Here is a 224,850-nt window from a genome sequence, read left to right as displayed (position 1 = left end):
GCATCTCACACCCGAACTCGGTCTCATTGCCGGCACGCTGGCCGGTGCGCTGCTTGGGCTGGTGTTCGGCTGGCTGGCCATTCGCCGCCAGGGCATCTACTTCTCGATGATCACGCTGGCGCTGGCGCAGATGATGTATTTCGTCGCGCTGCAGGCACCCTTCACCGGCGGCGAAGACGGCCTGCAGAGCGTGCCACGCGGCAAGCTGTTCGGCCTCATCGATCTGCGCGACGACCTGACGATGTACTACGTGGCGCTGGTCATCGTCGTCGCGGCCTTCCTGCTCATTGCGCGCACGGTGCATTCGCCCTTCGGGCAGGTGCTCAAGGGCATCAAGGAAAACGAGCCTCGCGCCATTTCGCTCGGCTACGACGTCAACCGCTTCAAGCTGCTGGCTTTCGTGATCTCGGCCGCGCTGTCGGGCCTGGCCGGCTCGTTGAAAACGCTGGTGCTCGGCTTCGCTTCGCTCAGCGACGTGCACTGGACCGCCTCGGGCCACGTGATCCTGATGACCCTGGTGGGCGGCCTCGGCACGCTCTCGGGCCCGCTGGTGGGTTCGGCCGTGGTGGTGCTGCTGGAGAACAAGGTCGGCGACTTCGGCACCTTCATGGCGCGCCTCACGGGCGTCGACTGGTTCAACACGCTCGGCGAATCGGTGACCATGGTCACCGGCCTGATCTTCGTGATCTGCGTGCTGGCGTTCCGCAAGGGCATCATGGGCGAAGTCATCGCCTTCATCGACCGCCGAAAAGGCAAGGCTCGATGAAACGAAAAAAGGCGGACCCTGTCCGCCTTTTTCGTTTCTGGGGCGGGAAGCCCTCTCAGGGCAGCGCCGTGATGCGGTTGGCCGTGGGTGGTGCCAGCGGGCTGTTCTCCTTGATGTAGGCCTCCAGGGCATCCACGTCCTGGTCGCCGCCCAGCGTGTCCGTGCCCTGGTTGAAGACCGTGAAGTTGTCTCCGCCGGTCGCCAGAAAGCTGTTCATCGTCACGCGGTAGCTCGCGCCGTCGGTCATCGCGGTGCCGTTGAGTGCCATGTTGCTGATGCGCGAGCCTGCGGGTGCCGACAGGCTGTAGCTGTAGCTCAGGCTGCGCGAAGGCAGCAGCACCCTCGGCGCGGCGACCGTGTTGGTGCCGCTGTTGAACTGCTGCTCGAGCAGCGCCTTGATCTGCGCGCCCGTCATCGTCTTCACCACCAGGCTGTTGCCGAAGGGCTGCACGCTGAAGAGCTGCCCATAGGTCACGCTGCTGTCGTTGGCCGGCACGAGGTCGGCTCGCACGCCGCCCGGGTTCATGAAGGCGATTTGCGCGCCGCCCTTGTTGCTGGGGCTGGTCGCATCGAGCTGCGCATCCGCAATCAGGTTGCCGAGCACGCTTTCGCGCGATGCCGTCTGCGTGCGCGTGGCCGGGCCCGAGAGGGTGCCCACCACCCGCTGCACCAGCGGCGCCGCAACGGAAAGGTACTGGCTGATGAGCGCGGCCACTTCCTGGTTCTTGCCGAACACCGGGTAGTGGTCGGTCACCGGCACCGTGTTGGCACCGCTGGTATAGGCCTCGCCCTGGACGATCACGTTGTCGGCCGACTTGGCCCTGACCTTGCGCGTGCGCGTGTCGATCGTCAGGTTGATGTCGGTCAGCAAAGTGCCGTACTGGCCGGCGCTCGTCAGCAGGAAGGGCTTGGCCGGGTTGGTCTTGCTGTAGTCGCAGATGTACGAGCGGTGCGTATGGCCCGAGATCACCACGTCCACGGCCGCATCGAGCTTGTTGAGAATCGGCAAGATGTCGCCGCTCAGCCCCGCGCAGCTCTTGTCGTTGTAGCCGACGGTGGTCGTGGCCCCTTCGTGCACCACGACGACGATGGCGTCCGCGCCCTCGGCCTTCAGCTGCGGAATCAGCGCGTTGGCCGTGTCTGCCTCGTCCTTGAAACTCAGGCCCGCAACGCCGGCCGGCGTCACGATGCTCGGCGTGCCCTTGAGCGTCATGCCGATGAACGCCACCTTCACCGTGGCGCCGTCCTTGGTGAAGGTCTTCATGCCCGTGGCGGGGAAGAGCGTATTGCCGTCGGTCTTCACGGTGTTGGCCGCCAGGAACCCGAAGTTGGCGCCTGGAAAGGCCTTGTTGACCCGGCACGGCTCCAGCGGCGTGTTCTTGGCGCAGCCACCGTTCTTCATGCGCAGGAGTTCGGTCTGGCCCTTGTCGAACTCATGATTGCCGACCGCGTTGAAGTCGATCTTCATCGCGTTGACGGCTTCGATGGTCGGCTCGTCGAGGAACAGGGCCGACACCAGCGGCGAGGCGCCGATCATGTCGCCGGCAGAAACCACGGCGTTGTTCTCGTTCTTGGCCTTGAGCGATGCAATGGCCGACGCCATGTACGCGGCGCCGCCCGCCGGCACCGGCACCGTGCCGCCGCCGCTGGCCGCGGCGGTGATGGAAAGCCTGGGCGGCTCGAGGTTGCCGTGCAGGTCGTTGAAGGCGATCAGCTTCACGTCCACGCTGCCGGGCCTTGCCGCAGCAGGCGGCGGCGCCGGAGGAGCGGGCGCCGGTGCCGGCGGCGGGAGAAACGGAATGAAGCCGTTCGAATCGTTGCTGCCGCCGCAGGCGGACAACGTGGCCAGGACAACTCCCGCCATGGCGAGATGTTTCAGCGATGCAGGCATGCGCCTCTCCTCTTTTAGATGAAATGCAGCGCATGCTGGACAAGGCAGATGACGTCGCCATGACCGCTGGCGCAGCGCAGCGCACATCGCACGCTCAAGAGAGCGGAATGAGGCGGATGGTTACGCCGGGGCCGAAGGCGCGTTGCAGCAATTGCCTGGCTTGCATGCTGCGATCGTCATTCGGCGATTGCACGGCGAGCCATGCGTCGGTGGCGTGCCGCTGCAGGTGCCAGCCCTCTTGCCCAAGGCGGATGAGGCTGGCGAGCGACGCGGCATCCGGGACGGGCAGCGCCGCGGGCGCGATGTCCAGCCAGTCCACTACCTGGTTGGCTTCTCCGCCGAGCCGTGCGGTCGCGCCCTCCACCAGCACCTGTTGCGTCGCCGCATCCGTCACAGCGCCCTGGAGGATGATGCCGTTGCCGTGCCAGCGGATTTCAAGCAGCGCGCTCGTTGCCGGTGATGCGGATCGCGTGGCCGCGAACACCCACGCGGCGCCCGCGGCAGCCATTACAACCATCAGCAGCGCGATGAGCCGGAGTCTTCTGTTCATTCAAGCCTTGGTGCACGTTCAAGCGTGCGGTGTCGGAGGCCGAGTTCAGGGCCTCGGCATGACGGCTTGATGACAGACGCGCGCTGAGCGGCCTCAGAGCCGCAGCGGTGCGGCGTAGCCGGTCATCTCCAGGTAGCCCCGGCCGACCCGGCGGCCTTGTGCATCGAGCAGGTCGCTCACGCCTTCCCAGTACACCCCGCCTGTGGAGCCGCGGCTGTCGAGCTCCTGGTCGTCGAGCAGGGCGCGCACCTCGAAGCTTCCCGACGGGGTCTGCACGCGCCACCGGGTCGGGTACTTGGCCTGCGTGCGCGGGCTGGTCCACGCATCAGCACCGTCGAAGCGCACCTCGTCGTTGCTGAAAACGCGCAGCGCACCGTCGCGTGCGCGAAACGAACCGCCAGCCCACAGCGCACTGCCGTCGCGGCGCCGCAGGCGAAAGGCGGTGAGGGCGCTGCCGTCGTCCAGGTTCATGCCGATCCAGTCCCAGCCCACGGCCTCGGGATGCATCAGCGCCTCGCTCCATTCGTGGTCGAGCCAGGCCGTTCCATCGACATCGAAGGCCTGGCCCTTGAGCGTGAGCCGCCCTTGCGTCTTGAGCTGCGGTTCGCTGTAGTAATAGCTTGCCTGTGCTTCTTCGGGGCCCTTGCGCGAGAGCCCCGCCTTGCCTTGCAGCAGCACCGGCTGGGTGGGCGCAAAGCGGAGGTCTAGCGTGAATTCGCCCGCAGGCACGCGGGCGGAATAGCTGCCGTCCTTGCGCACGAGCGACCAGTCGCGCAGGCGCACCTCGGTGTCGGCTTCGCTGGCCGACGCAACGCCGAACCCCGCCCGCGCAATGCGCTGGTCATGCAGCAGCACGCGGCCTTCGAGGTCTGTGACCGCGGCGTGCGCAAACACGAGGTTCTTGGCCGCGAACGCCGAGCGCATGCCCTGCGCGGCATCGACGCGCGAGCGAAAGAACGTCACCTGAAAACCGAACTCGCGCCCCGCCGAAGTTCTTGCGTGGCCAGTGATGTACCACCACTCGGTGCGCAGGTCGGGGTGGCTGCCGAAGTCGCGCGGAAACTGCAGGGTGCGCTCGGGCAGCGCCCAGCTTGCGGGCGCTGCGGCCAGCGCCGCAAGCAGCAGGCTGCGGCGCGAGAGCTTGCAGAAGGCCGGCGCAGGCATCACTGCGCAACCAGCGCGTCGATGCGCCGCTGTGCCGGGCCCACGTCGCCGAAGGCGCTCTGCACCCACGCAGCGTCGTGATAGCTCGGCAGATAGCGCTCGCCCGCATCGCAGAGCAGCGAAAGAATGGAGCCCTGTTGGCCCGCCGCACGCATCTCGCGGGCTATGGCCAGCATGCCGACAAAGTTGGTGCCGGTCGACGGTCCGACCTTGCGCCCCAGCAGCGCAGAGAGCGCAAGCATGGCGGCCACCGAATCGAGGTTGGGCACTTCGATCATTCGGTCGACCAGCGTGCGGACGAAGCTCGGCTCCACCCGTGGCCGGCCGATGCCTTCGATGCGCGAACCCGCCGCCGTCAGCGTTGCATCGCCCGTGCGGTGATAGGCCGAGAACACCGAGCCTTCGGGGTCGGGCACGCACACCTGCGTGTCGTGGCAGCGAAAGCGTACATAGCGCCCGATGGTGGCGCTGGTGCCGCCGGTGCCCGCGCCCACCACGATCCATGCCGGCACCGGATGCCGCTCGCGTGCCATCTGCTGGAACATGCTCTCGGCGATGTTGTTGTTGCCGCGCCAGTCGGTCGCGCGCTCGGCATAGGTGAACTGGTCCATGTAGTGGCCGCCGGTCTGCTCGGCGACCGCGCGCGCCTCTTCATAGACCTGCGCTGCATGATCGACGAAGTGGCAACGCGCACCGTAGAAGGCGATTTGCGCCACCTTCTCGGGCGAGGTGCTGCGCGGCATCACCGCAATGAAGGGCAGGCCCAGCAGCCGCGCGAAGTAGGCTTCGCTCACCGCGGTGGAGCCGCTCGAGGCCTCGACGATGGTCGTGCCTTCGCGCACCCATCCGTTGCACAGCGCATAGAGAAAGAGCGAACGTGCGAGCCTGTGCTTGAGGCTGCCGGTCGGGTGGGTCGACTCATCCTTCAGGTACAGGTCAATGCCGGCCGCGGCAAGCGAGGGCAGCGGCAGCGGAATCAGGTGCGTGTCGGCGCTGCGCTGGTAGTCGGCTTCGATGCGGCGTATGGCAGAGCCGAGCCAGCCGCCGCATGAGATGGAGGAGGGTGTTTGCTGCATGTAGGAGGAAGTCTACAAGTCATCTCTCGCAGTACCCAGCGGATATGCAAATCGGGATACTGTGCGCTGCCAAGTTCCACCCGGCAGGAGACAAGACGCATGAGAACAAGACACCTGCGCCCCACGTCGCGGCGCTCGTTAGGCCAAAGGCATTCCATCGGCGCCGCAGCGCTCGCAGCCCTCGTGCTTGCGGGCTGCGCGTCGGGGCCTCCGGGTGTGCAGACACCGCCTCGCGCGCCATCGTCCTTTGCCGTGCCCGGCCTCGAGAAGCCGGCCGAGGTGCTGGTCGACCGCTGGGGCGTGCCGCATCTTTATGCCGGCACGCTGTACGACGCGTTCGTTGCGCAGGGCTTCATTGCCGCACGCGACCGGCTCTGGCAGATGGACCTCTGGCGCAAGCGCGGCCTCGGCGAAATGGCCAAGGACTTCGGCCCCGCATGGGTCGACAGCGACCGTGCCGCGCGCGCCGTGCTCTATCGCGGCGACATGTACCGCGAGTGGCTGGCCTATGGCTCCGATGCCAAGCGCGTGGCCGAGGCCTTTACCGCGGGCGTCAACGCCTACGTTGCGCAGGTGCGCGCGCAGCCGGCGCTGCTGCCGACCGAATTCGCATTGCTGGGCTACCAGCCGGCCGTGTGGTCACCTGAAGACGTGGTGCGCATCCGGCACCACGGCCTCACGCTCAATTTCACTTCCGAGATCGACCGTGCCCGCGCCTTCTGCGCCGGCAGCGAAGGCATCAAAGCCGACTGGCTCCGCCGCGAGCTGGATCCGCCGGTCACGCCGCAGGTGCCGCCTGGCTTCGATCCCTGCACCATTCCGGCAGCCGAGTTGCGTGCCGCCTACCTGCGCGCCACCGAGTCGCCGCGCTTCACCAAGGAGAACACGCGGCTGGCGGGCGCTTCGGCTGCTGCGGTGGCCGCAAAGGCCGACGATGAAGAAGACAAGCAACAGGCCATGCAAGGCGACCCCACGGCCGCCTATGGCAGCAACAACTGGGTGATCGCGCCACAGCTCACCTCCACAGGAAGGCCCATCCTCGCCAACGATCCGCACCGCGCCCATGGCGCGCCAAGCCTGCGCTACATGACGCATCTGAGCGCGCCGGGCATGGACGCCATCGGCGCGGGCGAGCCCTTTCTACCGGGCCTTTCCATCGGCCACAACGGGACCATCGCATTCGGCCTCACGCGCTTCTACATGGACCAGGAAGACCTGTACGTGTACCAGCTGAACCCGCAGAACCCGAACGAGTACCGCTACCAGGGCCGATGGGAGCCGATGACGAGCGTGACCGAGCGCATTGCGGTGCGTGGCGAGAGCGCGCCGCGCGAGGTGGTCAACACCTTCACCCGCCACGGCCCGGTGCTGCTGTCCGAGCCCGGCAAGCAGCGTGCCTTCGCATTGCGTGCGGCGTGGCTCGAGCCCGGCATGGCGCCGTACTTCGGTTCGATGGACTACATGCGCGCGCAGAACTGGGACCAGTTCCGCGCCGCGATGAACCGCTGGGGCGCACCCGGCGAGAACCAGGTCTATGCCGACCGCAATGGCAACGTCGGCTGGATGCCGGGCGGGCTCACACCCATTAGGCCCAACTGGGACGGCCTCATGCCCGTGCCGGGCGACGGCCGCTACGAGTGGTCGGGCTTTCGCAATGGCGATGAGCTGCCTTCGGAGTTCAACCCCGCGCGCGGCTATGTGGTGACCGCAAACGAAAACAACATTCCGCCCGATCATCCGGCTGCGAAGAAAGGCATCGGCTACGAGTGGAGCGACGCGGCCCGTTCGCGCCGCCTCAAGGAGCTGTTCGCCGCAAAGGCGGCCGCGGGCTCGCGCTTCACCATCGAGGACTCGGAACGCATGCAGAACGACATCGTCGCGACGCCCGCGCAGCGGCTGCTGAAGCTCCTGGCCGGCTTGCGCAGCGACGATGCGCAAACCGCGGCCGCCCTGCGCCTGCTGCAGGGTTGGGACGGCACCATGCACCGCGACAGCGCCGCCGCTGCGCTCTACGAAGTGTGGAGCAGCAAGACCCTTCGCGCCGCCGTACTCAAGGCCGGGGCCGGCGACGCCGCTGCATCGCTGGCCGCGCCCGGCGACAACACGCGCATGGTGCTGCTGCTCGAGAACCCGTCAGGCTGGGTCAGCGATGCGCAGCGCAACGCCTTGCTGCTGCAGACCTTGCCGCCGGCAATGCAGGAGCTCACCGCCAAGCTCGGGCCTGACATGACTGGCTGGAAGTGGGGTGCGCTGCATCGTGCGGAGTTCCGCCATCCGCTCGGCGGCGTGGTCGATGCGGCTACCCGCAAGAAGCTGGAGGTTGGCGACTGGCCGATGTCTGGTTCCGCCTTCACGCCGATGGCTGCGAGCTACCGTGCCAGCGACTACAGGCTGACATCGGGGGCTTCGTTCCGGATGGTGCTGGACGTGGGCAACTGGGATGCCTCGCGGGTGATCAATACGCCGGGGCAGTCGGGGAATCCAGACAGCCCGAACTACCGGGATCTTGCGCCGTTGTGGCTTGAGGGGAAGTACGTGCCGCTTGTGTATAGCCGGGGGGCTGTGGAGAGGGAGACTGTGGAGCGGGTTCTTTTGGTACCTGTTGGGCGGTAGTTTGGTTTCGGGGCCGGGATTCCGCCCGGCGGCGGACTCACTTTCTTTTGCTTCGCCAAAAGAAAGTAAGCAAAGAAAAGGCGACCCCACTGTCTGCGACCCTCCGCTTCGCTGCGGGCAACCTGCGGTGCTCGGTTTTCGCGGGGTCTCGCAGAACTCGCTTCGCTCAAACAGCTGCGAGCCCTGATCCGCGAAACCCTCCGCTCCTCGGCGCATACAGAGGGGCTTGGAAACCGAACGGGCCTTTGCTTCGCTCGGCCACCAGGCCACCGCAGGCGCTGCGCGCCTGCGGTGGCTGGCATTGGCTATCGGTATTGAGTTGGGCTGTTGGTATTGGGGCCGAGCGAAGCGAAGGCCGCCCGCTCCCACCCCCCTTCTGTATGCGCCGAGGAGCGCAGATGGAGGCGGGATCAGGGCCGCAGCTGTCTGAGCGAAGCGAGTTCTGCGGACCCCCGCCGGAGTCGAGCACCGCAGGTTTCCCCGCAGCGCAGCGCAGGGGACGCAGACAGTAGGGGTCGCCTTTCTTTGCTTACTTTCTTTGGCGAAGCAAAGAAAGTGAGTCGCCCGCCGGGGCGAGACCCGGCCTCGGGAAAAAAACCAGGCCCGCCATCGGCAAGCAAACCAACGCCCTTTACCAGTCCTCTTTCACCGCGAGCACCACGTCCTTGCCCGCCGCGGCCCGTCCCGCCAGCCAGGCGGTGACAGTGCCGGCCACCACCACCGCGCCGCACAGCACCACCAGCCTCCCCCAAGGCACCAGCAAATCCATGGTCCAGTGAAAGCTCTGCGGATTCACCACCTTCACCAGCACCACCGAAACCGCCAACCCCAGCAAGAGCCCCGCCACGGCACCAATGGCCGTCCACGCCGCGCCTTCACCCGCCACCACCGCCAGCACCTGCCGCCGCGTGAATCCCAGGTGCGCGAGCAGCCCGAACTCCTTGCGCCTTGCCAGCACCTGCGCGCTGAAGCTCGCCGCAATGCCGAAGAGCCCGATGGCAATCGCCACCGCCTGCAGCCAGTAGGTCACCGCAAAGCTGCGGTCGAAGATGCGCAGCGAGGTCGCGCGGATCTGCCCGACCGATGAAATCTCGATGCTCGAACCGGAGCCGTCAATTCCGCTCGGCTGGCGCGCCGCCAATTCGCGAACGGCGGCCTGAACCGCGCCCTCCGATGCGCCCGGCGCAAGCCACAGCGACACGTCGCTCACTTCGCGCTCGCCCGTCAGGCGTTCGAAATCACGCGCATCCATGGTGATGGCGCCGAACTGACGCGCGTAGTCGCGCCACACGCCTGCCACGAAGACCGCAGCCGGCGCAGACCCGCTGGTGCCCAGCGCATTCGAGAGCGGCGCAAACAGCGCGCCCGGCTTGGCGCCATACAGCTCCACCATCGGTTCGCTCACGTAGATGCCGATCTGCCCGGCAGGTACCGGCAGCGAAAGGCCCACCAGCGGCAGTGCCTGCGCGGCGCCACCCTCGAGGCTTCGCGCGATCAGCGTGACGGCGGGTTGCGCAGGGTCCAGCTGCAACGAGCGGGTGCGCAGCGTGCCGGTGCGTTCCACGCCGGGCAGTTGTGCCAGCGCCTGCACGAAGGCCGCAGAAAACGTGGCGGTATCGCTGCTGCTCTGGGTGCCCGAATTCGCGGAGCGGCCGCTCGACGTGGCGCGAAGATAAAGGTCGGCCGGCAGCACCACGTCGAGCCAACGCGTCACTGAATCGCGAAAGCTTGCGACCATGACCGTGAGTGCAACTGCGAGGCTCAGGCTCGCGACCACGCCACTGACCGCCACGGCTGCGGTGCCGCGCATGCGCCTTGCGCGCTCGATGGCCAGCATCGGCAGCACGCGCTGCGCAAACGCGGGTGCAACGCGGTCGTACAGCAGCGCAATCAGCCAGGGCAATGCGGTGATGCCGCCCACCAGCAGGCAACCCACCGAAAGATATGCCGCCACCGGAATGCCTCCGACGGCCGGCATGTTGGCCAATGCCGCGCTTGCGGCAATAAGGCCGAGCGCGAGCCAATGGCTTTTGCTTTGGACCGGCGCGGCGCCCAGGCCCTTGAGCGTTTGCGCCTCGGGCAGCGCCTGTGCCGCGCGCGCGGGCCACCAGCCGCCCACCAGCGCCGCAAGCACGCCGAGCCCGCCGTACAGGAGGGCCGAGCCGCCGCTCCAGTGCAGCGTGGGCGCCACGCCCTGGAAATAGCCGCCGCCCAGGTCACCGCCCAGCACGCGCAGCGCGAAAGCCGCGAGCGCCGTGCCCAGCGCCAGCCCGGCGGCGCTTCCTATCAGGCCAAGCACGAACGACTCCGCCAGCACCAGCCGGAGCCGCTCGCGCGGCGTCAGGCCCAGCACGCCGAGCAGAGCGAACTGCTGTGCGCGCTTGGCAACGCTGAGCGCCAGCACCGAGAACACCAGGAACGCGCCGGTAAAAAGCGCCACCAGCGCCAGCACCGTCAGGTTGACGCGGTAGGCGCGCGAGAGATTGCTCACGCGTTCGGCAGCATCGCCGGGCTCTGCAAACTGCAAGCCCGCGGGCCAGCCTGGGGCGCGCTGCAGCGATGCGATGAAGGCCGCCCGGTCTGTGCCAGGAGCAAGCCTCAAGTCGACGCGGCTGAGCTGGCCCGCTTTGTCGAACAGGTCTTGCGCAGCCCCGATATCCATCACGGCGAGCGCGGTGCCGGTGGCGGCGACATGGCCCGCCACTTCGAGCCGTTGCCAGGCGCCGCCGCTGCGCAATTCCACCGTCTCGGCACGGTCTTCGGCCGCCTGTGCGGGCAGGCCCAGCACATTGCGCGCCGCGGCGTTCAGAAACACATGGCCCGGCACCAGTATCGCGAAGCGATCGGCATTCTTGCGGGGCTGCGGCATCAGCGCCGGTGCAATGGCCGGCAAGGCCAGCGCGTCGACGCCGATCACGCGAATCGGCACTTGTCGTTCGCCGGCCAATGCGAGGCCCTGGAACTCGAGCACCGGGCTCGCCAGCGTCACCTGCGGATGCTGCGCGAGGCGCCCGAACACCGCTTCATCGAAGCTGCCCTGCACGGCGCGCACTTCGAGGTCCGGCTGGCCGTTGACCGACCTTACGGCGCTCGAGAACTCGTCGAGGGCCGACGCGTTGATCAGCTGCACCGAGAACGCGAGCGCCACGCCCAGCATCACGGCCAATACGGCCGCGGCGTTGCGCCAGGGGTGGTGGCGCAGTTCCTGCCATGAGAAGGTGGTGAGCAAGGCGCGCATGCCGCCATTGTGGCCGCGCGCAGAAAAATCAGAGCCGCTCGGACGTCCCGTTGAGATACGCGCGCACCGCCGCGCTCGTGCTCAGGCCGATCGCGCGATCGAAGGCCTGGCGCGCGGCAGCACGGGCGCCGCCTGCCGAGAGCAGGTGGCCGCGCGCCGCCCAGAAGGGCTGGTAGCTCGCTACCTCGCCGGCCGCAATGGCGTCGAGCGCCTGCAGGCCGACGTCGTGGCCGCGCGCTTTGGCGAGGGCGCAGGCGCGGCTCACCTGGGCGCCCAGGCTGGGGCGCAGCGCCAGCAGGTTGTCGTACAGCGCAACCATTGCTTCGGGCGCCACCGGCGCGCCGACGCGGCGCTCGCAATGGGCCGACTGGATGGCGGCCTCCAGTTGGCAGGCGCCGGAAATATTCCTGCTCGACGCTTGCCGCAGGTGCTGCTCGGCCTGTGCAAGCAGGTCCGGATCCCAGCGCGCCGTGTCCTGCTGGTCGAGCGGTACATAGGCGCCGGCATCGTTGAGCCGCGCCCCCGCCCGGCTCTGGCAGAACAGCATCAGAGCGAGAAGGCCCAGCGGCTCGGGCTCGTTCGGCATCAGTGCGCACAGCGTGCGGCCGAGCTCGATGGCTTCGGCGGCAAGGCCGCGGGGCAGGGTGTCCGCGCCATCGACGTCGTCCCAGCCGTTGCCGTAGGCGGCATGGATGCCTTGGAGCACGTCCTGCAAGCGCAGCGGCAGTTCGCGTGCTTCGGGATACTCGAAAGAAATGCCCGCGCTGCGGATGCGCGCCTTGGCTCGCACCAGCCGCTGGCCGAGCGTGGAAGGCGAAGTGAGGAACGCCCCCGCCATGCGGGCTGCATCGAGCCCGAGCACAACCTGCAGCATGAGCGGCGCGCGGGCGGTGGCGTCGATGGCCGGATGCGCGCAGACGAAGAGCAGCCGCAGGCGCTCGTCCGGCACGGCGGTGCCGTCGACCGTGCCCACATCGACCTCGCCGGCCAGCAGCAGCAGGGCCTGCGCGGCGGCGTCCTGGATGCGGCTGTGGCGCCAGGCGTCGAGCTTGCGGTGCCGCGCCACGCTCAGCAGCCAGGCGTCCGGCTGCTCGGGAATGCCGTCGGCGGGCCAGCGTTCGAGAGCCCGTGCAAAGGCTTGCGCGAGTGCGTTTTCCGATGCGGCGATGTCATGCGTGCGCGCTGAAAGAATCGCGAGCAACCGCCCATACGATTCACGCGCCGCCCGCTCGGCGGCTCGGGGAGCCGCCAGTTCGTTCACGGTGCGCCCGGAGTTCCAGTTGCACAGAAGCTGAATTGCATGGTGTTTCTCCGTCGAGGACAAGCTCGCCGAGCAAGATTGCTCACCACAATGACGGCTCGCAGCCAGTCATTTCGACATGCGTACTGCATGCCGAACAATTAATTCTTTCCCTAAAAATGCGCCGGCGCAATGGCAAAAGCCAAGGGCCGCGCGCGGATGAAATCCGCGGATCCGCTAGGCCGCCTGAGCATGCGTGGAGGGCGCAAACATGGCCTCCAGCTCGGCGCGAAGCTGGTAGGCATGGGTCGATGTGTCCATGGCCACGTCGGCCCAGCAAAGGCTCTGGCCTTTCTTCACCGCGCGCACCAGCTTGACGTTGTGCGCGAGCCCGAGCGGCAGGCCGCCCAGCCGCATGGAGCGCTCGGCCGGCAGCAGCTTGCCCCAGACGGTGTAGCCGCCTTCGCCGTCGAGCGTTTCGCCGGGCGCGAGGTCGCGCTTGGCGGTGGCGACCACGTCGGCGTTCCAGCAGGTGGCAACGCCCGTAGGCTCGCCGCGCAAGGCCACGCTTGCCACCGACATGCCGACCTCCAGGCCGATGAGGTGCCAGCGCTTGTAGAGCGTGAAGTAGCGGCCGCTCGGGTCGGTGTGTGCGTTGTATTCCTCGAAGCAGTTCTTGATGTAGTCGGTCTCGGCCTCGACCGTGACCCACACGCCCATGCGGATGTCGTAGGGAATCTTTCGCCCATTGGCTTCGAGCGATGAAATCACCTCGACCATGCCCTTGCGCTCCAGCACGCCGCCTTCGCTCTGCGGGCGTGTGACGAACGGGATGTCTTCCACGCTCGCGGGCGGGTAGAGCAGGCCGTCCGAAGGCACCGTGAGGCCGGTGGCATTGGCCACGGCCGAGCTTTCTATCGAAGGCTTGGAGCCGTCGAGAAAGCTGTTGAACATTTTCGGGTTGAGCCCGCCGCGCCGCGCCTGTTCGGGCGTGAGGCCGTAGTTGCCCCACACGGTTTCCGGCGTCGATTCGGTGAAGTGCGGCAGCCACTTGTGGCCGCGTCCGGCAGCCACCACGGGAAAGCCGCAGGTGCGCGCCCAGTCCACCAGGTCGCAGATGAGCGCGGGCTGGTCGCCGAAGGCCAGCGAATAGATCACACTCGCCTGCTGCGCCTTGCGCGCGAGCAGCGGCCCGCAGAAGGCGTCGGCTTCAACGGTCACGTTCACCACGTGCTTGCCGTGCGCAAAGGCATCCAGGCAATGGTCGACCGCCGCCACCGGATTGCCGGTGCACTCGACCACGATGTCGATGGAAGGCTCGCGCGTCACCGCTTGCCAGTCGTCGGTAATCCATGTGCTGCCGGTCTTCAGCGCTTGCTGCACCGAGTCCGCTGCGGTGCGCTCGGCCTGCCAGCCGACCCGTTCGAGGTTGGCGCGTGCGGCGGCGGGCGAGAGGTCGGCAATGGCAACCAGCTGCACGCCGGGCGTGCGCGGAATCTGCGCGAGATACATCGAGCCGAACTTGCCGGCGCCGATCAGGCCGATACGGATGGGGCGGCCTTCGGCGGCGCGCTGCTGCAGGCGGGTGTAGAGGCTCATGAGATCAGGCCTCCACGGCGTCGAGAGTTTCGAGCGAAGTCTGCAGCGCGCTTTCGGGCAGGCCGTTCTTCCACGGCACCTCGACCGGGTAGGGCTTCAGCAGGCAATCGTCGGGCAGCATTTCGATGGGCGTGAAGTCCCGGTGCGCGATGTACTCGGGCCGCTTGTGGCGCCGGATATGGTTGCTGACGGCGCACAGGCTCAGGTACACGGCCACGCGGTTGAAAGGCGAAAGGTTGCTGCCCGATGCATGCACGAGGCAGCTGTGGAAGAGGATCATCGAACCGGCGGGGCCCTTGGGCGAGACGATGCCACCCTGCTTGCCGCCGGCACGGTCTACCAGTTGGCGGATCAGGTCGTTGTCGACCGTCCAGAGCGGGTAGCTCGTGGTCGTGAGGTCATGCTTCGCATCGACCACGCCCTTGCGGTGGCTGCCCGGAATGAACATCAGCGGGCCGTTGTGCTCGTTCACGTCGTCCAGAAAAATGGCGACGTTCATCGCACGCTCGGTGGGCATCAGGTCGTCGTTGAGCCAGGTGCCGTAGTCCTGGTGCCACTGCCACACGTCGCCTTCGAAGGCCATCTTGCCGTTGATCTTGAACTGGTGCATGTAGACCTGTTCTTCGAACAGATCCATCACCGGCTCCACCATGCGCGGATGCCGCGCCAGCCGGGCGAAGGGCTCGCTGATCAGGTGCGCGGCAAAGTTCGTGCGCACGGCATCCGAGCCCTTTTCGCGCACGTTGAAGGCTTCGCGCCGGCTGTAGAGCTCGGGCACCGCATCGGTCAACACCTTTGTCTCTTCGGGTGAAAAATGGCCGGGGAAGAACAGGTAGCCGTCGCGCTCGAATTGCGCGCGCTGGTCGGGGCTCAACTTCATGCCTTGTCTCCTTTGCGGTGGTTGGTGTGATGGGTGGGCGATGCGCTGCGCGCCAGCTGCTGCGCGAGCCGCTGGCTCAACGCTTCGCTGGCTTGCGCAACATGCTCCTCGCTCAACTGCGCGGCACGTTGTGCGTTGCCAGCGGCAATGGCGTCGGCAATGGCCTGGTGCTCGTCCCATAGCGATTCGCGCTGCGGCTCGGCCTGCAGCACCGCACCCATGGCGCGGCGCAGGTGGCGCCAATGCTGGCCGGCGCTCTGGCCGATGAGCGGATTGCCGGACGCCTTGTAGATGGCCTCATGAAAAGCCATGTCGGCGTCGATCATGGCTTCGACATTGCGCCCGCGTGCTGCGCGCCGGCCGCGCTCCATCAATTTGGGGTCGATGCGAAAGCGCTGGCCCGCCGCCAGCCGTGCGGCCAGCACGTCGAGTGCGCCGCGCACCTGGTAGACCTTGCGCATCCACTCGGCATCGAGCGGCGCCACCAGTACGCCCCGGCCCGGGGCATCGAGCACGAAGCCGTCTTTCTTGAGCAAACGCAGCGCCTGCAGCACCGGCTGGCGCGACACCGAGAGGCGCTGCGCAATGTCTTCCTGCGTGATGCGTTCGCCCGGCGCGAGCGAACCGCTGCTGATGGCGCCGAGAAGGGCGCGGTAGACCTGGTCGACGAGGTCGGGCGAGGCTTCGATGCTGACGAGGTGGGCTGGCATGGATCGTCTTTCTCTGAACTCTGTATACAGAGTACAAAGCTGCGGGCCCGGCGTATCCCGGGTTTTTACCCATCGGCCCTGCAAAAAAACGTAAGCCGCCGCTAAGCTCGGCGCATGCAACTACCCACCTACGACGACGTCATTGCCGCGGCCGCGCGGCTCGAAGGCCACGCCCATCGCACGCCTCTGCTGCGTTCGACCACTGCCGACGAGCAATGGGGCGCCCGGTTCTTCTTCAAGTGCGAGAACTTCCAGCGCATGGGCGCCTTCAAGTTTCGCGGCGCCTTCAATGCGCTCTCGAAATTCGACGCTACGCAGCGCAAGGGTGGCGTGATCGCGTTTTCTTCGGGCAACCACGCGCAGGCGATTGCGCTCTCGGCGCGGTTGTTGTCAATGCCCGCGGTGATCGTCATGCCCAAGGACGCACCCGCCGCGAAGGTGGCGGCCACAAAGGGCTACGGCGCCGAAGTGGTGATGTACGACCGTTTCACGGAAGACCGCGAGGCGCTGACCAGGCGGCTCGCGCAGGAGCGCGGCATGACGATGATTCCGCCCTACGACCACCCCGACGTGCTCACGGGGCAGGGCACGGCGGTGAAGGAGCTGATCGAGGAAACCGGTCCGCTCGACCACCTGTTCGTGTGTTTGGGGGGCGGCGGGCTGCTGTCGGGCTCGGCGTTGTCGGCACGTGCGCTGGCGCCCGGTTGCAAGGTCTACGGTGTGGAGCCCGAAGCCGGCAACGACGGCCAGCAATCGTTCCAAGCGGGAAAGATCGTGCACATCGAAACGCCCAAGACCATTGCCGACGGCGCGCAGACGCAGCATCTGGGCGAATACACCTTCGGCATCATCAAGCGCGACGTGAACGACATCTTCACCGTGACGGACGACCAGCTCGTCGAAGCGATGCGCTTCTTTGCGGAGCGCATGAAGATGGTGGTGGAGCCGACGGGTTGCCTTGCGTTTGCGGGCGCCATCGCGGCACGCGAGGCCATCGCGGGGCAGCGGGTCGGCATCGTGATCAGCGGCGGCAATGTCGACCTGTCGCGCTACGCGGCCTTGCTCGCCTAGCTCACTCGCTCAGGCGCGGATTCCTTCGGCGGTCAGGTGCAGCAGCCGGTCCGCGCGGGCCGCGGCGCTTTCGGAGTGCGTGACCAGTACCAGCGAGGCGCCGTGTTCACGCGTCTGGCCGATGAGCAGCTCCATCACCTTGGCCGCGGTGGTCGGATCGAGATTGCCCGTGGGCTCGTCGGCCAGCAGCAGGGCGGGGCGGTGCACCAGTGCGCGCGCAATGGCCACGCGCTGCAGCTGCCCGCCTGAAAGCGTTTGCGGCAGCCGCGCGCCCATGCCGGGCAGGCCGACCGCATCGAGCATGTGCACTACACGGTTTGCATCGCGCTGCTGGCCGAGCAGCATCAGCGGCAGCGACACGTTCTGCGCCACGTCCAGGTGCGGCAGCACGTGAAAGGCCTGGAACACGAAGCCGACATGACGGCGGCGCCAGAGCGCGCAGGCCTCGCCGTCGAGTGCGCCGATGTCGGTTCCCTCGTGCGTGACGGTGCCAGCGTCCCAGTTGTCGAGCCCGGCCATGCAGTTGAGCAGCGTCGACTTGCCCACGCCCGATTCGCCCACGATGGCGACGAACTCGCCGGGCTCGACGGTGAGCGTCACGTTCTCGAAGACGGGCACGTCGCCGTAGTGCTTGGCAAGATTGGAGATGCGCAATGTCATGCGGCGGTTGCAATGCGTTGAACGGCGGTGCGCACCGCGTCGGGCGCGTCGCAGGCAATGACGGTGCGCTCAGGCATGCTGCGCAGCCAGGTGATCTGCCGCTTGGCCAACTGGCGCGTGGCCGCAATGCCGCGCTCGCGCAGCTCGGCCATGGCCTTGGCGTCGGGCCTCTCGTCGCCGCAGGCATCGAGCATTTCCCACGCTTGCCGATAGCCCACGCAGCGCATCGACGGAAGCTCTGTCGACAAATCGCCGCGCGCGCGCAGTGCCTTGACCTCGTCGAGAAAGCCGGCGGCAAACATGGCGTCGAAGCGATCGGCAATGCGCGCGTGCAGCCAGGCGCGGTCGGCGGGCTCGAGCGAAAAGAGCGCGCCGCCGGCCAGGCCTTTTGCGGCCTTGTTTTCACCCGCATGAAAGCTGGACAACGGCTGTCCGCTGCTTTCCCACACTTCGAGTGCACGCTGGATGCGCTGGCTGTCTTGCGGCGCAAGGCGTGCGGCCGTGGCGGGGTCGACCTCGGCCAGCCGCGCATGCATGGCGGGCCAGCCGAGCGCCGCGGCTTCGGCGTCGATGCGTGACCGCACTGCCGCATCGGCTGCGGGCATGGCGTCGATGCCGTCGAACAATGCCTTGAAGTACAGCATGGTGCCGCCCACCAGAAGCGGCAGGGCGCCGCGTCCGCGGATCTCTTCGACGAGCCGCGTCGCGTCGGCCACGAAAGCCGCCGCACTGTAGCTTTCGGCCGGGTCGCGAATATCGATGAGGTGGTGCGGCACGCTGGCTTGTTCGGCCTGGCTCGGCTTGGCCGTGCCGATGTCCATGCCGCGATAGATCAGGGCGGAATCGACGCTGATGATTTCGACAGGCCGCAGTTGCGCCACCGCGAGCGCCACGGCGGTCTTGCCGGAGGCCGTGGGCCCCGCGAGGGCGATGTATTTCAGTTTTTCAGGAAGGCCGGAATCGGCAACGGAGGGCGGCATAAGCGCCCGAGGGTAACAACAAAACCGAAGCCGGGACTTTCGCTCAGATGGCCTGTGCGCTTGCCGTGGCCTTGCCGCGCGCCTCTTGCGGCAGCACGGCCGAATCAAGACGAGGCGCCGCCGGCAGCACTGGCACCGGCTGCGCGCCGCGCACGACGGGCGCGCCCTCCGCCTGTCGGGAGGCAAGGGTGGTCTCGGGCTTCATGCGAAACAGCTGCAAGAGCGCCGAACGGTACTGCGCTTCGCCGACCGAATTGGTGTTGTGGTGCGAACCGCCCTCGACCAGCACGAAGAGCTTGGGCACCGTGGCCGCGTCGTAGAGCTTGCGGCCCAGCGTGGGGTTGATCAGGCTGTCGGCCGTGCCATGCACCACCAGGAGCGGCGCGCCGATGTCCTTGACCCGGTTGATGGCCTCGAAACGCTGCGTGATGAGCGGACCGAACGGCAGCCAGCCCCATTTGAAGCCGCTCACCACGTCGGCAATGGAGGTAAAGGTGCTTTCGACGATGGTGCCGCTCTCGTCCTTGACGTTGGCCGCCAGGTCGATGCCGATGGCGCCGCCCAGCGAGTGGCCGAAGATGTAGCGGTGCTGGCGCGGGTGGCGCGCAGCGAGCCACATCCAGGCGGCCCGGGCGTCTTCACGTGCGGATTCTTCCGAGGGCAGGCCCTTGGAGCTTTTGCCGAAACCCCGGTAGTCGATGGCCAGCACCGAAAAACCCAGTTCATGCATGCGTTGGATGCGCGGTGCCGAACCAGCCACGTTGTAGCGGGCGCCGTGCAGGTACAGCATCACGGGCCGGTCGGTGGTCTCGGGCTCGCCGCCGAGCCAGAGGCCGTGCAGGCGCGCGGATTCGCCGGTAATGGACGACTGGAAGTCGATCCAGACGTCCTGCATGCCCTCGGTCATGGTGGCAGTGTTGCCCCAGCTGCGGTCGCTGGGTTGAAATATCCATTCGCGCTGCTGTTCGTCGAATGTGGAGCAGCCGGCGGCCAGAAGGGCGCACAGCGAAATAACGGAGGCAAGCAGAGACCAGCGTTTCATGAGCTAGAGGGACAGCGAAGCCGGCAGAAAGTTCATACGCTTTCGACTGAAACGCGCCGACACTGCGTTTCAGAGCCTCCCCGGAGTGCCTAGAGTGGCACTTTGTTCTACACATGCAACGCCCGTGCCCGCTTCACGGATGACCGCCAAAAACTCGGTAAAAACCCTCAAAACACCCGGATTTGTTACCTGCCGCGCATAAAAAGCGCGTCCAGCTCGCGAATCGACAGTTGCCGCCACGTCGGGCGGCCATGGTTGCACTGATCCGAACGCTCGGTTGCCTCCATTTGGCGTAATAAAGCATTCATTTCGTCGATGGTGAGCTTGCGGTTGGCCCGCACCGCACCATGGCAGGCCATGGTCGAGAGCAGTTCGTTCTGTGCCCTCTGCACCACAGTGCTGGCGTCGTGCTGGGCCAGTTCGGCCAGAACGCTGCGAGCGAGTTCTACCGGGTCGCCGTCTGCCAGCGTGCCCGGCACGGCGCGCACCGCAAGAGTGCGCGGCGAAAAGGGCGTGATTTCGAGGCCCAGCGTGGGCAGCACCGCGGAACAGGCCTCGGCCGTGGCCACTTCTTGCGGCGTGGCCGCGAACGTGGCGGGGATCAGCAGCGGCTGGCTGGTGATGGCGGCACCGTCCAGCTGCGTCTTGAGCCGCTCGTACACGATGCGCTCGTGCGCCGCATGCATGTCGACCACGATCAGGCCCTGGCTGTTCTCGGCCAGGATGTAGATGCCATGCAACTGGGCCACCGCGCGGCCGAGCGGCCACGCCTGTTCGTTGGTGGCCAACGACTCGGACGACGCAGCAGGTTCCGCCGGGAGCCCGACCGGCGCCCGGAACAAGATGGGTGGCGTGCCGATCACGGGCCAGCGGGAGGCTTCGGCGCCGGAATGCTCCATGGCCGATTCATCGGTTCGCCGCGGCCACATGGCGTCGAAGTCACCGACGCCGCGTTCTGCTGCCGTGAAATTGATGGCCGGCTGCGCCCAGTTGGCTCCCGAGGCAGGCACATTGGGCTTGAAGAAGGGCTGCTGCGCCGCTGCCGGCACCACCGCATCGCCCGCGCGAGGCGCTGCAAGCGCGTTCTCGATGGCGTGGCGCACCGCCTGATGCACCTCGCGACCATCGCGAAAACGCACTTCGATCTTGGTCGGGTGCACGTTCACATCGACCCGTGACGGATCGATTTCGAGGTAGAGCGCGTACACAGGCTGGCGCTGGCCGTGCAGCACGTCTTCGTAGGCGCTGCGCACCGCGTGCGAAAGCACCTTGTCGCGCACGAAACGGCCGTTGACGTAGAAGAACTGCTGGTCGCCGCGCGAGCGCGCCGCATCGGGAATGCCCGCACGGCCCACCACGCGCACCGCGCCGCCGATGTGATCGACCGCCACGCTCTGCGTCACGAAGTCGTCGCTGAGTGCATCGGCCAGCCGCTGCTCGCGCTTGTCGGCGGCGCGCCATTGCTCCATCAGCTTGCCGTCGTGCCATACCGAAAAACCGACTTCGGGCCGCGCCAGCGCATGCCGGCGCACCGCCTCGATGCAGTGGGCCAGTTCGGTGGCGTCGGTCTTCAGGAACTTGCGGCGCGCGGGCGTTGCGAAGAACAGCTCGCGCACTTCGACGGTGGTGCCGACGGAGCGAGCCACCGGGCGCAGTTCGCCGGTGCGTCCGTCGAGCGCAAAGGCGCTGTCGGCGCCGCCAAAGCGCGAAAGAATGCTGAGCTCGGCAATCGCGTTGATTGCCGCGAGCGCCTCGCCGCGAAAGCCCATGGTGCCGACCGTTTCGAGGTCGTTGAGGCTCGCGATCTTGCTGGTCGCGTGGCGGCGCAAGGCCACCGTGAGTTCCTCGCGCGGAATACCCAGGCCGTCGTCTTCGACGGAGATCAGCCGCACGCCGCCCGATGCCAACCGCACTGTGACCTGGCTCGCGCCTGCATCGAGTGCGTTGTCGAGCAACTCGCGCACCACCGAAGCCGGCCGCTCGACCACTTCGCCAGCGGCGATCTGGCTGATCAGCTCGTCGGGGAGCTCGCGGATCGGCCGGCGTTCGAGGGTGGGAATGGAGGAGGGAAGGGCGCTCACGCGAGCATTCTAGAAGCCCTGCCGGGGTGTATCGAGCTGTCATCGAGCGTGTCCGAATCCGTCACGGGACATCGGTTGGCGTGCAGCACGGATAATCCGCCACCATGGAAATCATCAGCTTTCTCGTCGACTTCATCCTGCATGTCGACAAACACCTCGAGGCCTTCGTCGTCGCCTATGGCCCCTGGGTCTATGCGTTGCTTTTCCTGATCGTGTTCGTGGAGACCGGCGCGGTGGTGATGCCGTTCTTGCCCGGCGACTCGCTGCTCTTCATCGTGGGGGCGCTGTGCGGCGTGGGGCTCATGAGCTATCCGATCGCCTGCGCGGTGCTCATCGTCGCGGCCATTCTGGGCGACCAGTGCAACTACAGCATCGGCCGTTACTTCGGGCCCAAGGTGTTCAAGTGGGAGAACTCGCGATTCTTCAACCGCAAGGCCTTCGACCAGGCGCATGCGTTCTACGAGCGCTACGGCGGCGTCACGATCGTGCTGGCGCGCTTCATGCCTTTCATTCGTACCTTCGCACCCTTCGTGGCCGGCGTTGCCGAAATGAACCGGGCCAAGTTCACCATGTTCAACGTGGGGGGGGCGCTGATCTGGGTGCTTGGCATTGCAACGGCGGGTTACTTCTTCGGCAACCTGCCCTTCGTTCGCGAGCACCTCGACAAGATCATCTGGGCGCTGATCTTCGTGCCCGGCCTGCTTGCGATTTTCGGCGCATGGCGTGCTTCGCGAGCGGAAAAGGCGCGCGCGCAACTGCCTTCGAAGGCCTGAACATCGGGCCCATGAAAAAAGCGCGCCAGTGATGGCGCGCTTCAGCATGGGTTGGTAGAGGGTCAGTAGGTCGGGCCATTGCGCGGGTAATAGGTACCCGGCGGATAGGCGCGCTGGCTCTCGTAGTAGTTGCGCTGGTTGCGTTCGTCGACACTGCGGCCCACTTGATTGCCGATCACGCCGCCCACGGCTGCACCGCCCAGGGTACTGGCCGTATTGCCGCCGATAGCGTGGCCGACCGCTGCGCCGCCGAGTGCGCCAACGCCCGTGCCCAGGTTCTGGTTGGGACCGGAAGCGCAACCTGCGAGCGCCATGACCGAGGTCGCTGCTGCAGCGGTAATCCAGATGCGTGCTTTCATGATGTCCACCTTTCTAAAGTGATGGGTTCATGATGGGCAAAAGCGGCCCGGCCCCTGTGTAGGAGCCTGCCGCGCCTGACTGTGCGGTGCCACGGGCCGCCCCGCGTGGGACAGCAGGGCGGCGCGCAAGGGTTTAAAGCTGACGGCTGCGCGCGAGCGGCGGGTTCTGCGCAAAGTAGCGCTGGATGCCGCGCATCAGCGCATCGGCAAGGCTTTCCTGGTAGCTCGCGCTACGCAGGTTCGATTCTTCCTCGGGGTTGCTGATGAACGCCGTCTCCACCAGCACGCTCGGAATATCGGGGGCCTTGAGCACGGCAAAACCCGCCTGCTCGACATGCGGCTTGTGCAGCCGCGCCCCAATGCCGCGAATTTCGCCGAGCATGGCGCCGCCGAGCTTGAGGCTGTCGTTGATTTGCGCCGTGGTGCTCATGTCGAGCAGCGCACGCTGCACTTGCGCCTCGTGGCTGCCGACGTTCACGCCGCCGACCTTGTCGGCTTCGTTTTCCTTGTTGGCGAGCCAGCGCGCGGCGCTGCTCGAGGCGCCGCTCTGGCTGAGCGCAAAAACACTCGCGCCGCGCGCGGCCGGCGTGGTGAACGCGTCCGCGTGGATGCTCACGAAAAGATCGGCCTGCACGCGCCGCGCTTTTTGCACGCGAACGCCAAGCGGCACGAAGAAGTCGGCATCCCGCGTGAGAAATGCGCGCATCGGATTGCCGCCGACGCTGCTGGCGTTGATGCGGTCGCGCAAGCGATGCGCAATTTGCAGCACGATGTCTTTCTCGCGCGTGCCGTTCGGGCCGATGGCGCCGGGGTCTTCGCCGCCGTGGCCGGGGTCGAGCGCCACGATGATGATGCGGTCGGTGCGGCTTGCGGTGGCGCCGCCGCGCGAGGCCGGGGCGGGCGCGGGAGGCGGCGCGACGGCCACGGGCGGCGCTGCGGGAGGTGCGACGGGCGTCGGTGGCGCGGCGGGGCCGGGCCGCGTGGCCTGTTGCGCCATCAGCTCGCCCAGCGGATCGGGTGCGGGCGCGGATGGCGGCATGGCCACGGCTGGCGGCCGGGCGGGAGTCGCGGGAGGCGCGATGCTGCCGGACGCGGGGCGCGGCGCGGGCACGTTGGGCGAGGGCCGCACGAGGATCGGCGGGCCGCCGTCCGGCGCCAGGCGCGAAGAAGGCGCTGCGGGTGGCGGCACCGAAGGGGCGCTGGCTACCGAGGTGTCGTTGCTGCTGCTCCCGCTGCTGCGCGGGGCCTCGCGCAGGCGCTCGGTGATCAGCGCTTCCATCGGGTCGATGGCTTTTTCCGGGTACAGGTCGAGCACCAGCCGGTGCTTGTACGCAGCAATGGGCGCAAGCGAAAAGACCTGCGGCACCACGGCCTGCTTCAGGTCGAACACGATGCGCACCACCTTTGGCGCGTTCTGCCCCACGCGCAGGCCGTTGATGTACGGATCGCCGGGCTTGATCTTGCCGACCAGTTCGCGCAGCTCGGGGTTGAGGTCGATGCCTTCGATGTCCACCGCCAGCCGTGGCGGGCTGCCGACCACCAGCTGCTGCGAATGCAGCCGTGCATCGGACTCGATGGTGACGCGCGTGTAGTCGGCCGCGGGCCACACGCGCACGGCGAGGATGGTGGCGCCGCGCGCAATCTGGTGCACGCCGAGCATCAGCGCAATGCTGCCGCCCTGCAGGAGCACGCGCCGCTTGAGGCCGCCCGCCTTCATGCGGCGATGTGCGTCAGCAGGTCGCTGCCGCGAGGAGTGTTCGCAAGAAGGGTCACGCTGCGTGTGTCGTCTGTCATTGCTTCTATTTTAATAGCGAGGTCCGCAATTGGTGTGCGGCCCGCAGCGTTTTCTGGCCATTCGGCCAGCTTGAGCCCCGGTCCGGCAAAAATGTCACGGAAGCCGGCGTCGTCCCACTCGCGCGGATCGTTGAATCGATAGAAATCGAAATGGAAGATGCCAAGGCCGTCGGGCGCCTCGTGCGGCTCCACCACGGCATAGGTCGGGCTCTTGATGCGGCCCTGGATGCCGAGCGCGCGCAGCAGGTGCCGCACGAAGGTGGTCTTGCCGGCGCCGAGGTCGCCGTGCAGCGCAATGAAGGCATCGCGCAGCGCGGGCGAGGCCGCGAGGGCGCGTGCGAAGGCGTCGGTGTCCTCCTCGCTGCGCCAGCGCAGTGTGCGGCCGGCGTTCTTCGGCGTTTCTACAATCGGCAAGTGATCGTCAGCCATCCACTCGTTGCTCGTATTCAGGCATTGGCCCGGGAACTCGGATTCTCCCAAATCGGAATCGCGGGCGTCGATTTATCGAGCGCCGAGGAAGGTCTGATGCAATGGCTGGCCCATGGGTTCCATGGCGAGATGAAATACATGGCAACGCACGGCACGCGCCGCGCGCGGCCCGCCGAACTGGTGCCTGGCACGGTGAGCGTCATCACCGCGCGCATGGACTACCTGCCGCGCGACACGCCCCTGGACGATTGGCAGGCCGTGGAATTCGATCGCCTCGAGCGGCCCGGCGAGGCCATCGTCTCGATTTATGCGCGCGGCCGCGACTATCACAAGGTTCTGCGCGCGCGGCTCGCAAAACTCGCCGAACGCATCGCGGAAGAGGTGGGGCCCTTCGGACATCGCGCCTTCACCGATTCGGCGCCCGTGCTCGAGGCCGAGCTCGCATCGCGCAGCGGCCAGGGTTGGCGCGGCAAACACACGCTGGTGCTGGACCGCAGCGCGGGCTCGATGTTCTTTCTTGGCGAGATCTATGTCGACATGGCACTGCCCGAGAGCGAGCCGGTCACCGCGCATTGCGGCAGCTGCAGCGCCTGCATCGACGTGTGTCCGACCAAGGCCATCATCGCGCCGCACCGGCTGGATGCGCGGCGCTGCATTTCGTACCTCACCATCGAGCACGGTGGGCCGATTCCGCTGGAGCTTCGGCCGCTGATGGCCAACCGCATCTACGGCTGCGACGATTGCCAGTTGATCTGCCCCTGGAACAAGTTTGCAAAGAAGAGCGCGCTGCCCGATTTCGACGCACGCGAAGGGCTCACGGGCCAGGCGCTGGCTTCGCTCTTTGCCTGGACGGAGGAAGATTTCTTGCGCTTCACCGAAGGCAGCCCCATCCGGCGCATCGGGCATGAGCGCTGGCTGCGCAACATCGCCGTGGCGCTGGGCAACGCACTGCGCGCGGGCGAGAGGGGCGCCGCTGAAGCCCTGGCCACGCGGGCATCGGATGCGAGCGAACTGGTGCGGGAGCACGTGGCCTGGGCGCTGGCGCAGCGCCCCGACGCGGCGAAAAAACTCTAGCGCGGCAGCGCCAACGCGAACGGCAGGCTCGCCACGCCGAGCAGTGTGGACAGGGTCACGAGTCCGGCCACATACGGGCCGTTGTAGCCCATGCGCGCCGCGAGCACATAGGCGCTCGAGGCCGTGGGCACCGCGGAAAACGCCATCAGCACGGAAGCCTGCGTTGCATCCAGCCTTAGCGCACGAGACAGGCCCCAGGCAACCAGCGGCAGCAACAAATGACGGATCGCCAGCACCGAAACCGCCAGCACCTTGCCGCGCCCCAGCGTGGCGAACTGCATGCCCGCGCCTGCGGCCAGCAGGCCCAGCGCGAGTGATGCGGCGCCGATGCGCGTGAGCGTCGGCGTGGCCCAGTTCGGAACGGTGAAGCCCAGCAGGTTGGCCAGCAGGCCCGTCAGCGTGGCGACGATCAGCGGATTGCGCACCAGTTGCCGCGCAAAGCCGCTCTGCGCATGCCGTGCCATGGGCCACACGGCCGCAATGTTGAACATCGGCACGCACACGCCGATCAGCACCGCAATCAGCAACAGGCCCTGCGGGCCGGCCAGCCGTTCGGCGAGCGCAAGGCAGATGAAGGAGTTGAAGCGAAACCCGATCTGCGCGCTGGCCGCATGGTCGCGGCGGTCGATGTGCGAGCGCAGGCCCGGCACGTAGGGCAGGGCATAGGCCAGCGCAATGCCGCTGAGCCCCACGCCGACACCCGCCGTGAGCAGGCTCGAGGTGGCGCCAAAATCGAGCGGGCTTCGCACGATCGAATGGAACAGCAGCACCGGGAAAAGAAAGTAGTACACCAGGCTCTCGACCTGGTCCCACACGCGGCGGTCGAGCGCGGTGTAGCGGCAGAGCAGCCAACCGATGGCAATGAGCGAAAAATCCGGGAAGAGCAGCTGGGCGAAGTTCACCGCTTCGAGCATAAACCGTCGCGGACCATGGGTAATCCACAGCACCGCCAGAGTGCGAAGCGGCTAGCATCCGGGGCTTTGCTTTTTCGACATCAGTCAATCAAGGAGTTATAGATGCAACGTCGTCAATGGGGCGCCATGGTGGGTGCCGCAGCGCTGGTCGCGGCCGCGGGCCAGAGCTTCGCGCAGGGCTATCCGAACAAGCCGGTCGAACTGAGCGTGCCCTTTGCACCGGGCGGCACGACCGACATCGTGGCGCGCGTGATTTCCGACCCGCTCGGCAAGGTGCTGGGCCAGCCGGTGGTGGTGATCAACCGCGCCGGTGGCGGCGGCATCGTGGGCGCGGCCGAAACGGCACGCGCCACGCCAGACGGCTACAAGCTGGGTGTTGCCACGGTCTCGAGCACGGCGGCCAACCCGGCCATCAACCCCAAGGTTCCGTACGACCCGGTCAACGATTTCACGCCGATCATCAACATTGCGGCCACGCCGAACATCATTGCGGTGAACCCGAGCTTCCCGGCCAAGAACTACGCCGAGTTCGTGGCCGAGCTCAAGAAGAACCCCGGCAAGTATTCGTACGCCTCGTCGGGCACGGGCGGCATCGGCCACCTGCTGATGGAGCTCTACAAGAGCCTCACCAACACCTTCGTCACGCACATTCCCTACCGCGGCGCGGGCCCGGCGCTGAACGACGTGGTGGCCGGCCAAGTGCCGATCATGTTCGACAACATTCCGTCGGCCATGCCCTTCATCCAGAGCGGCCGCCTGATCCCCATCGTGGTGTCGGCGCCGCAGCGCTTGGCCGCGCTGCCCAACGTGCCGACCTTCAAGGAAGTGGGGCTCGAGCCGGTCAATCGCATGGCCTACTACGGCATTCTCGGGCCCAAGGGCCTGCCGAAGGAAGTGGTCGACAAGATCAACGCAGGCGTGAAGAAGTCGGTGGAAGATCCGGCCGTGAAGAAGCGCATCGAAGACACGGGCTCGCTGATCGTGGCCAACACGCCCGACCAGTTTGCCGCGCAGATCAAGGCCGAATACGACGTCTACAAGCAGGTGGTTGCCAAGCAGAAGCTGAAGCTGGACTGATCCTGCTCCTTGCGAACAGGCCGCCCGCACCACGGGCGGCCTTTTTCTTTGGTGAGTCTTCTTTTTGATATCTTGCGAGCATGACCGAGGCGGCCGCCGTACAAACCCCTGAAATCGACGACTTCATCGATGCCCTCTGGCTGGAGGACGGGCTGTCGAAGAACACGCTCGCCGCCTACCGCCGCGACCTGGCATTGTTCGCGCAGTGGCTTCGCAAGGAGCGCAGCGGGGCGGCGCTCGACACCGCGAAGGAAAACGATCTGCAGGCCTACATGGGCGTGCGCCTTTCCAGCAAGGGCAAGGCTACGTCGGCCAACCGGCGGCTCACCGTGTTCAAGCGCTACTACCGCTGGGCATTGCGCGAGCGGCGCATCGTGGCCGACCCCAGCCTGCGGCTCGCGCCGGCCCGGCAGATGCCGCGCGCCATCAAGACCCTGTCGGAAAAGCAGGTGGACGACCTGCTGGCCGCGCCCGATGTGGAAACACCGCTCGGGTTGCGCGACCGCGCCATGCTCGAGCTGATGTATGCGAGCGGGCTGCGCGTGAGTGAACTCGTCGCGCTCAAGGCCATCGACATGAGCCTGAACGACGGCGTGCTGCGCGTGCTGGGCAAGGGCAACAAGGAACGCCTGGTGCCGTTCGGCGGCGAGGCGCGGCGCTGGATAGAACGCTACCTGGAGGAGTCGCGGCCCGTCATCCTCGATGGGCAGCAGACGCCCGACCTGTTCGTGACCTCGCGCGGCGCGGGCATGACGCGCGTGATGTTCTGGGTCATCGTGAAGAAGCAGGCCGCGGCCGCCGGCATTCACGTGCCGCTGTCGCCGCACACCTTGCGCCATGCGTTTGCCACCCACCTGCTGAACCATGGCGCCGACCTGCGCGCGGTGCAACTGCTGCTGGGCCATGCCGATATTTCGACGACCACCATCTACACCCACGTGGCGCGCGAGCGGCTCAAGCAGCTGCACTCCCAGCATCATCCGCGGGGCTGAGGGCCGGGCGAATGGACCGCGCCATGCCGCTGCCGCCACTGCACATTGGTTGCGCGGGCTGGAGCCTGCCGCGCACGCTATGGCCGGAGTTTCCGGCCGAAGGCTCGCACCTGGAGCGCTATGCCCAGCGCTTTGGCGCGGCGGAACTCGACACCTCGTTCTACAGGCCGCACCGGCGCGAAACCTACGAGCGCTGGGCCGCGAGTACGCCCGAAGGCTTTCGCTTTGCGGTCAAGCTGCCGCAATCCATCACGCATGAGAAACGGCTGCTCGACGCCATGCCGGAGTTCGACGCCTTTCTCGAACAGGCCGGCGGACTGGGCGACAAGCTCGGCTGCCTCGTCGTGCAGCTTCCGCCCAGCCTCGCGTTCGATGCCGATGCGGCAAGGCGTTTTCTTTTTGCGCTGCGGCGGCGGCACCAGGGCGCGGTTGCGCTCGAGCCGCGGCATCGCAGCTGGTTCGCGCCGCAGGTGGACGCGTTGCTGTCGCGGTTCCAGATCGCCCGCGTGCTGGCCGATCCGGTTCTGTTCGCCGAGGCGGCTGCGCCCGGCGGATGGCCCCGGTTCGTCTACCTGCGCCTGCACGGCTCGCCGCGGCGCTACTGGTCTGCCTACGAAGATGCGCTGCTCGAACGGCTTGCGTCACGTCTTCGGCTGGCGCAGGGCGAGGGTGCCGAGTGCTGGTGCATTTTCGACAACACGGCGGGCGGCGAGGCCGTTGGCAACGCAATGACCTTGGCGCGACTGCTTCAGAATTGCTGATTCATTCGAGGAGACAGAACCATGAACTTCAAAAACAAGCTCTGCGCCGGCCTGGCGCTCGCTGCAGTGGCTGGCCTTGCCGCGGCGCAAGCTTTTCCCACCGCCAAGCCCATCCGGCTGATCGTGGGCTACCCGCCCGGTGGCGGCATCGACTTTGCGGCGCGCACAGTGCAGGTGCCGCTGCAGGAGGCGCTCAAGCAGCAACTGGTGGTCGACTACAAACCCGGCGCGAGCGGCATGATCGCAGCCACCGAGCTCACGCGCCAGCCGGCCGATGGCTACACGCTGCTGCTGGCCAACACCGGCCCATTCGCGATTGCGCCGTACCTGCAAAGCAAGCCGCCGTACGACCCTATCAAGCAGTTCACCTACATAGGCCAGATCAGCCAAGGCAGCTACATCGCGGTGGCGCGGCCCGACCATCCGGCAAAGAACCTCAAGGACTTTGTCGCCTGGGCCAAGGGGCAGCCGGGCAAGGTCAACTTTGCATCGGGCGGCAACGGCACTTCGACGCACCTGAACGGCGAGTTGATGAACCAGGTAACCGGCCTGGACATGACCCACGTGCCCTACAAAGGCAGCGCGCCCGCGGTGCAAGACCTGCTCGGCGGGCAGACGCAGATCCTCATCGACGCGGGCAGCGTGCTGCTGCCGCAGGTAAAGGGCGGCAAGCTCAAGGCGCTGGCGGTGACCGGGCCGGTGCGCGATCCGCAATTGCCCGATGTGCCGACAGTGAAGGAGCTGGGTCTTGCCGGCATGGAGTCTGTCGGCTTCCAGGGCCTGGTAGGGCCGGCCAACATGCCCAGGGACGTGGTCGAGCGTCTTTCTAGCGAACTGGCCCGCGTGCTGGCGCAGCCAGAAATCAAAGCCAAGTTCGCGACCGCGGGCGCTGAGGTGCATCCGCTCGGGCCGGTAGAGTTCGCGGCTTTCGTCAAGGCCGACAATGAGAAGTGGTCCAGGCTCATCCGTGAGCGCAAGCTGCAACTCGACTGAATTTTTTTCCATGACCGACATGCATTTTTCGTCATTCAAGCCTTCATGGCTGCTTGCTGCTGCCGCGCTCTGCACGGCAGCCGGCGCGCAGGCACAAACCGTCCCCAAGACCATCCGCCTCATCGTGGCGTACCCCGCCGGCGGCGTCAGCGACGTGGTGGCGCGAGCGCTCGGCGACAAGCTCGCTGCCCAGCTCGGCACCACGGTGGTGGTGGAAAACCGGGCTGGCGCGAGCGGCGCCATCGGCATGGACGCCGTGGCCAAGGCCGCGCCCGACGGCGCCACACTGGGCTTCTCGGCCATCAGCCCGCTGGTGCTGAGCCCGCACTTGGGCAAGCTGCCCTTCGATCCACTGAAAGACATCGCGCCCGTTTCGAGCGTGATGTATTCGCCGGTGCTGCTGATTGCCACGCCGGCCAGCAAGTCAAAGGATTTCCGTGCGCTCATTGCCGATGCCAAGGCCCAGCCGGGTGCGGTGCGCTGGGCCACTTCGGGACCGGCGTCGCTCGGGCACATCGTGCTGGAGCAGGTGAGGGCGGCCGCGGGCGTGGACATCACGCACGTTCCCTACAAGGGCGGCGGCCAGCAGCTCAACGATGCGCTGGGCGGGCAGTTCGAAATTCTCTCGACCAACGCGAGCCCCACGCTTTCGTCGCACATCCAGTCGGGCAAGCTGCGTCCGCTGGCGGTGGGCGCACCCGCGCGGCTCGAGAGCCAGCCGCAGGTGCCCACGCTGGGCGAGCTTGGCTACAACGCCGCAAACATCAACTCGCTGTTCGGCGTGTTCGCGCCCGCGGCAACGCCGCCCGCGCTGATTGCAAAATACAACGCCGAGATCAACAAGGCACTGGCCAGCCCCGAACTGCGCGCCAAGCTCACGGCCACCGACAACGTGCCCACCGGCGGCACACCGGCCGCGTTTGCGAAGGAGATCGCCTCGGAGTTCGAGAGCAACGGGCGGATCATCAAGGCCGCGAACATCAAGGCCGATTGACCCTGTCGCTTGCAGGTCCGTCACTCCCTACCTTATAGTAGGTAGATGTCCAGCGCCACAGCCCTTGCCACCGGCAGCACCCGCGAGCAGATCCTCGCGGTAGCGCGATCATTGATTGAAACGCGCTCCTACCTGGGCTTCAGCTTCCAGGACGTGGCCGATGCGGTCGGCATACGCAAGGCGAGCCTGTATCACCACTTTCCCACCAAGGAGGCGCTGGGCATTGCGGTGATCCGCGAGGCCACGCAGCTTTTCAAGAACTGGGAGGCCGCAAAGGTGCGTACGCCGAAGGACGCACTCGAATCGTATTTCCGCATGTACCGCAACACGCTCAAGGCGGGATCGGGCGTGTGCCCGGCGGGGGCGTTGGCGCCCGGATGGGACTGCATCAACGACGAATTGCGCCAGGCCGTGCAGGAGCTGCGCAACACGCAGGTGCTGTGGCTCACGGGCGTGCTCGGTGCGCTGGCGCCGGCCGGGCACAAGAAGGGCGCATCGGCGGCATCGCTGGCGGCTTATGTGTTCTCGGTGTGCCAGGGCGCGCTGCTCGCGTCGCGCATGACGGGTCGCGTCGAAGACTTCGACGAAGCCATCGCGCAGCTCAGGAGTTCATTGCCCGGTTGATGCCGGGCGGATCGCAGGCACGCATCGACGTGCTTATTTTTTGACCCTGTTGCCTACCGATTGGATGGTAGGTACGCCATAAGGAGCATCTTCATGAAAGCCGTGATTTCCGCCTACGCCCGCTCGCCGTTCCATTTCGCGAAGAAAGGCGCACTTGCAGAAGTTCGCCCCGACACGTTGGCCGCCGGCGTGGTGCGCGGCCTGCTGCAGCGCACCGACCTCGACCCGGCGCTGCTCGAAGACATCGTCCTCGGCTGCGCCTACCCTGAAGCCTCGCAGGGCAACAACCTTGCGCGCATCGTCGGGCTCCTCGCGGGGCTGCCGCACGAGGTGGGCGGCATGACGGTGAACCGCTTCTGCGGCTCGTCGATGCAGGCGGTGCACATTGCCGCGGCGCAGATCGAGGCAGGCATGGGCGAGGCTTTTATGTGCGTGGGCGTGGAGTCGATGACGATGGTGCCGCAGGGCGGCTTCAACTTCTCGCCCAACCCCGAGCTGAAGGAAAGCACCGACGCCTACATTTCGATGGGCGAGACGGCCGAAAACGTTGCGCAGCGCTGGAACGTGAGCCGCGCCGACCAGGAGGCCTTTGCCGTCGAATCGCACCGCAAGGCCGCCGCCGCACGCGCGGAAGGCCGCCTGGCAGGCGAAATCGTACCGGTGCGGTTGGCGTCCGGCGGCGTGGTCGATGCGGACGGCTGCATTCGCCCGAGCACCTCAGCCGAGGCCCTGGCAGGCCTGAAGCCGGCGTTCCGTCCCGATGGCGTGGTAACCGCCGGCACCTCGTCGCCGCTCACCGATGGCGCTGCGGTGGTGCTCGTTACCAGCGACGCCTTTGCAGCAAAGCACAACCTGCAGCCGCTGGCCCGCATCAGGTCCTTCGCAACCGTGGGCGTAGACCCCGCAATCATGGGCATCGGCCCGATTCCGGCGACGCGCAAGGCGCTGGCACGTGCGGGCCTGAATGCTGCCGACCTCGACGTGATCGAACTCAACGAAGCGTTCTCGTCGCAGGCGCTGGCCTGCATTCGAGACCTGGGGCTCGATCCGGCAAAGGTCAATCTCGACGGCGGCGGCCTTGCCATCGGCCATCCGCTGGGCGCGACGGGTGCGCGCATCACGGGCAAGGCCGCGGCCCTGCTGGCGCGCGAGAAGGGCCGCTATGCGCTGGCCACGCAATGCATTGGCGGCGGGCAGGGTATTGCCACCATCCTCGAACGCGTCTGAAGGTTGGAGAATGCGCGCAGGCACTACAAGGAACCCTCATGGCGGCAACCCCTGACGACACCGGCGCCAAGCGCGCGCTGTACCTCGAAGACCTGTCGGTCGGCGACCGTTTTCGCAGCGGTGAGCACACGCTGGACGCGGCGCAGATCAAGGCCTTTGCGCTCCAGTTCGATCCGCAGCCTTTCCACACCGACGAAGAGGCCGCGAAGAACACCTTCTTCGGCGGGCTTGCGGCGAGCGGCTGGCACACGGCGGCGCTTACGATGAAGCTGCTGGTCGAGAGCGGCCTTCCGCTGGCCGACGGCATCATCGGTTCGGGCGGCGAACTGCAATGGCCCAAGCCCACACGGCCGGGCGATGTGCTGCATGTGGAGGGGGAGGTGGTCGAAATCGTTCCGTCGCGTTCCAAGCCCGGCCGTGCGATGGTGACGATGCGCTGCCGCACGCTCAACCAGAACGGCGATGTGCTGCAGAACTTCGCGCCCAAGCTGGTGGTGCACGCCAGGCCTGCGTAGGCCTTCTTCTACTCAGTCTTGCCGCCGGCCGAAAGCGCACGCATCTCCTCGGCGCTGAAGCCGGCGCGCTCGCGTGCCTCGAAGTTGAAAGGCGGCTTCAGGCGCGGCGCTTCGTAGTGCGCCACGAGTTCGGGGTAGGTCCGTTCCGGGTCGCGGCCGGCGCGCTCGCAAAGCCAGCGGTACCAGCGGTTGCCGATTGCAACGTGGCCCACCTCATCGCGCAGGATGATGTCGAGGATCTCGACCGCGCGCAGCGCATCGGGCGTGTTGACGCGCTTGAGCTTGGCCTGGATGAGCGGTGTGGCGTCGAGCCCGCGGGCTTCGAGCGTGCGCGGCACCAGCGCCATGCGCGCGAGCACGTCGTCCTTGGTCTTCTCGCACATGCTCCAGAGCCCGTCATGGCCCGGAAAGTCGCCGTAGCGGTATCCCATGCCCTGCAGGTGCGCATGCAGCAGCGTGAAGTGCTGGGCCTCCTCGTCGGCCACGCGCAGCCAGTCGCGGTAGTAGGTCTCGGGCATGCCGTCGTAGCGCCACACCGCATCGAGCGCAAGGTTGATGGCGTTGAACTCGATGTGGCAGATCGAATGGATCAGCGCAGCGCGGCCCTCGGGTGTGAAGGGCGAGCGCTTTTGCACGGCGGTTGCGGCCACGCGCGCCGGCTTCTCGGGGCGGCCCGGCACACCAAGATCGTCCCCTTCGGTGCGCAGGGGTTCAAGTGCTATGGAATCGGTAGCTGCCTGTGCAGCCGTGGCGCGTGTCGCAGCCACCTTGGCTTCAGGGTCGGTCAGTCGCAGCGCGGCCAACGCGCTCAATCGGGGGTGCATCCCTACAATTCTAGTTTTTGCCCCGCTCGGAGACCTTCACGATGGCCCTTTATGAACTCGACGGCGTTGCGCCGCAACTTGGCACCGGCGCATGGGTGGCCGACAGCGCGGAAGTGATCGGCAACGTGAAGTTGGGTGAAAACGCGAGCATCTGGTTTGGCGCGGTGCTGCGTGGGGACAACGAGACGATGACCATCGGCCGCAACAGCAATGTGCAGGACATGTCGATGCTGCACTCGGACCCCGGCAGTCCACTGACCATTGGCGAGAACGTCACCATTGGCCACCAGGTCATGCTGCACGGCTGCACCATCGGCGACAACTCGCTGATCGGCATCCAGGCCGTGGTCTTGAATAACGCGAAGATCGGCCGCAATTCGATTGTTGGTGCCGGCAGCGTCGTGACCGAGGGCAAGGAGTTTCCAGACAACTCGCTGATCTTCGGTTCGCCGGCCAAGGTGATGCGCACGATCAGCGACGAAGACGCCGCCCGCTTGCGCCACGGGTCCGACCATTACGTACAGAACGCCGTTCGCTATGCGAAGGGCCTCAAGAAAATCGCCTGACCCGCGCAGGCCCAACAGAAAGAAGAATCCGTTTTGAGCGAGCTGCACAAATTCCTGTTCGATGGCCTGCCGGTGCGCGGCGTGATCGTGCGCCTGACAGATGCGTGGCAGGAAATCCTGGCGCGGCGCGCCTCCAACACTACCACCGGCGCCTATCCGCCGCCCGTGGCCGAGCTGCTCGGCGAAATGACGGCCGCGGCCACGCTGATGCAGGCCAACATCAAGTTCAATGGCTCGCTGATCCTGCAGATCTTCGGCGACGGTCCGGTCAAGGTGGCCGTGGCCGAGGCCAAGCCCGACCTGAGCCTGCGTGCCACTGCCAAGGTCATCGGCGAACTGCCGGCCGACGCGCGCCTGCCTGACATGGTCAACGAGAACAACAAGGGCCGCTGCGCGATCACGCTCGACCCGAAGGACAAGCTGCCTGGCACCACGCCCTACCAGGGCGTTGTGCCGCTCTTCGACGATGACGGCGAGAAGCTCGGCAAGCTGAGCGATGTGCTGCAGCACTACATGCTGCAGAGCGAGCAGCTCGACACCACACTGGTGCTCGCAGCCGACGACAAGGTGGCGGCGGGCCTGTTGATCCAGCGCCTGCCGGTCAAGGGCGAGGGCAACCTCGAAGGTGCGTCGGGCGGTACGTCCGTCAAGGACCACGACCAGGCCAACGAAGACCAGATCGGCCGCAACGAGGACTACAACCGCATCTCGATTCTTGCGTCGACCCTGACGCGAGACGAGCTGCTGACGCTCGACGTCGAGACCATTCTTCGCCGCCTGTTCTGGGAAGAAAAACTGTTGCGCTTCGAGCCGCAGATGGGCTTGCTCGGCCCGCACTTCGCGTGCACCTGCGGGCGCGACCGCGTGGCGCAGATGATCCGCGGGCTCGGCGTGCAAGAAGCCGAAGAAATCCTGGCCGAGCGCGGCGACATCGAGGTGGGCTGCGACTTCTGCGGCAAGCAGTACCGCTTCGATGCGGTCGACACGGCGCAGATATTCACGCCGCCGGGCGACCAGGTTCCCGCGAGCCCCGTGGTGCAATAGGCCGCGGGGCCTTCTTCGCTCCCATTCAGGCGGGCTGCCGCAGCACCTTGATCATTGCGGCCAGGCGCTCGTTCGCAAGGCCCGCGCCCAGCGCCCGGTCGAACAAGCCCATCAGGAAATCCGGAAAGCTCGCATCGAGCTTTGCTTCGCGCGCCTGCTTCACAAAGAGCCGGCCGGAGCCCGCACAGGTGGCCATCGAGCTTTCGGGTTCGCCGTAGCGGCCGGCGTGAATGGCCTCGCCCTCGGCGCTGATCATTTCGCCGAGCACCGGTGAGATCGCGCCGATCATCTGCGAGAACTCATTCACCTTCAGCCCTTCGGATTCGCAGATGCGCACGCCGTGGAAGAACCCGCTCATTGCGCCGAACATGCACGAGAGCGTGGCCAGGTCCCAGGCCGCCGCGTTGCCGATGGGCTCGCCCATGTACAGGATGTTTCCGGCAATGGCTTCGAGCACCGGCCGGCAGCTGGCCAGCGCGCGTTCTTCGCCGGAGATGAAAAGCGGCGTGTCGGGCCGACCGATCTGGCCGGGCGTGGCGAGCAGGGCGCCGTCGAGGTAGGCGACGCCGCTCAGGGCGGCCCAGTCGTCGCGCGCATCCTGCGGCGTGCCGGTGCTCAACTGCACCAGCACCTTGCCGCGCAGCGCATCGGCCACGCCGGGCGAGGCGAGGATCGACCGGGAGGCCGCATAGTCGGCCACGCAGATCAGCACCAGCGGGCTGGCCTGAATAGCGGCGAGGGCGCTGGGCGCGAGCACGGTGCCTTGGCCGAGGATGGGCGTGGCGCGCTCGGCGGTGCGGTTCCACACCGTGACCGTGTGCCGGGATTGAAGCGCTCGCGCGAGTGCGATGCCCATGGGGCCGAGGCCGATGAGGGAAACGTCGGTCATGTGTTCGTTCTTTCCTTTTGATTGCAATTCAAATTCAGGCGGCGGCCGGCGTGAGGTTCTGGCCCAGACCGCCATCGACCGTGAGCCGCGCTCCGGTCGTGAAGGTCGCCTCGAAGGCGAAGAAGAGCACCGTGCGAGCCACCTCTTCGGCCGTGCCGTGGCGCCGCATCGGCGTGATCTGGTCGCCCAGGCGGATGAACTCGGCGCGCTCCTCTGCCGTCGCATCGGCGATGCCGAGCGTGGGCGTGTCGATGAAGCCGGGGCTCACCACGTTGACGCGGATGCCGCGCCCCACCAGCTCCGCCGCAAAGCCTGAGGCGAAGGAACGCAACGCGGCCTTGGTCGCGCTGTAGACGCTCAGGCCATGCATGCCGCCTTTGTCCGCGATCGACGAGGTGACGACGATCGCGCTGCCCGCGCGCATCAGCGGCACGAGGCGCTGCACGGTGAAGAACGGGCCCTTGGTGTTGATCGCGAAGGCGCGGTCGTAGCCGGCTTCGGTCACCTGCTCGAAGGGCTCCAGGGTCGAGATGCCCGCGTTGATGTGCAGCAGGTCGATGTGGCCGAGCTTTTCGCGGGCGAGCGCCGCGAGCGCGTCGATGTCGGCCAGCGAGCCGGCGTCCGATGCGACGACATGAGCGCGGGGGCCCAGGGTGCGGCGCGCGGCTTCCAGGTTCTTCGGGTTCAGGCCGGTCACGAGCGCTTCGGCGCCGCCTTCGAGCAGCGCCTGAGCGGTGGCCAGGCCCATGCCGATGGTGCCGCCGGTAATGACGGCCTTCTTGCCGGCGTATTTGCCGTTTGCAGCGGTGTCCATGGATCGCGATTCTTGAGTGGTTGGGTTCATGGCTGCGGATGATCCGGAAAGCGGCCGAAAGGGTCGCGCACATTCGGCCGCGGTGCAGCACGAATGGACGAAGGCGCGCGAGCATGCTTTGCCGGTGCGCCGGATAATTGCCCGATGAGCGATCACGCCCACTCCGACACCCATCTGAACGTGCACGTGCGCCACACGCCCGGGGGCGTGGTCGGCTTCGAGGCCGTGCCCGACCACCGCATCAAGGTGCATGCGGGTGCGCCCGTCAACGGCGCCTGCAAGCTGCACAAGTTCCGCTACACGCGCGGCGACATCGACATCCTGCCCGCCGGCACCTCCGACGTCTGGCACGAGGAAGCCGCGAGCACTTCGCTGGTCGTGCACATGCCGCCCTCGCTGCTGCAGCGCACCGCCGAGGAAATGGGCCTGCCGGCCGACCGCGCGAGCCTGGCGGAGCGCCATCAGCTGCGCGATGCGCACATCGAGCACATTGCATGGGCGCTCGACGCCGAACGGCGTGCCGGCTTTCCCAACGGCACCCTCTACGCCGACAGCCTGGGCACCGCGCTGGCGGCACACCTGCTCGGCGGGCACCGGCTGCACGAAACCGCGCCGGTACAGGGGCTTACCCGTCCGCAGCTGCGCCGGGTGACCGACTACATCGAAACCCACCTGGAGGGCGATCTTTCGCTGGCCAGGCTGGCCGAAGTGGCGGGCCTGAGCGCATCGCACCTGAAAACGCAGTTCAAGCGCTCCACGGGCTTGCCAGTGCACGAGTACGTGGTTCACCGGCGTGTCGACCGTGCGCGCGGCCTGCTGGTGCGAAGCGGCATGGCTGCAAGCCAGGTCGCGCTGGAAAGCGGCTTTGCGCACCAGAGCCACATGGCGCGCTGCATGCGCCGCGTGCTCGGCGCCACACCGAGCGAGGTTCGGCGGGCCGGCTAGGCTGCACTGCCAGTCAAAGGCGCCCATCGGGCGCGTCGATCAGCGCGGAACCGTGTCGTCGAAATCGCTGAATGCGATGTCGGGCGCGCTCGTGTTGTGGCGCGAAGGCAGGCTGCGGCCAAAGCGCATCTGCGTGCCGCTGAGCGTCTTCACTTCAGGCAAAGGCAGCGCCTGCTCCGCGGCCTCGGGAGACTCCCGCCACCGCACTTCGCTCACATCGGCGTTGTCCGCTGCAACGTACATCGAGCGCAGCACCGCAAAGGGCCGCGCATCGGCGGTCGGCGACGAGAGCCTGACGTCGAGCGCGGTGCGCTTGCGGCTGATTTCGGACACCCTGGCCACGGCGCTGCCGCCCTTGGCAAAGCGCAGGTGAATGGCCAGCGGCTTGGGCACGATGCGGATCGACGCAATGTCGACCACCGGCCGGCTGCCTTGCTCGACCGGGCCGAGCAGGAACGACGAGCCATACACGCCGTCGCCGAAGCGTTCTTCCGGCAGCGGCTTGATGCGCCAGTAGCCGTCGGCCGGGTAGAGCACCAGCGCCTCGAGCACCTTGCCTTCTTCCTTGCGGAAGACCTGCAACAGGTGAAAGCCGCGGTCCGTGCGCGCACCCACGCGCACCGGCACCTGCTGCGGCCGCCAGAAGCTGGGCAGCGTCATGCCGACGATGCGCCACTGCGCGTCGTCGAGCAGCACCACGCGACGCGGCTTGAACTTGTGCGCGGGATCGGTGGGATGGGCGCCGCCGTCGAAGTTGCAGCCCGAGAAGTCCGGCGCAGTGATGTCCTTGCTGATGCTGTCCAGATACGCTGGCTGCAGCGCCTCGATGCGCATGCGCCGGATGCCTTCGCCGCGCAGCACCAGCGAGACGTTGTCTTCCTCGGCGCAGGCGGTGGTGGTGGTGGCGTTTTCCACCGTGGCCGCAACCGGTGCGGCCGTGGCGGCGCCGGCTGCCAGCAGCGCGGGGCCGAAGAGACAAAGAAGACGGGCAAGACGAGAGAAACGAAGCGGGAACATCAGATCTCCGAGCGGGGGTTTGTCGGGTTGTCGCGGCGGCCGAGCAGGTCGCTGAACAGACGATGTTCGCATTCCGGGTCGGAGCATTTCTCGCAAGGCCATGACCAGGAGGTGGGTTTCGCATCGCCGCGGGCCCGTACCCGGGCTTGGCCTTCGTTGCCGGCGATGCAGTTGATGGCGTTCCAGGCATTGGAAAGCCTTTCGCCGCCGCTGCCGTGCACCACGGCGAATGAAAGCCCTGCGCCCGAAAGCGCCGCGCGCACCAGCGTGTCCGTCGGCTCGCGCGCGTGGTCGCCGTCGCGCAAGGCATCGGCAACCCAGGGTATGTCGAGCGCGGTAAGCAGCGTGATGGCGTAGCGCCGCTGGGCGGCAAGCGCATCGGCGTACAGGGAGGTGTCGCCGAACAGCTGCTCGCTGTAGACCGCGGTCATGAGCGCCGTGGTGTCGGCCACCACCACGCCCGAGGCGGCTGCGGCATCGATGCGGCGCGTCTGCTCTTCGGCGATGGCGCGTTGCTCGTCGGGGCGCGGCGTGCGGCCTTCGCGCTCGCACCACTCGCGCAGGTACTCGGCCACCAGTGTGGCCGCAATGCCGCGCTCCCGAAGGCGCTGCACGAGCGCGCGGGCAAGTTCGGTCTTGCCCGTGCTCTCGGCGCCGAGCAGCGCAATGACGCAGCCTGGGGGCAGCGTGGGCGTCATGCGCGCGCGGCCTCGTCGTGCATGCGCGAGCGCCAGGCAAGAAAGCCCGCCACGCTGAGCACCGCGAACACCGCATAGAGCCCGACCGTGAGCCACAGGCCCTTGTGGATGAACAGGCCCACGCTCACGACGTTCACCGCCAGCCATACCAGCCAGTTCTCGATGAACTTGCGCCCGAGCAGGAATTGGCCGACCAGGCTGAGCCCGGTGGAAAAGCCGTCCCACCAAGGCACGTCACTGTCGGTGAAGCGGCGCAGAAAGAGGGCGACCGCGGGCCACGCCACCGCGCAGGCCACCAGTGCAAACGCGATGCCGCGCGGCGAAAGCCGGCTGACACGCAATACGCTGCCGTCGGCGCGATGGCCTCGCAGCCATTGAAACCAGCCCCAGAACGCGACGACCGCGAAGAACACCTGGAGCGAGGCGTCGCCATAAATGCGTGCCTGTGCGAACACGGCCACGTAAAGCAGCGAGCTGATGATGGCGAGCGGCCAGCCCCAATGGATTTCGCGCATGTTGCAGCCGACCATCGCCAGCGCCAGCACGGCAGCGACGAGTTCGAGCCAGCTGACCGGTGAGCCCCAGAGCGCGAAGGCGGGGGCCGAGAAGAACTCGGGCATCAGCGCAGTCAGGCGTCGAGCGCCGCCGGGCCGCCCCAAGGCGCGAGCGGCCCCCTCGGGGGGCAGCGAGGACACGCAGTGCCGAGCGTGGGGGCCATATTCAGTGAGTCACTTGAACGAACACTTCGTTGGGCTTGACCATGCCCAACTCCTGACGAGCGCGCTCTTCAACCATTTCAAGGCCGACCTTGAGGTCGTTGACCTCCGAAGCCAGCCGCTCATTGGTGACTGCAGCCTTGGCGTTGGCCTCTTTTTGCGCGGCCAGCTTGGTCTGCAGTTGCGACACATCGCGCACGCTGCCGCGCCCGTTCCACAGCTGCCACTGCAGGATGACCAGCAGCAGCAACAGCACGATGGGTGGAGCGAGGCGCGAACGCATGCCGCGGTGCCGAGCGCTACTTCAGGTTGTAGAACGCGCCGCGGCCCGGGTAGCTGGCGATGTCGCCCAGGTCTTCTTCGATGCGCAGCAGCTGGTTGTACTTGGCGATGCGGTCGGAGCGCGAGAGCGAACCGGTCTTGATCTGTCCGGCGTTGGTGCCCACCGCAATGTCGGCGATGGTGCTGTCTTCGGTTTCGCCCGAGCGGTGCGAAATGACGGCGGTGTAGCCCGCGCGCTTGGCCATTTCGATGGCGGCGAAGGTTTCGGTCAGCGTGCCGATCTGGTTGATCTTGATCAGGATCGAGTTGGCAATGCCCTTGTCGATGCCTTCCTGCAGGATCTTGGTGTTGGTGACGAACAGGTCGTCGCCCACCAGCTGCACGCGCTTGCCCAGGCGCTCGGTGAGCAGCTTCCAGCCGTCCCAGTCGCCTTCGTGCATGCCGTCTTCGATGCTGATGATCGGGTACTTGTCGACCCACGTGGCCAGCATGTCGGCCCAGTTGCCGGCCGAGAGCGTAAGGTTCTCGCCGGAGAGCACGTAGTTGCCGTCCTTGTAGAACTCGCTGGCGGCGCAGTCGAGGCCGAGCGCAATCTGCTCGCCCGCCACGAAGCCGGCCTTGTCGATGGCTTCGAGAATCAGCTGGATGGCCGCTTCATGGCTTTCGACGCTGGGCGCGAAACCGCCTTCGTCGCCCACCGCCGTGCTGATGCCGCGGTCGCCCAGGATTTTCTTGAGCGCATGGAACACCTCGGCGCCGTAGCGCACGGCTTCGCGGAAGCTCGGCGCGCCCACGGGGATGATCATGAACTCTTGCAGGTCGAGGCTGTTGTTGGCGTGCGCGCCGCCGTTGATGACGTTCATCATCGGCACCGGCAGCTGCATGCCGCCCATGCCGCCGAAGTAGCGGTACAGCGGCAGGCCCGACTCTTCGGCCGCGGCGCGTGCCACGGCCATCGAAACGGCGAGGGTCGCGTTGGCACCCAGGCGGCCCTTGTTGTCGGTGCCGTCCAGGTCGATCATCGTGCGATCGAGGAAAGCCTGCTCGCTGGCGTCGAGGCCGAGCACGGATTCCGAGATCTCGGTGTTGATGTTCTCCACCGCCTTGAGCACGCCCTTGCCGAGATAGCGCTTCTTGTCGCCGTCGCGCAGCTCGATGGCTTCGCGCGAACCGGTCGATGCGCCCGAGGGCACGGCCGCGCGGCCCATGGTGCCCGATTCGAGCAGCACGTCGCACTCGACTGTGGGATTGCCTCGGCTGTCGAGGATTTCGCGGCCGACGATGTCTACGATTGCACTCACTTATTGCCTTTCGTTTTGAACTGAATCTCAGACCGGGGCGGAAACGCCCTCGACCAGAACCATATTGAAGAATTCGGTCGCGCCGGCGCGCTTGGCGCGCGCGGCACGGTACAACTCGTCGTCGTAGAAGGCCTTGGCCTTCTCGTAGCTGGGAAAGCGCAGCATGGCCACGCGCGCCGGCTGCCAGTTGCCTTCCATGGTCTCGAACCGGCCGCCGCGCACCAGGTACTCGCCGCCCGCTGCCTTCACCGCGTCGGGGGCGGCAGCCATGTACTGCTTGTACTGCTCGGGGTCGGTGATCTTCATGTCGACGATGATGTAGGCGGGGGCCACGGTGTTCTCCAATAGTCTTGTTGCGGGGCTCAGTTGAAGGAGCTTTCCAGGAAGCCGTTCTTCTTGGTGATGCGGTCCAGCTCGAGCAGCGTTTCCAGCAGCGCCTTCATATGCTTGAGCGGCACGGCGTTGGGGCCGTCGCTCAGGGCCTTGGCAGGGTCGGGATGCGTTTCCATGAAAACGCCGGCCACGCCGACCGCGATGGCAGCCCGTGCCAGCACCGGCACCATTTCGCGCTGGCCGCCCGAGCTCGTGCCCTGGCCGCCCGGCAGCTGCACCGAGTGCGTGGCGTCGAACACCACGGGTGCGCCAGTCTCGCGCATGATGGCGAGCGAACGCATGTCCGACACCAGGTTGTTGTAACCAAAGCTCGCGCCGCGCTCGCAGGCCATGAAGCTGTCTTCCGGCAGGCCGGCTTCCTTGGCGGCCGCGCGCGCCTTGTCGATCACGTTCTTCATGTCGTGGGGCGCAAGGAACTGGCCCTTCTTGATGTTCACCGGCTTGCCCGACTGCGCCACCGCGCGAATGAAGTCGGTCTGGCGGCACAGGAAGGCGGGGGTCTGCAGCACGTCGACCACCTTGGCGGCCTCTGTGATGTCGTCTTCGGTGTGCACGTCGGTCAGCACGGGCAGGGCGAGTTCGCGCTTCACCTTGGCCAAAATCTCCAGGCCTTTTTCGCGACCCGGGCCGCGAAAGCTGGTGCCCGAGGAGCGATTGGCCTTGTCGAAGCTGCTCTTGAAGATGAACGGAATGCCGAGCGAGGAAGTGATTTCCTTCAGCGTGCCGGCGGTGTCCATCTGCAGTTGCTCGGATTCGACCACGCAGGGGCCGGCGATCAGGAAGAAGGGCTGGTCCAGCCCGATGTCGAATCCGCAGAGTTTCATGCGACTGCCTTCAGGTTTTTCGTGCCGCCCGCGCTACGGGCCTTGTGGTCGAGCGCCGCCTTGATGAAGGCGTTGAAGAGCGGGTGGCCGCTCCACGGGGTCGACTTGAATTCGGGGTGGAACTGCACGCCCATGTACCAGGGGTGCACGTCTTGCGGCAGCTCGACGATTTCGGTCAGGTGCTCGCGCTGCGTGAGCGCGGAAATCACCAGGCCCGCGGCGCGCAGTTCGTCCAGGTAGTTGACGTTGGCTTCGTAGCGGTGGCGGTGGCGCTCGGTCACCACGTCGCCGTAGATGCTGTGGGCCAGCGTGCCGGCCGAGACGTCGGAGCTTTGCGCGCCCAGGCGCATGGTGCCGCCGAGGTCGGACTTCTCGTTGCGCGTCTTCACGGTGCCGTCGGCGTCCTTCCACTCGGTGATCAGCGCGATCACGGGGCAGGGCGTCTCGGGGTCGAACTCGGTGCTGTTCGCGTTCTTCAGGCCCGCCACGTGGCGCGCGTATTCGATGGTGGCCACCTGCATGCCCAGGCAGATGCCGAGGTAGGGCACCTTGCCTTCGCGTGCAAAGCGGGCGGCAGAGATCTTGCCCTCGACACCGCGCTGGCCGAAACCGCCGGGCACCAGGATGGCGTCGTACTTGGCAAGGCGCGAAACGTCTTGCGGCGAGATGGTTTCGGAGTCGATGTAGTCGATCTTCACGCGCGCATGGTTCTTCATGCCGGCGTGGCGCAGTGCTTCGTTCAGCGACTTGTAGCTGTCCGACAGGTCGACGTACTTGCCGACCATGGCAATGCTCACTTCCTGCTGCGGATGCTCGACTTCGTAGACCAGCTCGTCCCAGCGGTTGAGCTTGGCCGGCGGCGTGTTGATGCGCAGCTTGTCGCAGATGAGGCCATCGAGGCCCTGCTCGTGCAGCATGCGCGGCACCTTGTAGATGGTGTCCACGTCCCACATCGAGATCACGCCCCATTCGGGCACGTTCGAGAACAGCGAGATCTTGGCGCGCTCGTCGTCGGGAATCGGGCGGTCGGCGCGGCACAGCAGCGCGTCGGCCTGGATGCCGATGGCGCGCAGTTCCTTGGCGGTGTGCTGCGTGGGCTTGGTCTTGAGTTCGCCGGCGGCGGCAATCCAGGGCACGTAGCTCAGGTGCACGAAGGCCGAGTTGTTCGGGCCCATGCGCAGGCTCATCTGTCGCACGGCTTCCAGGAAGGGCAGCGATTCGATGTCGCCCACGGTGCCGCCGATTTCGACGATGGCCACGTCGACCTCGTGCGGGGTGCCGAGGCCGGCGCCGCGCTTGATGTATTCCTGGATTTCGTTGGTGATGTGCGGGATCACCTGCACCGTCTTGCCGAGGTAGTCGCCCCGGCGCTCTTTTTCGAGCACGGTCTTGTAGATCTGGCCGGTCGTGAAGTTGTTGGCCTTGCGCATCCGCGTGGTGATGAAGCGCTCGTAGTGGCCGAGGTCGAGGTCGGTTTCGGCGCCGTCGTCGGTAACGAACACTTCGCCATGCTGGAACGGTGACATCGTGCCGGGGTCGACATTGATGTACGGATCGAGCTTGATGAGGGTGACTTTGAGGCCGCGCGATTCGAGGATCGCGGCGAGGGAGGCGGAGGCGATTCCCTTGCCAAGGGAAGATACGACACCACCGGTGACGAAGACAAATTTGGTCATGCCAGTTCCGGACCACAGATCCGGGCAGTGGGAAATTCCGATTATAGGTGTCCCCTTTGCGTCCCTTCGGGCGAGGGCCATCCCATTCCTGATCTTGTCGGTATGTGAGCAACAATATGGCTCATGCAAGATCTCGCCGGCAAACACATCGTCCTGGGCCTTACCGGCGGTATCGCCTGCTACAAGTCGGCGGAGCTGTGCCGCCTGTTCGTGAAGGCGGGCGCCACGGTCCAGGTCGTGATGACCGAGGCGGCCGAGCAGTTCATCACGCCGGTCACGATGCAGGCGCTTTCGGGGCGCACGGTCTACACCTCGCAGTGGGACGCGCGCGAGCCCAACAACATGCCGCACATCAACCTGAGCCGCGAGGCCGACGCCATCGTGCTCGCGCCCTGCAGCGCCGACTTCATTGCGCGGCTCGTGCAGGGCAGGGCCGACGACCTGCTGAGCCTGATGTGCCTGGCCCGCCCGATGGACCGCGTGCCGCTCCTGATTGCCCCGGCCATGAACCGCGAGATGTGGGCGCACCCTGCCACCCAGCGCAACCTCATGCAGGTGTCGGCCGACGGGGCCACGGTGCTGGGCGTGGGCAGCGGCTGGCAGGCCTGCGGCGAGACGGGCGACGGCCGCATGCTGGAGCCGGCGCAGCTGCTCGAAGACATCACCGCTTTCTTCGCGCCCAAGCTTCTTGCGGGCCACAAGCTGCTCGTGACCGCCGGCCCCACTTTCGAGCCGCTGGATCCGATACGAGGCATTACCAACCATTCGTCCGGCAAGATGGGTTTTGCCATTGCGCGCGCCGCGCACGAGGCCGGCGCCCAGGTCACGCTGGTGGCCGGGCCGGTGCATCTACCGACACCGCGCGGCGTGAGCCGCATCGACGTGCTTTCGGCGCAGGACATGCTCGACGCAACCATGCACGCGGCGCAGTCCGCTAGCATTTTTGTAGCGACTGCCGCTGTGGCGGACTGGCGCCCGGCCACGCACAGCGAACACAAGATCAAGAAGGACGGCAGCGGCAAGACCCCGGTGCTGAATTTCGTCGAGAACGCCGACATCCTGCTCGCGGTTGCCAAGAGCGAGCGGGCCCAGTCGCGCAAGTTGTTCTGCGTGGGATTCGCGGCCGAGAGCGAGAACCTGGCCGAACACGCCAAGGCCAAGCGCCAGCGCAAGGGGATCCCCCTCCTGGTCGGAAACATCGGCCCGCTGACCTTCGGCCAGGACGACAATGCGTTGCTGCTGGTAGATGCCAACGGCACCCGCGAGTTGCCGCGCGCGCCCAAGCTCACCCTGGCGCGCGAGCTCATGACCGAGATTGCCGCACGCCTGCCCGACTGGAGAGTCTGATGAATCCCCAATGGAACACGCCGCCGAACGGCGATTTCGCCAGCTATGTGGAACGGCTGTCGGCCCAGGCTGCATTGCCCAAGCGGGCCGCGCACGACGGCGACCATGGGCTGGACGCGGGCATCACGCCCGCACCGGGCGCGCAGGGCACCGCGGCGGCGCAGCGGCGGTCGGCTTCGAACGAGGACACCGCCGCGCCGGCCGGGGCGTTCACGCCCGGGGCGCTCAAGGTGATGGCCGCGGTAGGCGGACTGGTGCTCCTGGTGCTGTGGTCGGCCGGCGTGCCATTTTTTGCGCTGGTCTTGCTGGCAGGGGCTGCGTTCTGGCTCTTCAGCAAGTTCAAGGGCCTGAAGCTCACGCCCGGCGTCGCCAAGTGGCAGCAGGTGCTCGAGGAAGCCGCCCGCAAGCAAAGAGAACAGCAACAAAAGCAAGGCAAGTAGAAGTGAAAGTAGACGTCCGTATCCTCGATCCACGCATGGTGGATCAATTGCCCGCCTATGCCACGCCCGGTAGCGCAGGGCTCGATCTCAGGGCTTGCCTCGATGCGCCCATCACGCTGGAGCCCAATGCCTGGCAGCTCGTGGGCACGGGCATCGCAATCCACCTGGCCGACCCAGCCTATGCGGCGCTGATCCTTCCGCGCTCGGGCCTTGGCCACAAGCACGGTATCGTGCTGGGCAATCTCGTGGGCCTGATCGACAGCGACTACCAGGGCGAGCTGAAGATCAGCGCCTGGAACCGCAGCGACACGCCTTTTGTGCTCCAGCCGATGGAGCGGCTCGCGCAGCTCGTGATCGTGCCGGTGGTGCAGGCGCAGTTTCGCGTGGTCACAGAATTTGCAGCCTCGCAACGCGGCGAAGGCGGCTATGGGTCGACCGGCAAGCACTGACGACGTTGCCGGCCACTCCCTTGTTGCCGGAATCGTTTCGGGCCAGTAAAGATCGGAACCCGTCAGCTCGCGGCGCGCTCCTACATGCCGGTGTGTGTTGGGCGTCATCCCCCTTGCGGGAATGGCGTTAAACACAAGCTTAGGCATGGTGCATTCGGATGCACCGGTTATTTCCGAGGAGCCATCAACATGAAAATCTCAACGCGCTTCGTTTCCATTGGCGCTTCCGTGCTGGCACTTGCCACGCTCACGGCCTGCGTCGCTCCCGCGCCGGTCTATCACACGACGCGCTACCCCTACCAGGCACCGCCGCAGGCCGTTCCATACCAGGAAGCGGCGTACGTCGAATACGGCCATGTGGCCAACATCGAAGTGCTGCGCAGCGAAACCAGGGGCACCGGCACTACCGGCGGTGGCGCGGTGGCCGGCGGTGTCGTCGGCGGCGTGGTGGGCAACCAGTTCGGGCACGGCAGCGGCCGCGCCGCGGCAACCGCCCTGGGCATTGTGGGCGGCGCACTCCTGGGCAACACTATCGAAGCCCAGAACAACGGGCCGCGCGCCTACGAGAGCTATCGCATCTCGGTGCAAACCGATCGCGGCGGCTACCGTGCGTTCGATGTGCAGCATCCGGGCGACCTGCGCATCGGCGACCGCGTGCGCATCGACAACGGCCAGCTCTCGCGCATGTAGGCCGTTTATAGAGCGGCTTTCACAAGCAACAAAAAGCCGGGCAGTGCCCGGCTTTTTGCTGGATGCTGCGGCTTGCCCGCCTTTCGGCCAATCAGTGCAGCAGATCGTTGCCGGGCGCAGTCGGCGGCACCTTGAAGAAGGCCGTACCCGCCGTTCCGCGGCCGACTTCTTCTTCGGTCGCCTCGCGCACCGAACGCACCGTGATGTCTAGCCGGATCGCGATGCCCGCGAGTGGGTGATTGCCGTCGAGCACCAGGTGGTCGGGGTAGATCTCGGCCACGGTGTAGATCACGTCCTTGGGCATGTCTTCGCTCACGCCCTTGGGCAGCGCGGCGCCGTCGAAAGTCATGCCTTCTTCCGTGCCTTCAGGGAACAGCGAGCGCGGCTCGAGAAAGAGCAGCTGGTCATTGAAGTCGCCAAAGCCTTGCTCAGGCTCCAGCTGCAATTGCACCCGGGCGCCGGGCTCGTGGCCCTGCAGGGCGGCTTCGATCACGTCGAAGAGGTCGTCGCCCCCCACCATGAATTCCACGGGCTGATCGAGCACGTCGAGCACTTCGCCCAAAGTGTCTTTCATCGTCCAGGTCAGGCCGACCACGCATTGTTCAGAGATTTCCATTGCAGAATTCTCCCATGGAGATTACACAACCGCTGCCGTTGCTCGGTGGCCTGAGCGCCGCGCAGTTCATGCGGCGGTACTGGCAGAAAAAGCCCTTGCTCGTGCGCCAGGCCATACCCGCCATGGTGCCACCGATCGAGCGCAATGCGCTCTTTGCCCTGGCCGAGCGCGAGGATGTGGAATCGCGCCTCATCCGCCACGGCAAGACCGGCTGGACACTCAAGCACGGTCCGCTCGCACGCCGCGCGCTGCCGCCGCTCAAGCAGCCGGAATGGACGCTGCTGGTGCAGGGGGTCGATCTGCATCACGACGGCGTGCATGCGCTGCTGCAGCAGTTTCGCTTTCTGCCCGATGCGCGGCTGGACGACCTGATGATCAGCTACGCCAGCGACAAGGGCGGCGTGGGCGCGCATTTCGACAGCTACGACGTGTTTCTGCTTCAGGCGCAGGGCACGCGGCGCTGGTCGATCGGCAAGCAGAGCGACTTGCGCCTGCAGCAAGGGGTGCCGCTCAAGATCCTCGAGCAATTCGAGCCCGAGCAGAGCTTTGTGCTCGAGCCGGGTGACATGCTCTATTTGCCGCCGCGCTATGCGCATGACGGCGTTGCCGTCGGCGACGACTGCATGACCTGCTCCATTGGCCTGCGCTCGTCCGCCGCGGGCGAGCTCGGCGCCGACCTGCTGGCTCGCATGGCGCAGGCCTATTCAGAAGCCCTGGAAGATGCCGGCCCCGCCGAACTGGCGCGCTACCGCGATCCGTCGCAGCCCGCCGTCGATGCGCCGGCCGCCATGCCCGCCGCGCTGCAGGCCTTTGCGCGCAAGGCGGTCGATGCCGCGCTGCGCGACCCCGACGCCATCGACCGTGCGCTGGGCGAATCGCTCACCGAACCCAAGGCCAATGTCTGGTTCGATGAAGGCCCTCAAGCGCCGGACGTGCTGCGCAGCGTGGCGCTCGACCGCCGCACGCGCATGCTTTACGACGCGCGGCATCTCTACATCAACGGCGAAAGCTTTCGCGCCGGCGGAGCCGATGCAACGCTGATGCGCAGGTTGGCGGACCAGCGCGCGCTCGGCCCGCGCGAGTTGGCGCGTGCAAGCAGTGGTGCGCTCGCGCTGCTGGCCGAGTGGTGCGAGGCAGGGTGGCTGCATGCAGATTGAACCTACGACCGCGGCAGAACCGCTTTTGCCCGAAGGCCGGTTCAATGGCCGCGAAGCCTTCGAAGGCCTTGTGCGGGCCGCGCTTTCCGCTGCGGCCCGGCAGGGCTGGAGGGAACTGGTCTTGAGCGACCCCGACTTCGCCGACTGGCCCTTGGGCGAGCGTGCGAGCATCGAGGCGCTTCAGGCCTGGTCGGCCTCCGGCCGCCGCTTCGTCCTGCTGGCACAGCGCTTCGATGTAGTCGAACGTATTCATGCGCGCTTCGTTCCCTGGCGCCGCATGTGGGATCACATCATCGAATGCCGCGCAGTGCGTGCGGAAGGCAGCAATGCGGTGCCCAGTGCCATCTGGACGCCCGAGTGGTGCGCCCACCGCACCGACCCCGAGCGAAGCCGCGGTGTGAGCGGTTTCGACCCCCGTGTACGGCGCGAGTTGCGGGAAGCCATCGATGAGTCATGGCGAGCGGGGCGGCCCGCATTTCCGGCATCGACACTGGGCTTGTAAGCCAATGCCGCGAATGAGGCCGCGAGACACAAACGGGCAGTGATGCGGGTCTAGAATTTTTTCGTCCAGACATTCATTGCAAAGGAGTTTCCATGAAGAAGCCGTCATCCGTCCTGCTGGCCTCGTTGATCGCCGCCGCCGCACTCGTGGCTTGCGGAAAGAAAGAGGATGCTGCGCCGGCGGTTGTGACCCCGCCGCCCGCACCGGTGACCGAACCGGCTCCCGCACCGCCCGCGGCTGCTCCGGCACCCTCGACAACCACCGATCCGTCCGCCGCAACAACGCCTTCGCCGGGTGCTTCCTCGGCCCTCGATGCGGCAAATGCCGCCACAGAGGCTGCCAAGAAGAACGAAGCGCCGAAGCAGTAACGACGCACGAACGCCCCAGCGGGCTTTCATTCACCCAGCAAAAAGCCGCCTCACGGCGGCTTTTTGCATGCTGCCTCGCAGCGGGCAAGAGGCGAACGATCAAACGTCCAGCCAGGGCGAGCCTTCCGATGCACTGGCTGTGAGCATCTCGGCCTCGTGACCCCCGAGGGCCTCGGCCATGAGACGCCGCACGATGTCGGGCCGGTTGTTCTGCTCGCTCAGGTGCGCCGCAACCACGTGGCGCAGGCCCTCGTGCCGAACGGCCCGCGCAATGTCCGCGGCGGCTGCGTTCGACAGGTGGCCGTGCTTGCCGCCGACGCGCAGCTTCAAAAAGGCCGGATAGGCCGAATTGGCGAGCAGTTCGCTGTCGTGGTTGAACTCGAGCAGCAGCGCATGAACGCCGCTCAGTCTTGAGAGCACATGGGCCGTGGCATGGCCGAGGTCGGTGAGCACGCCGAGCGTTCGCGCGCCGTCGGAGCAGCGCAGCTGCAGCGGCTCGCGCGCGTCGTGCGGCACGGTAAAGGGCTGCACTGCAATATCGCCGACTGCAAACTCGGCGTCGTCGCGTGCCAGGTTGAGCCGGCCTTCGAAGTCGCGCCCTCCGGTGGCAAGCCAGGTGCCTTCGCTCATCCACACGGGAATGCGGTTGCGGCGCGACAGCGAGTGGGCGCAGCCGATGTGGTCGCCGTGCTCGTGCGTGACGAAGATCGCGTCGATATCGGTGGCTGCGAGGCCTGCCTTGGCAAGCCGCAGATCGAGTTGCCGCAGGCCGAAGCCGCAGTCGATCAGGAGCCGAGAGGTGCGGCCGCCGCTGGTCGCTTCGACCAGCGCGGCGTTGCCCGTGCTGCCGCTGCCGAGGCTTCGGAAGCGGAGCATGCGGGTTACTTCAGGTCGTCTGCAATGACCTGGACGATGCGCTGTGCATTGGCCGAGGTTTCGGGTGCGCCGGATTCGTTCAGCACCGAGACCGTGGTCGATTCGCCTTGGCCCTTCACGAGGATGCGGAACTTGATCGGTGCTTCGTTCTTGCTGGAGCTGCCGCCGAACAGCTTGCCGAAGAAGCCGGGTTCCTTCTTGTCCGCGTTGGGGGTCACGTAGCGCACGTAGTAGATGCCGGCGCTGCGGTCGCGGTCTTCCACGGTGAAGCCGGTGCGGTCGAGCGCCAGGCCCACTCGGCGCCATGCGCGGTCGAAGCCTTCGCTGATCTGCACCACCGGCTGGCCGCCGGCGTTGGAAACGGTGGCGGTCTTGGTCGGCGCGCTGGTGGCGGCCAGGATCTTCGACTGTTCTTGCGAAACGCCGAGCTTGACCATCAGGCGGCGCAGGAACTCGGTTTCGAGTTCAGGGTCGCTCGGGCGCGGCTGCCACACGGTCTGGTCCTGGCGGCTGTTGTTGTAGACCTCTTGCATGCCGCGGTGGCTCACGAAGATCTCGGTGCCGTTGGGCGTGCGCTCCAGGCGGGTGCGGAAGCGGTCGAGTTCGCCGGTCGAGTAGACCGACTCGACCAGCTTGCCCAGCGTGCCGCGGATGATGTCCTGCGGCAGCTTGGCGCGGTTTTCGGCCCAGTCGGTTTCCATGATGCCGAGGTTGCGTTGCTCGGTGGTCAGCAGGAACCCGCTCTCTTGCCAGAAGTCCTTCACCGGATCCCAGAGCTGGTCGGGCGTACGGTTGATGACGATCCAGCGCTGCGTGCCCGAACGTTCCATGCGCACGTCGCCGATGTTGGCAACCGCGGTGGGAATGCCAGGTGCATTGGTTGCGCCGGCCTGGTAGGCGTTGGCGGTCACCGCGCCGCCCGGAACCGCATAGCGGTTCTCGCGCGAAAGCTGCGACAGGTCGGGCGGGACTTCGAGCGTGGGGGCCTTGCCGGCGCTCTTGTAGTCGATCTTGTCGCCCTCGAGAACGGAGCAGGCGGCGAGGCTGACAACGAGGGCCAGCAGTGCGAATCGCGAGATGTGCGAAAGGTTCTTCAACGTCGTCTTCCTTGTTGGAATGGGTTCGATCAATCTATGGGGCCGCATTGCCCGCACTCTCTGAGCACGGTTCAGGCAAAAGGTTGCGTAACCTCGATGCGGCAGGGAGAAAAGAGATGGGGGTATTGGGGAGGAGGAAGCGGGCTCAGCCCTTGAGCAGGCCGCAGGCGCGCAGGGCAGCCTCGACCACGGGTTGGTTCGTTTCGGCCAGTTCGGTGAGCGGCAGGCGCAGGGTGCCGCCGCAAAGGCCGAGCCTGGACATGGCCCACTTGAGAGGAATCGGGTTGGGTTCGACGAACAGGTTGCGGTGCAGCGGCATCAGCTCGAACTGGATCTGCATGGCCTTGCGCACGTCGCCCGCGATGGCCGCAACGCACAGCTCGTGCATCTTGCGCGGCGCGATGTTGGCCGTGACGCTGATGTTGCCTTGCCCGCCGCAGAGCATGAGCGCCACCGCCGTTGGGTCGTCGCCCGAATACACGGCGAAGTGCTTGGGCAGGTCGCGAATGAGCCACTGGGCACGCTCGATGTTGCCAGTGGCTTCCTTGATGCCGATGATTCCCGGCACCTGCGCCAGGCGCAGCACGGTGTCGTGCGCCATATCGGCCACGGTGCGGCCGGGCACGTTGTACAGCACGGTGGGCAGGTCGCCCACGGCTTCGGCAATGGCCTTGAAGTGCTGGTACTGGCCTTCTTGCGTCGGCTTGTTGTAGTAGGGCACCACCTGCAACTGGCAATCGGCGCCCACGCCCTTGGCGAACTTGGCGAGCTCGATGGCTTCCTTGGTCGAATTGGCGCCGCAGCCGGCCATCACGGGCACGCGGCCCTTGGCCTGCTCGACCGACACGCGGATGATTTCGCAGTGCTCTTCCACGTCGACCGTGGGCGATTCGCCGGTGGTGCCGACCACGCCGAGGCAGTCGGTGCCTTCGTCGATGTGCCAGTCGATCAGCCGGCGCAGGGCGGGGTAGTCGACACTGCCGTCGTCGTGCATCGGCGTGACGAGAGCGACGATGCTGCCTGTCAGTTGCTCCAAGGGGGAATCTCTCTGTCGGTGGACGAAAGCGCCGATTCTACTTACTCCGGCGCCCCCGGAAACAGCCGCGCCGGCGGGGTCAGTTTGCCCGGAGGAGGCGACGCTCCGGCGAGCCCGACGCAGCGTCGCCGGCACGAACCGCGGCAATGCGCTGCACGAAGCGATCCGGCTCGGCAAGAAAGCCGTCTTCGTAGGCCACCACGCGCAGCCCCCGGCAGGCGGCCAGCAACTCCCCCGGCTGCAGCAGGAAGTCCGGGCGCGAGGGTTTGCCCACCGTCTCGTTTCCTGCGGCAAAGGTTTCGTAGAGCAGCACGCCGCCCGCCGCGACCGCAGCCACGATGTCGGCCATGCGCGGCCGCCACAGGTAGTTGGTGACGACCACCGCACCGAAAGACTGGCCCGCGAAAGGCCAGGGACCCGATTCGATGTCGGCGGTGAGGGTGTGGCCGAAGGCGCTCGCGGCTTCAATCGCTTCGCTCGAGCGGTCGACGCCCGTGGCCGCATGCCCGAGCCCGGCAAACCACTGCATGTGGCGCCCCTGGCCGCAGGCGACGTCCAGCACGGTGCTGCCGGGCGCGAGCAGGTGAGACCACCGCACGATCCACTCCGACGGCGCGAGTCCGCCGTGCAAGGATGCTATGTCTTTCATAGCATTCAGAAGCACGACCAGACCTGGTCGACCAGCGTCACCAGAAAGTCCGGATGAACGTAGAGCGCGAAAACCCCGCCCAGCACCGCCACCGCGGCGGCGAGCCAGCCGGCGTGCGAAAGGTGATGGCGCATCTGCGGAGTCATGGCGCGATTGTCCGCCGCTGGATCAGCCCGGCACAACTGCCGGGCGCGCAGCCCGCGCAATGGCGCCTTCCTTGACCGGCAGGTTGATCAGCGCCGCGAACACGCCCAACGCAATGGCGATGTACCAGACGATGTCGTAGCTGCCGGTGGTGTCGTACAGGTAGCCGCCAAGCCACACGCCGATGAACGAGCCGACCTGGTGGCTCAGGAACACGAAGCCGCTGAGCATCGACAGATGTGCCACGCCGAAGATGCCCGCGATGATCGCGTTGGTTGCGGGCACCGTCGAAAGCCACAGAAAGCCCATGGCCGCTGAAAAGACATACACGCTGAGCGGCGAGATCGGCGCCAGCAGAAACAGCACGATCGACACCGCCCGCGCAAAGTAGATGGCCGCCAGGATCTTGCGCTTGGCCAGCTTCTGGCCCAGGAGCCCTACGGTATAGGTGCCGAAAACGTTGAAGAGCCCGATCAGCGCCAGCGCGTAGCCCGCCACTTCAACCGGCAGCTTCTGGTCGCGCAGGTAGGTCGGCATATGGATGCCGATGAATGCCAACTGGAAGCCGCACACGAAATACCCAGCCATCAGCAGCCCGAAGCTCGGGTAGCGGAACGCTTCGCCCACCGCCTGCAGCACCGATTGTTCGCGGTGTCCGGCCAAGGCCCCTTGCCGCGGCTCGCGCAGGCCGAAGGCCAGCGGCACGATCACCAGCACCAGCACCGCCACCACCGCCAGAGCGGTTTGCCAGCCCAGGTGCCCGATCAAGCGGCCCTCGATGGGGGCCATCAGGAACTGGCCGAACGAGCCGGCCGCCGCCGCCACGCCCATGGCCCACGAGCGCCGCTCGGCGGGAATCTGGCGTCCGATCACGCCGTACACGACGGCATAGGTCGTCCCGGCCTGCGCCGCGCCGATGAGCACGCCGGCGCTCAGGGTGAACAGCAGCGGCGTGGGCGAATACGCCATGCCCAGCAGGCCCAGCGCATAGAACATCGTGCCCGCCACGAGGACCCGGAATGCCCCGAAGCGGTCGGCCACCATGCCCGCGAACACCCCGAAGATGCCCCACGAGAGGTTCTGCACCGCAAGCGCGAACGAGAAGGTCTGGCGGCTCCAGTCCTGCGCTTGCGTGATCGGCTGCAGCCAGAGGCCGAAGCCGTGGCGGATGCCCATCGAGAGCGTGACGATCATGGCGCCGCAGATCAGCACCTGCTTGACCGAGAGAGTGGGGGAAGAGGCTTGCATGCCGTTGAATGTACCGATTTGCTACTTGGCCCGGCGGCGCGGGGGTAAAGGCCATTGATGATTTGTTGAGCCCAGATCGATGCGCTAACCGCATCAAAGCGGCGACTCCCCCTGCGCGTTTTATTTGTAATTGGTTACATTTGCGTCTTCTCCACGCTGCTGCCTCAAGGATCCTGACCCATGAGAAGAACCGTCCTGAAGTTCGCCGCCCTCGCGGTGCTCGCGCTTGCAGCTGCCGGCTGCGCCACCGGACCGACCGGCCCCAAGTTTCAGGAGATGGGCAACGTCATTCCCAAGCTCAAGCCGGGCAACGGCCGCATCTATTTCTTCCGTGCCGCAGGTCCTTTCGGCGCAGCGCTGCAGCCCGGCGTCCGCATCGACAAATTAGGCGTCGGCTCCTCGAAGCCCGGCAGCTTCTTTTTCGTGGACCGTCCGGCCGGCACCTACCAGGCCGCCACGACCAGCGACCTGCGCAAGACGCTTCAGGTGCCGCTGGCCGAAGGCGAGACGAAGTACGTGCGCATGTCGCCCTCGTTCGGGCTGGCGGTCGGGAGCATCGTGCTCGATATCGAAGCGCCCGAGAAGGCCCGATCCGAAATGGGCTGGCTCACCTACGCGGGCCAGGTCATCGTCGACAAGTAAGTCCGAGGCCGGGCGGATTATTAGCCGGTCGGGCTGGTGTTCCTGTATGGGTATCCAGTCATTTCGCATCGACTGACTACAATCCGCCCCCATGGCGACTCCCCCCAAGACTCCCCCCAGTTCATCATCCGCGTCCTCCGGGTACTCGGAAGGTTCCATTCGCGTGCTCAAGGGCCTTGAGCCCGTGAAGCAGCGCCCGGGCATGTACACCCGGACCGACAACCCGCTGCACATCATCCAGGAGGTGCTGGACAACGCCGCCGACGAGGCATTGGCCGGCCACGGCAAGAAGATCAAGGTCACGCTGCACGCCGACAATTCGGTGAGCGTCGAAGACGACGGCCGCGGCATTCCCTTTGGCCTGCACCCCGAAGAAAAGGCCCCCGTGATCGAGCTGGTCTACACCCGGCTGCATGCGGGCGGCAAGTTCGACAAGGGCTCGGGCGGCGCCTACAGCTTCTCGGGCGGCCTGCACGGCGTGGGCGTGTCGGTCACCAATGCGCTGTCCAAGCGGCTCGAAGTCACTTCGCATCGCGAAGGTTCCGTGGCCAGGCTGGCCTTCAGTGCCGGCGACGTGATCGAGGCGCTCGAGATCCGCAAGCTCGAAGCCGGCGAACGCAAGCAGGGCACCACCGTGCGCGCCTGGCCCGACGCCAAGTACTTCGAAACTGCCGCGCTGCCGATGGGCGAGCTCACCCACCTGCTGCGCAGCAAGGCCGTGCTCATGCCCGGCGTGAGCGTCACGCTCACGATCGAGAAGACCAAGGAAACCCAGCAGTGGCTCTACAAGGGCGGCCTGAGCGACTACCTGATGCAGACGCTCAACGGCGACCCGGTGATTCCGCTGTTCGAAGGCAGCGGCCATGCCGACAAGAACGCCGACAACTTCGCCGAAGGCGAGGGCGCCGACTGGTGCGTGGCCTTCACCGAAGACGGCCAGCCGGTGCGCGAGAGCTACGTCAACCTGATTCCCACCAGCGCCGGCGGCACGCACGAAAGCGGCCTGCGCGACGGCCTCTTCACTGCGGTGAAGAGCTTCATCGAACTGCATTCGCTGCTGCCCAAGGGCGTGAAGCTCTTGCCCGAAGACGTGTTCGCACGCGCTTCGTATGTGTTGAGCGCCAAGGTGCTCGACCCGCAGTTCCAGGGCCAGATCAAGGAACGCCTCAACTCGCGCGACGCGGTGCGGCTGGTGTCGAGCTTCGTGCGCCCCGCGCTCGAGCTGTGGCTCAACCAGCACGTCGACTACGGCAAGAAGCTCGCCGAACTGGCCATCAAGGCCGCGCAGACGCGCCAGCGCGCCGGCCAAAAGGTCGAGAAGCGCAAGGGTTCCGGCGTGGCCGTGCTCCCCGGCAAGCTGACCGACTGCGAGAGCAAGGACACCAGCCACAACGAGGTCTTCCTGGTCGAGGGCGACTCCGCCGGCGGCAGCGCCAAGATGGGCCGCGACAAGGAAAGCCAGGCCATCCTGCCGCTGCGCGGAAAGGTGCTCAACACCTGGGAAGTGGAGCGCGACCGCCTGTTTGCGAACACCGAAATCCACGACATCTCGGTGGCGGTTGGCGTCGACCCGCACGGCCCCAACGACACGCCCGACATGAGCGGCCTGCGCTACGGAAAGATCTGCATCCTCTCCGATGCCGACGTGGACGGCTCGCACATCCAGGTGCTGCTGCTCACGTTGTTCTTCCGGCACTTTCCGAAACTCATCGAAGCCGGTCACGTGTATGTCGCAAAGCCGCCACTTTTCCGCGTCGATGCCCCGGCGCGCGGCAAGAAACCGGCTTCGAAGGTCTATGCACTTGACGAAGGCGAACTGACCGCCACACTCGACAAATTGCGCAAGGACGGCGTGCGCGAAGGCGCCTGGAGCATCAGCCGCTTCAAGGGCCTGGGCGAAATGAGCGCGGAACAATTGTGGGAAACCACGCTCAATCCGGATACCCGGCGCCTCATGAAAGTGCAGCTGGGGCGCTTCGACTTCACGTCCACCCAAGGGGAGATCACCAAGCTCATGGGCAAGGGCGAGGCAGCCGCGCGGCGCGAACTCATGGAACTGCGCGCCGACGATGTCGACATCGATGTTTGACCACCCTCGTGAAAATTTCAGATTTCATGCGTCCGTTGCTCCTGGCCTTGCTGCTGTGCACGCAGCAGGGGCTTGCGCACGCCGCTGACATCTACGGCTACATCGACAGCAAGGGTGTTGCGCACTTCGCCTCCGAGAAGATCGACGAGCGCTACCAGCTCTTCTTTCGCGGCGGGCAGAGCTTCGACACGGCCAAGGGAATTTCGCCGCTCGGCCGCGGCGGGCGCAGGCTCGACGGCAAGGTGCCTCCGGCATCGCAGACCTTGCTTGCGCTCTTCGAAGCCTCGCCAAGCTACAAGACCGCGAAGGCAGCGCTGCGCGATGCGTCGAACAAGCATTCGATCGACTACGAACTGCTGCAAGCGCTGATCGCCACCGAATCGGGCTTCGACGCGCAGGCCGTTTCGCCCAAGGGCGCAATGGGCCTCATGCAGCTCATGCCGGCCACCGCGCAGCGCTACGGCGTTGCGGCGGACAAGCGCGGCACCATCGAGAACAAGCTGTTCGATCCGCGCATCAACATAGCCGCCGGCTCGCGCTACCTGCGCGACCTGATCGCGATGTTCCCGGGCCAGATCGAACTGGCGCTTGCCGCCTACAACGCCGGCGAGGGCGCGGTGCAGCGCGCGGGCAACAAGATTCCGAACTACAAGGAAACGCAGAACTACGTGCAGACGGTGCTGCGGCTCTATGCGTACCTCAAGCCATCGGCGGCAATGGCGGCGGACGGCGGCGGCAGCACCAGCGGCGTGCGCGGCGGCAAGGCGCCGGGCCGCATCCGCATGGAGCTGGTGGTTCCGAAGGGCGGGGCGATGGGCCGTGGCAACATGCCGTCCGACTCGCCAAGCAGCATGCCGGCCATGCCCGAGGCTTCCGAGCAGCCGGCGGTGCCGGACGGGGCGGCGGAAGCGCCGGTGTCCTGATGCCGCACCCCCGCCTTTATTCGTCGAAGGAGGAGCCCTTCATGCAGCGCCGACGCTTCGTTCTTGCGACCGCCGCTTGTGCGGTGGGCGGCGCTGCGCGCGCGCAGCATGCGGCCACGCACGACACGCTGCCGGCGGCGCCTTCGTCGAAGGAGCCGTATGCGCGGCTGCAAGGCGGCGTGCCGCATCACATGACGCCCGAGCAAGAGGCGCAACGCGTGACGGACAGCCCCGCACCGGCCGGACCTGCCGGACGCTGGGTGACGCGCGCGGCCTTGCCGATTCCGCGCAGCGAGATGGCCTGGGCCACCGCCGCGCAGGGCCGCATGCACGTGGTCGGCGGCTACGGCGAAGGGGCGGTGAACCGCGACTACCACCACATCTACGACCCCAAGGCCGACCGCTGGCTCGACGGTGCGCCGCTGCCGCGCGGCGCCAACCATGTGGCGGTGGCGGCCGACGAGGGCCGCGTCTATGCACTCGGCGGCTTCGTCGAGCAAAACCGCCGCTCCGACACCAACGCCTACGTCTACGACATCGCGGCCAACCGCTGGACGGCCATTGCGCCGTTGCCGCGCCCGCGCGGCGCAGCCGCCGCCGTGGTGCTGGACGGGCAACTGCACCTGATTGGCGGCGCCTCAGAGCCTGCGGCCGAGCGCGCGAGCGTCGGCTGGCACGAGGTGTACGACCCCAAGGCCGACCGCTGGAGCACCCGCAAGCCGCTGCCCGGCGCGCGCGACCATGTCGGCTGCGTGGCGCATGGCGGCCAGATCCACGTGATAGGCGGGCGCTTCAACACCTTCGAATACAACACCGACCTGCACCATGTCTACCTGCCCGCGCGCGACACGTGGGAGCCGCGCGCGCCGCTGCCTACCGCCCGTTCGGGCCACGGCCTCGTGCTTTACCGGGGCCGCCTTTTCGCCATGGGCGGCGAGGGCGGATTTTTGGTGGGCGGCGCGCCGCGCCAGGCCAAGGTGTTCGGCCAGATGGAAAGCTACGATCCTGCGGCCGACACCTGGCAGCGCCATGCGCCGATGACCACGCCTCGCCACGCGGTCGGCGCCGCGGTGATCGGCGACTGGATCTACGTGGCCGGCGGCGGCGCGGTGCTCGGCGGCTCCGTGCAATCGGCGGTGCACGAGGCTTTCACATTAGGCTGAGCGCGCAAGCGCACGGCCTGCAACTGTTTCTCTTTCTCTCTTCTCCATGGACGACTCCCAACCTCCGCTCGATCTCCAGGGTCCCACCGACGGCGACACCACCCTCACACTTGCAGACTACGCGCAAACCGCCTATCTCGAATACGCGCTCAGCGTGGTCAAGGGCCGCGCGCTGCCCGACGTGTCCGACGGCCAGAAACCGGTGCAGCGGCGCATTCTTTATTCGATGTCGCGCATGGGCCTGGGCTTCGGCGGCGCCAACGGCACGGTGGGTGCCAAGCCCGTCAAGAGTGCGCGCGTGGTCGGCGACGTGCTCGGCCGCTTCCACCCGCACAGCGACCAGGCGGCCTACGACGCGCTGGTGCGCATGGCGCAAGACTTCTCGCAGCGTTATCCATTGGTCGACGGCCAGGGCAACTTCGGCAGCCGCGACGGCGACGGCGCCGCGGCCATGCGCTACACCGAGGCGCGCCTGGCCCGCATCACCAGCCTGCTGCTCGACGAGATCGACGAAGGCACGGTCGACTTCATTCCCAACTACGACGGCAGCACCGAAGAGCCGCGCCTGCTGCCCGCGCGCTTGCCCTTCACGCTGCTCAACGGCGCAAGCGGCATCGCAGTGGGCCTGGCTACCGAAATCCCGAGCCACAACCTGCGCGAGATTGCAGACGCCTGCGTGGCGCTGATCAAGTCGAACGGCAAGCTCAGCGAAGAAGAGCTGCTGCAGATCGTGCCCGGCCCCGACTACCCGGGCGGCGCGCAGATCATCAGCGGCCCGGCCGACATTGCCGATGCCTACCGCACCGGCCGCGGCTCGCTCAAGGTGCGCGCGCGCTGGAAGATCGAAGACCTCGCGCGCGGCCAGTGGCAGCTGGTGGTCAATGAGCTGCCGCCGGGCGTCAGCACGCAGAAGGTGCTCGAGGAAATCGAGGAAATCACCAACCCAAAGGTCAAGGCCGGCAAGAAGGCCCTGAGCGCCGAGCAGACGCAGCTCAAGGCCGCGATGCTGTCGGTGCTCGACGTAGTGCGCGACGAATCGAGCAAGGACGCCGCCGTGCGCCTGGTGTTCGAGCCCAAGACTTCGCGCATCAGCCAGGAAGAGTTCATTACCACGCTGCTCGCGCAAACGTCCCTCGAAACCTCGTCGCCGATCAATCTCACGATGGTGGGCATCGACGGCAAGCCGACGCAGAAGTCGCTGCGCCAGATGCTCAACGAGTGGATCGCGTTCCGCGAGATCACGGTGGAGAAGCGCTCGCGGCATCGGCTGAACAAGGTGCTCGAGCGCATCCACATCCTCGAGGGACGGCAGCTGGTGCTGCTGAACATCGACGAGGTGATCGCAATCATCCGCGCGGCGGAAGACCCGAAGGCCGCGCTCATTGCGCGCTTCAACCTCAGCGAACGCCAGGCCGAAGACATTCTCGAAATTCGCCTGCGCCAACTCGCGCGGCTCGAAGCCATCAAGATCGAGCAAGAACTCAAAGGCCTGCGCGACGAGCAGAAAAAGCTCGAAGACATCCTTGGCAGCCCCGCGGCCCTGCGCCGCCTGCTGGTGAAGGAAATCGAAGCCGACGCCAAGTCTTTCGAAGACCCGCGCCGCACGCTGATCCAGGCCGAAAAGCGCGCCGTGGCCGAAGTCAAGGTGGTCGACGAACCCGTCACCGTCATCGTTTCGCAAAAGGGCTGGGTCCGCGCGCAGAAGGGCTGGGCCAGCGAGAAGGCCGCCGGCAACGGTTCGGCCGCGCCCGAATACAGCTTCAAGTCCGGCGATGCGCTCTATGGCGCCTTCGAGTGCCGCAGCGTCGACACGCTGCTGGTGTTCGGTAGCGCCAAGGACAAGACGGTGCGCGTGTACACCGTGCCCGTGGCCTCGCTGCCGGGCGCGCGCGGCGACGGCCAGCCCGTGACCACGCTCATCGAGCTGGATGCCGGCACGCACGTCACGCATTTCTTCGCAGGCCCGGTGGGCGCCAGTGTGCTGCTGGCCAACACCGGCGGCTACGGCTTCATCGCCACGGTTGAAAACATGATGTCGCGCCAGCGGGGCGGCAAGGCCTTCATCGATGTGGGCGAGGGCGAACAGCTCTGCCGTCCCTCGCTGGTGGGCGGTGCGAGTGGTGCCGAGCCGATGCCCGCCGCCACGCACGTGGCCTGCGCCTCCACCGGCGGCCGCATCCTGACCTTCGATATCGCCGAACTCAAGAGCCTGCCGAAGGGCGGCCGCGGCCTTACGCTCATCGACCTCGACGCCAAGGACACGCTCGCGGGCGCTGCGGCCTACACGCGCAGCGTGAAGATCGAAGGCATTGGCCGCGGCGGCAAGGAGCGCGACGAAACGCTGGAGATCCGCACGCTCAACAACGCGCGCGGCAGCCGTGCGCGCAAGGGCAAGGCGGCCGACCTCGGCTTCAAGCCGACGAGCATCGTGCGGGTTCTGTGATGGGCGGCATCGACATCAGCACCATCGGCCTTGCGATCGCAGTGGTCACGGGGCTAGGCAGCTTCTGGTTCGGCCGCCACATGCGCCTGAAGCGCGGGGCCAAGAAGCGCGAGAAAGAGCGCATTGCGGCGCAGGCCAACGAAACTCGGCAGCAGCGCCGGGCGCGCGAGCGCAAGGAACGCGGCTAGGCCGGCCGCAGCTCCTTACTTCAGCCCTTCCCACCAACGCACGTTGGTGCGGGCTTTGCCCACCGTGAGCACTTCGCCGATCACCGGCGTCGCGAGTTCGATCTTCCTGGCCTGCGACAGGTTGGCAATGCGGTTCAGCGGATCGTGCCAGGTGTGAAAGGCAAGGTCGAAGGTGGTGTTGTGCACCGAATAGAGCACCTTGCCGCGCAGGTCTTCGAAGGCCTGCACGCTTTGCTCGGGCGTCATGTGCACCGCGGGCCAATAGGCGTCGTAGGCGCCGTTTTCCATCAGTGCCAGGTCGAAGCCGCCGAAGCGCTCGCCGATCTGCTTGAAGCCCGGAAAGTAGCCCGAGTCGCCGCTGTAGAAGATGCGCTGGTCGCCGCTTTGCACCACCCATGAGGCCCACAGCGTGCGGTCCCGGTCGTTCAGCGTGCGGCCCGAGAAGTGCTGCGCGGGCGTGGCGGTGAGCTTCACGCCGTTGTGCTCGCCGCCTTGCCACCAGTCGAGCTCCGTCACGCGATCGGCCGGCACGCCCATGGCCAGCAGCCGGGCGCGTACGCCCAGCGGCACGAAGTAGCGCTGCACACGCTGCGCGAGGTACTCGATGGTCGCCACGTCAAGATGGTCGTAGTGGTCGTGCGAAAGAATCAGCCCTTCGATAGGCGGCAGCTGCTCGAGCGTGAGCGGCGGCTTGTGGAAGCGCTTGGGCCCGGCGAAACTGAACGGCGACGCCCGCTCGCTGAACACCGGGTCGATCAGCCAGTACTTGCCCTGCAGCTTGAGCAGGTGCGACGAATGCCCGAGCCGCACCACGTGGTTGGCCTTGGGGTCGAGCGCCTCCAGGTCGGCGGTGCTCAGCATCTGCACGGGAATGGGATCGACCGGCACGGTGTCGAGCTTGCTGCCGACGATGAAGCGCGACCAGATCCGCCAGGCGCTGGCGGAAGGCAGGACTTCCGGGTTCGGCAGGTTCTGGAAGCCGCAGCCCTTGAACTGCGGCGATGCGTCGTACCGTGCCTCGCACCCGCTGCTGCTCACGCAGCCCGCTACCAGTGCGCAGCTTGCAGCGAATAGCGAGGTGCTGTAGCTGCGAAAGCGGCGCAAGAAGTGCCTTGGGGAGAGCAGGGGGCGGGCAACGTCATTCATGGATTCGGATGTTCGGGGTGTTTGCGGCGCGAGCTTAGCCGGGGCTTCGTTGCCAATGGTTTCAACGGCAGAAACATTCGGCGAAAAGGGACATTGCCGCGCCGGTTGTCGTATGCCGTGCGTTCTATGGTCGGCAGCGGCGGCGCGCGGCACACTGAAAAGCGCCGAACCCCGCGGCCCTTGATAAGGCGACACACACCATGAGCAGCAACCGCTATCCCATCATCTACGTGCGCGGCTACGCCATGACGGAGGCCGAGCGTGACGACACGGCGGCCGACCCGTTCTGCGGCTTCAATGTGGGCTCCACCGTGTACCGCGCCACCGTCAAGAAGGACGCGCCGGCGCAGAAGTTCGTTTTCGAATCTCCGGTGGTGCGGCTCCTGGCGGACTTTCAATACCAGAGCGTCTACCAGAACGGCCTGGACATCCTCGACAACGACTGGAAGCCCTCGCCCGACGAAACCGGCAAGGACGTGGATGGCATTCCGGCCGCGTCCGTCGTGATCTATCGCTACTACGACAGCGGCTCCGAACTGCTCGGCGACGGCAAGGCGCGCGACGTGAAGATCTATGCCCAGGGCCTGAGCAAGCTGATCCTGCGCGTGCGCGACCTGGTCGCGCTGCGCGAGGGCGCCGCTTTCTCGGCGGCGGACTTTCGCTGCTACCTGGTCGCGCATTCGATGGGCGGGCTGGTCGTGCGGGCCTTTCTGCAGAACCCCACGCTCGGCGACGCGGCCGCGCGCGCCTGTGTCGACAAGGTGTTCACCTATGCCACGCCGCACAACGGCATCGACCTGGGCGGCGTCAACGTGCCGGGCTGGCTCACGGCAAACGAGATGAACACCTTCAACCGCGAGAAGATGTCGGAATTCCTGGACACGGCGCCGGTCGACGGCCGCATGGACTTCCTGCCCGCGGCGGCCTTTCCGGCCGACCGCTTCTTCTGCATGGTCGGCTCCAACCGCGGCGACTACGAAGCGGCCAAGGGCCTGTCGCGCATGTTCGCAGGCCACGGCAGCGATGGGCTTGTGCGCATCGAGAACGCCTCGCTCTGGTCCATCGACGAGGCAAAGCGCAGCAAGCCCGTGGCCACCGCCTACGCCTTCCGGTCGCACTCGGGCTACTTCGGCATCGTCAATTCCGAGGAGGCGTACCAGAACCTCGTGCGCTTTTTGTTCGGCGACGTGCGCGTCGATCTCTGGTTCGACGTCGACGGCGTGACGTTGCCGCCCGACCTGCCCAAGGACGCCGATGTCGATGCGCTCTACCAGGTCGAACTGCTCGCCGCCCCGCGCGGCAAGCGCTGGTACCTGAGCCGGCGCGTGGCCGAAGAAGATTCACCCGCCTGCCGCACGCACAAGGAACTCACCGACCCGGCCAGGCCCGAGCGCCGCTCGATCTACCTGTCGACCGTGTTCCTGGCCAACAAGGCGCGCGTGAAGCAGGACCGGCCGACGCTGGCCTACGCGATGACGCTCGGTGTGCGCGTGCCCGACTACCAGGTCAACAAGAAGTTCTGGCTCGACGGTCACTACGAGGGTAGCTCGCTGTTCCGCGACACGCTGGTTATCGAGCTTGCGCCGCCCCAGGCGGACGACCCGGCGCAGAACTGGAATATCAAATACGGCTGGCAGACCGACACCGCGGGCAAGGCCTCGCTGCCGATGAGTTCGACGCAGCTGGCCAACGGCAAGCAGCAGTGCATCGTGCCGCTTTCGAGCCTGGGCGCGGCAGCGGCGGCACCGGGCATCAGCGGCAAGGTGCGGCTCGAAGTCAGCGCCTGGAACTGAGGCGGCCGGCGGGTGGCGGGTGGCGGGGCATACTCGGCGCGGCCCCGAGTCCTTGCCTGCTTTCCACTTCCATGAAAACTGCCGTTCTCGTCATCGACATGCAACGCGGCCTCTTCGACGACCCGCCGCGCCCCCACGAAGCCGAACAGGTGATCCAGCGCATCAATGCGCTGACAGAGCGCGCACGCGCGGCCGGCGTGCCGGTGGCCTTCATCCAGCACGAGAACGAGATCGACCTGGAGTTCGACTCCGAGCGCTGGCAACTTGCCGACGCACTGCACGTGGATGCAAGCGACACGAAGATCCGCAAGAACACGGCCGACTCGTTCCTGCGCACGCCCCTCGAAGCGTGGCTGACGGGGCATGCGGTGCAGCGCGTGGTGATCTGCGGCTATTCGTCGGAGTTCTGCGTGGACACCGCCGTGCGGCGCGCCGCCGCGCTGGGCTACGAGGTCATGCTGGCGGCCGATGCGCACACCTCGCACGACAAGCCGCATGCCACGGGCGCCTTCATTCGCGCACACCACAACGCCACGCTATCGGACATCACCAGCTTCGGCGTGCGCATCGGCGCGGTGGACAGCGCCCAGATCGCGTTCGGCCATTGAACTGAAAGCTCTAGGACATGCGGCCGGTGGCAAGGGCATGCGCCCAGTCCGGCCGCCCGTTCTTCAGCGCCAGCGCCGCCATGGCCGTGTGGTCGTAGGGCACCGCAATCAGCCGGGAGGCCCATCCGCTTTCGTGGCGCTCCACGATGGCATAGCGCGCGTTCGGCGAGCCGGTTTCCACGGCGTGCGGGTACGGATGAATGTCGTCGTAGGCCGGCAGGCCCACGCTGCCTGGATTGACGATCAGCTGCCCGCCGGATGCATGCGCCACGCGCGGCACATGCGTATGCCCGCAAGCGATCAGCTGTGCATCGACCTGGCCGAGGCGCGCATCGATTTCCGCTTGGGTCGCAGCGCGGAATACTGAGGGCTCCACTGTCTCCAGGAAGTATTCGAGGTCGCTGGAAGGCGTACCGTGGCAGAGCAAAACTTCCGGACTGAAGCGCAGGGTGTGCCCGAGCGACGCGATCCACTCGAACTCCTTGGCGCCGAGCCGGGCATGCGCGAACGCATCGGACGGGCCGCGCTTTTCCGCGGGCGTTGTGAGAAGCTGGCGTTCATGGTTGCCCGCAAGATGAACCCAGCCCTGCGCCATCAGGAACTGCGCGGTCTCCAGCGGCATCAGTGGGCCGGAGAGGCTGTCGCCCAGGTTGACGATGACATCTGCGCCGCGGCGGGCAATGTCTTCGACCACGGCTTCGAGTGCGGGGAGGTTGCCGTGGATGTCGGAGAGGAGGGCTATGCGCATTGGTGGGTCTGTCTTTGTGGCGGGTGATCTTAGCCCTGCGTTTGTGGGCCATTGTTCCAAGGCGGGTGCACAGGCCAGCGGGTGCGCACCCCGAACAACGCCAATCAATCCGCCCCAGACCGCCAGACCCGCGCCAGCGCACTGAGCTTCCCGCGAAACCCCAGCCGATCGTTAGATAGCGCATCGATGAAATCAGACAGGCGCTGCGACTTCACCATCGTGTAGATCGTGAGCCAGGTCGTGAAGACGAACACCACGCCGAACCAGATCGCCTTGCGCCACAGCGGCGCGTCGGCCTCGGCTAGCAGGTTCATGCCCAGAAAGCCCGTGGTGACGGTGCCGATCAGGCCGAACAGCGTGACCACCGTAAGCCGCACCACGGTGCTGGCCTGCCGCCGCAGGCTGTCTGCATCGAGGTAGGTGTTCATGTCAGCAATGCGCGACTTGACCTCGTCGTAGAGCGGGTCGAGCCCGAGGTGCGTGGTGCACATGTGCGAGAGCGCGCGCACCTGCGCCTGTTCGGAAATCTCGTGAAACCAATAGCGGTGGGTAAAGCGCAGAAAGCGTTCGAAGCTCGAGCGGATGGCGCGCTTGAACTGCTTCACGCTCGGCGTGCTGCGAATGTCGAGCCGCTTGAGCGCCTCCACAAGCTGGTCCGAGAACATCAGCAGCGATGCCTTCTGAAAATGCGCGATGAGAAACAGCAGGAAGTGCTGGTGCCTGAACTGCGCAAGCACGCCGCGGTCGCGGCAGCAGAAGAACTCGGAGCGCGCATCGCCCACCACGATCAGCGCGTGGCCGTTGCACAGGTAGCGCGTGTTGGGCGCCGCGCCGGCATCGACCCAGAAGCGGTCGTAGCAGTACTTGTGCTCGAAGTCTGCAAGGTGCTGTTCCGCATAGGGCAGGTGGGCATCGCGGGCCGCATCGGCTTCGGCGGCGCCGGTGACCAGGCCTAGCCGGATGAAGTCGTTGCGCGAGAGGCGCTTCGGATCGTCGAGCGAAAGGTATGCCATCACCGGCATGCGGTAGTACTCGATCTGCCGGTAGCGCAGCACGCCGGGGTCGTCGGAATGGTCGCTCACCAGCGGCTGCATCAGGTAGGCCCAGTGGGCCGAAATGCGTGGCGCGCGATGCTCGGCCACGTGCGAGAGAAATGCGTCGCGCTGCTGCGCATCCGATCGCGCGAGCACGCTGCCGTCGGCGGCCAGCCACTCGACGCTGGCCATGCAATGCAGCGCGCCGCCATCGGCGCTCCAGCCGGCTGGGTAGGCGCGGCCGAAGCGGTAGAGCAGGTCTTGCGCTTGCGCAAGGCTCAGGTTGTCCGCGCCGACTTCCAGGTTGAGCAGCACCACGTCGATGTCGAAGAAGAAATACAAGTCGCAGTGCACCACGTCGAGCGTGATGGGCGCGTCGCCGGCCTGCGGCACCATGCGCACGGCCGCAACGTCGCGGCGGCGAAAGATGCGCATTGGCGAATCGCCATCGTTCCCGCCTTCTTCGCCGCCCTTGCCCTTTGAGCGGCCCTCGCCGTACAGGAAGCGCTGCACATAGGGCAGGAAGCTCACGAACTCGTTGTAGTGGCGCTCGTGAAAGCGGCTGCTGTCCCCGGTGTATTCGTCGATCTCCTCGCGCCAGGGCGATGCGTCGCCCATCTCGCGCAGCACGTGCCACGGGCCGTGGTGCGCGGGCTTGGCATCGGGTGCCGGCATCAGCCGCAAGGGCCAGAGCAGGGCTTGCCTGAAATGCTGCACTGCGGGCGCTGAGGATGTATTGGGCATCGCTCCAGTGTAGGCAGGAGGTGCCTACCTAGGGGAATCCCTAGGCTGCTCTGAAACCGGTTTCATATAAGCTGCAAGCATTGCTTTCGAGGCATGCGCACGGCAACGCCCGTGCTCGCAACCATGAACTACCAGTTTCAATTCGACGCCGTCTTCGCTGCCTGGCCGCTGCTGCTCAAGGGCACCTGGATCACGATTCAGCTTTCGCTTTCCGCCACGCTGATCGGCCTGGTGGTCGCCATCTTCTGCGCCTGGGGCAAGACCTCGGGGCCGGGCTGGCTGCGCTTTGTCATCAATGCGTACATCGAGGTCATCCGCAATACGCCGTTCCTGGTGCAGCTGTTCTTTTTCTTCTTCGCGCTGCCTGCCATCGGCCTGCGCTGGTCGCCACAAACGGCCGCGCTGGTGGCCATGGTGGTGAACCTCGGCGCGTATGCGACCGAAATCATCCGCGCGGGCATCGAGTCGATTCCCAAGGGGCAGATCGAGGCGGGCAGGGCGCTCAACCTCAAGCCCTGGGAGATCTTCCGCTTCGTGATCATCAAGCCCGCGCTCAAGGCCATTTACCCGGCGCTCACCAGCCAGTTCATCCTGCTGATGCTGAGTTCGGCCGTGGTGTCGGTCATCTCGGCCGACGACCTGACCTCGGTGGCCGCCAACCTTCAGTCGCAGACCTTCCGCAGCTTCGAGATCTACATCGTGGTGGCTGCCATCTACCTCGCGCTGGCGCTGGCTTTCTCGGCCATGTTCAAGCTGATCTACAAGCGCACGCTCAACTATCCGGACCGCCGGTAATTCGCTGCGGACGGAGCAAGACCCATCATGCGTACCTTCGGTTTTCCCGAGTTCCTGTTCATCCTCGAAGCGGCCAAGTGGACGCTCGCGCTCTCGGCCATTGCATTCGTCGGCGGCGCGATCCTCGGCTTGATCATCGCGCTCATGCGCACGTCCGAGTCGGCGTGGGCACGCGGCGTGTCGACCACCTTCATCCAGATCTTCCAGGGCACGCCGCTGCTGCTGCAGCTCTTTCTGGTGTTCTTCGGTGCGCCGGTGCTGGGGCTCGACATCAACCCGTGGGTTGCCGCAGGCGTGGCGCTCATCCTGAACAGCGCGGCCTTCCTGGGTGAAATCTGGCGCGGCTGCATCGAGGCTGTTCCGCGCGGCCAGTGGGAAGCCGCCCAGGCGCTGAGCCTCAAGTACAGCGCGCGCATGCGCGACGTGGTGCTGCCGCAGGCCTTCAAGATTGCGCTGGCGCCCACCGTGGGCTACCTGGTGCAGATCATCAAGGGCACCTCGCTCGCAGCCATCATCGGCTTCGTGGAGGTGACGCGTGCGGGGCAAATCGTCAACAACGCCACCTTCCAACCGCTCATCGTGTTCTCGGTGGTGGCCGCCATCTACTTTGCGATCTGCTGGCCGCTCTCGTTGCTGGCCGGGCGCATGGAACGCAAGCGCGCACGGGCGCTCGCACGCTGATCCTTCGTTTTTCTCTCTTCTCGTCGCTTCCTTTTCATTTTCAGGAGACACATCCAATGACCCGTACCACCACCCGCCGCGTTGCGCTGGCTGCCCTTGGCCTTGGCGCCGCGCTCACCGTGTTCGCACCCTTCGCCTCGGCCCAATCCGTGGCCGACATCAAGAAGAAGGGCGAGATCACCATTGGCATGCTGGTCGACTTTCCGCCCTATGGCACCACCAATGCGCAGAACCAGCCCGACGGCTATGACGCCGATGTGGCCAAGCTGCTCGCCAAGGAGTGGGGCGTCAAGGCCAACATCGTGCCGGTGACCGGCCCCAACCGCATTCCGTTTTTGCTGACCAACAAGGTCGACCTGCTGGTCGCCTCGCTGGCCATCACGCCCGAGCGCGCCAAGCAGGTGCAGTTCTCACAGCCCTACGCGGCCGCCACCATCGTGCTGTACGGCGCCACCAAGACCCCCATCAAGGCCGCAGCCGACCTGAAGGGCTTGCGCGTGGGCGTGGCCCGCGCTTCGACGCAAGACGTGGCCGTGACCAAGGCCGCGCCCGAAGGCACCGAAATCCGCCGCTTCGACGACGACGCATCGGCCATGCAGGCACTGATCTCGGGCCAGGTCGATGCCATCGGCTGCTCGGTGACCGTGGCGGCGCAAATCGCCAAGCGCGTGCCTGCCGGCAGCTACGAAAACAAGTTCACGCTGGTGCAGCAATCGATGGGCATCGCGATGCGCCCGGGCCAGGAAGAGCTGCACAAGGCGGTCAACGAATTCGTTGCCAAGAACACCGCCAATGGCGAGCTCAACAAGCTCTACCAGAAGTGGCTGCAGGCCGACCTGCCGAAGATGCAGTGAACCGCAAGGGCTGAAGAAGAAAAGGGAATCCTGGCATGACGACGGAATCGATCATCCGCATGGAAGCGGTCAACAAGTGGTACGGTGAATTCCAGGTGTTGACCGGCATCGACCTGTCGGTGCGCCAGGGTGAACGCATCGTGATCTGCGGGCCTTCGGGCTCGGGCAAGTCGACGCTCATCCGCTGCATCAACCGGCTCGAAACCGTGCAGAAGGGCCGCATCGTGGTCGATGGCATCGACCTCACGGCCGGCGGCAAGAACGTGGATGCGGTGCGTGCCGAAGTGGGCATGGTGTTTCAGCAGTTCAACCTGTTTCCGCACCTCACCATTCTGGAAAACTGCACGCTCGCGCCCATGCGCTCGCGCGGCATGAGCAAGGCGCAGGCGGAAGAGGTGGCCATGAAGTACCTCACGCGCGTGCGCATTCCGGAGCAGGCCAACAAGTATCCGAGCCAGCTCTCCGGCGGGCAGCAGCAGCGCGTGGCCATTGCGCGCGCGCTGTGCATGACGCCCAAGATCATGCTGTTCGACGAGCCCACCTCGGCGCTCGATCCCGAGATGGTCAAGGAAGTGCTCGACACCATGATCGGCCTGGCCGAAGACGGCATGACCATGCTGTGCGTGACGCACGAAATGGGCTTTGCCCGCAGCGTGGCCGACCGGGTGATCTTCATGGCCGAAGGCAAGATCGTCGAGCAGGCGCCGCCGCAAGAATTCTTCGGCAATCCGCAGAACGAAAAAACGCGCCAGTTCCTCGGCCAGATCCTGAGCTCGCACCAAGCCCACTGATGTCTTTTCAGGTACTCATTTCTCTGTCGTCCTTCGGTGCGGCCGAGGTGGGCCGGCATGGCCAGCTCTGGTGCTCGCAGCTGGCGCTCGAGGCGGGGGCCGATTCAGTCGAGGTGCGCGGCGAGATGCTGCGCAACCCCGATGCGGAACTGCCTTCGCTAGCAGGGCTTGCCTCTGTGTATTCCAGCCCCGAAGGCCTCTGGGCCGAAGGCGGCTGGCTCGACAGCGCCGCACTGGCACGCGGCATTGCCGCCGCAACGAAGCTGGGCGCCAGGCGGCTCAAGATGTCGATCGGCGACTTTCGTGCGTCGTCTCACGGATCGCTCTGGGGCCTGAAGGTGCAGCTTGCGGAGACGCGAGTCGAACTGCTGATCGAAAACGACCAGACGGTGCGCGCCGGCACGCTGCCCGCGCTGCAGACCTTCTTCGACGTGGCAGACCGGGCCGGCGTCGAACTCGGCATGACCTTCGACATGGGCAACTGGCACTGGCTGGGCGAATGCCCGCTGCAGGCCGCCCAGGCGCTTGCGCATCGCGTGCGCTACGTGCATTGCAAGGGCGCGCAGCGCCTGCCGCACAAGTGGGTGGCCGTGCCGCTGGGCGACTCTGCCGCGCCGTGGCGCGCCGTGCTGCGCGCGCTGCCGGCCGATGTGCCGCATGCCATCGAATACCCTCTGGTGGGTGACGACCTGCTGGCCGTCGCACGCACGCAAATCGATTTCATCCGCTCCGCGCGAGCCTAGAAATACATGACAGAACCGACCGCTTTCGACGTTGCCCTGTTCGGCGAAGCCATGCTGCTGCTGGTGGCCGACCGGCCCGGTCCGCTGGAAAACGCAGAGGCGTTCTACAAGCGCACCGCCGGTGCCGAGACGAACGTGGCCATCGGCCTTTCGCGCCTCGGCCTCAAGGTGGGCTGGGCCAGCCGGCTGGGCACCGACTCGATGGGGCGCTATCTGATTGCGACGATGAAAGCCGAGGGCATCGACTGCTCGCACGTGATCTGCGACCCCGCGCAGCGCACCGGCTTCCAGTTCAAGGGACGGGTCACCGACGGCAGCGATCCGCCGGTCGAATACCACCGCAAGGGCTCGGCCGCGAGCCACATGGGCCCTGCCGATGTCGATGAGGCCTGGCTGCGTTCGGCGCGCCACCTGCATGCCACGGGCGTGTTCCCGGCCATCTCCGACACCAGCCTGGAGGCCGCTCTCAAGACGATGGACGTGATGCGCGCGGCCGGCCGCACCATTTCGTTCGACACCAACCTGCGGCCCACGCTCTGGCCGTCGACCGACACCATGCGCCACTGGATCAACGAACTGGCTTCGCGCGCCGACTGGGTGTTGCCCGGCATCGAAGAGGGTCTGCTGCTCACCGGCCATACCCAGCCCGAAGACGTGGCGCGCTTCTACCGCGAGCGCGGTGCGAAGCTGGTGGTGGTCAAGCTCGGTTCCGAAGGCGCGTACTACGACAGCGAGGTGGCCGGCACCGGCCGCACCGAGGGCTTTCCGGTGAAGGAAGTGGTCGACACCGTGGGCGCGGGCGACGGCTTTGCGGCCGGCGTGGTGAGCGCATTGCTCGAAGGCAAGAGCGTGCCCGAGGCCGTGCGCCGCGGTGCCTGGATCGGTGCACGCGCGGTGCAGGTGCTGGGCGATACCGAAGGCTTGCCGACGCGCGCCGAACTCGAAGAAGCAGGACTCTGACCATGACCACACAAAAGAACGTGCTCGTCTTCAGGGCGCTGCCCCAAGACCAGCTGGCGCGCCTGCAGGCCGCGCACCATGTGGCCGTTGCCGACCCGCGCAAGGAACCCGAGGCCTTTGCCGAGGCCCTGCGCACCGCGAACGGCCTGATCGGCTCGAGCCACACGGTCGATGCGGCGCTGCTCGACGCGGCGCCCCAACTCGAGGTGATCTCGAGCGTGTCGGTCGGTGTCGACAACTATCCGCTGGCGGAGCTGCACAAGCGCGGCATCGTGCTGTGCCATACGCCCGACGTGCTGACCGAGACCGTGGCCGACACGGTGTTCGCGATCCTGATGGCCACGCAGCGCCGCGTAGTCGAGTTGTCGAACCTCGTGCGCGAAGGCCGCTGGACCAAGAACATCGGCGAAGAGTTCTTCGGCACCGATGTGCACGGCAAGACGCTTGGCGTTCTTGGCTTCGGCCGCATCGGCCAGGCCGTGGCACGGCGCGCAGCCCTGGGTTTCGGCATGCCGGTGCTCTATCACTCGCGCCGCCCGGTCGACCTGGCCGCGCAGGCGCCGGAGCTGCAAGGCCGGGCCACGCACACGCCGCTCGACGAACTGCTCGCGCGTTCGGACATCGTTCTGGCGATGCTTCCGCTGACGGATGCGACGCGCGGCATGATCGATGCCGACTTCTTCGCGCGCATGAAGCCGGGGGCGTCTTTCATCAACGGCGGCCGTGGAGCCACCGTGAACGAAGCTGCCTTGCTTCACGCGCTCGACCATGGCACGCTGCGCGCCGCCGGTCTCGACGTGTTTGCGAAAGAACCGCTGCCCGCCGATTCGCCGCTGCGCACGCATCCGCGCGTCACGCCGCTGCCGCACATTGGTTCGGCGACGCATGAGACGCGGCATGCGATGGCTGAGCTGGCAACCACGAACCTGCTGCAGGTGTTGGCCGGCGAGAAGCCGACGGCGCCGTACGACACGGCGGCTGCATGAAGCCGCCCTCGAGGATTTTCTCCCTGCCCTCCCGGGGGAGGGCAGGGGTGGGGGCAAGCGGCGTATCCCTTGCGCTCTCTGCCTGCCCCCATCCCAACCTTCCCCCAGCGGGGGAAGGAGAAAAACCGTGAAGCCCACAGGGCGCGCCACCATCGCCGATGTCGCCGAGGCAGCGGGCGTCTCCAAAGCCACCGTCTCGCGCTTTCTCAACCACCGCGAACGCCTCTTGAGCCGCGACATCGCCGCGCGGGTCGAGGCGGCCATCGCCAAGCTGGCCTACACCCCCAGCCCCATGGCGCAGGCACTGAGCCATGGGCGCTCGCGCCTGATCGGCCTGATCGTGGCGGACATCACCAACCCGTATTCAGTGGCGGTGCTGCGCGGCGCCGAAAAGGCCTGCCAGGACGCGGGCTACCTGGTGATGCTGTTCAACCTGGGCAACGAGAGCGAACGCGAGCGCGAGGCCATCGATGCGCTTGCGGGCTACCAGGTCGACGGTTTCATTCTTAACACGCTGGGGCGTGGCAGCAACGTGGTCGATGCCGTCACGCTGCACGGCAAGCCCGCGGTGCTGGTCGACCGGCGGCACGCCGGCATGCACACCGACTTCGTCTCGCTCGACAACCATTCGGCCATGCGGGACACCTGTGGCCACCTGGTCGAAGGCGGCTACCGCGAACTGCTCTACGTGACCGAGCCGCAGAAGGGCGTGAGTTCGCGGCGTGAACGCACCGCCGCCTTCGGTGCCTGCGTGGCCGCGCACGAGCCGCGCGTGGCAGGCGAGGTGTTCGAAAGCGTCGAGGGAGAAACCGATGCGCTGGACGAAGCCTTGCGTGCCTTGCATCGGCGCGCAAAGCGAGGGCGCCGTGCGGCGGTGGTCGCGGGCAATGCGGTGGTCACGCTTCGTGTCGCCCAGGCCATGGCGCGCCTGGGGTGGCAATTCGGGCAGGAGCTGGGCTTCGTGGGCTTCGACGACCCTGAATGGGCTTCGCTCATCGGCCCCGGCCTGAGCACCGTGGCGCAGCCCACCGACGCCATCGGCCACTGCGCCGCTACGTGCCTGATTGAACGGCTGCAGGGGCTGGACGTGGCGGCTCGCCAGCTGCTTCTGCCGGGGCAACTGGTGGTGCGGGGCTCATCTCAGCCGGCATAGCGGCCGGCACAGCGGCGGAGCGATCCGCAACGCCAAAGAGGCGGCTGAGTTCGAGGCGCTCGGCAATCCAGCGCTCGAAATTCCGTTCGGCCTGCAGCTTGAACTCGTTGCGCGTGTGGTTGCAGATGGCGTGGGCAAGGCGCCGGTGCTTCTGCTTGCGAACGCCGCCCAGCGTCGAGTCGTTCAAGTGCTCGATGGTGGCCGAATCGGGCTTGCTGCGAGGCTCCGCAAAATCCATCGGCAAGCCGCACCAGTGGCAGTTGTTGCCGAAGGAAGAGCGCAGGGCCTGCACGCTCATGGCTGTGGCTGCCCGCTGGATCCGTCAGCCGACTTCGGCAACCAGGTCGATCTCGACGCAGGCGCCCAGCGGCACCTGTGCCACGCCGAACGCGCTGCGCGCATGCGAGCCCTTCTCGGCGCCGAACACTTCGGCAAAAAGCTCGCTGGCGCCGTTGGTCACCAGGTGCTGCTCGGTGAAGGTGCCGACGGAGTTGACCAGGCTCATGACCTTGACGATGCGCGTGATCTTGTTCAGGTCGCCCACGGCCGCGTGCAGCGTGCCCAGCAGGTCGATGGCAATGGCGCGCGCGGCCTGCTTGCCTTCTTCGGTGCTGATGTCGGCGCCGAGCTGGCCGGTCCAGACCTTGCCGTCCTTCTTGGCGATATGGCCCGAGAGGAAAACCAGGTTGCCGGTGCGCACGAAGGGCACATAGGCTGCTGCGGGGGCGGCGACCGGGGGGAGGGTGATGCCGAGGCTGGAAAGCTTGTCGTAAACGCTCATTGGAGATCCTTGTCCGAGGGTTGCGATTGAATTTGCGATTGTGTCTGTGATTGTGACTGCGCCGCTTGCGCCGCCTGCGTGCGCAGCTCTTCGATGGGTTGCACCGTCACGCCCACCTTGAGCGTGTGGCGCGCGCCGCCGTGCAGCACGCCGCGCATGGGCGACACGTCGGAATAGTCGCGTCCGATGGCAAGCGCGACGTAGTCTTCGCCCGGCTGGCGGCCGTTGGTGGGATCGAACTCGGCCCAGCCGCCGGCGCTCTCGGGGCCGTCGCCTTCGCCGGGCAGGTACACAGACACCCAGGCGTGCGAGGCGTCGGCGCCCACCAGCCGCGGCTGGCCGGGCGGCGGCTGCGTGAGCAGGTAGCCGCTCACGTAGCGCGCGGGCAGGCCCATCATGCGAAAGCAGGCAATCATGATGTGGGCGAAATCCTGGCACACGCCCTTGCGCTGCGCGAGCGCCTCGACGGCGGGGGTGCTGATCTCCGTGCTGTCGGCCTCGTAGGCAAAGTCGCGGTACATGCGCTCGGTGAGGTCCATCGCCACGTCGAAGGTCGGCCGCTCGGGCGCGAAGCTTGCGCGCGCATAGGCCGCAAAGTCGTCGTGGCGGGGCACGTAGGGCGAGGGAAAAACGAACTCGGAGGCGAGGTCGAAGGTGGCGTCCTTGCGATATCGGAAACGCTCGCGAACGGCTTCCCAGGGCAGGTCGCGCGCCACAGCTGGCGAAAGCACGGGCGCCGAGGTTTCGACCACGCTTTCGGCGGTGACCACGAGGCTGTCGTGCGTGGCCTCGAGCGCAAAGAAGGCGCGGGTGTTGCCGTACACGTCGGGCAGTTCGTTGCGCTGCGCGGGCTGGGGTTCTATGGCGAGCTTGTGGCTCACCAGCCGCTGCGACGCGGTGGCCAGCGGCTTCAGGTGGGCCAGGTGCTGCGCCGTTTCGACCGGGGGCGAATACTCGTAGCGGGTTTCGTGCGTGACGTGAAGAAGCATGGGGTTCCTGCTGGGGCTACTTCGGCGCGCTGCCGAAATGCGCCGCGTAGATCTTGTCGTAGCTGCCGTCGGCCTTGATGTCGTCCAGGCCCTTGTTGATCCGGGCCAGGAGTTCCGCATTGCCTTTCTTGACCGCAATGCCGTATTGCTCGACCGGGAAGGCCGCATCGCTCACCGTCTTGAAGCCGCCTCCAGGGTTGTTGGCAAGGTAGTGCTCCACCACGCCGTTGTCGGCCACCACGGCTTGCACGCCGCCGGCTTCGAGTTCCTTGAGCGCGAGCGGCGTGGACTCGAAGCGCTTGATGTTGCCGCTCGACTTGCCCTGGAGCTTGCCCACCACCTCGTCGCCCGTGGTGCCGTTCTGCACGCCGACCTTCATGGCCTTGACGTCGTCGAACGTGGCCACCTGCGCATCGCGCCTGACTGCGATGAGTTGCTTGGCTTCGAAGTAGGGCTTCGAAAAATCCATGGTCTGGCGGCGCTCGCCGGTGATGGTAATGGCCGACACCAGCAGGTCGCGGTCGCCCTGGTCGAGCGCGTTGAAGATGCCTTCCCACGGGGTGTTGACGAACTTCACCTCGAACCCCGCCTTGCCCGCGATCGCCTTGACCACATCGATGTCGAAACCGGCGATCTCGCCTTTTTCGTTCTGCGACTCGAACGGGGTGTAGGCGGCATCGGTGCCGACCACCAGCACGCGGGCTGTCGCCGGCGGAGCTGGCGCCGTAGTGGCGGTCACAGGCTCCTGCTTGCCGCAACCGGCCAGCGCAAGAGCAGCAAGTCCGGCGGCGATCCACGTGATGCGGCGGTTGGCAAGCATGCTGCGGCCTCCTTCAAAAAAGGGCGTGTTCAGGCGCCGACCGAACGCAGCGATTCCGACGTGAGCGTGAAATAGCGCGTACCGATGGCGTCGGACACATGGTAGGCCGCCGTCTCGCAGCTGGCGAGAAGCTGGACCAGTGCGGGGTAGTCGGCATCGGCGCCGGCCGCGCAGAGATGCTCGAGCGTCCAGGTCGCGGGATCGGGCAGTTCGTAAGACAGTGCGGTGAGCTTGCCGGGTGCGCTGCCCGCAAGGCGCGCAATGCGCCCGCGCAGTGTTTGCGTGACCCACGCCAGCGAGCGCGGGTTCTCGGCATCGAGCACCAGCAGGTCGACCAGCGTGGCCACATCGCGCCGCTGCTGGTAGCGGGCGTGGAAGGTGATGGTGCTGTCGAACAGCGCCACCATGGCTTCGAAGCCGCTCACCTCGTGCACCGCTCCATTCTCGAAGCCGGCCTCCATCGCGTTCGAAAGAAAGCCCAGCCGCTCGATGTGGCGGCCGATCGACAGCAGGCGCCAGGCGTCGTCGCGTGTCATGCGGTCGGTCTGCGCGCCGGTCATGGCGGCGAGTGCGGTGCTTGCGGATTCGAGGGCGCGCAGCGCGGCGCCGGTGGCAAAGCTGCCTTCGCCGGCCTGCTCGGCAGCGCGCCGCAGAAACTCGGCTTCGGCGCGCACAATCTGGTTCCAGTTGTCCTGCGAGAGCCGCTCGCGCACGGCGGCGGCGGCCTGCCGGATGCAGAGCAGGCTGAAGCCCACGCTTCCGCCGCGCTCCACATCGCCGAGCTCGGCAATCAGCGCGCGCTCGAACACCCGGCGCGATTGCGGCGCGCTGGGCACGCCCGCCGGCACCAGCGCATTGCGCAAGGCCATGCGATGCAGCCAGTCGAGCAGCGGGCGCGAAGACTGGTCTTCGCTTCCCAGGAGGTTGAGCGTGAGGCGCGCGAGCCGCACCGCGTTTTCCGCCCGCTCGGTATAGCGGCCGAGCCAGAACATGTTCTCGGCCGCACGGCTGGTGACCGGCGCACGGTGCCGCGCGAGCGAAGCCGGCGTGGCATGCGGCTGCAGCAGCGTGGTGCGGTCGACTTCGCCGTGCGTTTGCACCCACACGTCGGCGCTGCTGCCGCCGCGCTGCATGGAGGCGATTTGCGCATCGCGGCCCGCAAGCCGTGCCAGCCCGCCGGGCAGCACCCGCCATGACTGCGCGCCGTCGCTCACCGCGAAAACGCGCAGTAGCATCGCGCGCGGCGCAATGTGGCCCGGCCCCAGGTCATTGGCCCAGGTGGGCATCTGCGACAGCGGCAGGTAGCTCTGGATGGTGTGGGCTTCGCCGTCCCGCACGATGCGGCCGGCCCATTCGTCGAGTTGGCGCCGGCTCAGTTCGCTGCCGAGCACCGCGTCGAAGCTGGTCTGCCCGTCGAACCCGGGGTAGGTCGGCTTGATGGCGCACTCGCCCAACTGCGGCAGTACCGCTTCTAGCGCGGCGCGCTCGCCGCACCACCAGGTCGGCAGCGCCGGCAGCTTGAGCTTTTCGCCGATCAGGCGGCGCGCGAGTCCCGGCAAGAAGCCCAGCAGCGCGGGCGATTCGAGAAACGCCGACCCCGGCATGTTGGCCACAAGCACGTTGCCGGCTCGAATGGCCTGCAGCAGGCCCGGCACGCCCAGCGTGGAATCAGGGCGCAGTTCGAGCGGGTCGAGGAACTGGTCGTCCAGCCGCTTGATGAGACCGTGAACCGGGCGCAGGCCCTGCAGTGTCTTGAGGTAGAGCCGCTGGTCGCGCACCGTGAGGTCGCTGCCCTCGACCAGCGTCACGCCGAGATAGCGCGCCAGGTACGCGTGCTCGAAATAGGTTTCGTTGTAGGGGCCTGGGGTGAGCAGCGCAATGTGCGGCGGCACCCCGGCCGGGCACATGCGCTGCAGGCCGTCCATCATGGCGCTGTAGGTGGCGGCCAGGCGCTGCACCTGCAGCGCCTCGAAGGCCTGCGGAAACTGGCGCGTGATGGCAAGCCGGTTTTCGAGCAGATAGCCCAGGCCCGAAGGCGCCTGCGTGCGCTGCGACACCACCCACCAGTTGCCGTCGGGCCCGCGGGCGAGGTCGAAGGCCGCGATGTGCAGCCAGGTGTCGCCCGGCGGCTTCACGCCGTGCAGCGCGCGCAGGTAGCCGGGGTGCCCGCGCACCAGCGCCGGCGGCAGGAGGCCTTCGCTCAGCAGTTGCTGCGGACCGTAGACGTCGGCCATGACGCGGTCGAGCACGCGCACCCGCTGCAGCACGCCGGTTTCGATCTGGTTCCAGCTTTCGGGCGAGACGATCAGCGGGAACAGGTCGAGCGACCACGGGCGCTGCGGACCGTTGGCGTCGGCGTAGACGTTGTAGGTAACGCCGTTGTCGCGGATCTGCCGTTCGAGGTTGACCGCCCGCCGCGGCAGGTCGCCAAACCCGCCTGGGCCGAGCTGCTCAAAGAAAGCGTTCCAGGCCGGCGTGAGGGGCGGCTTCTCGTTGGAGGGCTGCGGTTGCTGAAGAACCTGGGTCTGTGTCTGCGTCTGGAATTGGGCCTGCGACGGATTCGGTGCAAGCGCGGGCCGCTCGGCCGCCGCATCGTAGAGCGCGGGCGGCGTGGCCACCGCCGGGGCTACGCCGGCGACCTGGCGCGGCGGCGCGGCGAGCGTGGCCTGGCCGCGCAGTTCGTCGAAGTGGCCGGGCAGGGCGGCCGGCGCGAGCGCAGACGCCAGGGCGGCCGGAAATTCCAGCGCCTGGGCGTCGAACAGGGATTCGTTCAAAGGGTCCACAGGGGTTGGATTGTCACATTGCCGTCACCGGGTGAGGTGGCGGGCAATGTGCTAAATGTCCCCTTGGGTGGCTTTACGGCCCTTCACCGCCGCAAATCGAGGGTGAACGGGAATTCGCGGCTGCCCGCGAGCTCGATGGTGGCCGGCGGCGTGCGCATCAGGCCAGGCGTGTGGCCCATGCGCGCAAAACGCGACATGCGGCGGCTTTCCGCCTCGTAGGCGTTGACCGGCAGGGTGTCGTAGTTGCGCCCGCCCGGGTGGGCCACGTAGTACTGGCAGCCGCCCAACGAGCGCTTCATCCAGGTGTCGACGATGTCGAAGGTGAGCGGTGCGTGGGCGCCGATGCTCGGATGCAGCGCCGAAGGCGGGTTCCAGGCCTTGTAGCGCACGCCCGCCACAAACTCGCCCACGGTGCCGGTGGGTTGCAGCGGCAGCACCTTGCCGTTGACGGTGATCACGTGGCGGCTTTCGTTCAGGCCGGTCACGCGCACCTCGATGCGTTCGAGCGACGAGTCGACATAGCGCACCGTGCCGCCGGCCGAGCCTTCCTCGCCCATCACATGCCAAGGCTCCAGCGCGTTGCGCAGCGAGAGCTCCACGCCCATGGCCTGCACCTGGCCCACCAGCGGAAAGCGGAACTCGAAGTGCGGCGCGAACCAGTCGATGTCGAACGCGAAACCGGCCTGGCGCATTTCGCTGATCACGTCGTCGAAGTCCATCTTGACGAAGGTCGGCAGCAGGAAGCGGTCGTGCAGCTCGGTGCCCCAGCGCGTGACGGGTGCCTTGTACGGGTCGTCCCAGAAGCGCGCCACCAGTGCGCGGATCAGTAGCTGCTGCGCAATGCTCATGCGCGCATGCGGAGGCATTTCGAAGGCGCGCAGTTCGAGCAGGCCCAGGCGGCCGGTGCTCGAGTCGGGCGAGTAGAGCTTGTCGATGCAGAACTCGCTCCGGTGCGTGTTGCCCGACACGTCGATCAGGATGTTGCGCAGCGTGCGGTCGACCAGCCAGGCCGGCATGTTCTGGCCGTGGATTTCGCGGTTTCTCGCAATTTCCTTCAAGGCGATTTCAAGCTCGTAGACCTGGTCGTTGCGCGCTTCGTCCACGCGCGGCGCCTGGCTGGTCGGGCCGATGAACATGCCCGAGAACAGGTAGCTCAGCGACGGATGGTTGTGCCAGTAGAGCAGCAGGCTGGCCAGCAGCTCGGGCCGGCGCAGGAAGGGACTGTCGGCCGGCGTGGCGCCGCCCATCACGAAGTGGTTGCCGCCGCCGGTGCCGGTGTGGCGGCCGTCGGTCATGAACTTCTCGGCCGAGAGGCGGGTTTCGAACGCGGCGTTGTAGAGAAACTCGGTGTGGTCCACCAGTTCCTTCCAGTTGTGGGCCGGATGGATGTTGACTTCGATCACGCCTGGGTCGGGGGTGACGGCCAGCATTTTCAGGCGCGGGTCGCGCGGCGGCGGATAGCCTTCCATCACGATGCGCATGCCGAGCTGCTCGGCCGTGGCTTCGACGGCCGCGACCAGGTCGAGATAGTCTTCCAGCCGCGCGAGCGGCGGCATGAAGACGTACAGCACGCCCGAGGCGTTGCCCTTTTTCTCGGCCGCGGGGCCGTTGGCACGGCGCGGGTCGCGCACTTCGACGCACAGCGCGGTGCGCGTGACCCAATGGGCCGATTCGCCGCGCAGGGGCTGGCGGGTGGCCGGATTCGTGGAGGAGTCTGCGGCTTTGGCTGCATCGCCGCTAGCCGCATCGCCGCTCGAGGCTGCGCTGCCGCCGGGCGACTGCATGCGCAGGGAGGCGGGCACCACGGGCGGCGCGCCAAATTCGTAGGGCACGGCGCCAAGGTCGGCTCCGGTTGCGCCACCGCCAGGCACAGCGTAGCGCGCGCGGTAATCGGCCGAGGTCGGCAACGCGGCGCGCGGCGCGGTCGGGTCGCGCTCGACCAGGTAGGGGTAGTCGCCCTTGTTGGCCCAGGGCTGCGAATCGAGCGGCAGCCGGTAGCCCATGGGCGAATCGCCCGGGATCAGGTAGAGCCGGTCGTCGCGCAGGAACCAGGGGCCGGTTTTCCAGCCCGGGCCTGCGAGCGCGGGCGCATCGGCATCGGCGTTGCCAGGCTCGAGCGGCAGCATGTAGCCGATGACCGCGTCGAGCTTCTGCGTGAACACGCGTCGCAGGCGAACGCGCTCGAGTTCGTCGTCGAGCTTCGATTCGAAGGGGTCGACATTCACCGGCAGGCGGCGTTCGCGCCACAGGTAGTAGTAGACGTCTTCGTAGCCGGGCTGGACGTAGCGCTCGGTAATGCCGAGCTTGTGCGCCAGCACGGTAGTGAAGCGGCGCGCATCTTCGCTCGTGTAGTGCGTGGGCACGCGCTCGTCGGCAAAGAGTTCGGGGTTGTGCCAGAGCGCCTGGCCGTCGGCACGCCAGAAGATCGACAGCGCCCAGCGCGGCAGTTGCTCGCCCGGGTACCACTTGCCTTGGCCGAAATGGAGAAAACCGCCTTGGCCGTATTCGGCGCGCAGCCTGTGGACGAGCTCCGTGGCATAGCCGCGTTTCGTGGGGCCGAGCGCATCGGTGTTCCACTCGGGCGCGTCGCGGTCGCTGGTGGCCACGTACGTCGGCTCGCCACCCATGGTGAGCCGCACGTCGCCGGCCTTCAGGCGCGCATCGACCGCGCCGCCGAGCGCGAGCACTTCGGCCCATTGCTCTTCGGTGTAGGGCTTGGTGACGCGCGGCGATTCGTAGATGCGCGTGACCTTCATCTCATGGCCGAACTCGACCTCCGATTCGTCGACGCCGCCCTCGATGGGCGCCGCGCTTGAAGGCGTGGGCGTGCAGGCGAGCGGAATGTGGCCTTCGCCGGCCATGAGGCCCGACGTGGCGTCCAGGCCGATCCACCCCGCGCCCGGCAGGAACACTTCGCACCAGGCGTGCAGGTCGGTGAAATCGACCGTGGTACCGCTCGGGCCGTCGAGCGCCTTCACGTCGGGGGTCAGCTGGATCAGGTAGCCCGAGACGAAACGCGCCGCCAGGCCGCAGTGGCGCAGCAGCTGCACCAGGAGCCACCCCGAGTCGCGGCACGAGCCGCTGCCGTTGGTGAGCGTTTCTTCCGGCGTCTGCACACCGGGCTCCATGCGGATCAGGTAGTTGACGTCTTTCTGGACCTGCTGGTTGAGGCCGACCAGGAAGTCGATGGTGCGCTGTTCCTTGCGATCGATCTTGTCGAGGTAGGCCGAAACGAGCGGCGTGGCTTCTTCGGTGACCAGGTAGGGCGCGAGTTCTTCGGCCTGCGAGGCGGTGTACTTGAACGGAAAGTTCTCGGCCTGCGGCTCGAGGAAGAAGTCGAACGGGTTGTAGACCGCCATTTCGACCACCAGGTCGACCGTGACCTTGAACTCGCGCGTCTTCTCGGGAAACACGAGCCGCGCCTGGTAATTGGCGAACGGGTCCTGCATCCAGTTGACGAAGTGCTCGGCCGGCTCGACCTTGAGCGAATACGAGATGACGTTGCTGCGGCAATGCGGTGCGGGACGCAAGCGCACGACCTGCGGTCCCAACTGCACCAGGCGGTCGTATTTGTAGTGGGTGACGTGGTGGAGTGCGGCGTGAATGGACATGCGTTTGTGTGCAGTACTGCGAGATTGCATCGAAAAGATGTCTCTTGTGAGACGCATACTAGCCCAGATACCAAGCAATTAACGCGCCATTGAGCGTGGGTCCGGGGAGGGCTTGCATCGTGTGTTCTGGAGTTTGCCGTTGACGCGCGCAAAGGCGTCGGGCGGCGTCGCGTCCGGGTCGTGGGCCTTTGCTGCGCTGGGCGGAACCGTGTTCGGCGCGGCATTGCAGTTGCATCAGGCGCGGCTTTGGAGCGCGGCGTTCTATGCAGCCTTGCTCTTAGCGGGGCTTGCGGGATTGGTGGTGCTCTCCAGGCGGCGATCGTCTTACTTGCCGATGCTCGTTGCCCTGGCCTGCGGCGCGTCCGCCGGGGGCGGCCTTGCCGGATGGCGGGCGGTTGCCTACGCGAATGGCGCATTGGACCCGGCCCTCGAAGGGCGCGATCTTCAGGTGACCGGCGTGGTGGCGCAAATGCCCCAGCACAACGAAGGCGGCACGCGTTTCCGTCTCGATGTCGAGTCGGCGCGCTGGGCCGATGAGCGCGTCGAAACTTCGGTTCGTGTGCCGGCGCGCATTGCGCTCGGCTGGTACCGCGACGACACCAGCCTTTGGGGACGCGCGCCGCAAGGGCGTGCCGGCGGAGCGGCTGACCCGGCCCCGCTGCATGTGGGTGAACGCTGGCGCCTGACCGTCCGGCTGAAGGCGCCGCACGGCAACCTCAATCCGCATGGTTTCGACAACGAACTGTGGATGTGGGAGCAGGGCGTGCGCGCCAGCGGCTATGTGCGAACCGGCGGCCGCGACGCCGCGCCCGTTCGTCTTCAGGCCACATGGCTACACCCGTTCGAACGTGCGCGCGAAGCAGTGCGCGATGCGGTGTTCGAGCGCGTGGCCGATGCGCGTCAGGCGGGCGTGATTGCCGCGCTTGTCACCGGCGACCAGGGCGCCATCGACCGCAGCGACTGGGACATTTTTCGCGCCACCGGCGTAGCGCACCTGATGTCGATCTCGGGCCTGCACATCACCATGTTCGCCTGGCTTGCCGCGCACGCGGTAGGGGCGGCGTGGCGGCGCAGCGTGCGGCTCATGCTGCGCTTTCCCGCGCCGCAGGCCGCGCTCGTGGGCGGCGTGCTGCTCGCCGGGCTCTATGCGCTCTTCAGCGGCTGGGGCGTGCCTTCGCAGCGGACAGTCTGGATGCTGGCCACGGCGGCGCTGCTGAGGCTCGACGGGCGGCGCTGGCCATGGCCGCACGTCTGGCTGCTGATCGCGGCGGTGGTGGTGGCTGTCGACCCTTGGGCGCTGATGCAGGCCGGCTTCTGGCTCAGCTTCGTCGCGGTGGGTGTGCTGTTCACGACCGGCTTCATGAGGCCTGCCGGCGAGACGACCGGGCCATCGCTCCGGCTGCTGGCGTTTTTTCGCGAGCAATGGGTGATCACGCTGGCCCTCACTCCGCTGAGCCTGCTGCTTTTTCAGCAGGTGTCGGTGGTCGGTCTGCTGGCCAATGCGGTTGCAATTCCGTGGGTAACGCTCGTGATCACGCCGCTGGCCATGCTGGGTGCCGCGGTGCCGCCTCTATGGGACCTTGCCGCGTGGGCCGTTCAGGCGCTGGCTGTGCTGCTGAAGTGGCTTGCCACCTTGCCGTATGCCACGCTGTCGATGGCTGCTCCTCCCGCGTGGATGGCCGGCTTCGGTGTGGCGGGCGGCGTGCTGCTGGCCATGCGCCTGCCGTGGTCGCTGCGTTTGCTCGGCCTGCCGCTTCTGCTGCCGGTGCTGCTGTGGCAGGCACCCCGGCCGCCCGCCGGGCAGTTCGAACTGCTTGCGGCCGACATCGGGCAGGGGAACGCGGTTCTCGTGCGCACGGCAACGCACAGCCTGCTGTACGACGCGGGCCCGCGCTACAGCCTGGAGAGCGACGCCGGGCATCGCGTGCTGGTGCCCTTGCTGCGTGCCTTGGGCGAACGGCTGGACATGCTTGTGCTGAGCCACCGCGACAGCGACCACACTGGCGGCGCGGCCGCGGTGCTCGCGATGCAGCCCCAGGCCGAAGTCTTGAGTTCGATCGAAGCCACTCATCCGCTGCAGGCCGTTCGTCCGAACAGGCGCTGCGAAGCGGGCCAACGCTGGACCTGGGATGGGGTGGATTTCGAAATTCTCCATCCCGCACCGGCCGACTATCTTTTCTTCACCAAGCCGAACGCCATTTCGTGCGTGCTGCGTATCGCGAACGGCCGCGCCACGGCGCTGCTGGCCGGCGATATCGAACGCCTGCAAGAGGCTGCCTTGGTGGCGCGAAGCCCGGAGCTTCGCGCCGACCTCCTGCTCGCACCGCATCACGGCAGCAAGACCTCGTCGAGCGAGGCGCTGCTCGAAGCGGTGCACCCGCGCATCGCGCTGGTCCAGGCGGGCTACCGTAACCGCTTCGGCCATCCGGCCCGCGAGGTCGTGGAACGCTATGCCGCCCACGGTGTGCGGCTCGTCGAAACCGTGCCTTGCGGCGCCGCGCTATGGCGCAGCCAGGCGCCTCAAGAGGTTGGCTGCGAAAGGGAGCGCAACGCCCGTCATTGGCATCACCGCCTGCCCTGAAAAGCGGCCCACGGGGCGGAATCCGCGCCAACATAGGGCTTTCACTGGCCTCGAACTTGCTAAGCTATGGCTCAAGGAGATTGGTCGTTCCATGCACAAATTCGATGAGATGTATGAGCAGTTGCCCTATGCGGGGTCTGCAATCAGGCAGCACTACAAGCGCTACGACCAATGGCTTGCAAAGCAGCCCGGCGAAGTCATGCGGGCGAGGCGCGAAGAGGCGGAAATGATCTTTCGCCGGGTCGGCATCACCTTTGCGGTGTACGGCGCCAAGGATGAAGACGGTTCGGGTACCGAGCGGCTCATACCGTTCGACCTGCTGCCGCGCATCATTCCCGCCCACGAGTGGGAGAGCATGGAAAAAGGCCTGGTGCAGCGCGTGACGGCGCTCAACCGCTTCTTGCATGACGTCTACCACGACCAGGAAATCATCAAGGCCGGCATCATTCCGGCTGAGCAGATCCTGAACAACGCGCAGTTCCGCCCCGAGATGATGGGTGTGAACGTGCCGCACAACGTCTATTCCAACATCTCGGGCATCGACATCGTCCGCGCGCCCGACGCCCAAGGCAACGGCGAGTACTACGTGCTCGAAGACAACCTGCGCGTTCCCAGCGGCGTGAGCTACATGCTCGAAAACCGCAAGATGATGATGCGGCTCTTTCCCGAGCTGTTCAACCAGAACCGCATTGCGCCCGTCGCGCATTACCCCGACCTGCTGCTCGAAACGCTGCGCGCCAGCGCGCCGCCTGCGACGGCCGAGCCCACCGTGGTCGTGCTGACCCCGGGCATGTACAACAGCGCCTACTTCGAGCACGCCTTCCTCGCGCAGCAAATGGGCGTGGAACTGGTCGAGGGGCAAGACCTCTTCGTGCGTGACGACTTCGTCTACATGCGCACCACGCGCGGGCCGAAGCGGGTGGACGTGATCTACCGCCGCGTCGACGACGATTTCTTGGACCCGGAGGTTTTCCGCCCCACGTCCACGCTGGGCTGCGCAGGCCTGATGCGCGCCTACCGCGAAGGCAACGTCGTCATCTGCAATGCGGTGGGTACCGGCGTGGCGGACGACAAGTCGATCTACCCCTACGTGCCCAAGATGGTCGAGTTCTATCTCGGCGAGCAGCCGATCCTGAAGAACGTGCCCACCTACATGTGCCGCAACAAGGACGAGTTGCAATACACGCTCGACAACATGAAGGACCTGGTCGTGAAGGAGGTGCACGGCGCCGGTGGCTACGGCATGCTCATCGGCCCGGCTGCCACCGTGGCCGAGATCGAAGAGTTCAAGAAAGCCGTGATCGCCAAGCCCGACGGCTACATTGCGCAGCCCACGCTGAGCCTTTCCACATCGCCCACTTTCGTCGACGCGGGCATTGCGCCGCGCCACATCGACTTGCGGCCCTTCGTGCTCTCGGGCAAGGAAGTGCAGATGGTGCCCGGCGGCCTCACGCGCGTGGCGCTCAAGGAAGGCTCGCTGGTAGTCAACTCGTCGCAGGGCGGCGGCACCAAGGACACCTGGATCCTCGAGGCGGACCGTGGCGCCAAGCCCAAGGCCGCGCAATCGCAAAGTCAATCGCAGTCGGCCTGAGCGCAGCAGGCAAGCAAGCAAAGCAAGGAATCAGGAGAACAAGAATGCTGTCACGCACTGCCGATCACCTCTACTGGATGTCGCGCTATACGGAGCGCGCGGAAAACACCGCGCGGATGCTCGACGTCAACTACCAGACCTCGCTCTTGCCCCAGTCGGCCGAAGTGGCCAAGTACGGCTGGCAGGGCGTGCTGTCCATCAGCGAGCTGCTGCCTTCGTACAACAAGAAATACGAGCAGATCACGCCCAACGAGGTGATGGAGTTCATGGTCAAGGACGAGAGCAATCCGTCTTCGATCGTCTCTTGCCTGAAGGCAGCGCGCGAAAACGCACGCGCGGTTCGCGGCGCGCTCACCACCGAGGCGTGGGAAACCCAGAACACCACCTGGCTCGAGGTGAACCGCATGCTTCGCGCGGGAGATTTCGAGCGCGACCCGGCCCAGTTCTTCGAATGGGTCAAGTTCCGCTCGCACCTGTCGCGCGGCGTCACGCTGGGCACCATGCTGCAGGACGAGGCCTTTTACTTCTCGCGCCTGGGCACCTTTCTGGAGCGCGCCGACAACACCGCGCGGCTGGTGGACGTGAAGTTCCACGCACTCAACAGCGAGTTCTTCGGCACCGCCACCGAGGAAGACCAGGAGTACGACTTCTATCACTGGAGCGCCATTTTGCGCAGCGTCTCGGCCTTCGAGGTGTACCGCAAGGTGTACCGCGACGTGATCAAGCCCGAGCGTGTGGCCGAGCTGCTCATTCTTCGCGCCGACATGCCGCGCTCGCTGCATGCGAGCCTGGTCGAGGTGGTGAACAACCTTGCCAAGGTGCAAAACGAGCAGAGCGCCGAAACCCAGCGCCGCGCCGGCAAGCTGCTGGCCGACCTGCAGTATGCGCGGGTGGACGAAATCCTGGCGACGGGGCTGCATGCCTACCTCACGCAGTTTCTCGATCGCGTGAACGAACTGGGCGGACGGATCAGCCAGGACTTCCTGGTGCCGGCGCACTGAGCACGGCAAACGCGTGCGGCTGATCGCCCGTTCGCCGCGCTGCTTTTCATTCACGAGACCTGAACGCGCGGCCCTCGAAGAGGGCGCGAAGTACGTGCTGCGCTCAGACGTGACGTACGCCAGCGCTGCCTGAGCGCCAGGTCCCCCGCACGAAACCAGGGATATCCCTGCGGAACTTATTGCGTCTCACCGGCCCAGAAGGGCTCGCCCGGCCACCGCCGGACGTTTCTTGAGACCCGATAAAAAGGAATTTGTTGTCCATGTTCAGATTCAGCCGACTGTTCGCGCTCCTGCTTGCATTCTTCCTTGCGTGGATGACGCTGCCCTCCGCCTTTGCTGCCGGGCGGCAGATGGTCAGCTCCGCGGTCACCACACTGAACATGCGCACTGGCCCTGGCCAGCGTCACGAAGCGCACTGGACTGTAGGCAAGGGCTATCCGTTCCGTGTGATCGGCCGAAAGGGTGACTGGCTTCGGGTCAGCGACTTCGAAAACGACAAGGCGTGGGTCTACGGTCCGATGACCAGCAAGACTCGGCACCATGTGGTGAAGGCGAAGGTGGCCATCTTGCGCAGATCGGCGAGCACACGCAGTCCGGTGGTAAAGAGAGCACGCTACGGCGACGTGCTGCGCACGCTCGAGCGTCGGGGCGACTGGGTCAAAGTCCGGCACGAGGGCGGCGCCACCGGCTGGGTGGCGCGGCGCCTCGTCTGGGGGTGGTAAGCCGGGGCAGAGAGAGAAAGACGGAAAGCGGCGGCGCTCAGCTCGCCGTGGCCTGTCGAACCGCGCGTTCCCAGCGCGCCATCGATTCCTCGGCCTGCGCGCGGCCCATGGTCGGCATGAAGCGCCGCTCCACTTTCCACAGCTTCGATAACTGGCGCGCGTCGCTGTAGACGCCGGTCGACAAGCCCGCGAGATAAGCGGCGCCGAGTGCTGTGGTCTCGATCACTTCGGGGCGCACCACGGGAATGCCGAGCAGGTCGGCCTGGAACTGCATCAGCAGGTCGTTCACGCTGGCGCCACCGTCCACGCGCAGTTCGGCCACGGGCGTGCCGCCGGCGGCGACTGCATCGCGGCTCATGGCCTGCAGCAGTGCGGCGCTCTGGTAGGCAATGCTTTCGAGCGCGGCGCGCGCAATGTGCGCAACGGTGGTTCCGCGCGTCAGGCCGGTGATGGTGCCGCGCGCATCGGCGTCCCAGTAGGGCGCGCCCAGACCGGTGAAGGCCGGCACCATCATCACGCCGCCCGCATCGGGCACGCTTTCGGCAAGCGACTGCACTTCGGCGCTGCCCTTGATGGCTTTGAGCCCATCGCGCAGCCACTGCACCACAGCGCCGCCGACGAACACGCTGCCTTCCATGGCGTACTGCGGCGTGGCGTCGGTTTGCGCGGCGCTGGTGACGAGCAGGCCGTTGTGCGAGGGCTGGAATGCCGCGCCTGTGTGCATGAGCAGGAAGCAGCCGGTGCCGTAGGTGTTCTTGGCCATGCCGGCCGTAAAGCAGGCCTGGCCGAAGAGGGCGCTTTGCTGGTCGCCGGCCACGCCGCCGATGGGCAGGGCGCGGCCGAGCAGCGCGGCATCGGTGTCGGCAAAGTGGGAGCTCGAGGGTTGCACCTTGGGCATGAGCGCGGCGGGAATGTCGAGCGCCTTGAGGAGGTCGGCATCCCACCCGTTGCTGTGCACGTTGAAGAGCATGGTGCGCGAGGCGTTGCTCACGTCGGTCACGTGCACCTTGCCGCCGGTAAGCTGCCACATGAGCCAGCTGTCGACGGTGCCGAAGGCGAGCTCGCCGCGCTCGGCCTGGGCGCGTGCGCCCGGCACGTTGTCGAGCAGCCAACGAAGCTTGGTGCCGGAAAAATACGCATCGATGACCAGCCCGGTTTTCTCCTGGATGGTGCCGGTCATGCCGTCTTCGCGCAGCTTTGCACACAGCGGCTCGGCGCGCCGGTCTTGCCACACGATGGCGTGGTGCACAGGCTGGCCGGTCTTGCGGTTCCACAACACGGTGGTTTCGCGCTGGTTGGTAATGCCAATGGCATGGATGTCGGAAGGCTGGAGCTTGGCCTTGACGAGCACTTCTCGCGCGGTGGCCAGTTGGCTGTGCCAGATCTCCATCGGGTCGTGTTCTACCCAGCCGGGCTGTGGATAGATTTGCGTGAGCTCCTTCTGTGCGATGGCGACGATGTGGCCTTCGCGGTCGAACACGATGCTGCGGGAGCTCGAAGTGCCTTGGTCTAGTGCTAACAGGTAGGTCATGGCTTGGGTGTTCCTTGGAGTCTGGTCATGCTGGTCATGCGACTTGTTTTCTTGGGGCTGTCGTTTGCGCGCCGCTGTTCCAGGGCGTGTGCACAGGCCACCGGGTACTCCCCTCCGCGAATGTCCCCCGCCCTTCGGGCTCCTCCTTTATTTCGCTGCGCGGAGCACCCGATGCCCTGTGCACTGGGACATGCTGCTGGTGCGCGCCCCGAATGCCCCGCGGCAGAGCGAATGGAAATCAGCCCCATCTCAATCGCGCGCAATTTCAAGCCGCACCTGCGCCCCGTGCAGCAAGTCGGCAAAAGGCGGCGGCGGTTCCGCGTCGGTAAACAACCGGTCGATCTGCGAAAGCGTGCCCAGTTGGATCATCGCCGGCCGGTTGAACTTGCTCGCGTCCGCAGCGAGCCACACCTCGCGCGCCTGCGCGATGATGGTTTGCGCCACCTTCACTTCACGCAAGTCGAAGTCGCGCAGTGAACCATCGGCTTCGATGCTCGACACCCCGATCAGCGCGATGTCGACCTTGAACTGCCGGATGAAATCGATGGTGGCTTCGCCCACGATGGCGCGGTCGCGCGGCCGCACCGAACCACCGGCAACGATCACCTCGCACGATGTGTTGCCGCTCAATATGGTCGCCACGTTCAGGTTGTTGGTGATCACGCGCAGGCCCGTGTGCCGCAGCAGCGCCTTCGCGATGGCTTCCGTGGTGGTGCCGATGTTGAGGATCAGCGAACAGTCGTTGGGCACCAGTTCGGCCACGCGCCGCGCAATGCGCGCCTTGCCCTCGGCATGCAGCGTTTCGCGCTGCTGGTAGCCGATGTTCTCTGTGGTGGAACTTGGCACACGCACGCCGCCATGAAAACGCGTGAGCAGGCCTTCATCGGCCAGCCGCTGCACGTCGCGCCGCACCGTTTGCAGCGTAACGCCGAGCATCTCGGCCAGCTGTTCCACAGTGACGGAGCCGCGCGTGCGCACGGTATCGAGAAGGTTGATCTGGCGCGGATTGGAATTCACAAAAGCGTCGTGGAGAACGGGAAGACTCTCTGGAGAGTACAGGCCGTGCCACTTTAAAACGAAAGAAAACGAACCGTACTAAGGGAAAACTCGGGGGAAAATCGCGTCAAAAGGAATCCAAATGAAAAGACGCGAAAATACAATGGCGCCCTCCAGTGATTTAAGTCACGAACCAACGGGCCCATCTTCTGTGAGCGATTTCTCCTCCAATTCGCCTCTGCCGGCAACCGATTGCGATGTGCTGATCGTCGGCGGCGGCATCAACGGGTGCGGCATTGCGCGCGACCTGGCCGGCCGGGGCTGGCGCGTGGTGCTGTGCGAAAAGGACGATCTCGCCTCGCACACGTCTTCCTCGTCGACCAAGCTCATCCACGGTGGGTTGCGCTACCTGGAGTATTACGAGTTCTCGCTCGTGCGCAAGGCGCTGCAGGAGCGCGAAGTGCTGCTCAAGAGCGCGCCGCACATCATGTGGCCGCTGCGCTTCGTCATGCCGCACGACCCGTCGATGCGGCCGGGCTGGATGATCCGCATCGGCCTTTTCATGTACGACCACCTTGCCAAGCGCGAAGTGCTGCCGGGCTCGCGCAGCATCGACCTGCGCAGCCATGCGGCCGGCGCACCGCTCAAGCCGCAGTTCAAGCGCGGCTTCGTCTATTCGGATGGCTGGGTCGACGACGCGCGGCTGGTGGTGCTCAACGCGGTCGACGCCCGGGCGCGCGGCGCCGAGGTGCTCACGCGCACCCGCTGCGTCCATGCGCAGCGCGACGCGGAAGGCTGGACGGCCACGCTCGAAGCCGCGGATGGCGGCATCCGCGTGGTGCGTGCCCGTGCCGTGGTCAATGCGGCGGGGCCGTGGGCGGAATCTTTCCTGCGCGGCGTGGCGCAGTCGGCCAAGGGCGAGGCGCTGGCCACCCGGCACCTGCGGCTGGTCAAGGGCAGCCACATCGTGGTGCGGCGCCTGTTCGAGCACGACCATGCCTACATCTTCCAAAACCCTGACAAGCGCATCATCTTCGCGATTCCGTACCAGGACGAGTTCACGCTGATCGGCACCACCGACATCGAACTGAACGCCGACGATCCCGGCGCGGCGCGCATTGCCGACGAAGAGATTTCCTATCTCTGCACCCAGGCCAGCCGGTATTTCGAAAAGCCGATCGTGCCGGCCGATGTGGTCTGGACCTACTCAGGAGTGCGCCCGCTGCTCGACGATGCCTCGGGAGACCCGTCGGCCGTGACGCGCGACTACATGCTCGAGTCCAACACCACCGCGGCGCCGCTGCTGTCGGTGTGGGGCGGCAAGATCACCACCTTTCGCAAGCTGGCCGAAGACGCGGCCGACGAAGTCGGCAAGATGCTCGGGCAGCCGAACGCACAACGCCCGGCCTGGACCGACGGCGCCTTTCTTGCGGGCGGCGATCTCTCCGGGTGGATCGGCGCACCGAAGCGCCCGAACGACGACTTCGAACGCTTCGTGGCCGCTGTGCAGGCCCGCTACCCATGGCTCGATGCCAAGCTTGCGCGGCGCCTCGCACGCGCCTATGGTGCGCGCGTGGCCGAACTGCTTGGCGATGCGCAGTCCATGGCCGATCTGGGCGAGGCCGTGGCGCCGGGGCTTCATGAGCGCGAACTGCGGTTTCTGCAGGAAAGCGAATGGGCCATGAGCGCGGACGACGTGCTTTGGCGCAGGTCGAAGCTCGGCCTGCGCTACACGGCCGAAGAACGCGCGCAGGTGGCCGCCTGGCTGCAGGCGCATGCAAAGAACAACAGCAACACGATCAACCGGGAGCGCTGATGCAATTGACTCTGGAGCGCGTCACCAAGAAGGTCGGCGCGCAAACATGGCTCTACGAGCAGAACATCGCCCCGCGAAGCGGCGCGGTCACCGTGCTGCTGGGTGCCACGCAGGCCGGCAAGACCAGCCTGATGCGGCTCATGGCGGGGCTCGACACGCCGACCACCGGCAAGGTCCTGGTCGACGGCAAGGACGTGACCGGCATGCCGGTGCGCGAACGCAACGTGGCCATGGTGTACCAGCAGTTCATCAACTATCCGTCGCTCAAGGTGGCCGACAACATCGCCTCGCCGCTCAAGCTGCGCGGGGAGAAGAACGTCGACACCCGGGTGCGCGAGCTGGCGGACAAGCTGCACATCGGCATGTTCCTCGACCGCTATCCGGCCGAGCTTTCGGGCGGGCAGCAGCAGCGCGTGGCGCTGGCGCGCGCGCTCGCCAAGAACGCGCCGCTCATGCTGCTGGACGAGCCGCTGGTCAACCTCGACTACAAGCTGCGCGAAGGCCTGCGCGAAGAGCTGACGCAGCTGTTCGCAAGCGGGGACTCCACCGTGATCTATGCAACCACCGAGCCCGGCGAGGCGCTCCTGCTCGGCGGCTACACGGCCGTGATGGACGCCGGCGAGCTGCTGCAGTACGGCCCCACGGCCGAGGTGTTCCATGCGCCGCAGTCGCTGCGCGTGGCGCGCGCCTTCAGCGATCCGCCGATGAACCTGCTGCCCGGCACTGCATCGGCGGGCCGCGTGCAGCTCGCGGGTGGCCCCGCGCTGGCGCTCGCCGTGCCTGAAAACGTGTCGGGCGCGGTCACTGTCGGCCTGCGCGCAAGCGCGCTCAATGTGGGGGCGGGGGAGGGCGACATCGGCCTGCCCGGCAAGGTGGAGCTGGCCGAGATTTCCGGCTCCGACACCTTCGTTCACGTCCATACCGCGGTCGGCGAACTGGTGGCGCAGCTCACCGGCGTGCACCGCTTCGAATTGGGCGCCTCGATCACGCTGTACTTCAGCCCCTCGCAAGCCTATGTGTTCGATGCCGGCGAAAAGCTGGCGCTCGCGCCGGCATGGCGCAAAGGAAACTGACATGGCCCGCATCGACCTGGACCTGGCCCACGCCTACCGCCCCAATCCCACGCAGGACAGCGACTACGCGCTGCTGCCGCTGCAGATGAGCTTTCGCGACGGCGGCGCCTATGCCTTGCTCGGCCCCTCGGGCTGCGGCAAAACCACCATGCTGAACATCATCTCGGGCCTCTTGGTGCCTTCGCAGGGCACCGTGAAGTTCGACGGCCGCGACATGACGCGCGCCACGCCGCAGGAACGCAACATTGCGCAGGTGTTCCAGTTTCCGGTGATCTACGACACCATGACGGTGGCCGAGAACCTCGCATTCCCGCTGCGCAACCGCAAGGTGCCTGAAGACCAGATCAAGAAGCGCGTGGGCGAGATTGCCGAAATGCTCGACATGAGCGGCCAGCTCAACCAGCGCGCGGCGGGTCTCGCGGCCGATGCCAAGCAGAAGATCTCGCTCGGCCGCGGGCTGGTGCGCAGCGACGTTTCGGCCGTGTTGTTCGATGAACCCCTGACGGTGATCGACCCGCACCTGAAGTGGCAGCTGCGGCGCAAGCTCAAGCAGATTCACCGCGAGCTCAAGCTCACGCTCATCTACGTGACGCACGACCAGGTCGAGGCGCTCACCTTTGCCGAAGAGGTGGTGGTCATGACGCGCGGCAAGGCCGTGCAGGTGGGCAGCGCCGAGGCATTGTTCGAGCGGCCGGCCCACACCTTCGTCGGCCACTTCATCGGCTCGCCCGGCATGAATTTCCTGTCGGCGAAAAATGCCAACGGCGCGCTCGAAGTGGCAGGCACGCCGCTGGTGCCGACGCGCCAGTTGCCCGAGGGCTCGATCAAGCTGGGCATCCGGCCCGAATACCTGCGCGTGGTCGAAGCGCGCGCGCAGGGCGCCGTGCCCGCCACCGTCACGCAGGTGCAGGACGTGGGCACCCATGCCATGCTGAGCGCCGACGCCGGCGGCACCGCGCTCAAGGCTCGCCTGCATGCCGATGCGCCGCTGCCCGCCGTAGGCGAGACCGTGTGGCTGCGCGTGCTGGACACCCACACCTGCTATTACCGCGACGAGGAGCTGGTTGCATGAAGAATGCATCGCAACAAGGCCGCGCCAACCCCTTACCGAAGATGGAAGCCCCATGGACGCCGTGAACAAACCCATCAACCAGAAGGCCTGGTGGCTGGTGCTGCCGGTGCTGATCTGCGTCGCTTTCTCGGCCATCGTGCCACTGATGACGGTGGTCAACTATTCGGTGCAGGACATCATCTCGCCCGAGCGCCGCGTTTTCGTCGGCACCGAGTGGTTTGCCGCCGTCATGCGCGACGGCGAACTCCACGCTGCCCTCTGGCGCCAGCTCGGCTTCTCGCTGTCGGTGCTCGCGGTCGAGATTCCGCTGGGCATTGCGCTCGCGCTCTCGATGCCTGCTACCGGATGGAAGTCGTCGGCGGTGCTGGTGGTGGTGGCGCTCTCGCTGCTCATTCCGTGGAACGTGGTCGGAACCATCTGGCAGATCTACGGCCGCGCCGACATCGGGCTCTTGGGCCATGCGCTGCAGAAGATGGGCATCAATTACAGCTACACCGGCGACGCGACCGATGCATGGCTTACCGTGCTGATGATGGACGTGTGGCACTGGACGCCGCTGGTGGCGCTGCTGTGCTTTGCAGGCCTGCGCTCGATTCCCGATGCGTACTACCAAGCCGCGCGCATCGATGGAGCCAGCAAGTTCGCGGTGTTCCGCTACATACAGCTGCCCAAGATGCGCGGTGTGCTGATGATCGCGGTGCTGCTGCGGTTCATGGACAGCTTCATGATCTACACCGAACCGTTCGTGCTGACGGGCGGCGGGCCGGGCAACGCGACCACCTTCCTGAGCCAGTACCTCACGCAGAAGGCGGTCGGCCAGTTCGACCTGGGCCCGGCGGCGGCTTTCTCGCTGATTTATTTCCTGATCATCCTGCTGCTGTGCTTCATCCTCTACAACTGGATGCAGCGCGTCGGTACCCAGAAGGCGGAGGTGGAGCAATGAACGAGCGCAGATTCCGCAAGCGCAGCATCTTCCTGCTGCTCTATATTCTTTTTGCGCTGTTGCCCATCTACTGGATGGTCAACATGAGCTTCAAGACGAACGGCGAAATCCTTTCGAGCTTTTCGTTTTTTCCGCAGCAGTTCACCTGGGCCAACTACACGCGCATCTTCACCGACGCGTCGTGGTACTCGGGCTACATCAACAGCCTGATCTACGTGGGCATCAACACGGTGATCTCGCTCACCGTGGCGCTGCCGGCGGCCTATGCGTTCTCGCGCTACTCGTTCCTGGGCGACAAGCATGTGTTCTTCTGGCTGTTGACCAACCGCATGACGCCGCCCGCGGTGTTCCTGCTGCCGTTCTTTCAGCTCTACAGCACCGTGGGCCTGATGGACACGCACCTGGGCGTGGCGCTCGCGCACCTGCTGTTCAACGTGCCGCTCGCGGTGTGGATTCTCGAAGGCTTCATGAGCGGCATTCCGCGCGAGATCGACGAAACCGCCTACATCGACGGCTACAGCTTTCCGAAGTTCTTCGTCCGCATTTTCCTGCCGCTGATCAAGGCCGGCGTGGGCGTGGCGGCTTTCTTCTGCTTCATGTTCAGCTGGGTCGAGTTGCTGCTGGCGCGCACGCTCACCAGCGTCAACGCCAAGCCGATCGTCGCGACCATGACGCGCACGGTGAGCGCCTCGGGCATGGACTGGGCTACGCTTGCGGCCGCCGGCGTGCTCACCATCGTGCCGGGCGCGATCGTGATCTGGTTCGTGCGGCACTACATCGCCAAGGGCTTTGCGATGGGGAGAGTCTGAAATGTTTGCCTGGATGTCCTGGACCACTCCGGTGGCCGTGTTCTTCATCTGCATCGCTCTCATGCTGGTCGGCATGACGGTGTGGGAGATCAAGTCGCCCACCACGCTGCGGCGCGGCTGGCTGCCGATCGAGACCACGCGCGGCGACCGTTTGTTCATCGGGCTGCTCTCGGCGGCCTATATCAACCTGATTTACATCGGCCTTGCGGAATGGGCGAAATCCGCAATGACGCTGCAGGCCGAGCCTTCGATCTGGATCGGCTTTGTGTTTTCGATGCTGGTGCTCGCGCTGATCATGCGCAAGGGCTAGCTCGCGTACTCCGGCAATTCGGCCCGGTGCTTCCCCGGGGCCGAGGTGAATACAGCCGCACACGGGGAAGCGAAGGAACGAGGAGATAAACCATGAAGTTGCGCTACACCGCGCTCGCGGCCGCTATGGTGCTGGCACTGTCGGCCTGCGGAAAGAAGGACGAGCCTGCAGCCCAGGCTCCGGCAAGTACCCCGGCACCGGCTCCGGCAGCGGCGCCCGCCGCGGCCACTCCGGCAGCGGCACCGGCGGCGCCCGATGCGGCGGCCAAGTGGATCGACAGCGAATTCCAGCCGTCGACTCTCAGCAAGACGCAGCAGGCGGAAGAACTGAAATGGTTCGTCGACGCCGCGGCGAAGCTCAAGGCCAAGGGGGTGAACGAGATCTCCGTGGTCTCCGAAACCATCACCACGCATGAATACGAATCGAAGACGCTGGCCCGCGCCTTCGAGGAAATCACCGGCATCAAGGTGAAGCACGACCTGATCCAGGAAGGCGACGTGGTCGAGAAGCTGCAGACCTCCATGCAGTCGGGCAAGTCGATCTACGACGGTTGGATTTCGGACTCGGACCTGATCGGTACCCACTACCGCTACGGCAAGATGATGAACCTGACCGACTACATGGCAGGCCCCGGCAAGGAGTTCACCAACCCCGGCCTCGACGTTGCCGACTTCATCGGCACCAAGTTCACCACCGCTCCGGACGGCAAGCTCTACCAGCTGCCCGACCAGCAGTTTGCCAACCTGTACTGGTTCCGCGCCGACCTGTTCGACCGCCCCGACCTGAAGGAAAAATTCAAGGCCAAGTACGGCTACGACCTGGGCGTGCCGCTCAACTGGAGCGCCTACGAGGACATCGCCGAGTTCTTCAGCGTGGATGTGAAGAACATCGACGGCAAGCCGATCTACGGCCACATGGACTACGGCAAGAAGGACCCGTCGCTGGGCTGGCGCTTCACCGATGCGTGGCTCTCGATGGCTGGCACCGCCGACATCGGCATTCCCAACGGCCTGCCGATCGACGAGTGGGGCATTCGCGTGGCCGACGACAAGTGCACGCCGGTAGGCGCGGCCGTGTCGCGCGGCGGCGCCACCAACTCGCCGGCGGCCGTGTATGCGCTCACCAAGTATGTGGACTGGATGAAGAAGTACGCGCCGCGCGAAGCCACGGGCATGACCTTCGGCGAAGCCGGCCCCGTGCCCGCCCAGGGCCAGATCGCGCAGCAGATCTTCTGGTACACGGCCTTCACGGCGGATATGGTCAAGCCGGGCCTGCCGGTGGTCAACGCCGACGGCACGCCCAAGTGGCGCATGGCCCCGGGACCGAACGGCCCCTACTGGAAGCAGGGCATGCAGAACGGCTACCAGGACGTGGGTTCGTGGTCGTTCTTCAAGGGCCATGACGAGAACAAGACCGCGGCAGCCTGGCTGTACGCGCAGTTCGTCACCTCCAAGACGGTGTCGCTCAAGAAGACCGTGGTGGGACTGACGCCGATCCGCGAATCGGACATCAAGTCGCAGGCAATGACCGACATGGCGCCCAAGCTGGGCGGCCTGGTCGAGTTCTACCGCAGCCCGGCCCGCGTGGCATGGTCGCCGACCGGTACCAACGTGCCCGACTATCCGAAGCTGGCCCAGCTCTGGTGGAAGAACGTGGCCGAGGCCGTGACCGGCGAGAAGACGCCGCAGAAGGCAATGGACACGCTGGCCGACGAGATGGACGACGTGATGGCCCGCCTGGAGCGCGCAGGCATGGACAAGTGCGCGCCCAAGCTCAACCCGAAGGGCGACCCGGCCAAGTGGCTGAGCGACCAGCACGCCCCCTGGAAGAAGCTGGCCAACGAGAAGCCGAAGGGTGAAACCATCGAGTACAACAAGCTGCTCACCGCCTGGAAGGAAGGCAAGGTGCGCTGATCCTTCAGCGTTCGCAAAAAAGCCGCGCCAATTGGCGCGGCTTTTTTTTCGTCCATTCGTGGGGCCGGCGCGACGGCATGACCAATGGCAGATGCGCCAGGCGTACGGTTGGCTTACATTCGACGGCCCTCGTTTCGCCCCAGCAAGTGACCTCAAGCATTTCCAGCCCCGCCGCGCGCCACAAACGTGTCCTGGTGATTCACTATTCGCAGACCGGCCAGCTCGGCAGCGTCGCCGAGCAGATCGTCGCGCCTCTCAAGGCCGATCCAGGGATCTCCGTGCATGTCGAAACGCTGCGCCCGCTGGCGGATTTTCCGTTTCCCTGGCCGTTCCTGACCTTCTTCGACGCCTTTCCCGAGTCGGCGCACCTGAAGCCGCCGCCGCTGGCGCCGCTCTCGCTCAGGGGCGACGAGGACTTCGACCTTGTCATCCTCCCGTACCAGGTCTGGTTCCTGGCGCCGTCGCAGCCGATCGTCGCCTTCCTGAAGCATCCGCTGGCAGCGCAGCTGCTGCGGGGCAAGCCTGTTGTCACTGTGATCGCCTGCCGCAACATGTGGCTGCTGGCGCATGAAAAGCTCAAGGGCCTGCTCGACGCCGTGGGTGCGCGTCTGATCGACAACGTGGTGCTGACCGACCCCGGGCCGACGCTTGCCACCTTCTTCACCACGCCGGCCTGGCTGATCTGGGGCCGCAAGCGCGGCTTTTGGGGCATGCCCGACGCCGGTCTCAGCCAAGGGCAGATTCGCGGTGCCGGCCGTTTTGGCCGTGCGCTGCAGGGGGCGCTTCACAGCGATCTCGAACGCGGAACGCAGCCGCTGCTCTCGGGGCTGGGGGCCGTGCGGGCCGATGCAAAGCTCCTGATCAGCGAAAAAGCCGGCACCCGCAGCTTTTTTCTCTGGGGCAAGCTGATCATGGCCGCGGGGCGGCCGGGCGCGTGGCAGCGCAAGCCGCTGCTGTTGCTGTACGTGGCCTTCCTCCTCGTGCTCATTGTCACGGTCGTGCCTGTGAGCTTGACGCTCCAGGCGCTGCTGAGGCCGTTGTTCAAGGGGTGGCTGACTAAAATGACGGCTCATTTCGAGCGCCCGTCGGGCTCGGCCACGGACCGTTCTCCCCGCTATGACGACTGATGTCTTTCTGACCCGCACTGCCGCCTTTCTGCCCTTTTCCCCGGTCAGCAATGAAGACATCGAAGACGTTCTCGGTCGCATCGGCGGCAAGGCTTCGCGAGCGCGGCGGCTGATTCTTCGCAGCAACGGCATCCAGTCGCGCCATTACGCGATCGACCGGGCCACTGGCCAGCTCGCCATGAGCAACGCGCAGCTCACCGCTTCGGCCATCCGGGCGCTGGGCAGCGACATCGGCCCGGTCGACTGCCTGGTTACCGGCACGTCGCTGCCCGACCAGCTGATGCCCAACCACGCGGTCATGGTGCACGGCGAGCTCGGCTGGCCGCGGCTCGAAGTGGTGGCTTGCGCGGGCATCTGCCTGGCGGGCACCACGGCGCTCAAGCACGCCTGGCTCTCGGTGCGTTCAGGCGACGCCCGCCGTGCGGTTGCCACGGGCTCCGAATTGGCCTCTGCAGTGATGCGCGGCTCCCGCTTCGAGGCCGAGCTGGAGCACAAGCTGCAGGCGCTCGAGGAGCGGCCCGAGATCGCTTTCGAAAAAGATTTTCTGCGCTGGATGCTCTCCGACGGCGCCGGCGCCGTGCTGCTCGAGCGCGAGCCGCGCGGCCCGTTGTCGCTGCGCGTGGAGTGGATCGACCTGTCTTCCGCCGCGCACGAACTGCCGGTGTGCATGTATGCGGGCGCCGACAAGAACACCGAAGGCGGCCTGGACGGCTGGGCGCGCACCGCGCCTGAAGACTGGCAGCGCGAGTCGACCTTTGCCGTGAAGCAGGACGTGCGCCTGCTCAACGAGAACATCGTTCGCGCCACACTGGGCGAGCCGCTGGTAGCCATCATTGAGAAGCGGGGCCTGAGGGCTGCCGATGTCGACTGGTTCCTGCCGCACCTCTCGTCGGGCTATTTCATCGAACCCGTGAGCCAATGCCTGGAAGCCATGGGTTTTGCCATTCCGCGCGAACGCTGGTTCAGCAATCTTGCGACCAAGGGCAACACCGGCTCGGCATCGCCCTACATCATGCTCGACGAGCTGTTCCGTTCGGGCCGCATCAAGCCCGGCCACAAGCTGCTGATGTTCGTGCCCGAAAGCGGCCGCTTCTCCAGCGGCTTCATCTACCTGGAAGCCATCTAACCATGGACCTCGACGCCGTTCCGCAAGAAGGCAATGCCACCTTGGATGGCCACGCCAAGCTCATGTACGCGCGCGACGCGCAGGGCCGCGTCGTCACCACCCGGTCGCGCGGATGGGAGGCGGAAGAAATCGTCACCAGCCACGCGGTCGACGTGCTGGTCGAGCAGGCGCAGGCCGCCAGGGAGCGTGTGGCCCAGGGGCTCGCATCGCCGCTCGAATACTGGATGTACGAGCGCCGCATGGACGTGGCGCTGCTCTCGCAAACCAGCGGCTTCTGGCAATGGCGCGTGCGCCGCCACTTGAAGCCGAAGCATTTTGCGGCGCTGCCCGAGAAGCACCTGGCGCGCTACTCGGAGGCGCTGGGCCTGCCCATTTCCACCTTGCAAGGCCTGCCGTGAAATTCGAACACCAACAAGCGGCACACTGCGAAAGCGGCGTGATCTCGAACCTGATGCGCCACCACGGCGTGCCCATGACCGAGAGCATGGCGCTCGGCCTTTCGTCGGCGCTGTCGTTCGCCTACCTGCCGTTCATCAAGCTGTCGGGCCTGCCGCTCATCTCGTACCGCATGCCGCCCAAGGCCATCATCAAGGGCCTGCTGGCCCCGATGGCCGCGCGCTTTCGCTTCGAGACCTTTCGCAGCCCCGAAGCCGGCGCACAGCGCCTCGACGCCTTGCTGGCCGACGGGCAGCTCGTGGGTTTGCAGACCTCGGTCTACTGGCTGCCGTACTTTCCGCCCAACATGCGCTTTCACTTCAACGCGCACAACCTGCTGGTGTACGGCAAGGAGGGCGACGACTACCTGATCAGCGACCCCGTGTTCGAAGAGCCGGTGCGCTGCGCCAGTGCAGACCTGTCGCGCGCGCGCTTCGCCAAGGGCGTGCTCGCGCCCAAGGGCCTCATGTACTACCCGCAGGCCATCGAGCGCAAGGCAGTCGACGCTGCATCGGTCACAAAGGCGATCCGCAAGACCGTGCGCAACATGCTGGCGCCCATTCCGATCGTCGGCGTGCGCGGCATGCGCACGCTGGCCAGCCGCATGCAGAAGCTCCCGTCCGGCGATCCGCGCAGTGTCGACTTCATCGGCCATGTGGTGCGCATGCAGGAAGAAATCGGGACCGGCGGGGCAGGGTTCCGATTCATCTATGCCGGCTTTCTGCAGGAGGCGGCGGTACTGCTCGACAAGCCGCAGCTGCAGCAGATGTCCGAACGGCTCATCGCCATCGGCGACGGCTGGCGCGCGTTCGCGCTCAAGGCGGCGCGCATGGTGAAGGGGCGCGAGCCGGTCGATCCTGCCGCGCTGGCCGATCGTCTGCGTGAACAGGCTCAGCAGGAAGAAACCTTCTTTCGCGATCTGAAGGCTGCTGTTGCTTGAGATGACGCATTGGTTTTCTGTTCGCCGCGTTGTGTTTGAAATGCGTTGCTCGGGGCGCGCACCCGCCGACGGGGTGCCTTTCTCCGCGAATGTCCCCCGGCCTGCGGCCTCCTCCTTTATTTCGCTGCGCAAGGCACCCCGCCAGCGGGTGCGTTGCACAGAGCAGTCGTTGATCAGCGGTACACCACGAGCGTGCCCAAGTGCACAGGGCATCGGGTGCTCCGCGCAGCGAAATAAAGGAGGAGCCCGAAGGGCGGGGGACATTCGCGGAGGGGAGTACCCGGTGGCCTTTGCACCCGCCCTGAACCAGCGGCGCCCCGAACAACAGCGCGCCCAAAGAGCAACCGCTACATGCTCGAACTGAAGAACCTCAGCTACCGTTATCCGCACGCCGATGCGGCCGCGTTGGCTGACGTCTCGCTCGCCGTCCCCAGAGGCTCCGTGATGGGCTTGCTCGGTCCTAACGGCGCAGGCAAGACCACGCTGATCTCCCACCTGTCGGGTGCGCTCGCAGTGCAGTCAGGCGAGATCCATATCGACGGCCAGCCACTGCAGCAGGTGCGAGCCAAGGCGCCCACCCGCATTGCGGTCGCTCCGCAGGACCAGGCCTTCTACCCCATGCTCACCGTGGCCGAGAACCTTGCGTGCTTTGCCGCGGCCGGGGGGCTCTCTGGCGAGCGCAAGAAGACGCGCATCGAAGCCTGCACCCGCTTTTCGCAGCTTGAACAGTTTGCGGGCGTGCGGGCCGAGCGGCTCTCGGGTGGCCTGAAACGCCGATTGAACCTTGCGATTGCGCTGTTGCCCGAACCTGAGCTGATGCTCTTCGACGAGCCAACCGTGGGCGTCGATCCGCAATCGCGTGCGTTCATCCTCGACGCGATCAAGAGCCTCGCGCAGCAGGGCGCCGCCGTGATCTATGCCTCGCACTACATGGAAGAAATCGAGGCCATCGCCGACCGCGTGGCCATTCTTGACCGTGGCCACGTGCTGCGCGAAGGCTCGCTTGAAGAGCTGCTGTCGAAGAGTGCAATGCTGCTGACACTGGCAGCCGATGGCCTCGACGAGGCCATGCTCTCGCGCTTTGGCACTGTGGAGCCGGGCGGTGTGCATTGGCGCGTGCACCTGCACGAAGGCACCGGTCCCGGCCCTGTGCTGGCGGCGCTGGAAGCCGAAGGCATCGAAGTGCGCCACGCGGAATTCGGCCGCCACGACCTGGAGCAGCTCTTCATGGCGCTCACCCACCGCTCGTTGCGCGACTGAACACGCCATGCTCTTCGCACTCATCAAGAAGGAACTGCTGGCCCTCGTGCGCGACATGCACGGGCTGGCCGCATTGTTCCTCATGCCGATGGTCTTCATCGTGCTGATGTCGCTCACGCTCAAGGACATCTACCGCCCACCGCTCGCCGAGCTCAGCTATGCCGTGGACATGCGCGACACCGAAACGCCGGCGCAATGGCTGCAGCAGATCTGGCAGCGCAGCCACGGTGCGCCTGAAGCGCTCGGTGCCGACTGGGAGGCACGGCTGCGCAGCGGCGCGCTCAAGTACGTCATCGTGCTGGAGCCGGGCCTCTCGGCCGAGCTCGAATCAGCCGCGCTCTCGACCAAGGCGCACGTCCGTTTGCTGACGGAGCCGGGCATCGACGCGAACCTGTTCAATGCCCTGCGTGCCGAACTCGTCGGCGCCTCCGGCGAACTGAAGGCCCGGCTGGCGCTTGCGGTGCCCGGCACCTCCGGCCCGCCGCCCGGCGCTTCGATCCAGGCGCTGGTGAATGCCGAGCGCTATTCCACCGCCGGGCCGCGACCCACGTCGGTGCAGCAGAACGTGCCGGCATGGCTGGTATTCGGCATGTTCTTCGTGGTGGCGTCGCTCTCCAGCCTGTTCGTGCAGGAGCGCAGCTCGGGCGCGCTGGGCCGGCTGCGCAGCCTGGGTGTGTCGCGCTTCATGTTGCTGATGTCCAAAGCCTTGCCTTACCTCGGCGTCAACGCGCTGCAGGCCGTGTTGATGCTTGCTGCCGGCATCTGGCTGATGCCCCTGATCGGCGGCGATGCGCTTTCGCTTGCGGGTATCGATTGGGGTGCGTTGGTGGTTGCGCTGGCGGCCGTGAGCCTGGCCGCGGTGAGCCTGTCGCTCGCGCTGGCCTGTGCCGTGCGCAGCCATGCGCAGGCCGCGACCATCGGCCCGATGGTCAACGTACTCATGGCTGCTGCCGGCGGCATCATGGTGCCGAAGTTCGTCATGCCGGGCTTCATGCAGCGGCTGGTCGAAATCTCTCCGATGAACTGGGGGCTGGAAGCTTTGCTCACCGTGCTGCTGCGCGGTGGCGGCGTGGCCGACACCCTGCCGCAGATCGGCCGGCTCGTGCTGTTTGCGGCCGCCATGTTCCTGCTCGCCGTCTTCTTGTTTCGCAGGCCTGCATCGTGACCGACTCCGTATCCGCCGAATTCATCGCCAGCCTGAAGGCCATGGTGCTCGAAGCTGTTGAAAAAGAGGCGCCTCCGGGCGGCCTTGGCGACGACGAGCCGCTGTTCGGCCCCGAAGCCCGGCTCGACCTCGACTCGCTCGACGCGCTGCAGGTGTCGATGACGATCCAGCAGCGCTTCGGCGTACGCATGCCCGACAGCAAGGAAACGCGCCGCGCACTCACCTCCATCGCACACCTGGCGAGCCACCTGGCGCAAGCGGGCAAGGCATGAGCGCCGCGCCGGGCCGCCCCAAGCAAGCTCGCTCCCGCTTGGCGGGAAGGCGCGTAGCGCCAAGGGTGCACCTATGAGCGCCGCGCAGGGCCGCCCCAAGCAAGCTCGCGCCGCAGTGCGTAGCACGAAGGCTGTCTGATGACGACTGGGGGCGTGTACCTTGCCGGCATGGGCTTGGCCTGCGCGCTCGGCAACGATCTTTCATCTTCCGTCGCCGCACTTGCGCGCGGCGGCGTACCGCCCACGATGGTCGCCGTCTCTGAAGGCGTGCAGTGGCCCGTCTACACGCTGCCGCCGCAGGATGGCAGCTGGATCGAGCGACTGGAACGCATCGTCCGTAGCGTGTCGGCGCAGGCGGGTGAAGGCGCGGGGCGTTCATGCCCGCTCTTCGTTGCGTCCTCTTCCCTGGACATCGGCCATATGGAGCACGAAACGCAAGACCTGCGCCTGGGTGGCGATCTCCAGGACTTTGCCGGGCTCGTGGCCGGTGCGCTCGATTGGCAGGGGCCGGTGTTCACCATCTCGACGGCCTGCACCTCGGCGATCAATGCCGTGCTCGCAAGCTGCGATCTGATTCGAAGCGGCGAAGCCGAAGAGGCGCTGGTGATCGGCGCCGAACTCGGCAACCGCTTCACCGTGGCGGGCTTCGGCGCCATGCAGCTGCTGTCGCCCGCAAGCGCGCGGCCTTTCGGCGCCGGGCGCAACGGGCTGGTGCTCGGTGAGGCGGTGGCCGCATTGCGCCTCAGCTCGCACCCTGGGCGCTGGCGGATTGCGGGTGGTTCCAACGTGGTCGACGGGCGCAATCCTTCGGGTACCGAAGCCAGCGCGGTGATCGCCATGTGCCACGAAGCATTGGCGCAGAGCGGCCTTGGCGTGCATGACATCGATCTGGTCAAGGTGCAGGCCGCGGGCAGCCCGGTCAACGATGCGATCGAGGCTGAGGCGCTGAAGCAGGTCTTCTTCGACGCGCTGCCGCCGCTGGTGTCGCTCAAGTCGCTGATCGGGCACACGCTGGGTGCCTCGGGCGCGGCTGAACTCGCCTTGCTGCTTGGCTGCATCGAAGCCGGTGCCTGGCCTGCCGTCGGCTATGCCGTCGAAGATGAGCTCGGCATTGCACTGAGCACACAGGCTCCGGCCAGGCTGCGCAACATGCTGCTCAACGTGGTGGGATTCGGCGGCGGGCATACGTCGCTGGTGCTGCAGGATTGCACGGCATGAGCACCCATCTCGAACAGGCATGGCGCGTCGCGTCGCACTTCACCGCCGATCCGCTGCCGGCGGATTGGCGTGACCAGCTGGCGCACCGGCTCGGCCGCCGGCCGCGGCGTGTGGGCCTGTGGACCGAGCTGGCCATGTACGGCGCGCGCCGCTGCCTCGACGAGACGGGCGAGGCGGCTTTGCCGGCCGGTGCGCGGCTGCGCGTGTCGAGCATGCGCGGCGCCTGGGGAGCGACGCATGCGGCGCTGGCCCAGCTCGATGCGGGCATGCTGATGCCGTTCACCTTCATGCAGAGCCAGCCCGCACTGATGCTGGCGGAGGTCGGTCGTTGCCTTGAATGGCAAGGCGACGCGAGCTTTGCACTGTGCCGCGATCCGCAGCAGCTGCTGCGGCTTTCGCGAGCAGGCGCTGGAAGTGCCGGCGTGCTGGTCGGCGTGGTGGAAGAGGAGCGCAACGGCGGAAGGCCGCGTTCCGAATGGTGGCGGCTGGTGCCGGCCTGAAGCACTGCGGGCCGGCCCGCGGGCGGGTTGTCAAGCCGCTGCCGCGATCGACCGGGCGAGGTTGGCACGCGCTCGCGCCTCGAGCAGCGCATGCATTTGCGGCGTGGTGTAGATCGCCTCTCGCTCCAGGAAGCGCTGCAGAATTTCGCGGCGACGCGGCCGGCGGATTTCGTCGGGCACAAAGGCGTATTCGGCATGTACCTGCCGTTCGTATTCGTCAAACCGCGCGCGCTCGGCGCCGAGGATCGACAGGTCGATGTCGATCAGCAGTTCGGCGTCGCGGCCCTCGGGCACGGCGTTGTGCCGGGTGGCCATGACCAGTGCATGCACGCGCTCAGCCGCTTCTTTCGGCGCTCCCTGCTCGAGCATTGCGCTTCGTGCCCAATCGGCACTGCGAGCCTCGTTGTCGTGCGCATGCACGTCGTAGATGGCGTCGTGAAACCACAGCGCAAGCGCCACTTCGCCGGGGCGCTCGGCCAGATCTTTCTGTTGCTCGAACCACGCGAGGCATTCGCCCAGGTGCTGCATGGTGTGATAGCGGCGCTGCGGTTCGCAGTAGCGGCGCTGCAGTTCGATGCACAGCGCTTCGTCGGCGCTGGCCACGCCCAGCGCATGCCAGGCGGCGTTCCAGTTGGCCAGCAGCGCCTCGGGCGTCATGGGGTCATTGCTCCATGGCGGCCTTGACCTCCTGGCCGAGGTCGAGCACCGACATTGCGTAGTAGCTGCTCCAGTTGTAGCGCGTGATCACGTAGAAGTTGCGCGTGCCGGCCACGTAGGTCGGCGGTGCGTCGGCACCGTTCTGCAGTTCGATCAGCGCCAGCAGCCCCTTGTGCCGCAGGCCATCGCCTTCGGGTACCGCGCCGGCCGCCACGAAGCTGTCGATGCTGAAGGTCGGCAGGATGTCCGGCGCCAGGAGCAGCGGCTTCTTGAGGCGCTCTTCCTCGAAACGCACCGGGTAGACGGCCGGCATGCCCGGCTTCCAGCCGAAGGCCTTGAAGTAGCTGGCCACGGAGCCGATCACATCGGCGGTGTTGTCGACCAGGTCGATGCGGTTGTCGCCGTCGAAGTCGACTGCGTACTTGGCGATGCTGCTCGGCATGAACTGCGGCATGCCCATGGCACCGGCATAGCTGCCCACGGGCACCAGCGGGTTTTCGGACGTGCGGCTTTCGGTGCTCAGAAAGCTTTCGAGTTCGCCGCGGAAGAAGGCTTCGCGCTCCGCCGCGCGCGGGTGCGCCTGCGGAAAGTCGAACGACAGCGTGGCCAGCGCATCGATCACGCGAAAGTTGCCCATGTTGCGGCCATAGATGGTCTCGACGCCCACGATGCCCACGATGATTTCGGGTGGCACGCCGTACACCTGCTCGGCCCGCGCGAGCGTGTCGGCGTTGTTGCGCCAGAAGCGCACGCCCGCCGCGATGCGCATCGCATCGATGAAGCGGCTGCGATAGACCTGCCAGTTCTTTACCGAACCCACCGGGCCGGGCAGCATCAGGCGCGGCACATTCGGCAGGAAGCGCGCGCTGCCGATGGTGGCTCGCACCCATTCGCGGTCCAGCCCGCGGCGCTCGGCTACCTCGTCGGCGAAGCGCATGGCGTCCTCGCGCGTGGCATAGGGCGTGCTGCCGGTCACCGTCTTCACGCTGCGGGCGCCGGACGTTTTCTGGGCTTGCGCCCCCGTAGACCACGCGCAGCAGGCGGCCAGGAGGGCGATAGAGGCGGCGCGGAAGGGCGCAGGAAGAAAAGATCGCATAGGGCGATTGTGCCGCCCGCCCAGGTCGGCTCCCGCGCCGGTATTCAGCGCCGGGGATTCAACGCCGGCCAGTTCAGCCGGCGGAACTCGCTGCGTAGAGCCGCCAGCGAAGCAGGGGAGGCCTTGGCATAGCGCTGGGCTTCCAGCTTCAGCAGCCAGTCGCGCACCGCCCCTGCGGCGGGGCCGAAGCGCGCCTCGGCCTGGGCAGCCATCTGGCGCGGTGGCGCCGTTTCCGGCATCTTGAGCCCGGCTTTCGCGAGCCGCGTGCGTGCCTGCCCCAGCAGGCGCAGCCACGGGTCGTGCTGGCTGCGCTCCCATAGCGTCCAGGCCGCACCGGCCAAGCTTGCGCCCACCAGCAGGTACAGCAGCACATAGGCCAGGTCTTCGAGGCTGGGGGCTTCGAAGCCGATGCTCTTCAGCAGGTTGAGCTGGCGGCTCTGGGTGTAGTTGAGCACCCATTGGTTCCAGCTGTTGTTCACGGCCTCCCAGGCGGCGCGCACGTTCTGCGAGAGCGTGGGGCTCATCGCGCCGATGGCGCCGGCAAATAGGCCCGGCTGCGGCGCAAGCCGCTGGGACTGGCCAACCCGGCCCGGCGATACGGCCGCGGTGGGGTCCACGCGTACCCAGCCCATGCCTTCCTGCCAAACCTCGGTCCACGCGTGCGCATCGCTCTGGCGCAAGATCCAGTAGTCGTCGACGCTGTTGAGTTCACCGCCCTGGTAGCCGGTCACGATGCGCGCCGGAATACCCAGCCCGCGCATCAGCACCACGAACGCGGAGGCGATGTGCTCGCAGAAGCCTTCCTTGCGATCGAACCAGAACTCGTCGGCCGTGTTGGCGCCATACACGCCGGGCTCCAGCGTGTAGGTGTAGCCGCCGGTGCGCAGCCGCTGCATCGCGGCGCGCACGAAGGCCGGGGTATCGGCATTGGCAAGCTCGGGCTGGGCGCGCATTTCCGCCGCGAGCGCGGCGGTGCGCGGATTCAGACCCGGCGGCAGGGCAAGGTAAGACCGAAGTGCACCGGTCTGTCGAGTCGGGCCGCTCAGAAACTGCGTGTAGCTCTCGGCGCGGTAGCGCACGAGGTCGGAAACCGGCCGGTTGGCGATCCATTGCAAGTCTGGCGTGCCCGTCACTTCGAAGCCGGGCGCTTCGGGGGCGCTTTGCGCGGCATCGAGCGTGAGCAGCCAGGGACGATGGTTGGGCTCGAGCGTGATCTCGTAGCGCACCGGCGCGCCGCTGGTGCGCAGGTTGGCCGCCGATTGCGCGCCCCGCGCCCACGGCGGCAGCGCAGTCCATTCACGCCCGTCGAACTGCGTCAGCACCGGGCCGCGGAAGTACATCTGGCTCTGCGGCGGTGCTCGGCCGTTATCGAATTTGATGCGCGCCGCAATGCTGTCGTCGAGCGCCAGTTCGGCGATGGTGCCCACGCGCATGGTGTTCGAGAGTCCCGTGCGGCCGGCCATGGCGTCGCTGGGCGTACCCCACAGCGGCGCGAAGCGCGGGAACAGCAGGAACAGCGCGAGCATGATCGGCGCGCCCAGCAGGGCCATCCAACCGGCGGTGCGGGCGGCCTGCATGAGCGGCGGCTTGCCCACCGGCATGTGCGCGTTGATCAGCGCGGTCAACAGGCCCAGCAGCGCGAGCAGCATGGTGAACGCCGTCATCAGCGACTGCGAGTAGAAGAAGTTCGTCAGCATCGCGAAGAAGCCGAGGAAGAACAGCACGAAGGCGTCTCGTCGCGCGCGCAATTCCAGCGTCTTGAGCGCCAGCAAGACTACGACCAACGTCACGCCCGGGTCGCGGCCGAGCAGCGTGCGGTGGGTGGCGAAAGTGGCGGCTACCGCCAGCACCAGCAGGCCGGCGCGCCACCATTTGCTTGGAAGGGGGCGGGCCTCGATGGCCAGCGTGCCGCGCCACACCAGGACCATTGCGGTGATGGCGGTGCACCACCACGGCAGGTTCTCGGCCTGCGGCAAGACAATCAGCGCAATGACCGAGAGCAGGAACAGCGTGTCCCGGGCGTCCCTTGGCAGCGCTGCGATTTCGCGCCTGAACTTGTTCATGCGCGGCGCTCCCGGCGGGCAGAACGTGCAGCTTGTTTCAACATAGTGCCAAGGCCTCCAGGCAGGCCCTGCGGTGCGCTTCGCCCTGCGAGGGCTGCACCACCCGTCCGGCAATCCGGATTCCGTAGTCCACGCCCAGCCGGTCCGCCATCAACACCCATGCGCAAAGCCGCGATGCGCGGGCCTCGGGGTCGACGAGGCTGGTGGCTTGCGCGTCGAGCCACAGCTCCTCGCGCTGGGTCTGCTGCATGTCACGGCTCACGAGTTCTTCAGACCCCGTGGCTTGCGCCCGGGCCGCCTTTTTCCAGACCACCAGCTTGAGCGGGTCGCCGCGGCGGTAGGCCCGCAGGCCGTCATATTCACCGGCCGACTGTGAGCGCAGGGCGGCCGATGTGGCCGCCGGCCCGGAGAAGGGCTCGCCGGGTGGCAGCGGCGGCGGATGCGCCTCAGGCGTCGGGTAGACCAGCATCTGCGCGGCTGGCCGCCACACCGTCCAGACACGGAATGTTCCGAGCGGAAAACGGGTTTCGGCCGTGAGCGGCGGCACGGGATGAAGCCCGCGCCTTTCGGGCTTGAAGGCGATCTCGACGGTGGAGGTTCCTTCTGCCGGCACGTCCGTCCAGCCCCATTGGCCGCTGCCGCGCACCGCCATGCCGATGCCGTAGCGCACGCTGCGCCGCGTGTTGTGCAACACCACCCGAAAAACCGCGGCGGCGCCTGCGTAGTGCGCATCTGGCGGCGTCAGGTGCATGGCCAGCCCGCGCAGCGTGGCATGGCAGACGTGCATGCCCACGGCTACGCTGCCCGCGAGCAGGAAGGTCAGCAGGTAGCCCAGGTTGAGCTGGTAGTTGATCGACGCAATCAGCAGCACCAGCAGTGTGGCGGCCAGCGTCCAGCCTGCGCGCGTGGGCACGATGTAGACGTTGCGCTGCGTGAGCTCCAGCGTGTCGGAAGGCGGCCGGCGCGACAGGAACCAGCCGTCGATGCGCGAGCGTAGCGACGCGATCATCGGTGGGAAACGAGACAATTCATTTTTACGGCAGCGGCACGTCCGCGATCATTGCGCGCACCTGCTCCACGGCGCCGCGGCCGGCGTCTCCCACGGGCGTGAGGCGGTGCGCAATCGTCTGCGGCAGGATCGATTGAACGTCGTCGGGCGCGACGTAGCTGCGGTTGGCCAGCAGCGCCTGCGCCTTGGCGGCGCGCAGCACCGCAATGCCGGCGCGCGGCGAAAGGCCTTGCAAGAACCACCGGCCCGAACGCGTGGCGGCAATCAGGTCTTGCACGTAGTTCAGCAGCGGCTCGGCGGCATGCACCTGCTGCACGCGCTGCTGCAACGCAGTGAGTTCGCCCGCGGTCAGCAGCGCGGGCAGGGTGGCCAGCATCTCGCGGCGGTCGGCGCCCGCAAGCAGTTCGCGTTCGGCCGCGCGGTCGGGGTAGCCCAGCGAAATGCGCATGAGAAACCGGTCGAGCTGCGATTCGGGCAAGGCGAAGGTGCCGAGCTGGTCCTGCGGGTTCTGCGTGGCAATCACGAAGAAGGGCGTGGGCAGCGGCCGCGTCTCTCCTTCGATGGTGACCTGCTTTTCTTCCATGGCCTCGAGCAGGGCGCTCTGGGTCTTGGGGCTGGCACGGTTGATTTCGTCCGCCAGCAGCACCTGCGCGAAGATGGGGCCGGGATGGAACACGAAGGCCTGCTGCCCGCGGTCGTAGATGGCCACGCCCGACAGGTCACCCGGCATCAGGTCGGCCGTGAACTGCACGCGCGAGAACTGCAGGCCGAAGGTGTGCGAGAGCGCATGGGCGAGGGTGGTCTTGCCGACCCCCGGCACATCCTCGATGAGCAGGTGCCCGCCCGCCAGCAGGCAGGCCACGCAGTCGCGCACTTGCGCCTCTTTGCCGACGATCACCGTGTTAAGCTGATTCAGCAAAGTGGCAAGCTTCGCAGCAACGTCCATATTTGTATCCATATGCAAACGATACCGTAAGACCGCGCAGCCCCATGCTGTGTGAGGTCTAGATACGACAGAGACACGGCAAAGAGATGGGCAAGACCGGCTACTTCACACATCGCGATTGCTGGAAGCACGACATGGGACGGGGCCACCCCGAATGTCCCGAGCGGCTGGATGCCATCGAAGACAGGCTGTTGCTGACCGGCGTGGGCGACGCCCTCGAACATCGGGACGTGCCGCTGGCCACCCTTGCCCAGATCACGCGGGCGCACAGCGAAGCGCACCTCGAATACCTCGAAGAGCTCCATCAGCGCCTGGTGGCCGACGAGCCGGCCGGTGGGCCGGCCCACGCGATGCTCGACCCCGACACCATCCTGAACCGCTACACGCTGCTGGCCGCGCGCAGGGCCGCCGGAGCCGCGGTTGCCGCCACCGACGCGGTGATTGCCGGCGAGGTCGACAACGCCTTCTGCTCGGTCAGGCCGCCAGGGCATCATGCCTGCCGCGAACAGGCCATGGGTTTCTGCTTTCTGAACAACGTGGCCATTGCGGCGCGGCACGCGCTCGAGGTGCATGGCCTGGAGCGCGTGGCGGTGATCGATTTCGACGTGCACCACGGCAACGGCACCGAGAACATTCTTTCGAACGATCCGCGGGTGCTGATGGTCGGCTTTTTCCAGCATCCGTTCTATCCGTACAGCGGCACCGACCATCCGGCCTCGAACATGCTGAACTTGCCGATTCCGGCCTATACCAAGGGCATGGATGTGCGGGAGCTCATCGAGGCCGCCTGGATGCCCCGGCTCGAAGAGTTCGGGCCCGAGATGATCTTCGTGAGCGCGGGCTTCGACGCCCACCGCGAGGACGACCTGGGCCAGCTCGGGCTCACCGAGAACGACTTCGCGTGGATCACGAGCCGCATCCAGGACGTTGCCAAGCGCCATTCGCGCGGGCGCATCGTCTCGATGCTCGAGGGCGGCTACAACCTCGATGCGCTGGCGCGCAGCGTGGAAGCGCACATCCGCGTCCTGGCCGATCTGTAACGCCGCGGGCGCGAACACGGCGCCATGTTTTCCCAAGAGATGAATTTCAACGATTTCACACAACGATTGGCGCAGGTCGACGCGCGCGGCCTGGGCATTGAACTGGCGGCTCTGGTGGCTTGCGTGGCCCTGGCCTGGATGGCCAGCCGCTGGTTCGGACGCGACCAGCCCAAGGATTCGATCTGGTTCGGCGAGCGCACCTTCGACGGCGTGCTGTTTCCTCTGCTGGCGCTGGTCTTCACCGAACTCGCCCGCCGCGTGGTGACCGGCTTGCAGCCGGTGCTGGTCCTGCGCATCGCGGTATCGGTTTTTCTGTCGCTGCTGGTCATTCGCCTGTTCGCGCGGGTCATGAGGGCGGTCTTTCCCGCCTCCAACCTGGTGCGGCTGCTGGAGCGCACGATTTCCTGGCTGGCCTGGATTGCAGCCATTCTCTGGATCGTCGGGCTGCTGCCGCCCGTGCTGGCCGAGCTCGACAACATCACCCTCTCGTTCGGCAAGACGCGCGTCAGCCTGCAAACCATCATCCAGGGCGCGCTGTCCGCCGGGCTGGTGCTGGTGATTGCGCTGTGGATTGCCGCCACCATCGAAAAGCGCATCCTGCTCGAGGCTGTGACCGACCTTTCGATGCGCAAGGTGGCGTCGAACGCGATTCGCGCCATCCTGCTGCTGGTGGGCCTCCTGTTTGCGCTGTCGGCGGTGGGGGTCGACCTGACGGCGCTCTCGGTGCTGGGCGGCGCGCTGGGCGTGGGCCTGGGCTTCGGCCTCCAGAAGCTCGCGGCCAACTACGTGAGCGGCTTCGTCATCCTGCTGGAGCGCTCCATCCGCATCGGCGACAACGTCAAGGTCGACACCTTCGAAGGCCGCATCACCGACATCAAGACCCGCTACACGCTCATCCGTGCCGGCAACGGGCGCGAAGCCATCGTGCCGAACGAGTCGCTCATCACCAGCCGGGTCGAGAACCTCTCGATGGCGGACCGCAAGTTCAACATCACGACCAGTGTGGTGGTGGGCTACGACAGCGACGTGGCGCAGGTTCAATCGATCCTGTGCGGGGCCGCGAAATCGCAGGAGCGCGTCATGACGGATCCCGCGCCGGTGACCTATCTCACCAGCTTTGCGCCCGACGGCCTGGAGTTCATCCTGAACTTCTGGGTGGCAGACCCGGACAAGGGCAAGGACAACGTTCGCTCGGCCATCAATATCGCGATTCTGGAAGGCCTGCGCAGCGCGGGCATCGACATTCCGTACCCCCAGCGCGTGCTGCGTGTCGAGTCGCTGCCGGCCAGCGTTTCAGGCACTCCCGACGCTGCCGTATAATCACGAAAAAGCACGATCGTTCTTTTTTGTTGCCCGCAGTGCCAATCGCCATGAAAGCAGAGGCGGCAAAGGTCGGACTCTAGAATGACCGGTTGCCCTCGAAGCCCCCTTTTTGCAATCCAATGGAGTCAAGTCAATGAAGGTTCTAGTGCCTGTCAAACGGGTCGTCGATTACAACGTCAAGGTGCGCGTGAAGAGCGACGGCACCGGGGTGGACATTGCCAACGTCAAGATGAGCATGAACCCCTTCGACGAAATCGCCGTTGAAGAAGCCGTTCGCCTGAAAGAGAAGGGCGTTGTGACCGAAGTCATCGCCGTCTCCTGCGGCGATGCCAAGTGCCAAGAGACTCTGCGCACCGCCATGGCCATCGGCGCCGACCGCGGCATCCTGGTCGAGACCACCGAAGAGCTCCAGCCCCTGGCCGTGGCCAAGCTGCTGAAAGCGCTGGTCGAGAAGGAACAGCCCCAGCTCGTCATCCTGGGCAAGCAAGCCATCGACGACGACGCCAATCAGACGGGCCAGATGCTCGCCGCCCTGACCGACCTGCCGCAAGCCACCTTCGCCTCGAAGGTCGAAGTGGCCGACGGCAAGGCTACCGTCACGCGCGAAGTCGACGGCGGCCTGGAAACCATCCAGCTCAGCCTGCCGGCCGTCATCACGACCGACCTGCGCCTGAATGAGCCGCGCTACGTCACCTTGCCCAACATCATGAAGGCCAAGAAGAAGCAGCTCGACACCTTCAAGCCCGAAGACCTGGGCGTGGACGTGAAGCCCCGCCTGAAGACCCTCAAGGTCAGCGAGCCGCCCAAGCGCGGTGCCGGCATCAAGGTGCCCGACGTCGCCACCCTGGTGGACAAGCTGAAGAACGAAGCCAAAGTGATCTGAGGAAGACAACGACATGACCGCACTAGTTATTGCCGAACACGACCACGCGACCGTCAAGCCCGCGACCCTCAACACCGTGACCGCGGCGCTTGCCTGCGGCGGCGACGTGCACGTGCTCGTTGCCGGAGCCAATGCCGCTGAAGCCGGCAAGGCCGCCGCGCAGATCGCAGGCGTGGCCAAGGTCATTGTGGCCGACAGCCCCTCGCTCGCCGAGAACCTTGCAGAGAACGTGGCTGCCCAGGTGCTGGCCATTGCCTCCAACTACAGCCACATCCTGTTCCCCTCGACCGCCAACGGCAAGAACGTCGCTCCGCGCGTGGCCGCCAAGCTCGACGTGGCGCAGATCTCCGACATCACCAAGGTCGAGAGCCCCGACACCTTCGAGCGCCCGATCTACGCCGGCAACGCCATTGCCACCGTGCAGAGCAGCGACGCCACCAAGGTGATCACGGTTCGCACCACCGGCTTCGACGCCGCAGCCGCCACCGGTGGCAGCGCAGCGGTCGAAACCGCTGAAGGCGTGGCCGACAGCGGCAAGTCGAGCTTCGTGGGCCGCGAAGTCACCAAGAGCGACCGCCCCGAACTCACCGCCGCCAAGATCATCGTCTCGGGCGGCCGGGCCCTCGGCAGCGCCGAGAAGTTCACCGAAGTGATGACGCCCCTGGCGGACAAGCTCAACGCCGGCCTGGGCGCCAGCCGCGCCGCAGTGGACGCAGGCTACGCACCCAACGACTGGCAAGTGGGCCAGACCGGCAAGATCGTTGCGCCGCAGCTGTACATCGCAGCCGGCATCTCGGGCGCCATTCAGCACTTGGCCGGCATGAAGGACTCCAAGGTGATCGTCGCTATCAACAAGGACGAAGAAGCACCGATCTTCTCGGTGGCCGACTACGGCCTTGTGGCCGACCTGTTCACGGCCGTGCCGGAACTGGTCAAGGCGCTCTGACGCGATTGCCGCACTGAGCCGAAGGGCATCGTTCGCGATGCCCTTTTCGTATCCGCTGTATCTGGAGACAAGAGATGAGCTACACCGCCCCACTCAAGGACATGCTGTTCGACATCGAGCACCTGGCCAACATCGGCGAGATCGCCAGGCTGCCCGGCTTTGAAGACGCAGGCCTCGAAACCGCGCAAGCCGTGCTCGAAGAATGCGCGCGCTTCAACCAGGACGTGGTCGCGCCGCTGAATGTGGAGGGCGACCGCAATCCTTCGTCGTTCAAGGGCGGAGAGGTAGCCACCACCCCGGGCTTCAAGGAAGCCTTCGCACAGTATGTGTCGGGCGGCTGGCAGGGCCTGCAGCATCCGGCGGACTTTGGCGGCCAGGGCCTGCCCAAGACCATCGGCGCGGCCTGCGGCGAGATGCTCAACTCGGCCAACATGAGCTTTGCGCTGTGTCCGCTGCTGAGCGACGGCGCCATCGAGGCGCTGCTCACGGCCGGCTCCGACGAGCTCAAGGCGGTGTACCTGGAAAAGCTGGTGAGCGGCCAATGGACCGGCACCATGAACCTCACGGAGCCGCAGGCCGGCAGCGACCTTGCGCTGGTGCGCAGCCGCGCCGAACCGCAGGTGAGTCCATCCGGGCAGCCTGACGGCACCTACAAGATCTTCGGCACCAAGATCTTCATTACCTATGGCGAGCACGACATGGCCGAGAACATCGTGCACCTCGTGCTTGCGCGCGTCACCGGCGCGCCCGAGGGCGTGAAGGGCATCAGCCTGTTCGTGGTGCCCAAGTTCATCGTGGGCAAGGATGGGTCGCTGGGTGAGCGCAACGACGTGCACTGCGTGAGCATCGAGCACAAGATGGGCATCAAGGCCAGTCCTACCGCCGTGCTGCAGTACGGCGACAACGGCGGTGCCGTGGGCTACATCGTCGGCCAGGAGAACCGCGGCCTCGAGTACATGTTCATCATGATGAATTCGGCCCGCTACGCCGTGGGCATGCAGGGCATTGCGATTGCCGAGCGCGCCTACCAGCATGCCGTGGCCTATGCCAAAGACCGCGTGCAGAGCCGCCCGGTCGACGGTTCGATGAACGCCAGTGCGCCGATCATTCACCACCCCGACGTCAAGCGCATGCTGATGACGATGCGTGCCTACACCGAAGGCTGCCGCGCCATGGCCAGCGTGGCGGCAGCCGCCTACGACGCGGCGCACCACCACCCCGATGCGGAAGCCCGCAAGCAGAATCAGGCGTTCTACGAATTCATGGTGCCGTTGGTGAAGGGCTACAGCACCGAGATGAGCCTGGAAGTGACCTCGCTCGGCGTGCAGGTGCACGGCGGCATGGGCTTCATCGAGGAGACGGGCGCGGCGCAGTACTACCGCGACGCCAAGATCCTCACCATCTACGAAGGCACCACGGCCATCCAGGCCAACGATCTTGTCGGCCGCAAGACGGCGCGCGACGGCGGCCAGACGGCCAAGGCCATTGCGGCGCAGATCGAGAAGACCGAAGCCGAGTTAGCCAAGAACAGCAGCCCCGCCGCGGCTGCCGTCCTCAAGCGCCTGAAGGCCGCGCGCGAAGCTTTCATCGAGGTGGTCGACTTCGTCGCGGGCCAGACCAAGGCATCGCCCAATGCGGTGTTTGCGGGCAGCGTGCCTTACCTGATGCTGGCGGGCAACCTGGTGGCCGGCTGGCAGCTGGCACGCTCGCTGATCATTGCGCAAGACCTTGCTTCGCGCAGCGTCGACACCGATTTCATGCAAGCCAAGGTTGCCACCGCGCGCTTCTACGCCGAGCACATCCTGAACAAGGTGCCGGGCATCCGCGACAGCATCGTCGACGGCGCGGAAAGCGTCACGGCACTGGCACTCGACGCCTTCTGACCCAAGGCCATGTGTCGCCCACCTGACGGGCGGCGCGGCCTTCCTCTTATATAAAACCGAAACTCATTCCGGAGAAGACATGTCCAAGCTGCCCCCCGTGCTCGCGAACCTGCCGTTGCCGATCATCGGCTCGCCGCTGTTCATCATCAGCAACCCCAAGCTCGTGATCGCGCAGTGCAAGGCCGGCGTGGTCGGCTCGATGCCGGCACTCAACGCCCGCCCCGCTGCGCAGCTCGAAGACTGGCTCGCCGAAATCACCGAGGAACTCGCGGCCTACAACAAGGCCAACCCGGACAAGCCCGCAGCCCCTTTCGCCATCAACCAGATCGTGCACAAGAGCAACGACCGGCTCGAGCACGACATGGAGATGGTCGTGAAGTACAAGGTGCCGATCGTCATTACCTCGCTGGGCGCGCGCACCGACGTGAACGATGCAGTGCACAGCTACGGCGGCGTCACGCTCCACGACATCATCAACAACAAGTTCGCGCAGAAGGCCATCGAGAAGGGCGCCGACGGCATCATCGCCGTGGCAGCCGGTGCCGGCGGCCATGCGGGCGTGAAGAGCCCGTTTGCGCTGGTGCAGGAAATCCGCCAGTGGTTTGACGGCCCCATTGCGCTGTCGGGCTCCATTGCCACCGGCGGCGCGGTGCTCGCGGCGCAGGCCATGGGCGCCGACTTCGCGTACATCGGCACCGCATTCATCGCCACCGAAGAAGCGCGTGCCAGCGATGAATACAAGCAGGCCATTGTCGAGGGCACCTCCGACGACATCGTGTACTCGAACCTCTTTACCGGCGTGCACGGCAACTACCTGGCGCCGAGCATCGTCAAGGCCGGCATGGACCCGGCCAACCTGCCCGAAGGCGACGTGAAGACCATGAACTTCGCCGCCGGAGAAGGCAGCAAGGCCAAGGCCTGGAAAGACATCTGGGGCTCGGGCCAGGGTATCGGCGCTGTTACCGAAGTGGCCAGCGCCGCCGCATTCATCGAAAAGCTCAAGCGCGAATACCAGCAGGCGAGGCAGCGGCTCGCGCTTTGAACGGCGGGCACAAACCGGCACCTGCCGCGGAGCTCCCGCAGCGCGGGCGGATGCCGCTGCTCGACATTGCCAAGGGTATCGCTTGCGCGGTGATCGTCGGGCACCACCTGTCGCGTTACGGCGCAATGCCGGCGGGGGCTCTTCCCCTTGCGCCCACCTTCCTTGGCTGGCTGGCCGACGATGGCCGGCTTGCCGTGCAGGTGTTCCTGGTGATCGCGGGTTTTCTGGCGGCTGCCAGCCTGGCGCCCGACGGCGTGCTGCGCGTCGACAGGCCGGTTGCGCGCATCCTGCAGCGCTATGGCCGGCTGGTGATGCCCTACTTGGCTGCGCTCACCGTGTGCGTGCTGGTCGCCGCATTCGTGCGCCCGTGGATGAGCGGTGACGACGTGCCGGCTTCGCCGAGCATCGGTCAGTTGCTGGCGCACGGGTTGCTGATGCAAGACCTGCTGGGCTACGACTCGCTCTCCACCGGCGTGTGGTACGTGGCGATCGATTTTCAGCTCTTCGTGCTCGCGCTCGTGCTCGTGGGAATGCCGGCCATGCTGCGGCGGGGCAGGGCGGCCCCGGCGGCAGCAGCGTCTCGTGAACGCTGGATTCCCGTGGCGCTTGTGCTGGGGCTGGCGGCAGCCTCGCTGGTGCTCTTCAACCGCAATGCCAGGCTCGACGACACGGCTTTCTATTTTTTCGGCGCCTACGGCCTCGGCATGCTGGTGTTCTGGATCGGGCGCGCCACGCGCGACAGCACCTGGCAAAGCGCCATCGCGCTACTGGCGCTGACCGGCGTGGGCGCGCTGGCCATCGACTGGCGCAGCCGAATTGCCATTGCGCTGGTGAGCGCATTGCTGATTGCTGTTGCCCAGCGCAAGGGCTGGCTTTCGCTGGCCGGCCAGCCGGATGCCGCCATGCCGCTGCAGCGCCTCGGCCGCATTTCGTATTCGCTGTTCCTCATTCACTTTCCGGTGCTCCTGGCCACGAATGCAGCGGTTGCGCAGCTGGGGCCACATTCCGCGTGGATCGATGCGCTCGGCATGGCGGTCACCTTCGGTCTTTCGGTAGCGGCCGCGTTTGTGCTTTACCGGTGGGTGGAAGTGCGGCCAGCCTCATGGCGTGCGGTAACCGGGTTGTTTGCCGCGCTTCTGGTGAGCGGGATGCTGGTTTCGCACTGACCGCAGGCACTGCGCGCGCTTTTCAGGGCCAGGGCTTAGGCGGCGGAATCTCGCAAACCGGCTCGACGTCGACGCTCTTGAAGTCCGCCGGCGAGACGATCTCCAGGTATTCCATGTCCGGCGAGTAGTCGAACAGGAAGTGCCGGATGCCGGGCCGCTGGTGCACCACATCGCCGGCTTCGACCAGGGTTTCCTTGTCCTCGTACATGAAGCGGGCCCAGCCCTTGACCATGATCACGATCTGGAAGTCCGCCTCGTGGCGGTGCCAGCCGGTGCCCGCTTCCGGTGCCATGTTGGCCTTGACGAGGTGCGCGATGACTTTGCCGTTGGTAGCCTCCGCAATGCCGAGGTCGCGGTAAAGAAAGAAATCGCGCAGGCCGCCGGAGACAAACTCCGTATCGCCGGGCTTGACGTGGGAGAACTGGGTAGCGGTTCGGTCCAGCATGGGGCGCTCCTTTGCGGTGATGCAGATGGTGGTTGTGCCGCGGTGCAGCACGCATAAAGCGTTCCCAAAGACATCTGCGGGGAAGGGCTGATTCCAGCGATGGCTTGACGAGCCTGAAGCGCGACGGGATACTAAACCATATGGTTCACTCAGATCCCGTTTCGCTGGACGCCGTCTTTGCCGCCCTGTCCGACCCGACGCGCCGCGCCGTGCTCGAGACCCTGGGCGAGCGCAGCCTCAGCGTGACCGAGCTTGCAGAGCCGCACGGCATGTCGCTCACCGGCTTCATGAAGCACCTGCGGGTGCTCGAAGACGCTGGCCTTATCTCGCGCACGAAAGAGGGCCGGGTCGTGCAGTGCGAACTCTCGCCGCGGCCCATGCAGGAGGCTGCCGTGTGGTTGTCGCGCTATGAGAAATTCTGGACCGGGCGCCTCGATGCACTGGCCCGCTATCTCTATCACCAAGAGGAGACCGAATGGCAAAACCTGCCGCATCCGCCAAGGAGCGACCCTCGCTCACCCTCCGCAGGCACTACCCCGTCGCCGCCGAAAAAGTCTGGCGCGCGTGGACCGACCCGCAAGCGCTGAAAGCCTGGTTCGGCCCGGAAGAAATCGTTTCCGTTCCGCTGGCCGAAGTCGACCTGCGCGTGGGCGGCCGCTTCCGCGTGACCATGCTCGCCGCCGATGGCGAGACGCATGACGTGAGCGGTGTCTACCAGGAGCTCGTGCCCAACCGCAAGCTGGTTTTCAGCTGGGCCTGGCGCAGCACGCCGGAGCGCGAGTCGCGCGTCACCGTGCGGATCGAGCCCGACGGCAACGGCTGCGAGCTGGTGCTGATGCACGAGCAGTTCTTCGACGAGGTGGCCCGCGACGGACACGAGCATGGCTGGACCGGCGCCATGGTCAAGCTCGAGCAATGGTTGGCGAAAGCGGCTGAATGACGGGCGGGCGCGAAGAGTCTGCCGGCAGACCGCCGCCGGCCCGCGCAACGGCGCGCGAGTGGACGGGGCTTGCCGTCATCGCGCTGCCGTGCATGCTGTATTCGATGGATCTCACGGTGCTGAACCTGGCGATTCCCTCGATCAGCGAAGACCTCAAGCCCACCGCCTCGCAGTTGCTGTGGATCGTCGATATCTACGGCTTCTTCGTTGCGGGGCTGCTGGTCACCATGGGCACGCTGGGCGACCGCATCGGCCGGCGGCGGCTGCTGATCATTGGCGCGGCGGCCTTCGGCATCGCCTCGGTGCTGGCCGCGTTTTCCACCAGCGCGAACATGCTCATCGCCACGCGGGCGTTGCTTGGCGTGGCGGGCGCAACGCTCGCACCGTCGACGCTCTCGCTGATCCGCAACATGTTTCTCGATCCGGGGCAGCGCACGGTGGCCATCGGCGTCTGGATTTCCAGCTACTCGGCCGGTGCGGTCATCGGCCCGGTGCTGGGCGGCGTGCTGCTGCAGTTCTTTCCGTGGGGCTCGGTGTTCCTGATCGGCGTGCCGGTAATGGTGTTGCTGCTCGTGCTCGGCCCCATCCTGCTGCCCGAATACCGCGACCCGGAAGCGGGGCGGCTCGACTTGGCCAGCGTGGCGCTTTCGCTCGGCGCGGTGCTGGCGGCCATCTACGGCATCAAGCAGGTGGCGGAGCACGGGCCGGATGCCGTGTCGGCACTGGCCATCGTGGCCGGCGTGGCGCTTGGGTGGGCGTTCGCGCGCAGGCAAGGGCGCTTAGCCGACCCGATGATCGACCTGCGCCTGTTCCGGCTGCCGGCCTTCGGCATCTCGCTGGCGGCCTACATGCTGGCCTGCTTCGTGATGTTCGGCATCTTTCTCTACAACGCGCAATACCTGCAGCTGGTGCTCGGGCTTTCGCCGCTGCATGCGGGCCTTTGGAGCGTGCCCAGCGCGGCCGCCTTCATTGCCGGCTCCATGGTGGTGTCCGCGCTGGTGCGTCGCATGCGGCCTGCGTTTGTGATGGGCGGCGGGTTGGGCGTTGCGGCGTTGGGATTCGCGATGCTCATGTTGCTCCCCGCGGAGGGCGGCCTGGCGTGGATGGTGGCCAGCACCGTCGTTTCTTCCCTCGGCCTGGCACCTGTGTTCACGCTCGCCACCGACCTGGTGGTGGGCAGCGCGCCGCCCGAGCGCGCTGGCGTGGCCTCGGCCATTTCGGAAACGAGCTCGGAGTTTGGCGGTGCGCTCGGCATTGCGATCCTGGGCAGCATCGGCGCCGCCATCTACCGCAACGCGATGGCCGATGCCGTTCCGGCCGGCTTGGCGGGTGCTGCCGAAGTGGAGGCGGCGCGCAGCACGCTTGGCGGTGCGGTGGCCCTGGCCGGCCAACTCGGAGGCACCGCCAGCGCCGAGCTGCTCGACACAGGCCGGGCCGCCTTGCTGCATGGCCTGCGGTTGACGGCCGGCATTTGCGCGGCGGTGCTGCTTGCGGTGGGCGCGCTGGTGGCTGTGCGGCTGCGCAGCGCCGGAGAGGCCGCGCAGCCCAAGGCACCGCCCGATGCATTGCCGGGGCGCTGACGAAGACCCATACTGCAGCCTCTACGACGAGACGATGAACGGAGCCTCCCATGAGCAACGAACTTCGCAAGAAGCTGCATGACCTGGCGGAACTGTCCGAAAACACCTCGGACCCGCAAACCAAGGCCATCATCGAGGCCATACGGCTGCAGACCGCCGTGCTGAACGAGCGGCTCTTTTCCATCGAGCTGCAGCTGGGTACGCTTACGAAGCGCATGGAAAACACGACTGACTGAGTGGCACGACGCCCCCGACGATCCGGGTCCATTGGCCCGAGGCCTCGAACATATATGAAGCGCTTGCCCGCATCCATCCCTGCCATGGCCGTCATGGGACTGTTCAGGTCGAGCACGATCATGGATTGCGCCGCTGCCCGCAGAGCAGAGGCGGTCAGCCCATCACCGGTCCCTGCTGCTGGTTTGCTTGCGCGGCAGCCTGTGTCTGATATTGGGCGCGATCGGCTGCGCGCTGCTGGTCGAACTGCTGTACTTCCTGCATGGTCTGCTGCACGCTGGGCGCGGGCTGCGTGACGTCGACGGTGGTGCCGGGGCTGAACAATGAGCGGGATAAAAAGTGAAGCTTTCCTTCCCTGCCCACGACATGGGCCAGATCATCGGGCTGCTTGATGCCTGACTTGTAGCAGGCCGCCGTCAGATGCGAAAGCAACTGCGGCGCCGTGCGTTGTGGAAGCCCGTCTTTGAGGGTGTTGTACAGCGCATGCTGGGGATGACCCGGGTCGCTGAAATCGCGCAGCAACGGGCGGCTCGTGTCAGCTGCGGCAGTGACGGATATCTGCTTGCCGTGCGTGCCAGTCTCCAGATCTTGTCGGGTGTCGCGGCCTTGCACGAGTTGTGTCGTCCCAGGCTGATCGCGCTGATCCCTCTCATCACGCTCATCACGCCGCTCCAGGCCGTCGTGTCCGCGCTCTGCGGCCATGCGTGCCATCTGCTGGTGCATCTGGGCCAATTCGGCCTGCACCGCAACTGCCTGGGCCTGCGCCGCAGCCGCCTGGGCTTGCGCTGCGGCCACCTGGGCTTGCGCCGCCGCAATGGCCGCGGCATTGCCTTGAGGGTTCGAGTGCACCGGGGCAGCCATTGAGGCGTGGGTTGTCGGCGAGTGCATCGCCTCGGCGCCGGCGGCCGGCGCCTGCTCCTGCACGCGTTCCGGCGCACGGTCCTGCACGCGCTCCACCGAAGGCTGCGGTGTCCTTTGAGGGCTCGGCTCGTTCTTGAACCGCTCCCTGTCCTGCGCCAGCGCAATCTCCAGGTCGCGCATATGGGCCTGTTCCTGCGCCAGGTGCATCCGGTACAACGGGCTGCCCTTGTCCATCTGGGATGTATCCAGCTTGCCCACGGGCCGCAACGAGCCCGGGGAAATCTGCTCGGGTTCGTCGCGGCGCCGGTGCGCCTCGGCAAAGCTCATGCCGCCCGGCGTGGGCACGATGCGCGATTCATGCGTGGTGATGCGCTCGATCTGCTGCGGTGTCAGGTGGCCGCTCGTGGGCTTCGGCTGTGCAGGCGTCTGCTGGCGCGTGGCATTGGGCTCCTCGCGCACAGGGCCTTGAGCGGCGTTGGTGACGACGGCCGATGCCGATGCTGCCGCCTCCGTTCGCGCAGGTGCGTTCTGCGACTGCCGCTGCGGCGCTGATTGCTGCAGCGCTTGCGGCTGTTGCTGCTGGACCGCCTCATAGGTCTGCGCGATGAACCGCGCTCCCTGCTGCGCATTGGCCTCACGCGCTTGCTGCTGCGCCGGCAGCAGGCGCGCCGCTTCCTGCGCATTCGGCTGCACTGTCACGTCGCGCGCGACCGCTCCGTCGCCTTCCGGCACGTAAGTGCGCTCGGTGCGCTCAAAGCCTTTGGCTGTGGCGTCCCATATCTTGCCGGTGGCCGGGTCCTTGATGAGTGTTTCGCTCGGCATGTTCAGTGCCTTGGTGGCGAACTCGGGCAGCGTTCCGCTCTTGTCCCAACCCCGGCCGTAGTAGTCCATCACGGAGGCCTTGGCGACGATCTGCGGGTAGTGGTCGTTGGCGCTTTGGCGCTGGGCGGCGATCTGGCTGAGTTGCGCGCTGGTGGCGGCATCGGCGGTGATGGTCTTGACGGGCGGCACGGACAGCGCCATCGGCGGCATGCCCGGCTTGCCGTCCAAGCCACCGCCCGGCTGCCGCATGGCATCGGACATGCGTGTGCTCATGTCGCGCGCAAAGGCTTCGGCATCGTAGGCCGGGTTGGTCACGGAAGCCGTCCACTGGCCTTTGCCGTCGCCGTGCCACGCAATCTGCTTGCCTTGCGCATCGGCCAGTGTGATGTTCCTGGTGTCCAGCACCTGCGGGTTGGCCACCGCCAGCGAGGTGACGGCCGTCGAGCGCTTGTATTCGAGGGCCTCGAGCTGGCTGGCCGGCGCCGGAGCGCTGCCGCCCATCCAGCCTTGCGCGGTATGGGTGTAGGTGATGCCGTCGCTGCCGCTTTGGTGGTCGAGCTTGTGCTGGGTGTGGGCCTTGGCGATGTAGTCGCCACCCACGGCGCCGATGGCGCCGCCGACCAGGCCGGTGGCGAGTGCCCCGGGACCGCTCCATGAGCCTGTCGCAGCACCGTAGGCAGCACCTGCCGCGAAACCGCCGGCCAGGCCCAGGGTGGCGCTCTCCATGTACTCCCGCAGAAGGGCGTCGGCGGCGTATTGGTTGCCTTGGGATTGCAGGGCGGTGTATTGCTCGCGGGTGCTGACGGCACCGTAGGCCATCAGGACGCCGCTACCCGCACCACCGATTTTGGTGAAGGTTTTGAAACCCGACGTGGCGCCGATGGCGGCATCGGCAGCGCCCAACTTCGTGAGGCGGGTGCCCAAGGACCTGGCAGGTGCATGTCCAAGTTGCTCGGTGGCGATCGTCTCGGAGCGGGCGCGCAGTCGCTGGATTTCCTGGATCTCTTCTACGCCGGCTGCGCGGCCCGGACGGATGACGTTGCGGGTGATTTTGTCGAAATTCTTGAGATGCTCTTCCCATTGCGCAGGCGTGAGAGGCTTGCTGCGCTCGCCAGCCAAGGCGTCACGGGCTGCAGGCGCATGTTCCCATCGGCCGTTTTTGAGTTCGTTTTGATAAATGGCCTTGCCGTTGCGGTCGTAGATGCCGACGCGGTCGGATAGCTTTCGAGCTTCGATTACTTCGACACTGTCCAGAACACCCTTGTAGGCGGAGTCGTGGCCGTCTTTTGGGACCCAGCGGCCGTAGTCATCATCCCTTTTGTCGGACTCATACCGGCTGTGCACGCTTTGCCAACTGGTGCGCTCATGGGTGGCCACCACGCGCACGTCGGTGGTGTAGCCGGCAGCTTTGTACTCCTGCAACCGCGCTGCGGCATTTTCTGGGGTGCGCAGCGTGCCTTCGAGAATGACATTGAGCTTGTGCGCTCGGCCGTACTTTTCGAGCTTTTCAGCCCAAATGCCGGCGTCCTCGTGGGTGAAGCTTGATGAGGTACGGTCGTTGGCTATGTTCAATTTCTTGAACGCCGGATGGTATTTCCGAAAATCGTCCGGTGAAATCTTGAGAGCACCGCCCTGATGCGTCAATTCGCGTTCGACGCCGCCCATGGTGCGGCTCTTGCCCGCGCCGGGCTGGCCACCGATGATGACCATTTTGGGGTGCTCGACGGGATGAAGGCCTGAGCCTGCTCTTTCAAGCTGTTTAGGAAGAATTCTTGCTCGAAAAATTCGTTCATTCTCTATTTCCGAGAGCAGATAGGAATTAGAACCAGCCATGGAGAACTCCCTTCTGTCGCGAGTAAAGAAAGATTTGATTGAGCGTTAAGTATTTTAATAAAGTTGCATGAACGGCCTCATCATCATCGATGTCGATTGATTTAAATTCACGATAAGCTATGACATCAAGTTTTTGCAGTCCTTTAATGCGCTGCATATCAGGAGAAGTTGTTTTTTCTTCTTCGTATTCTTCTGATGTGGTACGCCCACCCCACGCCTTAACTGAGCTTTCTGCACGCTCATAATTATCCACAGCATCATCCGAGCGATTTTCTTCAATCAACTTCGTGATTTTCTTGACTTCTCTGCTGGTCAGATCAAATTCCTCCTGAATCTGATGCAGCGTAAAGCTGCCGCCATTGTCTTTGGCGAGTTTCAAGATCCGGTCCCAATAATCTCTCTCAGAGGCGGGGGGGTGATTCATGTGTTGTTCCCTTTTGACGTATTGTTTTAGGCCATCTTCAGCTTGGCGCAAGCATATGCATGCATCGGCGCCGCTGACCACCGATAATGACCATTTGGGGGTGTTCAACCGAATGAAGGTTGGGAGCTGCATCATTCAACCATTTGGGAAGAATTTCTTTGCAAAAAATCCGCTTGTTCTCCGCCTCCGACAGCAGATAGGGATTAGAACCAGCCATGGAGGACTCCCTTGCGCGCTAAAAAAAGGAAGATTTGATTGAGGGTAACGTATTTCAAATCAATCGCTTGAACGGCATCGTTGTCATCAATATCGATTGAATTGAATTCGCGGTAAGCCATTACTCGCAGATCCATTAATCTGTTCTTGCGATCTTTGTCTGAGAAGGTTAGTTTTTTTTCTTCATATCCTTCGGAGATAGACCGAGCCTTCCATGCCTTAACCGGGCCTTCCGCATTTTCAAAGTTGTCGACAGCATCATCCGAGCGATCTTCTTCAATCAACTTCGCGATCTTCTTTATTTCCCTGCTGCTCAGGTCAAATTCTTCTTGAATCTGTCCAGCGTGAAGCTGCCGCCGTTGTCTTTGGCGAGTTTCAAAATCCGATCCCAATAATCTCTCTCAGAGGCCGGTGGATGATTCATGTGTTGTTCCCTTTTGACGTATTGGTTTAGGCCATCTTCAGCTTGGCGCTAGCATATCCATGCATCGGCGCCGCTGACCACGGTTGATGACCATTTGATGGCGTTCGACAGGAGGAAGGTTGGCCCCGATATTTTTTAACTTTCCCAGAAGAATTTCTTCACGAAAAGTCCGCTCGTTCTCCGCCTCCGAGAGTAGATAGGGATTAGAACCAGCCATGGAGAACTCCCTTGCGCGCCAAATAAAGAAAGATTTGATTGAGGGTGACATATTTCAAATCAATCGCTTGTACGGCCTCTTTGTCGTCAATTTCAATTAGCCTGAACTCATGACGAGACATTAACCACAGCTCAGTCAATCCTTCAGTTCTCTGTAAATCAGGAGATGGCCTTTTTTCTTCTTCATATTCTTCCGATATGGTGCGCCCTCCCCATGCCTTAACCAGGCCTTCTGCATTTTCATAGTTGTCGATGGCATCATCTGGGTGATCTTTTTTCACCAACTTCGTGATCTTCTTGATTTCTCTACTGGTCAGATCAAATTCTTCTTGAATCTGATCCAGCGTGAAGCTGCCGCCGTTGTCTTTGGCGAGTTTCAAAATCCGATCCCAATAATCTCTCTCGGAGGCGGGAGGGCGGTTCATTCGATGATCCCTTTTGAAGTGTTTATTTCAGGCAATATTGAGCATCTGGCATCCACGTGCACCCCAATCCCCTCGTATTTCTTTTTGACCTGATCAAGAGCGTACTTTTCAACATCCTCGGGCGAGGTGAATTCGTTGATGAACGTCATGAGAGTTCTTGGCATTTTTCAGTGAGCGGCGATGATGTCCTGTGCGGCCACGACCTTCGCCGGCTCAATGTCGTTGCGAATGGAACTTGGCCTCACACTCGGTTTGAGTGATGTCATCCAGCCCAAAACCAGTCATCGATGGCTGTCTGCTGAGCTCTATCGTTTTGATCTCCGCCGGCGCCATGCTCGCCCGCTCCTTGAAAACCTTGTCCTTGAAGAACCAGTTCTTGTTCGCCCGGATCGGCTTGCAGCCTTCATAGAAGATCAGCTCCTCGTCGGCGGGCAGCTCCTTGATTTCCTGCGGCAGAAACAGGGCTCGGCGCTCTTCGGTGTAGTTGGTCGAGACCTGGCTGGAGCCGCCGCCTCGGCTGGTGCTGCGGTGCTCCTTGCGGATCGTCTTGTAGCCCAGCATCTCGCTGTATTCGGCCGCATCGCTTTGCTCGCGTGGCGCAAACACGATCTGGGCGCCATGGTTGGTGATGAAGTTCTGCGCGTCGTTGTCGCCATAGGCCGAGCGCAGCTGCGCGCGGCTTTGCACGATGCACAGGTCGCGCACGCCGTAGCTCGCCGAGATCGAGATGCGCTTGGCCCACACATCCACCCGCCCCATGGCGGTGAATTCGTCCATCAGCATGAGCATCTGGTATTTCAGGTCCGGCTCGTCACCCAGTTGCTTGGTGAGGTTGTTGCCGATCACGCTGCTGAAGAAGATGTTCAGCAGCTTGCCGCTTTCATCGAGCTTGTTGGTCGGGATGTCGACGTACAGCGTGGTCGGGCGTTTGCGGATGGCCGTGATGTCGAAGTCGGTCGCGTTGGTGGCGGCGGCCAGCACGGGGCTGAGGAACTGCTGCAGTGGCGCCTGCATGGTGGCGATCACCGAGGAGAAGGTTTGCTCGGCCAGGCCCGCGAGGTTGCCAAAGACAGTGCGCGTTTGCGTGCTGATGAAGCCCGACTGCTCCGGGTCGTTCAAGATCGCCTTGAGCATTGCCAAGGTGCCCTGGCCGTCGGCGCCGCTGGACAGGCGCAGGATGCGTTCGAGGCTGGGAAAGTTCTCGTCGGTGTTGGGGTCCTGGGCGCGCCCGAGAGTCCGGCTCCAGTTGTCCCACGCTTCGAACATGTAGGAGGCGAAGGCGGTGAAGGCGGCGCGGCTCTGGCTCGTCCAGAAGGGGTCTTTGCCGGGCTCGTCCGGGTAAAGAATGGCGGCGATGGTCTGGATTTCGCCGATGCGCTTGCCCGCATCCATGCCCACCAGCAGGGTGAAGGCGTTGAAGCGATGGGTCATTCCCTGGTCGTCATAGGGCGCCCACACATAGATGGTGTGACCCTGCGACTCGCGCCAGCCGCTGGTGGCTTTGCGCAGTTCGCCTTTGAGGTCGAGCACGACCATCGAGTGCAAATACGACAACAGCACCGGGATGGCAATGCTGGTGGTCTTGCCTGAACGGGTCGGACTGACCGTGATGACGTGCTGCGCGCCGCCCAGCCACAGGTACTGGCCTTTGTACTTGCCGATGAGGATGCTTTGCGGGGTTTGCTTGAGCAGGCCGGCTTGCTTGAGATCGGAAAGTTCGGCGAAGCTGGCGTCGCCGTGCAGGGATTCGGCCTTGGCTCGAAAGAGCGGGATGAGCAATGCGGCCCAGCCCAGCAGTGGTACGCCGAAGCCCAGGGCGCCGCTGAGCTTGATCTTGGTAGCGTAGGGCGCGTACTGCGGCAGGTCTGCCGCCTGAATGTATTGCCACCACGTGTTCCAGGCCAGCGGTGCGTCTCGCAGATCGAGGATGAGCAGAACAAGGTAATTGGAGAAGAACCAGCCGCCTGCCAAGACCCCCAAAAGTGTCACCAACGCGATGAGTATCTTGCTTGTGCTCATATGCTGAGTCACCTCCCTTTTAATAAGGAAATGCTTATACAAGCCGGAGCAATCTCAGCAGGTTGTGCAATGGGCCATCGAACATAAGACTGCGGCCCTGTTGCCAAATTCTTCATGGAAAACACGACTGACTGAGTGGCCGCCGCTTTGTAGGGATAATCCCGTCATGAGCGGCAACACATTCGGAACTCTCTTCGCGGTCACCAATTTCGGCGAGTCGCACGGCCCGGCCATCGGCTGCGTGATCGACGGCTGCCCGCCCGGCATGGAACTGAGCGAAGCCGACATCCAGGGCGATCTCGACCGCCGGCGCCCCGGCACCAGCCGCCACGTCACCCAGCGCAACGAGCCCGACGCGGTGCAGATTCTTTCCGGCGTGTATGAAGGCAAGACCACCGGCACCCCGATTGCGCTGCTGATCCAGAACACCGACCAGCGCAGCAAGGACTACGGCCAGATCGCCCAGCAGTTCCGCCCCGGCCATGCCGACTTCACCTACTGGAAGAAGTACGGCATCCGCGATCCGCGCGGCGGCGGACGTTCTTCGGCGCGGCTCACGGCGCCCATGGTGGCGGCCGGCGCAGTCGCGAAGAAGTGGCTGGCCGAAAAATACGGCATGGTGTTTCGCGGCTGCATGACGCAGATCGGCGAAATTGCCATTCCGTTCGAAAACTGGGACCACGTGCCCAACAACCCCTTCTTCGCGCCCATTGCCGATGTGAGCGAGCTCGAGTCGTACATGGACCGCCTGCGCAAGGCCGGCGATTCGTGCGGCGCGCGCATCCGCGTGACGGCCACCAACGTGCCCGTCGGCCTTGGCGAGCCGCTGTTCGACAAGCTCGACGCCGAAATTGCCTACGCAATGATGGGCATCAACGCGGTGAAGGCGGTCGAGATTGGTGCCGGCTTCGACAGCATCACCCAGCGCGGCACCACGCATGGCGACTCGATCACGCCCACGGGCTTCGTCACCAACAACGCGGGCGGCATTCTGGGCGGCATCAGCTCGGGGCAAGACCTGGAAGTGAGCATCGCGATCAAGCCCACCAGCTCGATCATCAGCCCGCGCCAGTCCATCGACATTCACAACAACCCGGTCGAGGTGGTCACCAAGGGGCGCCACGACCCGTGCGTGGGCATTCGTGCCACGCCCATTGCCGAAGCCATGCTCGCGCTGGTGGTCATGGAGCACGTGCTGCGCAACCGCGCGCAGTGCGGCGACATGCAGCAGCAGCAAAAGGCCGAAGCCGACAAGACCGAAGCTGCCTCGCCGCAGGCGTCTTTCCTCTAGTGTCCGCCCCGCCACCAGTGGCCGCCGGACGCGGCCACCTGTTGGCGTTTGCTGGTCTGTCGGCCAGCTATTTCGCGCACATCGGTTTCTTCAACCCCTACCTGCCGCTGTGGCTGCAGGACCTGGGGCTGCCGATCTTCACGATCAGCCTGCTGGCCTCCGTGCAGTCGATCACCCGCGTGTTTGCACCCTATGCATGGGGCGCGCTGAGCGACCACACCGGCCACCGCGTGATGCTGCTGCGCTTCAGTGCCGCGGTGGCGCTGGTCAGTTCGTTCGGGCTCTGGTGGAATGGCGGCCCCTGGTGGCTGGCGCTGGTGCTGCTGGTGATGTTCACCCACACCAGCTCGATGATGTCGCTCACCGAGGCCGCCATGGCGCAGCTCGTGGCCGGCGACTGGGGGCGCTACGGGCGCATTCGCCTGTGCGGTTCGGCCGGCTTTCTGGTGACGGTGTTCTTTGCGGGCGAGTGGTTCGAGCGCTTCGGCATGAAGCACTTTCCGGCCTGGGCGGCGGGCACGCTCGCCGTCGTGCTGATTGCGACCATGAAGCTGCCGGACATTCGCGAGCCGGTGGCTGCCCATGACGCGGTAAAGGAGCCCATCGGCCCGGTGCTGCGCATTCCTGCGGTGCGGTGGTTCTTTGCGGCGCTGTTCTTCCAGGTGATGTCGCACTTCTCGGTGTACGCATTTTTCTCGCTTTACCTCGATTCGCTGGGCTACGGAAAGAGCGTCATCGGGCTGCTGTGGGCGCTGTCGGTCGTGGCCGAGATCGTCTGGTTCTTTCTGCAGGGGCGGCTGATTGGCCTCTTGCCCATGCCGCGCTGGATGCTGGTGTGCGGCATTGCCGCCGTGGCGCGGCTGGGCCTCACGGCCGGGCTGGGCGGCTCCATCGCGGCGCTCGTCATTGCGCAGTGGCTGCATGCGCTGAGTTTTGCGGCGCACCACACTACCTGCATTGCCGTGGTGTCGCGCCGCTTCCCCGGCCGGCTGCGCGGGCGGGGGCAGGCGCTGTTCACGGTGATCGGCTACGGCTTTGGCGGCGTGCTGGGCGTGCTGCTCGGCGGCGCGGTGGCGCAGGAGCTCGGCTACCGCACCATGTTCGCGCTGGCGGCCTTGCTGGCGGTGGTGGGCAGCCTGTGCGCCTGGCGGGTTGTAAAGCTCGAAGGGCTGGAGCGCGGGGCCAAAGGGTAATTCGTCCGGCAGCTTATTTTTTAAACACTAAGTAGTCCTGGATTGGCGCCTGCCATTGGCGCAGCCCATTCGTTCGGCAATTCATGCGCCGCCTATTCCCTGGCTTTGATCCCTCGCGCGCTCAGCCCGTGAACTTTTGTTCAAAGTGGTGATTTGTCAATTTTTAGCATTGGCTCTTACGATAAATCAACATTTAAAATAATTGTGAACACGTGCAATGGGAGGTGAGCGTGAAGCTCATTCTGAAAACAATATTCTTATTGGATGAATTGCTATTAGGTAATTCGGCTTATCGCTTGAATGCGGTACAGCAATGAGCCGCCGCGTCACCATCCAGACGCCCTTGGGCGAGTCGTTGCAATTTCACCAACTGGTGGGCCGCGAGGCGCTGAGCCAGCTCTACACCTTCGACATCGACCTGCTGGGCAGCAGCAACGCGATCGACTCGAAAGCCCTGCTCGGCAAGGCGTCGACCGTGGCGGTGGAAACCGAAAGCGGCGGCGTGCGCTACCTCGGCGGCATTGCAACGCGCTTTGGCCTGCAGCAGGAAGACGCGCGCCATTCCTTTTATCGCCTGCAACTGCGGCCCTGGCTGTGGCTTGCCACGCGGCGCAGCGATTTCCGAATCTTTCAAAGCAAGAGCGTTCCCGACATATTGACGGAAGTGCTGGGGAGCTACGGCTATCCCATCGAGAAGAAGCTCGGCCGGGGCGACTACCGCCGCTGGGACTATTGCGTGCAGTACCACGAGAGCGACTTCAACTTCATTTCGCGGCTGTGCGAGCTCGAAGGCATCTATTACTACTTCCGGCATGAGGCTTCGCAGCACGTGCTGGTGTTTGCGGACGACATTGCGAGTTCGCACGCGCCGCTGCCCGGCGGAGAGTCGGTGCGCTTTCATCCGCTCGAAAAATCCGGCATGGGCCAGCGCGAGCGCATTTATGCCTGGGAAACCGCGGAAGAGGTGCGCGCGGGCCATCACTACAACGACGACTACGACTTCGAGAAGCCCAAGGCCGACCTCTCGCACCTGCGACAGATGCCGCCCGGCCACGACCACGACAGCTACGAGAACTATGAGTGGCCCGGCGGCTTTGTGCAGCATGCCGACGGCGAGACCTACGCGCGCATCCGCAACGAAGAGCAGCTGAGCCAGCGCAACCGTGCGAGCGGCCGCTCCAACCTGCGCGAGCTGGCAACCGGACACACGCTGCGGCTCACAGGCCACCCCAGGTCCGACCAGAACCGCCAATACCTGCTGCTGAGCGTGAGCTACCACCTGCAGGAAAACCTGCAGGCCAGCGAGGGCGCGGAATCGACAGAGGGTTCGGTGCAGCGCTTTGCGTTCGACGCCCAGCCCACCAGCCTTGCATGGCGGCCCCGGCGCACAACGCCCAAGCCGCGCACCCGCGGTCCGCAAACGGCCATGGTGGTCGGGCCCGCCGGCGAAGAAATCTGGACCGACCAGTACGGCCGCATCAAGGTGCAGTTTCACTGGGACCGCCTGGGCAAGGACGACGAGAACTCCAGCTGCTGGGTGCGTGTGTCCACCGCCTGGGCCGGCGCCACCTTCGGGGCGGTCTCGGTGCCACGCATCGGCATGGAGGTGATCGTCGACTTTCTCAACGGCGACCCCGACTATCCGATCGTGACGGGCTGCGTCTACAACGCCGACACCATGGCCGCCTGGCAGTTGCCGGAGCAAAAGCACCTGTCGGGCATTCGCAGCCGCGAACTCGGCGGCGGGCGCGGCAACCACCTGGTGCTGGACGACACCCACGGAAAGATCCAGGCGCAGCTGCGCAGCGACCATCAGGCCAGCCAGCTGAGCGTGGGCCACATCGGCCGCATCGAAGACACCGCGGGGCGCAAGGAGCCGCGCGGGCAGGGCTTCGAATTGCGCACCGATGGGCATGGCGTGGTGCGCTCGGCGAAGGGCCTCCTGGTCACGACCGAGACGCGCGCCAACGCACAGGCGCACATGACCGACATGGGCGAAACCGTCGGCCGGCTCACGCAAGGACGCGACCTGCATGAGAGCCTGGGCGAAGTCGCGCGCACCGCCAAGGCCCACGAAGCCGGCGACCAGGACGAAGTGGCCCGCAGCCTCAAAGAGCAGACGGATGCAATCAAGGGCCAGGGCGGCAACCGGGAGCAGGGCGAGTTCGCCGAGTTCCAGGAGCCGCACCTGACGCTCGCCAGCCCCGCGGGCATCCAGACGACCGCGCAGGGTTCCACGCACATCGTGAGCGTGGAGCACACGGCGATCACAAGCGGTGCGCACGCGAGTTTTGCCACGGGCAACAGCTTCCTGGTCAGCGCCAAGGATGCGGTGCGCATCGCGGCGTTCAACAAAGGCATCCGGATGGTCGCGGCAGCCGCCGATATCGACATCACCGCGCTCAAGGACAGCATCAACGCGCTGGCCAAGCTCGACATCAAGATGGAGGCCAACCGGATCACCATCACCGCCAAGGAAGAGATCGTCGTCAACGGCGGCTCCAGCTACACGCGGTGGAATGCGGGCGGCATCGAGAGCGGCACCAACGGCCTGTGGCGCGCGCATGCCTCGTCGCATTCGATGGTCGGCCCGAAAAGCGACGGGCCGCCGCGCCTGCCACAGCCGCCGCAGCTCCCCCGCGGGCAACTCGACCTGTACCACCGGTACGTGAAGGCCGACGGCGCCATGCGCCAGGGCGTGAAGCAGGGCGACTACACGGTGGTCGATTCCGAAGGCGCAACGCACACGGGCAAGCTCGACGCGAACGGTTTCGCTTCGGTCGCCGGGCTTCCGCTCGGGCAGGCCAAGGTCACCTTCGGCGGCGACCCGAGCGATCCGTGGGAAACGGCCAGCTACTTCGCCAAGCCCGACCGCTGGCCGGCCGAACCTGCGAGCGACAAGGCGCTGGACTCGGAGGGCGGTGGGACGAGTTTCCTTGGCGGCCTTGGAGCTGCGGGCGGCCTGGGCAAGGCGAGCGGGCTCGTGAGCCAGATTGCCCAAGCGGCGAACACGGCGCAGCAGGCCCTCGGGGCCGTGCAGAGCCTGCAGCAGGGCGGCGCAAAGGCGCTGCTCGGGCAGGTCGGCCGAACGGCCACCGGCATGGCCACGCAGGCCGTGGGCGCCAAGCTGCCTGCGTCGCTGCCTTCGCTGCCGAGCGTTCAAACGCCGGGGTTCGCGGGCTGACGGCCTGCGAACCCCGGCGACAACAAGAGATCAAGGGAGAGATTCGCGCATGGCTGAACAAGCCTCACAAAACAAGACGCAAGGCGCGCAACCCGCCGAGCGCGAGCGCCAGACCGCGGTGGCGCCGCTCAACACCATCGGCGTGGAAGACATCGGCGCCGGTGCCGCCAAGATCGACAAGTGGCTGCGCAAGCTCACCAACGACTACGTCACGCTCAACGTGCTGAAGACCTTCGCGGGCAGCCTGCCGGTCATCGGCAACATCATGGCGCTCATCGATGCGGTCTGGGACATCGTCGAGATGATCACCAAGAAGGCGTACTCCGACGTGCTGCAGTGGGTGAGCCTGGCGATCAACCTGCTGGGCGTGATTCCGTTTCCTCCCGGCACGGGCGCCGCGCGCATGAGCCTGCGGCCGATGCTGCACCTGCTCAAGCAGCAGATTGCCAAGTCGGCCAAGAACGTGGTGCCGAATATCGGCGAGGCTTTCGTGACGGTGCTCATCACCCACCTGAACGACACCATCGCCGGCACGCTCGACAAGTTCGTGGACGAGGCGCTCGGCTACCTCGACGACTTCCTGCAGTCATGCGCGAAAAAGGTCGACGCCATTGCCGATGCGCTGATCGGTGCCCTGCAAGTGGCGTTGGGCGAGAAGCCGGTGTTCGCGACGGGCGGCGCTGCCGAGAAGAACACCTACGACCCCAAGACCCAGAGCACCTGGGGCCGCATGATGGCCGCCGCTGCAGAAGCCGCGAAAAAGTCCGCCAACTACGCGGCCGCGAAGGCGAGCCACTATGGGTTGCCCGACGCCGTGAAGGCGGAAATCCGAAATACCGTCGCCAGCCTGACCGATCTCAAGGGTGCGGCGCGCCGGCAGATCATGCGGCTGGGCGACGAGAGCCTGCAGTACGGCATCAAGTGGATGATCAAGATCCTCAAGGACGCACTGATCAGGCGCAAAGGAGGGCGCGGCGGCGCAAGCATCAACGCGACCAAGGGTTCGGAGGTACGGGGCAACAAGCCCGGCGGAGAGCAGGGCGCGACATCCGCGCAGGTTCCGGCCAGCGGCGACCCGGGCTGCAAGAACTGCGCGGTGTCAGGCGCCGGCGGCGCCATCGCACTGGCCACCGGATGCGAGAGCTTCGACCACACCGACTTCGTGCTGGGCGCGACGCTGCCCATAAGCTGGACGCGCGTCTATCGCAGCAATCTCGGCGCCTTCGACCGGGCAAGTCTGGGCGCGCGCTGGATCACGCCTTACACCACCCGCGTGGACGTCGCCAAGGCCGCCAAGGGCCGGCGCCAAGGCGAGATGAGCCTGATCTATCACGGCGCCGATGGCCGCAGCCATGCCTTTCCGTTGCTGGCCGTGGGCAAGAGCCATCACAACCCGATCGAGGAGATCACTCTCACGCGACTGAGCGAACGCCTGCTGGCGGTGGACTTCGGCAAGCCGGTGCCCGCGGGCGAGGCGGCCGATTGGCGCGAGACCTACGAACTCGTGGACACCGTGCCCGCCAAGGCCGCATCGCAAGGCAAGCAGCACTTCCGCCTGGTGGCCCAGCATGCGCGCGGCGGTGCCGCGGTCGGCCTGCGCTACGACCATGTGATCGCCGCGACCGGCGAAGAGGTGCTGAGCGACATCATCAGCCGGCAGGGCGATGCAGTCATCGCGCACGTCGGCACCCGGCCCGACGCCCGCACGGGCCTCATCGCGTCGCTGTGGGAACTGAAGGACGGCCAGGTTGTGCGCCAACTGGCGGCCTACACGCACGATGCCGAAGGCGATCTTGTCACCGCGCAGGACGAGAACGGTGCCGGCTGGCAATACAGCTACAGCCATCACCTCGTGACCCGCTACACCGACCGCACGGGACGGGGCATGAACCTGCAGTACGACGGCACGGATGTCGACGCCAAGGCCGTGCGCGAATGGGCCGACGACGGCAGCTTTGCGCTCACGCTGGAGTGGGACAGGAACATTCGCCTCACCTACCTGACCGATGCCATCGGCGGCGAGACCTGGTACTACTACGACGTGCTGGGCTACACCTACCGGATCATTCACCCGGACAAGCGCGAGGAGTGGTTCCTGCGCGACGACGCCAAGAACATCACGCGCCACATCCACACCGACGGCAGCACGGACGACTACGCCTACGACGCCAACGGCAACCTGAAGACCCACACCCGCGCCGACGGCAGCCGCGTTTACTACGAATACGACGCGCGCCACCGGGTGACGGGCATCCTCGATGCCGAAGGCGGCGTCTGGAAGCGCGAGCACGACGCAAGCGGCAACCTCACCGAAGAAACCGATCCGCTCGGCAACAAGACCGAATACGCTTACGACCCGGCCGGCCAGCCGGTGCTCATCACCGATGCCAAGGGCGGCGTGAAGACCCTGGCCTACACGCCCGCCGGCCAGATGGCGAGCTACACCGACTGCTCGGGCAAAGTCAGCAGTTGGGAATACGACAGCCGCGGGCGCCTCGTGAAGGCCACCGATGCGGCCGGCCAGTCCACGCGCTACCGCTACACGCCCGTGGGCGCGGCTGTGGCGCAAGGCGAAGACGGCGGCAACCGCAACCACCCGGGCCAGCTCGAGGAAATCGTGCTCCCCGACGGCACCCGCGAGCACTTTGCGCACGACGCCGAAGGGCGCTTGCTCGCACACACCGACGCGCTCGGCCGCCGCACCCGCTACAGCTACACCCGCGCCGGCCTGGTCGCCGGCCGTGTCGACGCGGCCGGCCACACGTTGCGCTACCAGTGGGACCTGCTCGGCCGGCTGACCGAACTGCACAATGAGAACGGCAGCCGCTACGACTTCAGGTACGACCCGGTGGGCAAGCTGCTGGAGGAGATCGGCTTCGACCGCAAGGCCACCCGCTACCGGTATGAGGAATCCACCGGCGTGCTGGCCGAGGTCGTCGATGCGGGCCACAGCACCACGCTCGCCTTCGATCCGCTGGGCCGCCTTACCGAACGCCAGGCCGCCGAGCAGGCGGAGCGCTTCGCCTACGACGGCAACGGGCGCCTGGTGGAGGCTGCGAACGGCGATGCGCGGCTGCAGTGGTTCTACGACGCAGCGGGCAACCTCGCGCGCGAGCATCACCACTACATTGAGAGCGGGCAGACGGCAGTCTGGCGCCATGGCTACGACGAGCTCAACCAGCGCGTGACCACCATCCGCCCCGACGGCCACACCACGCAGTGGCTGACCTACGGCTCCGGCCATGTGCACGGGCTGCTTGTCGACGGACAGGACATCCTTGACTTCGAGCGCGACGACTTGCACCGAGAGATCGCGCGCGAGCAGGGCAACGGCCTGACGCAGAAGCTGCGCTACGACCCGGTCGGCCGTTTGCTCGAGCAACAAATTTCGCAAACCAGGCCCGGAGCCATCGAAGCCGCTGCCGCCGTTCGCCGCAGCTATGCCTACGACAAGGCAGGGCAGCTCGTCGCTATCGGCGACAGCCGCCGCGGCAGCCTGAGCTACCGCTACGACCCCGTGGGCCGCCTGTTGGAAGCCAACAGCCGCCTGGGCCGCGAGACCTTCGCATTCGATCCCGCAGGGAACATCGGCAATCCTTCGGACACCACCGCGGCCGGCACGCTGGCCGCAGGCCGCGTGACCAACCGCGTCGCGGTTCGCCTGGACGGCGACGGCCGCAGCATGGCCGGCAAGCTGATGGACAACCTGCTCAAGGACTATGCCGGCACCCACTACAAATGGGACGAACGCGGCAACCTCGTCGAGCGAACCAGCAATGGCGAGAAGACCGTGTTCACCTGGGACGGCTTCAATCGCATGCGCAGTGCGACCACCTACGGCAAGACCACCACCTTCAGCTACGACGCCATGGGCCGCCGCATCGCCAAGCGATCCGAGCACGACGTCACCCTGTTCGGCTGGGACGGCGACACTTTGGCCTTCGAGAGCACCCAGAGCACCGAGGGCGAGCACGAGCAGCAGGCCTGGCGCGGCGACAGCGTGCACTACATCCACGAGCCCGGCTCCTTCGTGCCGCTGGTGCAGATCAGGCAGGCCCAAGCCATCGCATTGAGTCAGACCACCGACGTGAAGGCGCTGATCGCAGCCAACGGCGGGCGCTACGACATCGAGCAGGATCCGCTATGGAACGGTCAGCAGCTCAACACGCCGCAGGTCTTTGCAAAGGAAGAGATCGCGTTCTACCAATGCGACCACTTGGGTACGCCGCAGGAACTGACCGACCATGAGGGGCGGATCGCCTGGTCGGCCAGCTACAAGGCCTGGGGCGAAGCCAGGCAGGCGATCAGCGAGGCGGGGAGGAAGGCGGGGTTCAGGAATCCGATCCGGTTCCAGGGGCAGTACTTTGACGACGAGACGGGGCTGCACTACAACCGCTATCGATATTACGACCCGGTGAGTGGGCGGTTTGTAAGCGAGGACCCGATCGGGCTCGCCGGCGGGCTAAATTTGCACCGGTACGCGCCGAATCCTTCTGGATGGATTGATCCTGTCGGATTAACTTCGCGTGCAGCGGATACGGCCGGCAGAAAGCAAAAATCCGACAAGCCGAATCAAAATTCCAACTGCTCGTGCAGAAAACCCTGGGAAATTAACCGCTTCGATCGTACCTGCGACGGAAATGTCCCCGGTGTGGGTCGTATCAAATACCTTCGAGATCCTAGTACCGGTCTCTGGTGGTCTGCAGATCAAACGGGCCACGGCGGGAGCGCGTGGAAAGTTCACGACAAAAATGGTGGTTGGATTGCTGATGCAGATATGTACGGAGACTATATGAAGAAGCACAAAAGCGACGTTGGAAAGAATATCGACTTTAAATCGATGAAATGCAAGGATGCGCAATGATTTCTTCTGCCAGCGAGTTTGCTCAATTGCGATCAAGTCAATTAAAAGAAGAATATGACAGGGCTGCTCACGAGGAGGCCTCTCTTGAAGTCTGGAAGGATGTTATCGAAAATTACCCAGAACTCAGGAAATGGGTGGCTCACAATAAAACTGTTCCCCTGGAAATTCTTCAGGAGCTCTGTAAATTCGAGGTGGAAGTCAGATTTTTTGTTGCATCCAAAAGAAAATTATCTCAGGAGTTGTTTGAGTTACTATCGGTGGATCCCGATTCCACGGTTCGGCAGCAAATTGCTGCCAATAAGAAGACCCCGCTCGATATCCTGGAAAAATTATCTACAGATAAAGATGAGGATGTTGTGAGGGTTGCAAAATTCAATCTATTAGGCAGGAAATAGATTTTCCTTTCCGGTGCGCAAAATGATCAACCATAGATCAGACGGACCCTGATCGATTCATGACCTTTAAGCCGGAACCCGGCACGCCGCTTGCCATCGCGCTGGCCCATGCCTATGAACGCTTTGCACAGACAGGGCAAGACCTGAAGAACTTCGACATCCAGATCAGCGAGCGCACGCGTGAAAACGGCGAAGACGAGAACGGTGAAAACACCATCGGAATCGAGTTTGTCGCAAAGCTGGAACCGGGCAAGAAGGGCCTTGGCAATGCAAGCCGCCTCGGCCGTTCGGTGCTGTACATCGCCTCAAAAACGTCGGGCGAGATCTTGCGTGAAGCGGGGAGCCGCTAAGCGCCTAACGCAACGGAGAACAGTCTCATGGAAAACGATGCTTCCGCTTCCGCCTCGTCTCTTTCTCCTATTTCAGGCGCCCAGAGCTATGCGCTCACTGACGAGCAACGCCTTGCGCTGGTGGCAAAGGCGGAAGCCGGCAATGCGGACTCTGCGTTTCGCCTCTCGCTGTACTACACCTTCACGTTCTCCGATCCCGATCAATCGATGCACTGGCTTTCCATGGCGGCCAAGGGCGGACATCGCATTGCGCAGCACAACCTTGCCTACGACCTGTACATGAACGGCATCGACCTCGAAAAGGCTGCCTACTGGGCCGCGGAGGCGCAGAAAAACGGCAATGAGAAAGCCGGCTGGCTGCTGAGCGAAATCGAGACTGAGAAGGTCGTTTCCGGATGGACCCCCCTGACATGAGCTCGCAGCTGATCATCCTGGCGCACGACATGTGGCGCAAAGGCGCGGGCGGAGCGCCGGCGGGTCTGGTGGGGCAGGCCGACAGCTTCGCATACGCGGGCCTCGACCTGGACCTGGCGCAGTTCGCCGGCTCGGCTTTCGCGGGCACCAGCTTCGCCGCCACCAGCTTCAAGCAAGCGGGCTGGAGCGCCTGCCAGTTCACGGGCTGCAACTTCACGCAGTGCGACTTCAGCGGCATATCGGTTACCGGCTGCACCTTCGTCAATTGCAGCTTCAGCGAGTCGCAGTTCAATGCCGCGCGACTGAGCGGCTCGACATTCACCGGCTGCACCTGGACCGGCCTCAGCTTCGACGGCGGCTCCTGGTCGCAGGTCGATGTGCTCGACTGCCGCGGCCACCGCGTCACTGCGAGCAACCTCCGCGGTCAGCAAGTGAACTTTACCGGCAGCCATTTCGAAGAGCTTGAATTCAGCAATGCCGTCATCAACAGCTGAGTTCAACCCCGGGTTTCCGATAACTAAATCCACTTGATTTAGTCGCTCTGCTGCTCGATAGTCTCCCTGCGCCCGGATGCTCCACGCCTTCCACGGCCCGCATCCGGATCCCAAGACCGCAGGCGCATCGCCGCCTGACCACGGAGACACACATGCTCAGCTCCCGCTCCATCCTGGCCCTGGCGGCCCTGTCCCTGGCTGCTTCGTCTGCCGCCTTTGCCGCCGACCAGCCGGTCATCGGCCTAGTTACCAAGACTGAAACCAACCCCTTTTTCGTCAAGATGAAAGAGGGCGCGCAGGAAGAGGCCAAGAAGCTCGGCGCCAAGCTGCTTTCGGGCGCGGGCAAGGCCGATGGCGACAACGCGGGCCAGATCACGGCCATGGAAAACATGATTGCCGCGGGCGCCAAGACCATCCTCATCACGCCGAGCGACGCCAAGGCCATCGTGCCGGCGATCAAGAAGGCGCGCGACAAGGGCATCATGGTGATTGCGCTCGACAGCCCGGCCGATCCGCCGGAGGCGACCGATGCGCTCTTCGCCACCAACAACTACACAGCCGGTGTGCTGATCGGCGAATACGCCAAGGCCGCGATGGCCGGCAAGCCGGCGAAGATCGTCGCGCTCGACCTGCTGCCGGGCCACCCGGTGGGTGCGCAGCGGCACAACGGCTTCATGAAGGGCTTTGGCCTGCAAGCCAACGACGCCAAGTCGAACGAGCTCTCGAAGGCGCCTGAAATCGTGTGCATGGCCGACAGCTTCGGCGACCAGGCCAAAGCGCAGACGGCGATGGAAAACTGCCTGCAAAGGGCGCCCGACGTGAACCTGGTCTACACCATCAACGAGCCCGCCGCGGCCGGTGCCTACAACGCGCTGAAGCGCGCCGGCAAGGAGAAGGGCGTGATGATCGTTTCGGTCGACGGCGGTTGCCAGGGCATCAAGGACACCAACGCCGGCGTCATTGCGGCCACTTCGCAGCAGTACCCGCTCAAGATGGCGGCCATGGGCGTGGCGGCGGGCGTGGAATATGCCAAGACGGGCAAGAAGGCCTCGGGCTATGTCGACACCGGCGTGACCCTCATCGCCGGCAAGAGCGTGCCGGGCGTCGACAGCAAGGACACCAAGACCGGCGCCGAGCTGTGCTGGGGCAAGAAGTAATCAAGGCCCGGAGCACCTGATGGCGAAATCTCCGACGCACCATATTCCGTGGGGCGCCCTGGGGCCGTGGCTGGCCCTGCTTGGCGCATGCATCTTCTTTGCGACCCAGTCCGACCGCTTTCTGACGGGCGGCAACCTCTCGCTGATCATGCAGCAGGTGATGGTGGTCGGCGTGATCGCCATCGGCCAGACGCTGATCATTCTCACGGCGGGCATCGACCTGTCGTGCGGCATGGTGATGGCGCTGGGCAGCATCATCATGACCAAGTTCGCCACCGAGCTCGGCCTGCCGGTGCCGGTGGCCATCCTGTGCGGCATTGGCGTGACCACATTGTTCGGCCTGCTCAACGGCCTGCTGGTCACGCGCATCAAGCTGCCGCCTTTCATCGTGACGCTGGGTACGCTGAACATCGCATTCGCGATCACGCAGCTGTATTCGTCGTCGCAGACCATCACCGACTTGCCCTCCGGCCTCACCGGGCTGGGCACCACCTTCACCATCGGCAATGCCGAAGTGGCGTGGGGCGCGGTGCTGATGCTGGTGCTGTATGCGCTTGCTTGGTTTGTGCTGCGCGAAACGGCCGCAGGCCGGCACATCTATGCGGTGGGCAACAACGCCGAGGCCACGCGCCTGGTGGGCATTCCCACGCAACGCGTGCTGCTGGGCGTGTATGTGGCCGCGGGCGTGCTCTATGGCGTTGCCTCGCTGCTGTCGGTTGCGCGCACCGGCGTGGGCGACCCGAATGCGGGGCAAACCGAAAACCTCGACGCCATCACGGCCGTGGTGCTCGGCGGCACCAGCCTGTTCGGCGGGCGCGGCATCGTGCTGGGCTCGCTCATCGGCGTGCTCATCGTCGGCGTGTTCCGCAACGGGCTCACGCTCATGGGCGTGTCGTCGATCTACCAGGTGCTGGTAACGGGCGTGCTGGTAATTCTTGCGGTGGCGGCCGATCAACTCTCGCGCCGGGGAGCACGCTGATGAACGCCGTAGCCAATCCCAAATCCGCCAAGATCGTGATGCAGGCCAAGGGCCTGGTGAAGCGCTACGGCCAGGTGACGGCGCTCGACGGTGTCGACTTCGAGCTGCGCGAAGGAGAAATCCTCGCGGTGATCGGCGACAACGGCGCGGGCAAGTCTTCGCTCATCAAGGCACTCTCGGGCGCGGTGGTGCCCGACGAAGGCGAGATCCTGCTCGACGGTGCGCCGGTGCATTTTCGCAACCCACTCGACGCGCGCCGCGCGGGCATCGAGACGGTCTACCAAGACCTGGCCGTGGCACCCGCCATGACCATCTACGAGAACCTCTTTCTCGGCCGCGAGCTGCGCCGCCCGGGCTTCATGGGCAACGTGCTGCGCATGCTCGACAAGAAAAAGATGCTGCAGGAAAGCGCCGCCCGCATGGCGGACCTGAAGGTCGGCATCCAGTCGATGACGCAGGCGGTCGAAACGCTTTCGGGCGGACAGCGCCAATGCGTGGCGGTGGCGCGCAGCGCGGCCTTCGCGCGGCACGTGGTCATCATGGACGAGCCCACCGCCGCACTCGGCGTGAAGGAAGGCAACATGGTGCTCGAGCTGATCCGCCGCGTGCGCGACCGCGGGCTGCCGGTGGTGCTCATCAGCCACAACATGCCGCATGTGTTCGAAGTGGCCGACCGCATCCATGTGGCGCGGCTCGGCAAGCGTGCGGCGGTGCTCAATCCGAAGAACATCAGCATGAGCGATACGGTGGCGGTGATGACCGGCGCCATGACGGCCGACCAACTGCCCGCGGAGGCGCATGCCTGATGCAGAAGTCGCTATGCGCCCGCCCGATCTGCTGCGCCCGCGCGGCTCCAATCAGGTGGGCATGCGCCAGTTCAACGAGCGCGTGGTGCTGCAGGCCCTGCGCGTTCACACCAGCCTGCCGAAGGCCGAGCTCGCGCGGCTTACCGGGCTGAGCGCGCAGACCATCGGGCTCATTACCGCCCGGCTCGAGGAAGACCAGCTCATCGTCAAGCAGGGCCGCGTGCGCGGCCGCATCGGGCAGCCTTCGGTGCCGCTGGCGCTGAACCCCGACGGTGCCTTTGCCATCGGCATCAAGGTGGGACGCCGCGGCGCCGAATGGTTGCTGATCGACTTTGCCGCGCAGGTGCGCGAGCGGCATGCCGTGAGCTACGACTTTCCGGATGCGCAGGCGCTGCTGCCCGCCATTGCCGAGCACATCCATCGCCTGCGCGACGGGCTCGGGCCGCTGGCTGTGCGCAACGTGGGCGTGGGGCTGGCCGCACCTTTCCTTCTTGGCGGCTGGCACCGCACGCTGGGCCTGTCGAAGGCGCAGTCGGACGAGTGGAACCAGATGGACCTGCTGGCCGAGGTGAGGGCGCGCACCGATGTGCCGGTGAGCTTTGCGCGGGACACGGTCGCCGCCTGCGTGGCCGAGCTGGTCGGCGGGCGAGGGCACGACCTGAAGAGCTTCCTGTACATCTTCGTCGACACCTTCGTGGGCGGCGGGCTGGTCATCGATTCGCACCTGCACACCGGCGCACACGGCAACGCGGGTGCACTGGCTTCGCTGCCGATGCAGTCGGTGCGCTCCGGTGGCGCACTGCCGCCGCAGGTGATGGCCGAGGCTTCGCTGTGGGAACTGGAGCAGCGGCTGCAAGCCGGAGGGCTGGACACCACTGCGGCCTACGACGACCGCGCGCTGCAGCCGCCGCATGCCGCGGTCACGCAGGCGTGGCTGGGCTCCGCTTCGCTGGCATTGGCGCATGCCATCGTGAGCAGCACGGCGGTGCTCGACCTCGCCGATGTGGTGATGGATGGTTCGATGTCACGCTCGCTGCTGCAGGCGCTGCTCGAACAGACGCGCGCGGCGCTGGCCCAGTGCAATTGGGAGGGGCTCTGGCCGCCGCAGCTGCATGGGGGCAGGCTGGGCGCGCAGGCCTGTGCGCTGGGCGGGGCAATGCTGCCGCTGCACGCCAATTTCGCGCCCGACCACGATGTGTTCTTGAAAGCGGCCTGAGCGCGCTTGCGGCTCAGGCTCACAGGCTCGCGGATGCGTGAAGGCCGCGCGGCAGCCGCAGCGTGGTCGCGTGGGCGCCTTCTGGGCAAGGTCCATCTGAATAGGCCGCACCGCCCTCGGGCATGACGCACTTGTGCACTTCGACAACCGTCGGCGCGGCCTTGGCGGGCGGCTCGACTGGAGCGACCGCCCGGGCCTCGAAGTTCGCCTTTGCCAGCGGTGCGTAAGCAGGGGCATAGGGGGACATGGGCATGACAGGTTCGGGGGAAGAGCCGGCCAGTTCATCCGGCAACGCGCGCTTGCCGGCGGCCGGTGTGGCGGGCTCGACATGCGCCGGCATGACCGCGGGCGCCAAGACTGGCGCGCGTGCCGCGCTCTCTTGAACCAGGTCTTTCAACGTCACATAGAAAAGCGAAATTGCCACCAGCGCCACCCCGAGGCAAGGCGCCCAGTAACGGCTGGACCATTGCGCAATATCCGATTGCCCGGTCTTGCCGATCGTCTGTTCGAGGTCCATGGCTGAAGCTCCTTGTTCGTGTTCGGCCGTTCTACCGACCGGAACCGGCCTGCGTTGTAGGCCTGCGCCATGCGCCGCGACGGATTACGCCTCGAAAACGCCGCGGAGAAAGCCGCTTGGGCGGATCGAACCGCCGATGCGAGAGTTTCGATAATGCAGTTCGTCAGCAGAGAACCGAAACCGCAAATATGAGTGCCGCAGATTTCCTCTTCGCCCCCGAAGTACAAAAGCTACTGATGGTTGCCTACGCGGCGCCCGACCAACAGTTTTCTTCCAGCGAGCTGGCCAAGCGTTCGAAACTCGACCCGGGCGATGCAGGGCGCACGCTGGAGCACCTCTTCGGCAGCGGCATCCTGAGGCGCAACAAGCCGAACGCGGAGGAGGCCGAGACCATTTCGGTCGACCGCACGTTCATCTTTCACGACGAGTTGCGAAGCATCGCGCTGAAGTCTTTTGCCGCAGCCGAGCCGGTGCGCTCCATGCTGCGTGCCAAGTTCAAGGACTCGGTCATGCGCGCCTTCATCCTGGAAGAGGACAAGGACGGCACCCTGGAGCTCCTCGTTGTGCACGGCCAGCTGATGCCCGACGAGTCGGCCATGAAGGCCGCATGCCAGAAGCTGTCGAAGAACATCCACCGCCACCTGAAGGTGCATGTCATTTCGAGCATCAGGTTCAACAGCCTCACGCCGCGCGACTCGCTCGCGTCGAAGTTGGCGGCGCCGGGCGCGCTCGAGGTCATCGCGCTTGGGGATACGAAGGCTCAGCCTCCGGTGGAGAAGGTCGGCCTTTTGCAAAGCGCAAAGAAGAAATTCGCAACGCTGGCGCGCCCATCGGCGTAGGCGCGCAGCGCGAAGCCGTTCAGGCCCGGCTCAGTCCGGCTTGATGTTGGCCCTTGCAATGACCTTTTGCCAGCGGGCCTGCTCGGCCGCAATGAATTGCGCGAACTGCTCGGGCGTGCCGCCGATGGCCTCGGCCGCATCGCCCGTCAGCCGCTGCATCGAGTCGGGCGACTTCACTGCCTTCATGGTTTCGGCAGAGAGCTTGGCCAGCTGCGCGGGCTCGATGCTGGCCGGCGCAAGCATGCCGTACCACTGCGTCATCTCGAAGCCCGGAAAGCCTTGCTCGGCCACCGTGCCCACGTCGGGTAACTGCGGCAAACGCTTGGCCGAACCCGTGGCAATGCAACGCACTTTGCCGCTCTTGATGAACGGAAGAATGGCCGCCGCACCGATGGCCGAGGCATCGAGGCGGCCCGAGAGCAGGTCGGTCACCATCGGCCCGGTGCCGCGGTAGGGCACATGCAGCATGAAGACGTTGGCCGTCATCTTCAGGTACTCGAAGGCCAGGTGGCCCGCGCTGCCGTTGCCCGCGGAGCCGTAGCTCAGCTTGCCGGGCTTCGACTTGGCGTAGGCGATGAATTCCTTCAGGTTCTGCGCCGGTACGTCCGGGTGCACCACATACAAGCTGGGCACCTTGGCCAGCAGGCTCGCGGGCTTGAAGTCCTTGTTCGCGTCGTAGGGCAGCTTGGCAAAGATGTAGGGGTTGACCGCGAGCGTGCCGATGTGCCCGAGGATCAAGGTGTGCTGGTCGGTGGCACGCGCCACCTCGCTCATGGCAATGTTGCCGGCGGCGCCGGGCTTGTTGTCGACGAACACGCTCTGCCCCAGCGTGCGCGAAAGTTCGGCGGCCGTGGAGCGCGCCACGATTTCCGAACTGCCGCCAGGTGCAAAAGGCACCACGAAGCGGATCGACTTGCTGGGCCAGGCGGCCTGGGCGGAGGCCACCGAAGGCAGCAGGCCGCCGAGCGCCAGCGCGCCGCCGCCTTGCAGCCATTGGCGGCGAGTGGACTGTTGGTCGGTCGGGAGGAAGTCGTCGGACATGAATTTGTCTCCATTGCTTTTGTGTGAGGGGAGCATCTTGCCCGACGAACGTGGTCGCAAGGTGCCTGGTCAGATCAGGTTGCGCATGGCTTGCGCCGTCTCGCGCAGCACCGGCAGCACGCGCGCCACCGCGTCCTCGGAGCTCTCGTGGCCCATGGGCATGGTGATGTTGAGCGCGCCCAGGAGCATGCCGTGCCTGTCGCGCAGCGGCACCGCAATGCCGCGCGAGTTCAGGTCGAGCTGCTGCTCCGACAGCGCCCAGCCTTGTGCGCGAATGCGCGCCAACTCGAGCTTCATGCGCTCCTTGCTTGCGATGGTGTGCGAGGTGAACACTTGCAGTTCGCGCGTGGCGAGCCACTCGGCCAATTCGGCGTCGCCGCGCAGTGCCAGCATCAGCATGCCTGCGGCCGTAACCTGCGCCGGCACGCGTGCGCCGAGCACGTAGCCGGTGCTCATGCTGCGGTTGGGGCCGTTGCGCGCGATGTAGACGACCTCGTCGCCGTCCATCACGCTGAGGTAGGCAATTTCGTTGGTGCCGGCAGCCACCCGCTGCAGAAACGGCTGGACGATGCGCGGCAGCCGCGCCGAATCGAGGTACGACTGGCCCAGCCGCAATACACGCGGCGTGAGCCAGAACAGCTTGCCGTCGCTTGCCACATAGCCCATGTGCTGCAGCGTCAGCAGATAGCGGCGCGCGGCCGTGCGCGTCATGCCGGTGCGCTCGCCGGCCTGGCTGGCGGTCAGGCGAGGGTGGGCGTCGTCGAAGGCTTCGATGATGCTCACGCCGCGCTCCAGGCCGGCGATCCAGTCGCGCTTGTCGAGCCCTGGCGGCGCGGGGGAAAGGTCGGTGAGATCGGTGCTCATGGTGCGGGAGTTTGCCGTGCCGGCGGCGGTGCCGCGTTCAGATCTCATCGGGATTAACCCTGTTTTTGTGCGATGAGCGAACGTGTTGAGACGATAAACGAGCATTTTTGATGCCGGAGAGAGTGGACTGGAGAGCCAAGGTGGATAAAGTGCGCCCTGGCAATGGCTTTGGAGCGATTGCCGCACAAAAGAGGCAAGACATGACCACCTCCATCACCGGCAGCACCCTGGCGTACCTGATTCCCGGCGACCCTGTGCGCAACGTGCGCCTGCCGCGGATGTTCAACGCCGTGTTCGAGCGCTTCGGCATCGACGCGGTGCTGGTGCCCATGCAGGTGCCGCTGCGCGACTTTGCGGTGTTCCTCAAGTCGGCCTTCCTGGCCCGCAACGTGCGCGGCATGGTCATTGCGCCGCCGCACAAGCCGCTGGCGGTCGACCTGCTCGACGGCTGCGGCCTGTTCGGCCGGGTGGCGGGCTCGGTCAACGTGGTGCGCCGCATAGAGAACAACGAACTCGAAGGCGACCTGTTCGACGGCGAAGGCCTGCTGGGCGCGCTCGACCACTTCAACATTCCGTTCCGCGGCAAGCGGGTGCTGATTCTGGGGGCCGGCGTGAGCGCGGCGGCCATTGGCGTTGCGCTGGCCGAAGGCGGCACGGTCGACGGCGCGGAGCACATCGCCCTCTACGACACCTCGTCCGGCAAGGCGGCCGGCGTGGCGGCCAAGCTCGACGCATTCTTCGATGCCAACGTGGTGGCGGTCGACAGCAACGCACCCGAGGGCTACGACCTGGTCATCAATGCCACGTCGCAGGGGCTGGAAGAGACTGATGCGCTGCCAGTCGACGTTGCGCGCATGGAGCGCCACGCCGCGCTGTTCGACATCTTGCTGCGCAACCAGCCGACGCCGCTGGTGCGCGCCGCGCGTGCCCGCGGGCTCAACGCCCAGGCCGGCTTCGAGATGCTGATCCAGCAGATGCCGCACTACTTTGCGTACTTCGGCCATGCCGAGGCGGCGCAGGGTCTGCGCAAGGACGCGGATTTTCTGCGCGAGATCATCTATCCGCCCGCCATGCAGGCCGAGATTCGCCAGCCCCTGCGCTACCAATCCCCGAGCGTGGCTTGAGATGCCCACCGACCGCTACTGAACCACAAGACGCCTTCTTCTCATGATTTCCGGCAAGACCACGCTCATCGCGCACCTCGGCTATCCGACCGAGAGCTTCAAGGCGCCAATGATCTACAACCCCTGGTTCGACAAACAGGGCATCGATGCAGTCGTGGTGCCGACGGGCGCCAGGCCCGAGGACTACCCCGCGGTGCTGAAGGCCCTGTTCCAGCTCACCAACCTGCGCGGCGCACTGGTCACCATGCCGCACAAGATCACCACGATGTCGCTGGTCGACGAGGTCACGCCGACAGCGCGCATCGCAGGCGCCTGCAACGCGGTGCTCAAGCGTCCCGACGGCACCTTGCTGGGCGACCAGTTCGACGGTGCCGGCTTCGTGCGCGGCGTGGAGCGAAAGGGCCGCCTTTTCAAGGGAACGCGCGTGCTGATCTCCGGCGCGGGCGGCGTGGGCTCGGCCATTGCGGCATCGGTGGCGGCGGCGGGCGCCGCGCAGCTGATGCTTTTCGACGCCAGCAACGCGTCGGCCGACGCATTGGCTGGGCGCCTGCGCGACCACTATCCGCAACTGCGCGTGGAAACGGGTTCGAAAGATCCGGCCGGCTTCGACGTGGTGGTCAACGCTACGCCGCTGGGCATGAAGGAGGACGACCCGCTGCCCTTCGACGTGGAGCGCATCGCGCCTTCGACCTTCGTCGGAGAAGTCGTCATGAAGACCGAATACACGCCGCTGCTGCAGGCCGCCCTCGACAAGGGTTGCGCCGTGCAGGTGGGCACCGACATGCTGTTCGAGATGATTCCCGCATACCTCGAGTTCTTCGGCTTCGGCACGGCCACGGCCGACGAGCTGCGCGCGGTTGCGCGGATCAGCTATTGAGCGCTTTTCTTTTTGCCACCGTTCGTTTCAAAACCATTGAGGAGACATGCATGACAACCTTTTTCAAGACCCTGCGGACCGTTCTGGCCGTTGGCGGCATTGCGGCGGCAGCTAGCGCCGCGCTGGCCCAGGGCTACCCGGCGCGCGAGCTGTCGGGTGTGATCCAGTGGGGCGCCGGCGGTGCCACCGACGTGGTTTCGCGTGCCATTACGCCGCACGTCGAAGAGGCGCTGGGCAAGAAGATCGTGCTGCAGAACAAGCCGGGCGGCGTGGGTGCCATTGCTACCAACTTCGTCAACCAGCAGCCTTCCGACGGCTACACCGTGCTGTATGGCGCGGAGAACCCGCAGCTGCACCCGGTGCTCGGGATCAGCGAACTCGACTACAGCAAGTTCTACCCGGTCACCATCATCGCGCGCGGCGTGGTGCTGGTGGTTGCCAACAAGGACAAGCCCTGGAAGTCGATGAAGGACCTGCTTGCCGAAGCGCAGGCCAATCCGGGCAAGATCAAGATGGGCTCCACGGGGTCGGGCGGCTTGCCGTTCTCCGTCTCGTCGATGATCGGCACGGTCGCGAAGATGCCCGTCACGGCCGTTCCGTTCGATGGCGACGGCCCCGGCGTCACGGCACTGCAGGGCGGGCACATCGACTTCATGATCGTGGGCGCCGGCGCGGCGGCCGAGCACATCAAGGCCGGCCGCCTGAAGGCGCTGGCCGTGCTGGGCACCGAAGCGCGCGACGGCGTGCCGCCCATCACCGATGCGGTTCCCGGCATTGCCAAGTACCTGCCCTGGGGCCCGTTCTACGGCGTGTTCGTGAAGCGCGACGTGCCCGAAGATGCGCGCAACAAGCTCGTGGCCGCCTACAAGAAGGCCGGAGACAACGCGCAGTTCAAGGAGCTGATGGCTGCGCGCGGCAACGTGATGATGAACATCTCGGGTGCCGAGGCCGAAGCCTTCCTCAAGAAGTGGCAATCGGTCACGGCCTGGACCTACCAGGAAGTCGGCGCCGCCAAGAAGAGCCCGGCCGACCTCGGCATTCCCAAGCCCTGAGGGCACTGAGCGCAGGGCCGGGCGCACGTGCCGCCCGGCCCTGCGGCTCCCATCGTCCAGCGTCGTCCAACGTCGAGGAAAACCGAAATGCAATCCCATCGCCGCCGGCTGCCCGGCGAGCTCATCTTCTGCCTGGCACTGATCGTGTTCGGCCTGTTCATGCTCTGGCAGGCCTACCGGATCTCCGGCTTCGGCTCCATCAGTTCGGCCGGCTCCTTTCCGATGGTCGCCGCGCTGGTGATGTTGGTCTCGGCCGTCCTCGCGCTGGCTAAAACAGCGCGCATGCCACGCAGCGAAGGCGAGCCCGGCGAATCGCTGCCGCGCCAGTTCGCGCGCAGGCTGGTGCCCGGTGTGCTGGTGGCCTTCACGCTGGCCATCGCGGCCTACATGGTGCTGCTCGATCCGCTCGGATTCCTGGTTTCGTCGTATCTGTTCCTGGTCGTATCGATGCGGCTGCTGGGAAGTGCGCGATGGGTGCGCAACCTGGTGGTGTCCGCCGTTGCACTCGCGCTGATCTACGTGGTGTTCCAGACGGTGTTTTCCGTGGTGCTGCCCAGCGGCACCTGGCTGCAGGGGGTTTTCAAATAATGGAAGCCGTCAACTACTTCTTGATGACGTGGACCAGCCCCTACCTGCTGTTCCTCACGGCGGCAGGTACCTTCGCAGGCATCTACATCGGTGCGATCCCCGGCCTCTCGGTGACGATGGCGGTGTCGATCCTGATCTCGTTCACCTTCAAGTGGCACGTCAACGATGCGCTCGCGCTCATCTCGGGCATTTTTCTCGGCGGGGTCTACGGCGGCTCGCGTTCTGCCATCCTGCTCAACATTCCGGGCGCGCCTTCCGCCATTGCAACGGTACTCGACGGCTATCCGATGGCCAAGCGGGGCGAGGCCGGCAAGGCGATCGGCCTGACCACGGTGATCTCGGTGTTCGGCGGCTTCGTCGGCATCCTGGTGCTGGCCGTTGCGGCGCCCGCGGTGGCGAACCTTGCGCTCAAGTTCGCGCCGCGCGACTACCTGCTGCTCGCCATCTGGGGCATCCTGCTCGTGGGCAGCCTCTCGGGCGGTTCGCTGGCCAAGGGCATCTTCGCGGGCGCGCTGGGCGTGCTGATCGGGTCCGTCGGGCTCGACCCGATGACGGCCGAGCCGCGCTTCACCTTCGGCAGCCTGCAACTCACGGCGGGCATTTCGTACGTGGCGGCAATGATCGGCTTCTTCGGCGTTGCCGAAGTGCTGGCGCAAATGCACGAGCTCAAGCTCAAGGCCGTCAAGCAGGACGTCTCGAAGATCGTTCCTTCGTGGTCGCTGGTGCGAAAGCACCTGCCGCTTGCAACACGCACCTCCGCAATCGGCGTGGTCGTGGGCGCATTGCCCGGCGCGGGTGGCGACATTGCCGCGCTGATGGCCTATGACCACGCCAAGCGCAGCGTGAAGAACCCCACGCGGCCTTTTGGCGAAGGCGCGGAAGAGGGGCTGATTGCCCCCGAGTCGGCGAACAACGCCGCGGTTGGCGGCGCCTACATTCCCATGCTGACCCTGGGCATTCCCGGCGATGCGGTCACTGCCGTGATCATCGGCGCGATGTACATCCACGGCCTGAAGCCGGGACCGCTGCTGATGATCGAGACGCCGCACCTGTTCTGGTTTCAGGTAGGCGCGCTGTGCCTTGCCAACTGCTTCCTGCTTGTCTTCGGGCTCACCGGCATCAAGCTGTTCGCCAAGGTGGTCGAGGCGCCCAAGGCGCTCCTGCTGCCGCTCATTCTGGTGCTGTCGGCGGTTGGCGCCTACGCCATCAACAACAATCCTGTCGACGTGTACTGGATGCTGGGCTTCGGCGTACTCGGGTATTTTCTGAAGATGTACGGGTTCCCGGTGGGACCTGTCATCCTCGGCATGATTCTCGGCCCGCTGATGGACCGCAGCTACCGCCAGGCCATGATTTCAGCGCAGGACAACGTCGGCCAGTTCATCGGCGAGTTCTTCACTTCGCCGCTGTCGCTGGTCATTCTGCTGATGCTGGTGTGCACCTTGCTCAGCCAGACTGCATGGTGGCAGCGCCTGCGAGGCCGCGGCGCGGTGCGAGAGGCAGACGCGGTGTGAGGCCCATGTCGCCCGCCGGATTTCTTGATGCAAAGAGGCGTTCACCATGAGTATTTTCGAAGGCTTTCTTTCCACTTCCGAAACGCTTTCAGCCTTCAGCGATCGCAACTTCGTCGACGCCATGCTTCGCTTCGAGGCGGCGCTCACCCGGGCGCAGGCAGCCGTCGGGCTGGTGCCTGAATCGGCCGCGCATTCGATTGTCGGCAGCTGCAAGGTCGAGCTGTTCGACGTGGCGAAGATCGTGCGCGACAGCGGCCGCGCGGGCAGCGTTGCAATTCCGCTGGTCAAGGCATTGAAAGAGGCCGTGGGCCTGTTCAATGCGGAGGCCGTGCCTTTCGTGCATTTCGGCAGCACCAGCCAGGACGTGATCGACACGGCCATGGCATTGGTCACGCGCGAGGGCATGGCGCTCATCGAGAAAGACCTCGACCGCGCGATCGAGGCGCTGCTGCAGCACGCCACGCAGCATGCCGCCACGCCGATTCTTGCGCGCACGCTGATGCAGCCGGCCTCGGTCACGAGCTTCGGCCTGAAGTGCGCGGGCTGGGCCGCGCCGCTGGTGCGCAGCCGCGTGCGTTTGCGCACGGCCGCGCGCCATGCCCTGAACGTGCAGCTCGGCGGAGCCGTCGGCACGCTCTCGCAGATGAAAGGGCAGGGTCCGGCCGTGGTGCAGCGCGTGGCGGACGAGCTCGGCCTCGGCAACGCCGGCGCCACGTGGCACACGCAGCGCGACGAATGGATTGCGCTGGGTTGCGAGCTGGGTCTGCTCACGGGCAGCCTGGGCAAGATCGCGCGCGACATCTCGCTCATGGGCCAGTATGAAGTCGGCGAGGTGGCCGAACCCACCGAGCCGGGCCGTGGCGGCTCTTCGGCGATGCCGCACAAGCGCAACCCCGTGGCCTCGATGGTGGCACTGGCCGCGGCGCAGCGTGCCCCGCAGCGCGTGGCCGCACTGCTGGCCGCCATGCCGCAGGAACACGAGCGCGCCCTCGGCGGCTGGCAGGCCGAATTGGCGGAATGGCCGCAATTGCTGATGTCTGCGCACGGCAGCGCGCGCGCCATGGCCGGTGCGCTGCCGGGCCTGCAGATCGACGCGGCGCGCATGCGCGCCAACATCGACACCCTGCGCGCGGAACTGCCGCGCGACGCGGCGGACGAATGGTTCAACCCGGCCCTGGCGGAGCCTGCCGGCGAAACCGCGCTGCGCCAGGTGGCGGCCCTGCGCGACCAACTCAATGCGAAAGACACCTCCCGATGACCGACCCCAAAAGCACACCTTCCGCCGGCGACTACGAAGCGGGCCTTCTCAACCGCCGGCGCGTGCTCGGCGATGCCTGGGTCGACAAGTCGCTGGCCAACCGCAACGAGTTCAACGCCGAGTTTCAGGAGCTCATCACGCGCCACGCATGGAACGACATCTGGGGCCGGCCCGCGCTGGGCGACAAGACGCGCCGCTACATGGTGCTGTCGATGATGCTGGGCATCCATGCGTATGAAGAATTTGCCATGCACGTGCGCGCGGCGCTCGACGGTCCGCCCGAATCGCGCCTGACGCCGGACGACATCAAGGAAGTGATCATGATGGCCGCCATCTATTGCGGCGTGCCGGTGGCCAACCACGCCTTCGGCATTGCGACGGGCATCTTGCGGGAGAAGGGCCTGCTGGCAGCAGCCCCGCAGTGACCGAACCCACGGATATTCGCAAGGGGCGTTTCGACGTCGGCTTTACCTTGCTGCTGCCGCTGCTCCTGGCGGCCCAGCCTGTTGCCACCGACAGCTACCTGCCGGCGCTGCCCGCCATTGCCAAGGAACTGGGCTCGGCCAGCACCAGCCTCACATTGTTCGTGCTGGCCTTCGGTTTTGCGCAATTGCTGTGCGGGCCGCTGGCCGATCGCTTCGGGCGCCGGCCGGTGCTTCTGGCGGGGCTTGGCTGCTACGTGATTGCGGCGCTCGGCGGTGCCTTTGCCGGCAGCGTGGCGGTGCTTGCGGGCTGGCGCACGCTGCAGGGCTTTTCGATGGCGGCCATTCTGGTTTGTGCGCGCGCCGCGGTGCGCGACCTGTATCCCGCGCACGAGGGGCCGCACGTCATGGCGCGCGGGCTCACCGGCCTCGGCGTGGTCGGGCTGCTCGCGCCGCTGGTGGGCGCATGGTTGGTGCAGGGGGCCGGCTGGCGCTGGGTGATGGCGTCGATGTCGCTCTACGCGCTGGTGCTCTTTGCGCTCTGCTGGCGTTCGTTCGGCGAAACGCGTCGGCCGCTGGCGGGCGACGTTTCCGCGCCGCGCGGCAGTGCGCGCGCGGTGTTCGCGAGCCGCAGCTTTCGCGCCTGGGCTTCGGTGGCCGCAACCACCTACGGCGGCCTGTTCTGCTTTCTGCTGCTTTCGCCAATGGTCTACATCGGCTATCTGGGCTGGTCGCCCGCGATGTACGGATGGATTCCGGCCGGCGGCTCGCTGGTCTACATTTTCAGCACCACGATGTGCCGGCGCCTGCTGCGCAAATACGGGCCCGTGCACACCGTTCAGCTTGGCGCTACCCTGAGCATTGCCGGCGCCACGATCCAGGCGCTGGGCTGCTGGCTGGCGCCGCACAGTGCGGTGCCGCTGCTTGCGGGCCACGCCGTCTATTGCCTTGGCCACGGCATCCACCAGCCCTGCGGCCAGGCCGGCGCGGTGGGCGACTTGCCGCACCTGGCCGGTCGCGCCGTGTCGTGGTCGGGTTTCGGCATGATGATGGTCGCATTCAGCGTCGGGCAAATTGCGGCACAGTTTGTCGACACCGGTTATTCGAACGGCGCCTGGCCGATGGTCGTGCCGATGCTGCTCGCAGGCTGCGTGCTGCTGGCCATCGCGTTCCTCTGGCTGCCGCGTCTTCAACACCCGATAAAGAAGGAATCTACATGACCCGTTTGAACGTCGTCCGCGAAGGCAGCGGCCCCTTCGTCGTGCTGAGCCATGCGCTGGGTTGCGACCTGCACATGTGGGACGGCGTGGCCGAGCAGCTTGCGCGCGGCCACACCGTGATTCGCTACGACCACCGCAACCATGGCGGCTCCGAGGTAGTGCCCGGTGCGCTGCGCATCGAAACCCTGGCGCAGGACGTGGCGGAACTCATCCAGCGCGAGACCGGTGGGGAACCGGTGCATTTCGTCGGGCTTTCGATGGGCGGCATGACGGCGCAGGCACTGGCAGTGCGGCACCCCGAACTGCTGCGCAGCGTGGTCATTGCAAATTCGTCGGCCCACTACCCCGATCAGTCGCCCTGGCGCGCGCGTGTCGAAACAGTGGCCGCCAAAGGCGTGGAGGCCATTGCGCCCGGCGCCGTGTCGCGCTGGCTGACGCACGGCTATGTCACCACGCAAGAAGGCAAGGCGGCCGCGCAGGCGCTGAACGAGGTGCTGGTGCGCACCGACGCGCAGGCCTATATCGAGAGCTGCAACGCCGTGGCCGCCATCGATTTTCGCGAGAGCAACCGCCGCTTCACGGTGCCCACGCTGGTCATTGCCGGCTTGCAGGACGAGGCCACGCCCCTGGCCATGTCCGAAGCCATGGTGGCCGCCATTCCAGGGGCGCGGCTGGCCACCATCGATGCGGCGCACCTGAGCTCGGTGGAACGGCCGGTCGAATTTACGCAGCTGCTGATCGATTACTGGCGCAGCCTCTGAAAAACCGGCGACCCGGCAGAGCGGGTTGGCCTAGGTCTAACCCCTATTTCGTGCGAATACTGCACGTAAGCGTTCGATTATCGAACTGGAGCTGAGCGCGAAGCATTGTGGGCAGGGCGCCGACTTCCTAAAGTCGGTTCCCATGCACCGCTCCATTGCCACCGTTTCTCTCAGCGGCACGCTTCGCCAGAAGCTCGAAGCCGTTTCGGCCGCGGGCTTCGACGGCATCGAACTGTTCGAGAGCGACTTCGTCAACTTCAAGGGCAGCGCCAGCGAGCTCGGCCGCATTGCCGCCGACCTTGGCCTTTCGATCGACCTGTACCAGCCGTTTCGTGATTTCGAGGGCATGCCCGAGGCGCAGTTCCGGCGCAGCCTGGAGCGCGCCGAACGCAAGTTCGACCTGATGGAAGCAATGGGCTCGCCGATGATGCTGTGCTGCTCGAACACGTCGCCGCTCGCCATCGATGACCCGGCACTTGCCGCGGCCCAACTGCACGAGTTGGCGGAGCGCGCCGCACGCCGCAACCTGCGCGTGGGTTTCGAGGCGCTGGCCTGGGGCCGCTTCACGTCGCTCTATGGCCAAGCCTGGAACATCGTGCGCGAGGCCGGTCATCCGAACCTCGGTTTGATCCTGGACAGCTTTCACACGCTGTCGCTGAAGGACGATCCCGCGGGCATCGCGCACATCCCGGGCGACAAGATCTTCTTTCTGCAGATGGCCGATGCGCCGCTGCTGTCGATGGACGTGCTGCAGTGGGCCCGCCATCACCGCGCGTTCCCGGGGCAGGGCGACCTTGCCGTGGTCGGGTTCTTCGAGCAGGTGCTGCGCGCGGGCTACACGGGGCCGCTGTCGCTCGAGATCTTCAACGACATCTTCCGCGAGACGCCCAACCGCCGCACCGCCGTGGATGCGATGCGCTCGCTGCTGTACCTCGAGAGCGAGGCGCAGCGGCGCATGGCCGCGGCCGGCAATGCCACCGATGCGTCCGTGCCGCCGCAGCGCGTCGAGCTTTTCAATCCGCCGCCCGTGCCGGCGCTGTCGGGCCTTTCGTTCATCGAGTTCGCGGCCGACGAAAGCTCGGCCGGCACGCTCGCCGTATTGCTCGGGCAGCTCGGTTTTCGCCGCGTCGGCCGGCACCGCTCCAAGGCCGTGGTGCTGTACCGGCAGGGCGAGATCAACCTGATCGTCAATGCGCAGCCGGATTCGTTCGCGCGCAGCCGCTTCGAAGCGCACGGCACCTCGGTGTGCGCGCTGGGCGTGCGCTGCGCCGATCCTCTGGCGGCGGTCGATCGCGCCACTGCCATGCGATCGCAGCGGCACGACAGCCCCGTCGGTCCCGATGAACTCCGCGTGCCGGCCATCGTGGCGCCGGGCGGCAACCTCATTCATTTCGTGTCGGAAGCATTGGGCGCCAACGGCCTGTACGAGGCGGATTTCATCCTCGAGGAAGACGCAACCGAAGCCGGCGGCGCCGGCCTGACGCAGATCGACCACGTGGCCCTTGGCCTTGCCGTGGACCAGCTCGACACCTGGGTGCTGTTCACACGCGCCGTGCTGGGGCTCGAGCCGGGTGAAAGCCTGGAGCTGGCCGATCCGTTCGGGCTGATCCGAAGCCGCGGCGTGGCCGATGCCGCGCGAAGCGTGCGGCTGGTGCTCAACGTGTCGCTGAGCCAGCGCACCCGCACCGCGCGCACGCTGAGCGTGACGGGCGGCGGCGCGGTGCACCACATTGCCTTGCGCTGCAAGGACATCTTCGAAAGCGTGGAGCGGCTGCGCGCCAACGGCACGCGCTTCGTGCCCATTTCGGGCAACTACTACGACGACCTGGCGACGCGCATCGACCTCGACCCGGCGCTCTTGGCACGCATGCGTGCCGCGGGCGTGCTGTTCGATCGCTCGGCGGCTGGCGACTACCTGCACATCTACACCGAGAGCATCGAAGGCGGGCTCTTCTTCGAACTGGCACAGCGCACCGCGGGCTACGACGCCTACGGGGCTCTCAATGCACCCGCGCGCATGGCATCGCAGGCGCAGGAATAAGTTTTTCTAGTCAACCCCGGAGACAAACCATGGCAAACACCACGGCCCAAGAGCCGAAAGGCAAGCACCAGTCGAAGAAGGCCACCGCCAGCGGCTGGATCGGCTCGGCGCTGGAGTACTACGACTTCTTCATCTACGCCACCGCCGCGGCGCTGATCTTTCCGCAGATCTTCTTTCCGAAGGGCGACCCGCAGATCGCGATCATCGCGTCGCTTGCGACCTACGGCGTGGGCTACGTCGCACGGCCGATCGGCGCACTGCTGCTGGGCCACTGGGGCGACACGCACGGCCGCAAGACCGTGCTGATTCTGTGCATGTTCCTGATGGGCTTCTCGACCATTGCCGTCGGCCTGCTGCCGACGTATGACCAGGTCGGCCTGTGGGCTCCCGCCATGCTGGTGGTGCTGCGGCTGATCCAGGGCTTTGCGGTGGCCGGCGAGATTTCGGGCGCGAGCTCGATGATTCTGGAACACGCGCCGTTCGGGCGCCGCGGCTTCTTCGCGAGCTTTACGCTGCAGGGCGTGCAGGCCGGCCAGATCATGGCGGCCGCCGTGTTCCTGCCGCTCGCGCACTACATGGACAAGGACGCCTTCAACTCATGGGGCTGGCGCATTCCGTTCCTGCTGAGTTTCATCGTCATCGTGGCCGGCTACATCATCCGCAAGGAAGTGGACGAGACGCCCGCCTTCACCGAAGTGGAGAAGAGCGCAACGGTGCCCAAGGCACCAGTGATCCAGGCGGTGACCGAGAGCTGGGGCGACATGCTGCGCGTGCTGCTGTGCTCGCTGATGAACGTGATTCCGGTGGTTGCCACCATCTTCGGCGCCGCCTATGCGGTGCAGCCGGGCTACGGCATCAACTTCGAGAAAGACATCTACCTCTGGATTCCGGTGATGGGCAACATCCTGGCCGTGATCGTGATCCCGGTCGTCGGCAACCTGTCGGACAAGGTCGGCCGCCGCTTGCCGATCGTCGTCGGTGCGCTCGGCTCGGGCCTGTTGTCGTTCGGTTACCTGTACGCCATCAGCATCCACAACGTGCCGCTGGCCATCGTGATGTCGCTCTTGATGTGGGGCGTGGTCTACCAGGGCTACAACGCCGTGTTCCCGAGCTTCTATCCGGAGATGTTCCCCACGCGCACCCGCGTCTCGGGCATGGCGATTTCGCAGAACATCGGCACCGCCATCACGGCGCTGCTGCCGGCGCTGTTCGTGGCGGTGGCGCCCCCCGGTGCTGCCAACATCCCGCTCACCGTGGGCGCCATCACGCTGGCAATCTGCGCCATTGCCGCTGTCTCGGCCTGGAGCGCCCGCGAAACCTATCGCGTGCACATGAACGACCTGGGCAAGCGCGACGCAATTCCGGTCGACAAGCCTGAATACGACCGGCTGCGCGAACAGACACTGGTGGATGCACGCATGGCCAAGGCAGCCGCTTGAATCCCCAGGCCGTCTGAAGACCTTGCGCGCACCAAGGGAGTCGGCGCCATGAAGAATGGCGGCCATGACCTCTCATCTGAAGATCGATTTTGTTTCCGACGTGTCTTGCCCCTGGTGCGCCGTCGGCCTGGGGTCGCTCGAGGCGGCGCTCCGGCGCCTGGCGCCAGACGTCACGGCCGAGTTGCATTTCCAGCCCTTCGAGCTGAATCCGCAGATGCCGGCCGAAGGGCAGGACACCTTCGAGCACCTGAACCAGAAGTACGGTTCCACGCGTGAACAGCAAGCGCAGTCGCGCGAGATGATTCGCCAGCGCGGGGCCGAGGTGGGCTTCGAGTTCAGCCCCGAAGGCCGCCCCCGCGTCTACAACACCTTCAACGCCCACCGGCTGCTGCACTGGGCCGAGCTCGAAAGCCCGGCCAAGCAGGCGGCGCTGAAGAAGCTGCTGCTCAAGGCTTACTTCACCGACAGCCAAAACCCGTCGGACCCCGAGGTGCTGGTGCGCGCAGCCACGGAGGCGGGGCTCGATGCGGCGCGTGCGCGTGAAATCCTGGCAAGCGATGAGTTCGCCCGCGAGACCCGCGAGCGCGAGCGCATGTACACCGATGCTGGCATCCACTCGGTGCCCGCGATCGTCATCAACGACCACCACCTGATTTCGGGTGGGCAGCCGGTCGAGGTGTTCGAGCGGGCGCTGCGTCAGATTGCGGGTGCGCAGCCCAGCACGGTCGTCACGGCCTGAGCTGGCGCCGGGCACCGACAGGCGCGTGCTGCGCCATCAGCTCGGCCACCCAATCGATGAAGACGCGCAGCTTGGCGCTGACGTGCCGATTCGGCGGAAACGCGACGTAGAGCGGCATCGAATCGAGTTGCCAGCCATCGAAAAGCCGCACCAGCTCGCCGCCCGCCAGGTGCGGCTTGGCCATGTAGTCCGGCAGCCAGAGAATTCCCAGCCCGGCGAGGCCGGCCGCGAGGTAGGCATTGCCGTCGTCCACCGACAGCACGTAGCGGCCCTGCACCTCGATGCGCTCTTCGCCGAGCCGCATGGCGTACGGAAAGGTCTTGCCGCTGCGCGACCACAAGAAGCCGACGATGCGGTGGTGCGTGTCTTCCAGCTCGCGCGGGTGCAGCGGCGTGCCCGCAAGTTCCAGGTAGCGCGGGGCCGCATAGACGCCCAGCTGCAGGTCGCCCACGCGGCGCGCCATCAGCGACCGGTCGGTGAGCTCGCCGCCGCGCACCACGCAATCCACGTTGTCGCCGATCACGTCCACCGTGCGGTCGCTCACGCCCATGTCGAGCTGGATGTCGGGGTAGCGGGCATAGAACGCCGGCAATGCCGGCACCAGGATCATGCGGGCCAGGGGGCTTGGCACGTCCACCCGAAGATGGCCGCGCGGCAATGCCGAGGCGCTCGAGAGGCTGGTTTCGGCGTCGTCCATGTCGGCCAGAAGGCGCACCACGCGCTCGTAGTAGGCGGCACCATCGGCCGTGACGCTGAGCTTGCGCGTGGTGCGGTTGAGCAGCTTGACGCGCAGCCTTGCCTCCAACTGCTGCACCAGCTGCGTTACCGTGGTCTTGCTCATGTTCAGCGTATCGGCCGCCCTGGTGAAGCTGCCTGCTTCCACCACGCGCGCGAATGCCTGCATCGCATCGAAGCGGTCCATGTCTGTTCCTGCTGGTTCAAAGATTGTTTGAGTTTGCCAAACAATGATTGTTGGCTTTGCCTGTTTATCCGACGAGCCCGGATCCCTAAAGTCGCTTGATCGTGATGACGGGCCGGCGACGGCTCATTCGAGAAAAGAGGAAGCAATCCATGGCTCAACGTGACGTCGTTTTTCCGCCCGGGCGCCAGGCGCTCTATGAAAAGAACCGCTACTCGCCGGCGATCCGGTCCAACGGCTTCCTGTTCGTTTCAGGCCAGGTCGGCAGCCGGCCCGACGGCTCGCCCGAACCCGACTTGGAGGCGCAGGTTCGGCTTGCCTTCGAAAACCTCAACGCAATCCTGGCGGCCGCGGGCTGCACGTTCGACGACGTGGTCGATGTGACCGTCTTCGTCGTCGACCCGGAAGCGAACTTCGAAAAAATCTGGAATGTGGTGCCGGAGTACTGGGGCAATGCGCCGCACCCGACGCTCACCGGCATAGGCGTGACGTGGCTCTATGGCTTCAAGTTCGAGATCAAGGTGATTGCGAAGCTGCCGGAAACCAGCCAGCCTCGCGGGTAGGATCGCCTGTCTTCCTGAATCACGACTGGAGCAGCCATGCCGCTGAGGCCTCTCTTGCAATGTGCGGACCTTGAAGCCACCAAAGCCCACTACCGCGACGTACTCGGATTTGCGACGGTCGATTCCGAACGCGACACCCTGACCGTGGTGAAAGACGACTGCAGCCTGATCTTCACCCGGCAGGACTTGTGGAAGGTGCCGATGGCTTGCAGCGGCACCTTCTACTTCGCAATAGCCGATGTGGATGGCTACTACGAAGCTGTGAAGGAAAAGGCTTCGATCGCGTGGCCGCTGCAAGACATGTCGTATGGCTCGCGGGAGTTCGGGCTGCGCGACTGCAACGGCTACTACCTGGCTTTCAGGTCAAGCGGCAACGACTGAGAAAAGCCCGCGCCCAAGATCGCGCGCGGCTTCCAGTTGAGCGGTGCGATCCGGCAGGTCGGATTCGAGCAGGAACTCGGACGTCACCACGGGTGCGCCGCAGTAGCCGAAGATGCCATGGTCGATCTGCGTCTTCATCGCATCGAAGTAGCCATGCCGGTCGTAGGTTCCAGGGTCGGCGCCGCCAATGGCGACGAGGTGCACCGGCAAGTGGCCGAGGCGCTTGACGAGCTTGCCGTCCCGTTCGTCGTAGGCCCACCCGTTCGCGAACACGCGGTCGATCCAGCCCTTGAGCAGCCCCGGGAAGGACCACCAGTACACCGGATACACCAGCACAAGCGCATCGGCGCGGTCGATTCTTTGCTGTTCACGCGTCACGTCGGAGTCGGGCGGCGCCTGCTTCCTGTGGGACGCATGGTCGCCCGCGGTAAAGCGCGGGTCGAAACCCTCCGCTGCAAGGTCGGCAATTTCCGCCGTGTGGCCTTCGTCGGCAAGGGCTACGCCTTCGGCGAGCTTGCGCGCCACGTGGTGGGTGAGCGATTCCGGATCCGGGTGCGAGACAACGATGAGCGCATGCATGCGTGGAACTCCTTTCATGCTTCTTGAGGTTGAAGATGGCTGCTAAAGTCACAACCTACGATCAGTATATTGATTAACCTACCTTTGGTACATAACCATGCCCAAGCACGGGGTTAAAGAGGCACGCGCCACATCGGCCGATACCGGCGAGCCCAAGCGCCGCCGCCTCTCGCGGCAAGACCGCTACCGGCAACTCATCGAAGTGGCGTGGCGCATCGTGCGCGAATCGGGCACCGACGTCTTGACGCTCGGTTCGCTCGCCGAGCAGGCCGGCATCGCCAAGCCGGTGGTCTATGACCATTTCGCGACCCGCAATCGGCTGCTAGCCGCGCTCTATGGCGAGTTCGACATGCAGCAGAACGCGCTGATCGATGCCGCCATCGAGAACAGCGAACCGAGCCTGGCCGGGCGCGCATCCGTGATTGCCGGCTCGTACGTCGATTGCGTGCTCGCGCAGGGACGCGAGTTGCCCGGCGTGAGCGCGGCGCTGGCGGGCTCCCCTGAACTCGAGAGCCTCAAGCGCGAATCGGAAGCGGCCTTCCTGCAGAAGTGCCGCGCGCTGCTGGCACCGTTTGCCCCCGGCAAGGACATCGGCGTTGCCGGGCTGCGCGCCATGCTGGGCGCGGCCGAAGCCCTGTCGTATGCGGCAGCCATGGACGAGATTTCCGCATCGCAGGCCAAGGAGGAACTGCTCGAGACAATCCTGGGAATGGTGTCGCGGCAGCAGCGGCCCGCTTCGCGCCGCCCCGCGAGTCGACCGGTTTCCTAGCCGTTCAGCACGAGCGACTCCTGCGGATATTGCTCGCACATGAATTCGACGAACGCTCGCACCTTCGGCGCGGGAAGCCGCCTGGATGTATGCAGCACCCAGAGCCCTACCTCCACACCCGACACCACGCCCCACTGAACCAGTTCTCCGCGCGTCAGTTGGGTCCACGCGATGGACTGCGGTATGAGGGCGGCGCCTGCGCCCGCGACCGCAGCGTCGCGGATCATCAGGAACGAGGAAAGCCTCAGCCTTGGAATCGGCTCGATCACAAGGCGCCCGTCGTCGAGCGTCCAGTTTCCGCCTTGAAAGTTTGTTGAAACGATGCCGGGAACGGCGCCGGCCATGCCTGGCTTTGGCACCGGCACGGAAGGCGCGGCCACCACCACCAACCGGTCCTTGGCGAAGCACCGGCCCACGAGGCTGCTGTCGGGGCTCGGATTGATCCGGATCGCGGCGTCGAACTGCTCTTCGACGAGATCGACCAGGCGATCGTCCGCCACCACCTCGCACGTCACCTCAGGGTAGGCCGAGCAGAACCCGGCGGAGATGCGGCCCATCGCAAGCTGCGAGAACAGCACCGGCGAAGCGATACGCAAGCGCCCGCGCGGTACCGACAAGCCTTCACGCGCGGAAGTCATGGCGTCGGCCACCTCGTGCATCGGCCCTTCGGTGCGGTCCATCAGCAACTGGCCGGCTTCCGTGAGCTTGAGCCCGCGGGCGCTGCGCTCGATGAGCCGCACGCCGAGCTGCTCTTCCAGATCCGCGATGCGCCGGGACAGCGTGGCCTTCGATCTGCCGCTGGCGCGGCTTGCTTTTCCGAGGCCGCCGTTCGTTGCGACGAGCGCGAAGTCGCTCAGTGCGTTCAGGTCCATGGTGTTTCGAAATTGAGACGAGGTGTCTTCATTTTCGAGTCTTTGTTTTACTAATGCAACGACCTATCTTCTCCTCATCGCAACTTCGAAAAGAGGAAATTGAAATGACCACCACTCAACGTGCTGTGCTGATCCGGGCCTATGGCAGTCCTGCCGAGGTCGCCGAGATCGCCAGGCCCGTGGCAGGGCAGGGCCAGGTTCTGGTTCGCGTTCGGGCCGCCGGCGTGAACGGCATCGACTGGAAAGTTCGTGACGGCCTGGTCCAGCAGGCTTTCCCGCTGCAACTGCCCGCGGTGCTGGGTATCGAGCTTGCGGGTGTCGTCGAGGCGGTCGGCCCCGGCGCGTCGCGCTTTCGTGCGGGTGACCGCGTCATGGGGCCGCTTGGCGGGCTGGGTGCCTATGCCGAGTTCGTGGCGGTCGACGAGGTGAACCTGGTGCGTACGCCGCAAGGGCTGGACGACGTTCATGCGGCCGCCATCCCGGTGGCGTCCGTGGCAGCTTGGCAGAGCCTGCACCATGCGGGCCCGATTGGCACAGGCCAGCGAATCCTGATCCACGGTGCAGCGGGAGGGCTGGGCGGCTATGCCGTGCAATACGCCAAGCGGGCGGGCGCTGAAGTGTTCGCAACCGCGTCGGCCGCGCACCTCGACCACGTGCGCAGCCTGGGCGCGGACCACGTCATCGACTACCGGGCCCAACGCTTCGAGTCGGTCGCGCGGGACATCGACCTGGTGCTCGACTATGTCGGCGGCGAAGTGCTCGAACGCTCTTGGCAGGTGCTGAAGAAGGAGGGCGCGATCGTCGGCACCTCGTCGCCCGACATCCTTGCACGCACGCCGCCCGGCCGCCGCGGCCTGTGGTTCATGAACAAGCCGGACACCGCCCTGCTGGAACGGCTGGCGGCGGAGATCGCCCAAGGCACGCTGGTCTCGAAGCTCGGCGAAGCCGTGGGCTTCGCCGACATTCCAGCGGCCATCGAACGCAACCGCACCGACTCCCGCATCGGCAAGGTGGTCGCGGACTTCTCGCGCTGATCAATCTTTTTACCCCTCTAACCTTCTGGAGATTTTCATGAGCATTCTCGTCATCGGTGCCACCGGCACCATCGGTTCCCTCGTCGTCCAAGGCCTGGCCAGCGCCGGCGCCCAAGTCAGCGCGTTCGTTCGCGCACCCGGAAAGCAAAGCTTTCCGGCGGGCGTCAAGGAGGTCGTCGGCGACCTGACCGACGTGCCCTCATTGCGCGCGGCGCTGTCGTCGGTGCGCACGCTGTTTCTGCTGAACGCCGTCACGCCCGATGAAGTGACGCAGGCCCTGGTCGCGCTGAACCTGGCACGCGAGGCCGGCATCGAGCGCGTCGTCTACCTCTCCGTCATCCATGCGGACAAGTTCACCAACGTGCCGCACTTCACCGGCAAGCACACGGTCGAGCGAATGATCGAAAGCCTCGGCATTCCGGCGGCCATCCTTCGGCCGGCCTACTTCATGCAGAACGAGCGCATGGTCCAGCAGGTGATCCAGGGCTACGGCGTTTATCCGATGCCGATCGGTTCCACTGGCGTCGCAATGATCGACGCGCGAGACATTGCGGATGCTGCCGTCGCCGAACTGCTGCGCCGCGATGGCGCGCCCGCGCCGCTGCCGCGCACGACGCTGGAACTGGTCGGGCCCGAGCTGCTGACAGGAGAGTCGGTGGCCAAGATCTGGAGTGCCGCGCTCGGCCGTGACGTGGCTTACGGCGGCGATGACGTGGCCGCCTTCGAAGCGCAGATGGCAGGGCAGGGGCCGTCATGGCTTGCCTACGACATGCGCCTGATGATGGCCGGGATTCAGGAGTTCGGCATGCACGGTGCAGACGGCGCAGTGGAACGCCTGCAGGCGGTCATCGGGCATCCGCTGCGCAAGTACGGTGACTTCGTCAAGGAGGCGATTGCTGCATCGCAGCCTGCCCCAAGCCCGGTCAAATAAGCCCTCTGGTCGCCGCCTTCAACGTCGCCGCCGCTCGCGTCGAACATTCGAGCTTGAGGAACAGGCGTTCGACATGCGTTCGCACCGTGCGCGGGCTGATGCCCAGCGCACGAGCAACCTGCTTGGTGTTGTCGCCGCGGCTGATGCAGCGCAAAACCTCCAGTTCGCGCTCCGACAGAGGCTGCTCGCTGCGCGCCGCAGCTCCCACGGGCTTCGCCGACGCAGGCGACAGGACACTGGCGAGCAACGCATCGACGACTCCCTGGTCGAACCGGCCCGCCTCGACCTCCTCTTTCATGCGATCGAGCGCCTCTGCTTCGGTGAACGCCTCTCGCCACGGACGGCGGGTTCGAAGAGAAACCCACTGCTCTGCTGCGGCGACGAATTGCCCTTCCTGCGGCATCGCCGCGCCCGATCGGCCGCGGAAATGGCCGGAGCCATCGCGCCGTTCGAAGGCGAAGGATGCGATTTCTGCTTCGAGCGCGAGTCCATCGATTTGTCCGGCGGCGCGGGAAGTCCAGTACGGCACGAGCCGCAGGCGTTCCAGGGACGAGGCAGGCAGCGGTTCAGGCGCGTTCCAGATGGCGTTGGGCACGGATGCGCGCCCAATGCCGTGGATCAATCCGGCCTTGTACGTGCGGTGGCATGAGAGCTCGTCCAGGCCGGCACGCACGCTGCAGTCGCGCGCCAGCTGAGCCACGCGACGCGAGTAACCCGTCATCCACGGAAGCTTGAGATCGATCACGTCGCCCACGAGCTCCAGCCCGACGCGCCGAAGCATCGAAGCGGGCTGGTCGGCAACGTCGGTCCATGGTGGGGGAGTGCTATCCATCGTCTTCATCCACGTCGAGACATGTGGTGCGCTGGCCTCGACAAGGAAGCCGGGATAGACGCTGTTCGCGCGTCCGCGGGCCAGAGCGAGCGCTTCGTCGAGCCCGTAAAGGCGGCTGAAAATCTCGATGTCGCTCGCCAGAGCCACCACATACGTCGCAAGCGGCACGTCGTTGCCTTGCAGAAGGCCGGGCACGCCGCCGCCGTCGTAGGTTTCGAAAATGTTGCGCAGCGCCGCTTCGGTGCCGGCGCTCAAGCCGAGCGTGCTTGCTATGTCGCCGGCGATTTCGCAATGGATATTGGCCATGGCGAGCATGCCGTCGGGGATGGGCACGCTGCGAGGCTGCTGCTGCGCCCTTCGCGGCTTTTGCGATGCAAGAAGGGCGCTTCGACCTTGCACGTCGTCTTCCATGAAGTCAGCGAACTCCTGGGCATTGGCCGTGCACCCCGACCAGCGCAGCAGCGCGACGTGCCGGGCGGCCTCGACCTGCGATGGGTCGCAGCGGACCTGCGCCGCGATCAGTCCGGCGAGATAGGCGGTTCGCAGCGAATGGTCCGTCGGCTGGCCCATGCTCAGGTCGCCAATGAAAGCAAGCGCGCGAACCGCATCGAAAACGGCAATGGTTGTGTCGTCGGACATGAAGCGGCTGGGGCAAAAGCCCAGCATCGCACAGTTGCTTTTCTTGCGGGCTTGTCGGTCATTCGACCGATAGCACGCCTGGTGCCGTCGAAACAGAATCTCCTGCAACGGCTCCGCTGAAGGGGCTCCGACCTTCCAACCTGATCTTGCGGTCTTCACCGCCAATGCATGTCCAATACCAACCAATCCCCTGCCCAGCGAGCCGCGTGGCTGCGCAAGCTCTACTTCATTCGCGCCGCCTTCTCGTTCGCATGGGTCGCGTTGGCGTTCACCTTGGCGAAGGAGTCCCCCGTACTCGCAAGCGGCCTGCTGATCGTCTATCCCGCGTGGGATGCGCTCGCAAACCTGCTGGATGCGAGGATGACGGGAGGCGCAAAGCTCAATCCCACCCAGATCCTGAATGCCTGGATGAGCGGACTGGTCACCGTTGCAGTGATGGTTTCGCTCGCGCTCAAGCTCCAGATCATTTTGGCGATCTTCGGGGGCTGGGCCATCGTTGCAGGGCTGCTTCAGCTGGCGACGGCCATCCGTCGTCGCAAAGGCGATCAAGGGCAGTGGGTGATGATGTTGAGCGGGGCGCAGTCTGCACTGGCCGGAGGATTTTTTGTGGCACAGCAAGGCAGTGCTGCGCCTGTTGTGCAGACCTTTGGCGGCTATGCGGCGGTCGGCGCTGTGTACTTCCTGATCTCCGGGCTTGTCATCTTGTTTCGGCAGTCCAAAGGCAGGCCCGGTTCACAGCACACCGCATGACTGTGCTGCGCCGCCGCCGTCGCAAGGAGTGGGTTGCCCGCCGCCCGCAGTTGTTGGCGCGCATCGAAAAAATGTAAACAAACTGTTCGGCGCGTTCTTGGGACGTTACATTCTTGTGACCCCCGAGGATGCACATGAAAGTAGATGGCCGAGAGGCGAAGCGTTCGGCAATTTATCTGCCAGTGTCAGCTAAATTTCTGATCGCATTGATCGGGGCGATCGCGTGGATGGGGTTTTCGATCTGGGCCGCCGGCCCGTGGCTGGCCGATCTGAAAAGCTATGTAGGCACCGCTTTCGCCATTTTCCTGGTGTATGGCATTGCCATCATTCCGGGCTTCATGAATGCGTTCATGGCCATCAGCCTCGTTCTGGATAAAAGGCCGCCTCATCGCCCGTTGCCGGTTTATCCGCCAATATCCATATTGATTGCCGCGTACAACGAAGAAGCTTCCATCGACGAGACGCTGGTCAGCATTGATCAGCAGAAGTACCCGGGCGAATTGCAGGTCATCGTGATCAATGACGGCTCGGCGGATGGCACTGCGCAGGTGGTCCGGCGCGCCCTGGAGCGGTATGGCTGGCTCAGCTTTGTCGACCTGAAAAAGAACGGCGGCAAGGCACGCGCCCTGAATATCGGGTTCAAGGAGGTTCTGCACGATCTGGTCGTGACCGTCGACGCTGATTCTTTCTTGTACCGCGGCGCGCTCGCCAGCATTGTCGAGCGCTATCACGCCGACCCGTCCAATACGCGCGCCGTTGCCGGAAAAATCCTGGTTCGAAACTCGCGGCAGAACTGGATTACCCGTTGCCAGGAGTGGGACTACTTTCACGGTATTTCCGCAGTCAAGCGAGTGCAGTCGCTGTTCCAGGGCACCCTGGTTGCGCAAGGCGCATTTTCCGTCTACGACCGGGCCGCGCTGACCGAGGTTGGCGGATGGCCCGAGTGCGTGGGGGAAGACATCGTGCTCACATGGGCGCTCCTGAATGCCGGGTACAGGGTGGGGCACTGCGAGGACGCGTGCCTCTTCACCAATGTGCCCAGTACCCTCAGGCAGTTGGTCAAGCAGCGCCAGCGTTGGGCGCGGGGCATGACGGAGGCCTTTGTCAAACACCCCCGCATTCTTTTCAAGATGCGGCTGTCGACTTTTTTCATTCACTGGAACCTGTTGTTCCCGTGGCTGGACCTGGCATTCACCATTGGCTTCATTCCCGGAATAATATTTGCCTTGTTTGGCTATTACTGGATCGTGGGGCCAATGACCTTGGCATTGATTCCGGCGGCGTTTGCGCTGAGTTTCCTCATGTTTTCGATCGAGCGCCGGATGTTCAAGAAAACCGGCTTGGTCGTACGAAAAAATATTCAAGGGTTTTTTGTCTACGTGCTGCTGTACAGCTTGCTTCTGCAACCCGCCAGCGTGCTCGGCTATCTGGACGAACTGTTCCGAAAGCCCAAAGCCTGGGGCACCAAATGACCAGCACGCCGGCATATGCAGCGGCCGCCATTTCGGGCCTCATGGTGTTGAGTGCTTCCTGCCATGCGCAGGAAGAAGCGGCCGAGAGAAAAACTTCCGGCATGGCTTTCGGGACGGAAGCCATGCTGACCAGCGACAGCGACAACTTCGAATCCCGCCGGATTTCGGTCGAGTTTTTTCCCGCTTTTGAAAACGCCGACCGCTACCTCGGGTTCCGGCTCGGCGACTACAGGTACCAGCAAGACAACTGGCGAAGGGCAGGAAAAAAAGTCTCGTTCCTCGCGCGTTCAATTGAAACCAGAACGGCCAATGGCGGACAGATGGAGGCCGGCGTGTTCGAGCAGGGCGGCCATACGCTGCTGACGCTCGACGGAAGCTACCGCATCGCGCCGACAAAAAGCACGGCGGTGGAGTTTCTCGTCACGCGCGACTGGGTGGAAACGCCCAAGGCCCTCGACCGCGGAATCGATTTTTCATTCGTCGGTGTTGCGGTCGACCAAGGCTTGGGAAGCCATGTCACGCTGGTGGGGCTGCTGGCGCAGCAGTACTTCTCCGACGGCAATCGTCGGGACCACGGGCGCATCCGCGTCATCTACCAACCCTCGCTCGACTTGGGGCTGACCCTGCAAGCGCGCTACCGCACGTACCGCAGCACCCACGAGGATGTCGACAGGGCCTACTTCAATCCGAAGAGCTACAGCGAATCGATGCTGGCGGTCGGCTGGCGGCAGCGTTTTCAGGGCTGGACCGCGGCGGTAACGGCCGGGCTGGGCAACGAGAAGATCAACCACGACCTGAGCCAACCCACGAGACTGCTGGACGTGAGCTTGCAGAGCCCTGTGAGGGGATCGCAAGTGTTTCGCTTCAATGCCGGCTACAGCCGCAGCACCACCTTTTCGGGGCCCAGCTACCAGTACCGGTACATACGCGGCGAGTGGATCATCCTTTTCTAGGATGCAGGGGCCGCTTCTTCACCGCGCCTGGTCGCCTCGGCGGTCGGCCTTGCTTTCGCGGTAGTAGAGGGCCTTCTCCTCGTACATTGCACGGTCCGCGCGCTGCAGGGCCGCGTCGAGTTGGTCGCCGGCCTCGCAGGTTGCGACGCCCATTGCAAGGTTCAGCATCCGTCCGCTCTGCCCGGCGTAGAACTGGTTGTTCAATTCGACCATCGAGGCAATGCGGTCGCGCATCGCCTCCGCTCCGCGCTCGTCCGTCTTGGGGAGGACGACGGCAAATTCGTCGCCGCCGATGCGCGCCGGCCAGCCGGGCTCATCGACGGCCTTGCTCAGCACCTCGCCCACGCGCCTGAGCAGTGCATCGCCGGCGGCGTGTCCTTCTTCGTCGTTGACGGGCTTCAATCCGTTCATGTCGATCACCAGCACCGACACCGGCCATGGCCCCTTGCGCGTCAGCCGGTTCACTTCTTCCGTGAAGAAGGTGCGGTTGCGCAATTGGGTCAGCACGTCGTGCTTGCCCAGGTACTCGAGGTAGGCCTCGGCCTTTTTGCGGGCGGTGATGTCGATGAGCGATACCAGCACCAGGTCCCATGTGGCGAGCTGGTCTTCGAGCACCGCAAACTGCATGTGGATGTTCAGCAGGTCGCCCGTCAGTGCGTAGTTGATTACCTCTCGCTGCTGCAGCAGCTTGCCGTTCCAGAGGTCCAGCAACTGCTCGGCGAAGGAGTCCTGCATCTCGTCGCGGAAGATGTCCGAGAGGTTGTCCAGCAGCGTGCCCTTGTCGGCCGCTCCGAACATGCGCAGGGTTTCGCGGTTCACGTCGATCACGCGGATCTCGCGCATGCAGCGGGTGACGAACTCCGGGTGCACCTTGATGAAAGTCGTGAAGTCGCTGATGCCGCGTTTTCGTATGTCGTCGAGCAGGACCTTCACCGCGCTGAAGTCTTCCACCCACAAGGAAACGGGCGAGCGTTCGAACAGTTCGCGCGCATAGCGTTCGCTTTCCAGGCGCAGCTGTTCGGCGCGCACGCGCGCGGTAATGTCGTCGAGCGACACCAGCACACGGTCCCAGGATGCTTCGTAGCCGGGCAGTACCTGCACCCGCACGTGCACATCGAGCCTTCGGCCGTCGAGCGCATAGTTCACCGTCTGGTTGTCGAAGCAGAGATTTCCACGCCAGAGCTGGTCCAGCTCATAGATCACGGGCGCGGTCATGTCGTCGCGAAAGACGCTGTCCAGCCGCGAGAGCAGCTCGGCCTGGCTTTGCGCACCAAAGAGGCTGAGCGTGCTCTGGTTGACGCTCAACACCCGCAGTTGCGCCATGCATTCGCTCACCCGGCTCGGCTCGGCATTCAGGTGCGCCACCAGATCCACCACCCCCGCGCCGCGCCACGATTCGAACAGCCGGCGCAGCCCGCTGTAGTCTTCGATCCAGAGCGACATGGGCGCAAACTCGAACATCGACTCGTAGTCGGTGGAAGACGGCATGTGCAGCTCCTGGGCGGTGGGATCTGCCCGGATGATGCACCATTTGGTAGTAGGCGTTTTCCAGTCGTTGGACAATGGCCTGGGCACGAAACACAAGGAATTCCGCATGACCACGCTGCAGCAACTTCTAGGTACCGAACTTCCGTTGATCCAGGCTCCCATGGCCGGCATTCAGGGCAGCGCAATGGCCATTGCCGTCAGCAACGAGGGCGGGCTCGGCTCGCTCCCGTGCGCCATGCTGGGCAACGACGCCATCCGCACAGAAATAGCCGCCATTCACGCAGGCACCGGCAAGCCCTACAACGTCAACTTTTTCTGCCATGTGTCGCCGCAGCCAAGCGCCGAACGCGAGGCGACATGGCGCAACGCGCTGGCGCCTTATTACCGTGAACACGCCATCGATGCGGCCTCCATTCCCACCGGCCCGGGCCGCAACCCGTTCAGCACCGAAGTGGCCGAGGTGCTGGCCGAATTTCGTCCGCCGGTGGTGAGCTTTCATTTCGGTTTGCCGCCCGAGCCTCTGCTGGCGCAGGTGCGCGGGTGGGGTTCGAAGATCCTCGCCTCGGCCACCACGGTCGACGAGGCGCTGTGGCTGGAAGCGCAGGGCGTCGATGCCATCATTGCCCAGGGGCTGGAGGCGGGCGGCCATCGCGGGCACTTTCTTTCGCACGACCTCACGGCACAGCTCGGCACCTTCGCGTTGCTGCCGCAGGTGGTGAGCGCCGTAAGGCTGCCGGTCATCGCGGCCGGCGGCATTGCCGATGCAAACGGCGTGGCCGCCGCCATGGCGCTTGGCGCCGCAGGGGTGCAGGTCGGCACCGCCTACATGCTCGCGCCAGAAGCCTTCACCAGCGCCTTGCACCGTGCGGCGCTGAAGAGCGATGCAGCGCGCCACACCGCACTCACCAACCTTTTCACCGGCCGGCCGGCGCGCGGCATCATGAACCGGCTGATGCGCGAGTTGGGGCCCATTGCCGCGGTGGCGCCGGAGTTTCCGCTTGCCACTTCAGGCATTGCACCGCTGCGCGCCAAGGCCGAGGCGCAGGGCAGCGGCGATTTTTCGCCACTGTGGTCGGGGCAGAATGCGACGGGCTGCCGCGAGCTCCCGTCCGCCGAGATCACCCGTGCGCTGGCGCAGGGCTTTCACTTCACCGCCTGAACTCCCGCCAGACCCATGCCGCAACTGCATCTGCCCTTCAAGTTTCTCGAGCAGCCTTCCAACCCCAGCGTGCGCGAACCGTGGCTGCTGGTGCTGATGCACGGCGTCGGCAGCAACGAGCAAGACCTGTTCGGCCTCGCGCGGCTCATGCCGCCGCAGTTTCATGTGCTGAGCCTGCGCGCGCCCTATGTGCTGTCGCCCGATGCATATGCGTGGTTCGAGTTCCAGGTGCTGCCCGGCGGCGAGCGGCACATCGACGAAGAGCAGGAGCGCGAAAGCCGCTTTCTCCTCGGCGAAATGATTGCCTCGGCATCGCAGCAGCTCGGCGTGCCGACGGAACGCGTGGTGGTCGGCGGCTTCAGCCAAGGCGGCATCATGGCGCTGTCGCTGCTGCTGACGCAACCCGCGAAGGTGCGCGCCGCGATGGTGTGGCACAGCCGCCTGCTGCAGCAGGTGGTGCCGCACATTGCGCCGCCTGAGGCCTTCGAAGGCAAGGCCCTGTGGGTGAGCCATGGCAGCGCCGACAACGTGATTGCGCCAAGCGCCGCGCAAGCCACGCGCGAACTGGCGCGCGGCTTGCCGCTGGCGTTGTCGGGTGCGGACTTTCCCGGCGGGCATGAGATTCGACCGGCCGAACTGCAGGGCACGCTGGCCTGGCTTCAGGCGCTCAGCGCTGCGCCGGGAACACCCCAGCAACGGCCGTAGCACCGGTTTTCGCGCCATCGGCGCGTCACAGGGCGTTACGGGATGACGAGGGATGACACCTGGGAGGGCCGCCGAACTGGTGCACCATAGCCGTTCGCCTTTCATCGCAATCCTCGCAAAAGGAATATTGCCGACATGTCCGACAGCGACACCTCCGAATTCAGGCCGCGCCGCGAGAGCTCCGCCGGCACCCTCATCGTCATCGGCCTGCTGGCGATCGCGGCCGCTTTCTTCGGCTGGCGCTGGTACCAGCAGCAACAGCCGCAACCGCAGTCGCTAGAGCCGGCGCCCGTGGCCACCGCGCCGAACGACGGGCCCGCGCCCGCACCGCCGCCAGCCCCGTTGCCCGAATCGCTTGAGCCCAAGAACCCCATCGATGCGATCGCGCTGCCCGCCTCGGGCCTGCCCACGGTGGCCGATTCCGACACGCGCGTGATGTCGGCGCTGGTCGATCTGCTGGGCAGCAAGAACGTGGCGGAATTCGTGCAGTTCGACGGCGTGGTGCGCCGCTTCGTGGCCACCATCGACAACCTGTCGCGCGAGCAGGCGCCCGCGAGCGCATGGCCGGTGCAGCCCACCAAACAGCGCTTTGCCACCGAAGGCAAGGGCGAGGCCCAGACAATCGCGGCCAACAACGCGGCGCGCTACAAACCGATCGTGCTGCTTGCGGAGTCGGTCGATCCGGCCAAGGCAGCCAAGGTGTATGCGCAGCTTTATCCGCTCTTTCAGAAGGCGTATGAAGAGCTTGGCTATCCCGGCCGCTACTTCAACGACCGGCTCGTTGCCGTGATCGACCATCTGCTGCAGGCGCCCGAACCCGCCGGCCCGGTGCAGGTCCGGCTCGTCGAGGTCAAGGGCAACGTGTCGTCGCAGCGGCCCTGGGTGCGCTATGAATATGCCGATCCGCAGCTCGAATCGCTCTCGTCCGGCCAGAAGATCATGGTGCGCGTGGGGCTGGAAAACGAGCGCAAGCTCAAGGCCAGCCTGCGCGGGTTCCGCGAGCAGATTGCCACCGGCGACATGGCAAAGAAGACGCAGCGCTGACCCACCGCGCCGTAGGGGCGTGCCGATTGCCCGCCGTGTAGGCGCGGGCCGATTGCGCGCCTTGCGGATGCCGTGGATGATTTGTCCTCAAGATTCCGAGGACAACCGTATGAACCTGATGAGCGTCGACCTCTACCAGAGTGCTACCGATCCCGAGAAGTTTCTGGCGCTGCCCACCGGCACCGACCCAGCAGACCTCATGGGACCGATGACCTTCGACCGGGACTACGCGCACATCAAGCGCTACCAGGAAGCCTTCGAATTCGACCCGTCGGTCCCTTATGCGGGCGTTAACGCCGCGAAGATCGCGGCGGACATCCTCACCGTGAAATGGGCGATGTACCGGCGCGAAGGCTGAACGAAGAACGGCGGCACGGCAACGCCATACCGCCGCACCTGCCCCCCTGATCAGGCCTCTTCGGTTTCCTGGTATTCGCCCACCGGCACGCAGCTGCAGAACAGGTTGCGGTCACCGTACACGTTGTCGACCCGGCCGATGGGCGGCCAGTACTTGGCCTGCTTGAGTTCGGCCAGCGGAAACGCGCCGAGCTCACGCGAGTAGGGGTGCGACCATTCGGCGCCGAGCAGGCTCGCGGCGGTGTGAGGCGCGTGCTTCAGCGGGTTGTCGTCCTTGGGCCAGACGCCTTCTTCCACGCGGCGGATCTCGCCGCGAATGGCGATCATCGCGTCGACGAAGCGGTCCAGCTCGGCCAGCGGCTCGCTCTCGGTCGGCTCGACCATCAACGTGCCCGGCACCGGAAAACTCAGCGTCGGCGCATGAAAGCCGTAGTCGATCAGGCGCTTGGCCACGTCTTCGGCGGTCACGCCGCTGGTGTCCTTGAGCGGGCGCAGATCCAGGATGCACTCGTGCGCAACGTGGCCGTTGGGACTTGCGTACAGCGTGGGGTAGTGGTCCTTCAGGCGCGCGCTGATGTAGTTGGCGCTCAAGATGGCGGTTTCGGTTGCGGCCTGCAGGCCCTTGGCGCCCATCATGCGGCAGTACATCCAGCTGATCGGCAGCACGGCCGCATTGCCCAGCGGCGCCGCGGAAACGGCACCGACGCCGTTCGATGCAATGCCGGCCGTCGCATGGCCCGGGAGGTACGGCACAAGGTCTTCGACCACGCACACCGGGCCCACGCCCGGTCCGCCGCCGCCGTGCGGAATGCAGAAGGTCTTGTGCAGGTTCAGGTGGCTCACGTCGCCGCCAAATTCGCCCGGCGCGGCCACGCCGACCAGCGCGTTCATGTTGGCGCCATCGACATACACGCGGCCGCCGTGCTCGTGCACCAGTTCGCAGAGCTCCTTCACGCGGGTTTCGAACACGCCGTGCGTGCTGGGGTAGGTAATCATCACCGCCGCCAGCTTGTCGCTGTGCTTTTCGCAGGCGCGCTTCAGGTCGTCCATGTCGACGTTGCCCTGCGCATCGCACGCCGTCACCACCACCTGCAGGCCGACCATTTGCGCGCTTGCCGGGTTGGTGCCATGTGCCGACGAGGGAATCAGGCAGATGTTGCGATGGCCCTGGCCCTTGGCTTCATGGAAGGACTTGATCGCCAGCAGGCCCGCGTATTCGCCCTGCGAGCCGGCATTGGGCTGCAGGCTGATGCCCGCGTAGCCGGTGGCTTCGCAGAGCCATGCGCGCAGCTGCGCGTCGAGTTGCGCATAGCCTTGCTGCTGCTCTGCGGGCGCAAAGGGGTGGATGTTCGCGAACTCGGGCCAGGTGATGGGGATCATCTCGCTGGTCGCGTTGAGCTTCATCGTGCAGCTGCCGAGCGGAATCATGCTGCGGTCGAGCGCCAGGTCCTTGTCCGAGAGGCTGCGGATGTAGCGCAGCATCGCGGTTTCGCTCTTGTGCGTGTTGAACACCGGGTGCGTGAGAAAGGCGCTGGTGCGGCGCAGGTCTTCGGGCAGGCGCGGCGCGGTGTTGGCCAGGTCGTCGAAGCGCGGCATGGCCGTGCCGGCCGGCACGAACAGGGCCCAGAGCGTTTCGATGTCGGCGCGCGTGGTGGTTTCGTCGAGCGAAATGCCCAGGTGCTGCTGCAGCCGCTGGCGCAGGTTGACGCCTGCCGCGGTGGCGCGCTCGATGATCTTCGGCGTGTCTTCTCCGGTGCGGATGGTCAGCGAATCGAACGCCGTGGTGTTGAGCGGCTCGCGGCCCATTTGCGCCAGGCCCTGCGCAAGGATGGCGGTGAGCGCGGCGACGCGCTGCGCTATGCGCGTCAGGCCATCCGGCCCGTGGTACACGGCGTACATGCTGGCCACAACGGCCGGCAGCACCTGCGCGGTGCAGATGTTCGATGTGGCTTTCTCGCGGCGGATGTGCTGCTCGCGCGTCTGCAGCGCAAGGCGATAGGCGGGCTGGCCGTGGGTGTCGACGCTCACACCGACGAGCCGGCCCGGCAGCGAGCGCTTGAACTCGTCGCGGCAAGCCAGGTAGGCGGCGTGCGGGCCGCCGTTGCACAGCGGCATGCCGAAGCGCTGCGTGGTGCCGCAGACGATGTCCGCGTCCCATTCGCCCGGCGGCGCGAGCAGGGTGAGCGCGAGCAGATCGGCGGCCACGCAGAAGGCGGCATCGCACTGGTGCGCATGGCCTGCGAGCGGGCGCAGGTCGTGCACGTGGCCGGTGGTGGCGGGGTACTGCGCAAGCACGCCAAAGAACTCGCAGCTCGCCATCAGGTGCGGCAGCGTCTCGGAGACGGTGCTCACCTTCACCTCGATGCCCAGCGGCGCGGCGCGCGTCTTGATGACCTCGATGGTCTGCGGATGGCAGTCGCCCGACACCAGGAACACGTTGCTCTTGCTCTTTACGCTGCGCTTGGCGAGCGTCATGGCCTCGGCCGCGGCGGTGGCTTCGTCGAGCATCGAGGCGTTGGCGATGGCCATGCCCGTCAGGTCGCACACCATCGTCTGGAAGTTGAGCAGGGCTTCCATGCGGCCCTGCGAAATTTCGGCCTGGTAGGGCGTGTAGGCGGTGTACCAGGCGGGGTTTTCGAGCACGTTGCGCAAGATGACGCCCGGCGTGTGCGTGCCGTAGTAGCCCTGGCCGATGAAGCTCTTGAACACCTTGTTCTTCGCCGCGATGGCCTTCAGCTCGGCCAGCGCGTCCGCCTCGGTCACCGGCGCGGGCAGACGCATCGGCTTGGCGCGGCGAATGGCCGCGGGCACGATGCCGTCGATGAGCTCCGCCCGCGTTTCCGAGCCGATCACCGGCAGCATGCGCGCTTCGTCTTCCGCATCGATGCCGATGTGGCGGGCGAGAAATTCTTCGGCGTTCTCTAGTTGTTGCAGGGAAGGCTGGGCGGGAATCGGCATGGCGGTAAAGGCTCGGGGAATGAGGAAGGGCGGCTGAAGAACCCGGCGGCTCAGGATTCGGCGGCGAACTTGTCGTAGGTGGCGGCGTCGAGCAGCGCGTCGAGCTGCGCCGGATCGCTGAGCTTGACCTTGAAGAACCAGCCGGCGGCCAGCGGATCGGTGTTGGCGAGCGAAGGGTCGGCGCGCAGGGCTTCGTTCACTTCGGTGATCTCGCCCGACACGGGCATGAACACGTCGGCCGCGGCCTTGACCGATTCGACGACACCTGCCACTTCACCTTGCGCAAAGGTCTTGCCCACTTCGGGCAGATCGACAAAGACCACATCGCCCAGCGCGTCCTGCGCGTGAACGGTAATGCCGACAGTGGCCGCGCCGCCTTCGGCCGAAACCCATTCATGGTCCTTGGTGTACTTGATGCTCATGATGAAAAACTCCTCGTGGAAAAAATGACTGGTTCAGGAAGCGCAGAGCCTAGCCGCGGTAGTAGCGGGCGGGCACGAAGGGCAGGGTCGAGACTTCCATCGGCACCGGCTTGCCGCGCACGATGGCCTGCACGCGCGTGCCGGGTTCTGAAAACGCAGTGGCCACATAGCCCATGGCAACGGGGCGGTCGGCCGTTGGGCCGAGCAGGCCGCTGGTGACGATGCCGATGTCCTGGCCTTCGAAAGATTGCAGCAACGTGCCGTCGCGTACCGGAATGCGTTCCAGCGCCACAAGGCCGACGCGCTTGCGCTTCAGGGTGTCGTGGTCCGTGCGGCCCGCGGCGCCGGCCGTGGCGGCGGCCAATTGCGCCAGCACCTTGGCCGTACCCGGAAAACCGCCTTCGCGCGCGCCGCCCGCGCGGCGCACCTTCTGGATCGCCCAGTTGAGCGAGGCCTCGACGGGCGTGGTGGTGGTGTCGATGTCGTTGCCGTAGAGGCAGAGCCCGGCCTCGAGCCGCAGTGAATTGCGCGCGCCCAGGCCAATGGGCTTGACCTCGGGCTGCGCGAGCAGCAGGCGGGCGAGGGCGTCGGCATCCTGGCCGGCCACCGAAATCTCGAAGCCGTCTTCGCCGGTGTAGCCGCTGCGCGTTGCAAAGGCCGGAATGCCGCCGATCTGTACGGTGCCGCCGGTCATGAACACAAAGCGCTCGATGCCCGGAGACAAGCGGGCCAGCGCCGCGGCGGCCTGGGGGCCTTGCAGCGCGAGCAGCGCGTGGTCGGGCATGGGTTGCACGTCGCAGCGCTCGCCGATCTTCTGCTGGATGTGGGCCAGGTCGGCCACCTTGCAGGCGCCGTTCACGATCACGAAGATCGAGCCATGGCCCTCGTTGAAGAACATCAGGTCGTCGAGGATGCCGCCGTCGTCGTTCAGCAGCAGCCCGTAGCGCTGCTTGCCGGGCGCCAGGTCGATCACGTCGACGGGCATCAGGGTTTCGAACGCGGCGGCGGCGTCTGGCCCCACCAGGCGCAACTGGCCCATGTGGGAAATGTCGAACAGGCCGGCCGCGTCGCGCGTGTGCTTGTGCTCGGCCATCAGGCCGGCAGGGTATTGCACCGGCATGGAATAGCCGGCAAAGGGCACCATGCGGGCACCCAGTTCCACATGCAGGTCGTGCAGGGGCGTCTTGAGCAATGGGGCGTCGGATGATGAAGCGGAAGCGGCCACGGGGCACTCCAAAGGGGCAGTCGAGTTCCATGGCGCGAGCCATGGGCCACCCCTGCTGTCCGCTTTACCTGAGAGATTCGCCCCACGATCGGGGTTTGCTCCTTCGGTGGGCCGCCGCATCGTCTAGGTGCAAGGGCCTCTCTCCAGCAAGGAAACGCCGGCATGCGCCAGCGCCTTGTCAGTCCTTTTGCCTGAGCGTTCGGGAAACCCCTGCGCCTTCGGCGGCCTCGCGTGGCGAAGCTCTCTCCTGACCCCGCCGAGTGTAGTGGATCGCGCAAAGCCTCAGTGCACGGTTTCCGAAGCGGGGGGCAGCAACCTTTCGATACGCTCGCGCAGGGATTCGGCCCGTTCGGCCCCGGCGGCTTTTTCAACTTCCGTCAGCATGAGCGCGGCAATCGTCAGCATGGCGTCGCGGTCGCGGGCTTCGCGCAGCGCATCGCGCATCTGCTGCGCAAACTTGGGGTCGCGGCGCACGAACATGCGCTCGCAGATGTCGAACAGGAACATGCGCGTGGTGGCCAGGGAGCGCTTGCCGTCGAAGTTGTCGGTCGAAGTTGCCGCAACGCGAATGGGCTCCACCGCGGGCGCCGGGCCTGGTGCGACGGCTTTCTGCTGGGCGGGCTGCGCGTCGTGCAGGTAGCCGCGGTTCATCAGCGCCCGCAGTGTCTGTTCGGCTTCGTCGCGGCTTGCGAACAGCGGGCTGAAATCGGTCAGCGAACGCCGGCCGTCGGCCATCAGCAGCAATGCGCGCTCACGCTGGCTCAGCGTGCGCTGCCCGCCTTGGAGTTCGTCGCGTGCCTTGTCGGTCTTGGTGGGAAACATGGCGCCACAGCTTTCGGAATCGAAGTCTGCAGCATCGTTGCGGCTGGTGACATCTTTGTGAAACGTTTGCCTTACAGGGGCATTTGCCGCATAAAAAAAAGGCAGCCTGCAAAGGCTGCCCGTTTTTTGTCCCTGGTTTCCCGCTGCCGCTTACTTGGCGTACACCAGGTCGCGCAGCGCCAGCGATATCCACGGCACGTAGGTAATCACCATCAGGCAGGCCAGGATCACCAGCACGAAAGGAATCAGGTATTTCACGATCCGGTCGAGCGAGATGCGGGCCACCGTGCACGCCGCAAACAGGTTCACGCCGAAGGGCGGAGTGATCATGCCGAGCGCGAGGTTCACCACCATGATCAGCCCGAAGTGGACCGGGTCGACACCGAAGTGCACCGCCACCGGCGCCAGGATGGGCGCGAGCACGATGATGGCCGCGCTGGTCTCGATGAACATGCCGATGATGAACAGCGCAGCGTTCACGCCCAAGAGGAACATGGTGGGCGACTTCAGTACCTCCTGCAGCCAGTGGCCGATGGCGTCGGGCACGCCCGCACGCGTGATCAGGAAGGCGAACAGGCCCGCATTGGCAATGATGAACATGATCACCGCCGACGACAGCACCGACTTGCGCAGGATGAGGTACAGGTCCTGTAGCTTGATCTCGCGGTAGATCACCACGCCAACCACCAGCGCATAGAACACCGCCACCGCCGAGGCCTCCGTCGGCGTGAAGATGCCGCCGTAGATGCCGCCCAGGATGATCACTGGCATCAGCAGCGCCCAGCCGGCCTGCCACGTCGCCTTGCCGAAAGGCATGCGGCCGTCGCCGTCGTTCTTGCCCCAGCCCTTCCATTTGCAAAACGCCCAGACGAACAGCATCAGCGCCAGGCTGATGAGAATGCCGGGGCCGAAGCCTGCAATGAACAGCTCGCCGATGGACACCTCGGCGCTCACGCCGTAGAGAATCATCGGAATGGAGGGCGGAATGATCACGCCCAGCTCGGCGCTCGTGGCCTGCAGTGCGGCCGCGTACGCGGTGGGATAGCCGTGCTTGATGAGCGCAGGAATAAGAATGGCGCCAATGGCAAAGGTGGTGGCCACCGACGAGCCCGACACTGCCGCGAAAATCATGCAAGTGAGCACGCAGGTCATGGGGAGGCCGCCCTGCACACCGCCCACGATGCTCTTGGCAAATTCGACCAGCCGGCGCGAGATGCCGCCGGTTTCCATCAGGTTGCCGGCCAGGATGAAGAACGGAATGGCCGCGAGCGGAAACTTGTTGATCGAATTGAACATCTCCTTCACGGAGATGAGCATGTTGACGTTGGCCACCTGGATACCCAGGATCGATGCGAGCCCGATGGACACCGCCACTGAAACCGACAGTGCAAAACACAGCACCATCGTTGCAACCATCACGGGGGTCATTGCGCGGTCTCCAGTTCGAGCCGCTTGGGATCGAGAAAATTACCAACGATGCCGAACAGGCAGAAAACGGAACCGACCGGCAGCGCCAGGTAAGACCACATCATCGACACGCTTTCGAGCCCGGCCATCGATTGCACGCGGCCGCGCATGGCGTAGTCCCAGCCCCACCACAGAATGACCAGCATCAGCGCCAATGCCGCAAGGCTCACCACGGCGTCGAGCACGCGCTTGACGCGCGGCGGGCTCCAGCGGTAGAGCACATCCACGCTCACCATCGCCCCTTGGCGAAACGCCATCGGAATGCCGAGGAACACCATCCAGATCAGGCTCATGCGGATCAGGATTTCGCTCCATTCGGCGGGCTGCTCGAGCACAAAGCGCGTGATGATCTGGAACACGCCCAAGCCGGAGGCGATGACCAGCATCACGCAGGCGGCAATCATCGAGAAGCCGGTCGTCCAGCGCTCGATGCCAAGAAATCGTTCTTTCATCTGCAGTCGTGATGTTGAAAACAAAAAAGCCCGCCAGATCGAACTGAGCGGGCACCGATGCTATCGAAGAGATAGCACCACCGAATTCACTTGAACTCGCGGATCTTGTCGAGGTTGGCCTTGCCGAAGTCCTTTTCGAACTGGGCATTTACCGGCCCCAGGGCGGTGACGAACTTGGTCTTGTCGATGTTGTCGATCACCGTCATGCCCTTGGCGCGCAAGTCGGCCACGCCCTTGGCGTCGTCTTCGTCCACGCGTGCGCGATTGGCCTTGGTGCCTTCTTTCGCAGCGTCGAGGAAGGCCTGCTTGTCAGCCGCGCTGAGCTTGTCGAAGGTTGCCTTGTTCATTACGAAGATGCACGGCGAGTAGACGTGCCCGGTGAGCGAAAGGTGCTTTTGCACCTGGTCGAACTTGGCCGAGATGATCACCGACAGCGGGTTCTCCTGGCCGTCGACCGTGCCCTGCTGCAAGGCGGTGAACACTTCGGGGAAGGCCATCGGCGTGGTGACGATCCCGAAGGTCTTGTAGGCCGCAATGTGCACCGGGTTTTCCATGGTGCGCATCTTCAGGCCCTTGAGGTCTTCCGGCGCCTTCACGTCGCGCTTGCTGTTGGTCATGTGGCGGAAGCCGTTTTCGGCCCAGGCCAGCGCCTTGAAACCCTTGGCGTCGAACTTGGTCAGCAGGTCCTGGCCGATCGGGCCGTCGAGCACGGCGCGCGCATGGGCCTTGTCGCGGAACAGGAAGGGCACGTCGAGGATTTTTGTCTCGGGCACAAAATTCGGCACCGGGCCGGTCGAGGAGAAAGCCAGCTCTTGCGTACCGAGCTGCACGGCTTCGATCGACTCGCGTTCGCCGCCCAAGGAGCCGTTGTAGAAGGTCTGGACCTTGTAGCGTCCGCCGGTGCGCTTTTCGACTTCCTTCGCAAAGACGTCGATCGCAACACCCTGGTGCGAGTTCTGCGCGGTCGAAATGCTGATTTTCATGGTGGTCTGCGCGAAGGCGGCGCACGCCATGCACATGCCCAGAACCAGGCCGGCGGCCAGTCGGGTCAATTTCATTGTGTTGTCTCCAGAGAAAAGAAGGCGCGAAGAAAAAGCGAAAAAAGCAAACTCCGCGGGCAGCCGCCGACTATGCCGTAACAGGGAGCTTCACCGCGTCGGGATTTTCACGGACGTAATCACGAATAACTACTTCGAAATCGGCGTCCGCCGAGAGTCCCAGGCGTTTGGCGCGGGCGGTTTCGATGCGTCCGGGCCAGGTTTTCACGATGCGCTGGATGGCCGGATCTGGTGTGCGGTCGAGCAGGGCGGTGGCGGCCTGGCCGGCCACGCGCTCGAGCGCGGCAGCCATCTCGCCCACCGTGGTGGAAAGCGAAGGCAGGTTCAGCGCGGTGCGCGGGCCCCATTCGGCGTCGCTTGCCTCTGCGGCGCGGATGATACCTTCGACGGTGCGGGCCGGCGAGGCGATGGCCACCGGTGTTTCGTCGGGCACCGGGCAGGCGGCGCGAATGCCCGCGAGCGGCTCGCGGATCATGCCGCTGAAAAAGCCCGACGCTGCGCCGTTGGGCTTGCCGGGGCGCACGCTCACGGTCATCAGGCGCACGCTGCGCCCGCGGATGAAGCCCTTGCGCGTGTAATCGGCCACCAGCTGCTCGCCGATGAACTTCTGGATGCCGTAGCTGGTCTGCGGAGTGGGCAGCGTGTGGTCTTCGATCACCGGCGGCAGGGGCTGCTCGGGTGAATCGCCAAACACTGCGAGCGAGCTGGCAAACACCACCAGCGGCCGGGTGCCCACGGCGCGCGCCTTGTCGAGCAGGGCGTGCGTGGCTGCGAAGTTGCTGCGCATGCCCAGATCGAAATCGGCCTCGCATTCGCCGCTCACTGCAGCGGCCAGGTGAAAGATGGCGTCGGCTTCGCGCCAGAGCGCCGCATCGGGCGAAGCCAGTTGCTCGTTCAGGTCGCCGAGCGCGGCGGCAATGCGTGGGTCGGCCGCAAGGTCGGCTGGCGGCGCGACGCGGTCGACCAGCGTGATGCGGGAAATGTCGCGCGCCAGGGCGCCGGCAAGCGAAAGGCGCCCCTGCTTCAGCAGTGTGCGGGCAAGGCGGGCGCCAACGAAGCCGGCGCCGCCGGTAATGACGATCTGCATGGTTGTCTTGTCTCCTTCGCAACGAGCATAGCGCAGCGGAACGGGCCGCTCAGGCGACACTCGCGGCTCGCGCAATCAAGGAACCGGGCGACCGGAAAACGATGAACCTGCGATTCGTTGAAGCCTTTCACTGGGCCGTCGCGCTCAAGAGCGTCACCCGTGCGGCCGAGAAGCTGCACCTCACTCAATCGGCGCTCTCCAGCCGCATTGCCGCGCTCGAGCGCGAGCTGGGCGTGCTGCTGCTCGACCGGCGCGACAAGCAGTTTCGACTCACGGTGGCGGGGCAGCGCTTTCACGCCTTTGCGCAGAAGCTGCTCGAGATGCAGATGCACATCAAGGCCGAAATGGGCTCGGGCGCCGTGCGCGAGGCCGTGCTGCGCGTGGGCGCCATCGAGTCGGTGGTGCACAGCTGGCTCACCGGGTGGCTCAAGCACATGCAGGCGACGCATCCGGACTTCGAGCTGGAGCTCACCGTCGAAACCACGCCGGTGCTGGTCGACCAGTTGCAGCGCGGCAAGCAGGACCTGGTGTTTGCCGCGCTGCCCGCCGCCGGCGACGGCGTGCGAACCCGCGCCGTGCCGCCCATGCCCATGTGCTTTGTCGGCCACCGCGAGCTGCACCTGAAGCGGCGCTACCGATTGCCGGACCTGCTTTCGCTCGACCTGCTGACATTTCAGCGAGGCTCGCAGCCGCATGTGGCGCTGCTCGAGCTGTTTCGCGATGCCGGCAGCCCGCCGCCGCGTGTGCACGCGATCTCGTCGATCTCGGCGATGGCGCAGCTGGTGGAGGCGGGCTTTGGCGTGGCGACGCTGCCTCGTGCGGTGGTCGAGCCGCTGGCGCGACGCCTGCCGCTGCGGGTGCTGCCGTGCGACGACACGCTGGAGCCGCTGCCCATCTACGCGAGCTACCGCGACGACCCGTCTTCTCCGCTGCCCGAGGCCGCGCTCGGCTCCGCCGTGGTGCACGCTTCGCACCGCCAAGGGTCATCGAAAAAATCGATGAGCTGAGCGAGAAACTTTGCGTTGGCGTTCGTGAGCGCGGATTCCCACAATCCGTCGAATCACACCACAGCGATGCATCCGGCATCGAAAACGCCAAATGTCGAACCGCCAATCCTTCGTAGAACAACCCGGCGCGGCGAGCAGCGCGCTGGCTGTGCGCCAGGCCTGCCGCAGCGGCGCACTGGCCGCCCACACCAGTGGGCTGGCCAGTGCCCATGTGCAAGGCAACCTCGTGATCCTGCCGAAAGCGCACGCCGCCGACTTCCTGCGCTTTTGCCAGGCCAACCCCAAGCCGTGCCCGTTGCTCGGCGTGTCCGAAGCCGGTGACCCCGCGTTGCCGGCGCTCGGCGAGGACATCGACATTCGCACCGACCTGCCGCGCTACCGCGTGTGGCGGGACGGTGTGATGGTCGACGAGCCCACCGACGTGCGCGCCCTCTGGAACGACGACATGGTGAGCTTTGTCATCGGTTGCTCCTTCACCTTCGAGCACGCGCTGATGGCCGAGGGCATTGTGCTGCGCCATGTGGAGCAGGGCCGCAACGTGGCGATGTACCGCACGTCGGTGGCCACCGCGCCGGCGGGCCTGTTCCATGGGCCGATGGTGGTGTCGATGCGTCCGCTGCGGGCGGCCGACGCCATTCGTGCGGTGCAGATCACGTCGCGCTTTCCGGCGGTGCACGGCGCGCCGGTGCACATCGGCGATCCGGCGCTGATCGGCATCCGGTCGATTGCCGATCCCGACTACGGCGATGCAGTCGAGGTCATGCCCGACGAACTTCCCGTGTTCTGGGCCTGCGGCGTCACGCCCCAGGCCGCGCTGGCCGCCGCCAGGCTGCCGTTCGCCATCACGCATGCGCCGGGCTCGATGCTCGTGACCGACCTGCTGCATCACCGACTGGCTGCGTTCTAGGCCGCTGTTCCTTCCCCAAATTTCATACCTGGAGACAACCGATGAAGACCACCCTCGACGCCGCGCAGACGGCCGCCGACGCACAAGCCGAAGGCAGCTGGCTGCGCACGCTCAACCCGAACGAAAAACGCACGCTCACCGCGTCGTTCAGCGGCTATGCGGTCGATGCGTTCGACTACTACACGCTGCCGCTGGTCACGCCCATCCTGCTGTCGCTGTGGGGCATGAGCAAGACCGAGGTGGGGCTGATCGGCACCGCCACATTGGTGGCCTCGGCCATTGGTGGCTGGGGCGCCGGCATCCTGGCCGACAAGTACGGGCGGGTGCGCATCCTGCAGCTCACCATCCTGGTGTTCGCGATCTTCACCTTTGCCTGCGGCCTCGCGCAAACGCCTGAGCAGCTGCTGATTGCGCGCACGCTGCAGGGCCTCGGCTTCGGCGGCGAATGGGCAGTGGGCTCGGTGCTCATTGCCGAGATGATCCGGCCGGCCTACCGGGGGAAGGCGGTAGGCCTGGTGCAGAGCAGCTGGGCTGTGGGGTGGGGCGCGGCGGTGCTCGTGTCGATGGCGCTGTTCTCGTTCTTGCCGCCTGAGTATTCGTGGCGCGTCATGTTCATGCTGGGCCTGCTGCCGGCGGTGCTGATCGTGTTCATCCGCCGCTCGATCCGCGACCCGGAGATCTACGTGCAAAGCCGCGCGGCCGTCGAACGCGGCGAGCGCAGCGGCAACTTCCTCGCGATCTTCAAGCCGGGCATGCTGGGCACCACCGTGCTCGCGAGCCTGCTGTTCACGGGCATGCAGGGCGGCTACTACGCCATCGGCGTGTGGCTGCCGACCTTCCTGAAGAACGAGCGGCATCTCACGGTGCTGGGTTCAGGCGGGTACCAGTTCATGTTCATCGTCGGCGCCTTCATCGGCTACCTGTGCGGCGCCTATCTCTCAGATCGCCTGGGCCGCCGCCGCGCCTTCATCCTGTTCGCCATCGGCGCGGGGTCGCTGGTCTATGCATACACGCTGCTGCCCATTACCGACAGCCTGATGCTGCTGCTCGGCTTTCCGCTCGGCTTCTTCATGTCGGGCATTTTCAGCGGCGCGGGTGCCTTCCTGTCCGAGCTGTTCCCCAATGAGCTGCGCGGCTCGGGGCAAGGTTTTTGCTACAACTTCGGGCGCGGCATCGGCGCCACCTTTCCGGCCCTGGTGGGCGTGTTGAGCGACCGCATGCATCTTCCGCTTGGCACGGCCATTGGCGTGTGCGCCGCGGTGGCCTACGCCATGGTTGTCGTGGTGGCGCTGTGCCTGCCGGAGACCCGCGGGCGCGACCTGCGCCAGAACTGATCCGAACTACCTTTTTCCCTTGGCGAAGACTCCTTCTTTCTTCCAATGACCACGCATTCCCTTCTCCCGTCCCGCTGGCAATTCTGGATCGACCGCGGAGGCACATTCACCGACCTGGTCGGCCGCGACCCCGAAGGCGGCCTGCACACGCTCAAGCTGCTGTCCGAGAACCCCGAGCAGTACAAGGATGCCGCCGTCGAAGGCATTCGCCGCCTGCTGAAGCTGAAGCCCGGCGAACCCGTGACCCCCCAGCGCGTCGAGTGCGTGAAGATGGGCACCACCGTTGCCACCAACGCGCTGCTGGAGCGCAAGGGCGAGCCCACGGTGCTGGTCACTACTGCGGGCTTTCGCGATGCGCTGCGCATTGCCACGCAGGCGCGGCCCCGCCTGTTCGACCGCCGCATCGTGCTGCCCGAGTTGCTGTACGAGCGCGTGATCGAGGCCGGCGAGCGCATGGATGCGCAAGGCGGCGTCGTGCAGCCGCTCGATGAAGGCGCGCTGCGCTCATCGCTGCAGGAGGCCTTCGATGCCGGGCTGCGCGCCTGCGCCATCGTCTTCATGCACGGCTGGCGCTACACCGCGCACGAGCTCGCGGCCGAGCGGATCGCGAGGGCGATCGGCTTCACGCAGGTGTCGGTATCGCACAAGACCAGCCCGCTTATGAAGCTGGTGCCGCGAGGCGACACCACGGTGGTCGATGCCTATCTGAGCCCGATTCTCCGGCGCTACGTGGAGCAGGTGTCGCGGCAGATGCCGGGCGTGCCGCTGTTCTTCATGCAGAGCTCGGGCGGGCTCACGCAGGCCGACCGTTTCCAGGGCAAGGACGCGATTCTCTCGGGCCCCGCGGGCGGCATCGTCGGCATGGTGCGAACCGCGCTCGATGCCGGCCATGCGCGCGTGATCGGCTTCGACATGGGCGGCACCTCCACCGACGTGTCGCACTATGCCGGCGAGTTCGAGCGCTCGTTCGAGACCCAGGTGGCCGGCGTGCGCATGCGCGCGCCGATGATGAGCATTCACACCGTGGCAGCGGGCGGCGGCTCGGTCATTGCCTTCGACGGCGCGCGGCTGCGCGTGGGGCCGGAATCGGCCGGCGCCAACCCGGGGCCCGCGAGCTACCGGCGCGGCGGACCGCTCACCACCACCGACGCGAACGTGCTGCTCGGCAAGATCCAGCCCACCCACTTTCCGCATGTGTTCGGCCCGAATGCCGACGAGCCGCTCGACCTTGCTGCGGCCCGGCGCGGGTTCGACGCCATGGCGCATCGCATGTCGGAGGCCATCGGCCGTACCGTAAATGCCGAAGAAGTGGCGAGCGGCGCGCTGCGCATCGCCGTGGCCAGCATGGCCAATGCCATCAAGCGCATTTCGGTGGCGCGCGGCTACGACGTCACGCAGTACACGTTGCAGTGCTTCGGCGGAGCGGGCGGCCAGCATGCCTGCCTGGTGGCCGACGCGCTGGGCATGCGCAGCGTCTACCTGCATCCGCTGGCGGGCGTGCTCTCGGCTTTCGGCATGGGGCTGGCCGACCAGCTGGCCATGCGTGAATTGGCGCTGGAGCGCCGGCTCGATGCGCAGGGGCTGGCGGCGGCGCGCGATGCCGCCCGCACGCTCGCGGAACAGGCAAAGGCAGAACTGCGCGAGCAGGGCGTGGCCGATGCGGCCATTGCTGCGGTGCACCGCGTGCAGCTTCGCTACGAAGGCACCGACACGGCGCTGGCCTGCGCGTTGCCCATGGCGGGTTCTGCCGACGAGGCCATCGCCGCGATGCGCGAGGAGTTCGAAGCCGGCTATCGGCGCCGCTTCGCCTTCCTGATGGCGGAACGCGCACTCGTCATCGAGGCAGTGACGGTCGAAGCCGTAGGTGCCGGAGAGCGCCGCGCACCGACGGCCGCCCTGGCCGATGCAGCTTCGTACGCACCCGAGCCGCTGGCGGCAGTGCGCATGTACTGCGAGGCCGACGAAAAAGCCGCCGGCTGGCGCGACGCCGCGCTGTTCGACGAGGCGGCCCTCCAGCCCGGCGCGAGCATCGACGGCCCCGCCATCCTCGCGGGCCGCAATGCCACCACGGTGATCGAGCCCGGCTGGCAGGCGCGCGCCACCGCCGCCGGCATCGAGCTGCACCGCGTGCGGCCGCGCGTGGCCACGCAGGCCATGGGCACCAGCGCCGACCCGGTGATGCTCGAGGTGTTCAACAACCTCTTCATGAACATTGCCGAGCAGATGGGCCTGCGGCTGCAGAACACTGCCTACTCGGTCAACATCAAGGAGCGGCTCGACTTTTCTTGCGCGCTGTTCGATGTGCAAGGCAACCTGATCGCCAATGCGCCGCACATGCCCGTGCACCTGGGCTCGATGAGCGAATCGATCAAGACCGTGATCGACGGCAACCCCGGCATGAAGCCCGGCGACGTCTTCGTGCTGAACGACCCGTACCACGGTGGCACGCACCTGCCGGACATCACGGTGGTGACGCCCGTGTACCTGGCGGCAGCCGATGCGCGGCCCTCGTTCTACGTCGCTTCGCGCGGCCACCACGCCGACGTGGGCGGCATCACGCCGGGCTCGATGCCGCCGTTCTCCAGCAGCATCGAAGAAGAAGGCGTGCTGATCGACAACTTCAAGCTGGTGGAAGGCGGCCGCCTGCGCGAGGCCGAGCTTCGCGCGCTGCTGGGAAGGGGGCCCCATCCGTCGCGCAACATCGAGCAGAACCTGGCCGATCTGCGCGCACAGATCGCCGCCAACGAGAAGGGCGTGCAAGAGCTGCAGGCCATGGTGGCGCAGTTCGGCCGCGAAACCGTGGCCGCCTACATGGCCCACGTGCAGGACAACGCCGAAGAATCGGTGCGGCGCGTCATCACGGCGCTGAAGAACGGCCAGTTCACGCTGCCGCTGGACAACGGCGCGCAGATCTGCGTGCGCGTCACAGTCGATGCCGTGCGCCGCTCGGCCACGGTCGACTTCACCGGCACCAGCGGGCAACTGCTCAACAACTTCAACGCCCCGCGCGCCATCACCATGGCGGCCGTGCTTTACGTATTCCGCACGCTGGTCGACGACGACATTCCGCTCAACGCGGGCTGCCTCAAGCCCATCGAGGTGATCGTGCCGAGCGGTTGCATGCTCAACCCGCTGCCGCCGGCCGCGGTGGTGGCCGGCAACGTCGAAACCTCGAGCTGCGTAACCAACGCGCTCTACGGCGCGCTCGGCGTCATGGCGGCAAGCCAGTGCACCATGAACAACTTCACCTTCGGCGACGGCGAGCACCAGTACTACGAAACGATCTCGGGCGGCTCTGGCGGCGGCCCCGGCTTCGACGGCACGAGCGTGGTGCAGACCCACATGACCAACTCGCGGCTCACCGATCCCGAGGTGCTGGAGTTTCGCTATCCGGTGCGGCTCGACAGCTATCGCTTGCGTGCCGGCTCAGGCGGGGCAGGGCGCTGGCGAGGCGGCGACGGCGGCGTGCGGCGCGTTCGCTTCCTGGCGCCCATGACGGCATCGATCCTCAGCAATGGCCGGCTCTACGGCGCGTTCGGCGGAGCGGGTGGCGAAGCGGGCGCGGTGGGCATCAACCGCGTGGAACGGGCCGATGGCACTGTCGAGATGCTGGACCACATCGGGCAGGTGCAGATGGCACCTGGGGACGTGTTCGTGGTCGAGACGCCTGGTGGGGGCGGGTGGGGCTAGGGCCTCAGCTGAACTTTGGGTCTTTTCAGGGCGCGTACCCGCCGACGGGGTACCTTTCTCCGCGAATGTCCCCCGGCCTGCGGCCTCCTCCTTTATTTCGCTGCGCAAGGCACCCCGCCAGCGGGTGCGTTGCAAAGAGAGGCGGTTGATCAGCGATACACCAGCAGCATGCCCAGTGCACAGGGCATCGGGTGCTCCCCGCAGCGAAATAAAGGAGGAGCCGAAGGCGGGGGACATTCGCGGAGGGGAGTACCCGGTGGCCTTTGCACAAGCCCTGAACAAGAGCCCTCAACAAGACAGCCCAGAACCAGAGCGCCCTGAACAAGAGCGCCTAAAACAACAACCTGGAGGAGTTACATCCCCACGTAGTTAGGCCCACCGCCCCCCTCAGGCGTAACCCACACGATGTTCTGCGTCGGGTCCTTGATGTCGCAGGTCTTGCAGTGGACGCAGTTCTGCGCGTTGATCTGCAGGCGCTGCTTGCCGTCATCGGTCCCCACGAACTCGTACACACCAGCCGGGCAGTAGCGGCTTTCAGGACCGGCGAACTTCGAGAGGTTGATGTTCACTGGAACCGACGCATCCTTGAGCGTCAGGTGGGCCGGCTGCTGCTCCTCGTGATTGGTGTTGCTGATGAACACGCTCGACAGCCGGTCGAACGTGAGCTTGCCGTCCGGCTTCGGGTAGACGATGGGCTTGCACTCCGCCGCCGGCTTGAGATACATGTGGTCGGGCTTGTTGCGGTGCAGGGTCCACGGAATGTTGCCCTTCAGCAGCCACTGCTCGATGCCGTTCATGAACGTGGCAATGCCCAGCCCCTTCTTGAACCAGGCCTTGAAGTTTCGCGCCTTCTTCAGCTCCGTGTAGAGCCAGCTCTTCTCGAACGCGGCCGGGTAGGCCGTGAGCTCGTCGTGCTGGCGGCCGGCCTGCACTGCGTCGAAGGCGGCTTCGGCGGCCAGCATGCCCGTCTTGATGGCGGCGTGGCTGCCCTTGATGCGGCTCACGTTCAGGTAGCCCGCCTCGCAGCCGACCAGCGCGCCGCCCGGGAACACCGTCTTGGGCAGCGACAACAGGCCACCGGCCGTGATGGCGCGCGCGCCGTAGCCGATGCGCTTGGCCGGTTTGATGCCCTTGGCCTCGTCGCCTTCGAGGTACCAGCGGATGTTGGGGTGCAGCTTCCAGCGCTGCATTTCCTCGAATGGGCTCAGGTAGGGGTTGCTGTAGTCCAGGCCCGTGATGAAGCCCATGGAAATCTTGTTGTCCTCCATGTGATAGAGGAACGCGCCGCCGTAGGTGTCGCTCTTCATCGGCCAGCCGGCGGTGTGCAGCACAAAGCCCGGCTGATGGCGCTTGGGGTCGATTTCCCACACTTCCTTCACGCCCAGGCCGTAGGTCTGCGGATCGCGGCCTTCGTCGAGCTTGAACCTGGCGATGAGCTGGCGGCCCAGGTGGCCGCGCGCGCCTTCGGCAAACACCGTGTACTTGCCCAACAGCTCCATGCCCAGCTGGAAGTTCTCGGTCGGCTCGCCGTCCTTGCCCACACCCATGTTGCCGGTGGCCACGCCGCGTACCGAGCCGTTCTCGTTGTAGAGCACCTCGGCCGCCGGAAAGCCCGGGAAGATCTCGACACCCAGGTTTTCTGCCTGCTGCGCCAGCCACTTGGTGAAGGCTCCAAGGCTGATGATGTAGTTGCCGTGGTTCTGGAAGCAGGCCGGCAGAAAGGCGCTGGGGGTGCGCAGGCCCGATTTTTCGCCCAGGAACACCATCGCGTCGTCGGTGACGGGCTGGTTCAGCGGAGCGCCTTGCTCCTTCCAGTCGGGCAGCAGCTCGTTCAGCGCGCGCGGGTCCATGATGGCGCCCGAGAGAATGTGTGCGCCGGGCTCGGAGCCCTTTTCGAGCACCACCACCGAGATTTCCTTTTCGTGCTGCGCGGCCAGCTGCTTGAGCCGGATGGCGGTCGACAGGCCGGCCGGGCCGCCGCCGACGACCACCACGTCATATTCCATGGATTCGCGGGGGCCGAACTGGGCGAGGATTTCGTCGTGGGTCATGTGGGTCTCGTCGATAATGATTTGAGGCTCGGACGCTTCGAGGGCGCGAAACATTTTATGTGAGTGCAGGGCGTCACCTCGGCGACTCGGCAACGACTCAACAGGACCGCTTTTCATGGCTTACAGCATCGACCTTTCGGGCCGCGTGGCTTTCGTTACCGGCGCTTCCAGCGGGCTGGGCGCGCAGTTCGCAAAAACGCTGGCGCGCGCCGGCGCCGCGGTGGTGCTGGCCAGCCGCCGGGTCGAAAAGCTCAAGGAACTGCGCGCCCGCATCGAAGGCGAGGGCGGCGATGCGCATGTGGTCGAGCTCGACGTGACCGAAATCGGCAGCATCAAGGCCGCCGTGGCGCGCGCTGAAACCGAAGTGGGCCCCATCGACATCCTGGTCAACAACTCGGGCGTGAGCACCACGCAGCGCCTGCAGGACGTCACCCCCGACGACTACGACTACATCTTCGACACCAACGTGAAGGGCTCCTTCTTCGTGGCGCAGGAAGTAGGCAAGCGCATGCTGGCGCGCGCCAAGGGATCGGCGCCGGGCACCTACATCGGCGGGCGCATCATCAACATCGCCTCGGTGGCGGCGCTCAAGGTCATGCCGCAGATCGGCGCCTATTGCATGAGCAAGGCCGCCGTGGTGCAGATGACCAAGGCCATGGCGCTCGAGTGGGGCCGCTTCGGCATCAACGTGAATGCGCTGTGCCCCGGCTACATCACCACCGAACTCAACGAAGACCATTGGGCCTCCGAAGGCGGCGCCAAGCTCGTGAGCATGCTGCCGCGCAAACGCGTGGGCAAGCCTGAAGACCTGGACGGCCTCATCGTGCTGCTGGCCAGCGGCCAGAGCCATTTCGTGAACGGCGCGGTCATCGCCGCCGACGACGGGTTCGCGCTCTGACGCCGCGCGCCTGGGTCGGCATTGCCGCCGGGTTGGGCGCGGGTGCGCTCTGGGGCCTGGTGTTCGTGGCGCCGCGCATGGTGGGCCACTTCGGCATGGTCGACATCACGGCCGCGCGTTTCGCGGTGTTCGGTGCGATCTCGGGGTTGGCAGTGTTCACGCGGCCCGCTTCGCTGCGCTGGCCGAACAGGCAGCAGGCGTTGGCGGCGCTGGGCCTCAGCGTGCTGGGGTTCAGCGGCTATTACCTGCTGCTGGCCTTCGGCATCGCGGCGGCGGGAACCGAGGTGCCCAGCCTCATCATCGGCACCATCCCGGTCTGGATGATGCTGCTCGGCCGGCCCGCGGGGCTGCGCATGCGGGCGCTGCTGCCCGGCCTGGTGCTCACGGGCGCGGGCATGGCGCTGATGGTCTACGGCGCCTGGTCGGCGCGGCACGGTCTTGCCGGAGACGGCGCGCGCTTCGGCTGGGGCATTGCCCTGGCACTTTGCGCGATGGCAAGCTGGACGGTGTACGGCCTTCTCAACGCCGCGTGGTTGCAGCGCCATGCCGAGCTCAACGCCACCGACTGGGCCAATTGGCTTGGCATCGCGACCGGTGTGGGCGCACTGCTGCTGTGGGTGGCGGCGGGCAGCGATGTGGCCACGCTTCGCGCGCAACCCCAAGGCATGCTCTTCGTCTGGCTCGCACTGGCAGGCGGGTTCGGTTCTTCATGGCTCGCTACCATTCTGTGGAATATCGCGAGCCAGCGCCTGTCGGCCAGCCTGTGCGGCCAGTTGATCGTGAGCGAGACGTTGTTCGCCTTGCTCTATTCCTTTCTTTGGGACGGCCGCTGGCCGCAGGCTACCGAACTGGTGGCCGCGCTTCTGTTCGTTCTTGGCATCCTCGCATCCATCAAGGCTCACCGATGAGAATCGAAATCCCTGAAAAGAAAAAATTCGTGTTCGAAATGTCGATCCCGATCCGATGGGGCGACATGGACGCCATGGGGCACCTGAACAACGGCACCTACTTTCGCTACCTGGAAACCGCGCGCATCGACTGGATACGCTCGCTCGGCATCGAGCCCACCCCCGGCGGCGAGGGCATGGTGATCGTCAACGCCTTTTGCAATTTCTACCGGCAGATCGAATATCCCGGCAACGTGCTTATCAAGATGTACGTGAGCGACCCTGCGCGCACCACGTTCGAGAGTTGGGCCACCATGGCGCGCGCCGAGGCCCCCGACGTGATCTGCGCCGCGGGCGGGGCAACCACGATCTGGGTCGACTTTCCGAAGCAGAAAGCGTTGCCCTTGCCGGACTGGCTGCGCGCGGTGGTAAGCGAATAGGGCGGTTGACGCTCAGGCCTGCGGCAGCACGATGCGCGCCTCGAAGCCGCTGGTGGCGCCCGCCGGTGGCGAGGCGAGTTCGAGCCTCGCGCCGTGCTTTTCGACGATGGTGCCCACGATGGACAGCCCCAGCCCGTAGCCCGCGCGATCGGAGCTGTGGCGCACATGGCGCTGCTGCAAAGAGGCGAGCTGCGCAGCGCTCGCGCCGGGGCCGAAGTCGCGCACCGCGAGCGTGCAGGGAGCCATCACCTCCACCACCACCCGGGCGCCGCTGCTGTAGCGCAGTGCGTTTTCCACCAGGTTGCGCAGCGCGATCGCGAGCGCATCGACATCACCGACCGCGACGGGGGCGGCGCTATCGGGCAGCTTGAGATCCAGGCGCTCGTTGACTTGTGGATCGTTCCAGAACTCCTGCACCACCGCACCGGCAAGCTGGACCAGGTCGACCTGCGAACGCGCAAGCGACGCGCCCGATTCGGCCCGCGACAGCTGCAGCAGCTTTTCGGTGCGATGGCTCAGCATTTGCAGTGCATCGAGCGCAGCCTGCACATCGTGGCGCTGCAGGTCGTGTTCGAGCGCGGTCTGCAGGCGCAGCCGTGCCGCGGCCAGGGGCGTGCGCAGCTCGTGCGCCGCATTGGCGGCCAGGGCACGTTCGACGTCGAGCGAATGCGACAGCCGCTCCAGCAGGCTGTTGACGTGGTCGCCCACGGAGCGCAGCTCGCGCGGCAGGCCGGGCAGACCAATGGGCCGCAGGTCGGACCCGCTGCGTTTTTCGATCTCGCCTGCAAGCTGCTGCAGCACCCGCAGTTCGGTTCGGGCCACGTTGCGCAGCACCAGCGCCAGGAGCGGCAGCACGGCACCAAGCGGAATGATCAGGCCGAAGAGCGTGCGGTTCAGCGCCGAACGCCGCTCGTCGAGCGGATCGGCCACCTGAAAGTAGAGCCCGCGCGTGGGATGCCGCACGGTGTAGATGCGCCAGGTCTGGTTGTTTGCGAAGCCCGAGGCAAGCGGAACGTCGAAGGCACTGGTAGGTGCCTCGGCCGACCGCAGCAGCACGTGCTCGTGGATGTCCACGACCTGGTACTTCACCGCGTCTTCCGAAAACAGTTGCTTCGGCGCGATCATCGGCGTTTCGGCGGGAGTGCCGGCCTGCTGCAGCTTGTCGAGCTCCTGCACCGCCATGTCGAACATGCGGTGCGACACCTCGACCAGTTCGTTGTCGAAGTTGTGGTTGATCTCGCGGTCCACATACCAGACCACTGCCAGCACGCAGAGCATCCACACGCCGCCCACCCAGACTATGAGGGTGCGAGTCAGCCGGCCGGCCAGCGTATCGCGGCCGTTTTCTGGAAGTGCGGTGCTCATTCGTCGTCGCCCGCCGATGTCGACAGGCGGTAGCCGAGGCCGCGCAGCGTCTGGATGTGGCTCTTGCCCAGCTTGCGCCTCAGCCGGCTGATGAAAACCTCGAGCGTGTTGCTGTCGGCCTCGTCGCCAAAGCCGTAGAGCGCATCTGCAAGGTTTTCGCGGGTATGGATGCGTTCGGGGCGCGTGGCCATCACGCGCAGCAGGGCCCATTCCTTCTGGGTCAGCACGACCGGGTTCCCGTCCTTGCGGACGCGGTCTTGCGCCAGGTCGATTTCCAGCGTCCCCAGATGCAGCACCGGCGAGCTTCCGGCGCTGCGCCTTCGCTCGACGGCGCGCAGCCGTGCCAGCAGCTCGGCCGGGTCATAGGGCTTGATGAGGTAGTCGTCCGCGCCGGCGTCGAGCCCGCGGATGCGGTCGGTTACCTGGTCGCGCGCGGTCAGCACGATGACGATGGGCGGCTCGCGCAGCGCGCGCACCTGCGGCAGCAGCGAAAGGCCGTCGCCGTCGCCCAGGTGCAGGTCGAGCAGCACCGCGGCGTATTGCACCGACAGCAGGGCGCCGCGCGCTTCGGCAAGGCTGGGCGCCACGTCGACGACGAACGCCTTCGCGAGCAGATAGCTGCAGACGGCGTCTGCCAACGCACTGTCATCTTCGACGAGCAATATGCGCACGCGAGGTCATCTTTCAAAAAAACGAAGTCTAGCGCCGACGGTGGCGCGGCCGGGCGGTGTCAGTTCCCGCTCAGGCCGCTTCAGGATCGGTTCAGGCCACGAACGTAGGCTGGAAGGGTTTTCAGGCTTGCTGGTTTTTCTGCTCATGACGCGTGTTCCGAATCTTCCGAATCCCTCGAATGTTCGCTTGGGAGGGGTGACCCTTCTCCTGCTGGCCCTGCTGCTCGCGTGGGACGCAACCCAGGGCGATCTTGCGCTGGCACGCCTCGCGGGCACGCCCATGGGCTTTCCGTGGCGGGACAACGTGTTTCTTGTCCGCGTGATGCATGAAGGCGCCAAGAACCTGAGCTGGGTGTTCGTCGTTGCGCTGTTCGCCGGTATCCGCTGGCCGCTGGGCATTCTGCGGCAGTTGCCCCTTCGGGCGCGGGTGCAGCTGGCTGTTACGGTGCTGTTCTCGGTGGTTGCAATCAGCATGCTCAAGCATGCGAGCCACACAAGTTGCCCCTGGGACCTGAAGGAGTTCGGCGGCGTGGCAAGCCACGTGTCGCACTGGGCCTGGAAGGTGTACGACGGCGGCCCGGGCGGTTGCTTCCCGGCCGGCCATGCTTCGGCTGCCTTCGCCTACGCGGGGGGCTATTTCGTGCTGCGCCGGGTGTCGCCGCGAGCGGCAATCGCCTGGCTCGGCGCATCGCTGGTCGCCGGGCTCGTGCTGGGCGCGTCGCAGCAGATGCGTGGTGCGCACTACATGAGCCACACGCTGTGGACCGCCTGGATCTGCTGGGCTGTCGGCTTCGCTATTGAACTGATTGCCGCGCCTCGCAACTCTCGGCCGTCTGTCGCCGAACCTGCCGCCCAACCCGCCGCCGAACGCGCCCCGTTGAATGCAGGCTCTTGATATTGCGCTGTTCGAGCTGATGAACGCGGGCGCTGCGGCGCCGGCGTGGAGCATTCATTTCGCGCGCTTTGCCTCCGACGTGCTGCCCACCCTGCTGGCTCTTGCGATCATTGGAGGCGCGGCAGTCGACAGGCGCTTGCGGTATGCCTTTTTCACGGCGCTGGTCAGCGTGCTGGCGGTCTGGCTCTTCGTGAACGTGTTCCGCTCGGCCATGCCGTTCCAGCGGCCCGCGTTCTATGGGCTCGGAATCCAGTGGGCGCCGCAGGGCGCGCGGCCCGGCTTTCCAAGCCTGCATGCCGCCGGCACCTTTGCCGCGGCGTTTGCCCTGTGGTGCCTGCCGTGGCGGGCGCCCATGGTCGCGGCGCTGGTGGTGGCCGCCGTTGTCGGATGGAGCCGTGTGTTCCTGGGGCTGCACTTTCCGCTCGACGTGCTCGTTGGCGCCATGCTCGCCGCGCTGCTGTCGATCCTGGTGGAGCGCCGCGTGAGCCGGCCGCTCAACCTGGCGCTCAGGGCCTACATGCGGCCTAGGCTGAGGGCGCGACGAGCCCGGGCCTGAGAGTCCGATTCTGAACACCGGCTGAACGCGCAATTCAGGCTTCCTTCAGTTGCGCTTCCTACAGTCGGTGCATGTCTTTCACGCGAATCGAGCCCGCGCCCGCGCGGGGCATGGAGTTGCCCTCAGCCGGCGCGCCGTACCTGGCGTTCGCGCAAGCGCTGTGGTTGCGCATCGATGGCTGGTTCGCCCGGCCGCGCACTGCGCAACGCGTGGTGGTGTATCTCGCCGTCTATCTTGCCGCGGCTGCCAACTGGCCGCTGTGGGACGAGCTGGCCCGCATTGGCGGCGCGCCCAGCACCTACCTGCCCACGAGCGCAGCCATGGCCGTGCTCATGGTATGCGCGACGGTCGCGTTGCTGTCGTTCACCGCATGGTCTCGCTGGATGAAGCCGCTGTGGTTTGCGGTGGTGCTGCTGGCTGCGTTCGTGCAGCACTACATGCTCGAGTACCGGGTGGTCATGGACCCGACCATGATCGCCAACGTGCTCCAGACAGATCCGAACGAGGCGCGCGACCTCATGAGCTGGCGCATGGCCCTTCATGTGCTGCTGGTCGTGCTGCTGCCGGGTGTGGCCCTCTGGCGCGCTCGCATCATGCCGATGCGCTTTGTCGGCAAGCTCTGGCGCAACGCGGCGCTGCTGGTGCTGGCCGTGGTGGTAGCCTTGGCCGCGGCCGTGTCGATGAACCGGCAGCTCGCGCCGCTGATGCGCAACAACATCCACCTGCGCTACATGATGAACCCGGTGGCAAGCCTCTATTCGGCCGGCTCGGTGCTCATCAAGCCCCTGTTCAAGCGTAGCCGCAAGCTGATTCCCATCACGGCCGGCACGGCGCTGGGCGCGAGCTATGCCGGGCAGGCCCGGCCGCCGATGTTCGTGCTGGTGGTGGGCGAAACAGCGCGGGCCGACCACTTCGGCCTGAACGGCTACGCGCGCGACACCACGCCCGAGCTGGCCGCGCGGGGCGTGCTGAGCTACCGCGATGTGCATTCGTGCGGCACCAACACGCTCGCGTCGGTGCCGTGCATGTTCTCGCCGCTGGGCAAGCAAGGCTACGAATCGCGCAAGGACGACTACGAGAACCTGGTCGACGTGCTGCAGGCCGCCGGCCTGGCCGTGCTGTGGCTCGACAACCAGGCGGGCTGCAAGGATGTCTGCACGCGCATTCCGAATGCCTCGGCGTTCGACAGCCTTTCACCGGCGCAGAAGAGCGCGCTGTGCGACGGCGAGGAGTGCCTGGACGACGTCATGCTCAAAGGCCTGGATGCGCGCATTGCGGCGCTGCCGGCCGAGCGCCGCGCAAAGGGCGTGGTGCTGGTCATGCACCAGATGGGCAGCCACGGGCCGGCCTACTACAAGCGTTCGGCGCCGGAGGTGAAGCGTTTCCTGCCCGAATGCAAGACCAACGCACTGGCGGAGTGCGGCCATGCGGAGCTGCAGAACGTGTACGACAACTCCATCGCCCAGACCGATCACTTCCTGGGCCAGACCATCGACTGGCTCAAGGCGCAATCGGGGCAATACGACCCGGCACTGCTCTACGTGAGCGACCACGGCGAATCGCTGGGCGAATACGGCCTGTTCCTGCACGGTGTGCCGTACAGCTTTGCGCCCGAGGCGCAGAAGCACGTGCCCATGGTCACCTGGTTCAGCCAGGGCATGAGCGAGCGCCGCAAGCTCTCCCGGCCGTGCATGGAAGCGGGCCTTGATACGCCGCTCACGCACGACAACCTCTATCACACGGTGCTCGGGCTGATGGATGTGGCCAACTCCACCTACAAGCCTACCCTCGACGCCCTCGCTTCCTGCAGAAACAAGGCCTGAGGGCCTTTCCTGCCTCTACTTCTTTTCGCGGGGCAGCCGCCCCATCAGGAAGAACTCGGGGTTCGGCTGCATGCCGCTGAAGCTGGCAAGGCGGTTGCTCAGGCCGAAGAAGGCCGTGATGGAGGCGATGTCCCAGATGTCCTCATCGTCGAAGCCGTGGGCATGCAATGCGCTGAAGTCCGCCTCGTCGATTTCATGTGAGCGTTCGCAGACCTTCATTGCAAAGTCGAGCATCGCGCGCTGGCGCGGCGTGATGTCGGCCTTGCGGTAGTTCACGGCCACCTGGTCGGCCACCAGCGGCTTCTTCTCGTAGATGCGCAGCAGCGCGCCGTGCGCCACCACGCAGTAGAGGCACTGGTTGGCCGCGCTCGTGGTGGTGACGATCATCTCGCGGTCGCCCTTGGTCAGCGAGCCTTCTTCCTTCAGCATCAGCGCGTCGTGGTAGGCGAAGAAGGCGCGCCACTCGGCCGGGCGACGCGCCAGCGCGAGGAAAACGTTGGGCACGAAACCGGCCTTCTCCTGCACCGCGAGGATGGCAGTGCGGATGTCTTCGGGCAGGTCTTTCAGCTCGGCAAGGGGGTAGCGCTCGGCCATGTTTTGTCTCCTGAGGGCAGTGCCATGATCATAGGCAACTCCCTCATGAGCAGCTACCGCCCGCCGCGCCCGTACGCCTATTTCAGCGCCTTGCCTTGCGCGGCACCCAGCGGTGTGTGCAGCTGCGAAGCCACCCACTGGCCCGTGTTGTCGTCACGACCCTGCAGCAGGTAGCGCGTGTCCGGCTTGCCGTAGTTCTGCACCGCCATGACCGAGAACTTGCCGATGTCGGTCTTCGGGTCGCGCAGGCGGTTCACGATCAGCACCTTCTTCGTGTCGGCAAAGTCGGCCATCATGTTCTGGTCTCCCTCGCTGTCGCCGGCAATGAAGCATGGGCCATAGCCGTATTTGCTGACCAGAAAGCGCTGGATATTCTTGGTCTTTCCGGGGCCCTGCGTCTGGTCGTAGCCGCGGCGGAATTCCGCCTGAATGACGCCGTTGGCATCGCGGTCCAGCTCCATGGCCAGCACGCGTTCGGGCGGGTTGTTGTAGCCGAAGGCAGGGTTGGACGAGATCTCCTTGATCACGTCGACAAAGGACGCGGAGCACACCCACACATCGAAGCCCGCGTTGCGAAAGGCGGCGTACAGCTCCTGCATCTCGGGCTGCAGCCGCAGGCCGTTCTTCCAGCTGACCGAGACCACGCCCGCCTGGCCGGGCAGGGCCGCGGGCGAGGTCCACTTCACCTTGGCCACCGGCTCCTTCAACTGCCACGCCACCGTTTCCGCCGTGAGCTTGCGCACCTGCGCTTCGGTCATGCCGACGAAGAGGTAGATCACCCAGGGGTAGGCCGTGTCGTGGTCGAAGGTGTCGCCAATGGCTTCGTAGAGATAGCGAACCTTGGTGGTGAACGCGATGTAGTGCGGGCTCAGCTTCACCGCCACGAGCGGCTGGGTGCCCTTGAGGCCGCTGTAGTTCTGGTAGAGCCACGTGTAGCTCGCCACGATGTCCGGCACCAGCAGATCGATGTTGACCGGCTTGCCCGCCGCATTGTTGTGCGCCGGAAGAAAGTCTTTCTTCGGGATGTTCTTGCGCAGCGCCACTTCAAGTTGCGCGGGCGTGGCACCGAACACCAGGTTTTCGAGCTGGTAGATCAGCGAGGCTTCCTCGATGTCGAGGAACACACTGGTGTTGTCCCAGTCGAAGACCACATAAGGCGGCTTGGCGGCGTTGTAGCCCGGGCTTCCCTTGCCGAGGCTCGCGATCAGGTCTTCGATCTGCGACCGGTTGAATGCGTCCCAGCGGCCCGGCGAGAGGCCTTTGGCGGGTGAGAGACTGGCGCAGCCGGTAGCGGCGAGCGCGGCAGCAAGCGGGGTGAGGAGGACGAGGCGGCGTTGCATTGTTGTGTACCTTGTACTTGTGCAGGGATGAACCGGACCGCGAGCGTATGGGACGCTCGTGACACTTCGACAAGGGGCTGGCGCTCAGCGCGGCAGTGGTGGCGTTGTCTGGGGTGATTCGAGCACCGCCAAGTCGCTCTCGTCCTTGAGGCCGACGCCGGTCAGCCCCCGGCGCAAGGACTCTTGCATCAGCCATGCCAGCTTGAACGCGGCGGCTTCGCAGGGCAGGCCTTCGGGACGCACATTCGAGATGCAGTTGCGCTCGGCGTCGTGCCGGCCGCGCTTGGGTGAATGGGTCAGGTAGATGCCCAGGCTGTCGGGCGAGCTGAGGCCCGGGCGTTCGCCGATCAGCATGACCGAGAGGGCGGCGCCGAAGAGTTCGCCCACCTCATCGGCCAGCGCAACGCGCGCCTGCGTGGCGATCACGACGGGGGAGAAGCGGGTTTCGGCGGGCAAGTGCGAACGCAACGCAGCCAGCAGCGGCGCCGCGTGGCGCGCCACTGCGAGCGAGGAAAGGCCGTCGCCGATGACCAGGCAGACATCGCATCCAGGCTTTGTCGCGTCGCGCAGGCGCTCCGCGTCGGCGGGGTCGAGTTGCCGTCCCAGGTCTGGCCGGCGCAGATAAGTGGTGCGGTCTTCCGCACGGCTGCGAACGTGCAGCGTGTCCCAGTTCTGCTGGCGCAGCGTGGCTTCGAGCGCATCGACGTCGAGCGCCGCGTGAATGGCGTCGCGCGCCATGGCATGTGCCCAGCCGAAGCGCAGCGTCTCGTCGGTCGGCATGCCGGCGCCGGCGCGGCCCAGCGCCAGCCGCGCAGGCGTGGCCGAGCGCCATTGGCCCCAGGGGTTTGGCGTGACGGAATCGCCGCTCATGGCGCGAGTGCGTTTAGCCCGCTCATGTCGGCCAGCAGGCGGTTGGCCGAAGGCGGCGCGAGCTGCCCCGCGGCATTGGTGATCTGCATGCGCTGCAGCCAGGCCTCGAATTCTGGCGCGCGCTTCAGGCCCAGCGTCTGCCGCAGGAACAGCGCGTCGTGGAACGAGGTGCTCTGGTAATTGAGCATCACGTCGTCCGCGCCCGGAATGCCCATGATGAAGTTGATGCCCGCAGTGCCGAGCAGCACCAGCAGGTTGTCCATGTCGTCCTGGTCGGCCTCTGCATGGTTGGTGTAGCAGATGTCGCAGCCGATGGGCAGGCCCAGCAATTTGCCGCAGCAGTGGTCTTCCAGCCCGGCGCGGATGATCTGCTTGCCGTCGAAAAGGTATTCGGGCCCGATAAAGCCGACCACCGTGTTGATGAGAAGCGGCTTGTAGCGCCGCGCCAAGGCATAGGCGCGCACCTCGCAGGTCTGCTGGTCGACGCCGAAGTTGGCATTGGCCGAAAGCGCGCTGCCCTGGCCCGTCTCGAAGTACATGACGTTGTTGCCGACCGTGCCCCGGTTCAGTGCCAGCGCGGCTGCGTAGGCTTCGTCGAGCAGCTCGGGCGTGATGCCGAAAGAGAGGTTCGCCTTTTCGGTGCCAGCGATCGACTGGAACACCAGGTCCACCGGAGCCCCCGCTTCCGCCAGCTTGAGCGTGTTGGTCACATGCGTGAGCACGCAGCTTTGCGTAGGAATCTCGAAGCGCTGGATCACTTCGTCGAGCATGTGCAGCAAACGCCCCAGCACCTGCATGCTGTCGGACACCGGGTTGAGCCCGATCACCGCATCGCCCGCGCCATAAAGCAACCCGTCGAGCGTGGAGGCCGCCACGCCGCGCAGGTCGTCGGTGGGGTGGTTGGGCTGCAGGCGCACGGCCAGGTGGCCGGGCAGGCCGATGGTGTCGCGAAAGCGGGTGACCACGCTGCACTTCCTGGCGACCGAGACCAGGTCCTGGTTGCGCATGAGCTTGGACACGGCCGCCACCATCTCGGGCGTGAGGCCGGGCGCCAGCGCCGTCAGTGCCTCGGTGGTGGCCTGTTCCGACAGCAGCCAGTTGCGGAAGTCGCCCACCGTGAGATGCGACACCGGCGCAAAAGCCTGCGCGTCGTGGCTGTCGACGATGAGGCGCGTGATGTTGTCGCTCTCGTAGGGAATCAGCGCTTCGTTCAGGAACTGCTTGAGCGGCGTCTCGGCCAGCACGTGGCGCGCCGCCATGCGCTGCTGCGCCGTGGCTGCGCCAATGCCCGCAAGATAGTCGCCCGAACGCGCCGGGCTGGCAACGGCCATGACCTGCTTCAGGTCGTCGAATGCGAAGACCTGTCCGGCGATGGTGGTGCGGTAGCGCATCTTTCCTTCAGGCGGCCGGAGGCGAGGAAAGCATCTCGTCGGGCGCCGCCGCCTTGCGTTGTGCAGAGGTCAAAAGAAAGTAGCCATAAGCCGCCGCCATCAGCACCAGGAACAGCAGCGTGAGCATGGCGTTGAACCACACCATGGCACCGAGGCACACGACGCCAAGCCCGAGTGCGATGGCCGGAAAAACCGGATAGAGCGGTGCGCGGTAGGTGCGCAGCAATTCGGGCTCGCTCTTGCGCAGCTTGAAGAGCGCGGCCATCGAGATCAGGTACATCACGATGGCGCCGAGCACCGCCATGGTCACGATGTTGGCGGTGAGCGTCTGGCCGCCGAACTGCACCCACTCGTCGCTGAAGATAGCGACGCCGCCGATCACTCCGCCGGCCACCAGCGCGCGGTGCGGCGTATCGAAGCGCGGGCTCAGGCCGGCAAAGTAGCGCGGCAGATAGCCCGCACGCGCCAGCGCGAAGATCTGGCGCGAGTAGCCCATGATGATGCCGTGGAACGAGGCGACCAGCCCGAACAGGCCGATCCACACCAGCATGTGCAGCCAGCCGCTGCTGTCGCCCACCACCGCCTTCATGGCTTGCGGCAGCGGGTCGTTGATGTTGGCGAGCTTGCGCCAGTCGCCCACGCCGCCCGCGAAGATCATCACGCCGAAGGCCAGCACCACCAGCGTGACGATGCCCGTGGTGTAGGCAATGGGAATGGTGCGGTGCGGGTCGCGTGCTTCTTCGGCCGCCATGGCCGCGCCTTCGATCGCCAGGAAGAACCAGATCGCGAAAGGTATGGACGCAAAGATGCCCGAGATGGCCGCGCCGTTGAGCACGTTGCCGCCCGCCCAGCCGTTGGAAACGAAGTTGGCCATCGACCAACCCGGCGTGACCACGCCCATGAACACGAAAAGCTCGAAGATTGCCAGCACCGTCACGAAGAGTTCGAAGGCCGCCGCAATGCCGATGCCGATCCAGTTGAGCCCGATGAAAATCACATAGGCGCCCAGTGCAAACCACTTCGGGTTGATGCCCGGAAACTGCACGTTGAGGTAGGCGCCGATTGCCAGCGCAATGGCCGGCGGCGCAAAGACGAATTCGACAAGCGTGGCAAACCCGGCCACGAAACCGCCCGTGGGCCCGAAGGCGCGCCTTGCATAGGCAAAGGGCCCGCCCGCATGCGGAATGGCTGTCGAGAGCTCGGTAAAGCTGAAGATGAAGGTGGTGTACATGGTGGCCACCAGCACCGTGGCAACCAGAAAGCCGAGCGTGCCGGCGGTGTTCCAGCCGTAGCTCCAACCAAAGTATTCACCCGAAATGACGAGGCCCACCGCAATGCCCCAGAGCTGGATGGGGCCGAGCACCTTCTTCAGGTGGCCGGTGCCGGCCGGAACAGGGACAGCGACCGGGGTGGCTTCGATGGACTGCATGGAGCGTTCCTCTCTTTTTGCGGATGTTGACAGTGCACATGCAGCAAAGCAAGGGCTGTTCCACCGCTCGCCATAATCATGCTTTTCCATCCTTCCGAGGTATTCCGTGAAGTCCTTTTCTTCTTCGTCGCTCGTCTGTGCTGCTGTTCTTTCCGTATGTGCCGTGTCCGGTGCCTGGGCGCAATCGGCCCCTGTCACCACGCCGAGCGGGCTGGTCTATCAATCGCTGAAGGAAGGCACCGGCGCCTCGCCGGCCGCAACCGACGTGGTCAAGGTGCACTACCGCGGCACCTTTCCCGACAGCGGCAAGGAGTTCGACAGCTCCTACAGCCGCGGCGAGCCCACCGAGTTTCCGCTCAACGGCGTGATTCCGTGCTGGACCGAGGGCGTGCAGAAGATGAAGCCAGGTGGCAAGGCCAAGCTGACCTGCCCGCCGGCCATTGCCTACGGCACGCGCGGCGCGGGCGGCGTGATTCCGCCGAACGCCACGCTCAACTTCGAAGTCGAGCTGGTGTCGGTGAAGAAGCGCTGATCGCCTAGATCTGCGCCATGCCGCCGTCGACGAAGAGCTCGGCGCCGTGCACGAAGCTGCTGTCGTCCGAGGCCAGGAACACCACTGCCTTGGCGATCTCGTCGGGCGTGCCCACCCGGCCAAGCGGAATATTCTGCGCCTGTGAATCGATGAAACCCTTCACCTGTTCCTCCGTAAGGCCCAGAAGGTCATAGGCCGGGGTAGGCACCACGCCGGGGCTCACAGCGTTGACGCGGATGCCGGCATCCTTCAGGTCCACCGCCCAACTGCGCGCGAAGCTGCGCACTGCCGCCTTCGTGGCGCTGTAGACGCTGAAAGCGGGCGTGCCCTTGATGCTGGTGATCGAGGCGTTGAGGACGATCGACGCCCCTTTCGGCATCAGCGGCAGCGCCTTCTGCACGGTGAAGAGCAGGCCGCGCACGTTGGTGCCGAAGATCTTGTCGAATTGCTCCTCGGTGATCTGCCCCAGCGGCAGCAGGCTGCCGCCGCCTGCGTTCGCGAAGAGCACATCGAGCCGGCCCTTTTGTTCCTTGATGGCCGCATAGAGACGGTCGAGATCGGCGAGATTCGACACGTCGCCGAGCACCCCCGTCACGTTGCGGCCAATGGTTTTCACGGCCGCATCGAGTTCGGCCTGGCGGCGGCCCGTGATGAACACGTAGGCGCCTTCGGCCACAAAGCGTTGCGCGGTGGCCAGGCCGATGCCGCTGGTGCCACCGGTGACGAGGGCGATCTTGTCGTTGAGCTTGGGTTGGGACATGGGAATTCTTCCTTTGATTGCTGCGAGGCAGCGTTGAACAGAAAAAGGAGTTTGGGCGCCATACCCCCGCCAACCAAGACGCTGCGGCGGATTTGTTTATTCACGAATCACTAATAATCGGGCAATGGACCAGATCGCCGCCATGCGTGTCTTCGCCCGTGTGGTCGAGGCCGGCACCTTCACCCGGGCAGCCGATTCGCTGCAAATGCCCAAGCCGTCCGTGACGAAGCTGGTGCAGCAGCTCGAGACGCATCTGCGTGTGAAGCTGCTGCAGCGCACGACCCGGCGCGTGACCGTCACGCTAGAGGGTGCCGCCTACTACGAGCGAACGGCACGCGTGCTGGCCGAGCTGGAAGAGATCGAATCGGATCTCAGCAACGCGCAGGCGAATCCACGCGGGCGGCTGAGGGTGGATGTCGGCTCGTCGTTTGCCAACATGATCCTCATTCCGCAACTGCCGGAATTTCACGCGCGGTACCCGGAGATCGAACTCGAGATCGGCGTGGGCGACCGGCCGGTGAACCTGATCGGCGATGCGGTCGACTGCGTGATCCGTGCCGGCGAACTGAGCGACCAGACGCTGGTGGCGCGCCGGATCGCGACCTTGCCCTTCGTGACCTGCGCCACGCCGGCCTACCTGGAGCGCCATGGCATCCCCAAGACGCCGGCGGACCTCGGCGACGGTGCGCATCGCGTGGTGGGCTACTTCTCATCGCTGAGCAACCGCCCGATTCCGCTGCGCTATGCGTATGGCGAAGAGCGCATCGAGATCCATGGCCGCACCGTGGTGGGCGTGAACGAAAGCACCGCGCAGATCACGGCCGTGCTTACCGGCATGGGCGTGTCGCAGGTCTTTTATCCAATGGCCGCGCCGCACCTCGCAAGCGGCGCGCTGGTGGAGGTGCTGCCTGACTGGGCGCCGCCGCCGTACCCGCTGCACGTGGTGTACCCCGCCAACCGGCACCTCAGTGCCAAGCTGCGCGTGTTCGTCGACTGGGCCGTGGAACTCTTCGCGCCCTACAACCCACGCGCAGGGCGCTGATGGCGATCAACTCGGCTGGAACTGATACAGCCAGGTTTCCGTGAGCGTCTTGTCGCCGGTCTTCAGGTAGAGCCGCATGTCGACGGGCTCGTTGCCTTCGGGCGTGAAGTCGAACTGCGCGCGCCAGTGGCCGGGCACGCCGTTGGGCACGGCCTCGGCAAACACGTAGGAGAATTTGCCGCGCGGCGCGGTCAGCACCAGTTCGGGTTTCACGCCGAAGGGCACGGTCGTGAGCGGCTCGCCGACGAACTCGACCATGAACTTGCGCACGCCCGGCGGCCGCGGCTGGCCCGGCTGACCGCCGCGGCCGATGCGTGTTGCCACGCAGCGTGCGAGCGGGGAGGGAAAGGGTTCCTGGTCGGTCCAGTGCAGGCGGTATTGCAGGCTGTAGCTCGCGCCCGCCTTCGCGTCGGCCTTGGGCACCCAGAAGGCGACGATGTTGTCGTGGATCTCGTCATCGGTGGGAATCTCGATCAGCTGCACCGAGCCCTCGCCCCAGTCGCCCTGCGGCTCGATCCAGAGGCTCGGGCGCTTTTCGTAGTTGACGCCGTCCTGGTAGTTGTCGAATACGCGGTCGCGCTGCAGCAGGCCGAAGCCGCGCGGCCTTGTGTCGGCAAACGCCGAGGCCCGCGTTTGCGTCGGGTTGTTGAGAGGGCGCCAGATGCGCTCGCCCGCGCCGTTCCAGATGGCAAGGCCGTCGGAGTCGTGCACCTCGGGGCGCCAGTCGATGGCGGTGGGCTTGATGGTTTCCGAATACCAGTACATCGAGGTGAGCGGCACCAGCCCGAGGCGCGACACGTCGCGGCGCAGGAACAGGCGCGAATCGATGTCCATGATCACGGCCTTGCCGCGCTGCATCACGAACTTGAACACCCCCGTGACGCTCGGCCCTTCGAGCAGCGCATAGACCGTCATCGAGGTGGTGTTGTTGGCCGCGGGCGTCTCGAAGTAGTAGCGCGTGAAGGTCGGAAATTCTTCAGGCTTGTCGGGCACGGCCACATCGACCGCGAGGCCGCGTGCCGACAGGCCGTACTGGTACAGCTCGCCGATCGCGCGGAAATAGGACGCGCCTAGAAACGCGACCCAGTCGTTCTTCTGCCAGTCGAGTTTGCTCTGGTCGCCCAGACGGCTTTCCTGGAGGCGAAAGCCTGCAAAGCCGGCTCCGGCCGGCAGCGCGCGCGCCGGGCTGTCGGGCGGCATCGAAAAGTAGCTGGGGCTGTAGAGCACTTCGCGTGCAAACACGTCGCCGCCTGCGTTTTCAAGCACGTGCATGCGCACCGGCGTCTGGAAGAAGCGGCCCAGGTGAAAAAAGGTGACTGGAAAGGCGCCGGGCCCGTCGCGGAAGAGGGCGTTGGCGGGGTCGAACTTGATCTTGCCGTGTGCGTCGTAGTCGATTCTCTCCAGCACATCGGGTGCGAGCGGCGTGGCTGCTGCATAGGGCTGCGCGGCCAGGCGCCTGGCTTGCGCGACGAGGCGGTCGAACGAGAAGGGCGCGGGCTGGCTCAGTTTGAGGCCATTGGCGGCCAATGCCTCTTCGGGTAGTCCAAGGGCGGCGAGTGCGGCGGCGGCACCACCAGCGGCAAGGAAGGATCGGCGATCAAGCATGTGTTTCTTGAGGGTTGCGAGTCTTGGAGGTACGGAAGCGATTCACGGAGAAGACGCGGCCAGCGGGTATGTCGGCCGGGCTGCGGAAGAACCATCCTAATGCAGCATGCGTCAGGATTTTCCGCGACGAGAGGAACGGCGAGCATGCCTTGAAGCAGGCACGCCCCGCGTCAGCCAAGCCGCGCAGTGCAGGCCAGACAAGGCCGGCGATTGGAAAAATTGTGCGTTTATGTATCGGCGGGGTCCGTGGCGCTCAACGCATAGACGGCATAGAGCGACACGCCCAGCATCATCAGCACCAGCGGCGCGAACAGGGTGTATGGCAGGCCGAAGCCTTCCAGCACCCGATAGGCGGAATCGAGCCGCAACCGCGGATGGGCTTCGGTCAGATCGGAGGCCCGGCGCAGCCCCCACCGAAACTCCGCGCCGGTGGCGCGCACCGAAGGGTGCTGCGCGGCGCGCCCCACGGCAAGCCAGCACATGGCGTCGAACGCCAGCACCGAGCCCGCGGGCGCGCGCTCGCCGAAGGTCGCGAACACGGCCCGTACCTGTTGCGGCTCGAGGTACATCAGCACGCCTTCGGTGAAGAGAAAAACGGGGTCCCCCTTGCGATTGCGCGGCAGTGCCAGCTGCTCCCACCATCCCTTGGAGGTGAGGTCGAGCGGGCACACGTCATGCCGCAGGTCGGTCTCGGGAATCAGCTCGCGGCGCAGTGGAGCACCTCGGGCAGGTCGGCATCGGTCAGGCGGCACTGGCCGTCGTCCAGCCACTGGAAGTAATGGCTCAGGCCGCAGCCCATGTTCACCACGCGGCCGCCCGGATGCTGCTTGAGAAATTCCTGTGCAAGGCTACGGAAGCGGCGCGTGCGGTTCAGGATGCCGTAGATGGTGGCCCTGTCTTCCGGCAGGGCATGCCCGTCGTCGCGTATCTGCTCGAGCACCGATGCGGCGTAGGCGTCGCGCACCCCGAGCTGCGGAAACATCGCGTCGCCGGAGGCGCGCGCCGCAAGCGAAATCCGCAAGGTCGAAGGCACGGCCGACAGGCTCCGCGCGGCTTGGCTCGTTGTTGTCATGGGCGCTGGACCAGGGTCATGCCCAAAGTCTGGCTGCTACCGCACAGCGGGGCAAGTCAGACTTTGGTAGCCCTGGCAGGTCGCCGCCGCGCCCGCGGCTATTACTTATTGCTTCGGTTGCTTCGGATCGCGTTGCCGATCACTTTGCGGTGGGCATCACGAACTCGGCGCCCTTGCCGATGCTCTCGGGCCAGCGCTGCATGACGGACTTCTGCTTGGTGTAGAAGCGCACGCCTTCCTCGCCGTAGGCATGCATGTCGCCGAAGAGCGAACGCTTCCAGCCGCCGAAGCCGTGCCATGCCATGGGCACGGGAATTGGCACGTTGATGCCGACCATGCCCACCTGGATGCGGCGGCTGAACTCGCGCGCCACGTTGCCGTCACGCGTGAAGCAGCTCACGCCGTTGCCGAACTCGTGGTCGTTGACCAGGTCGACCGCGTCCTTGAAATTGGCCACGCGCACGCACGAGAGCACGGGGCCGAAGATTTCTTCCTTGTAGATGCGCATCTCGGGCGTGACGTGGTCGAACAGCGTGCCGCCCATCCAGAAACCGTCGCCGCAGCCGGCGCCGGCCTTGTTGCCGTCGAACTGGCGGCCGTCGACCAGCAGCTTGGCGCCTTCCTTCTCGCCCTGGGCGATGTAGCCGGTGATGCGTTCATGCGCCGCGCGCGTGACGATCGGGCCCATTTCGGCTGCCAGGTTCTCGCCGTCGAGCACCTTGAGCGTCTTCGTGCGCTCGACGAGCTTGGGAATGATCTTGTCGGCCACGTCGCCCACCAGCACCGCCACGCTGATCGCCATGCAGCGCTCGCCGGCCGAGCCGTAGCCGGCGCCGATCAGCGCATCCACCGTCTGGTCGATGTCGGCGTCGGGCATTACCACCATGTGGTTCTTTGCGCCGCCGAGCGCCTGCACGCGCTTGCCGTTGCGAGCGCCGGTTTCGTAGATGTAGTTGGCAATGGGCGTGGAGCCCACGAAGCTCACGGCCTTGACGTCCGGATGCTCGAGCAGCGCGTCCACCGCGGCCTTGTCGCCCTGAACCACATTGAACACGCCGTCCGGCAGGCCCGCTTCCTTCAGCAACTCGGCCATGCGCAGCGAGGGGGTCGGGTCGGTCGGGCTGGGCTTGAGAATGAAGGTATTGCCCGCGGCAATGGCCACCGGGAACATCCACATCGGCACCATCACCGGAAAGTTGAAAGGCGTGATGCCCGCCACCACGCCCAGAGGTTGGCGCAGCGTCCAGTTGTCGATGCCGGTGCTCACCTGGTCGGTGAAGTCGCCCTTGAGCAGCTGCGGAATGCCGCAGGCGAACTCGACGATGTCGATGCCGCGCGAGACCTCGCCCTGCGCGTCGGTGAACACCTTGCCGTGCTCGGCGGTGATCATGTGCGCGAGCTCGTCCTTGTGCAGATTGAGCAGCTCCAGAAACTTGAACATCACGCGGGCGCGGCGGATGGGCGGCGTGTCGGCCCACTTGGGAAATGCGGCCTGTGCGGCTGCCACGGCGGCGTCGACATCGGCCGCGGCGGCAAGCACCACCTTGCCCGTGACCTTGCCGGAGGCCGGATTGGTGACGTCCTGCGTGCGGTCGGAACCGCCGGCGGTGTGCTGGCCGGCGATGAAATGCGCGATCTGTGCGGTCATGAGGGTCCCAGGGTCAAGTGATTGGCGCCAGTCTAGAAAAGGGAAGGGCGCCTGCCTAGGCGCTAAAGTTGAACTGTTTGTTCGCCATGGTGAACAATGCAGCCATGGATACGCAAAAAGCCGAATCGCTCTGGACACACCTGCACTGGCTGATCGTGCTCGGCCAGCAGGGCAGCTACACCGCCGCCGCGGCACGCCTGGGCGTTAGCAAGGCCGCCATGAGCCAGCGCATCGCCGAGCTCGAGCGCGCCGCGGGCGTGCCCCTGGTGCGGCGCACCACGCGCAGCATGCGGCTCACCGAGGCCGGCCAGCAGCTTGTCGACCAGACGCGTGAACCCTTCGAGCAGATCGCCCACAGCTTTTTGAAGGCGCAGGACCATGCGGGCGAACCGCGCGGCCTGGTGCGCGTGACGGCGCCGGTGGCGCTGGGGCGGCAGCAGCTCTTGCCAAGGCTCGCCGACTTCCTGCTCGCGCATCCATCGATCCGCATCGAGATGGAGCTCTCTGACCGGCTCAGCTCACTTGCGACAGAAGGCTTCGACCTGGCGGTGCGGCATGCCGCTTCGCCGCCCGATACGCACGTGGCCTGGCGCTTGTGCGAGACCCGGTCGGTGCTGGTGGCCAGCCGGGCCTATCTGCGCCGCAAGGGGACGCCGCTGGCGCCGGCCATGCTGGCCGAGCACGATTGCCTGCACTATCCGCGCGGGCAGGAAACCAACGTGTGGTCGTTCGAGCGGCGGAACGCCCGGGCACGCCAGGCCGAGCGCATGACCGTGCCCATTGCCGGCCCGCTAGCGGCCAACAACAGCGAGGCGCTTCGCGATGCCGCGCAGGCGGGCCTGGGCATTGCACTGCTGCCCGACTTCAGCGCGCAGTCGGCCTTGCAAGCAGGCAAGCTGGTCGAGGTGCTGCCCGATTGGCAGCCCACCGGCGCATTTGCGGACCATATCTACGCCATACGGCCGTACTCGCTGCACATACCGCGCGCGGTCAACCTGTTCGTGAGCCATCTCAGGGAGACATTGAAGGCCGGGTTCCAGGTGCCGCAGGCCTGAAGCTTCAGCGGTGCAGGTTCTCCCGATCTCAAGTGGAAGAAGCAAGCAGCTGCCGAACCAGCAACTGCGCCGCAGGCGACAAGGTCTCGCCCGTCTTCGTCGCCATCAGCAACCGGCGAACGGCCCAGGGGTCCTTCAGCCGCACCACCTTGAGATCGAGCGCACTCACCTGTGCCTTGCAGGCGGCGAGCGGCACCACGCCGATGCCGAGGTTGGCGGCGATCATGTGGCACATCGCGTCGAAGCTGCGCACCTGCACGCGCAGGCGCATCGGAATGCCGGCCTGCTCGGCCGCGCGGGATGTCAGCTCGAGCAGCGAGCTGCTGCGGTTCAGGCCCACGAACTCGTGGGCCAGGCAGGTCTTGAAGTCAGTTCTGCGCGTGCGGGCAAGCGGATGCTGCCGCGCGCACAGCACCACCAGTTCATCGGTCTGGAACCGCGCCACGTCGAGCCCGTAGGCGGGCGTGTTCTCCGCGAAAACGCCCACGTCCGCCAGGCCGTCGACCAAGGCGCGAACGATGTCGCCGCTCAGTTGCTCCTCTACTTCGACGCGGATGTCCGGATGCTGGCCGAGAAACGCCGCCAGCGTGGCCGGCAGGAACTCGGTGAGCGCCGACATGTTGGCCCACAGCCGCACATGGCCGCGCACGCCGCTGGAGTAGTCGCCGAGCTCGTTGCTGAATTGCTCGAAGCCCTGGAAGAGCCGCATTGCGTGCTGCATGGCCACATGGCCGGCCGGAGTGAGGGCTATGCCTTGCGAACTGCGCTCCAGCAGCTTCGACCCGGTGGCGGCCTCGAAATCCGAAAGCCGCCGGCTGGCCGCCGAAAGGGCGAGGTGGCAGGCCTCCGCGCCCTTGGTGATGCTGCCCGACTGGGCCACGGCGCAGAACAGGCGCAGCGTCACGAAATCGACACGTGCGGGATTGATGGGGCTGGCCATCGCCGGATTCTAGGCCTTCGCATTTTGCGAAGGCGTGCTGCCGTCAGAGCAATTCCGGCGGACGCGATCTGTTCCTAGAGTTGGGGCATTCCCACAGGAGACAGACGCAGATGAACGCACTCGAAGGCCTCAAGGTGCTGGAGCTCGGCCAGCTCATTGCCGGGCCGTTTGCCGGCAAGACACTGGCCGAGTTCGGCGCCGACGTGATCAAGGTCGAGCCCGCCGGTGTCGGCGACCCGCTGCGCAAGTGGCGGCTGCTGCGCGAAGGCACTTCGGTGTGGTGGGAGGTGCAGTCGCGCAACAAGCGCTCGGTGTGCCTCGACCTGCGCAGCCCCGAAGGCCAGGAGGCGGTGCGTGCCCTGGCGCTCGAGGCTGATGTGCTGATCGAGAACTTCAAGCCTGGCACGCTCGAAGGCTGGGGCCTGGGCTGGGAGCATCTGCACGCGCTCAACCCCCGGCTCATCATGCTGCGCATTTCGGGCTATGGGCAGACTGGCCCCTACCGCGACAAGCCGGGCTTCGGCGTGCTCGGTGAATCGATGGGTGGGCTGCGCTACCTGAGCGGCGAGCCGGGCCGGGTGCCTGTGCGTGTGGGGGTATCGCTCGGCGACACGCTGGCTGCGCTGCATGGCGTGATCGGCGTGCTCACGGCGCTGCACCACCGCACGGCCCATGGCGGCGAGGGACAGTTCATCGACGTGGCGCTCTATGAGTCGGTCTTCAACGTGATGGAAAGTTTGCTGCCCGAATACGACGCGTTCGGCGCCGTGCGGGAGCGTGCCGGCAGCGCGTTGCCGGGCATTGCGCCGACCAATGCCTACAGGTGCAGCGACGGACATTACGTGCTGGTGGCGGGCAATGGCGACAGCATCTTCCGCCGGTTGATGCGGGCCATCGGCCGCGCCGAACTGGAGAACGACGCGCGGCTCGCGCACAACGACGGCCGCGTGGCGCGCGTGGAAGAAATCGATGCCGCCATCGAAGCCTGGACGCTTCAGCGCGGCCGCGACGAAGTGCTGGCGGCGCTCGATGCGGCGGGCGTGCCCGTCGGGCGCATCTACACGGTGGCCGACATCGCAGCCGATCCGCAATACCAGGCGCGGCAGATGATCGTGGATGCGACAACTTCCGGCGGCGGAACGCTCAAGGTGCCCGGCGTCGTGCCCAAGCTCAGCGCCACGCCGGGCCGCATTGCACACCCGGCGCCGCGGCTCGGTGAACACACGGGCGATCTGAAAGGTGCCGGCTGGCCGGCGCGCCGGAGCGAAGAAAGCGAGGCCGTATGAAAACAGGCAACGGCAAGCGGCTCTTCGTCAACGAAGTGGCCACCCGCGACGGCTTCCAGATGGAGAGCCGCTTCGTCCCCACAGACGACAAGATCGCACTGGTCAACCGCCTGGGCACGCTTGGCTAC

209 protein-coding genes, 1 pseudogene and 2 riboswitches (2 of these 212 only partly in view) are annotated in these 224,850 nt (G+C 65.8%); of the genes and pseudogenes, 122 read left to right on the top strand and 88 right to left on the bottom strand.

Translation table 11 applies throughout. The features are described 5' to 3' along the window. Positions 1-766: the 3' portion of a branched-chain amino acid ABC transporter permease gene (locus GOQ09_RS17800; protein ID WP_157614726.1), read on the top strand. It extends 221 nt beyond the left edge of the window; the window shows 766 of its 987 coding nt (coding positions 222-987); its start codon lies beyond the left edge, outside the window; its stop codon occupies positions 764-766. A gap of 55 nt (positions 767-821) precedes the next feature. Here GOQ09_RS17800 and GOQ09_RS17795 read toward each other — a convergent pair whose 3' ends face one another. The 4 genes from GOQ09_RS17795 to GOQ09_RS17780 all read right to left on the bottom strand — a co-directional run bounded on the left by GOQ09_RS17795 (position 822) and on the right by GOQ09_RS17780 (position 5,447). Then, positions 822-2,657 (bottom strand): bifunctional metallophosphatase/5'-nucleotidase, encoded by a 1,836-nt coding sequence (locus tag GOQ09_RS17795; RefSeq protein ID WP_157614725.1) that lies wholly within the window; start codon positions 2,655-2,657, stop codon positions 822-824. Positions 2,658-2,751: 94 nt separating this feature from the next. Further along, the gene (locus GOQ09_RS17790) at positions 2,752-3,207 is read right to left on the bottom strand and encodes a hypothetical protein (protein ID WP_157614724.1); all 456 of its coding nucleotides are present in this window, start codon (positions 3,205-3,207) and stop codon (positions 2,752-2,754) included. Between the two features lie 93 nt (positions 3,208-3,300). Further along, positions 3,301-4,371 (bottom strand): carotenoid 1,2-hydratase, encoded by a 1,071-nt coding sequence (locus GOQ09_RS17785; RefSeq protein WP_207309975.1) that lies wholly within the window; start codon positions 4,369-4,371, stop codon positions 3,301-3,303. Further along, positions 4,371-5,447 (bottom strand): PLP-dependent cysteine synthase family protein, encoded by a 1,077-nt coding sequence (locus GOQ09_RS17780; RefSeq protein WP_157614722.1) that lies wholly within the window; start codon positions 5,445-5,447, stop codon positions 4,371-4,373. The genes GOQ09_RS17785 and GOQ09_RS17780 overlap by 1 nt, the downstream gene beginning before the upstream one ends. Before the next feature lie 99 nt (positions 5,448-5,546). On the opposite strand from GOQ09_RS17780, the gene GOQ09_RS17775 reads away from it, so the two are divergent. Next, positions 5,547-8,060, top strand: a complete 2,514-nt coding sequence (locus tag GOQ09_RS17775) for a penicillin acylase family protein (protein ID WP_157614721.1) — start codon at positions 5,547-5,549, stop codon at positions 8,058-8,060. A 631-nt stretch (positions 8,061-8,691) separates the two neighbouring features. Here the strand turns inward: GOQ09_RS17775 and GOQ09_RS17770 are convergent. The 5 genes from GOQ09_RS17770 to GOQ09_RS17750 form a co-directional block, all read right to left on the bottom strand. After that, positions 8,692-11,298, bottom strand: a complete 2,607-nt coding sequence (locus tag GOQ09_RS17770) for an FtsX-like permease family protein (RefSeq protein WP_157614720.1) — start codon at positions 11,296-11,298, stop codon at positions 8,692-8,694. Between the two features lie 28 nt (positions 11,299-11,326). Further along, a complete protein-coding gene (locus GOQ09_RS17765) occupies positions 11,327-12,559 on the bottom strand; it encodes an RNA polymerase sigma factor (protein WP_157614719.1) in 1,233 nt (410 codons plus the stop codon). 216 nt (positions 12,560-12,775) lie between these two features. Further along, positions 12,776-14,137, bottom strand: coding sequence for an NAD(P)H-dependent oxidoreductase (locus GOQ09_RS17760; protein WP_157614718.1), 1,362 nt, complete (start codon positions 14,135-14,137; stop codon positions 12,776-12,778). Between the two features lie 4 nt (positions 14,138-14,141). Then, a complete protein-coding gene (locus GOQ09_RS17755; RefSeq protein WP_157614717.1) occupies positions 14,142-15,017 on the bottom strand; it encodes a phytanoyl-CoA dioxygenase family protein in 876 nt (291 codons plus the stop codon). Continuing rightward, positions 15,014-15,727 carry a GntR family transcriptional regulator gene (locus GOQ09_RS17750; protein ID WP_157614716.1) on the bottom strand — a complete coding sequence of 238 codons (714 nt, stop codon included), beginning with the start codon at positions 15,725-15,727 and terminating at the stop codon, positions 15,014-15,016. The genes GOQ09_RS17755 and GOQ09_RS17750 overlap by 4 nt, the downstream gene beginning before the upstream one ends. A 114-nt stretch (positions 15,728-15,841) precedes the next feature. Between GOQ09_RS17750 and GOQ09_RS17745 the strand changes: the two genes are divergently transcribed. Continuing rightward, complete coding sequence (locus GOQ09_RS17745) at positions 15,842-16,798, top strand: threo-3-hydroxy-L-aspartate ammonia-lyase (protein ID WP_157614715.1); 957 nt, start codon at positions 15,842-15,844, stop codon at positions 16,796-16,798. A gap of 9 nt (positions 16,799-16,807) precedes the next feature. On the opposite strand, the gene GOQ09_RS17740 is transcribed toward GOQ09_RS17745, so the two are convergent. The 4 genes from GOQ09_RS17740 to mutL all read right to left on the bottom strand — a co-directional run bounded on the left by GOQ09_RS17740 (position 16,808) and on the right by mutL (position 21,561). After that, complete coding sequence (locus GOQ09_RS17740; RefSeq protein WP_157614714.1) at positions 16,808-17,458, bottom strand: ABC transporter ATP-binding protein; 651 nt, start codon at positions 17,456-17,458, stop codon at positions 16,808-16,810. Then, positions 17,455-18,438: a tRNA (adenosine(37)-N6)-dimethylallyltransferase MiaA gene (gene miaA, locus GOQ09_RS17735; RefSeq protein ID WP_157614713.1), complete on the bottom strand. Its 984-nt coding sequence runs from the start codon at positions 18,436-18,438 to the stop codon at positions 17,455-17,457. The genes GOQ09_RS17740 and miaA overlap by 4 nt, the downstream gene beginning before the upstream one ends. Positions 18,439-18,481: 43 nt before the next feature. Next, the gene (locus tag GOQ09_RS17730; protein ID WP_157614712.1) at positions 18,482-19,480 is read right to left on the bottom strand and encodes an alpha/beta hydrolase; all 999 of its coding nucleotides are present in this window, start codon (positions 19,478-19,480) and stop codon (positions 18,482-18,484) included. Between the two features lie 185 nt (positions 19,481-19,665). Next, positions 19,666-21,561, bottom strand: coding sequence for a DNA mismatch repair endonuclease MutL (gene mutL / locus GOQ09_RS17725; RefSeq protein WP_157614711.1), 1,896 nt, complete (start codon positions 21,559-21,561; stop codon positions 19,666-19,668). A gap of 104 nt (positions 21,562-21,665) precedes the next feature. Here mutL and GOQ09_RS17720 point away from each other — a divergent pair, with 104 nt between their 5' ends. Next, positions 21,666-22,334 (top strand): DedA family protein, encoded by a 669-nt coding sequence (locus GOQ09_RS17720; RefSeq protein ID WP_157614710.1) that lies wholly within the window; start codon positions 21,666-21,668, stop codon positions 22,332-22,334. A gap of 62 nt (positions 22,335-22,396) precedes the next feature. Here GOQ09_RS17720 and GOQ09_RS17715 read toward each other — a convergent pair whose 3' ends face one another. The 3 genes from GOQ09_RS17715 to tsaE form a co-directional block, all read right to left on the bottom strand. Next, the gene (locus tag GOQ09_RS17715; protein ID WP_126748955.1) at positions 22,397-22,693 is read right to left on the bottom strand and encodes a glycine zipper domain-containing protein; all 297 of its coding nucleotides are present in this window, start codon (positions 22,691-22,693) and stop codon (positions 22,397-22,399) included. Positions 22,694-22,826: 133 nt separating this feature from the next. Beyond that, the gene (locus tag GOQ09_RS17710) at positions 22,827-24,410 is read right to left on the bottom strand and encodes an N-acetylmuramoyl-L-alanine amidase (protein WP_157614709.1); all 1,584 of its coding nucleotides are present in this window, start codon (positions 24,408-24,410) and stop codon (positions 22,827-22,829) included. Next, on the bottom strand, positions 24,407-24,916 hold the full coding sequence (gene tsaE, locus GOQ09_RS17705; protein WP_157614708.1) for a tRNA (adenosine(37)-N6)-threonylcarbamoyltransferase complex ATPase subunit type 1 TsaE: 510 nt from the start codon (positions 24,914-24,916) through the stop codon (positions 24,407-24,409). Before tsaE ends, GOQ09_RS17710 begins: the two co-directional genes overlap by 4 nt. Between tsaE and queG the strand changes: the two genes are divergently transcribed. Further along, positions 24,902-25,990 (top strand): tRNA epoxyqueuosine(34) reductase QueG, encoded by a 1,089-nt coding sequence (gene queG / locus GOQ09_RS17700; protein ID WP_157614707.1) that lies wholly within the window; start codon positions 24,902-24,904, stop codon positions 25,988-25,990. The two genes, tsaE and queG, sit on opposite strands and share 15 nt — an antisense overlap. Here the strand turns inward: queG and GOQ09_RS17695 are convergent. Continuing rightward, complete coding sequence (locus GOQ09_RS17695; RefSeq protein WP_157614706.1) at positions 25,987-26,904, bottom strand: AEC family transporter; 918 nt, start codon at positions 26,902-26,904, stop codon at positions 25,987-25,989. The two genes, queG and GOQ09_RS17695, sit on opposite strands and share 4 nt — an antisense overlap. 102 nt (positions 26,905-27,006) lie before the next feature. Here GOQ09_RS17695 and GOQ09_RS17690 point away from each other — a divergent pair, with 102 nt between their 5' ends. The 8 genes from GOQ09_RS17690 (at position 27,007) to GOQ09_RS17655 (ending at position 34,087) form a co-directional block, all read left to right on the top strand. Then, positions 27,007-27,981 (top strand): tripartite tricarboxylate transporter substrate binding protein BugE, encoded by a 975-nt coding sequence (locus tag GOQ09_RS17690; RefSeq protein ID WP_126748960.1) that lies wholly within the window; start codon positions 27,007-27,009, stop codon positions 27,979-27,981. A gap of 80 nt (positions 27,982-28,061) precedes the next feature. Continuing rightward, positions 28,062-28,973 carry a site-specific tyrosine recombinase XerD gene (gene xerD / locus GOQ09_RS17685; protein ID WP_157614705.1) on the top strand — a complete coding sequence of 304 codons (912 nt, stop codon included), beginning with the start codon at positions 28,062-28,064 and terminating at the stop codon, positions 28,971-28,973. Positions 28,974-28,996: 23 nt separating this feature from the next. Next, positions 28,997-29,734: a DUF72 domain-containing protein gene (locus GOQ09_RS17680; RefSeq protein ID WP_157614704.1), complete on the top strand. Its 738-nt coding sequence runs from the start codon at positions 28,997-28,999 to the stop codon at positions 29,732-29,734. Between the two features lie 21 nt (positions 29,735-29,755). Beyond that, positions 29,756-30,727 carry a Bug family tripartite tricarboxylate transporter substrate binding protein gene (locus GOQ09_RS17675; protein ID WP_157614703.1) on the top strand — a complete coding sequence of 324 codons (972 nt, stop codon included), beginning with the start codon at positions 29,756-29,758 and terminating at the stop codon, positions 30,725-30,727. Positions 30,728-30,746: 19 nt separating this feature from the next. After that, entirely contained in the window at positions 30,747-31,721 is a 975-nt protein-coding gene (locus GOQ09_RS17670; protein WP_157616753.1) for a Bug family tripartite tricarboxylate transporter substrate binding protein, read from the top strand. A 45-nt stretch (positions 31,722-31,766) separates the two neighbouring features. Continuing rightward, a complete protein-coding gene (locus GOQ09_RS17665; protein ID WP_157614702.1) occupies positions 31,767-32,345 on the top strand; it encodes a TetR/AcrR family transcriptional regulator in 579 nt (192 codons plus the stop codon). A 93-nt stretch (positions 32,346-32,438) separates the two neighbouring features. Continuing rightward, the gene (locus tag GOQ09_RS17660; RefSeq protein ID WP_157614701.1) at positions 32,439-33,572 is read left to right on the top strand and encodes a thiolase family protein; all 1,134 of its coding nucleotides are present in this window, start codon (positions 32,439-32,441) and stop codon (positions 33,570-33,572) included. 38 nt (positions 33,573-33,610) lie between these two features. Further along, entirely contained in the window at positions 33,611-34,087 is a 477-nt protein-coding gene (locus GOQ09_RS17655; protein WP_157614700.1) for a MaoC family dehydratase, read from the top strand. Positions 34,088-34,095: 8 nt separating this feature from the next. On the opposite strand, the gene GOQ09_RS17650 is transcribed toward GOQ09_RS17655, so the two are convergent. Then, entirely contained in the window at positions 34,096-34,911 is an 816-nt protein-coding gene (locus GOQ09_RS17650; RefSeq protein ID WP_157614699.1) for a ferritin-like domain-containing protein, read from the bottom strand. A gap of 41 nt (positions 34,912-34,952) precedes the next feature. On the opposite strand from GOQ09_RS17650, the gene GOQ09_RS17645 reads away from it, so the two are divergent. Beyond that, positions 34,953-35,477, top strand: coding sequence for a gamma carbonic anhydrase family protein (locus GOQ09_RS17645; RefSeq protein ID WP_157614698.1), 525 nt, complete (start codon positions 34,953-34,955; stop codon positions 35,475-35,477). A gap of 33 nt (positions 35,478-35,510) precedes the next feature. Next, positions 35,511-36,521, top strand: a complete 1,011-nt coding sequence (locus GOQ09_RS17640; RefSeq protein ID WP_157614697.1) for an Hsp33 family molecular chaperone HslO — start codon at positions 35,511-35,513, stop codon at positions 36,519-36,521. A 25-nt stretch (positions 36,522-36,546) separates the two neighbouring features. Here the strand turns inward: GOQ09_RS17640 and GOQ09_RS17635 are convergent, their stop codons facing one another. Both GOQ09_RS17635 and GOQ09_RS17630 read right to left on the bottom strand, forming a co-directional pair. Then, positions 36,547-37,410: an NAD(P)-dependent oxidoreductase gene (locus GOQ09_RS17635; protein WP_157614696.1), complete on the bottom strand. Its 864-nt coding sequence runs from the start codon at positions 37,408-37,410 to the stop codon at positions 36,547-36,549. Between the two features lie 34 nt (positions 37,411-37,444). Further along, entirely contained in the window at positions 37,445-38,224 is a 780-nt protein-coding gene (locus GOQ09_RS17630; protein ID WP_157614695.1) for an SDR family oxidoreductase, read from the bottom strand. Between the two features lie 144 nt (positions 38,225-38,368). On the opposite strand from GOQ09_RS17630, the gene GOQ09_RS17625 reads away from it, so the two are divergent. Further along, a complete protein-coding gene (locus tag GOQ09_RS17625) occupies positions 38,369-39,169 on the top strand; it encodes an AraC family transcriptional regulator (RefSeq protein WP_157614694.1) in 801 nt (266 codons plus the stop codon). 39 nt (positions 39,170-39,208) lie between these two features. Here GOQ09_RS17625 and GOQ09_RS17620 read toward each other — a convergent pair whose 3' ends face one another. From GOQ09_RS17620 to GOQ09_RS17585, 8 genes are all read right to left on the bottom strand, one after another. Then, entirely contained in the window at positions 39,209-40,186 is a 978-nt protein-coding gene (locus GOQ09_RS17620; protein ID WP_157614693.1) for a hypothetical protein, read from the bottom strand. Beyond that, positions 40,186-40,884, bottom strand: a complete 699-nt coding sequence (locus GOQ09_RS17615) for an AAA family ATPase (RefSeq protein ID WP_157614692.1) — start codon at positions 40,882-40,884, stop codon at positions 40,186-40,188. Before GOQ09_RS17615 ends, GOQ09_RS17620 begins: the two co-directional genes overlap by 1 nt. Then, positions 40,881-41,504 (bottom strand): nicotinamide riboside transporter PnuC, encoded by a 624-nt coding sequence (gene pnuC / locus GOQ09_RS17610; RefSeq protein ID WP_157614691.1) that lies wholly within the window; start codon positions 41,502-41,504, stop codon positions 40,881-40,883. Before pnuC ends, GOQ09_RS17615 begins: the two co-directional genes overlap by 4 nt. 100 nt (positions 41,505-41,604) lie before the next feature. Then, positions 41,605-41,883 (bottom strand): cell division protein FtsB, encoded by a 279-nt coding sequence (gene ftsB / locus GOQ09_RS17605; RefSeq protein WP_157614690.1) that lies wholly within the window; start codon positions 41,881-41,883, stop codon positions 41,605-41,607. 16 nt (positions 41,884-41,899) lie between these two features. After that, a complete protein-coding gene (gene eno / locus GOQ09_RS17600) occupies positions 41,900-43,183 on the bottom strand; it encodes a phosphopyruvate hydratase (protein ID WP_012748543.1) in 1,284 nt (427 codons plus the stop codon). A 27-nt stretch (positions 43,184-43,210) separates the two neighbouring features. After that, positions 43,211-43,516, bottom strand: coding sequence for a DUF1330 domain-containing protein (locus tag GOQ09_RS17595; RefSeq protein WP_157614689.1), 306 nt, complete (start codon positions 43,514-43,516; stop codon positions 43,211-43,213). Positions 43,517-43,545: 29 nt separating this feature from the next. After that, entirely contained in the window at positions 43,546-44,400 is an 855-nt protein-coding gene (kdsA, locus tag GOQ09_RS17590) for a 3-deoxy-8-phosphooctulonate synthase (RefSeq protein WP_157614688.1), read from the bottom strand. Further along, on the bottom strand, positions 44,397-46,076 hold the full coding sequence (locus GOQ09_RS17585) for a CTP synthase (protein WP_157614687.1): 1,680 nt from the start codon (positions 46,074-46,076) through the stop codon (positions 44,397-44,399). Before GOQ09_RS17585 ends, kdsA begins: the two co-directional genes overlap by 4 nt. A gap of 123 nt (positions 46,077-46,199) precedes the next feature. Here GOQ09_RS17585 and coaBC point away from each other — a divergent pair, with 123 nt between their 5' ends. The 4 genes from coaBC to GOQ09_RS17565 all read left to right on the top strand — a co-directional run bounded on the left by coaBC (position 46,200) and on the right by GOQ09_RS17565 (position 49,002). Further along, positions 46,200-47,423 carry a bifunctional phosphopantothenoylcysteine decarboxylase/phosphopantothenate--cysteine ligase CoaBC gene (gene coaBC, locus GOQ09_RS17580; RefSeq protein ID WP_157614686.1) on the top strand — a complete coding sequence of 408 codons (1,224 nt, stop codon included), beginning with the start codon at positions 46,200-46,202 and terminating at the stop codon, positions 47,421-47,423. Further along, positions 47,423-47,863 (top strand): hypothetical protein, encoded by a 441-nt coding sequence (locus GOQ09_RS17575; protein ID WP_157614685.1) that lies wholly within the window; start codon positions 47,423-47,425, stop codon positions 47,861-47,863. The genes coaBC and GOQ09_RS17575 overlap by 1 nt, the downstream gene beginning before the upstream one ends. 2 nt (positions 47,864-47,865) lie before the next feature. Beyond that, positions 47,866-48,312 (top strand): dUTP diphosphatase, encoded by a 447-nt coding sequence (dut, locus tag GOQ09_RS17570; protein ID WP_021008098.1) that lies wholly within the window; start codon positions 47,866-47,868, stop codon positions 48,310-48,312. A 189-nt stretch (positions 48,313-48,501) separates the two neighbouring features. Next, positions 48,502-49,002 (top strand): glycine zipper 2TM domain-containing protein, encoded by a 501-nt coding sequence (locus GOQ09_RS17565; protein WP_126748983.1) that lies wholly within the window; start codon positions 48,502-48,504, stop codon positions 49,000-49,002. Positions 49,003-49,093: 91 nt separating this feature from the next. Here the strand turns inward: GOQ09_RS17565 and GOQ09_RS17560 are convergent, their stop codons facing one another. Further along, positions 49,094-49,618, bottom strand: coding sequence for an FKBP-type peptidyl-prolyl cis-trans isomerase (locus GOQ09_RS17560; protein WP_157614684.1), 525 nt, complete (start codon positions 49,616-49,618; stop codon positions 49,094-49,096). A 14-nt stretch (positions 49,619-49,632) separates the two neighbouring features. Between GOQ09_RS17560 and GOQ09_RS17555 the strand changes: the two genes are divergently transcribed. The 3 genes from GOQ09_RS17555 (at position 49,633) to GOQ09_RS17545 (ending at position 51,645) form a co-directional block, all read left to right on the top strand. Next, a complete protein-coding gene (locus tag GOQ09_RS17555) occupies positions 49,633-50,775 on the top strand; it encodes a JmjC domain-containing protein (RefSeq protein WP_157614683.1) in 1,143 nt (380 codons plus the stop codon). After that, entirely contained in the window at positions 50,765-51,277 is a 513-nt protein-coding gene (locus GOQ09_RS17550) for a hypothetical protein (protein WP_157614682.1), read from the top strand. The genes GOQ09_RS17555 and GOQ09_RS17550 overlap by 11 nt, the downstream gene beginning before the upstream one ends. A 92-nt stretch (positions 51,278-51,369) precedes the next feature. Beyond that, a complete protein-coding gene (locus GOQ09_RS17545) occupies positions 51,370-51,645 on the top strand; it encodes a hypothetical protein (protein ID WP_157614681.1) in 276 nt (91 codons plus the stop codon). A gap of 99 nt (positions 51,646-51,744) precedes the next feature. Here GOQ09_RS17545 and GOQ09_RS17540 read toward each other — a convergent pair whose 3' ends face one another. From GOQ09_RS17540 to GOQ09_RS17520, 6 genes are all read right to left on the bottom strand, one after another. Then, on the bottom strand, positions 51,745-52,521 hold the full coding sequence (locus tag GOQ09_RS17540; protein WP_157614680.1) for an MBL fold metallo-hydrolase: 777 nt from the start codon (positions 52,519-52,521) through the stop codon (positions 51,745-51,747). A gap of 5 nt (positions 52,522-52,526) precedes the next feature. Continuing rightward, positions 52,527-53,618: an outer membrane protein assembly factor BamC gene (gene bamC / locus GOQ09_RS17535; protein ID WP_157614679.1), complete on the bottom strand. Its 1,092-nt coding sequence runs from the start codon at positions 53,616-53,618 to the stop codon at positions 52,527-52,529. A 145-nt stretch (positions 53,619-53,763) separates the two neighbouring features. Beyond that, positions 53,764-54,612 (bottom strand): 4-hydroxy-tetrahydrodipicolinate synthase, encoded by an 849-nt coding sequence (gene dapA / locus GOQ09_RS17530; RefSeq protein ID WP_242631141.1) that lies wholly within the window; start codon positions 54,610-54,612, stop codon positions 53,764-53,766. Between the two features lie 121 nt (positions 54,613-54,733). After that, the gene (locus GOQ09_RS17525; RefSeq protein ID WP_157614677.1) at positions 54,734-55,303 is read right to left on the bottom strand and encodes a class I SAM-dependent methyltransferase; all 570 of its coding nucleotides are present in this window, start codon (positions 55,301-55,303) and stop codon (positions 54,734-54,736) included. Between the two features lie 5 nt (positions 55,304-55,308). Beyond that, positions 55,309-55,449 (bottom strand): hypothetical protein, encoded by a 141-nt coding sequence (locus tag GOQ09_RS26135; protein ID WP_165442097.1) that lies wholly within the window; start codon positions 55,447-55,449, stop codon positions 55,309-55,311. 22 nt (positions 55,450-55,471) lie between these two features. Next, positions 55,472-56,695, bottom strand: a complete 1,224-nt coding sequence (locus GOQ09_RS17520; RefSeq protein ID WP_157614676.1) for an MFS transporter — start codon at positions 56,693-56,695, stop codon at positions 55,472-55,474. Positions 56,696-56,875: 180 nt separating this feature from the next. Here GOQ09_RS17520 and GOQ09_RS17515 point away from each other — a divergent pair, with 180 nt between their 5' ends. From GOQ09_RS17515 to GOQ09_RS17490, 6 genes are all read left to right on the top strand, one after another. Beyond that, on the top strand, positions 56,876-57,337 hold the full coding sequence (locus tag GOQ09_RS17515; protein ID WP_157614675.1) for a DUF2846 domain-containing protein: 462 nt from the start codon (positions 56,876-56,878) through the stop codon (positions 57,335-57,337). A gap of 91 nt (positions 57,338-57,428) precedes the next feature. Beyond that, positions 57,429-59,426: a DNA topoisomerase IV subunit B gene (locus GOQ09_RS17510; protein ID WP_157614674.1), complete on the top strand. Its 1,998-nt coding sequence runs from the start codon at positions 57,429-57,431 to the stop codon at positions 59,424-59,426. Positions 59,427-59,452: 26 nt separating this feature from the next. Further along, on the top strand, positions 59,453-60,349 hold the full coding sequence (locus tag GOQ09_RS17505) for a lytic transglycosylase domain-containing protein (RefSeq protein WP_157614673.1): 897 nt from the start codon (positions 59,453-59,455) through the stop codon (positions 60,347-60,349). A 41-nt stretch (positions 60,350-60,390) separates the two neighbouring features. Further along, complete coding sequence (locus tag GOQ09_RS17500) at positions 60,391-61,512, top strand: Kelch repeat-containing protein (protein WP_157614672.1); 1,122 nt, start codon at positions 60,391-60,393, stop codon at positions 61,510-61,512. Positions 61,513-61,558: 46 nt separating this feature from the next. Beyond that, complete coding sequence (parC, locus tag GOQ09_RS17495) at positions 61,559-63,955, top strand: DNA topoisomerase IV subunit A (protein WP_157614671.1); 2,397 nt, start codon at positions 61,559-61,561, stop codon at positions 63,953-63,955. Then, positions 63,955-64,143 carry a hypothetical protein gene (locus GOQ09_RS17490; protein ID WP_157614670.1) on the top strand — a complete coding sequence of 63 codons (189 nt, stop codon included), beginning with the start codon at positions 63,955-63,957 and terminating at the stop codon, positions 64,141-64,143. The genes parC and GOQ09_RS17490 overlap by 1 nt, the downstream gene beginning before the upstream one ends. A gap of 15 nt (positions 64,144-64,158) precedes the next feature. Here the strand turns inward: GOQ09_RS17490 and GOQ09_RS17485 are convergent, their stop codons facing one another. Next, complete coding sequence (locus tag GOQ09_RS17485; protein WP_242630874.1) at positions 64,159-65,289, bottom strand: MBL fold metallo-hydrolase; 1,131 nt, start codon at positions 65,287-65,289, stop codon at positions 64,159-64,161. A 200-nt stretch (positions 65,290-65,489) separates the two neighbouring features. Between GOQ09_RS17485 and GOQ09_RS17480 the strand changes: the two genes are divergently transcribed. Both GOQ09_RS17480 and GOQ09_RS17475 read left to right on the top strand, forming a co-directional pair. Beyond that, positions 65,490-67,082 (top strand): esterase/lipase family protein, encoded by a 1,593-nt coding sequence (locus tag GOQ09_RS17480; protein ID WP_157614669.1) that lies wholly within the window; start codon positions 65,490-65,492, stop codon positions 67,080-67,082. A 71-nt stretch (positions 67,083-67,153) separates the two neighbouring features. Next, positions 67,154-67,690: a cysteine hydrolase family protein gene (locus GOQ09_RS17475; protein ID WP_157614668.1), complete on the top strand. Its 537-nt coding sequence runs from the start codon at positions 67,154-67,156 to the stop codon at positions 67,688-67,690. Positions 67,691-67,700: 10 nt separating this feature from the next. Here GOQ09_RS17475 and GOQ09_RS17470 read toward each other — a convergent pair whose 3' ends face one another. Then, complete coding sequence (locus GOQ09_RS17470; RefSeq protein WP_157614667.1) at positions 67,701-68,438, bottom strand: metallophosphoesterase family protein; 738 nt, start codon at positions 68,436-68,438, stop codon at positions 67,701-67,703. A gap of 104 nt (positions 68,439-68,542) precedes the next feature. After that, positions 68,543-70,216 carry a hypothetical protein gene (locus GOQ09_RS17465; protein ID WP_157614666.1) on the bottom strand — a complete coding sequence of 558 codons (1,674 nt, stop codon included), beginning with the start codon at positions 70,214-70,216 and terminating at the stop codon, positions 68,543-68,545. A gap of 123 nt (positions 70,217-70,339) precedes the next feature. On the opposite strand from GOQ09_RS17465, the gene GOQ09_RS17460 reads away from it, so the two are divergent. The 8 genes from GOQ09_RS17460 to GOQ09_RS17425 all read left to right on the top strand — a co-directional run bounded on the left by GOQ09_RS17460 (position 70,340) and on the right by GOQ09_RS17425 (position 77,179). Next, complete coding sequence (locus GOQ09_RS17460; RefSeq protein WP_126749056.1) at positions 70,340-71,011, top strand: amino acid ABC transporter permease; 672 nt, start codon at positions 70,340-70,342, stop codon at positions 71,009-71,011. A 27-nt stretch (positions 71,012-71,038) separates the two neighbouring features. After that, positions 71,039-71,692 (top strand): amino acid ABC transporter permease, encoded by a 654-nt coding sequence (locus tag GOQ09_RS17455; RefSeq protein WP_157614665.1) that lies wholly within the window; start codon positions 71,039-71,041, stop codon positions 71,690-71,692. 56 nt (positions 71,693-71,748) lie between these two features. Continuing rightward, positions 71,749-72,546, top strand: coding sequence for a transporter substrate-binding domain-containing protein (locus GOQ09_RS17450; protein ID WP_157614664.1), 798 nt, complete (start codon positions 71,749-71,751; stop codon positions 72,544-72,546). A 35-nt stretch (positions 72,547-72,581) separates the two neighbouring features. Continuing rightward, entirely contained in the window at positions 72,582-73,337 is a 756-nt protein-coding gene (locus tag GOQ09_RS17445; RefSeq protein ID WP_157614663.1) for an amino acid ABC transporter ATP-binding protein, read from the top strand. Beyond that, positions 73,337-74,080, top strand: a complete 744-nt coding sequence (locus tag GOQ09_RS17440) for a sugar phosphate isomerase/epimerase family protein (RefSeq protein WP_157614662.1) — start codon at positions 73,337-73,339, stop codon at positions 74,078-74,080. Before GOQ09_RS17445 ends, GOQ09_RS17440 begins: the two co-directional genes overlap by 1 nt. Before the next feature lie 6 nt (positions 74,081-74,086). After that, the gene (locus tag GOQ09_RS17435) at positions 74,087-75,040 is read left to right on the top strand and encodes a sugar kinase (RefSeq protein WP_157614661.1); all 954 of its coding nucleotides are present in this window, start codon (positions 74,087-74,089) and stop codon (positions 75,038-75,040) included. Between the two features lie 2 nt (positions 75,041-75,042). Next, positions 75,043-76,026, top strand: a complete 984-nt coding sequence (locus tag GOQ09_RS17430; protein WP_157614660.1) for a 2-hydroxyacid dehydrogenase — start codon at positions 75,043-75,045, stop codon at positions 76,024-76,026. Between the two features lie 127 nt (positions 76,027-76,153). After that, complete coding sequence (locus GOQ09_RS17425; RefSeq protein ID WP_157614659.1) at positions 76,154-77,179, top strand: LacI family DNA-binding transcriptional regulator; 1,026 nt, start codon at positions 76,154-76,156, stop codon at positions 77,177-77,179. Here the strand turns inward: GOQ09_RS17425 and GOQ09_RS26385 are convergent. The 6 genes from GOQ09_RS26385 to GOQ09_RS17395 all read right to left on the bottom strand — a co-directional run bounded on the left by GOQ09_RS26385 (position 77,079) and on the right by GOQ09_RS17395 (position 86,163). Further along, positions 77,079-77,477 (bottom strand): hypothetical protein, encoded by a 399-nt coding sequence (locus tag GOQ09_RS26385; protein ID WP_242630873.1) that lies wholly within the window; start codon positions 77,475-77,477, stop codon positions 77,079-77,081. The genes GOQ09_RS17425 and GOQ09_RS26385 overlap by 101 nt on opposite strands. Positions 77,478-77,501: 24 nt before the next feature. Then, entirely contained in the window at positions 77,502-77,960 is a 459-nt protein-coding gene (locus GOQ09_RS17415; protein ID WP_157614658.1) for a RidA family protein, read from the bottom strand. Continuing rightward, positions 77,957-78,949 carry a transglutaminase family protein gene (locus tag GOQ09_RS17410; protein WP_157614657.1) on the bottom strand — a complete coding sequence of 331 codons (993 nt, stop codon included), beginning with the start codon at positions 78,947-78,949 and terminating at the stop codon, positions 77,957-77,959. Before GOQ09_RS17410 ends, GOQ09_RS17415 begins: the two co-directional genes overlap by 4 nt. Before the next feature lie 16 nt (positions 78,950-78,965). Further along, entirely contained in the window at positions 78,966-79,769 is an 804-nt protein-coding gene (locus tag GOQ09_RS17405; protein WP_157614656.1) for a basic amino acid ABC transporter substrate-binding protein, read from the bottom strand. Positions 79,770-79,798: 29 nt separating this feature from the next. Then, entirely contained in the window at positions 79,799-82,552 is a 2,754-nt protein-coding gene (locus tag GOQ09_RS17400; protein WP_157614655.1) for a circularly permuted type 2 ATP-grasp protein, read from the bottom strand. Positions 82,553-82,635: 83 nt separating this feature from the next. Then, the gene (locus GOQ09_RS17395) at positions 82,636-86,163 is read right to left on the bottom strand and encodes a DUF2126 domain-containing protein (protein WP_157614654.1); all 3,528 of its coding nucleotides are present in this window, start codon (positions 86,161-86,163) and stop codon (positions 82,636-82,638) included. 139 nt (positions 86,164-86,302) lie between these two features. Between GOQ09_RS17395 and GOQ09_RS17390 the strand changes: the two genes are divergently transcribed. The 4 genes from GOQ09_RS17390 to GOQ09_RS17375 all read left to right on the top strand — a co-directional run bounded on the left by GOQ09_RS17390 (position 86,303) and on the right by GOQ09_RS17375 (position 92,058). Further along, positions 86,303-88,744, top strand: a complete 2,442-nt coding sequence (locus GOQ09_RS17390) for a DNA internalization-related competence protein ComEC/Rec2 (protein WP_242630872.1) — start codon at positions 86,303-86,305, stop codon at positions 88,742-88,744. Between the two features lie 91 nt (positions 88,745-88,835). Beyond that, complete coding sequence (locus GOQ09_RS17385; protein ID WP_157614653.1) at positions 88,836-90,335, top strand: circularly permuted type 2 ATP-grasp protein; 1,500 nt, start codon at positions 88,836-88,838, stop codon at positions 90,333-90,335. A gap of 44 nt (positions 90,336-90,379) precedes the next feature. Then, positions 90,380-91,336, top strand: coding sequence for an alpha-E domain-containing protein (locus GOQ09_RS17380; RefSeq protein ID WP_157614652.1), 957 nt, complete (start codon positions 90,380-90,382; stop codon positions 91,334-91,336). 260 nt (positions 91,337-91,596) lie between these two features. Beyond that, positions 91,597-92,058: an SH3 domain-containing protein gene (locus tag GOQ09_RS17375; protein WP_157614651.1), complete on the top strand. Its 462-nt coding sequence runs from the start codon at positions 91,597-91,599 to the stop codon at positions 92,056-92,058. Positions 92,059-92,095: 37 nt separating this feature from the next. Here the strand turns inward: GOQ09_RS17375 and glpK are convergent, their stop codons facing one another. After that, complete coding sequence (gene glpK / locus GOQ09_RS17370) at positions 92,096-93,589, bottom strand: glycerol kinase GlpK (RefSeq protein WP_157614650.1); 1,494 nt, start codon at positions 93,587-93,589, stop codon at positions 92,096-92,098. A 249-nt stretch (positions 93,590-93,838) separates the two neighbouring features. Continuing rightward, positions 93,839-94,606 (bottom strand): DeoR/GlpR family DNA-binding transcription regulator, encoded by a 768-nt coding sequence (locus tag GOQ09_RS17365; RefSeq protein WP_157614649.1) that lies wholly within the window; start codon positions 94,604-94,606, stop codon positions 93,839-93,841. A gap of 121 nt (positions 94,607-94,727) precedes the next feature. Here GOQ09_RS17365 and glpD point away from each other — a divergent pair, with 121 nt between their 5' ends. The 16 genes from glpD (at position 94,728) to GOQ09_RS17285 (ending at position 110,564) form a co-directional block, all read left to right on the top strand. Next, complete coding sequence (gene glpD, locus GOQ09_RS17360) at positions 94,728-96,401, top strand: glycerol-3-phosphate dehydrogenase (protein ID WP_157614648.1); 1,674 nt, start codon at positions 94,728-94,730, stop codon at positions 96,399-96,401. After that, positions 96,401-97,474, top strand: coding sequence for an ABC transporter ATP-binding protein (locus GOQ09_RS17355; RefSeq protein WP_157614647.1), 1,074 nt, complete (start codon positions 96,401-96,403; stop codon positions 97,472-97,474). The genes glpD and GOQ09_RS17355 overlap by 1 nt, the downstream gene beginning before the upstream one ends. Before the next feature lies 1 nt (position 97,475). Next, positions 97,476-98,546 carry an ABC transporter ATP-binding protein gene (locus GOQ09_RS17350; RefSeq protein ID WP_157614646.1) on the top strand — a complete coding sequence of 357 codons (1,071 nt, stop codon included), beginning with the start codon at positions 97,476-97,478 and terminating at the stop codon, positions 98,544-98,546. A gap of 52 nt (positions 98,547-98,598) precedes the next feature. After that, on the top strand, positions 98,599-99,489 hold the full coding sequence (locus GOQ09_RS17345) for a carbohydrate ABC transporter permease (protein ID WP_157614645.1): 891 nt from the start codon (positions 98,599-98,601) through the stop codon (positions 99,487-99,489). Beyond that, on the top strand, positions 99,486-100,298 hold the full coding sequence (locus tag GOQ09_RS17340) for a carbohydrate ABC transporter permease (protein WP_157614644.1): 813 nt from the start codon (positions 99,486-99,488) through the stop codon (positions 100,296-100,298). Before GOQ09_RS17345 ends, GOQ09_RS17340 begins: the two co-directional genes overlap by 4 nt. A 1-nt stretch (position 100,299) precedes the next feature. Further along, positions 100,300-100,608: a DUF2160 domain-containing protein gene (locus tag GOQ09_RS17335; protein ID WP_126749024.1), complete on the top strand. Its 309-nt coding sequence runs from the start codon at positions 100,300-100,302 to the stop codon at positions 100,606-100,608. Between the two features lie 92 nt (positions 100,609-100,700). After that, positions 100,701-102,521 (top strand): ABC transporter substrate-binding protein, encoded by a 1,821-nt coding sequence (locus GOQ09_RS17330; protein WP_165442096.1) that lies wholly within the window; start codon positions 100,701-100,703, stop codon positions 102,519-102,521. Between the two features lie 146 nt (positions 102,522-102,667). Next, on the top strand, positions 102,668-103,648 hold the full coding sequence (locus GOQ09_RS17325) for a dialkylrecorsinol condensing enzyme (RefSeq protein ID WP_157614643.1): 981 nt from the start codon (positions 102,668-102,670) through the stop codon (positions 103,646-103,648). Continuing rightward, positions 103,638-104,774, top strand: a complete 1,137-nt coding sequence (locus GOQ09_RS17320; protein ID WP_157614642.1) for a beta-ketoacyl-ACP synthase III — start codon at positions 103,638-103,640, stop codon at positions 104,772-104,774. Before GOQ09_RS17325 ends, GOQ09_RS17320 begins: the two co-directional genes overlap by 11 nt. A 2-nt stretch (positions 104,775-104,776) precedes the next feature. Further along, positions 104,777-105,172: a hypothetical protein gene (locus GOQ09_RS17315; RefSeq protein WP_157614641.1), complete on the top strand. Its 396-nt coding sequence runs from the start codon at positions 104,777-104,779 to the stop codon at positions 105,170-105,172. After that, the gene (locus GOQ09_RS17310) at positions 105,169-106,149 is read left to right on the top strand and encodes a BtrH N-terminal domain-containing protein (protein WP_157614640.1); all 981 of its coding nucleotides are present in this window, start codon (positions 105,169-105,171) and stop codon (positions 106,147-106,149) included. The genes GOQ09_RS17315 and GOQ09_RS17310 overlap by 4 nt, the downstream gene beginning before the upstream one ends. Before the next feature lie 351 nt (positions 106,150-106,500). Further along, entirely contained in the window at positions 106,501-107,409 is a 909-nt protein-coding gene (locus GOQ09_RS17305; RefSeq protein ID WP_157614639.1) for an ABC transporter ATP-binding protein, read from the top strand. Between the two features lie 7 nt (positions 107,410-107,416). Beyond that, a complete protein-coding gene (locus GOQ09_RS17300; protein WP_157614638.1) occupies positions 107,417-108,574 on the top strand; it encodes an ABC transporter permease in 1,158 nt (385 codons plus the stop codon). Between the two features lie 41 nt (positions 108,575-108,615). Further along, positions 108,616-108,846 carry an acyl carrier protein gene (locus tag GOQ09_RS17295; protein WP_157616750.1) on the top strand — a complete coding sequence of 77 codons (231 nt, stop codon included), beginning with the start codon at positions 108,616-108,618 and terminating at the stop codon, positions 108,844-108,846. Between the two features lie 138 nt (positions 108,847-108,984). Beyond that, positions 108,985-110,064, top strand: a complete 1,080-nt coding sequence (locus GOQ09_RS17290) for a beta-ketoacyl synthase N-terminal-like domain-containing protein (protein WP_157614637.1) — start codon at positions 108,985-108,987, stop codon at positions 110,062-110,064. Beyond that, complete coding sequence (locus GOQ09_RS17285) at positions 110,061-110,564, top strand: hypothetical protein (RefSeq protein ID WP_157614636.1); 504 nt, start codon at positions 110,061-110,063, stop codon at positions 110,562-110,564. Before GOQ09_RS17290 ends, GOQ09_RS17285 begins: the two co-directional genes overlap by 4 nt. A gap of 30 nt (positions 110,565-110,594) precedes the next feature. On the opposite strand, the gene GOQ09_RS17280 is transcribed toward GOQ09_RS17285, so the two are convergent. The 5 genes from GOQ09_RS17280 to GOQ09_RS17260 are packed head-to-tail and all read right to left on the bottom strand — an operon-like array spanning position 110,595 to position 116,335. After that, on the bottom strand, positions 110,595-111,221 hold the full coding sequence (locus GOQ09_RS17280) for an HD domain-containing protein (protein ID WP_157614635.1): 627 nt from the start codon (positions 111,219-111,221) through the stop codon (positions 110,595-110,597). 4 nt (positions 111,222-111,225) lie between these two features. Then, positions 111,226-112,317 carry a lytic murein transglycosylase B gene (gene mltB / locus GOQ09_RS17275; protein ID WP_157614634.1) on the bottom strand — a complete coding sequence of 364 codons (1,092 nt, stop codon included), beginning with the start codon at positions 112,315-112,317 and terminating at the stop codon, positions 111,226-111,228. 44 nt (positions 112,318-112,361) lie between these two features. Next, positions 112,362-114,380, bottom strand: a complete 2,019-nt coding sequence (locus GOQ09_RS17270; RefSeq protein WP_157614633.1) for a transglutaminaseTgpA domain-containing protein — start codon at positions 114,378-114,380, stop codon at positions 112,362-112,364. Between the two features lie 37 nt (positions 114,381-114,417). Then, positions 114,418-115,389 carry a DUF58 domain-containing protein gene (locus GOQ09_RS17265; RefSeq protein ID WP_157614632.1) on the bottom strand — a complete coding sequence of 324 codons (972 nt, stop codon included), beginning with the start codon at positions 115,387-115,389 and terminating at the stop codon, positions 114,418-114,420. A 25-nt stretch (positions 115,390-115,414) separates the two neighbouring features. Continuing rightward, a complete protein-coding gene (locus tag GOQ09_RS17260; RefSeq protein ID WP_157614631.1) occupies positions 115,415-116,335 on the bottom strand; it encodes an AAA family ATPase in 921 nt (306 codons plus the stop codon). An 86-nt stretch (positions 116,336-116,421) separates the two neighbouring features. On the opposite strand from GOQ09_RS17260, the gene GOQ09_RS17255 reads away from it, so the two are divergent. The 7 genes from GOQ09_RS17255 to GOQ09_RS17225 all read left to right on the top strand — a co-directional run bounded on the left by GOQ09_RS17255 (position 116,422) and on the right by GOQ09_RS17225 (position 124,618). Next, complete coding sequence (locus GOQ09_RS17255) at positions 116,422-117,375, top strand: histone deacetylase family protein (RefSeq protein WP_157614630.1); 954 nt, start codon at positions 116,422-116,424, stop codon at positions 117,373-117,375. Positions 117,376-117,414: 39 nt separating this feature from the next. Beyond that, positions 117,415-118,695 (top strand): mechanosensitive ion channel family protein, encoded by a 1,281-nt coding sequence (locus GOQ09_RS17250; protein ID WP_157614629.1) that lies wholly within the window; start codon positions 117,415-117,417, stop codon positions 118,693-118,695. 136 nt (positions 118,696-118,831) lie between these two features. Then, the gene (locus GOQ09_RS17245) at positions 118,832-119,581 is read left to right on the top strand and encodes an electron transfer flavoprotein subunit beta/FixA family protein (protein WP_157614628.1); all 750 of its coding nucleotides are present in this window, start codon (positions 118,832-118,834) and stop codon (positions 119,579-119,581) included. Between the two features lie 13 nt (positions 119,582-119,594). Continuing rightward, positions 119,595-120,527, top strand: a complete 933-nt coding sequence (locus GOQ09_RS17240) for an electron transfer flavoprotein subunit alpha/FixB family protein (RefSeq protein WP_157614627.1) — start codon at positions 119,595-119,597, stop codon at positions 120,525-120,527. 74 nt (positions 120,528-120,601) lie between these two features. After that, a complete protein-coding gene (locus GOQ09_RS17235; protein ID WP_157614626.1) occupies positions 120,602-122,410 on the top strand; it encodes an acyl-CoA dehydrogenase in 1,809 nt (602 codons plus the stop codon). Between the two features lie 79 nt (positions 122,411-122,489). Then, positions 122,490-123,452 (top strand): NAD(P)H-dependent flavin oxidoreductase, encoded by a 963-nt coding sequence (locus GOQ09_RS17230; protein WP_157614625.1) that lies wholly within the window; start codon positions 122,490-122,492, stop codon positions 123,450-123,452. Between the two features lie 50 nt (positions 123,453-123,502). Next, positions 123,503-124,618, top strand: a complete 1,116-nt coding sequence (locus GOQ09_RS17225; protein WP_157614624.1) for an acyltransferase family protein — start codon at positions 123,503-123,505, stop codon at positions 124,616-124,618. A 22-nt stretch (positions 124,619-124,640) separates the two neighbouring features. Here GOQ09_RS17225 and GOQ09_RS17220 read toward each other — a convergent pair whose 3' ends face one another. Continuing rightward, entirely contained in the window at positions 124,641-125,063 is a 423-nt protein-coding gene (locus GOQ09_RS17220) for a cupin domain-containing protein (RefSeq protein WP_157614623.1), read from the bottom strand. A gap of 140 nt (positions 125,064-125,203) precedes the next feature. Between GOQ09_RS17220 and GOQ09_RS17215 the strand changes: the two genes are divergently transcribed. Genes GOQ09_RS17215 through GOQ09_RS17200 form a run of 4 tightly spaced genes read left to right on the top strand, consistent with a single transcriptional unit; the run spans position 125,204 to position 127,819 of the window. After that, on the top strand, positions 125,204-125,650 hold the full coding sequence (locus GOQ09_RS17215) for an ArsR/SmtB family transcription factor (RefSeq protein WP_157616749.1): 447 nt from the start codon (positions 125,204-125,206) through the stop codon (positions 125,648-125,650). Beyond that, entirely contained in the window at positions 125,539-126,003 is a 465-nt protein-coding gene (locus GOQ09_RS17210) for an SRPBCC family protein (protein ID WP_157614622.1), read from the top strand. The genes GOQ09_RS17215 and GOQ09_RS17210 overlap by 112 nt, the downstream gene beginning before the upstream one ends. Then, positions 126,000-127,583, top strand: coding sequence for an MFS transporter (locus GOQ09_RS17205; protein ID WP_157614621.1), 1,584 nt, complete (start codon positions 126,000-126,002; stop codon positions 127,581-127,583). The genes GOQ09_RS17210 and GOQ09_RS17205 overlap by 4 nt, the downstream gene beginning before the upstream one ends. Before the next feature lie 50 nt (positions 127,584-127,633). After that, on the top strand, positions 127,634-127,819 hold the full coding sequence (locus tag GOQ09_RS17200; RefSeq protein ID WP_126749054.1) for a hypothetical protein: 186 nt from the start codon (positions 127,634-127,636) through the stop codon (positions 127,817-127,819). A 154-nt stretch (positions 127,820-127,973) separates the two neighbouring features. On the opposite strand, the gene GOQ09_RS17195 is transcribed toward GOQ09_RS17200, so the two are convergent. From GOQ09_RS17195 to GOQ09_RS17165, 7 genes are all read right to left on the bottom strand, one after another. Beyond that, a complete protein-coding gene (locus tag GOQ09_RS17195) occupies positions 127,974-131,333 on the bottom strand; it encodes a zeta toxin family protein (protein WP_157614620.1) in 3,360 nt (1,119 codons plus the stop codon). Then, on the bottom strand, positions 131,320-131,757 hold the full coding sequence (locus GOQ09_RS17190) for a hypothetical protein (protein ID WP_157614619.1): 438 nt from the start codon (positions 131,755-131,757) through the stop codon (positions 131,320-131,322). The genes GOQ09_RS17195 and GOQ09_RS17190 overlap by 14 nt, the downstream gene beginning before the upstream one ends. 37 nt (positions 131,758-131,794) lie before the next feature. Next, positions 131,795-131,974, bottom strand: a complete 180-nt coding sequence (locus tag GOQ09_RS17185) for a hypothetical protein (protein ID WP_157614618.1) — start codon at positions 131,972-131,974, stop codon at positions 131,795-131,797. Continuing rightward, on the bottom strand, positions 131,961-132,365 hold the full coding sequence (locus GOQ09_RS17180; RefSeq protein ID WP_165442095.1) for a hypothetical protein: 405 nt from the start codon (positions 132,363-132,365) through the stop codon (positions 131,961-131,963). Before GOQ09_RS17180 ends, GOQ09_RS17185 begins: the two co-directional genes overlap by 14 nt. A gap of 235 nt (positions 132,366-132,600) precedes the next feature. Further along, the gene (locus GOQ09_RS17175; protein WP_157614616.1) at positions 132,601-133,038 is read right to left on the bottom strand and encodes a hypothetical protein; all 438 of its coding nucleotides are present in this window, start codon (positions 133,036-133,038) and stop codon (positions 132,601-132,603) included. Next, positions 133,035-133,187, bottom strand: coding sequence for a hypothetical protein (locus GOQ09_RS17170; protein WP_157614615.1), 153 nt, complete (start codon positions 133,185-133,187; stop codon positions 133,035-133,037). The genes GOQ09_RS17175 and GOQ09_RS17170 overlap by 4 nt, the downstream gene beginning before the upstream one ends. 64 nt (positions 133,188-133,251) lie before the next feature. Continuing rightward, entirely contained in the window at positions 133,252-135,057 is a 1,806-nt protein-coding gene (locus GOQ09_RS17165; RefSeq protein WP_157614614.1) for a type IV secretory system conjugative DNA transfer family protein, read from the bottom strand. A 166-nt stretch (positions 135,058-135,223) separates the two neighbouring features. On the opposite strand from GOQ09_RS17165, the gene aroC reads away from it, so the two are divergent. The 12 genes from aroC (at position 135,224) to GOQ09_RS17105 (ending at position 151,400) form a co-directional block, all read left to right on the top strand. Next, positions 135,224-136,348, top strand: coding sequence for a chorismate synthase (aroC, locus tag GOQ09_RS17160; RefSeq protein WP_157614613.1), 1,125 nt, complete (start codon positions 135,224-135,226; stop codon positions 136,346-136,348). After that, positions 136,348-137,541 carry an MFS transporter gene (locus GOQ09_RS17155; protein ID WP_157614612.1) on the top strand — a complete coding sequence of 398 codons (1,194 nt, stop codon included), beginning with the start codon at positions 136,348-136,350 and terminating at the stop codon, positions 137,539-137,541. The genes aroC and GOQ09_RS17155 overlap by 1 nt, the downstream gene beginning before the upstream one ends. A gap of 313 nt (positions 137,542-137,854) precedes the next feature. Then, entirely contained in the window at positions 137,855-140,725 is a 2,871-nt protein-coding gene (locus GOQ09_RS17150) for a type VI secretion system Vgr family protein (RefSeq protein ID WP_157614611.1), read from the top strand. A 49-nt stretch (positions 140,726-140,774) separates the two neighbouring features. Next, positions 140,775-145,589 carry an RHS repeat-associated core domain-containing protein gene (locus tag GOQ09_RS17145; protein WP_242630870.1) on the top strand — a complete coding sequence of 1,605 codons (4,815 nt, stop codon included), beginning with the start codon at positions 140,775-140,777 and terminating at the stop codon, positions 145,587-145,589. Next, complete coding sequence (locus tag GOQ09_RS17140) at positions 145,586-145,984, top strand: hypothetical protein (protein ID WP_157614610.1); 399 nt, start codon at positions 145,586-145,588, stop codon at positions 145,982-145,984. The genes GOQ09_RS17145 and GOQ09_RS17140 overlap by 4 nt, the downstream gene beginning before the upstream one ends. A 59-nt stretch (positions 145,985-146,043) precedes the next feature. Continuing rightward, positions 146,044-146,334, top strand: a complete 291-nt coding sequence (locus tag GOQ09_RS26380) for a hypothetical protein (RefSeq protein ID WP_242630869.1) — start codon at positions 146,044-146,046, stop codon at positions 146,332-146,334. A 27-nt stretch (positions 146,335-146,361) separates the two neighbouring features. After that, on the top strand, positions 146,362-146,748 hold the full coding sequence (locus tag GOQ09_RS17130) for a hypothetical protein (protein WP_157614609.1): 387 nt from the start codon (positions 146,362-146,364) through the stop codon (positions 146,746-146,748). Next, positions 146,745-147,242 carry a pentapeptide repeat-containing protein gene (locus tag GOQ09_RS17125; protein ID WP_157614608.1) on the top strand — a complete coding sequence of 166 codons (498 nt, stop codon included), beginning with the start codon at positions 146,745-146,747 and terminating at the stop codon, positions 147,240-147,242. The genes GOQ09_RS17130 and GOQ09_RS17125 overlap by 4 nt, the downstream gene beginning before the upstream one ends. Before the next feature lie 152 nt (positions 147,243-147,394). Next, positions 147,395-148,399, top strand: a complete 1,005-nt coding sequence (locus GOQ09_RS17120) for a sugar ABC transporter substrate-binding protein (protein WP_157614607.1) — start codon at positions 147,395-147,397, stop codon at positions 148,397-148,399. Between the two features lie 19 nt (positions 148,400-148,418). Further along, positions 148,419-149,378, top strand: a complete 960-nt coding sequence (locus GOQ09_RS17115; protein WP_157614606.1) for an ABC transporter permease — start codon at positions 148,419-148,421, stop codon at positions 149,376-149,378. After that, positions 149,378-150,184: an ATP-binding cassette domain-containing protein gene (locus GOQ09_RS17110; protein ID WP_157614605.1), complete on the top strand. Its 807-nt coding sequence runs from the start codon at positions 149,378-149,380 to the stop codon at positions 150,182-150,184. Before GOQ09_RS17115 ends, GOQ09_RS17110 begins: the two co-directional genes overlap by 1 nt. Beyond that, positions 150,177-151,400, top strand: coding sequence for an ROK family transcriptional regulator (locus tag GOQ09_RS17105; RefSeq protein ID WP_157614604.1), 1,224 nt, complete (start codon positions 150,177-150,179; stop codon positions 151,398-151,400). The genes GOQ09_RS17110 and GOQ09_RS17105 overlap by 8 nt, the downstream gene beginning before the upstream one ends. A 19-nt stretch (positions 151,401-151,419) precedes the next feature. Here GOQ09_RS17105 and GOQ09_RS17100 read toward each other — a convergent pair whose 3' ends face one another. Beyond that, entirely contained in the window at positions 151,420-151,917 is a 498-nt protein-coding gene (locus tag GOQ09_RS17100; RefSeq protein WP_242630868.1) for a hypothetical protein, read from the bottom strand. Positions 151,918-152,033: 116 nt separating this feature from the next. Between GOQ09_RS17100 and GOQ09_RS17095 the strand changes: the two genes are divergently transcribed. Then, positions 152,034-152,756: a hypothetical protein gene (locus tag GOQ09_RS17095; protein WP_242630867.1), complete on the top strand. Its 723-nt coding sequence runs from the start codon at positions 152,034-152,036 to the stop codon at positions 152,754-152,756. Between the two features lie 30 nt (positions 152,757-152,786). On the opposite strand, the gene GOQ09_RS17090 is transcribed toward GOQ09_RS17095, so the two are convergent. Both GOQ09_RS17090 and GOQ09_RS17085 read right to left on the bottom strand, forming a co-directional pair. Beyond that, the gene (locus GOQ09_RS17090; RefSeq protein WP_157614603.1) at positions 152,787-153,797 is read right to left on the bottom strand and encodes a Bug family tripartite tricarboxylate transporter substrate binding protein; all 1,011 of its coding nucleotides are present in this window, start codon (positions 153,795-153,797) and stop codon (positions 152,787-152,789) included. A gap of 69 nt (positions 153,798-153,866) precedes the next feature. Then, a complete protein-coding gene (locus tag GOQ09_RS17085; RefSeq protein WP_157614602.1) occupies positions 153,867-154,661 on the bottom strand; it encodes an IclR family transcriptional regulator domain-containing protein in 795 nt (264 codons plus the stop codon). Between the two features lie 200 nt (positions 154,662-154,861). On the opposite strand from GOQ09_RS17085, the gene GOQ09_RS17080 reads away from it, so the two are divergent. From GOQ09_RS17080 to GOQ09_RS17025, 12 genes are all read left to right on the top strand, one after another. Then, positions 154,862-155,785 carry a shikimate dehydrogenase family protein gene (locus tag GOQ09_RS17080; protein ID WP_157614601.1) on the top strand — a complete coding sequence of 308 codons (924 nt, stop codon included), beginning with the start codon at positions 154,862-154,864 and terminating at the stop codon, positions 155,783-155,785. 43 nt (positions 155,786-155,828) lie between these two features. Continuing rightward, positions 155,829-156,662, top strand: coding sequence for a shikimate dehydrogenase family protein (locus GOQ09_RS17075; RefSeq protein WP_157614600.1), 834 nt, complete (start codon positions 155,829-155,831; stop codon positions 156,660-156,662). A gap of 50 nt (positions 156,663-156,712) precedes the next feature. Further along, positions 156,713-157,714 (top strand): tripartite tricarboxylate transporter substrate binding protein, encoded by a 1,002-nt coding sequence (locus tag GOQ09_RS17070; protein WP_157614599.1) that lies wholly within the window; start codon positions 156,713-156,715, stop codon positions 157,712-157,714. A gap of 87 nt (positions 157,715-157,801) precedes the next feature. Further along, on the top strand, positions 157,802-158,302 hold the full coding sequence (locus GOQ09_RS17065; RefSeq protein WP_157614598.1) for a tripartite tricarboxylate transporter TctB family protein: 501 nt from the start codon (positions 157,802-157,804) through the stop codon (positions 158,300-158,302). Further along, entirely contained in the window at positions 158,302-159,816 is a 1,515-nt protein-coding gene (locus GOQ09_RS17060) for a tripartite tricarboxylate transporter permease (protein WP_207309867.1), read from the top strand. The genes GOQ09_RS17065 and GOQ09_RS17060 overlap by 1 nt, the downstream gene beginning before the upstream one ends. 46 nt (positions 159,817-159,862) lie before the next feature. Then, on the top strand, positions 159,863-161,074 hold the full coding sequence (gene pcaB / locus GOQ09_RS17055) for a 3-carboxy-cis,cis-muconate cycloisomerase (protein WP_157614597.1): 1,212 nt from the start codon (positions 159,863-159,865) through the stop codon (positions 161,072-161,074). After that, on the top strand, positions 161,071-161,499 hold the full coding sequence (locus GOQ09_RS17050; protein ID WP_157614596.1) for a carboxymuconolactone decarboxylase family protein: 429 nt from the start codon (positions 161,071-161,073) through the stop codon (positions 161,497-161,499). The genes pcaB and GOQ09_RS17050 overlap by 4 nt, the downstream gene beginning before the upstream one ends. Further along, positions 161,496-162,716, top strand: coding sequence for a multidrug effflux MFS transporter (locus GOQ09_RS17045; RefSeq protein WP_157614595.1), 1,221 nt, complete (start codon positions 161,496-161,498; stop codon positions 162,714-162,716). Before GOQ09_RS17050 ends, GOQ09_RS17045 begins: the two co-directional genes overlap by 4 nt. Then, positions 162,713-163,477, top strand: coding sequence for an alpha/beta fold hydrolase (locus GOQ09_RS17040; RefSeq protein WP_157614594.1), 765 nt, complete (start codon positions 162,713-162,715; stop codon positions 163,475-163,477). Before GOQ09_RS17045 ends, GOQ09_RS17040 begins: the two co-directional genes overlap by 4 nt. Before the next feature lie 142 nt (positions 163,478-163,619). Next, positions 163,620-165,518, top strand: a complete 1,899-nt coding sequence (locus GOQ09_RS17035) for a bifunctional sugar phosphate isomerase/epimerase/4-hydroxyphenylpyruvate dioxygenase family protein (RefSeq protein WP_157614593.1) — start codon at positions 163,620-163,622, stop codon at positions 165,516-165,518. Between the two features lie 29 nt (positions 165,519-165,547). Then, on the top strand, positions 165,548-166,957 hold the full coding sequence (locus GOQ09_RS17030) for an MFS transporter (RefSeq protein ID WP_157614592.1): 1,410 nt from the start codon (positions 165,548-165,550) through the stop codon (positions 166,955-166,957). Positions 166,958-167,012: 55 nt separating this feature from the next. Further along, complete coding sequence (locus GOQ09_RS17025; protein WP_157614591.1) at positions 167,013-167,696, top strand: DsbA family oxidoreductase; 684 nt, start codon at positions 167,013-167,015, stop codon at positions 167,694-167,696. Here the strand turns inward: GOQ09_RS17025 and GOQ09_RS17020 are convergent. After that, positions 167,686-168,618 (bottom strand): LysR family transcriptional regulator, encoded by a 933-nt coding sequence (locus GOQ09_RS17020; RefSeq protein ID WP_157614590.1) that lies wholly within the window; start codon positions 168,616-168,618, stop codon positions 167,686-167,688. The two genes, GOQ09_RS17025 and GOQ09_RS17020, sit on opposite strands and share 11 nt — an antisense overlap. A 149-nt stretch (positions 168,619-168,767) precedes the next feature. On the opposite strand from GOQ09_RS17020, the gene GOQ09_RS17015 reads away from it, so the two are divergent. Next, positions 168,768-169,178: a RidA family protein gene (locus tag GOQ09_RS17015; protein WP_157614589.1), complete on the top strand. Its 411-nt coding sequence runs from the start codon at positions 168,768-168,770 to the stop codon at positions 169,176-169,178. A 36-nt stretch (positions 169,179-169,214) separates the two neighbouring features. Beyond that, positions 169,215-169,559 carry a VOC family protein gene (locus GOQ09_RS17010; RefSeq protein ID WP_157614588.1) on the top strand — a complete coding sequence of 115 codons (345 nt, stop codon included), beginning with the start codon at positions 169,215-169,217 and terminating at the stop codon, positions 169,557-169,559. Here GOQ09_RS17010 and GOQ09_RS17005 read toward each other — a convergent pair. After that, entirely contained in the window at positions 169,542-170,138 is a 597-nt protein-coding gene (locus tag GOQ09_RS17005) for an NAD(P)H-dependent oxidoreductase (protein ID WP_157614587.1), read from the bottom strand. The two genes, GOQ09_RS17010 and GOQ09_RS17005, sit on opposite strands and share 18 nt — an antisense overlap. 97 nt (positions 170,139-170,235) lie before the next feature. Between GOQ09_RS17005 and GOQ09_RS17000 the strand changes: the two genes are divergently transcribed. Beyond that, positions 170,236-170,907, top strand: coding sequence for a TetR/AcrR family transcriptional regulator (locus GOQ09_RS17000; RefSeq protein WP_157614586.1), 672 nt, complete (start codon positions 170,236-170,238; stop codon positions 170,905-170,907). Here GOQ09_RS17000 and GOQ09_RS16995 read toward each other — a convergent pair. After that, complete coding sequence (locus GOQ09_RS16995) at positions 170,904-171,779, bottom strand: LysR family transcriptional regulator (RefSeq protein WP_157614585.1); 876 nt, start codon at positions 171,777-171,779, stop codon at positions 170,904-170,906. The two genes, GOQ09_RS17000 and GOQ09_RS16995, sit on opposite strands and share 4 nt — an antisense overlap. A 104-nt stretch (positions 171,780-171,883) precedes the next feature. Here GOQ09_RS16995 and GOQ09_RS16990 point away from each other — a divergent pair, with 104 nt between their 5' ends. Together GOQ09_RS16990 and GOQ09_RS16985 are read left to right on the top strand one after the other, a co-directional pair. Next, positions 171,884-172,813, top strand: coding sequence for an NADP-dependent oxidoreductase (locus tag GOQ09_RS16990; protein ID WP_157614584.1), 930 nt, complete (start codon positions 171,884-171,886; stop codon positions 172,811-172,813). A gap of 37 nt (positions 172,814-172,850) precedes the next feature. Further along, the gene (locus GOQ09_RS16985; protein ID WP_157614583.1) at positions 172,851-173,744 is read left to right on the top strand and encodes an NmrA/HSCARG family protein; all 894 of its coding nucleotides are present in this window, start codon (positions 172,851-172,853) and stop codon (positions 173,742-173,744) included. Here GOQ09_RS16985 and GOQ09_RS16980 read toward each other — a convergent pair. Further along, positions 173,737-175,215 carry an HD domain-containing phosphohydrolase gene (locus GOQ09_RS16980; RefSeq protein WP_157614582.1) on the bottom strand — a complete coding sequence of 493 codons (1,479 nt, stop codon included), beginning with the start codon at positions 175,213-175,215 and terminating at the stop codon, positions 173,737-173,739. The two genes, GOQ09_RS16985 and GOQ09_RS16980, sit on opposite strands and share 8 nt — an antisense overlap. Before the next feature lie 168 nt (positions 175,216-175,383). Between GOQ09_RS16980 and GOQ09_RS16975 the strand changes: the two genes are divergently transcribed. The 3 genes from GOQ09_RS16975 to GOQ09_RS16965 all read left to right on the top strand — a co-directional run bounded on the left by GOQ09_RS16975 (position 175,384) and on the right by GOQ09_RS16965 (position 178,390). Then, positions 175,384-175,965, top strand: coding sequence for a DUF308 domain-containing protein (locus GOQ09_RS16975; RefSeq protein ID WP_157614581.1), 582 nt, complete (start codon positions 175,384-175,386; stop codon positions 175,963-175,965). 134 nt (positions 175,966-176,099) lie between these two features. Continuing rightward, positions 176,100-177,437 carry a glycosyltransferase gene (locus tag GOQ09_RS16970; RefSeq protein WP_157614580.1) on the top strand — a complete coding sequence of 446 codons (1,338 nt, stop codon included), beginning with the start codon at positions 176,100-176,102 and terminating at the stop codon, positions 177,435-177,437. Continuing rightward, positions 177,434-178,390: a hypothetical protein gene (locus GOQ09_RS16965; protein ID WP_157614579.1), complete on the top strand. Its 957-nt coding sequence runs from the start codon at positions 177,434-177,436 to the stop codon at positions 178,388-178,390. The genes GOQ09_RS16970 and GOQ09_RS16965 overlap by 4 nt, the downstream gene beginning before the upstream one ends. Before the next feature lie 18 nt (positions 178,391-178,408). Here GOQ09_RS16965 and GOQ09_RS16960 read toward each other — a convergent pair whose 3' ends face one another. Then, on the bottom strand, positions 178,409-179,878 hold the full coding sequence (locus tag GOQ09_RS16960; protein WP_157614578.1) for a sensor domain-containing diguanylate cyclase: 1,470 nt from the start codon (positions 179,876-179,878) through the stop codon (positions 178,409-178,411). Positions 179,879-179,984: 106 nt separating this feature from the next. On the opposite strand from GOQ09_RS16960, the gene GOQ09_RS16955 reads away from it, so the two are divergent. The 4 genes from GOQ09_RS16955 to GOQ09_RS16940 all read left to right on the top strand — a co-directional run bounded on the left by GOQ09_RS16955 (position 179,985) and on the right by GOQ09_RS16940 (position 183,144). Continuing rightward, positions 179,985-181,037: an NAD(P)H-dependent flavin oxidoreductase gene (locus GOQ09_RS16955; protein ID WP_157614577.1), complete on the top strand. Its 1,053-nt coding sequence runs from the start codon at positions 179,985-179,987 to the stop codon at positions 181,035-181,037. A 15-nt stretch (positions 181,038-181,052) separates the two neighbouring features. Further along, a complete protein-coding gene (locus GOQ09_RS16950; RefSeq protein ID WP_157614576.1) occupies positions 181,053-181,742 on the top strand; it encodes an alpha/beta hydrolase in 690 nt (229 codons plus the stop codon). A 135-nt stretch (positions 181,743-181,877) separates the two neighbouring features. Next, on the top strand, positions 181,878-182,786 hold the full coding sequence (locus tag GOQ09_RS16945; RefSeq protein ID WP_157614575.1) for a DUF3014 domain-containing protein: 909 nt from the start codon (positions 181,878-181,880) through the stop codon (positions 182,784-182,786). A 109-nt stretch (positions 182,787-182,895) separates the two neighbouring features. Then, a complete protein-coding gene (locus GOQ09_RS16940) occupies positions 182,896-183,144 on the top strand; it encodes a hypothetical protein (RefSeq protein WP_157614574.1) in 249 nt (82 codons plus the stop codon). A gap of 50 nt (positions 183,145-183,194) precedes the next feature. On the opposite strand, the gene gcvP is transcribed toward GOQ09_RS16940, so the two are convergent. From gcvP to denD, 8 genes are all read right to left on the bottom strand, one after another. Continuing rightward, complete coding sequence (gene gcvP / locus GOQ09_RS16935; RefSeq protein ID WP_157614573.1) at positions 183,195-186,101, bottom strand: aminomethyl-transferring glycine dehydrogenase; 2,907 nt, start codon at positions 186,099-186,101, stop codon at positions 183,195-183,197. 50 nt (positions 186,102-186,151) lie between these two features. Continuing rightward, positions 186,152-186,523, bottom strand: a complete 372-nt coding sequence (gcvH, locus tag GOQ09_RS16930; protein ID WP_157614572.1) for a glycine cleavage system protein GcvH — start codon at positions 186,521-186,523, stop codon at positions 186,152-186,154. A 49-nt stretch (positions 186,524-186,572) separates the two neighbouring features. Next, the gene (gene gcvT / locus GOQ09_RS16925; protein ID WP_242631140.1) at positions 186,573-187,667 is read right to left on the bottom strand and encodes a glycine cleavage system aminomethyltransferase GcvT; all 1,095 of its coding nucleotides are present in this window, start codon (positions 187,665-187,667) and stop codon (positions 186,573-186,575) included. Positions 187,668-187,793: 126 nt separating this feature from the next. Next, a riboswitch (glycine riboswitch) is annotated at positions 187,794-187,905 on the bottom strand. 12 nt (positions 187,906-187,917) lie between these two features. Further along, positions 187,918-188,008, bottom strand: a riboswitch (glycine riboswitch). 22 nt (positions 188,009-188,030) lie between these two features. Further along, entirely contained in the window at positions 188,031-188,570 is a 540-nt protein-coding gene (locus GOQ09_RS16920; protein ID WP_157614570.1) for a hypothetical protein, read from the bottom strand. 150 nt (positions 188,571-188,720) lie between these two features. Further along, on the bottom strand, positions 188,721-189,998 hold the full coding sequence (locus GOQ09_RS16915; protein WP_157614569.1) for a TRAP transporter large permease: 1,278 nt from the start codon (positions 189,996-189,998) through the stop codon (positions 188,721-188,723). Then, positions 189,995-190,489 carry a TRAP transporter small permease gene (locus GOQ09_RS16910; RefSeq protein ID WP_157614568.1) on the bottom strand — a complete coding sequence of 165 codons (495 nt, stop codon included), beginning with the start codon at positions 190,487-190,489 and terminating at the stop codon, positions 189,995-189,997. The genes GOQ09_RS16915 and GOQ09_RS16910 overlap by 4 nt, the downstream gene beginning before the upstream one ends. A gap of 86 nt (positions 190,490-190,575) precedes the next feature. Further along, positions 190,576-191,547, bottom strand: coding sequence for a TRAP transporter substrate-binding protein (locus GOQ09_RS16905; RefSeq protein WP_157614567.1), 972 nt, complete (start codon positions 191,545-191,547; stop codon positions 190,576-190,578). Positions 191,548-191,617: 70 nt separating this feature from the next. Further along, positions 191,618-192,634, bottom strand: coding sequence for a D-erythronate dehydrogenase (gene denD, locus GOQ09_RS16900; RefSeq protein ID WP_157614566.1), 1,017 nt, complete (start codon positions 192,632-192,634; stop codon positions 191,618-191,620). A 101-nt stretch (positions 192,635-192,735) separates the two neighbouring features. On the opposite strand from denD, the gene GOQ09_RS16895 reads away from it, so the two are divergent. The 4 genes from GOQ09_RS16895 (at position 192,736) to GOQ09_RS16880 (ending at position 199,572) form a co-directional block, all read left to right on the top strand. Continuing rightward, positions 192,736-193,641 carry a LysR family transcriptional regulator gene (locus GOQ09_RS16895; protein ID WP_157614565.1) on the top strand — a complete coding sequence of 302 codons (906 nt, stop codon included), beginning with the start codon at positions 192,736-192,738 and terminating at the stop codon, positions 193,639-193,641. 91 nt (positions 193,642-193,732) lie between these two features. Further along, positions 193,733-194,548 (top strand): putative hydro-lyase, encoded by an 816-nt coding sequence (locus GOQ09_RS16890; protein WP_157614564.1) that lies wholly within the window; start codon positions 193,733-193,735, stop codon positions 194,546-194,548. A 41-nt stretch (positions 194,549-194,589) separates the two neighbouring features. Further along, positions 194,590-195,882 carry an MFS transporter gene (locus GOQ09_RS16885; RefSeq protein WP_157614563.1) on the top strand — a complete coding sequence of 431 codons (1,293 nt, stop codon included), beginning with the start codon at positions 194,590-194,592 and terminating at the stop codon, positions 195,880-195,882. A 45-nt stretch (positions 195,883-195,927) separates the two neighbouring features. Further along, entirely contained in the window at positions 195,928-199,572 is a 3,645-nt protein-coding gene (locus GOQ09_RS16880) for a hydantoinase B/oxoprolinase family protein (RefSeq protein ID WP_157614562.1), read from the top strand. A 353-nt stretch (positions 199,573-199,925) separates the two neighbouring features. On the opposite strand, the gene GOQ09_RS16875 is transcribed toward GOQ09_RS16880, so the two are convergent. Continuing rightward, the gene (locus GOQ09_RS16875; RefSeq protein ID WP_157614561.1) at positions 199,926-201,623 is read right to left on the bottom strand and encodes an electron transfer flavoprotein-ubiquinone oxidoreductase; all 1,698 of its coding nucleotides are present in this window, start codon (positions 201,621-201,623) and stop codon (positions 199,926-199,928) included. 115 nt (positions 201,624-201,738) lie between these two features. On the opposite strand from GOQ09_RS16875, the gene GOQ09_RS16870 reads away from it, so the two are divergent. From GOQ09_RS16870 to GOQ09_RS16860, 3 genes are read left to right on the top strand one after another with little or no spacing between them, the layout of a single operon-like run. Further along, entirely contained in the window at positions 201,739-202,521 is a 783-nt protein-coding gene (locus GOQ09_RS16870; protein WP_157614560.1) for an SDR family oxidoreductase, read from the top strand. 59 nt (positions 202,522-202,580) lie between these two features. Then, the gene (locus tag GOQ09_RS16865) at positions 202,581-203,429 is read left to right on the top strand and encodes a DMT family transporter (RefSeq protein ID WP_157616745.1); all 849 of its coding nucleotides are present in this window, start codon (positions 202,581-202,583) and stop codon (positions 203,427-203,429) included. After that, on the top strand, positions 203,426-203,848 hold the full coding sequence (locus GOQ09_RS16860) for an acyl-CoA thioesterase (RefSeq protein WP_157614559.1): 423 nt from the start codon (positions 203,426-203,428) through the stop codon (positions 203,846-203,848). The genes GOQ09_RS16865 and GOQ09_RS16860 overlap by 4 nt, the downstream gene beginning before the upstream one ends. 12 nt (positions 203,849-203,860) lie before the next feature. Here the strand turns inward: GOQ09_RS16860 and GOQ09_RS16855 are convergent, their stop codons facing one another. Together GOQ09_RS16855 and GOQ09_RS16850 are read right to left on the bottom strand one after the other, a co-directional pair. Further along, positions 203,861-205,213, bottom strand: coding sequence for an ATP-binding protein (locus tag GOQ09_RS16855; protein ID WP_157614558.1), 1,353 nt, complete (start codon positions 205,211-205,213; stop codon positions 203,861-203,863). Continuing rightward, entirely contained in the window at positions 205,210-205,884 is a 675-nt protein-coding gene (locus GOQ09_RS16850) for a winged helix-turn-helix domain-containing protein (protein WP_157614557.1), read from the bottom strand. Before GOQ09_RS16850 ends, GOQ09_RS16855 begins: the two co-directional genes overlap by 4 nt. Positions 205,885-206,029: 145 nt before the next feature. On the opposite strand from GOQ09_RS16850, the gene GOQ09_RS16845 reads away from it, so the two are divergent. The 3 genes from GOQ09_RS16845 (at position 206,030) to GOQ09_RS16835 (ending at position 209,158) form a co-directional block, all read left to right on the top strand. After that, on the top strand, positions 206,030-206,779 hold the full coding sequence (locus GOQ09_RS16845; RefSeq protein WP_157614556.1) for a phosphatase PAP2 family protein: 750 nt from the start codon (positions 206,030-206,032) through the stop codon (positions 206,777-206,779). Beyond that, positions 206,766-207,335, top strand: coding sequence for a phosphatase PAP2 family protein (locus tag GOQ09_RS16840; protein WP_157614555.1), 570 nt, complete (start codon positions 206,766-206,768; stop codon positions 207,333-207,335). The genes GOQ09_RS16845 and GOQ09_RS16840 overlap by 14 nt, the downstream gene beginning before the upstream one ends. Positions 207,336-207,406: 71 nt before the next feature. Beyond that, positions 207,407-209,158 (top strand): phosphoethanolamine transferase, encoded by a 1,752-nt coding sequence (locus GOQ09_RS16835; protein WP_157614554.1) that lies wholly within the window; start codon positions 207,407-207,409, stop codon positions 209,156-209,158. Positions 209,159-209,173: 15 nt separating this feature from the next. Here the strand turns inward: GOQ09_RS16835 and GOQ09_RS16830 are convergent, their stop codons facing one another. The 5 genes from GOQ09_RS16830 to eat form a co-directional block, all read right to left on the bottom strand. Beyond that, positions 209,174-209,752, bottom strand: coding sequence for a peroxidase-related enzyme (locus tag GOQ09_RS16830; protein ID WP_157614553.1), 579 nt, complete (start codon positions 209,750-209,752; stop codon positions 209,174-209,176). A 77-nt stretch (positions 209,753-209,829) separates the two neighbouring features. Next, positions 209,830-211,092, bottom strand: coding sequence for an HAD family hydrolase (locus GOQ09_RS16825; RefSeq protein WP_157614552.1), 1,263 nt, complete (start codon positions 211,090-211,092; stop codon positions 209,830-209,832). Between the two features lie 84 nt (positions 211,093-211,176). Beyond that, a complete protein-coding gene (eutC, locus tag GOQ09_RS16820; protein WP_157614551.1) occupies positions 211,177-211,962 on the bottom strand; it encodes an ethanolamine ammonia-lyase subunit EutC in 786 nt (261 codons plus the stop codon). Then, positions 211,959-213,353, bottom strand: a complete 1,395-nt coding sequence (locus GOQ09_RS16815; RefSeq protein WP_157614550.1) for an ethanolamine ammonia-lyase subunit EutB — start codon at positions 213,351-213,353, stop codon at positions 211,959-211,961. The genes eutC and GOQ09_RS16815 overlap by 4 nt, the downstream gene beginning before the upstream one ends. A 7-nt stretch (positions 213,354-213,360) precedes the next feature. Continuing rightward, positions 213,361-214,782, bottom strand: coding sequence for an ethanolamine permease (gene eat, locus GOQ09_RS16810; protein WP_157614549.1), 1,422 nt, complete (start codon positions 214,780-214,782; stop codon positions 213,361-213,363). A 106-nt stretch (positions 214,783-214,888) separates the two neighbouring features. On the opposite strand from eat, the gene GOQ09_RS16805 reads away from it, so the two are divergent. Then, complete coding sequence (locus GOQ09_RS16805) at positions 214,889-215,314, top strand: FKBP-type peptidyl-prolyl cis-trans isomerase (RefSeq protein ID WP_157614548.1); 426 nt, start codon at positions 214,889-214,891, stop codon at positions 215,312-215,314. Between the two features lie 4 nt (positions 215,315-215,318). On the opposite strand, the gene GOQ09_RS16800 is transcribed toward GOQ09_RS16805, so the two are convergent. Continuing rightward, positions 215,319-216,074: a glucose 1-dehydrogenase gene (locus GOQ09_RS16800; protein WP_157614547.1), complete on the bottom strand. Its 756-nt coding sequence runs from the start codon at positions 216,072-216,074 to the stop codon at positions 215,319-215,321. 124 nt (positions 216,075-216,198) lie between these two features. Here GOQ09_RS16800 and GOQ09_RS16795 point away from each other — a divergent pair, with 124 nt between their 5' ends. After that, positions 216,199-217,116 (top strand): LysR family transcriptional regulator, encoded by a 918-nt coding sequence (locus GOQ09_RS16795; RefSeq protein ID WP_157614546.1) that lies wholly within the window; start codon positions 216,199-216,201, stop codon positions 217,114-217,116. A gap of 6 nt (positions 217,117-217,122) precedes the next feature. Here GOQ09_RS16795 and GOQ09_RS16790 read toward each other — a convergent pair whose 3' ends face one another. The 3 genes and pseudogenes from GOQ09_RS16790 to GOQ09_RS16780 all read right to left on the bottom strand — a co-directional run bounded on the left by GOQ09_RS16790 (position 217,123) and on the right by GOQ09_RS16780 (position 221,441). After that, positions 217,123-218,721, bottom strand: coding sequence for a glucan biosynthesis protein (locus GOQ09_RS16790; protein ID WP_157614545.1), 1,599 nt, complete (start codon positions 218,719-218,721; stop codon positions 217,123-217,125). A 227-nt stretch (positions 218,722-218,948) separates the two neighbouring features. After that, positions 218,949-219,793 (bottom strand): annotated as a pseudogene (locus GOQ09_RS26625) (class I SAM-dependent methyltransferase). Positions 219,794-219,932: 139 nt separating this feature from the next. Further along, the gene (locus tag GOQ09_RS16780; protein ID WP_157614544.1) at positions 219,933-221,441 is read right to left on the bottom strand and encodes a CoA-acylating methylmalonate-semialdehyde dehydrogenase; all 1,509 of its coding nucleotides are present in this window, start codon (positions 221,439-221,441) and stop codon (positions 219,933-219,935) included. A gap of 104 nt (positions 221,442-221,545) precedes the next feature. On the opposite strand from GOQ09_RS16780, the gene GOQ09_RS16775 reads away from it, so the two are divergent. After that, positions 221,546-222,496: a LysR family transcriptional regulator gene (locus GOQ09_RS16775; RefSeq protein WP_157614543.1), complete on the top strand. Its 951-nt coding sequence runs from the start codon at positions 221,546-221,548 to the stop codon at positions 222,494-222,496. 28 nt (positions 222,497-222,524) lie between these two features. Here GOQ09_RS16775 and GOQ09_RS16770 read toward each other — a convergent pair whose 3' ends face one another. Then, positions 222,525-223,436 (bottom strand): LysR family transcriptional regulator, encoded by a 912-nt coding sequence (locus GOQ09_RS16770; RefSeq protein ID WP_157614542.1) that lies wholly within the window; start codon positions 223,434-223,436, stop codon positions 222,525-222,527. A gap of 110 nt (positions 223,437-223,546) precedes the next feature. Here GOQ09_RS16770 and GOQ09_RS16765 point away from each other — a divergent pair, with 110 nt between their 5' ends. After that, on the top strand, positions 223,547-224,722 hold the full coding sequence (locus tag GOQ09_RS16765) for a CaiB/BaiF CoA transferase family protein (RefSeq protein ID WP_157614541.1): 1,176 nt from the start codon (positions 223,547-223,549) through the stop codon (positions 224,720-224,722). Then, positions 224,719-224,850: the beginning of a hydroxymethylglutaryl-CoA lyase gene (locus tag GOQ09_RS16760; RefSeq protein ID WP_157614540.1), read on the top strand. The gene runs 852 nt beyond the window's last position; only the first 132 of its 984 coding nucleotides appear in the window; its start codon is at positions 224,719-224,721; its stop codon lies off the right edge, out of view. The genes GOQ09_RS16765 and GOQ09_RS16760 overlap by 4 nt, the downstream gene beginning before the upstream one ends.

The organism is Variovorax paradoxus, from assembly GCF_009755665.1.
In the GTDB taxonomy this organism is placed as follows: Bacteria; Pseudomonadota; Gammaproteobacteria; order Burkholderiales; family Burkholderiaceae_C; genus Variovorax; species Variovorax paradoxus_G.
This window is presented reverse-complemented; position numbering and strand designations above follow the sequence as displayed.

Excerpts from the sequence above, each read along its gene's own strand:
- GOQ09_RS17795 (WP_157614725.1), bottom strand. The coding sequence starts at position 2,657 with ATGCCTGCATCGCTGAAACATCTCGCCATGGCGGGAGTTGTCCTGGCC.
- GOQ09_RS17790 (WP_157614724.1), bottom strand. The coding sequence starts at position 3,207 with ATGAACAGAAGACTCCGGCTCATCGCGCTGCTGATGGTTGTAATGGCT.
- GOQ09_RS17785 (WP_207309975.1), bottom strand. The coding sequence starts at position 4,371 with ATGCCTGCGCCGGCCTTCTGCAAGCTCTCGCGCCGCAGCCTGCTGCTT.
- GOQ09_RS17780 (WP_157614722.1), bottom strand. The coding sequence starts at position 5,447 with ATGCAGCAAACACCCTCCTCCATCTCATGCGGCGGCTGGCTCGGCTCT.
- GOQ09_RS17775 (WP_157614721.1), top strand. The coding sequence starts at position 5,547 with ATGAGAACAAGACACCTGCGCCCCACGTCGCGGCGCTCGTTAGGCCAA.
- GOQ09_RS17770 (WP_157614720.1), bottom strand. The coding sequence starts at position 11,298 with ATGCGCGCCTTGCTCACCACCTTCTCATGGCAGGAACTGCGCCACCAC.
- GOQ09_RS17760 (WP_157614718.1), bottom strand. The coding sequence starts at position 14,137 with ATGAGCCTCTACACCCGCCTGCAGCAGCGCGCCGCCGAAGGCCGCCCC.
- GOQ09_RS17755 (WP_157614717.1), bottom strand. The coding sequence starts at position 15,017 with ATGAAGTTGAGCCCCGACCAGCGCGCGCAATTCGAGCGCGACGGCTAC.
- GOQ09_RS17750 (WP_157614716.1), bottom strand. The coding sequence starts at position 15,727 with ATGCCAGCCCACCTCGTCAGCATCGAAGCCTCGCCCGACCTCGTCGAC.
- GOQ09_RS17745 (WP_157614715.1), top strand. The coding sequence starts at position 15,842 with ATGCAACTACCCACCTACGACGACGTCATTGCCGCGGCCGCGCGGCTC.
- GOQ09_RS17740 (WP_157614714.1), bottom strand. The coding sequence starts at position 17,458 with ATGACATTGCGCATCTCCAATCTTGCCAAGCACTACGGCGACGTGCCC.
- miaA (WP_157614713.1), bottom strand. The coding sequence starts at position 18,438 with ATGCCGCCCTCCGTTGCCGATTCCGGCCTTCCTGAAAAACTGAAATAC.
- GOQ09_RS17730 (WP_157614712.1), bottom strand. The coding sequence starts at position 19,480 with ATGAAACGCTGGTCTCTGCTTGCCTCCGTTATTTCGCTGTGCGCCCTT.
- GOQ09_RS17720 (WP_157614710.1), top strand. The coding sequence starts at position 21,666 with ATGGAAATCATCAGCTTTCTCGTCGACTTCATCCTGCATGTCGACAAA.
- GOQ09_RS17715 (WP_126748955.1), bottom strand. The coding sequence starts at position 22,693 with ATGAAAGCACGCATCTGGATTACCGCTGCAGCAGCGACCTCGGTCATG.
- GOQ09_RS17710 (WP_157614709.1), bottom strand. The coding sequence starts at position 24,410 with ATGAAGGCGGGCGGCCTCAAGCGGCGCGTGCTCCTGCAGGGCGGCAGC.
- tsaE (WP_157614708.1), bottom strand. The coding sequence starts at position 24,916 with ATGGCTGACGATCACTTGCCGATTGTAGAAACGCCGAAGAACGCCGGC.
- GOQ09_RS17695 (WP_157614706.1), bottom strand. The coding sequence starts at position 26,904 with ATGCTCGAAGCGGTGAACTTCGCCCAGCTGCTCTTCCCGGATTTTTCG.
- GOQ09_RS17690 (WP_126748960.1), top strand. The coding sequence starts at position 27,007 with ATGCAACGTCGTCAATGGGGCGCCATGGTGGGTGCCGCAGCGCTGGTC.
- xerD (WP_157614705.1), top strand. The coding sequence starts at position 28,062 with ATGACCGAGGCGGCCGCCGTACAAACCCCTGAAATCGACGACTTCATC.
- GOQ09_RS17680 (WP_157614704.1), top strand. The coding sequence starts at position 28,997 with ATGCCGCTGCCGCCACTGCACATTGGTTGCGCGGGCTGGAGCCTGCCG.
- GOQ09_RS17675 (WP_157614703.1), top strand. The coding sequence starts at position 29,756 with ATGAACTTCAAAAACAAGCTCTGCGCCGGCCTGGCGCTCGCTGCAGTG.
- GOQ09_RS17670 (WP_157616753.1), top strand. The coding sequence starts at position 30,747 with ATGCATTTTTCGTCATTCAAGCCTTCATGGCTGCTTGCTGCTGCCGCG.
- GOQ09_RS17665 (WP_157614702.1), top strand. The coding sequence starts at position 31,767 with ATGTCCAGCGCCACAGCCCTTGCCACCGGCAGCACCCGCGAGCAGATC.
- GOQ09_RS17660 (WP_157614701.1), top strand. The coding sequence starts at position 32,439 with ATGAAAGCCGTGATTTCCGCCTACGCCCGCTCGCCGTTCCATTTCGCG.
- GOQ09_RS17655 (WP_157614700.1), top strand. The coding sequence starts at position 33,611 with ATGGCGGCAACCCCTGACGACACCGGCGCCAAGCGCGCGCTGTACCTC.
- GOQ09_RS17650 (WP_157614699.1), bottom strand. The coding sequence starts at position 34,911 with ATGCACCCCCGATTGAGCGCGTTGGCCGCGCTGCGACTGACCGACCCT.
- GOQ09_RS17645 (WP_157614698.1), top strand. The coding sequence starts at position 34,953 with ATGGCCCTTTATGAACTCGACGGCGTTGCGCCGCAACTTGGCACCGGC.
- GOQ09_RS17635 (WP_157614696.1), bottom strand. The coding sequence starts at position 37,410 with ATGACCGACGTTTCCCTCATCGGCCTCGGCCCCATGGGCATCGCACTC.
- GOQ09_RS17630 (WP_157614695.1), bottom strand. The coding sequence starts at position 38,224 with ATGGACACCGCTGCAAACGGCAAATACGCCGGCAAGAAGGCCGTCATT.
- GOQ09_RS17625 (WP_157614694.1), top strand. The coding sequence starts at position 38,369 with ATGAGCGATCACGCCCACTCCGACACCCATCTGAACGTGCACGTGCGC.
- GOQ09_RS17620 (WP_157614693.1), bottom strand. The coding sequence starts at position 40,186 with ATGTTCCCGCTTCGTTTCTCTCGTCTTGCCCGTCTTCTTTGTCTCTTC.
- GOQ09_RS17615 (WP_157614692.1), bottom strand. The coding sequence starts at position 40,884 with ATGACGCCCACGCTGCCCCCAGGCTGCGTCATTGCGCTGCTCGGCGCC.
- pnuC (WP_157614691.1), bottom strand. The coding sequence starts at position 41,504 with ATGCCCGAGTTCTTCTCGGCCCCCGCCTTCGCGCTCTGGGGCTCACCG.
- ftsB (WP_157614690.1), bottom strand. The coding sequence starts at position 41,883 with ATGCGTTCGCGCCTCGCTCCACCCATCGTGCTGTTGCTGCTGCTGGTC.
- kdsA (WP_157614688.1), bottom strand. The coding sequence starts at position 44,400 with ATGAAACTCTGCGGATTCGACATCGGGCTGGACCAGCCCTTCTTCCTG.
- GOQ09_RS17585 (WP_157614687.1), bottom strand. The coding sequence starts at position 46,076 with ATGACCAAATTTGTCTTCGTCACCGGTGGTGTCGTATCTTCCCTTGGC.
- coaBC (WP_157614686.1), top strand. The coding sequence starts at position 46,200 with ATGCAAGATCTCGCCGGCAAACACATCGTCCTGGGCCTTACCGGCGGT.
- GOQ09_RS17575 (WP_157614685.1), top strand. The coding sequence starts at position 47,423 with ATGAATCCCCAATGGAACACGCCGCCGAACGGCGATTTCGCCAGCTAT.
- GOQ09_RS17565 (WP_126748983.1), top strand. The coding sequence starts at position 48,502 with ATGAAAATCTCAACGCGCTTCGTTTCCATTGGCGCTTCCGTGCTGGCA.
- GOQ09_RS17560 (WP_157614684.1), bottom strand. The coding sequence starts at position 49,618 with ATGGAAATCTCTGAACAATGCGTGGTCGGCCTGACCTGGACGATGAAA.
- GOQ09_RS17555 (WP_157614683.1), top strand. The coding sequence starts at position 49,633 with ATGGAGATTACACAACCGCTGCCGTTGCTCGGTGGCCTGAGCGCCGCG.
- GOQ09_RS17550 (WP_157614682.1), top strand. The coding sequence starts at position 50,765 with ATGCAGATTGAACCTACGACCGCGGCAGAACCGCTTTTGCCCGAAGGC.
- GOQ09_RS17545 (WP_157614681.1), top strand. The coding sequence starts at position 51,370 with ATGAAGAAGCCGTCATCCGTCCTGCTGGCCTCGTTGATCGCCGCCGCC.
- GOQ09_RS17540 (WP_157614680.1), bottom strand. The coding sequence starts at position 52,521 with ATGCTCCGCTTCCGAAGCCTCGGCAGCGGCAGCACGGGCAACGCCGCG.
- dapA (WP_242631141.1), bottom strand. The coding sequence starts at position 54,612 with ATGCACGACGACGGCAGTGTCGACTACCCCGCCCTGCGCCGGCTGATC.
- GOQ09_RS17525 (WP_157614677.1), bottom strand. The coding sequence starts at position 55,303 with ATGAAAGACATAGCATCCTTGCACGGCGGACTCGCGCCGTCGGAGTGG.
- GOQ09_RS26135 (WP_165442097.1), bottom strand. The coding sequence starts at position 55,449 with ATGACTCCGCAGATGCGCCATCACCTTTCGCACGCCGGCTGGCTCGCC.
- GOQ09_RS17520 (WP_157614676.1), bottom strand. The coding sequence starts at position 56,695 with ATGCAAGCCTCTTCCCCCACTCTCTCGGTCAAGCAGGTGCTGATCTGC.
- GOQ09_RS17515 (WP_157614675.1), top strand. The coding sequence starts at position 56,876 with ATGAGAAGAACCGTCCTGAAGTTCGCCGCCCTCGCGGTGCTCGCGCTT.
- GOQ09_RS17510 (WP_157614674.1), top strand. The coding sequence starts at position 57,429 with ATGGCGACTCCCCCCAAGACTCCCCCCAGTTCATCATCCGCGTCCTCC.
- GOQ09_RS17505 (WP_157614673.1), top strand. The coding sequence starts at position 59,453 with ATGCGTCCGTTGCTCCTGGCCTTGCTGCTGTGCACGCAGCAGGGGCTT.
- GOQ09_RS17500 (WP_157614672.1), top strand. The coding sequence starts at position 60,391 with ATGCAGCGCCGACGCTTCGTTCTTGCGACCGCCGCTTGTGCGGTGGGC.
- parC (WP_157614671.1), top strand. The coding sequence starts at position 61,559 with ATGGACGACTCCCAACCTCCGCTCGATCTCCAGGGTCCCACCGACGGC.
- GOQ09_RS17490 (WP_157614670.1), top strand. The coding sequence starts at position 63,955 with ATGGGCGGCATCGACATCAGCACCATCGGCCTTGCGATCGCAGTGGTC.
- GOQ09_RS17485 (WP_242630874.1), bottom strand. The coding sequence starts at position 65,289 with ATGAATGACGTTGCCCGCCCCCTGCTCTCCCCAAGGCACTTCTTGCGC.
- GOQ09_RS17480 (WP_157614669.1), top strand. The coding sequence starts at position 65,490 with ATGAGCAGCAACCGCTATCCCATCATCTACGTGCGCGGCTACGCCATG.
- GOQ09_RS17475 (WP_157614668.1), top strand. The coding sequence starts at position 67,154 with ATGAAAACTGCCGTTCTCGTCATCGACATGCAACGCGGCCTCTTCGAC.
- GOQ09_RS17470 (WP_157614667.1), bottom strand. The coding sequence starts at position 68,438 with ATGCGCATAGCCCTCCTCTCCGACATCCACGGCAACCTCCCCGCACTC.
- GOQ09_RS17465 (WP_157614666.1), bottom strand. The coding sequence starts at position 70,216 with ATGCCCAATACATCCTCAGCGCCCGCAGTGCAGCATTTCAGGCAAGCC.
- GOQ09_RS17460 (WP_126749056.1), top strand. The coding sequence starts at position 70,340 with ATGAACTACCAGTTTCAATTCGACGCCGTCTTCGCTGCCTGGCCGCTG.
- GOQ09_RS17455 (WP_157614665.1), top strand. The coding sequence starts at position 71,039 with ATGCGTACCTTCGGTTTTCCCGAGTTCCTGTTCATCCTCGAAGCGGCC.
- GOQ09_RS17450 (WP_157614664.1), top strand. The coding sequence starts at position 71,749 with ATGACCCGTACCACCACCCGCCGCGTTGCGCTGGCTGCCCTTGGCCTT.
- GOQ09_RS17445 (WP_157614663.1), top strand. The coding sequence starts at position 72,582 with ATGACGACGGAATCGATCATCCGCATGGAAGCGGTCAACAAGTGGTAC.
- GOQ09_RS17440 (WP_157614662.1), top strand. The coding sequence starts at position 73,337 with ATGTCTTTTCAGGTACTCATTTCTCTGTCGTCCTTCGGTGCGGCCGAG.
- GOQ09_RS17435 (WP_157614661.1), top strand. The coding sequence starts at position 74,087 with ATGACAGAACCGACCGCTTTCGACGTTGCCCTGTTCGGCGAAGCCATG.
- GOQ09_RS17430 (WP_157614660.1), top strand. The coding sequence starts at position 75,043 with ATGACCACACAAAAGAACGTGCTCGTCTTCAGGGCGCTGCCCCAAGAC.
- GOQ09_RS26385 (WP_242630873.1), bottom strand. The coding sequence starts at position 77,477 with ATGAGCGTGCAGGCCCTGCGCTCTTCCTTCGGCAACAACTGCCACTGG.
- GOQ09_RS17415 (WP_157614658.1), bottom strand. The coding sequence starts at position 77,960 with ATGAGCGTTTACGACAAGCTTTCCAGCCTCGGCATCACCCTCCCCCCG.
- GOQ09_RS17410 (WP_157614657.1), bottom strand. The coding sequence starts at position 78,949 with ATGCTTCTTCACGTCACGCACGAAACCCGCTACGAGTATTCGCCCCCG.
- GOQ09_RS17405 (WP_157614656.1), bottom strand. The coding sequence starts at position 79,769 with ATGCTTGCCAACCGCCGCATCACGTGGATCGCCGCCGGACTTGCTGCT.
- GOQ09_RS17395 (WP_157614654.1), bottom strand. The coding sequence starts at position 86,163 with ATGTCCATTCACGCCGCACTCCACCACGTCACCCACTACAAATACGAC.
- GOQ09_RS17385 (WP_157614653.1), top strand. The coding sequence starts at position 88,836 with ATGCACAAATTCGATGAGATGTATGAGCAGTTGCCCTATGCGGGGTCT.
- GOQ09_RS17380 (WP_157614652.1), top strand. The coding sequence starts at position 90,380 with ATGCTGTCACGCACTGCCGATCACCTCTACTGGATGTCGCGCTATACG.
- GOQ09_RS17375 (WP_157614651.1), top strand. The coding sequence starts at position 91,597 with ATGTTCAGATTCAGCCGACTGTTCGCGCTCCTGCTTGCATTCTTCCTT.
- glpK (WP_157614650.1), bottom strand. The coding sequence starts at position 93,589 with ATGACCTACCTGTTAGCACTAGACCAAGGCACTTCGAGCTCCCGCAGC.
- glpD (WP_157614648.1), top strand. The coding sequence starts at position 94,728 with ATGAAAAGACGCGAAAATACAATGGCGCCCTCCAGTGATTTAAGTCAC.
- GOQ09_RS17355 (WP_157614647.1), top strand. The coding sequence starts at position 96,401 with ATGCAATTGACTCTGGAGCGCGTCACCAAGAAGGTCGGCGCGCAAACA.
- GOQ09_RS17350 (WP_157614646.1), top strand. The coding sequence starts at position 97,476 with ATGGCCCGCATCGACCTGGACCTGGCCCACGCCTACCGCCCCAATCCC.
- GOQ09_RS17345 (WP_157614645.1), top strand. The coding sequence starts at position 98,599 with ATGGACGCCGTGAACAAACCCATCAACCAGAAGGCCTGGTGGCTGGTG.
- GOQ09_RS17340 (WP_157614644.1), top strand. The coding sequence starts at position 99,486 with ATGAACGAGCGCAGATTCCGCAAGCGCAGCATCTTCCTGCTGCTCTAT.
- GOQ09_RS17335 (WP_126749024.1), top strand. The coding sequence starts at position 100,300 with ATGTTTGCCTGGATGTCCTGGACCACTCCGGTGGCCGTGTTCTTCATC.
- GOQ09_RS17330 (WP_165442096.1), top strand. The coding sequence starts at position 100,701 with ATGAAGTTGCGCTACACCGCGCTCGCGGCCGCTATGGTGCTGGCACTG.
- GOQ09_RS17320 (WP_157614642.1), top strand. The coding sequence starts at position 103,638 with ATGACGACTGATGTCTTTCTGACCCGCACTGCCGCCTTTCTGCCCTTT.
- GOQ09_RS17315 (WP_157614641.1), top strand. The coding sequence starts at position 104,777 with ATGGACCTCGACGCCGTTCCGCAAGAAGGCAATGCCACCTTGGATGGC.
- GOQ09_RS17305 (WP_157614639.1), top strand. The coding sequence starts at position 106,501 with ATGCTCGAACTGAAGAACCTCAGCTACCGTTATCCGCACGCCGATGCG.
- GOQ09_RS17300 (WP_157614638.1), top strand. The coding sequence starts at position 107,417 with ATGCTCTTCGCACTCATCAAGAAGGAACTGCTGGCCCTCGTGCGCGAC.
- GOQ09_RS17295 (WP_157616750.1), top strand. The coding sequence starts at position 108,616 with ATGGTGCTCGAAGCTGTTGAAAAAGAGGCGCCTCCGGGCGGCCTTGGC.
- GOQ09_RS17290 (WP_157614637.1), top strand. The coding sequence starts at position 108,985 with ATGACGACTGGGGGCGTGTACCTTGCCGGCATGGGCTTGGCCTGCGCG.
- GOQ09_RS17285 (WP_157614636.1), top strand. The coding sequence starts at position 110,061 with ATGAGCACCCATCTCGAACAGGCATGGCGCGTCGCGTCGCACTTCACC.
- GOQ09_RS17280 (WP_157614635.1), bottom strand. The coding sequence starts at position 111,221 with ATGACGCCCGAGGCGCTGCTGGCCAACTGGAACGCCGCCTGGCATGCG.
- mltB (WP_157614634.1), bottom strand. The coding sequence starts at position 112,317 with ATGCGATCTTTTCTTCCTGCGCCCTTCCGCGCCGCCTCTATCGCCCTC.
- GOQ09_RS17270 (WP_157614633.1), bottom strand. The coding sequence starts at position 114,380 with ATGAACAAGTTCAGGCGCGAAATCGCAGCGCTGCCAAGGGACGCCCGG.
- GOQ09_RS17265 (WP_157614632.1), bottom strand. The coding sequence starts at position 115,389 with ATGATCGCGTCGCTACGCTCGCGCATCGACGGCTGGTTCCTGTCGCGC.
- GOQ09_RS17260 (WP_157614631.1), bottom strand. The coding sequence starts at position 116,335 with ATGGACGTTGCTGCGAAGCTTGCCACTTTGCTGAATCAGCTTAACACG.
- GOQ09_RS17255 (WP_157614630.1), top strand. The coding sequence starts at position 116,422 with ATGGGCAAGACCGGCTACTTCACACATCGCGATTGCTGGAAGCACGAC.
- GOQ09_RS17250 (WP_157614629.1), top strand. The coding sequence starts at position 117,415 with ATGAATTTCAACGATTTCACACAACGATTGGCGCAGGTCGACGCGCGC.
- GOQ09_RS17245 (WP_157614628.1), top strand. The coding sequence starts at position 118,832 with ATGAAGGTTCTAGTGCCTGTCAAACGGGTCGTCGATTACAACGTCAAG.
- GOQ09_RS17240 (WP_157614627.1), top strand. The coding sequence starts at position 119,595 with ATGACCGCACTAGTTATTGCCGAACACGACCACGCGACCGTCAAGCCC.
- GOQ09_RS17235 (WP_157614626.1), top strand. The coding sequence starts at position 120,602 with ATGAGCTACACCGCCCCACTCAAGGACATGCTGTTCGACATCGAGCAC.
- GOQ09_RS17230 (WP_157614625.1), top strand. The coding sequence starts at position 122,490 with ATGTCCAAGCTGCCCCCCGTGCTCGCGAACCTGCCGTTGCCGATCATC.
- GOQ09_RS17225 (WP_157614624.1), top strand. The coding sequence starts at position 123,503 with ATGCCGCTGCTCGACATTGCCAAGGGTATCGCTTGCGCGGTGATCGTC.
- GOQ09_RS17220 (WP_157614623.1), bottom strand. The coding sequence starts at position 125,063 with ATGCTGGACCGAACCGCTACCCAGTTCTCCCACGTCAAGCCCGGCGAT.
- GOQ09_RS17215 (WP_157616749.1), top strand. The coding sequence starts at position 125,204 with ATGGTTCACTCAGATCCCGTTTCGCTGGACGCCGTCTTTGCCGCCCTG.
- GOQ09_RS17210 (WP_157614622.1), top strand. The coding sequence starts at position 125,539 with ATGGCAAAACCTGCCGCATCCGCCAAGGAGCGACCCTCGCTCACCCTC.
- GOQ09_RS17205 (WP_157614621.1), top strand. The coding sequence starts at position 126,000 with ATGACGGGCGGGCGCGAAGAGTCTGCCGGCAGACCGCCGCCGGCCCGC.
- GOQ09_RS17200 (WP_126749054.1), top strand. The coding sequence starts at position 127,634 with ATGAGCAACGAACTTCGCAAGAAGCTGCATGACCTGGCGGAACTGTCC.
- GOQ09_RS17195 (WP_157614620.1), bottom strand. The coding sequence starts at position 131,333 with ATGGCTGGTTCTAATTCCTATCTGCTCTCGGAAATAGAGAATGAACGA.
- GOQ09_RS17190 (WP_157614619.1), bottom strand. The coding sequence starts at position 131,757 with ATGAATCACCCCCCCGCCTCTGAGAGAGATTATTGGGACCGGATCTTG.
- GOQ09_RS17185 (WP_157614618.1), bottom strand. The coding sequence starts at position 131,974 with ATGGCTGGTTCTAATCCCTATCTGCTGTCGGAGGCGGAGAACAAGCGG.
- GOQ09_RS17175 (WP_157614616.1), bottom strand. The coding sequence starts at position 133,038 with ATGAACCGCCCTCCCGCCTCCGAGAGAGATTATTGGGATCGGATTTTG.
- GOQ09_RS17170 (WP_157614615.1), bottom strand. The coding sequence starts at position 133,187 with ATGACGTTCATCAACGAATTCACCTCGCCCGAGGATGTTGAAAAGTAC.
- GOQ09_RS17165 (WP_157614614.1), bottom strand. The coding sequence starts at position 135,057 with ATGAGCACAAGCAAGATACTCATCGCGTTGGTGACACTTTTGGGGGTC.
- aroC (WP_157614613.1), top strand. The coding sequence starts at position 135,224 with ATGAGCGGCAACACATTCGGAACTCTCTTCGCGGTCACCAATTTCGGC.
- GOQ09_RS17150 (WP_157614611.1), top strand. The coding sequence starts at position 137,855 with ATGAGCCGCCGCGTCACCATCCAGACGCCCTTGGGCGAGTCGTTGCAA.
- GOQ09_RS17145 (WP_242630870.1), top strand. The coding sequence starts at position 140,775 with ATGGCTGAACAAGCCTCACAAAACAAGACGCAAGGCGCGCAACCCGCC.
- GOQ09_RS17140 (WP_157614610.1), top strand. The coding sequence starts at position 145,586 with ATGATTTCTTCTGCCAGCGAGTTTGCTCAATTGCGATCAAGTCAATTA.
- GOQ09_RS26380 (WP_242630869.1), top strand. The coding sequence starts at position 146,044 with ATGACCTTTAAGCCGGAACCCGGCACGCCGCTTGCCATCGCGCTGGCC.
- GOQ09_RS17130 (WP_157614609.1), top strand. The coding sequence starts at position 146,362 with ATGGAAAACGATGCTTCCGCTTCCGCCTCGTCTCTTTCTCCTATTTCA.
- GOQ09_RS17125 (WP_157614608.1), top strand. The coding sequence starts at position 146,745 with ATGAGCTCGCAGCTGATCATCCTGGCGCACGACATGTGGCGCAAAGGC.
- GOQ09_RS17120 (WP_157614607.1), top strand. The coding sequence starts at position 147,395 with ATGCTCAGCTCCCGCTCCATCCTGGCCCTGGCGGCCCTGTCCCTGGCT.
- GOQ09_RS17115 (WP_157614606.1), top strand. The coding sequence starts at position 148,419 with ATGGCGAAATCTCCGACGCACCATATTCCGTGGGGCGCCCTGGGGCCG.
- GOQ09_RS17110 (WP_157614605.1), top strand. The coding sequence starts at position 149,378 with ATGAACGCCGTAGCCAATCCCAAATCCGCCAAGATCGTGATGCAGGCC.
- GOQ09_RS17105 (WP_157614604.1), top strand. The coding sequence starts at position 150,177 with ATGCCTGATGCAGAAGTCGCTATGCGCCCGCCCGATCTGCTGCGCCCG.
- GOQ09_RS17100 (WP_242630868.1), bottom strand. The coding sequence starts at position 151,917 with ATGGACCTCGAACAGACGATCGGCAAGACCGGGCAATCGGATATTGCG.
- GOQ09_RS17090 (WP_157614603.1), bottom strand. The coding sequence starts at position 153,797 with ATGTCCGACGACTTCCTCCCGACCGACCAACAGTCCACTCGCCGCCAA.
- GOQ09_RS17085 (WP_157614602.1), bottom strand. The coding sequence starts at position 154,661 with ATGAGCACCGATCTCACCGACCTTTCCCCCGCGCCGCCAGGGCTCGAC.
- GOQ09_RS17080 (WP_157614601.1), top strand. The coding sequence starts at position 154,862 with ATGACCACCTCCATCACCGGCAGCACCCTGGCGTACCTGATTCCCGGC.
- GOQ09_RS17075 (WP_157614600.1), top strand. The coding sequence starts at position 155,829 with ATGATTTCCGGCAAGACCACGCTCATCGCGCACCTCGGCTATCCGACC.
- GOQ09_RS17070 (WP_157614599.1), top strand. The coding sequence starts at position 156,713 with ATGACAACCTTTTTCAAGACCCTGCGGACCGTTCTGGCCGTTGGCGGC.
- GOQ09_RS17065 (WP_157614598.1), top strand. The coding sequence starts at position 157,802 with ATGCAATCCCATCGCCGCCGGCTGCCCGGCGAGCTCATCTTCTGCCTG.
- GOQ09_RS17060 (WP_207309867.1), top strand. The coding sequence starts at position 158,302 with ATGGAAGCCGTCAACTACTTCTTGATGACGTGGACCAGCCCCTACCTG.
- pcaB (WP_157614597.1), top strand. The coding sequence starts at position 159,863 with ATGAGTATTTTCGAAGGCTTTCTTTCCACTTCCGAAACGCTTTCAGCC.
- GOQ09_RS17050 (WP_157614596.1), top strand. The coding sequence starts at position 161,071 with ATGACCGACCCCAAAAGCACACCTTCCGCCGGCGACTACGAAGCGGGC.
- GOQ09_RS17040 (WP_157614594.1), top strand. The coding sequence starts at position 162,713 with ATGACCCGTTTGAACGTCGTCCGCGAAGGCAGCGGCCCCTTCGTCGTG.
- GOQ09_RS17035 (WP_157614593.1), top strand. The coding sequence starts at position 163,620 with ATGCACCGCTCCATTGCCACCGTTTCTCTCAGCGGCACGCTTCGCCAG.
- GOQ09_RS17030 (WP_157614592.1), top strand. The coding sequence starts at position 165,548 with ATGGCAAACACCACGGCCCAAGAGCCGAAAGGCAAGCACCAGTCGAAG.
- GOQ09_RS17025 (WP_157614591.1), top strand. The coding sequence starts at position 167,013 with ATGGCGGCCATGACCTCTCATCTGAAGATCGATTTTGTTTCCGACGTG.
- GOQ09_RS17020 (WP_157614590.1), bottom strand. The coding sequence starts at position 168,618 with ATGGACCGCTTCGATGCGATGCAGGCATTCGCGCGCGTGGTGGAAGCA.
- GOQ09_RS17015 (WP_157614589.1), top strand. The coding sequence starts at position 168,768 with ATGGCTCAACGTGACGTCGTTTTTCCGCCCGGGCGCCAGGCGCTCTAT.
- GOQ09_RS17010 (WP_157614588.1), top strand. The coding sequence starts at position 169,215 with ATGCCGCTGAGGCCTCTCTTGCAATGTGCGGACCTTGAAGCCACCAAA.
- GOQ09_RS17005 (WP_157614587.1), bottom strand. The coding sequence starts at position 170,138 with ATGCATGCGCTCATCGTTGTCTCGCACCCGGATCCGGAATCGCTCACC.
- GOQ09_RS17000 (WP_157614586.1), top strand. The coding sequence starts at position 170,236 with ATGCCCAAGCACGGGGTTAAAGAGGCACGCGCCACATCGGCCGATACC.
- GOQ09_RS16995 (WP_157614585.1), bottom strand. The coding sequence starts at position 171,779 with ATGGACCTGAACGCACTGAGCGACTTCGCGCTCGTCGCAACGAACGGC.
- GOQ09_RS16990 (WP_157614584.1), top strand. The coding sequence starts at position 171,884 with ATGACCACCACTCAACGTGCTGTGCTGATCCGGGCCTATGGCAGTCCT.
- GOQ09_RS16985 (WP_157614583.1), top strand. The coding sequence starts at position 172,851 with ATGAGCATTCTCGTCATCGGTGCCACCGGCACCATCGGTTCCCTCGTC.
- GOQ09_RS16980 (WP_157614582.1), bottom strand. The coding sequence starts at position 175,215 with ATGTCCGACGACACAACCATTGCCGTTTTCGATGCGGTTCGCGCGCTT.
- GOQ09_RS16975 (WP_157614581.1), top strand. The coding sequence starts at position 175,384 with ATGTCCAATACCAACCAATCCCCTGCCCAGCGAGCCGCGTGGCTGCGC.
- GOQ09_RS16970 (WP_157614580.1), top strand. The coding sequence starts at position 176,100 with ATGAAAGTAGATGGCCGAGAGGCGAAGCGTTCGGCAATTTATCTGCCA.
- GOQ09_RS16965 (WP_157614579.1), top strand. The coding sequence starts at position 177,434 with ATGACCAGCACGCCGGCATATGCAGCGGCCGCCATTTCGGGCCTCATG.
- GOQ09_RS16960 (WP_157614578.1), bottom strand. The coding sequence starts at position 179,878 with ATGCCGTCTTCCACCGACTACGAGTCGATGTTCGAGTTTGCGCCCATG.
- GOQ09_RS16955 (WP_157614577.1), top strand. The coding sequence starts at position 179,985 with ATGACCACGCTGCAGCAACTTCTAGGTACCGAACTTCCGTTGATCCAG.
- GOQ09_RS16950 (WP_157614576.1), top strand. The coding sequence starts at position 181,053 with ATGCCGCAACTGCATCTGCCCTTCAAGTTTCTCGAGCAGCCTTCCAAC.
- GOQ09_RS16945 (WP_157614575.1), top strand. The coding sequence starts at position 181,878 with ATGTCCGACAGCGACACCTCCGAATTCAGGCCGCGCCGCGAGAGCTCC.
- GOQ09_RS16940 (WP_157614574.1), top strand. The coding sequence starts at position 182,896 with ATGAACCTGATGAGCGTCGACCTCTACCAGAGTGCTACCGATCCCGAG.
- gcvP (WP_157614573.1), bottom strand. The coding sequence starts at position 186,101 with ATGCCGATTCCCGCCCAGCCTTCCCTGCAACAACTAGAGAACGCCGAA.
- gcvH (WP_157614572.1), bottom strand. The coding sequence starts at position 186,523 with ATGAGCATCAAGTACACCAAGGACCATGAATGGGTTTCGGCCGAAGGC.
- gcvT (WP_242631140.1), bottom strand. The coding sequence starts at position 187,667 with ATGGTGCCCTTTGCCGGCTATTCCATGCCGGTGCAATACCCTGCCGGC.
- GOQ09_RS16920 (WP_157614570.1), bottom strand. The coding sequence starts at position 188,570 with ATGTTTCCCACCAAGACCGACAAGGCACGCGACGAACTCCAAGGCGGG.
- GOQ09_RS16915 (WP_157614569.1), bottom strand. The coding sequence starts at position 189,998 with ATGACCCCCGTGATGGTTGCAACGATGGTGCTGTGTTTTGCACTGTCG.
- GOQ09_RS16910 (WP_157614568.1), bottom strand. The coding sequence starts at position 190,489 with ATGAAAGAACGATTTCTTGGCATCGAGCGCTGGACGACCGGCTTCTCG.
- GOQ09_RS16905 (WP_157614567.1), bottom strand. The coding sequence starts at position 191,547 with ATGAAATTGACCCGACTGGCCGCCGGCCTGGTTCTGGGCATGTGCATG.
- denD (WP_157614566.1), bottom strand. The coding sequence starts at position 192,634 with ATGCAGATCGTCATTACCGGCGGCGCCGGCTTCGTTGGCGCCCGCCTT.
- GOQ09_RS16895 (WP_157614565.1), top strand. The coding sequence starts at position 192,736 with ATGAACCTGCGATTCGTTGAAGCCTTTCACTGGGCCGTCGCGCTCAAG.
- GOQ09_RS16890 (WP_157614564.1), top strand. The coding sequence starts at position 193,733 with ATGTCGAACCGCCAATCCTTCGTAGAACAACCCGGCGCGGCGAGCAGC.
- GOQ09_RS16885 (WP_157614563.1), top strand. The coding sequence starts at position 194,590 with ATGAAGACCACCCTCGACGCCGCGCAGACGGCCGCCGACGCACAAGCC.
- GOQ09_RS16880 (WP_157614562.1), top strand. The coding sequence starts at position 195,928 with ATGACCACGCATTCCCTTCTCCCGTCCCGCTGGCAATTCTGGATCGAC.
- GOQ09_RS16875 (WP_157614561.1), bottom strand. The coding sequence starts at position 201,623 with ATGACCCACGACGAAATCCTCGCCCAGTTCGGCCCCCGCGAATCCATG.
- GOQ09_RS16870 (WP_157614560.1), top strand. The coding sequence starts at position 201,739 with ATGGCTTACAGCATCGACCTTTCGGGCCGCGTGGCTTTCGTTACCGGC.
- GOQ09_RS16860 (WP_157614559.1), top strand. The coding sequence starts at position 203,426 with ATGAGAATCGAAATCCCTGAAAAGAAAAAATTCGTGTTCGAAATGTCG.
- GOQ09_RS16855 (WP_157614558.1), bottom strand. The coding sequence starts at position 205,213 with ATGAGCACCGCACTTCCAGAAAACGGCCGCGATACGCTGGCCGGCCGG.
- GOQ09_RS16845 (WP_157614556.1), top strand. The coding sequence starts at position 206,030 with ATGACGCGTGTTCCGAATCTTCCGAATCCCTCGAATGTTCGCTTGGGA.
- GOQ09_RS16840 (WP_157614555.1), top strand. The coding sequence starts at position 206,766 with ATGCAGGCTCTTGATATTGCGCTGTTCGAGCTGATGAACGCGGGCGCT.
- GOQ09_RS16835 (WP_157614554.1), top strand. The coding sequence starts at position 207,407 with ATGTCTTTCACGCGAATCGAGCCCGCGCCCGCGCGGGGCATGGAGTTG.
- GOQ09_RS16830 (WP_157614553.1), bottom strand. The coding sequence starts at position 209,752 with ATGGCCGAGCGCTACCCCCTTGCCGAGCTGAAAGACCTGCCCGAAGAC.
- GOQ09_RS16825 (WP_157614552.1), bottom strand. The coding sequence starts at position 211,092 with ATGCAACGCCGCCTCGTCCTCCTCACCCCGCTTGCTGCCGCGCTCGCC.
- eutC (WP_157614551.1), bottom strand. The coding sequence starts at position 211,962 with ATGAGCGGCGATTCCGTCACGCCAAACCCCTGGGGCCAATGGCGCTCG.
- GOQ09_RS16815 (WP_157614550.1), bottom strand. The coding sequence starts at position 213,353 with ATGCGCTACCGCACCACCATCGCCGGACAGGTCTTCGCATTCGACGAC.
- eat (WP_157614549.1), bottom strand. The coding sequence starts at position 214,782 with ATGCAGTCCATCGAAGCCACCCCGGTCGCTGTCCCTGTTCCGGCCGGC.
- GOQ09_RS16800 (WP_157614547.1), bottom strand. The coding sequence starts at position 216,074 with ATGTCCCAACCCAAGCTCAACGACAAGATCGCCCTCGTCACCGGTGGC.
- GOQ09_RS16795 (WP_157614546.1), top strand. The coding sequence starts at position 216,199 with ATGGACCAGATCGCCGCCATGCGTGTCTTCGCCCGTGTGGTCGAGGCC.
- GOQ09_RS16790 (WP_157614545.1), bottom strand. The coding sequence starts at position 218,721 with ATGCTTGATCGCCGATCCTTCCTTGCCGCTGGTGGTGCCGCCGCCGCA.
- GOQ09_RS16780 (WP_157614544.1), bottom strand. The coding sequence starts at position 221,441 with ATGACCGCACAGATCGCGCATTTCATCGCCGGCCAGCACACCGCCGGC.
- GOQ09_RS16775 (WP_157614543.1), top strand. The coding sequence starts at position 221,546 with ATGGATACGCAAAAAGCCGAATCGCTCTGGACACACCTGCACTGGCTG.
- GOQ09_RS16770 (WP_157614542.1), bottom strand. The coding sequence starts at position 223,436 with ATGGCCAGCCCCATCAATCCCGCACGTGTCGATTTCGTGACGCTGCGC.
- GOQ09_RS16765 (WP_157614541.1), top strand. The coding sequence starts at position 223,547 with ATGAACGCACTCGAAGGCCTCAAGGTGCTGGAGCTCGGCCAGCTCATT.